General features: G+C 68.4%; 211 protein-coding genes, 3 tRNA genes and 1 riboswitch (2 of these 215 running past the window's edge). Of the genes, 111 read left to right on the top strand and 103 right to left on the bottom strand.

The annotated features are described in order from the left end of the window. Positions 1-763: the 3' portion of a thioredoxin-disulfide reductase gene (gene trxB / locus PGB26_RS03965; protein WP_271639040.1), read on the top strand. 212 nt of this gene lie to the left of the window's left edge; only the last 763 of its 975 coding nucleotides appear in the window; the start codon falls outside the window, past its left edge; the stop codon is at positions 761-763. Positions 764-828: 65 nt separating this feature from the next. Continuing rightward, positions 829-1,152 (top strand): thioredoxin, encoded by a 324-nt coding sequence (gene trxA / locus PGB26_RS03960; RefSeq protein WP_204974995.1) that lies wholly within the window; start codon positions 829-831, stop codon positions 1,150-1,152. Between the two features lie 95 nt (positions 1,153-1,247). On the opposite strand, the gene PGB26_RS03955 is transcribed toward trxA, so the two are convergent. From PGB26_RS03955 to rpmH, 11 genes are all read right to left on the bottom strand, one after another. Continuing rightward, positions 1,248-1,538, bottom strand: coding sequence for a tryptophan synthase subunit alpha (locus PGB26_RS03955; protein ID WP_177243789.1), 291 nt, complete (start codon positions 1,536-1,538; stop codon positions 1,248-1,250). A gap of 9 nt (positions 1,539-1,547) precedes the next feature. Further along, on the bottom strand, positions 1,548-2,996 hold the full coding sequence (locus PGB26_RS03950) for a sugar porter family MFS transporter (protein ID WP_271639036.1): 1,449 nt from the start codon (positions 2,994-2,996) through the stop codon (positions 1,548-1,550). A 286-nt stretch (positions 2,997-3,282) separates the two neighbouring features. Further along, the gene (locus tag PGB26_RS03945; protein ID WP_271639034.1) at positions 3,283-4,266 is read right to left on the bottom strand and encodes a ParB/RepB/Spo0J family partition protein; all 984 of its coding nucleotides are present in this window, start codon (positions 4,264-4,266) and stop codon (positions 3,283-3,285) included. Then, positions 4,266-5,147, bottom strand: coding sequence for a ParA family protein (locus tag PGB26_RS03940; protein WP_271639032.1), 882 nt, complete (start codon positions 5,145-5,147; stop codon positions 4,266-4,268). The genes PGB26_RS03945 and PGB26_RS03940 overlap by 1 nt, the downstream gene beginning before the upstream one ends. Before the next feature lie 1,851 nt (positions 5,148-6,998). After that, positions 6,999-7,361, bottom strand: a complete 363-nt coding sequence (locus PGB26_RS03935) for a GIY-YIG nuclease family protein (protein ID WP_271639031.1) — start codon at positions 7,359-7,361, stop codon at positions 6,999-7,001. Between the two features lie 995 nt (positions 7,362-8,356). Beyond that, positions 8,357-8,983, bottom strand: coding sequence for a 16S rRNA (guanine(527)-N(7))-methyltransferase RsmG (gene rsmG / locus PGB26_RS03930; protein WP_271639029.1), 627 nt, complete (start codon positions 8,981-8,983; stop codon positions 8,357-8,359). Positions 8,984-9,063: 80 nt separating this feature from the next. After that, on the bottom strand, positions 9,064-9,552 hold the full coding sequence (locus PGB26_RS03925; protein WP_271639028.1) for a Jag family protein: 489 nt from the start codon (positions 9,550-9,552) through the stop codon (positions 9,064-9,066). Then, entirely contained in the window at positions 9,552-10,559 is a 1,008-nt protein-coding gene (gene yidC, locus PGB26_RS03920) for a membrane protein insertase YidC (RefSeq protein ID WP_271639027.1), read from the bottom strand. Before yidC ends, PGB26_RS03925 begins: the two co-directional genes overlap by 1 nt. A 3-nt stretch (positions 10,560-10,562) precedes the next feature. Beyond that, positions 10,563-10,913 carry a membrane protein insertion efficiency factor YidD gene (gene yidD, locus PGB26_RS03915; RefSeq protein ID WP_271639026.1) on the bottom strand — a complete coding sequence of 117 codons (351 nt, stop codon included), beginning with the start codon at positions 10,911-10,913 and terminating at the stop codon, positions 10,563-10,565. Further along, the gene (gene rnpA / locus PGB26_RS03910) at positions 10,910-11,212 is read right to left on the bottom strand and encodes a ribonuclease P protein component (RefSeq protein ID WP_271639025.1); all 303 of its coding nucleotides are present in this window, start codon (positions 11,210-11,212) and stop codon (positions 10,910-10,912) included. Before rnpA ends, yidD begins: the two co-directional genes overlap by 4 nt. 55 nt (positions 11,213-11,267) lie before the next feature. Then, positions 11,268-11,405 carry a 50S ribosomal protein L34 gene (rpmH, locus tag PGB26_RS03905; RefSeq protein ID WP_022879826.1) on the bottom strand — a complete coding sequence of 46 codons (138 nt, stop codon included), beginning with the start codon at positions 11,403-11,405 and terminating at the stop codon, positions 11,268-11,270. A 343-nt stretch (positions 11,406-11,748) separates the two neighbouring features. Between rpmH and dnaA the strand changes: the two genes are divergently transcribed. The 7 genes from dnaA to PGB26_RS03870 all read left to right on the top strand — a co-directional run bounded on the left by dnaA (position 11,749) and on the right by PGB26_RS03870 (position 21,622). Then, positions 11,749-13,143: a chromosomal replication initiator protein DnaA gene (gene dnaA, locus PGB26_RS03900; protein ID WP_271639018.1), complete on the top strand. Its 1,395-nt coding sequence runs from the start codon at positions 11,749-11,751 to the stop codon at positions 13,141-13,143. 417 nt (positions 13,144-13,560) lie between these two features. Further along, complete coding sequence (gene dnaN / locus PGB26_RS03895; RefSeq protein ID WP_271639017.1) at positions 13,561-14,703, top strand: DNA polymerase III subunit beta; 1,143 nt, start codon at positions 13,561-13,563, stop codon at positions 14,701-14,703. Positions 14,704-14,747: 44 nt separating this feature from the next. Beyond that, a complete protein-coding gene (gene recF, locus PGB26_RS03890) occupies positions 14,748-15,929 on the top strand; it encodes a DNA replication/repair protein RecF (RefSeq protein ID WP_271639016.1) in 1,182 nt (393 codons plus the stop codon). Further along, positions 15,907-16,419: a DUF721 domain-containing protein gene (locus PGB26_RS03885; protein ID WP_442923002.1), complete on the top strand. Its 513-nt coding sequence runs from the start codon at positions 15,907-15,909 to the stop codon at positions 16,417-16,419. Before recF ends, PGB26_RS03885 begins: the two co-directional genes overlap by 23 nt. A gap of 116 nt (positions 16,420-16,535) precedes the next feature. Next, entirely contained in the window at positions 16,536-18,584 is a 2,049-nt protein-coding gene (gene gyrB, locus PGB26_RS03880) for a DNA topoisomerase (ATP-hydrolyzing) subunit B (RefSeq protein WP_271639014.1), read from the top strand. 54 nt (positions 18,585-18,638) lie between these two features. Beyond that, positions 18,639-21,197 (top strand): DNA gyrase subunit A, encoded by a 2,559-nt coding sequence (gyrA, locus tag PGB26_RS03875; RefSeq protein WP_271639013.1) that lies wholly within the window; start codon positions 18,639-18,641, stop codon positions 21,195-21,197. A 20-nt stretch (positions 21,198-21,217) separates the two neighbouring features. Continuing rightward, positions 21,218-21,622: a DUF3566 domain-containing protein gene (locus PGB26_RS03870; protein WP_101188886.1), complete on the top strand. Its 405-nt coding sequence runs from the start codon at positions 21,218-21,220 to the stop codon at positions 21,620-21,622. A 61-nt stretch (positions 21,623-21,683) separates the two neighbouring features. Here the strand turns inward: PGB26_RS03870 and PGB26_RS03865 are convergent, their stop codons facing one another. Then, entirely contained in the window at positions 21,684-22,406 is a 723-nt protein-coding gene (locus PGB26_RS03865) for a VIT1/CCC1 transporter family protein (protein ID WP_271639010.1), read from the bottom strand. Between the two features lie 107 nt (positions 22,407-22,513). On the opposite strand from PGB26_RS03865, the gene PGB26_RS03860 reads away from it, so the two are divergent. The 4 genes from PGB26_RS03860 (at position 22,514) to PGB26_RS03845 (ending at position 25,495) form a co-directional block, all read left to right on the top strand. Beyond that, a complete protein-coding gene (locus PGB26_RS03860; RefSeq protein ID WP_271639009.1) occupies positions 22,514-23,851 on the top strand; it encodes a sensor histidine kinase in 1,338 nt (445 codons plus the stop codon). Then, on the top strand, positions 23,839-24,540 hold the full coding sequence (locus tag PGB26_RS03855; RefSeq protein ID WP_271639008.1) for a LuxR C-terminal-related transcriptional regulator: 702 nt from the start codon (positions 23,839-23,841) through the stop codon (positions 24,538-24,540). The genes PGB26_RS03860 and PGB26_RS03855 overlap by 13 nt, the downstream gene beginning before the upstream one ends. After that, a complete protein-coding gene (locus PGB26_RS03850) occupies positions 24,537-25,340 on the top strand; it encodes a hypothetical protein (RefSeq protein ID WP_271639007.1) in 804 nt (267 codons plus the stop codon). Before PGB26_RS03855 ends, PGB26_RS03850 begins: the two co-directional genes overlap by 4 nt. A gap of 81 nt (positions 25,341-25,421) precedes the next feature. Then, a tRNA-Ile gene (locus tag PGB26_RS03845) sits at positions 25,422-25,495 on the top strand. Between the two features lie 67 nt (positions 25,496-25,562). Here PGB26_RS03845 and PGB26_RS03840 read toward each other — a convergent pair. Next, positions 25,563-26,171, bottom strand: coding sequence for a DUF3253 domain-containing protein (locus PGB26_RS03840; RefSeq protein ID WP_271639006.1), 609 nt, complete (start codon positions 26,169-26,171; stop codon positions 25,563-25,565). Positions 26,172-26,194: 23 nt separating this feature from the next. On the opposite strand from PGB26_RS03840, the gene PGB26_RS03835 reads away from it, so the two are divergent. The 5 genes from PGB26_RS03835 to PGB26_RS03815 all read left to right on the top strand — a co-directional run bounded on the left by PGB26_RS03835 (position 26,195) and on the right by PGB26_RS03815 (position 29,422). Beyond that, positions 26,195-26,267 (top strand) — tRNA-Ala (locus PGB26_RS03835). A 90-nt stretch (positions 26,268-26,357) separates the two neighbouring features. Further along, positions 26,358-27,488 carry an aminotransferase class V-fold PLP-dependent enzyme gene (locus PGB26_RS03830; protein ID WP_271639004.1) on the top strand — a complete coding sequence of 377 codons (1,131 nt, stop codon included), beginning with the start codon at positions 26,358-26,360 and terminating at the stop codon, positions 27,486-27,488. Positions 27,489-27,592: 104 nt separating this feature from the next. After that, positions 27,593-28,531, top strand: a complete 939-nt coding sequence (locus PGB26_RS03825) for a helix-turn-helix transcriptional regulator (RefSeq protein ID WP_271639003.1) — start codon at positions 27,593-27,595, stop codon at positions 28,529-28,531. A 100-nt stretch (positions 28,532-28,631) separates the two neighbouring features. Next, a complete protein-coding gene (locus tag PGB26_RS03820; RefSeq protein WP_271639001.1) occupies positions 28,632-28,943 on the top strand; it encodes a DUF7882 family protein in 312 nt (103 codons plus the stop codon). A gap of 35 nt (positions 28,944-28,978) precedes the next feature. After that, a complete protein-coding gene (locus PGB26_RS03815) occupies positions 28,979-29,422 on the top strand; it encodes an NUDIX hydrolase (RefSeq protein WP_271639000.1) in 444 nt (147 codons plus the stop codon). Between the two features lie 100 nt (positions 29,423-29,522). On the opposite strand, the gene PGB26_RS03810 is transcribed toward PGB26_RS03815, so the two are convergent. Then, positions 29,523-30,011: an aminoacyl-tRNA deacylase gene (locus PGB26_RS03810; RefSeq protein WP_271638999.1), complete on the bottom strand. Its 489-nt coding sequence runs from the start codon at positions 30,009-30,011 to the stop codon at positions 29,523-29,525. 23 nt (positions 30,012-30,034) lie between these two features. After that, a complete protein-coding gene (locus PGB26_RS03805; RefSeq protein WP_271638997.1) occupies positions 30,035-30,532 on the bottom strand; it encodes a DNA helicase in 498 nt (165 codons plus the stop codon). 144 nt (positions 30,533-30,676) lie between these two features. Between PGB26_RS03805 and PGB26_RS03800 the strand changes: the two genes are divergently transcribed. Both PGB26_RS03800 and PGB26_RS03795 read left to right on the top strand, forming a co-directional pair. After that, a complete protein-coding gene (locus PGB26_RS03800; RefSeq protein WP_271638996.1) occupies positions 30,677-31,234 on the top strand; it encodes a peptidylprolyl isomerase in 558 nt (185 codons plus the stop codon). Positions 31,235-31,259: 25 nt separating this feature from the next. Beyond that, complete coding sequence (locus PGB26_RS03795) at positions 31,260-32,141, top strand: rhomboid family intramembrane serine protease (protein WP_271638995.1); 882 nt, start codon at positions 31,260-31,262, stop codon at positions 32,139-32,141. Between the two features lie 239 nt (positions 32,142-32,380). On the opposite strand, the gene PGB26_RS03790 is transcribed toward PGB26_RS03795, so the two are convergent. Continuing rightward, a complete protein-coding gene (locus PGB26_RS03790) occupies positions 32,381-32,620 on the bottom strand; it encodes a cell division protein CrgA (RefSeq protein WP_071642807.1) in 240 nt (79 codons plus the stop codon). Between the two features lie 36 nt (positions 32,621-32,656). Between PGB26_RS03790 and PGB26_RS03785 the strand changes: the two genes are divergently transcribed. Genes PGB26_RS03785 through PGB26_RS03775 form a run of 3 tightly spaced genes read left to right on the top strand, consistent with a single transcriptional unit; the run spans position 32,657 to position 34,259 of the window. Then, positions 32,657-33,460, top strand: a complete 804-nt coding sequence (locus tag PGB26_RS03785; protein ID WP_271638994.1) for a class E sortase — start codon at positions 32,657-32,659, stop codon at positions 33,458-33,460. Then, positions 33,460-33,615: a hypothetical protein gene (locus PGB26_RS03780; protein ID WP_271638992.1), complete on the top strand. Its 156-nt coding sequence runs from the start codon at positions 33,460-33,462 to the stop codon at positions 33,613-33,615. Before PGB26_RS03785 ends, PGB26_RS03780 begins: the two co-directional genes overlap by 1 nt. Next, entirely contained in the window at positions 33,612-34,259 is a 648-nt protein-coding gene (locus PGB26_RS03775; RefSeq protein WP_271638990.1) for an anthranilate synthase component II, read from the top strand. The genes PGB26_RS03780 and PGB26_RS03775 overlap by 4 nt, the downstream gene beginning before the upstream one ends. On the opposite strand, the gene pknB is transcribed toward PGB26_RS03775, so the two are convergent. From pknB to PGB26_RS03740, 7 genes are all read right to left on the bottom strand, one after another. Then, complete coding sequence (gene pknB, locus PGB26_RS03770; protein ID WP_271639589.1) at positions 34,235-35,902, bottom strand: Stk1 family PASTA domain-containing Ser/Thr kinase; 1,668 nt, start codon at positions 35,900-35,902, stop codon at positions 34,235-34,237. The two genes, PGB26_RS03775 and pknB, sit on opposite strands and share 25 nt — an antisense overlap. 105 nt (positions 35,903-36,007) lie before the next feature. Further along, entirely contained in the window at positions 36,008-37,786 is a 1,779-nt protein-coding gene (locus PGB26_RS03765) for a serine/threonine-protein kinase (RefSeq protein ID WP_271638989.1), read from the bottom strand. After that, a complete protein-coding gene (locus PGB26_RS03760; protein WP_271638988.1) occupies positions 37,783-39,237 on the bottom strand; it encodes a peptidoglycan D,D-transpeptidase FtsI family protein in 1,455 nt (484 codons plus the stop codon). Before PGB26_RS03760 ends, PGB26_RS03765 begins: the two co-directional genes overlap by 4 nt. Further along, positions 39,237-40,619: an FtsW/RodA/SpoVE family cell cycle protein gene (locus PGB26_RS03755; RefSeq protein ID WP_271638987.1), complete on the bottom strand. Its 1,383-nt coding sequence runs from the start codon at positions 40,617-40,619 to the stop codon at positions 39,237-39,239. The genes PGB26_RS03760 and PGB26_RS03755 overlap by 1 nt, the downstream gene beginning before the upstream one ends. Continuing rightward, positions 40,616-41,908 (bottom strand): PP2C family protein-serine/threonine phosphatase, encoded by a 1,293-nt coding sequence (locus tag PGB26_RS03750; RefSeq protein WP_271638986.1) that lies wholly within the window; start codon positions 41,906-41,908, stop codon positions 40,616-40,618. Before PGB26_RS03750 ends, PGB26_RS03755 begins: the two co-directional genes overlap by 4 nt. Positions 41,909-41,922: 14 nt before the next feature. Next, complete coding sequence (locus tag PGB26_RS03745; RefSeq protein ID WP_271638984.1) at positions 41,923-42,414, bottom strand: FHA domain-containing protein FhaB/FipA; 492 nt, start codon at positions 42,412-42,414, stop codon at positions 41,923-41,925. Then, positions 42,411-43,133: an FhaA domain-containing protein gene (locus PGB26_RS03740; RefSeq protein WP_271638982.1), complete on the bottom strand. Its 723-nt coding sequence runs from the start codon at positions 43,131-43,133 to the stop codon at positions 42,411-42,413. Before PGB26_RS03740 ends, PGB26_RS03745 begins: the two co-directional genes overlap by 4 nt. 139 nt (positions 43,134-43,272) lie before the next feature. Between PGB26_RS03740 and PGB26_RS03735 the strand changes: the two genes are divergently transcribed. Continuing rightward, positions 43,273-43,359: transfer RNA gene (locus PGB26_RS03735), tRNA-Leu, on the top strand. 72 nt (positions 43,360-43,431) lie between these two features. Here the strand turns inward: PGB26_RS03735 and PGB26_RS03730 are convergent. The 3 genes from PGB26_RS03730 to PGB26_RS03720 form a co-directional block, all read right to left on the bottom strand. Next, positions 43,432-43,752 (bottom strand): DUF7882 family protein, encoded by a 321-nt coding sequence (locus PGB26_RS03730; RefSeq protein ID WP_271638981.1) that lies wholly within the window; start codon positions 43,750-43,752, stop codon positions 43,432-43,434. A gap of 87 nt (positions 43,753-43,839) precedes the next feature. Continuing rightward, positions 43,840-44,898 (bottom strand): carboxylate-amine ligase, encoded by a 1,059-nt coding sequence (locus PGB26_RS03725; RefSeq protein WP_271638979.1) that lies wholly within the window; start codon positions 44,896-44,898, stop codon positions 43,840-43,842. Positions 44,899-44,984: 86 nt separating this feature from the next. Next, entirely contained in the window at positions 44,985-45,149 is a 165-nt protein-coding gene (locus tag PGB26_RS03720; RefSeq protein ID WP_413635032.1) for a CsbD family protein, read from the bottom strand. A 641-nt stretch (positions 45,150-45,790) separates the two neighbouring features. On the opposite strand from PGB26_RS03720, the gene PGB26_RS03715 reads away from it, so the two are divergent. Beyond that, positions 45,791-45,997, top strand: coding sequence for a cold-shock protein (locus PGB26_RS03715; RefSeq protein WP_110555044.1), 207 nt, complete (start codon positions 45,791-45,793; stop codon positions 45,995-45,997). Positions 45,998-46,155: 158 nt separating this feature from the next. Here the strand turns inward: PGB26_RS03715 and PGB26_RS03710 are convergent, their stop codons facing one another. The 3 genes from PGB26_RS03710 to PGB26_RS03700 form a co-directional block, all read right to left on the bottom strand. Next, a complete protein-coding gene (locus PGB26_RS03710) occupies positions 46,156-46,824 on the bottom strand; it encodes an HAD hydrolase-like protein (RefSeq protein ID WP_271638976.1) in 669 nt (222 codons plus the stop codon). A gap of 63 nt (positions 46,825-46,887) precedes the next feature. Then, entirely contained in the window at positions 46,888-47,583 is a 696-nt protein-coding gene (nucS, locus tag PGB26_RS03705; protein WP_271638975.1) for an endonuclease NucS, read from the bottom strand. A gap of 9 nt (positions 47,584-47,592) precedes the next feature. Continuing rightward, the gene (locus PGB26_RS03700; RefSeq protein WP_271638974.1) at positions 47,593-48,816 is read right to left on the bottom strand and encodes an MFS transporter; all 1,224 of its coding nucleotides are present in this window, start codon (positions 48,814-48,816) and stop codon (positions 47,593-47,595) included. A 69-nt stretch (positions 48,817-48,885) separates the two neighbouring features. Between PGB26_RS03700 and PGB26_RS03695 the strand changes: the two genes are divergently transcribed. Beyond that, a complete protein-coding gene (locus PGB26_RS03695) occupies positions 48,886-49,959 on the top strand; it encodes a LacI family DNA-binding transcriptional regulator (RefSeq protein ID WP_271638973.1) in 1,074 nt (357 codons plus the stop codon). A gap of 32 nt (positions 49,960-49,991) precedes the next feature. Here the strand turns inward: PGB26_RS03695 and PGB26_RS03690 are convergent, their stop codons facing one another. Continuing rightward, positions 49,992-50,807: an aldo/keto reductase gene (locus PGB26_RS03690; RefSeq protein ID WP_271638970.1), complete on the bottom strand. Its 816-nt coding sequence runs from the start codon at positions 50,805-50,807 to the stop codon at positions 49,992-49,994. Between the two features lie 107 nt (positions 50,808-50,914). Here PGB26_RS03690 and PGB26_RS03685 point away from each other — a divergent pair, with 107 nt between their 5' ends. Genes PGB26_RS03685 through mnhG form a run of 6 tightly spaced genes read left to right on the top strand, consistent with a single transcriptional unit; the run spans position 50,915 to position 57,179 of the window. Next, complete coding sequence (locus PGB26_RS03685; RefSeq protein WP_271638968.1) at positions 50,915-53,833, top strand: Na+/H+ antiporter subunit A; 2,919 nt, start codon at positions 50,915-50,917, stop codon at positions 53,831-53,833. Next, positions 53,833-54,399 carry a Na(+)/H(+) antiporter subunit C gene (locus PGB26_RS03680; RefSeq protein WP_271638966.1) on the top strand — a complete coding sequence of 189 codons (567 nt, stop codon included), beginning with the start codon at positions 53,833-53,835 and terminating at the stop codon, positions 54,397-54,399. Before PGB26_RS03685 ends, PGB26_RS03680 begins: the two co-directional genes overlap by 1 nt. After that, complete coding sequence (locus PGB26_RS03675; protein ID WP_271638965.1) at positions 54,396-55,949, top strand: Na+/H+ antiporter subunit D; 1,554 nt, start codon at positions 54,396-54,398, stop codon at positions 55,947-55,949. Before PGB26_RS03680 ends, PGB26_RS03675 begins: the two co-directional genes overlap by 4 nt. Then, complete coding sequence (locus PGB26_RS03670; RefSeq protein ID WP_271638964.1) at positions 55,949-56,509, top strand: Na+/H+ antiporter subunit E; 561 nt, start codon at positions 55,949-55,951, stop codon at positions 56,507-56,509. Before PGB26_RS03675 ends, PGB26_RS03670 begins: the two co-directional genes overlap by 1 nt. Before the next feature lie 2 nt (positions 56,510-56,511). Then, a complete protein-coding gene (locus tag PGB26_RS03665; protein ID WP_271638963.1) occupies positions 56,512-56,784 on the top strand; it encodes a monovalent cation/H+ antiporter complex subunit F in 273 nt (90 codons plus the stop codon). Next, entirely contained in the window at positions 56,781-57,179 is a 399-nt protein-coding gene (gene mnhG, locus PGB26_RS03660) for a monovalent cation/H(+) antiporter subunit G (protein WP_271638962.1), read from the top strand. The genes PGB26_RS03665 and mnhG overlap by 4 nt, the downstream gene beginning before the upstream one ends. Before the next feature lie 36 nt (positions 57,180-57,215). On the opposite strand, the gene PGB26_RS03655 is transcribed toward mnhG, so the two are convergent. The 6 genes from PGB26_RS03655 to argG all read right to left on the bottom strand — a co-directional run bounded on the left by PGB26_RS03655 (position 57,216) and on the right by argG (position 68,347). Beyond that, entirely contained in the window at positions 57,216-57,977 is a 762-nt protein-coding gene (locus PGB26_RS03655; protein WP_271638960.1) for an alpha/beta fold hydrolase, read from the bottom strand. Positions 57,978-58,038: 61 nt separating this feature from the next. Next, positions 58,039-60,681 carry a penicillin acylase family protein gene (locus PGB26_RS03650; RefSeq protein ID WP_271638958.1) on the bottom strand — a complete coding sequence of 881 codons (2,643 nt, stop codon included), beginning with the start codon at positions 60,679-60,681 and terminating at the stop codon, positions 58,039-58,041. A gap of 103 nt (positions 60,682-60,784) precedes the next feature. After that, on the bottom strand, positions 60,785-62,968 hold the full coding sequence (locus PGB26_RS03645; RefSeq protein WP_271638956.1) for a YhgE/Pip domain-containing protein: 2,184 nt from the start codon (positions 62,966-62,968) through the stop codon (positions 60,785-60,787). After that, positions 62,965-66,015 (bottom strand): YhgE/Pip family protein, encoded by a 3,051-nt coding sequence (locus tag PGB26_RS03640; protein ID WP_271638955.1) that lies wholly within the window; start codon positions 66,013-66,015, stop codon positions 62,965-62,967. The genes PGB26_RS03645 and PGB26_RS03640 overlap by 4 nt, the downstream gene beginning before the upstream one ends. After that, positions 66,012-66,623, bottom strand: coding sequence for a TetR/AcrR family transcriptional regulator (locus PGB26_RS03635; protein WP_271638952.1), 612 nt, complete (start codon positions 66,621-66,623; stop codon positions 66,012-66,014). Before PGB26_RS03635 ends, PGB26_RS03640 begins: the two co-directional genes overlap by 4 nt. Before the next feature lie 293 nt (positions 66,624-66,916). Further along, on the bottom strand, positions 66,917-68,347 hold the full coding sequence (argG, locus tag PGB26_RS03630) for an argininosuccinate synthase (RefSeq protein ID WP_271638950.1): 1,431 nt from the start codon (positions 68,345-68,347) through the stop codon (positions 66,917-66,919). A 175-nt stretch (positions 68,348-68,522) separates the two neighbouring features. Here argG and PGB26_RS03625 point away from each other — a divergent pair, with 175 nt between their 5' ends. Further along, positions 68,523-69,230, top strand: a complete 708-nt coding sequence (locus PGB26_RS03625) for a ZIP family metal transporter (protein ID WP_271639588.1) — start codon at positions 68,523-68,525, stop codon at positions 69,228-69,230. Between the two features lie 93 nt (positions 69,231-69,323). Here the strand turns inward: PGB26_RS03625 and PGB26_RS03620 are convergent, their stop codons facing one another. The 3 genes from PGB26_RS03620 to PGB26_RS03610 form a co-directional block, all read right to left on the bottom strand. After that, complete coding sequence (locus PGB26_RS03620) at positions 69,324-70,292, bottom strand: acetylxylan esterase (RefSeq protein ID WP_271638948.1); 969 nt, start codon at positions 70,290-70,292, stop codon at positions 69,324-69,326. A 5-nt stretch (positions 70,293-70,297) separates the two neighbouring features. Next, positions 70,298-71,461, bottom strand: coding sequence for a mannose-6-phosphate isomerase, class I (manA, locus tag PGB26_RS03615; RefSeq protein WP_271638947.1), 1,164 nt, complete (start codon positions 71,459-71,461; stop codon positions 70,298-70,300). A 76-nt stretch (positions 71,462-71,537) separates the two neighbouring features. Then, entirely contained in the window at positions 71,538-72,461 is a 924-nt protein-coding gene (locus PGB26_RS03610) for an N-acetylglucosamine kinase (RefSeq protein ID WP_271638945.1), read from the bottom strand. 155 nt (positions 72,462-72,616) lie between these two features. Between PGB26_RS03610 and PGB26_RS03605 the strand changes: the two genes are divergently transcribed. Then, on the top strand, positions 72,617-74,155 hold the full coding sequence (locus PGB26_RS03605) for an FAD-dependent oxidoreductase (protein ID WP_271638943.1): 1,539 nt from the start codon (positions 72,617-72,619) through the stop codon (positions 74,153-74,155). 9 nt (positions 74,156-74,164) lie between these two features. On the opposite strand, the gene PGB26_RS03600 is transcribed toward PGB26_RS03605, so the two are convergent. Genes PGB26_RS03600 through PGB26_RS03570 form a run of 7 tightly spaced genes read right to left on the bottom strand, consistent with a single transcriptional unit; the run spans position 74,165 to position 80,479 of the window. Beyond that, positions 74,165-75,274, bottom strand: coding sequence for a hypothetical protein (locus PGB26_RS03600; protein WP_271638941.1), 1,110 nt, complete (start codon positions 75,272-75,274; stop codon positions 74,165-74,167). Next, the gene (locus PGB26_RS03595; RefSeq protein ID WP_271638940.1) at positions 75,268-76,038 is read right to left on the bottom strand and encodes a hypothetical protein; all 771 of its coding nucleotides are present in this window, start codon (positions 76,036-76,038) and stop codon (positions 75,268-75,270) included. Before PGB26_RS03595 ends, PGB26_RS03600 begins: the two co-directional genes overlap by 7 nt. Continuing rightward, positions 76,035-77,027: a vWA domain-containing protein gene (locus tag PGB26_RS03590; protein ID WP_271638938.1), complete on the bottom strand. Its 993-nt coding sequence runs from the start codon at positions 77,025-77,027 to the stop codon at positions 76,035-76,037. Before PGB26_RS03590 ends, PGB26_RS03595 begins: the two co-directional genes overlap by 4 nt. Further along, positions 77,024-78,028 carry a VWA domain-containing protein gene (locus tag PGB26_RS03585; protein WP_271638936.1) on the bottom strand — a complete coding sequence of 335 codons (1,005 nt, stop codon included), beginning with the start codon at positions 78,026-78,028 and terminating at the stop codon, positions 77,024-77,026. Before PGB26_RS03585 ends, PGB26_RS03590 begins: the two co-directional genes overlap by 4 nt. Before the next feature lie 11 nt (positions 78,029-78,039). Beyond that, positions 78,040-78,528 carry a hypothetical protein gene (locus PGB26_RS03580; RefSeq protein ID WP_271638934.1) on the bottom strand — a complete coding sequence of 163 codons (489 nt, stop codon included), beginning with the start codon at positions 78,526-78,528 and terminating at the stop codon, positions 78,040-78,042. After that, positions 78,515-79,405 carry a DUF58 domain-containing protein gene (locus PGB26_RS03575; RefSeq protein WP_271638932.1) on the bottom strand — a complete coding sequence of 297 codons (891 nt, stop codon included), beginning with the start codon at positions 79,403-79,405 and terminating at the stop codon, positions 78,515-78,517. Before PGB26_RS03575 ends, PGB26_RS03580 begins: the two co-directional genes overlap by 14 nt. Before the next feature lie 27 nt (positions 79,406-79,432). Then, the gene (locus tag PGB26_RS03570; RefSeq protein ID WP_271638931.1) at positions 79,433-80,479 is read right to left on the bottom strand and encodes an AAA family ATPase; all 1,047 of its coding nucleotides are present in this window, start codon (positions 80,477-80,479) and stop codon (positions 79,433-79,435) included. A gap of 232 nt (positions 80,480-80,711) precedes the next feature. Between PGB26_RS03570 and PGB26_RS03565 the strand changes: the two genes are divergently transcribed. The 7 genes from PGB26_RS03565 (at position 80,712) to PGB26_RS03535 (ending at position 88,179) form a co-directional block, all read left to right on the top strand. Beyond that, positions 80,712-81,998, top strand: a complete 1,287-nt coding sequence (locus tag PGB26_RS03565) for an adenylosuccinate synthase (RefSeq protein WP_271638929.1) — start codon at positions 80,712-80,714, stop codon at positions 81,996-81,998. A 31-nt stretch (positions 81,999-82,029) separates the two neighbouring features. Then, positions 82,030-83,256, top strand: a complete 1,227-nt coding sequence (locus PGB26_RS03560) for a lactonase family protein (RefSeq protein ID WP_271638927.1) — start codon at positions 82,030-82,032, stop codon at positions 83,254-83,256. A gap of 155 nt (positions 83,257-83,411) precedes the next feature. After that, positions 83,412-84,821: a dihydrolipoyl dehydrogenase family protein gene (locus tag PGB26_RS03555; protein WP_271638926.1), complete on the top strand. Its 1,410-nt coding sequence runs from the start codon at positions 83,412-83,414 to the stop codon at positions 84,819-84,821. Between the two features lie 166 nt (positions 84,822-84,987). Then, complete coding sequence (locus PGB26_RS03550; protein ID WP_271638924.1) at positions 84,988-85,809, top strand: ABC transporter ATP-binding protein; 822 nt, start codon at positions 84,988-84,990, stop codon at positions 85,807-85,809. Then, a complete protein-coding gene (locus PGB26_RS03545) occupies positions 85,806-86,513 on the top strand; it encodes an ABC transporter permease (protein WP_271638923.1) in 708 nt (235 codons plus the stop codon). The genes PGB26_RS03550 and PGB26_RS03545 overlap by 4 nt, the downstream gene beginning before the upstream one ends. After that, positions 86,510-87,238 carry an ABC transporter permease gene (locus tag PGB26_RS03540; protein WP_271638922.1) on the top strand — a complete coding sequence of 243 codons (729 nt, stop codon included), beginning with the start codon at positions 86,510-86,512 and terminating at the stop codon, positions 87,236-87,238. Before PGB26_RS03545 ends, PGB26_RS03540 begins: the two co-directional genes overlap by 4 nt. A 20-nt stretch (positions 87,239-87,258) precedes the next feature. Next, the gene (locus PGB26_RS03535; RefSeq protein WP_271638920.1) at positions 87,259-88,179 is read left to right on the top strand and encodes an ABC transporter substrate-binding protein; all 921 of its coding nucleotides are present in this window, start codon (positions 87,259-87,261) and stop codon (positions 88,177-88,179) included. 66 nt (positions 88,180-88,245) lie between these two features. Here PGB26_RS03535 and PGB26_RS03530 read toward each other — a convergent pair whose 3' ends face one another. Continuing rightward, complete coding sequence (locus PGB26_RS03530; RefSeq protein WP_271638919.1) at positions 88,246-89,532, bottom strand: AI-2E family transporter; 1,287 nt, start codon at positions 89,530-89,532, stop codon at positions 88,246-88,248. A 93-nt stretch (positions 89,533-89,625) separates the two neighbouring features. Here PGB26_RS03530 and PGB26_RS03525 point away from each other — a divergent pair, with 93 nt between their 5' ends. From PGB26_RS03525 to PGB26_RS03480, 10 genes are all read left to right on the top strand, one after another. Continuing rightward, positions 89,626-89,949: a hypothetical protein gene (locus PGB26_RS03525; protein ID WP_271638918.1), complete on the top strand. Its 324-nt coding sequence runs from the start codon at positions 89,626-89,628 to the stop codon at positions 89,947-89,949. 4 nt (positions 89,950-89,953) lie between these two features. Further along, on the top strand, positions 89,954-90,259 hold the full coding sequence (locus PGB26_RS03520; protein WP_271638916.1) for a chorismate mutase: 306 nt from the start codon (positions 89,954-89,956) through the stop codon (positions 90,257-90,259). Positions 90,260-90,384: 125 nt separating this feature from the next. Continuing rightward, positions 90,385-91,278 carry an SIS domain-containing protein gene (locus tag PGB26_RS03515; protein WP_271638915.1) on the top strand — a complete coding sequence of 298 codons (894 nt, stop codon included), beginning with the start codon at positions 90,385-90,387 and terminating at the stop codon, positions 91,276-91,278. A 21-nt stretch (positions 91,279-91,299) separates the two neighbouring features. Then, positions 91,300-92,286 (top strand): ROK family protein, encoded by a 987-nt coding sequence (locus PGB26_RS03510; RefSeq protein WP_271638913.1) that lies wholly within the window; start codon positions 91,300-91,302, stop codon positions 92,284-92,286. Then, positions 92,283-93,599, top strand: a complete 1,317-nt coding sequence (locus PGB26_RS03505) for a 1-phosphofructokinase family hexose kinase (protein ID WP_271638912.1) — start codon at positions 92,283-92,285, stop codon at positions 93,597-93,599. Before PGB26_RS03510 ends, PGB26_RS03505 begins: the two co-directional genes overlap by 4 nt. Beyond that, complete coding sequence (locus tag PGB26_RS03500) at positions 93,596-94,462, top strand: class II fructose-bisphosphate aldolase (protein ID WP_271638911.1); 867 nt, start codon at positions 93,596-93,598, stop codon at positions 94,460-94,462. The genes PGB26_RS03505 and PGB26_RS03500 overlap by 4 nt, the downstream gene beginning before the upstream one ends. Before the next feature lie 31 nt (positions 94,463-94,493). Beyond that, positions 94,494-95,267 carry a DeoR/GlpR family DNA-binding transcription regulator gene (locus tag PGB26_RS03495; protein ID WP_271638910.1) on the top strand — a complete coding sequence of 258 codons (774 nt, stop codon included), beginning with the start codon at positions 94,494-94,496 and terminating at the stop codon, positions 95,265-95,267. A gap of 232 nt (positions 95,268-95,499) precedes the next feature. Next, positions 95,500-96,492 (top strand): carbohydrate ABC transporter permease, encoded by a 993-nt coding sequence (locus PGB26_RS03490; RefSeq protein ID WP_271638909.1) that lies wholly within the window; start codon positions 95,500-95,502, stop codon positions 96,490-96,492. Then, positions 96,492-97,448, top strand: coding sequence for a carbohydrate ABC transporter permease (locus tag PGB26_RS03485; RefSeq protein ID WP_271638908.1), 957 nt, complete (start codon positions 96,492-96,494; stop codon positions 97,446-97,448). Before PGB26_RS03490 ends, PGB26_RS03485 begins: the two co-directional genes overlap by 1 nt. 96 nt (positions 97,449-97,544) lie before the next feature. Continuing rightward, a complete protein-coding gene (locus PGB26_RS03480; RefSeq protein ID WP_271638906.1) occupies positions 97,545-98,912 on the top strand; it encodes an extracellular solute-binding protein in 1,368 nt (455 codons plus the stop codon). A gap of 34 nt (positions 98,913-98,946) precedes the next feature. On the opposite strand, the gene PGB26_RS03475 is transcribed toward PGB26_RS03480, so the two are convergent. Continuing rightward, positions 98,947-99,429: an Lrp/AsnC family transcriptional regulator gene (locus tag PGB26_RS03475; protein ID WP_271638905.1), complete on the bottom strand. Its 483-nt coding sequence runs from the start codon at positions 99,427-99,429 to the stop codon at positions 98,947-98,949. Positions 99,430-99,585: 156 nt separating this feature from the next. On the opposite strand from PGB26_RS03475, the gene PGB26_RS03470 reads away from it, so the two are divergent. Further along, positions 99,586-100,809: an NAD(P)/FAD-dependent oxidoreductase gene (locus PGB26_RS03470; protein WP_271638903.1), complete on the top strand. Its 1,224-nt coding sequence runs from the start codon at positions 99,586-99,588 to the stop codon at positions 100,807-100,809. A 304-nt stretch (positions 100,810-101,113) separates the two neighbouring features. On the opposite strand, the gene PGB26_RS03465 is transcribed toward PGB26_RS03470, so the two are convergent. The 5 genes from PGB26_RS03465 to PGB26_RS03445 form a co-directional block, all read right to left on the bottom strand. Further along, entirely contained in the window at positions 101,114-101,917 is an 804-nt protein-coding gene (locus PGB26_RS03465) for a MerR family transcriptional regulator (protein ID WP_271638901.1), read from the bottom strand. 301 nt (positions 101,918-102,218) lie between these two features. After that, on the bottom strand, positions 102,219-104,105 hold the full coding sequence (locus PGB26_RS03460) for a DUF5107 domain-containing protein (RefSeq protein WP_271638899.1): 1,887 nt from the start codon (positions 104,103-104,105) through the stop codon (positions 102,219-102,221). Between the two features lie 62 nt (positions 104,106-104,167). Next, a complete protein-coding gene (locus PGB26_RS03455; protein WP_271638897.1) occupies positions 104,168-104,968 on the bottom strand; it encodes an ABC transporter permease subunit in 801 nt (266 codons plus the stop codon). Then, on the bottom strand, positions 104,965-105,999 hold the full coding sequence (locus tag PGB26_RS03450) for an ABC transporter ATP-binding protein (protein WP_271638895.1): 1,035 nt from the start codon (positions 105,997-105,999) through the stop codon (positions 104,965-104,967). The genes PGB26_RS03455 and PGB26_RS03450 overlap by 4 nt, the downstream gene beginning before the upstream one ends. Further along, the gene (locus tag PGB26_RS03445; RefSeq protein WP_271638893.1) at positions 105,996-106,742 is read right to left on the bottom strand and encodes a TetR/AcrR family transcriptional regulator; all 747 of its coding nucleotides are present in this window, start codon (positions 106,740-106,742) and stop codon (positions 105,996-105,998) included. The genes PGB26_RS03450 and PGB26_RS03445 overlap by 4 nt, the downstream gene beginning before the upstream one ends. Before the next feature lie 80 nt (positions 106,743-106,822). On the opposite strand from PGB26_RS03445, the gene PGB26_RS03440 reads away from it, so the two are divergent. From PGB26_RS03440 to PGB26_RS03420, 5 genes are all read left to right on the top strand, one after another. Further along, on the top strand, positions 106,823-108,025 hold the full coding sequence (locus tag PGB26_RS03440) for a class I SAM-dependent methyltransferase (RefSeq protein ID WP_271638892.1): 1,203 nt from the start codon (positions 106,823-106,825) through the stop codon (positions 108,023-108,025). Positions 108,026-108,337: 312 nt separating this feature from the next. Continuing rightward, positions 108,338-109,690, top strand: coding sequence for a quaternary amine ABC transporter ATP-binding protein (locus PGB26_RS03435; protein ID WP_271638891.1), 1,353 nt, complete (start codon positions 108,338-108,340; stop codon positions 109,688-109,690). Next, positions 109,690-110,616, top strand: coding sequence for an ABC transporter permease (locus tag PGB26_RS03430; RefSeq protein ID WP_271638890.1), 927 nt, complete (start codon positions 109,690-109,692; stop codon positions 110,614-110,616). Before PGB26_RS03435 ends, PGB26_RS03430 begins: the two co-directional genes overlap by 1 nt. 62 nt (positions 110,617-110,678) lie before the next feature. Then, positions 110,679-111,584 (top strand): glycine betaine ABC transporter substrate-binding protein, encoded by a 906-nt coding sequence (locus PGB26_RS03425; protein ID WP_271638889.1) that lies wholly within the window; start codon positions 110,679-110,681, stop codon positions 111,582-111,584. 258 nt (positions 111,585-111,842) lie between these two features. Further along, complete coding sequence (locus PGB26_RS03420) at positions 111,843-113,360, top strand: lipase maturation factor family protein (protein ID WP_271638888.1); 1,518 nt, start codon at positions 111,843-111,845, stop codon at positions 113,358-113,360. A 444-nt stretch (positions 113,361-113,804) separates the two neighbouring features. On the opposite strand, the gene PGB26_RS03415 is transcribed toward PGB26_RS03420, so the two are convergent. From PGB26_RS03415 to PGB26_RS03405, 3 genes are all read right to left on the bottom strand, one after another. Then, positions 113,805-114,716, bottom strand: a complete 912-nt coding sequence (locus PGB26_RS03415) for a Gfo/Idh/MocA family protein (protein WP_271638887.1) — start codon at positions 114,714-114,716, stop codon at positions 113,805-113,807. A 168-nt stretch (positions 114,717-114,884) separates the two neighbouring features. Beyond that, positions 114,885-115,733 carry an SMP-30/gluconolactonase/LRE family protein gene (locus PGB26_RS03410; protein WP_271638886.1) on the bottom strand — a complete coding sequence of 283 codons (849 nt, stop codon included), beginning with the start codon at positions 115,731-115,733 and terminating at the stop codon, positions 114,885-114,887. Further along, positions 115,730-116,728, bottom strand: a complete 999-nt coding sequence (locus tag PGB26_RS03405; RefSeq protein ID WP_271638885.1) for a hypothetical protein — start codon at positions 116,726-116,728, stop codon at positions 115,730-115,732. The genes PGB26_RS03410 and PGB26_RS03405 overlap by 4 nt, the downstream gene beginning before the upstream one ends. Before the next feature lie 314 nt (positions 116,729-117,042). Between PGB26_RS03405 and PGB26_RS03400 the strand changes: the two genes are divergently transcribed. Next, positions 117,043-118,734: an FAD-dependent oxidoreductase gene (locus PGB26_RS03400; RefSeq protein ID WP_271638884.1), complete on the top strand. Its 1,692-nt coding sequence runs from the start codon at positions 117,043-117,045 to the stop codon at positions 118,732-118,734. Next, positions 118,731-119,003: a metal-sensitive transcriptional regulator gene (locus PGB26_RS03395; protein WP_271638883.1), complete on the top strand. Its 273-nt coding sequence runs from the start codon at positions 118,731-118,733 to the stop codon at positions 119,001-119,003. The genes PGB26_RS03400 and PGB26_RS03395 overlap by 4 nt, the downstream gene beginning before the upstream one ends. Before the next feature lie 377 nt (positions 119,004-119,380). Here PGB26_RS03395 and PGB26_RS03390 read toward each other — a convergent pair whose 3' ends face one another. Next, positions 119,381-119,728 (bottom strand): TraR/DksA family transcriptional regulator, encoded by a 348-nt coding sequence (locus tag PGB26_RS03390; RefSeq protein ID WP_271638882.1) that lies wholly within the window; start codon positions 119,726-119,728, stop codon positions 119,381-119,383. Positions 119,729-120,259: 531 nt separating this feature from the next. Here PGB26_RS03390 and gnd point away from each other — a divergent pair. Then, on the top strand, positions 120,260-121,342 hold the full coding sequence (gene gnd / locus PGB26_RS03385) for a phosphogluconate dehydrogenase (NAD(+)-dependent, decarboxylating) (RefSeq protein ID WP_271638881.1): 1,083 nt from the start codon (positions 120,260-120,262) through the stop codon (positions 121,340-121,342). An 85-nt stretch (positions 121,343-121,427) separates the two neighbouring features. On the opposite strand, the gene PGB26_RS03380 is transcribed toward gnd, so the two are convergent. The 6 genes from PGB26_RS03380 to PGB26_RS03355 form a co-directional block, all read right to left on the bottom strand. Beyond that, positions 121,428-121,622, bottom strand: coding sequence for a hypothetical protein (locus tag PGB26_RS03380; RefSeq protein WP_271638880.1), 195 nt, complete (start codon positions 121,620-121,622; stop codon positions 121,428-121,430). A 190-nt stretch (positions 121,623-121,812) separates the two neighbouring features. Continuing rightward, the gene (locus PGB26_RS03375) at positions 121,813-121,956 is read right to left on the bottom strand and encodes a hypothetical protein (RefSeq protein ID WP_271638879.1); all 144 of its coding nucleotides are present in this window, start codon (positions 121,954-121,956) and stop codon (positions 121,813-121,815) included. Then, positions 121,953-124,274, bottom strand: a complete 2,322-nt coding sequence (gene purL, locus PGB26_RS03370) for a phosphoribosylformylglycinamidine synthase subunit PurL (protein WP_271638878.1) — start codon at positions 124,272-124,274, stop codon at positions 121,953-121,955. Before purL ends, PGB26_RS03375 begins: the two co-directional genes overlap by 4 nt. 73 nt (positions 124,275-124,347) lie before the next feature. After that, positions 124,348-125,295, bottom strand: a complete 948-nt coding sequence (locus PGB26_RS03365) for a hypothetical protein (protein WP_271638877.1) — start codon at positions 125,293-125,295, stop codon at positions 124,348-124,350. A gap of 20 nt (positions 125,296-125,315) precedes the next feature. Next, positions 125,316-125,624: a hypothetical protein gene (locus tag PGB26_RS03360; RefSeq protein WP_271638876.1), complete on the bottom strand. Its 309-nt coding sequence runs from the start codon at positions 125,622-125,624 to the stop codon at positions 125,316-125,318. An 80-nt stretch (positions 125,625-125,704) separates the two neighbouring features. Beyond that, the gene (locus PGB26_RS03355) at positions 125,705-126,190 is read right to left on the bottom strand and encodes a pyridoxamine 5'-phosphate oxidase family protein (protein WP_271638875.1); all 486 of its coding nucleotides are present in this window, start codon (positions 126,188-126,190) and stop codon (positions 125,705-125,707) included. A 242-nt stretch (positions 126,191-126,432) separates the two neighbouring features. Here PGB26_RS03355 and PGB26_RS03350 point away from each other — a divergent pair, with 242 nt between their 5' ends. From PGB26_RS03350 to PGB26_RS03335, 4 genes are read left to right on the top strand one after another with little or no spacing between them, the layout of a single operon-like run. Beyond that, positions 126,433-127,524, top strand: a complete 1,092-nt coding sequence (locus PGB26_RS03350) for a hypothetical protein (RefSeq protein ID WP_271638874.1) — start codon at positions 126,433-126,435, stop codon at positions 127,522-127,524. Next, a complete protein-coding gene (locus tag PGB26_RS03345) occupies positions 127,524-127,814 on the top strand; it encodes a hypothetical protein (protein WP_271638873.1) in 291 nt (96 codons plus the stop codon). Before PGB26_RS03350 ends, PGB26_RS03345 begins: the two co-directional genes overlap by 1 nt. Next, positions 127,811-129,283, top strand: a complete 1,473-nt coding sequence (locus PGB26_RS03340) for a PD-(D/E)XK nuclease family protein (protein WP_271638872.1) — start codon at positions 127,811-127,813, stop codon at positions 129,281-129,283. Before PGB26_RS03345 ends, PGB26_RS03340 begins: the two co-directional genes overlap by 4 nt. Then, positions 129,280-130,602: a hypothetical protein gene (locus PGB26_RS03335; protein WP_271638871.1), complete on the top strand. Its 1,323-nt coding sequence runs from the start codon at positions 129,280-129,282 to the stop codon at positions 130,600-130,602. The genes PGB26_RS03340 and PGB26_RS03335 overlap by 4 nt, the downstream gene beginning before the upstream one ends. A gap of 62 nt (positions 130,603-130,664) precedes the next feature. Here the strand turns inward: PGB26_RS03335 and PGB26_RS03330 are convergent, their stop codons facing one another. The 7 genes from PGB26_RS03330 to PGB26_RS03300 all read right to left on the bottom strand — a co-directional run bounded on the left by PGB26_RS03330 (position 130,665) and on the right by PGB26_RS03300 (position 139,074). Continuing rightward, the gene (locus tag PGB26_RS03330) at positions 130,665-133,292 is read right to left on the bottom strand and encodes an excinuclease ABC subunit UvrA (protein ID WP_271638870.1); all 2,628 of its coding nucleotides are present in this window, start codon (positions 133,290-133,292) and stop codon (positions 130,665-130,667) included. A 93-nt stretch (positions 133,293-133,385) separates the two neighbouring features. Next, entirely contained in the window at positions 133,386-134,225 is an 840-nt protein-coding gene (locus PGB26_RS03325; RefSeq protein ID WP_271638869.1) for a hypothetical protein, read from the bottom strand. Positions 134,226-134,306: 81 nt separating this feature from the next. Beyond that, entirely contained in the window at positions 134,307-135,422 is a 1,116-nt protein-coding gene (locus PGB26_RS03320) for a hypothetical protein (RefSeq protein WP_271638868.1), read from the bottom strand. A gap of 73 nt (positions 135,423-135,495) precedes the next feature. Beyond that, positions 135,496-136,599, bottom strand: a complete 1,104-nt coding sequence (locus tag PGB26_RS03315) for a hypothetical protein (protein ID WP_271638867.1) — start codon at positions 136,597-136,599, stop codon at positions 135,496-135,498. Then, entirely contained in the window at positions 136,596-137,318 is a 723-nt protein-coding gene (locus tag PGB26_RS03310; RefSeq protein ID WP_271638866.1) for a hypothetical protein, read from the bottom strand. The genes PGB26_RS03315 and PGB26_RS03310 overlap by 4 nt, the downstream gene beginning before the upstream one ends. A gap of 2 nt (positions 137,319-137,320) precedes the next feature. Beyond that, complete coding sequence (locus PGB26_RS03305) at positions 137,321-138,019, bottom strand: hypothetical protein (RefSeq protein WP_271638865.1); 699 nt, start codon at positions 138,017-138,019, stop codon at positions 137,321-137,323. 101 nt (positions 138,020-138,120) lie between these two features. Then, positions 138,121-139,074 carry a sugar-binding transcriptional regulator gene (locus PGB26_RS03300; RefSeq protein ID WP_271638864.1) on the bottom strand — a complete coding sequence of 318 codons (954 nt, stop codon included), beginning with the start codon at positions 139,072-139,074 and terminating at the stop codon, positions 138,121-138,123. Between the two features lie 156 nt (positions 139,075-139,230). On the opposite strand from PGB26_RS03300, the gene PGB26_RS03295 reads away from it, so the two are divergent. Genes PGB26_RS03295 through PGB26_RS03280 form a run of 4 tightly spaced genes read left to right on the top strand, consistent with a single transcriptional unit; the run spans position 139,231 to position 143,970 of the window. Further along, entirely contained in the window at positions 139,231-140,595 is a 1,365-nt protein-coding gene (locus PGB26_RS03295) for an MFS transporter (protein WP_271638863.1), read from the top strand. Continuing rightward, positions 140,592-142,022: a sulfatase family protein gene (locus PGB26_RS03290; RefSeq protein WP_271638862.1), complete on the top strand. Its 1,431-nt coding sequence runs from the start codon at positions 140,592-140,594 to the stop codon at positions 142,020-142,022. The genes PGB26_RS03295 and PGB26_RS03290 overlap by 4 nt, the downstream gene beginning before the upstream one ends. Beyond that, positions 142,022-143,053, top strand: a complete 1,032-nt coding sequence (locus tag PGB26_RS03285) for an NAD(P)-dependent alcohol dehydrogenase (RefSeq protein WP_256220995.1) — start codon at positions 142,022-142,024, stop codon at positions 143,051-143,053. Before PGB26_RS03290 ends, PGB26_RS03285 begins: the two co-directional genes overlap by 1 nt. Further along, complete coding sequence (locus tag PGB26_RS03280; RefSeq protein WP_071640855.1) at positions 143,050-143,970, top strand: carbohydrate kinase family protein; 921 nt, start codon at positions 143,050-143,052, stop codon at positions 143,968-143,970. Before PGB26_RS03285 ends, PGB26_RS03280 begins: the two co-directional genes overlap by 4 nt. A gap of 119 nt (positions 143,971-144,089) precedes the next feature. Here PGB26_RS03280 and PGB26_RS03275 read toward each other — a convergent pair whose 3' ends face one another. From PGB26_RS03275 to PGB26_RS03260, 4 genes are read right to left on the bottom strand one after another with little or no spacing between them, the layout of a single operon-like run. Beyond that, complete coding sequence (locus PGB26_RS03275) at positions 144,090-144,425, bottom strand: DsrE family protein (RefSeq protein WP_071640773.1); 336 nt, start codon at positions 144,423-144,425, stop codon at positions 144,090-144,092. Between the two features lie 7 nt (positions 144,426-144,432). Then, a complete protein-coding gene (locus PGB26_RS03270) occupies positions 144,433-145,134 on the bottom strand; it encodes a hypothetical protein (RefSeq protein ID WP_271638859.1) in 702 nt (233 codons plus the stop codon). Next, positions 145,061-146,098: a hypothetical protein gene (locus PGB26_RS03265; RefSeq protein ID WP_271638858.1), complete on the bottom strand. Its 1,038-nt coding sequence runs from the start codon at positions 146,096-146,098 to the stop codon at positions 145,061-145,063. The genes PGB26_RS03270 and PGB26_RS03265 overlap by 74 nt, the downstream gene beginning before the upstream one ends. A gap of 50 nt (positions 146,099-146,148) precedes the next feature. After that, positions 146,149-146,337 (bottom strand): hypothetical protein, encoded by a 189-nt coding sequence (locus PGB26_RS03260; RefSeq protein WP_271638857.1) that lies wholly within the window; start codon positions 146,335-146,337, stop codon positions 146,149-146,151. A gap of 56 nt (positions 146,338-146,393) precedes the next feature. Here PGB26_RS03260 and PGB26_RS03255 point away from each other — a divergent pair, with 56 nt between their 5' ends. Both PGB26_RS03255 and PGB26_RS03250 read left to right on the top strand, forming a co-directional pair. Next, positions 146,394-147,614: an acetyl-CoA C-acyltransferase gene (locus PGB26_RS03255; RefSeq protein ID WP_271638856.1), complete on the top strand. Its 1,221-nt coding sequence runs from the start codon at positions 146,394-146,396 to the stop codon at positions 147,612-147,614. Continuing rightward, a complete protein-coding gene (locus PGB26_RS03250; protein WP_071642156.1) occupies positions 147,614-148,015 on the top strand; it encodes a PaaI family thioesterase in 402 nt (133 codons plus the stop codon). Before PGB26_RS03255 ends, PGB26_RS03250 begins: the two co-directional genes overlap by 1 nt. A gap of 86 nt (positions 148,016-148,101) precedes the next feature. Here the strand turns inward: PGB26_RS03250 and PGB26_RS03245 are convergent, their stop codons facing one another. Then, the gene (locus tag PGB26_RS03245; RefSeq protein ID WP_071642154.1) at positions 148,102-149,121 is read right to left on the bottom strand and encodes a dihydrodipicolinate synthase family protein; all 1,020 of its coding nucleotides are present in this window, start codon (positions 149,119-149,121) and stop codon (positions 148,102-148,104) included. 8 nt (positions 149,122-149,129) lie between these two features. Beyond that, positions 149,130-150,140: an ornithine cyclodeaminase family protein gene (locus tag PGB26_RS03240; protein WP_218161800.1), complete on the bottom strand. Its 1,011-nt coding sequence runs from the start codon at positions 150,138-150,140 to the stop codon at positions 149,130-149,132. A 107-nt stretch (positions 150,141-150,247) separates the two neighbouring features. Between PGB26_RS03240 and PGB26_RS03235 the strand changes: the two genes are divergently transcribed. Genes PGB26_RS03235 through PGB26_RS03205 form a run of 7 tightly spaced genes read left to right on the top strand, consistent with a single transcriptional unit; the run spans position 150,248 to position 157,917 of the window. Then, positions 150,248-151,624 (top strand): aldehyde dehydrogenase family protein, encoded by a 1,377-nt coding sequence (locus tag PGB26_RS03235; RefSeq protein WP_271638855.1) that lies wholly within the window; start codon positions 150,248-150,250, stop codon positions 151,622-151,624. A gap of 42 nt (positions 151,625-151,666) precedes the next feature. Then, positions 151,667-152,638, top strand: a complete 972-nt coding sequence (locus PGB26_RS03230) for a LysR family transcriptional regulator (protein WP_271638854.1) — start codon at positions 151,667-151,669, stop codon at positions 152,636-152,638. Between the two features lie 57 nt (positions 152,639-152,695). Beyond that, positions 152,696-154,207, top strand: coding sequence for a bifunctional 3-(3-hydroxy-phenyl)propionate/3-hydroxycinnamic acid hydroxylase (locus PGB26_RS03225; protein ID WP_271638853.1), 1,512 nt, complete (start codon positions 152,696-152,698; stop codon positions 154,205-154,207). Between the two features lie 9 nt (positions 154,208-154,216). Continuing rightward, a complete protein-coding gene (locus PGB26_RS03220; RefSeq protein WP_071642146.1) occupies positions 154,217-155,158 on the top strand; it encodes a VOC family protein in 942 nt (313 codons plus the stop codon). A gap of 7 nt (positions 155,159-155,165) precedes the next feature. After that, positions 155,166-155,894, top strand: coding sequence for an ABC transporter substrate-binding protein (locus tag PGB26_RS03215; RefSeq protein WP_271638852.1), 729 nt, complete (start codon positions 155,166-155,168; stop codon positions 155,892-155,894). A gap of 8 nt (positions 155,895-155,902) precedes the next feature. Next, on the top strand, positions 155,903-157,198 hold the full coding sequence (locus PGB26_RS03210; RefSeq protein ID WP_071642141.1) for an NADH:flavin oxidoreductase: 1,296 nt from the start codon (positions 155,903-155,905) through the stop codon (positions 157,196-157,198). Next, positions 157,198-157,917: an EthD domain-containing protein gene (locus tag PGB26_RS03205; RefSeq protein ID WP_071642139.1), complete on the top strand. Its 720-nt coding sequence runs from the start codon at positions 157,198-157,200 to the stop codon at positions 157,915-157,917. Before PGB26_RS03210 ends, PGB26_RS03205 begins: the two co-directional genes overlap by 1 nt. Before the next feature lie 67 nt (positions 157,918-157,984). Here the strand turns inward: PGB26_RS03205 and PGB26_RS03200 are convergent, their stop codons facing one another. Genes PGB26_RS03200 through PGB26_RS03190 form a run of 3 tightly spaced genes read right to left on the bottom strand, consistent with a single transcriptional unit; the run spans position 157,985 to position 161,474 of the window. Further along, positions 157,985-159,016, bottom strand: coding sequence for an ABC transporter permease (locus PGB26_RS03200; RefSeq protein WP_271638850.1), 1,032 nt, complete (start codon positions 159,014-159,016; stop codon positions 157,985-157,987). Further along, complete coding sequence (locus PGB26_RS03195; protein ID WP_071642136.1) at positions 159,013-159,972, bottom strand: ABC transporter permease; 960 nt, start codon at positions 159,970-159,972, stop codon at positions 159,013-159,015. The genes PGB26_RS03200 and PGB26_RS03195 overlap by 4 nt, the downstream gene beginning before the upstream one ends. Then, positions 159,969-161,474, bottom strand: a complete 1,506-nt coding sequence (locus tag PGB26_RS03190; RefSeq protein WP_271638849.1) for a sugar ABC transporter ATP-binding protein — start codon at positions 161,472-161,474, stop codon at positions 159,969-159,971. The genes PGB26_RS03195 and PGB26_RS03190 overlap by 4 nt, the downstream gene beginning before the upstream one ends. 128 nt (positions 161,475-161,602) lie before the next feature. Here PGB26_RS03190 and PGB26_RS03185 point away from each other — a divergent pair, with 128 nt between their 5' ends. Together PGB26_RS03185 and PGB26_RS03180 are read left to right on the top strand one after the other, a co-directional pair. Then, positions 161,603-162,859 (top strand): substrate-binding domain-containing protein, encoded by a 1,257-nt coding sequence (locus PGB26_RS03185; protein WP_271638848.1) that lies wholly within the window; start codon positions 161,603-161,605, stop codon positions 162,857-162,859. 73 nt (positions 162,860-162,932) lie between these two features. After that, positions 162,933-163,862, top strand: coding sequence for an AraC family transcriptional regulator (locus PGB26_RS03180; protein WP_271638847.1), 930 nt, complete (start codon positions 162,933-162,935; stop codon positions 163,860-163,862). 66 nt (positions 163,863-163,928) lie between these two features. On the opposite strand, the gene PGB26_RS03175 is transcribed toward PGB26_RS03180, so the two are convergent. Then, on the bottom strand, positions 163,929-165,494 hold the full coding sequence (locus tag PGB26_RS03175; RefSeq protein WP_177243805.1) for an FAD-binding oxidoreductase: 1,566 nt from the start codon (positions 165,492-165,494) through the stop codon (positions 163,929-163,931). Positions 165,495-165,713: 219 nt separating this feature from the next. On the opposite strand from PGB26_RS03175, the gene PGB26_RS03170 reads away from it, so the two are divergent. From PGB26_RS03170 to PGB26_RS03140, 7 genes are all read left to right on the top strand, one after another. Continuing rightward, positions 165,714-166,487, top strand: coding sequence for an SDR family NAD(P)-dependent oxidoreductase (locus tag PGB26_RS03170; RefSeq protein WP_071642125.1), 774 nt, complete (start codon positions 165,714-165,716; stop codon positions 166,485-166,487). A gap of 100 nt (positions 166,488-166,587) precedes the next feature. After that, positions 166,588-167,595 (top strand): fumarylacetoacetate hydrolase family protein, encoded by a 1,008-nt coding sequence (locus PGB26_RS03165; protein ID WP_071642124.1) that lies wholly within the window; start codon positions 166,588-166,590, stop codon positions 167,593-167,595. Between the two features lie 2 nt (positions 167,596-167,597). Beyond that, complete coding sequence (locus PGB26_RS03160) at positions 167,598-168,203, top strand: cupin domain-containing protein (RefSeq protein ID WP_218161799.1); 606 nt, start codon at positions 167,598-167,600, stop codon at positions 168,201-168,203. Next, entirely contained in the window at positions 168,200-170,185 is a 1,986-nt protein-coding gene (locus PGB26_RS03155) for an acetoacetate--CoA ligase (protein ID WP_271638846.1), read from the top strand. The genes PGB26_RS03160 and PGB26_RS03155 overlap by 4 nt, the downstream gene beginning before the upstream one ends. 61 nt (positions 170,186-170,246) lie before the next feature. After that, positions 170,247-170,825, top strand: a complete 579-nt coding sequence (locus PGB26_RS03150) for a TetR/AcrR family transcriptional regulator (RefSeq protein WP_071642122.1) — start codon at positions 170,247-170,249, stop codon at positions 170,823-170,825. Between the two features lie 148 nt (positions 170,826-170,973). Beyond that, positions 170,974-172,002 carry a fumarylacetoacetate hydrolase family protein gene (locus PGB26_RS03145; RefSeq protein ID WP_071642121.1) on the top strand — a complete coding sequence of 343 codons (1,029 nt, stop codon included), beginning with the start codon at positions 170,974-170,976 and terminating at the stop codon, positions 172,000-172,002. 39 nt (positions 172,003-172,041) lie between these two features. Beyond that, positions 172,042-172,266, top strand: coding sequence for a hypothetical protein (locus PGB26_RS03140; RefSeq protein WP_271638845.1), 225 nt, complete (start codon positions 172,042-172,044; stop codon positions 172,264-172,266). Positions 172,267-172,278: 12 nt separating this feature from the next. Here the strand turns inward: PGB26_RS03140 and PGB26_RS03135 are convergent, their stop codons facing one another. Genes PGB26_RS03135 through PGB26_RS03120 form a run of 4 tightly spaced genes read right to left on the bottom strand, consistent with a single transcriptional unit; the run spans position 172,279 to position 175,247 of the window. Then, a complete protein-coding gene (locus PGB26_RS03135) occupies positions 172,279-172,752 on the bottom strand; it encodes a hypothetical protein (RefSeq protein WP_271638844.1) in 474 nt (157 codons plus the stop codon). Between the two features lie 38 nt (positions 172,753-172,790). Next, entirely contained in the window at positions 172,791-174,518 is a 1,728-nt protein-coding gene (locus PGB26_RS03130) for a DNA/RNA helicase domain-containing protein (protein WP_271638843.1), read from the bottom strand. Further along, a complete protein-coding gene (locus PGB26_RS03125; RefSeq protein WP_271638842.1) occupies positions 174,515-174,841 on the bottom strand; it encodes a nucleotide pyrophosphohydrolase in 327 nt (108 codons plus the stop codon). The genes PGB26_RS03130 and PGB26_RS03125 overlap by 4 nt, the downstream gene beginning before the upstream one ends. Positions 174,842-174,869: 28 nt before the next feature. After that, the gene (locus PGB26_RS03120; RefSeq protein ID WP_271639587.1) at positions 174,870-175,247 is read right to left on the bottom strand and encodes a very short patch repair endonuclease; all 378 of its coding nucleotides are present in this window, start codon (positions 175,245-175,247) and stop codon (positions 174,870-174,872) included. Positions 175,248-175,408: 161 nt separating this feature from the next. On the opposite strand from PGB26_RS03120, the gene PGB26_RS03115 reads away from it, so the two are divergent. From PGB26_RS03115 to PGB26_RS03080, 8 genes are all read left to right on the top strand, one after another. Continuing rightward, positions 175,409-176,668: a DNA cytosine methyltransferase gene (locus PGB26_RS03115; protein WP_271638841.1), complete on the top strand. Its 1,260-nt coding sequence runs from the start codon at positions 175,409-175,411 to the stop codon at positions 176,666-176,668. Further along, positions 176,669-177,631, top strand: coding sequence for a NaeI family type II restriction endonuclease (locus PGB26_RS03110; RefSeq protein WP_271638840.1), 963 nt, complete (start codon positions 176,669-176,671; stop codon positions 177,629-177,631). Between the two features lie 796 nt (positions 177,632-178,427). Then, positions 178,428-180,470, top strand: coding sequence for a hypothetical protein (locus PGB26_RS03105; protein WP_271638839.1), 2,043 nt, complete (start codon positions 178,428-178,430; stop codon positions 180,468-180,470). Between the two features lie 944 nt (positions 180,471-181,414). Next, on the top strand, positions 181,415-186,844 hold the full coding sequence (locus PGB26_RS03100; RefSeq protein WP_271638838.1) for a DEAD/DEAH box helicase: 5,430 nt from the start codon (positions 181,415-181,417) through the stop codon (positions 186,842-186,844). Beyond that, positions 186,841-187,806, top strand: coding sequence for a PD-(D/E)XK nuclease family protein (locus PGB26_RS03095; RefSeq protein WP_271638837.1), 966 nt, complete (start codon positions 186,841-186,843; stop codon positions 187,804-187,806). Before PGB26_RS03100 ends, PGB26_RS03095 begins: the two co-directional genes overlap by 4 nt. 201 nt (positions 187,807-188,007) lie before the next feature. Next, positions 188,008-189,816: a nuclease-related domain-containing DEAD/DEAH box helicase gene (locus tag PGB26_RS03090; RefSeq protein WP_333909433.1), complete on the top strand. Its 1,809-nt coding sequence runs from the start codon at positions 188,008-188,010 to the stop codon at positions 189,814-189,816. A gap of 149 nt (positions 189,817-189,965) precedes the next feature. Beyond that, entirely contained in the window at positions 189,966-190,337 is a 372-nt protein-coding gene (locus PGB26_RS03085) for a hypothetical protein (protein ID WP_271638836.1), read from the top strand. 9 nt (positions 190,338-190,346) lie between these two features. Continuing rightward, positions 190,347-191,021: a hypothetical protein gene (locus PGB26_RS03080; RefSeq protein WP_271638835.1), complete on the top strand. Its 675-nt coding sequence runs from the start codon at positions 190,347-190,349 to the stop codon at positions 191,019-191,021. 50 nt (positions 191,022-191,071) lie between these two features. Here the strand turns inward: PGB26_RS03080 and PGB26_RS03075 are convergent, their stop codons facing one another. From PGB26_RS03075 to PGB26_RS03050, 6 genes are all read right to left on the bottom strand, one after another. Continuing rightward, positions 191,072-192,223: a hypothetical protein gene (locus PGB26_RS03075; RefSeq protein WP_271638834.1), complete on the bottom strand. Its 1,152-nt coding sequence runs from the start codon at positions 192,221-192,223 to the stop codon at positions 191,072-191,074. Positions 192,224-192,277: 54 nt separating this feature from the next. Further along, a riboswitch (SAM riboswitch) is annotated at positions 192,278-192,394 on the bottom strand. Positions 192,395-192,830: 436 nt separating this feature from the next. Then, complete coding sequence (locus PGB26_RS03070) at positions 192,831-194,150, bottom strand: hypothetical protein (RefSeq protein WP_271638833.1); 1,320 nt, start codon at positions 194,148-194,150, stop codon at positions 192,831-192,833. Between the two features lie 14 nt (positions 194,151-194,164). Beyond that, positions 194,165-194,842, bottom strand: a complete 678-nt coding sequence (locus tag PGB26_RS03065; RefSeq protein ID WP_271638832.1) for a hypothetical protein — start codon at positions 194,840-194,842, stop codon at positions 194,165-194,167. Continuing rightward, on the bottom strand, positions 194,839-198,000 hold the full coding sequence (locus PGB26_RS03060) for a helicase-related protein (RefSeq protein ID WP_271638831.1): 3,162 nt from the start codon (positions 197,998-198,000) through the stop codon (positions 194,839-194,841). The genes PGB26_RS03065 and PGB26_RS03060 overlap by 4 nt, the downstream gene beginning before the upstream one ends. Further along, positions 198,000-199,775: a phospholipase D family protein gene (locus PGB26_RS03055; RefSeq protein WP_271638830.1), complete on the bottom strand. Its 1,776-nt coding sequence runs from the start codon at positions 199,773-199,775 to the stop codon at positions 198,000-198,002. Before PGB26_RS03055 ends, PGB26_RS03060 begins: the two co-directional genes overlap by 1 nt. Continuing rightward, positions 199,768-200,985 (bottom strand): DUF6361 family protein, encoded by a 1,218-nt coding sequence (locus PGB26_RS03050; RefSeq protein WP_271638829.1) that lies wholly within the window; start codon positions 200,983-200,985, stop codon positions 199,768-199,770. Before PGB26_RS03050 ends, PGB26_RS03055 begins: the two co-directional genes overlap by 8 nt. Before the next feature lie 128 nt (positions 200,986-201,113). On the opposite strand from PGB26_RS03050, the gene PGB26_RS03045 reads away from it, so the two are divergent. The 5 genes from PGB26_RS03045 to PGB26_RS03025 all read left to right on the top strand — a co-directional run bounded on the left by PGB26_RS03045 (position 201,114) and on the right by PGB26_RS03025 (position 204,717). Next, positions 201,114-201,770, top strand: coding sequence for a hypothetical protein (locus PGB26_RS03045; RefSeq protein ID WP_271638828.1), 657 nt, complete (start codon positions 201,114-201,116; stop codon positions 201,768-201,770). Positions 201,771-201,889: 119 nt separating this feature from the next. Continuing rightward, positions 201,890-202,015 (top strand): hypothetical protein, encoded by a 126-nt coding sequence (locus tag PGB26_RS03040; RefSeq protein ID WP_271638827.1) that lies wholly within the window; start codon positions 201,890-201,892, stop codon positions 202,013-202,015. Positions 202,016-202,019: 4 nt separating this feature from the next. Then, complete coding sequence (locus PGB26_RS03035) at positions 202,020-202,673, top strand: NAD(P)H-hydrate epimerase (RefSeq protein ID WP_271638826.1); 654 nt, start codon at positions 202,020-202,022, stop codon at positions 202,671-202,673. 55 nt (positions 202,674-202,728) lie between these two features. Further along, positions 202,729-203,100: a hypothetical protein gene (locus tag PGB26_RS03030; protein WP_271638825.1), complete on the top strand. Its 372-nt coding sequence runs from the start codon at positions 202,729-202,731 to the stop codon at positions 203,098-203,100. A gap of 273 nt (positions 203,101-203,373) precedes the next feature. Beyond that, entirely contained in the window at positions 203,374-204,717 is a 1,344-nt protein-coding gene (locus PGB26_RS03025; protein ID WP_271638824.1) for an HNH endonuclease, read from the top strand. 173 nt (positions 204,718-204,890) lie between these two features. On the opposite strand, the gene PGB26_RS03020 is transcribed toward PGB26_RS03025, so the two are convergent. Both PGB26_RS03020 and PGB26_RS03015 read right to left on the bottom strand, forming a co-directional pair. Continuing rightward, positions 204,891-206,387, bottom strand: a complete 1,497-nt coding sequence (locus tag PGB26_RS03020) for a SulP family inorganic anion transporter (RefSeq protein WP_271638823.1) — start codon at positions 206,385-206,387, stop codon at positions 204,891-204,893. A 90-nt stretch (positions 206,388-206,477) separates the two neighbouring features. Next, positions 206,478-206,852, bottom strand: coding sequence for a DUF4186 domain-containing protein (locus PGB26_RS03015; RefSeq protein WP_271638822.1), 375 nt, complete (start codon positions 206,850-206,852; stop codon positions 206,478-206,480). A gap of 98 nt (positions 206,853-206,950) precedes the next feature. On the opposite strand from PGB26_RS03015, the gene PGB26_RS03010 reads away from it, so the two are divergent. Beyond that, on the top strand, positions 206,951-207,187 hold the full coding sequence (locus PGB26_RS03010; RefSeq protein ID WP_271638821.1) for a DUF3072 domain-containing protein: 237 nt from the start codon (positions 206,951-206,953) through the stop codon (positions 207,185-207,187). Positions 207,188-207,226: 39 nt separating this feature from the next. Here PGB26_RS03010 and PGB26_RS03005 read toward each other — a convergent pair whose 3' ends face one another. The 4 genes from PGB26_RS03005 to PGB26_RS02990 form a co-directional block, all read right to left on the bottom strand. Beyond that, positions 207,227-207,436 (bottom strand): hypothetical protein, encoded by a 210-nt coding sequence (locus PGB26_RS03005; RefSeq protein WP_271638820.1) that lies wholly within the window; start codon positions 207,434-207,436, stop codon positions 207,227-207,229. 140 nt (positions 207,437-207,576) lie between these two features. After that, a complete protein-coding gene (locus PGB26_RS03000; protein ID WP_271638819.1) occupies positions 207,577-209,160 on the bottom strand; it encodes an SDR family oxidoreductase in 1,584 nt (527 codons plus the stop codon). A gap of 181 nt (positions 209,161-209,341) precedes the next feature. Then, positions 209,342-211,519: a malate synthase G gene (locus tag PGB26_RS02995; RefSeq protein WP_271638818.1), complete on the bottom strand. Its 2,178-nt coding sequence runs from the start codon at positions 211,517-211,519 to the stop codon at positions 209,342-209,344. Further along, positions 211,516-211,740 (bottom strand): heme-binding protein, encoded by a 225-nt coding sequence (locus PGB26_RS02990; RefSeq protein WP_271638817.1) that lies wholly within the window; start codon positions 211,738-211,740, stop codon positions 211,516-211,518. The genes PGB26_RS02995 and PGB26_RS02990 overlap by 4 nt, the downstream gene beginning before the upstream one ends. Before the next feature lie 79 nt (positions 211,741-211,819). On the opposite strand from PGB26_RS02990, the gene PGB26_RS02985 reads away from it, so the two are divergent. From PGB26_RS02985 to PGB26_RS02975, 3 genes are all read left to right on the top strand, one after another. Beyond that, entirely contained in the window at positions 211,820-212,635 is an 816-nt protein-coding gene (locus PGB26_RS02985) for an IclR family transcriptional regulator (protein ID WP_271638816.1), read from the top strand. Between the two features lie 74 nt (positions 212,636-212,709). Beyond that, positions 212,710-213,288, top strand: coding sequence for a PadR family transcriptional regulator (locus tag PGB26_RS02980; protein ID WP_271638815.1), 579 nt, complete (start codon positions 212,710-212,712; stop codon positions 213,286-213,288). A 26-nt stretch (positions 213,289-213,314) separates the two neighbouring features. Beyond that, a complete protein-coding gene (locus PGB26_RS02975; protein WP_271638814.1) occupies positions 213,315-214,958 on the top strand; it encodes an ABC1 kinase family protein in 1,644 nt (547 codons plus the stop codon). A 38-nt stretch (positions 214,959-214,996) separates the two neighbouring features. On the opposite strand, the gene PGB26_RS02970 is transcribed toward PGB26_RS02975, so the two are convergent. Continuing rightward, positions 214,997-215,431, bottom strand: coding sequence for a CBS domain-containing protein (locus PGB26_RS02970; protein ID WP_271638813.1), 435 nt, complete (start codon positions 215,429-215,431; stop codon positions 214,997-214,999). 122 nt (positions 215,432-215,553) lie between these two features. Here PGB26_RS02970 and PGB26_RS02965 point away from each other — a divergent pair, with 122 nt between their 5' ends. Then, positions 215,554-215,940 carry an ArsR/SmtB family transcription factor gene (locus PGB26_RS02965; RefSeq protein WP_271638812.1) on the top strand — a complete coding sequence of 129 codons (387 nt, stop codon included), beginning with the start codon at positions 215,554-215,556 and terminating at the stop codon, positions 215,938-215,940. A gap of 1 nt (position 215,941) precedes the next feature. After that, complete coding sequence (locus tag PGB26_RS02960; RefSeq protein WP_271638811.1) at positions 215,942-216,922, top strand: SRPBCC family protein; 981 nt, start codon at positions 215,942-215,944, stop codon at positions 216,920-216,922. A gap of 15 nt (positions 216,923-216,937) precedes the next feature. Here PGB26_RS02960 and PGB26_RS02955 read toward each other — a convergent pair whose 3' ends face one another. Then, entirely contained in the window at positions 216,938-217,321 is a 384-nt protein-coding gene (locus PGB26_RS02955; protein WP_271638810.1) for a DoxX family protein, read from the bottom strand. Positions 217,322-217,416: 95 nt separating this feature from the next. On the opposite strand from PGB26_RS02955, the gene PGB26_RS02950 reads away from it, so the two are divergent. Further along, the gene (locus PGB26_RS02950) at positions 217,417-218,448 is read left to right on the top strand and encodes a mechanosensitive ion channel family protein (RefSeq protein WP_271638809.1); all 1,032 of its coding nucleotides are present in this window, start codon (positions 217,417-217,419) and stop codon (positions 218,446-218,448) included. Between the two features lie 3 nt (positions 218,449-218,451). Here PGB26_RS02950 and PGB26_RS02945 read toward each other — a convergent pair whose 3' ends face one another. Both PGB26_RS02945 and PGB26_RS02940 read right to left on the bottom strand, forming a co-directional pair. Continuing rightward, entirely contained in the window at positions 218,452-218,832 is a 381-nt protein-coding gene (locus PGB26_RS02945; protein WP_271638808.1) for a DoxX family protein, read from the bottom strand. Positions 218,833-218,877: 45 nt separating this feature from the next. Next, a complete protein-coding gene (locus PGB26_RS02940) occupies positions 218,878-219,594 on the bottom strand; it encodes a ribonuclease H family protein (RefSeq protein WP_271638807.1) in 717 nt (238 codons plus the stop codon). Positions 219,595-219,648: 54 nt separating this feature from the next. On the opposite strand from PGB26_RS02940, the gene PGB26_RS02935 reads away from it, so the two are divergent. After that, entirely contained in the window at positions 219,649-219,957 is a 309-nt protein-coding gene (locus PGB26_RS02935) for a hypothetical protein (RefSeq protein ID WP_271638806.1), read from the top strand. Positions 219,958-219,971: 14 nt separating this feature from the next. Here PGB26_RS02935 and PGB26_RS02930 read toward each other — a convergent pair whose 3' ends face one another. The 3 genes from PGB26_RS02930 to PGB26_RS02920 are packed head-to-tail and all read right to left on the bottom strand — an operon-like array spanning position 219,972 to position 221,626. After that, positions 219,972-220,184: a hypothetical protein gene (locus PGB26_RS02930; RefSeq protein WP_271638805.1), complete on the bottom strand. Its 213-nt coding sequence runs from the start codon at positions 220,182-220,184 to the stop codon at positions 219,972-219,974. 34 nt (positions 220,185-220,218) lie between these two features. Beyond that, positions 220,219-220,575: a protealysin inhibitor emfourin gene (locus PGB26_RS02925; protein WP_271638804.1), complete on the bottom strand. Its 357-nt coding sequence runs from the start codon at positions 220,573-220,575 to the stop codon at positions 220,219-220,221. After that, positions 220,547-221,626 carry a M4 family metallopeptidase gene (locus tag PGB26_RS02920; RefSeq protein WP_271638803.1) on the bottom strand — a complete coding sequence of 360 codons (1,080 nt, stop codon included), beginning with the start codon at positions 221,624-221,626 and terminating at the stop codon, positions 220,547-220,549. Before PGB26_RS02920 ends, PGB26_RS02925 begins: the two co-directional genes overlap by 29 nt. Positions 221,627-221,695: 69 nt before the next feature. Here PGB26_RS02920 and PGB26_RS02915 point away from each other — a divergent pair, with 69 nt between their 5' ends. From PGB26_RS02915 to PGB26_RS02900, 4 genes are all read left to right on the top strand, one after another. After that, a complete protein-coding gene (locus PGB26_RS02915) occupies positions 221,696-223,204 on the top strand; it encodes an SDR family NAD(P)-dependent oxidoreductase (protein WP_271638802.1) in 1,509 nt (502 codons plus the stop codon). A 212-nt stretch (positions 223,205-223,416) separates the two neighbouring features. After that, positions 223,417-224,061, top strand: a complete 645-nt coding sequence (locus PGB26_RS02910) for an N-acetylmannosamine-6-phosphate 2-epimerase (protein WP_271638801.1) — start codon at positions 223,417-223,419, stop codon at positions 224,059-224,061. Further along, entirely contained in the window at positions 224,061-224,981 is a 921-nt protein-coding gene (locus PGB26_RS02905; protein ID WP_271638800.1) for a DUF4862 family protein, read from the top strand. The genes PGB26_RS02910 and PGB26_RS02905 overlap by 1 nt, the downstream gene beginning before the upstream one ends. Positions 224,982-225,067: 86 nt before the next feature. After that, positions 225,068-227,325 carry the 5' portion of an exo-alpha-sialidase gene (locus PGB26_RS02900; RefSeq protein ID WP_271638799.1) on the top strand. 649 nt of this gene lie beyond the right edge of the window, so the window shows 2,258 of its 2,907 coding nt (coding positions 1-2,258); the start codon lies at positions 225,068-225,070; the stop codon falls past the right edge of the window.

The raw sequence follows: 227,325 nt of genomic DNA, 5'->3' as shown, positions 1-227,325 counted from the left end.
GTTCGGCACCGAGGTGCTGTACGACGACGTCACCGAGCTTCAGCTCAACGGACCGGTCAAAAAGGTCATCCTGGGCAGCGGTGCGGTGCACGAGGCGTCGACGATCATCTACGCGACCGGCTCGGCCTACCGCAAGCTCGGGGTCGAGGGCGAAGAGCGTCTGTCGGGCTACGGCGTCTCGTGGTGCGCGACGTGCGACGGCTTCTTCTTCCGCGAGAAGGAGATCGCGGTCGTCGGCGGTGGCGACTCGGCCATGGAAGAGGCGACCTTCCTCACCCGCTTCGCGTCGAAGGTGTACGTCATCCACCGCAAGGACACCCTGCGGGCGTCGAAGATCATGCAGGAGCGGGCGTTCGCCAACGAGAAGATCGAGTTCGTCTGGAACAGCACGGTCGACGAGATCCTCGGCGGCGACTCGGTCAGCGGCGTGCGTCTGCGCTCGACCGTCGACGACTCGACCCGCGAGCTCGCCGTCGACGGCGTGTTCGTGGCGATCGGCAACGACCCGCGCACCCACCTGGTGCACGACAAGCTGCAGCTCACCGACGCCGGCACGATCTGGGTCGACGGGCGCTCGTCGCGCACCTCGGTTCCCGGTGTGTTCGCCGCCGGCGACGTGATCGACCCGACGTACCGTCAGGCCGCCACCGCAGCTGGATCAGGCGTCGTCGCGGCGCTCGATGCCGAGCACTTCATCGCCGACCTCGAAGACGCGTCGGTCGAAGAGCCGGCGGCGCTGGCCGCCGAGATCATCGTCGGCTGAGACACCGGGAACACTTTCCGCTCACTCGACGTTGGTACGGGTGACACCGAACAAGGAGTATTCGTATGACTGCCAAGGCAACCACGCAGGCCACCTGGGAGCAGGATGTCCTGCAGGCCGAAGGACCCGTGCTGGTCGACTTCTGGGCCGCGTGGTGCGGACCGTGCCGCATGGTCGCGCCCGTGCTCGACGAGATCCAGGCCGAGAACCCCGACAAGATCACGATCCTCAAGCTCAACGTCGACGAGAATCCCGATCTGGCCATGAAGTACCAGATCACCTCGATCCCGGCGATGAAGGTGTTCCAGGGCGGAGAGGTCAAGACGACCATCATCGGCGCCAAGCCGAAGTTCGCCCTCGAGCAGGACCTCGCCCCGTTCATCGGCTGAGCCCGCCGAGGCCTGAGCCCGTCACCCCATCGCGGTGGCGGGCTCTTCTGCATCTCCCCGGTCGTCGAGCAGGCGAAGCGCGTCGAAACGAGTCGCTACGCCGCGAGCATCCGCCAGACCGTGGTGCTGAGCTCGGGGTACTCGTGCGCGATGCTGCGCAGCACCGAGTCGTTCCAGCGCGGGTCGCGCGGGTTGCCGCCCCTGTCTTCGTACACGTCGGTGCGCAGCAGCAGCACCACGAGCTCGTCGACCGACGGCAGCTCCGACATGAAGTCCCAGGGGTCCTCTCCGCTGCGCAGACGCTCGTGCACGAGCACCGAGCGCTCGTCGCCCGCCTCCGCACGCAGCACTTCGAGGCTGGCGCGGCGCGGGAACGAGGGGATCACCAGACAATTCTACGAGCGCGGAGCCCGTGCACGGCGCTCGATCTTCACATCCTCCGTCATCGATTCGAGCTCCTTGCCCTTCGTCTCGGCGACCTTGAAGTACACGAAGAAGAACGACAGCAGGGCGAAGAACGCGTAGAAGCCGTAGGCGAAGGTGAGACCGATCTCGGCGAACGCAGGGAAGGTCGTGGAGATGAAGAAGTTGGCCGCCCACTGTGCCGCGGCGGCCACCGCGAGAGCGCCGGCCCGGATCGAGTTGGGGAACATCTCCCCCAGCAGCACCCACACCAGGGGCCCCCAGGTCGCGCCGAAGAAGACCACGAACGCGTTGGCGCTGATCAGGGCGATGGTCGACCACGGGTCGGGCAGGGTGACCGCGCCCTCGGCATCCAGCGTGCCGAACGAGAAGGCGACCGCCATCAGTCCCAGCGTAGCCGTCATGCCGATCGATCCGACCATGAGCATCAGGCGCCGCCCGACGCGGTCGACCAGCAGGATCGCGATAATCGTCACGACGATGTTCGTCACCGAGGTGATGACGGTGATCGTCAGGGCATCCGATTCGTCGAATCCGACCGAACGCCACAGGGTCGTCGAATAGTAGAAGATCACGTTGATGCCGACGAACTGCTGGAAGATGCTCAGCAGGATCCCGACCCAGACGATCGGCTTGAGCCCGAAGCGGTGGCCGCGCAGGTCGCTGAGCGACTCGGTGCGCTCGGTGTTGATCGTGCCCGTGATCTCGGTGATCTTCGTCTTCACGTCGATGGTGCCGGTGACCAGGGTCAGCACCTCAGCCGCCTTGTCGACATCGCCGCGCGCCACGAGGTACCGTGGCGACTCGGGCAGGCGCATCGCCATGATGCCGTAGACCACCGCGGGGATCGCCTCGGCGATGAACATCCAGCGCCAGGCATCCAGACCCCACAGCGGCTCCGCCGCGCCGCCCGCGACGTTCGCCAGCAGGGCATCCGAGAGCAGGGCGACGAAGATTCCTGTCACGATGGCGAGCTGCTGCAGTGAACCGAGGCGCCCTCTGACGTGTGCGGGTGACACCTCGGCGATGTAAGCCGGGGCGATCACCGAGGCCGCACCGACACCGAGACCGCCGACGACACGCCAGATGATCAGGTCGATCACCCCGAAGGCGAGCCCCGAGCCGACTGCCGAGACGAGGAAGAGCACGGCCGCGACGATCATGGTGGGAATGCGTCCGAACCGGTTCGCCAGGGGGCCGGCGAACCACGCACCGACGGCGCAGCCGATGAGCGCCGACGACACCGCGAAGCCCTTGAGCCCGACGCCGAGATCGAATGCGCCCGCCAGTGCGTCGACCGCTCCGTTGATCACCGCGGTGTCGAAGCCGAAGAGGAATCCTCCCAGTGCCGCGGCGATGCTCACCCCGATGACGCGTCCGCGTATGCCTTTCGCCGGGCCTGTGCCTGCTGCGTGTGTCATGATGCCCCTCCTCTTCCGGTGCTCCGGATGCTATCCGTGCGCAGTGCGGTCAGAAAGGGGCGTGCGCACGGGCGGAGAAACAGGTAGGGGTGCGAGGTGGGTCTGGTTGGCTGGTGCGGCGGACTTCATCCGCCGGAGCGCTGCGCCGAAGCAGCAGATGAGCACCGGGAGGACCCGGTGCTCATCTGCTGTCGTGCTGACTGTCTCGGATCAGCGCGATCTTCTCGGATCAGCGCGATCTTCTCGGATCAGCGCGATCTTCTCGGATCAGCGCGATCTTCTCGGATCAGCGCGATCCGAACTCCTCTTCACCGATCTCGGCGAGAATGCGGTTGAGGTCCTGGATCGACGCGAATTCGATCTTGAGCTGGCCTTTTCGTGCGCCGAGGTCGATCTTGACCCGAGTGTTGAGGCGATCACCGAGCTTGTGGGAGACCTCGTCGAGGTAGGCGCGGCGCGCGCCGGCAGTGGGCTTTGTCGACGAGCCGGCCGCGGTGGGCATGGACTTGGCCGCGGCCTCGGTGGCTCGGACGGAGAGGTCTTCATTCACGACCTTGTCAGCGAGGCGCTGCATCTGCTCCGGCGTCTCGACCGACAGAATTGCACGCGCATGGCCGGCCGAAAGCACTCCGGCAGCGACGCGCTGCTGCACCGGGACCGGCAGACGCAGAAGTCGGATGGTGTTGCTGATCTGCGGTCGCGAGCGACCGATGCGGGCAGCGAGCTCTTCCTGCGTGATGCCGAAGTCTTCCAGCAGCTGCTGGTAGGCGGAGGCCTCCTCGAGGGGGTTCAGCTGGGAGCGGTGCAGATTCTCAAGAAGCGCGTCGCGCAGCAGGTCCTCGTCTGCCGTCTCGCGCAGAATCGCGGGAATCGTGGCGAGGCCGGCCTCGCGAGCGGCGCGGGTACGACGCTCGCCCATGATCAGCTCGTACTCGCCATCGGAGTTCTGCCGGACGATCACCGGCTGCAGGACGCCGAACTCCTTCACGCTGTGCACGAGCTCAGCGAGGTGGTCCTCGTCGAAATGCGTGCGCGGCTGACGGGGATTAGGGACGATGCGGTTCGGGTCGACCTGAATCAGACGCACCCCGGGCACCTGCGAGAGCTCCGCCTCATCGGGGGTGGGCGTGAGTTCCTCAGGCTGCGGGGGTGTGGCATCCGTCTTCACCTTCGCCGCGCCCGGGAAGAAGACGTCGACCGGGCGCTCAGCCTGATCCGTCGTCGGAATGAGTGCGCCGATTCCCCGACCGAGTCCAGTGCGCTTGGCCATCATGCTCCCTTGTTCTGCGCGGCGGATTCCTTGCGCTGCGCGATCTCGACTGCTGCTTCCCGGTAGGCGACCGCCCCCGCCGACGTGCCGTCGTACGAAATGACGGTCTGTCCGAAGCTGGGGGCCTCGGATACCCGCACCGAGCGCGGGATCACGGCCTTGAGCACCTGCTGCGGGAAGTGGGTTCGCACCTCGTCGGCCACTTGCTGGGCGAGGCGCGTGCGCGCGTCGTACATCGTGAGCAGGATGGTCGACAGGTGAAGCTCGGGGTTGAGGTGTTTCTGGATCATCTGGATGCTGCCGAGCAACTGACTCAGGCCTTCGAGCGCGTAATACTCGCACTGGATGGGGATGAGCACCTCGGATGCCGCGGTGAACGCGTTGATGGTGAGCAGGCCGAGGGATGGCGGGCAGTCGATGATGACGAAGTCGACCGGGTTGTCGCGCAGATACTCCTCGAGCGCACGGCGCAGCCGGAATTCTCGCGCGACCTGCGACACGAGTTCGATCTCGGCGCCGGCAAGGTGAATCGTGCTGGGCGCGCAGCGCAGGTTCTCGGATTCCGGGCTGTCCTGCACGATCTCTCCGAACGGGAGGTCGTTGATCAGCACGTCGTAGATGCTCTTCGTGTCAGCGGAATGCGTCACGCCGAGCGCCGTCGAGGCGTTTCCTTGCGGGTCGAGGTCGATCACGAGCACCTTGGCACCTAGATCAGCAAGAGCGGATGCCAAATTGACGGCGGTCGTGGTCTTGCCAACCCCACCCTTCTGATTCGACACCGTGAAGACGCGCGTATCTCCGGTGAATCGGACCTCGACGGTCTTGAGCGCCTTGCGTCGTGAGGATAGGTCGGCCAGTTCCCGAGCGAGCGGGGTATCCATCCCGAAATCCTGGTTCGGCGATGCATTGTCGGATGGTTTCACGTGAAACATCGACTCCTTTCGGGACCGCCATCCACTCTACGTGATCCCTCCACCACTCCCCCGTCCGTGCCACCCCCGGGTCATAAACCAGGGAGCGCAACGAGGGGATGAAATGCCACGGTCATTGAGCGAAGAACGAAGGGTCGAGACGAGATGTCCCACCCACGACGCCCCAAACTCGGTCATTGAGCGAGGAGCGCAGCGACGAGTCGAAATGCTTGTTTCACGTGAAACATGCCGTCCCACTCCCCCGCTCGGTCATTGAGCGAGGAGCGCAGCGACGAGTCGAATGCTCGCTACTCCAGCGCATTCCTCGCGAGTCAATGAGAGCGAAACGCACAGCCGCGCGGCACGATGTACCCGGTCGACAACCCACGGTCCGGTCATTGGGCGAGGAGCGCAGCGATGAGACGAAATGGTCCGATCCACGACGCCCCGCAGGTCACTGATCGCAGAGCGAAGCGGCGAACAAGTTCCGCAACCCCCGACGCCCCGACGCGGTCATTGAGCGAAGAGCGCAGCGACCAGACGAAATGGTCCGCAGCGATCCGCCGCCTGGCTAGCCAGCTTGACGGATGCAGGAACATCTCCCAGTTGCCGACCGAGGAGCTCAGTCACGAACCAGAACGCACGTTTCACGTGAAACATGCAACCAGCCCCTCTGGCCATTGAGGGAGGAGCGCAGCGACGAGACGAAATGCGAGCTGCACCAAAGAAGGCTCCTCCGCGGTCAATGAGAGCGAGATGCGCAACCACTAAGCACGATGTCCGCGGTGGACGACCCACAGCCGGGTCACTGAGCGAGGAGGGCAGCGACGACGCGAGATTCCCCCGCGGCTCTCGATCGCCCTGACCAGGCAGCTTCACGGACGCAGCACCACCCACCGGTCGTTGAGCGGATACTAGACGTGCTCGCCGTAGCGGCCGCCCGGGAAAGCTTCGGCCACTGCTCACTGCCGTTTCACGTGAAACGCGCTTCGCTACTTTCCCGCGAGCGTGCGATCGTCGGGCGTTGCACGAGCACTGGCTCGACGGGGTCAGCAGATGCAGAGACAGCCGATCCTGACCCTAGATCCCTTTGGGCACACCGTTGCACCTGGACACAACCGGAATCCACTCATGACCACTGCGAGAAGCTCCCGACAGGCTCGACACTGCGGGCTGAGCCGCACCCCAGCGGGTGCCGGATGGGCGCCGCCTTCCTACTCGCCTCACAGAGGCGAGGTCCCGCAATGGCTGCGTTGCGACTCTGCGCCGCCCGACGCGCGCACGACCGTCTCGCGCGCGACGTCCTACTCGACCGGTCCCCCGCTGCGACACTCAAAGCCGGTCGCTGAATGAGAAGGGCACCGAGGGTCGCGGGGCACACAAACGCCGTCGGCATCGGTGCGCACGCTCGTCGGTCACCGTTTCACGTGAAACACTGCTGCCGCCGGTACCCTCCCGCTTGCCGCAAGGTAGCGTTTACACGCGCGACCGCGTTGCGACACCCGACGTACTCAGTTGTCGTCGGTTCGCGGCACCCCAAATCACCCTCGCGGGACGCTTCGCGCCCCACCGCTCACGGACAGACCACCGCGCTGGGCATAAATCAGCTCGTCGTTCAGGGCGCCTCGAAATGATGCGCTAGGTGCCCGCCGAGCGCTCCTGGTCTCCGGCGTGACGTCCGCTTCCCGTTCCACGTGAAACATGTGCGCGCGGCTGTCATGCTCATCCGCAGCAACATTCAGCCACAAAGCAGCGCAACGACAAGCCTGATTCGACCGTCTTGCTTCGATCGATCCCGCGAGCGCCCCGCTGAGGTCTCAATCACGTGGAGGCAACCTCCTCCACATGCCCGCGATCGCCACATGTTTCACGTGAAACGGTCATCCTGGCTTGACACCTTCTTTCGCAGGGCTCGCTCTCGAGCAGTCCACCCTTGATGGCATCGAAGCCACCTTCCACGAAGGCTAGGCGCCTGACATGACTCAATCCTTGGATCTGCTTCTCCAAAGCGAAGGCCTCGTCGATACAATCGAGCTCAAGCCACCAGATCAACTCCACCGGCCGGCGGCTCGTCGTATAGGCGCTCCCCAGACCTTGTTGATGAGCCGCAACGCGGTCATCCAGATACTTGGCGCTCCCCGCGTAGAACGTTCCATCAGCACACCGCAGGATATACCCATGCATCCAGGAACTTTTCGGATCCCTGCCGTTGGTGGTTGAGCGCTGAACCGCGCTAGTGGAGAAGTTGCATCCGGGCGGACCTGTGCAGGAACTCTTTACCTCGCGAGGGCGGCGGGCCGGCCAGATGGGCAGGCGCACCGATCGCATGCCCATGCGTCCAACCCGCGTAAGCGACATCTCGAGAGAACACCTATAGGTTCCAACGCCCGCACCTGCACATCATTCAGCAGAAGCACCGTCGGTTGTCGCATCCACTGCGAGCGACCTCGGCCAGCACTCAACACCCCTCTCACAGCTCAGGCGGTGCACGGCGGCTAGACCTCCGCCGCGAACGTGGGGGCCGCCTGCGATGGGTTCACTCAGATGGAGCGGCACTTCTGCGTGGTCCGGTGACAGATTGTTCGCTGCAGAATGCGTGGCGCACACTCAGTCACACATCACTCTCTTGTCTGCCGCGCCGCATCGTCAAACAAAGTCGGATTGATCGCCGGGCCCGGGTTCTAGGCATGGTTCTCCGAGTCTCGTCGACGCGCTGCTGACTGAACCGCAGAGCACGCAGGTGGATCTCTGCTGCTCACCGGCGTCTCCCGTGCAGCGTTTCACGTGAAACGCTCATGTTGCGTCGGGAACCGCGACACCAGGCGTTGGGTTAGGGGGCCGGTCAGTGCGGGGCTGCGGATGCGTGCTCTGCGTAACCGGGGCCTTGTGCTCCACGGGGTGCAGCGTTTCACGTGAAACGTCGTCGGCGGTCTCCGGGTACGGCGAATCAGCAGGAGGACATCGTCAACAGGCATCAGGCGTTTCGACTCGCTGGTCTCCCTCGACGACAGGGAAGGAGAATACATGCACGAGATCACGGGCGCGTTTCGACTCACTTCGCTCGCTCAACGACCGGGAAGCGGACCATCATCGAAACGGTAAAGACGCCTTCGACCGAGCGGGACGCGCGCGTTCCGACTCGCTTCGCTCGCTCGACGACCGGGGAGCGGGACGCCGCGTCAGGCGCGGACGCGGGCTCGGACGACTCGAGTGGGCTCAGACAGTACGCCCTCCCCCAGCACCTCGACCGACACGTCCGTCACCTTGTGCTTCCTCAGCACCTTCTGCGCCGACTCGATCTCCGCCGGCACGTTGTGACCCTTGAGCAGGATCAGCTCGCCGCCGTCCCTGACGAGGGGAGCCGTGATCGGCACCAGTGTGCGCATGGCGCTGACGGCGCGCGCGGTGACGACGTCGAATTCGAGACCCACGTCCTCCGCCCGAGCCCGCATGACCGTCACGTTGTCGAGACCCAGGGCCTCGACCTGCTCGTTCAGCCAGGTGACCCGCCGGTCCATCGGTTCGATCAGGGTCCACTGCACATCCGGCCGGCTGATAGCGAGAACGAGACCGGGGAGCCCCGCGCCGGACCCGACGTCCGCGACCGACCCTGAGAACAGAGGTGCCGCGATGGCGGAGTTCAGGATGTGTCGTGTCCAGATCCGAGGCAATTCGAGCGGCCCGATCAGCCCGCGAAGCTCGCCCTCGGCAACCAGCGCTTTCGTGAACGATCGGGCCAACTCAATGCGATCACCGAAGATATCCACGGCCGCCGCGGGTTCAGTCTCAACCAAAGGGCTGGTCATGAGGTAAATCCTAGAGAAGAGGGGGTGACGACGTTGAATTCGCCGTGATCGAAGCGCACAGATGCGTCAGCGCAGATACGTCAGCCGCGCGAGATCACCGTGTGACGGTCGGCACCGTCTCCGTACGACTCCGACGTGAGGCCTCGCTCCGACACGATGTCGTGCACGAGCTTGCGCTCATAACTCGACATCGAGGGCAGAGATGCCTGAGTTGCTCCTGCGTCGAGCTTGGCGACCGCGGCATCCACCAGCTGTTCCAGCTGACGTCGACGCGTGTCACGCGATCCTCCGATGTCGAGGATCAGCCGCGAGAAGCTCCCGGTGCGGCTCTGCACGGCCAGGCGGGTCAGCTCCTGCAGAGCCTGCACCGTGTCGGGCGCCGACAGCAGCGACAGTCCGTCACCCTCTGCCTCGACCGAGACGTACGCACGGCCCTGACGGACATCCAGGTTCAGGTCGCCGTCGATGTCGGCGATGTCGAGCAGTTCCTCGATGAAGTCGGCCGCGACGTCGCCCTCGTGCTCCAGCTCCTCGACAGAGGGAGCGGTCTTCACGTCTTCGGTGGTCATCAGTTCGAGCCCTTCTTCTTGGCGCGCTTCTTGCTCATCGGCTGCTCGCGCTTAGGAGCCTCGGCCTTGGCCTTCTCGATCTCCTCGAGCTTGCGCTGCTGCTCGGCCTCGAACACCGACATCGGTACGACCTTTCCCTGCGCGTTGACCGCCTTGCCCTTGCGAGCCAGGCGCTCCTCCCGGGCCTTGGCCGCCTCGGATCCAGGCGTCGGCATCTCGCGGATGACGAGGAACTGCTGCGCCATGGTCCACAGGTTCGACACGAACCAGTACATGACGACACCGAGGGGGAAGAAGACTCCCGAGAAGATGAAGCCCAGCGGCAGCACGTAGAGCATGATCTTCTGCATCTGGTACGCCTGGCCGGTCTTGGCCTCGGGCGACAGGTTCTTCGAGATGATCTGCAACTGCGTGTAGAACTGCGAGCCGATCATCAGCGCGACGAGGATCGCGAGCAGCACGATGGCCGGGGTGTTGCCGGCGCTCCATGCTTCACCGAGGGTCTCGTGCAGAGACACGGTCCCGAACACCTTCGCGTCGTAGAACTGCTCGGTGAGCCGGGCGTTCAGCAGACCCACGCCGCCGATGCCGTCGTTGTGGTGCTTGGTCACATCGTTCAGCACGCTGAACAAGGCGAAGAAGATGGGCATCTGCACGAGCAGAGGCAGACAGCTCGACATCGGCGTCGTGCCGTGCTTCTTGTACAGCGCCATCGTCTCGCGGCTCATGGCCTCGCGAGACAGCTGGTCCTTCTTGCCGCGGTACTTCTCCTGAACTTTTCGCAGCTCAGGAGCGATTTCCATCATCTTCCGCTGGCTCTTGATCTGCTTCACGAACAGCGGGAACACTGCCGCGCGCACCACGATCACCAGACCGACGATCGACAGCACCCAGGTCAGGCCATCGGCCGGCGCCATGCCGATCGTCGTGAACAGCCAGTGCCAGGCGACGAGAATGAGCTCAACAGCCCACTTCAGCGGCCACAGGATGGTTCCCAGGAGGTCCACTGTTCAGTCCTTTCGAGCAGGTACGACGAACCCCCGCGGGGTCAGGTCGTATCGGAAATGAGCGTGGGGCTTGACGTCATCGACGCCGCCCTTGCTCCACGGATTGCATCGCAGGATGCGCCAGGCGGAGAGCACTGCTCCCCAGACGGCGCCGTTCTGCTGAACCGCTCCTACAGCGTACGCGGAACAGGACGGGTAAAACCTGCACACGTCCCCATAGAGCGGGGAGATCACCGCGCGGTAGAGGGCGAGTATCGAGAGAACGACGTTGCGCGGCACGAGCAGGATGCCGCGCAGCAGATCGGATGCTCGAAACCGCGCCGTTCCGAAGGAGTAGGAGGGCAGCGCGCTCATGCGCGCGCCGATCCGACGAGCACGCGACGCAGACAGCGCTCGACATCGGTGCGCAGAGACGAGAAGTCGGCCTCGGCTGATGCAGGAAGGGCACGGATGACGACATCCGTGCCCTCAGGAACCATGTCGATGAACTCCGCGCACACGGCCTTGAGGCGTCGGCGAACGGTGTTACGAACCACTGCGGTTCCTACCTGCTTGCTGATGATGAACCCGAATCGGGGAGCCCGGTCTTCCGCGCCATGGAGCACGGAGGTGATCAGGCGCGGGCCGCCGCATCGCGTTCCCCGGCGGACCACCTGTCGGTAGTCGAGGCCACGGGTCAGGCGATTCGACCGGGCGAGCACTGGGCTGTCAGGCCGAGAGCTCGGTGCGGCCCTTCGCGCGGCGAGCCGACAGGATGGCGCGGCCGGCGCGGGTGCGCATACGGGCGCGGAAGCCGTGCTTCTTGGCGCGACGACGGTTGTTGGGCTGGAAAGTGCGCTTGCTCATGGAATCACTCCGGGAATGGTGTCACCGGGTCTAATCAACCGGAGACGGGGGGTACTGCCTGAATGGCATAAGTCAACCGATTAAGGGTACGACCTGCCGCGACGCAGGGCAAATCCGCGCCCGGATGCCGCGGTCGAATCCACCGGATCACCACGCCGCGGCTGTCGAGTTGCGCACACCCATTATCCACAACTGTGAAGATCTCGGTCACACACGACACACCCGCGTGTTTCCAGGGGCGGCTTGCTGTTAACCGGACCGGTGACTACCGTGGCATCCGACGTTATCCACAGGGGAAGATCACGCTTCACGGCGCGTTTTCCACAACTTCGCCCGGAGCACCATGACCTCTGCCGCCCATCCCGATGTGCCCATCTGGTCGACCCTGCTCGAACGACTCGCCGAAGATGATCGCGTCAGTCCTCAGCTGCACGGCTTTCTGAGCCTGGTCGTGCCGGCCGGCGTGATGGGCGGAGTGCTGTACCTGGACGTCCCGAACGACCTCACGGCGGCGCAGATCAACAAGCGGCTGCGCGTGCCCATGATGGAGGCGCTCTCCGCGATCGGCGACGAGGTCGCCTCGTACCGCACCGTCGTGAATCACGAACTCGTGGATCAGCCCACCGCCCCGATCGCCGTCTCCGATTTCCCGCTCGCCGAGCCGGCCCGCGTCGAGTCCCCCATGGAGCAGCAGCCCGCTCCCGTCCGCCACGAGTCGCGTCTGAACCCCAAGTACACCTTCGACAACTTCGTCATCGGCCAGTCCAACCGGTTCGCTCATGCAGCGGCCGTCGCCGTCGCCGAGGCGCCGGCGAAGGCCTACAACCCGCTGTTCATCTACGGCGACTCCGGTCTCGGCAAGACGCACCTGCTGCACGCGATCGGCGACTACGCGCAGTCGCTGTACGCAGGAGTGAAGGTGCGGTACGTCTCGAGCGAGGAGTTCACGAACGACTTCATCAACTCGATCGCCAACAACCGCGGTGCCGCGTTCCAGAGCCGCTACCGCGAGGTCGACATCCTGCTGATCGACGACATCCAATTCCTGCAGGGTCGCGCCGAGACGCAGGAGGCGTTCTTCCACACCTTCAACCAGTTGCACGATCACAACAAGCAGGTCGTGATCACCAGTGACGTGGCTCCCAAGCTGCTCACCGGTTTCGAGGATCGCATGCGCAGCCGGTTCGAGTGGGGCCTCATCACCGACGTGCAGGCGCCCGACCTGGAGACCCGCATCGCGATCCTGCGGAAGAAGGCGCAGAGCGAGTCGCTGCACATCCCCGACGAGGTGCTCGAATACATCGCGACCGTCGTGTCCTCGAACATCCGCGAGCTCGAGGGCGCTCTCATCCGCGTGTCGGCGTTCGCCAGCCTGAACCGCTCGATGCTCGACATCTCGCTGGCCCAGACGGTTCTGCGCGACATCGTCGACACCACCGAAGACAACATCATCTCGCCGACCGACATCATCACGGCGACGGCGGCCTACTTCAAGCTCACGGTCGACGACCTGTACGGATCGAGCCGGTCGCAGCAGATCGCGACCGCGCGTCAGATCGCGATGTACCTGTGCCGTGAGCGCACGAGCCTGTCGCTGCCGAAGATCGGCCAGCTCTTCGGCAACCGCGATCACACCACCGTGATGTACGCCTGCAAGAAGATCAGCGAGCTCATGAAGCAGCGTCGATCCCTCTACAACCAGGTCACCGAGATCACCACTCAGATCAGCCGCCGCTGACCGGACGACACGCCTGATCCCACGCGAATTCCCGACGGTTGTCCGCAGGCCCTGTGGATAAGTTGTGGAAACAATAGCCTCCGGATGCCCGCGACACCACCTGCCTGTGGATAAGCGGCGCCCGCGCTCGAGACCCCCACACCCTCGCATCCCGCGGATTCCTCAGGGATTCCACATGTGACACGTCTGTAGTTTCCTACTCTCCGCTGATATCCACCGAGTTATCCACAGAATCCACAGTTGTTAACACCGTTAAGAGAAATCCATCAGGACAGGGCTCATCCGATGACCAGACGGATGTGGACGAACCGCCCTCGTCGACGGCTTCCCGGTGGTGGACGGCTCGTCACCTGCGGCTAGCATGGGATCGCCTGCAGTGCGCCCGCTGCAGCGAGCCGAGGCAACGAGGGAGCGCCCGTGAGGTTCCAGGTCAACCGCGATGTGTTCAGCGAGGCTGTGTCCTTCGTCGTCAAGCTGCTCCCGCAGCGCAATCCGCAGCCCATCCTCGCGGGTGTGCTCATCGAGGCATCCGGTGAGGGACTGACCCTCTCGGCCTTCGACTACGAAGCGTCCGCACGCACGACCATCGAGGCGACGGTCGACGATCCCGGCACGATCCTCGTGCACGGACGTCTGCTCTCCGACATCGCGAGCCGCCTGCCCAACGCGCCCATCGAGATCGCCGTCGAGGACGACGGCGGCGTCGCGGTGACGTGCGGGTCGGCCCGATTCACCCTCGCCGCCATGCCGGTCGAGGAATATCCCTCGATCCCCGAGGTCACCGGGGCGACCGGCGTCGTTCCCGCCGAGGATTTCGCGACCGCGATCGCACAGGTCGCGTTCGCCGCTTCCCGCGACGACGTCACCCCTGTGCTCACTGGTGTGCAGCTCGAGGTCGCGGATCACAACCTCAGCCTGGTCGCCACCGACCGCTATCGCGTGTCGCTGCGCGACGTGCCGTGGGACGGCGAGGTCGCCGAGCAGTCCGCGCTGGTGCCTGCGCGCACCCTGACCGAGGTCGGCAAGACGTTCGCTCACGCCGGCACGATCGAGGTCGCCTTCTCGGGTGCAGGGGATCGCGAGATCATCGCCTTCACCGCCGGCAATAAGACGGTCACATCTCTCCTGATCAAGGGCAATTTCCCGCCTGTGCGCCGGCTCTTCCCCGAGCAGACCGACCACTACGCGGTCGTCAACACGGCAGAGCTCATCGAGGCCGTCCGTCGCGTCGCGCTGGTGCTCGACCGCTCCGCGCCGCTGCGATTCACCTTCGGCGCCGACGGGGTGACGATGGATGCCTCGGGCAGCGAGCAGGCACGGGCATCCGAGTCGGTCGACGCGCACCTCAACGGCGGCGACGAGGTGACCCTCGGTCTCAACCCGCAGTATCTGCTCGAAGCTCTCGGTGCGGTTCGCAGCGAGTTCACCCGCGTCACGTTCACGTCGAGCGACAACGCGAACAAGCTCAGCCCGGTGCTCATCACCAGCCAGACCTCGGTCGACCAGGCCGGCCTCGATTCGTTCAAGTACCTGCTGCAGCCGAACCTCCTGCTGCGCTGAGGTTCTGCAGGGCCGATGTCGGGGCCCGAAGGTAGGCTGTAGCGGTGATTGTGGAGCACCTGAACCTGGTCGATTTCCGCAATTACGCGACCGCCGACCTGGCCCTGCACCGCGGCCCGAACGTGCTGGTCGGCAGCAACGGGCAGGGCAAGACCAATCTCGCCGAGGCGATCGTCTTCCTCGCCACGCTCGGCTCGCACCGCGTGTCATCCGATGCGCCCATGGTGAAGGACACGAAGGACTTCGCCGTCATCCGGGCGCGTCTCGCGCACGGTGAGCGCAAGGTGCTCGTGGAGGTGCAGCTCAATCGGCAGGGGTCGAACAAGGCGCGGATCAACGGCTCCCCGTCGAAGACCAACGAGCTGCCGCGCTACGCGCACGTGGTGCTGTTCGCGCCGGAAGATCTGCAGATCGTGCGCGGCGACCCATCAGCGCGCAGAAGATTCGCTGATCAGATGCTGATTCAGCGCACCCCCCGAATGGCCGGCGTGATCGCCGACTACGAGCGTGTGCTGCGCCAGCGCACCGCGCTGTTGAAGTCGGCGCGGGCGCGAGGCGTGCGCGGTGAGGGGCTGTCGACCCTCGACGTGTGGGACGACAAGCTCATCGCACTCGGGTCGGAGATCATCCACGCCAGGCTGCGTCTCGCCGCCGACCTGCAGGGTCCGGTGACGGATGCCTACGCGGCGATCGCCGGTGCTGACCATCGCCCGCAGCTCGACTGGGCGCTGTCGGTGCGTGGTGCCGATCCGGAGGACGAGACCGACGACGAGCGCGACGCCGACGCCGATCCGCGCGGGGAGATCGCCGACCAGTTCCGTGCGGCACTGCAGGCCAAGCGGGTCAGGGAGATCGAGCGCGGCCTGACTCTCGTCGGTCCGCACCGCGACGATCTGATCCTGCGCGTGCGCGACCTTCCCGTGAAAGGCTATGCCTCCCACGGTGAATCGTGGTCGGTCGCTCTGGCGCTGCGACTGGCATCCGCCGAGCTGCTGCGCACCGAATCACCGGCCGGCGACCCCGTGCTGATCCTCGACGACGTCTTCGCCGAGCTCGATGCCGACCGCCGGCAGCGGCTGGCGGCGCTGACCGCCGGATACGAGCAGGTGATCGTCACGGCCGCGGTCGAGGCCGACATCCCCGAGCCGCTGCACCGTCACGTCGTGCGGATCAGCGCCGGCACCATCACCGACGAGAGGGAGGATGCCGATGAGCCGGGTCCCTGAGCCCGTCGACGGGCCGCGCCCTCCCGAGACGATCGCGACCTACCTGCGCCTGCGCGGACTGAAGCCGAGTGCGAAGAACTGGAAGCGCAAGAAGCGCATCGAGGTCGATGACGACAACGCCCCGTTCACCAAGGGCCGCGACCCGGGCATGCTCGGCGATGTGCTGGCGAAGCTCACCAAGGACTCGGGATGGGAGAAGACCCTCGCCGCCGAGGATCTCGTCAGGCAGTGGGCCGAGCTGGCCGGCGCCGACACGGCCAAGCACTCGGAACCGGTCTCGCTCGAGCGCGGCGTGCTCACCGTGAAATGCGATTCGACGGCATGGGCGAAGAACCTGCAGTTCATGCGCGCGGTCATCATGACCGAGATCGGCACCCGGTATCCGGACGCCGGAGTGCAGAACATCCGCTTCATCGGACCTGACGTCCCGTCGTGGAAATGGGGTCCGCGAGTCGTGCCGGGGCGGGGCCCGCGGGACACCTACGGGTAGGACACCACGCCCGCACCCTCAAGCGCTCAGAAGCGATCACACGGCGTTTGAGGCGCATATCGCTGTGTGAAACCACTAGAATGGGATCGTACTTTCGATGTGGAGAACCATTTCTAATGACGCCTGAAGACAACGCCGACGACGCTTCCACGAGCGCACCGATCGAGAACAGCTCCACAAAGGTCTCCGGCGACTACGGGGCCGACCAGATCCAGATCCTCGAGGGTCTCGAGGCCGTGCGCAAGCGACCCGGCATGTACATCGGCTCCACGGGGCCGCGTGGTCTGCATCACCTCGTGTACGAGATCGTCGACAACTCCGTCGACGAGGCTCTGGCCGGTCATGCCGACAACATCGAGGTCACCATCCTCGAAGACGGTGCGGTGCGCGTGGTCGACAACGGCCGCGGCATCCCGGTCGACCCGCATTCCTCCGATCCCGGCAAGTCGACGGTCGAGGTCGTGCTGACGATCCTGCACGCGGGCGGCAAGTTCGGCGGCGGCGCCTACGCCGTCTCGGGCGGTCTGCACGGCGTCGGCTCGTCGGTGGTGAACGCGCTGTCGACTCGCTTCGACGTCGAGGTCAAGCAGAAGGGCTTCGTCTGGCGGCACCGCTTCGCCGAGGGCGGTGTGCCGCAGCAGAAGCTCGAGAAGGGCGAGGCGACCGACGAGACCGGCACGGCCATCACCTTCTGGCCGGATCCCGAGATCTTCACCGAGACGATCGACTTCGACTACGACACGCTGCGCACGCGCTTCCAGCAGATGGCGTTCCTTAACAAGGGGCTGCGCATCGCGCTGCGCGACGAGCGGCCGGCATCCGCCCTCGAAGACGACGTCGACGGCACCGTCGTCGCCCGCCAGCCGTCCGAGGTGTTCCTGTACGAGCGCGGTCTGGTCGACTACGTCGAGTACCTGAACAAGGTGCGAAAGGCCGAGGTGGTCAATGAGGAGATCATCGCGTTCGAGTCCGAGGACACCGAGCGCAAAATCTCGCTGGAGCTGGCGATGCAGTGGACCACCTCGTACACCGAGAACGTGTTCACCTATGCCAACACGATCAACACCCACGAGGGCGGCACGCACGAAGAGGGCTTCCGCGCCGCGCTGACCAGCCTCGTCAACCGCTACGCCCGCGCGAACAACCTGCTCAAGGAGAAGGACGACAACCTCTCCGGCGACGACGTGCGCGAGGGCCTGACCGCGGTGATCTCGATCAAGCTCGGCGAGCCGCAGTTCGAGGGCCAGACCAAGACCAAGCTGGGCAACACCGAGGCCAAGGCGTTCACGCAGAAGGTCGTGAACGACCAGCTCGGCGACTGGTTCGACCGCAACCCGCAGCAGGCGAAGAACGTCATCCGCAAGGCGATCGACGCCGCCACGGCCCGGATCGCCGCCCGCAAGGCCCGCGAGACCGCCCGCCGCAAGAGCGTGTTCGAGTCGGCCGCGATGCCCGACAAGCTCAAGGACTGCACGAGCAAGGACCCGTCGATCAGCGAGATCTTCCTCGTCGAGGGAGACTCGGCCGGCGGTTCGGCGGTGCAGGGGCGCGACCCGCACACCCAGGCGATCCTGGCGCTGCGCGGCAAGATCCTCAACGTCGAGCGCGCGCGTCTAGACAAGGCGCTCGGCAACCGCGAGGTGCAGGCGATGATCCAGGCCTTCGGCACCGGCATCGGCGAGGACTTCGACATCGAGAAGGCCCGCTACCACAAGATCGTGCTGATGGCGGATGCCGATGTCGACGGCCAGCACATCACCACGCTGCTGCTCACGCTGCTGTTCCGCTACATGCGCGGACTCATCGAGGCGGGCTTCGTGTACCTCGCGATGCCTCCCCTGTATCGCCTGAAGTGGTCGAACGCGCCGCACGAGTACGTCTACTCCGACGCCGAGCGCGATGCGCTGCTGGCGCACGGCGCCGAGAACGGCAAGCGTCTGCCGAAGGATGCCGGTGTGCAGCGCTACAAGGGTCTGGGCGAGATGAACGCCAAGGAGCTGTGGGAGACGACGATGGATCACACCACGCGCACCCTGCGCCAGATCACCATCGACGACGCCGCAGCGGCGGACGAGATCTTCAGCGTGCTGATGGGTGAGGACGTCGAATCCCGACGCACCTTCATCCAGCGCAACGCCAAGGACGTCCGCTTCCTCGACATCTGATAGCGCGACTCGTCTCGCTGCGCTCGCTCAACGACCGGTATCGAAAGAACACACATGACTGACGAAGAACGCCCCGACATCACCGCGGGCCACGAGCACGGCCGCATCAACCAGGTCGACCTGCAGTCCGAGATGCAGCGGTCGTACCTCGACTACGCGATGGCGGTCATCGTCGGTCGCGCGCTGCCCGACGTGCGCGACGGACTCAAGCCCGTGCACCGCCGTGTGCTGTACGGCATGTACGACGGCGGTTTCCGCCCCGACAAGTCGTTCTCGAAGTGCGCGCGCGTCGTCGGCGAGGTGATGGGTCAGTACCACCCGCACGGTGACACCGCGATCTACGACACCCTCGTCCGTCTCGTGCAGCCGTGGTCGCTGCGCTACCCGCTCGCGCTCGGGCAGGGCAACTTCGGCTCCCCCGGCAACATGGGCGCCGCCGCTCCCCGGTACACCGAGACGAAGATGGCTCCGCTCGCGCTCGAGATGGTGCGCGACATCGAAGAGGACACGGTCGACTTCTCGCCGAACTACGACGGGCAGACTCAGGAGCCCGACGTGCTGCCCGCGCGGTTCCCGAACCTGCTCGTCAACGGCTCGATCGGCATCGCGGTCGGCATGGCGACCAACATCCCCCCGCACAACCTGCGCGAGGTGTCGGCCGCCGCGCTCTGGGCGCTCGAGAACCCGCAGCTCCCCCGCGAGGAGCTTCTCGAAGGTCTCATCCAGCGCGTTCCGGGACCGGACTTCCCCACCGGCGCGCAGATCCTCGGCACCAAGGGCATCCACGAGGCGTATCGCACCGGTCGCGGCTCGATCACGATGCGCGCGATCGTCGAGGTCGAGGAGATCCAAGGGCGCACCTGCCTCGTCATCACCGAGCTGCCGTACCAGGTCAACCCCGACAATCTCGCCGTGAAGATCGGCGACCTGGCCCGCGACGGCAAGATCACCGGCATCGCCGACATCCGCGACGAGTCCTCCGACCGCACCGGTCAGCGCCTCGTCGTCGTGCTCAAGCGCGACGCCGTCGCGAAGGTCGTGCTGAACAACCTGTACAAGCACACCCAGCTGCAGGAGAACTTCGGCGCGAACATGCTCGCGATCGTCGACGGCGTGCCGCGCACGCTCGGCCTCGACGGGTTCATCACCCACTGGCTCGACCACCAGCTCGACGTCATCGTCCGCCGCACCGGATTCCGACTGCGCAAGGCGCAGGCGCGCATGCACATCCTGCAGGGCTACCTCAAGGCGCTCGACGCACTCGACGAGGTCATCGCCCTGATCCGCCGCTCGCCCACGGTCGACGAGGCGCGCGAGGGCCTGAAGGCGCTGCTCGATATCGACGACGACCAGGCTGAGGCGATCCTGCAGATGCAGCTGCGTCGCCTGGCCGCACTCGAGCGGCAGAAGATCATCGACGAGGCCACCGAGCTCGAGCTGAAGATCGCCGACTACAAGGAGATCATCGCCACCGAGGCACGTCAGCGCGACATCGTGCGTCACGAGCTCACCGAGATCGTCGACCGCTTCGGTGACGAGCGTCGCACACACATCCTGCACGGCTTCGACGGCGACATGTCGATGGAGGACCTCATCCCCGTCGAGGAGATGGTCGTCACCGTCACCCGTGAGGGATACATCAAGCGCACGCGCAGCGACAACTATCGCTCTCAGCACCGCGGCGGCAAGGGAGTGAAGGGCGCGCAGCTGCGCGCCGACGATCTCGTCGAGCACTTCTTCGTCACCACCACGCACCACTGGCTGCTGTTCTTCACCGACAAGGGTCGCGTCTACCGCACCAAGACCTACGAGGTGCCCGAGGCGGGGCGCGATGCGAAGGGTCAGCACGTTGCGAACCTGCTCGCGCTGCAGCCCGACGAGAAGATCGCCCAGGTGCTCGCGATCAGCGACTACCAGGCGAAGGACTATCTGGTGCTCGCCACTCGCAGCGGACTGGTGAAGAAGACCCGCCTCGGCGATTACGACACCAACCGCCAGGGCGGCGTCATCGCCATCCGACTCCGTGAGACCGACGAGCTGGTCAGCGCGAAGCTCGTCAACTCCGATGAGGACATCCTGCTCATCAGCGCCAAGGGAATGTCGGTGCGCTTCCACGCCACCGACGAGGCGCTGCGACCGATGGGCCGCGCGACCGAGGGCGTGCGGGGCATGAAGTTCAGGGACGACGATGACTGCCTGCTCTCGGCATCCGTCGTCCACGACGAATCCTTCGTCTTCACCGTCACCGACGGCGGGTACGCGAAGCGCACGACCGTCGCCGACTACAAGGTGCAGAAGCGCGGTGGAACGGGCATCAAGGTCGCCAAGCTGAGCGACGAACGGGGCGTTCTCGCCGGTGGTCTCATCGTCTCCGAGGACGACGAGGTCTTGGTGGTTCTCTCCAGCGGCAAGGTGGTACGCTCTGCCGTGGCCGAGGTGCCGGCTAAGGGTCGCGACACGATGGGAGTCGTGTTCGCCCGCATGTCTGGCGACGATCGCATCCTCGCCGTCGCACGCAACAGCGAGCGCGGCATCGAGGAGGATGACGAGTCTCTCGGCGAGATCGAGGTCTCCGAGCCCGCCACGCCACCCGCTGACACCCCCGAAGCCTGATCCGAAGAGAGCACCGATAGATGAGTACAGTCGCTGACAAGCTGGCGAAGAAGTCCACGCGCAAGACCGGGGGCAAGCAGGTGCGCCTGCGTCTGGTCTACGTCGACTTCTGGTCGGCCGTGAAGCTGTCGTTCCTCGGAGCGGTGGCGTTGGCGATCGTGACCATGGTCTCGTTCTTCCTGGTGTACCTCGTGCTGCAGGCGACGAACGTCATCGCGCAGGTCGGCAAGATCCTCGACACGCTCACCGACGGAGCCATCGATCTGTCGAGCCTCATCGGGCTCCCTCAGATCATGGCCTTCGGCGCGGTCGTCTCGATCCTGAATCTGATCGTGTTCACGGTGCTCGGCGCGGTCATCGCCGGTATCTACAACCTGGCGGTGAAGGTGACCGGCGGTCTGCTCGTCGGGTTCATGTCGAACTAGTCTTTCTGCGAGAAGACCCCCGGCCACGTCGTGGCCGGGGGTCTTCCCATGTCTCGAGCGCTCACACCACCCCCGTGGTGCCGAGCAGGGTGCCGATCAGCCAGGTGACCAGCAGGGCGATGGCCCCGCCGACCAGGAGTCTCACGGATGCCCGCATCGCCGAGGCACCGCCCACCCGGGCCGAGATCACACCCGTCGCGGCCAGGGCGAGAAGCACGGCGGCGAACGTGACCGGCACGCGCCAGTCCGATGGCGGCAGCAGGATCGCCAGAAGCGGCAGCAGCGCCCCGATCGTGAACGAGATCGCCGAGGAGATCGCCGCGTGCCACGGGTTCACCAGGTCGTGCTGGTCTATGCCGAGCTCGACTTCGAGGTGAGCCGAGAGCGCGTCGTGCTCGGTGAGCTCGATCGCCACCTGCCGAGCGGTCTGCTCGCTGAGCCCGCGCTGTCGGTAGAGCTCGGCCAGCTCCGCCAGCTCCTGCTCCGGCATGGTGCGCAGCTCTTCGCTCTCCTTCTCGATCAGCGCGCGCTCGGTGTCGCGCTGACTGCTCACCGACACGTACTCCCCCAGCGCCATCGAGATCGCACCACCCACCAGCCCCGCCAGACCCGCGACCAGCAGAGCGGCGTTGTCGGTGGTGGCACCGGCGACGCCGACGACGAGAGAGGCCACGGACACGATCCCGTCGTTGGCGCCCAGAACGCCGGCGCGCAGCCAGTTCAGTCGCTGGCCCGTGCCGCCCGAGTGTGGTTCTGCGTCGTGTATCGCGTTAGGTGCGCTCATGCTGCCAGTGAACCACGCCTGAGCCGCACGGCGGGTAGGGAAAACCCGAACGTGGATGTCTGGTTGCCTCCATGTCGGGACGCTTCGCGGAACCGTAGCTTTGAGTCATGACCACGAATCCGACTCCCCCGGCACCGCCCAGCCCTGAGGCCGCGCCGCCGCCGCCGCCGGCGCGCGCGGCGTATCGTCCGAGCGCGGATGTCCCCCGCCCGCCGCTGCGCATCGTCCTCACCATCCTCGAGCTGGCCGCTCTCGGCGCCGTCGGCTCGGCAGCACTGGCGGCGCTCAGCGCCGTGCTTGGCGTCGGTCTGGCGCTGCTCTTCGTCTTCGGCATCGGCCTGCTGTTCCTGGTCGGCGTGGTCTACGCGATCTACGGCGTCTCGTGGTTCGAGGTGCGTCGCGTGGCGGGCCTCTACGGCGTCGACGTCGCCGACCTGCGCTGGCGGGAGCGCACGAAGCCCGGCTTCGGCGGGTGGCTGCGCAACCTCGCACGGCAGTCGGTCGATGGGCGCATGTGGCGCACGATGCTCAACTTCGTGCTGGCCTGCATCCTCGGCACGATCGTGCTGCGACTGTTCTGGGGCATGATCTGGTCGGTGTTCTTCGCGTTCGCCCCCCTGTCGTCCGAGGGCAGCGTGGAAGGCCCCTTCGGCAGCTACCTCGCCGTCGAGTGGGCGCCGGTGGTCGGCATCGTCGGGCTCATCGCCGGTCTCGCCGGCATGATCGGCGTCGCCCTGCTGCACCGCGTGCTGAGCCGCGCACTCGTGATCCCCAGCCGCGAGGCCGAGCTCACGGCCCAGGTGCGCACGAGCAGTGCGCAGCGCGCCGGTGCGGTGCGCGCGGCCGAACTCGAGCGCACCCGCATCGAGCGAGACCTGCACGACGGCGTGCAGCCCCGACTCGTGTCGGTGGGCATGACCCTGGGACTTGCGAAGCAGAAGATCGACGCCGACCCGGCGACCGCGAAGTCGCTGATCGACGAGGCGCACACCTCCACGAAGGCGGCCATCACCGAGCTCAGGCAGCTCGCCCGCGGCATCCACACCTCCGTGCTCGACGATCGCGGTCTCGACGCCGCCCTCTCGGCGCTGGCCGGGCGCTCGCACATCCCGGTGCAGCTCGATGTGCGCATCGATCCTTCGGCGACCGGCGCCGGCGCCTCGTGCCGCGATGCCGAGGCCGCCGTCTACTTCGCGATCGCCGAATCGCTGACCAATGCCGCCAAGCACTCCAGAGCCAGCGAATGCCGCGTCGTCGTGCGCAGCCGCGACGGAGGCCTGTGGGCGCGCGTCGAAGACAACGGGATGGGCGGTGCTCAGGTGCAGCCCGGCGGCGGCCTCGACGGCATCACGAACCGCGTGCTCGCCGCCGGAGGCACCTTCCGCCTCGACAGCCCTGTGGGCGGCCCGACCAGCCTGGAGGTGAGCGTGCCATGCGCATCCTGATCTGCGAGGACTCCGTTCTGCTGCGCGAAGGCCTCGTCCGCCTGCTCGAAGACGCCGGTCACGAGGTCGTCGCGGCGCTGCCCGACACGACCGGCCTGATGGACGCCGTCACGGCCTCCGCCCCTGACCTGGCCATTCTCGACGTGCGGCTGCCGCCCACATTCACCGATGAGGGCATCCGCGCGGCTCTCGCCATCCGAGCGGCGCGGCCGTCGCTTCCCATCCTGGTGCTCTCGCAGTACGTCGAGGAGCGCTACGCCAGCGACCTCATCGCCGCGCAGACGGGCCAGACGCAGGGCGGGGCCCTCGGCTACCTGCTCAAGGACCGGGTGGCCGATGTGGCCGAGTTCGTCGAGTCGGTCGCGCGGATCGCGGCCGGCGGCACGGTGCTCGACCCCGAGGTGGTCGCGCAGCTGCTCACCCGCCGCAACCGCGACGAGCGGATGCTGCGACTGACCGAACGCGAGCGCACGGTGCTCGCTCTGATCGCAGAGGGCAGATCGAACAGCGCCATCGCCGGGATGCTGTTCCTCAGCGAGGCGAGCGTCGAGAAGCACATCACCGCGATCTTCCAGAAGCTCGGTCTTGAGCCCGAAGACGGAAACCGGCGGGTGCTGGCCGCACTTGCTCACATCGAGAACCACGGTTCGGCGGACGCCGGCCGCAACGACCAGGGAGGGCTGCGATGAGCGGCACGAAGAAGAGCATCGGCGCGATCACGGTGGTGGTCGCCGCCTTCGGCGGAGCCGTGATGCTCGGCTCCGCGGCATCCGCCGCCGTCACCGGGCTGCAGCAGATCGGTCCGCAGTCGGGGCAGCTCACGACGGATGTCGGTGGCGTGAGCTCGATCGACGTCGAAGTGGGCGGAGCGAACATGCGGATCCTGTTCGACGATGTCGACGACGCCGAGCTGCGGGTCGAAGGCGCGTCGACCGGAGGGTGGACGCTGCGTGCGGATGCCGGCCGGCTGGAAGTCCGCGGCCCCGATCGCGGGTTCGACTGGTGGAGTCCGAACTGGCTGCGAGGCGACGAGCGGGCGACCCTCGTGCTGCCGCTCGCTCTGGAGGGAGTGGATGCCGAGCTCACCCTGCAGGCCGGCAGACTCGACGTCACCGGCGAATTCGCCGATCTGGGAGTCGATGTGAACGCCGGTTCGCTCGCGCTGGCCGGGGATGCTCGCGCGCTCGACATCGAGCTGAACGCCGGCCGCGCCGATGTCGAGCTGCGTGGAGTCGAGCAGGCGCAGTACCGGATCAGCGCCGGTCGCGTGGTCTCGACGCTCACGAGCGTGCCCGACAGCGTCGACTTCACGGTCTCGGCCGGAGCTCTCGACCTCACTCTGCCCGACCAGGAGTACGACCTGCGCCGCGAGGTGAGCGCCGGATCCCTCGATAGCAGTCTTGATCAGAGCAGTGACAGCAGGCATCGGATCACGGGGAATGTCTCCGCCGGATCCGCCACTCTGCGCCCGGGCGGCAGCGGGGAGTGAATCCGAAACGCCCGGCCTGCGCGCAGGCCGGGCTCGATTCGCTTTTGCGCAGGAATATCCGGTAAAGTCTTGGAGGTTGACGGGGCTATAGCTCAGGCGGTTAGAGCGCTTCACTGATAATGAAGAGGTCCCAGGTTCAAGTCCTGGTAGCCCCACTCAAGACGACGAAGAAGGCCCCGCTCCGGCGGGGCCTTCTTCGTTCTCAGGCTATGGGCCTCGTTCTCACAGCTCGGGGCCGCGCACGATGCGCACCGGTCCGCGGGCATCGCCGATCTGCACCGGCTCGCCTTTCTGCGTCACGATCACCTGCCGCTCGTCCGCCAGCTGAGCGGTGACGCGCCGCACGTCGTCCATGATCGACCGCCACGACTGCGCGCCGACCGTGCGCGCGACATCACTCGGGCAGATCGACGACGAGTGGCGCTTGCGCACAAGGGCCCTTACGGCCGCGGCGATGCGCTCGTCGAAGTCAGCGCCGGAACGATCGTCCCACCAGGGCGCTCCCCTCTCGCCGAGGGCGGTCTTCGCATCGTTCACCCGGCGTCGGGCGTCGCTCTCCCCCGCCTTCACGGCGCGTCGCGCCGACATGAGCTCGTCGACCAGCTCCTGCCGGAACGAGTCGGGGATCGACGGGTCGGTCGCCCGCCACCGCCGTCCGTCGACGATGATGTGGTGACCGTCGGCCGTCATCTCCGGATCCATGTCGCCAGCATCCGCCCGACGCACGCTCACCGACAGGGACTTGACCTCGGTGCCGGCAGTCCCCCGACACGCGCGGATGCCCTGGCCGCCGGCCGCGATTGCGGTCTCGAACCCGGCGGCATGTATCATTGACCGCGGTGCTCGCACCGTGGGGGGCCTTAGCTCAGTTGGTAGAGCGCTTGCTTTGCAAGCAAGATGTCAGGAGTTCGAATCTCCTAGGCTCCACAAGATCGAAAGCCCCGGCATCGCCGGGGCTTTCTTCCGCTTCACGGAAAGCCCTGTTTCCTCCACACGCGACAGTGGCAGGGTGGACGCATGACGCTGCCGCACGCTGACATCGACCCTGACGGACTGCTCGAGTACTCGGTGGTGTTCACCGACCGGTCGCTGAACCACATGTCGCAGAGGTTCGTCGGCATCATGCAGCAGACCATCGACATCCTCTGCGAGGCGTACAACGCCGACAGCGCCGCGCTCGTCAACGGCGGGGGCAGCTTCGCGATGGAGTCCGTCGCCCGCCACCTCGCGACGAACAGGCGCGCCCTCATCGTGCGCAACGGGCTGTTCTCGTACCGCTGGTCGCAGATCCTCGAGATGGGCGGCGTGGCATCCGACATCACCGTCTGCCTCGCCCGGTCAGACGGCGACGACGTGCGGGCGGCATGGAGCCCTGCACCGATCGACGAGGTGGTCGCGGCCATCCGGGCGAAGCGCCCCGAGGTCGTCTTCGCGCCGCACGTCGAGACGGCGGCGGGCATCATCCTGACCGACGACTACGTCCGCGCGCTCGCCGACGCCGTGCACGAGGTCGGCGGCGTGCTCGTGCTCGACTGCATCGCCTCCGGTGCGATGTGGGTCGACATGCGCGATCTCGGGGTCGATGTGCTGCTCTCCGCGCCGCAGAAGGGCTGGAGCGGGTCGCCGGGGGTGGGCTACGTGATGCTCAGCGGCGAGGGACGCCGGGCGGTGGCATCCGGGACGGCGACGAGCTTCGCTCTCGATCTGGGCCGCTGGCTCAGCATCTCAGACGCCTACCGGGACGGTTCGGCCGGGTACCACTCGACCATGCCCACCGACACGATCGCGCGAAACCTGCGGCAGATGATCGAGACGCGCGAGCGCGGCTTCGACGCGCTGCGCGATGCCCAGATCGAGCTCGGCGCCCGCGTGCGCGCGCTTCTGTCCGAGCACGGGCTGCCGTCGGTCGCGGCACCGGACTTCGCCTCGCCGACCGTGGTGGTCGTGCACACCGCTGATCCCGAGCTGCGAACCGGCGCGGCGTTCCGGCAGCACGGCGTGCAGGTCGCCGCCGGCGTGCCCCTGCACTGCGACGAGCCGGAGGGCTTCTCGTCGTTCCGGGTGGGACTGTTCGGCCTCGACAAACTCGACGACGTGGATGCCGCGGTGGCGCGGCTCGAGAGAGCGCTTCTCGCTGTGCGCGACTGACGCCACGCGCGCGCCGAGGCCGTCGTTCCGGGCGCAGACGGGCATCCCCGATTATTCTGAAGGGTGCGCGGAGCACGACTCCGAGGGTGGGGACGGGAGGTTTCGTGGCGGAGATCCTGCGGATGGATTCCGACGACGTCGATGACGTCGAGGAGATCTGGAAGACGTTCGTTCCGTCGGCGTCGCTGCTGCGCATCGACCCCGAGAACTTCGCATTCCGTTGGCGATCGGCGACACTCCGCGACGTCGCGATCGTGCGGTACTCGCTCACCGCCGAGGTGCACTCCCGGGTGCAGCCCGAGGATCAGCTGTTCGCGAGCCGACTCGTCGCCGCCGACAGCGAGGTGCGCACGCGCCGGTCGATCATAGAGCCGGGGATGCCCTGGGCCACCGACAGCGCCCAGGTCGAGGCGGAGTGGAACGGCACGGCCGAGGTCTCAGCGCTCATCCTCGACCGCGTGGGCGCGCAGGAACTGGCGCGCCGTGTCACCGGCGACGAGCTGCTGTCGCTGCGCGTGACCTCGGTGCACCCCTGTTCGGACCTCGCGGCGCGTCAATGGGTTCGCGCCTTCGACTACCTGCTGACCTCGGCGATGGCGCTGGACGGCGCGGAAGACGAGCTGATCGAGGCCGGCCTCATCCGTCACGCCCTGACGAGCATCCTCAGCTGCTTCCCCTCGACCTTCTCGTCGGCGATCGCTCGCGACGGCGGCGGCCACAGCGCCGCGACCGTGCGTCGAGCGCTCACGTACATCGACGAACACGCCCACCTGCCCATCACCGTCGACGACGTCGCCGCGGCGGTGCACATCTCGACGCGCGGGCTGCAGTACGCGTTCCGGCGCGGCATCGACACCACTCCGACCGAGTACCTGCGCCGGGTTCGCCTCGACGGCGCACACCGCGATCTGCGTGACGGCGGCGCCGACGAGTCGGTGACGCGGATCGCACGACGATGGGGATTCGCGAACAGCTCACGTTTCAACTCCCTGTATCGGCAGACGTACGGTCGGTCCGCGAAGGACACCCTGCAGGGTCATTGACCGGCCCGAGCGGTCAGAGAACGAACAGCACGTGCGTTCGGCGTCGCTCGGTGACGCATGCGGATGCAGCGGTCGGGCGTTCCTCGTACGGTGAGCACCAATGGGATTCATCTACTACGGCAATTCACCCGATCCGATCGAGGTCGACGATCGCACGCTCGCGCACCTCAAGGTCGTGATCGCCCTCAAGCTGCGTCGCAACGAGAGCTTCACGCTGTCATGGCGCCATCCGGACGGCTCGGGACGATCGACGCTATGGCTGCACCCGTCCATCCCCCTGCGCTTCAGCTTCGACGAGCCCGTCGCCCCGGATCTGAGCCATCAGTGGCTCAGCGAGCTGTCGAACTCCGCGAACACCAGCGGTGGCATCCTGCTCACCGAAGAGCACATCGAGCCGGTCGAGACAGCCTGACCCGCAGCCGGCGGCACCGCGACTACTGTGAGTGCATGGACCTGCGCGTCGCCGCCTACGGGATCGTCACCGACGACGGCGGCCGCGTGCTGCTGGCCCGATGGGTCGAGGGCCGACGCGTGGCGTGGACGCTCCCCGGCGGCGGACTCGAAGAGGGCGAGGATCCCGAGCTCGCCGTGCGGCGGGAGCTGCGTGAGGAGACGGGATTCCGCATCGAGACGACGGCGCTGCTGGGCATCCACTCCCGGGTGATCCCGGCTTCTCGTCGCGTGCGCCGCGACGAGAACAAGGTGCCCCTGCACACCCTGCGGATCGTCTACCGCGCTGAGGTCACGGGCGGCGCACTGCGGTTCGAGAAGAACGGCTCGACCGACATGGCGGGCTGGTTCACGCTCGACGAGGTCACCGCGCTGCAGCGGGTGAAGCTCGTCGACATCGGTCTGCGAATGGCGGCCCTGCTGCCGGCGCAGGCCGGCTGACACTGCTCGCAGATCGAAACGGCATGGCGGCGACTGCGGCGGGAGACGGCCGCGGTCGCTGCGGGCGTGCTCGACACCGTGATCGACGGCGCCGCCTGAGTCAGCGGGGGCTGTCGCCAGGCGGCTCGGGCTGGGAGATGTCGGCGACCGTCGCGCCGTAGGCGCGGATCAGGTCGTCGGCCTCGGTGAAGAGGCTGTAACCGTGTGCACCCGCGCCCATCGCGATGCGGCGTCCGACGATGGTCTCGTCGGCGTACACGGGCCAGTCGGTGGTGCTGCCGATCGGCACGATCGTGCCTCGTTCGAAGCCTGTCGCCTCCAGCGCGAGCTCGGGCTCGGGGAGGCGCAGCCTGTTCACGCCGACGACGGCACGCAGCTTCGGCCACGAGATGGAACGCCCACCGGGAACCAGGGCGAAGAGGTATTGAGGGCGCGTCGCTGAGCCGGTCGCGGAGGTCTTCACGACGAGGGTCTTCACGATGTCGGACGGCTGCAGCCCGAGAAGCGCGGCTGCGTCGCGCAGACTGCGCGCCTGCGGCCGCTCTCGGATCTCGATGTCGAGTCCTCGAGCGGCCGCAGCAGCACGCACCCGCTCATGCGGGTCGGCGTGGATCACGCGTTGGGCGGAGACAGCGGGTCGTCGGCGACCCACAGCTCGTCGTCTGCGCGCAGCGCCTGCCACGCGGCGGCGACGACGCCGACCGCCGCGGCGACGCCGAGCACGATCGCGACGACCGAGCCGAAGCCCATGCTCTTCTTCTGCGGAGCGACGTGGCGGGGGCCCCAGCCGAGGTCGGCGCGCTTCTTGTTCGCGACATCCCACGCCGAGAGGGCGGTGCCGACGACGCCGCCCACGACCGGAACGACCCGATGGTCGACGACGTGCTTGCCGAACTTCACGCCGCGGTCGACGGCGGGGGCGAGGTGGCGCTCGTACGAGTCGTGCACAGAGGGCAAGACCTGTTCGCGGTTGAAGTTGCCCAGCTGGCGTCCGGCCTCACGGGCGACGTCGGCAGCGTGCCCGACGAGAACCTGCTGCGACTCCCAGAGTCGTCCGGCGTCCTGCTGAAGTCGACGCAGTTCCTTCTTGCGCTTGCGGCTGAGATTCACGTTGCTCTCCCGTCGGTCGGTCGATGTCCGTTCCGCTGATCATCCAACCACAACACACTGAATTGGAGCAGAGTCTGGCGGTCGGCGCGCGGAAACGAGACAATACGCCGCGCCCGCACAGGAGGGCTCTGCGACAATGGAGCCATGCCTCACGCATCTCACGTCGCAACCCTGCACACCAACCACGGTGACATCGTCATCAACCTGTTCGGCGACCACGCTCCGAACACGGTCGCCAACTTCGTCGGCCTCGCCGACGGCTCGAAGGCGTGGACGCACCCCGCCACCGGCAAGCCGGGCGAGGGCCCGCTGTACAAGGACGTCATCTTCCACCGCATCATCCCCAACTTCATGATCCAGGGCGGCGACCCGCTCGGTCAGGGCATCGGCGGTCCGGGCTACAACTTCAACGACGAGATCCACCCCGAGCTGAACTTCAACGACCCGTACGTGCTCGCCATGGCGAACGCCGGTCTGCGCCGCAACGCCATCACGGGCCAGGCCGAGGGCACCAACGGCTCGCAGTTCTTCATCACGACCGACCCGACCCCGTGGCTGCAGGGCAAGCACACGATCTTCGGCGTCGTCGCCGACGACGCCTCCAAGGCCGTCGTCGATGAGATCGCCAAGGTGCGCACCGGCGCGCAGGACCGTCCCGTCGAGGACGTCGTGCTGCACTCGGTCGACATCGTCGCCAACTGAGACACGACCGCTCGAGCCGATCCGGATGACCTCTCCTGATTTCACGCGCAACCGCGAGAACTTCTGCTACCGGCATCCGGATCGGCAGAGCTTCGTGCTCTGCCAGCGTTGCACGCGCACCATCTGCGCCGACTGCCAGACCCAGGCGCCCGTCGGCGTCATCTGCCCGGAGTGCATGAAGGCCGACCGCAAGGCGCAGACGCCCGCACAGCGCCGCGCCCACCGGGCCTGGCGCTCCGGCGTCGACTCCTCGAAGCCGATCGCGACGTACGCGATCATCGGCGTGACCGCGGTCGTCGGGGTGCTGCAGCTGCTGCTCGGCCCGATCATCGACCGGACCCTGCTCTTCGCCGCGCCCTACCTGTTCCCCGACATGTTCGGCGGCGACTTCTCGTTCCAGCCCTGGCGGCTGCTGACGACGATGCTCGTGCACTCGGGCATCACGCACTTCCTGCTGAACATGCTCGCGCTGTGGATGATCGGTCGCAGTCTCGAGCCGCTGCTCGGACGGTGGAGATTCGTCGCCCTGTATCTCATCGGCGGCCTCGGCGGCTCGGTGGCGATGGCCGTATTCGATCCGCTCGCCGCCACCGTTGGCGCCTCGGGCGGGATCTTCGCCCTGATGGGTGCGCTTCTGGTGATAGGCCGCCACATCGGCGCCAATATCCGCGGCATCCTCGTGATCCTCGCCATCAACCTGGCGATCGGCTTCATCCAGACGCTGAACATCGCCTGGCAGGCGCACATCGGGGGAGCGGCGGTCGGCGCTCTGGTCGGCCTGATCTTCGCCCGCACCCGCCGTCACTCGCAGCGTCTCGTCCAGATCCTGCTGCTCGTGGTGCTCACGATCGCGCTTCTGGCCGTCGCCTTCCTGGTGACTCCGGTCGTGCTGCGCAACCTGTTCTGACGCCGCCCGAGAGGCGGGGAGCGCGGTTCTGCACATCCTCTGCACAGGCTCTCCACACCGCTCTGCACAGTATCCCCCGTGGTTATCCACAGGACTGTCCACACCTGGGGAGAATTACACCGGTGTTATTCACAGGTGGAGGAGGTTGTTAACAACCACCTGGGGAAAGCGAGACGCCCCCTCACCACAGGGTGAGGAGGCGTCGAGTACGGGCTCGTCGGCCCGCGCCGGCTGGAGTGTCAGCGCCAGCGCGTCGTCATCAGGAAACCGATGAGGGCGATCCCCAGGCCGATCCCGAGATTCCACGAGTCGAGACCGGGGATGGGGAAGCGCGAGCCGGAGATGTAGTAGACGAGGATCCACGCCAGGCCGAGCAGCATGAAGCCGACCATGACGGGCTTGAACCACACGGCGTTCGGGGCGGCATCGCCCTCGGGACGCTCGACGGCGGGTTCTTCAGGATTGCGGTCACGTGCCATGCGCATCATTCTAGCCGGGCGAATAGACTTCCCCCTATGCATGCGTTCGCGACGTCTCAGGCTCCGTCGCGACGCTCGAAACCGGCCCGTCGTCGCTCCCGCGCGACTTTCGCCAGTGTGCTCGGCGAGCTGCTGCTCACCGCGGGCGTGCTGGTGCTGCTGTTCGTGTCGTGGCAGATGTGGATCGGCGATCTGATCATCGGCGCCGAGAACAACGCGAAGGGCGCCGAGCTCTCCGAGCAGTGGGCGCGGGTCCCGCCTCCCGAACCGCCACCGGTCGTGCAGCAGGGCGACGAGACGGTATACGAGCCGCCCGTGCTGGCGCACCCGGCGGATGCGGAGGTGTTCGCGAACATGCGCATCCCGCGCTTCGGCGACGACTACAACGTGCACATCGCCGGCGGCACGTCGCGCGAGCGGACGCTCGACCGGATCGGCATCGGCCTCTACGAGCAGTCGAAGATGCCAGGAGAGGTCGGCAACTTCTCTCTCGCCGGTCACCGCACGACCTGGGGCAAGCCGTTCAACCGCATCGACAAGCTGCGGCTCGACGACGCGATCGTCGTCGAGACGCAAGGCGGCTGGTACACGTACCGGTTCCGCAACCTGCAGTATGTGAAGCCGTCCGCGGGGGACGTGCTGCTCGACGTGCCGCAGATGCCGGAGGTCGCCCCTTCGGATCGGTTCATCACGCTCACCGCGTGCTCGCCGCTGTACTCGTTGGCGGAGCGCATCGTGGCGTACGGCGTGTTCGAGAGCTTCCAGCCGCGCGCTGAGGGACCGCCCGCGTCGCTCGCATCCGTCGAGGAAGCCAGTCCGTCTGCCGAAGGAGTCCGCTGATGTACGCAGCCCTTTGGCGCCTCCTGCCCGGTCCGTGGTGGATGCGCCTGCTCATCGTCCTCCTGCTGGTTGCGGCCGTGCTCTACGCGCTGTTCTTCCACGTGTTCCCCTGGATCAGCCCGCTGATCACCCCCGGCGAGGTGGACCTGCAGTGACACCGAGGGTGCTCGTGGTCGACAACCACGACAGCTTCGTGCACACCCTCATCGGCTACCTCTGTGAGCTGGGTGCAGAGGTGGTGATGGTGGAGGCGGATGCCGCAGGCGCAGTTCCGGATGCCGAGGTGATCCGCCATTGGCGGGAGCGCCTTCGCGCTCACGACGCGGTGATGATCTCTCCCGGGCCGGGCGCACCGGCCGATGCGGGCGCGTCGATCGCCGTCGTGCATCTCGCGGCCGAGACGGGGATGCCGCTGCTCGGTGTCTGCCTCGGTCATCAGGCGATCGGCGAGGCCTTCGGCGGCGCGGTGGGAGCCGCCCCTGAGCTGATGCACGGCATGGTCTCGCAGGTGAGCCACGACGGATCAGCCCTGTTCGACGGCATCCCCTCGCCGTTCGCGGCGGGACGCTATCACTCGCTCGCCCTCGATGATGCGACTCTGCCGCCGATGCTGCGCGTCACCGCTCGCGCCGAGCACGGCACGATCATGGCGGTCGAGCACGAGACGCTGCCGATTCTCGGGGTGCAGTTCCACCCCGAGAGCGTGCTGACCGATCACGGGCACCGCCTGCTCGGCAACTGGCTCTCGTCTGTGCCGTCGAGCGCGAGCCAGCGTCAGCCGGCCGGCGGCACGCAGTAGCGCAGCTCGACCGTGGAGTGGATCGGCACTTCGCCCGGCGCCTTCGACATCGAGGCGACGACGTTCGGCGTCTGTCCGTCGGCGCACGGACCGAGCTCGACCGGCTCGGCCTCAAGGCCCAGCTTCTCGAGCTGACCCTTCGCGGCTTCCATCGAGAAGCCGGTCATGTCCTCAAGGGTGACCTGGCCGTTGGCGATGACCAGATCGACGACCGTGCCCGGGGCGACCTGAGCTCCGGCCTCTTCGCTGGCGCTGAGCACTGTTCCGGCCTGAGCGTCCTTATCGTTCTGCGGCCGCACCGTGCCGAGTTCGAGCCGGGCCTCCTCGAGCACCTGCTTCGCGGCATCCTGCGATAGGCCCTCGACGATGGGCATCTCGACCGTGTCGATGCCCCTCGAGACATACACGATCACCGAGGTGCCCGCTGTCAGCTTCGCGCCCGTGGTGGGCGCCGAGCGGATGACGCGGCCCTCGTCGAAGTCGATGCTCGACTCCTCGCGCATGTCGGGGATCAGCCCTCGCTCCTGCAGGGCCTCCTCGGCTTCGTCGGCCGTGAGATTGACGAGGTTCGGCACGGTCACCGATGTCGTCGGCACGTCGTTCGGCTGCATGGCGAGGGTGACCACCCAGATCAGCACTGAGATGAGCAGCACGGCGAGCAGCGCGACCCCGGCCCAGATCCACGCGACCGGCGGGCCGGACTGGGTGCGGGTCATCGTGGTGTCGGTGCTCAGCTGGCGCAGTGAGCGTGCGGTCTCCTGCGCCTGCCGCGGGTTGGGCCCGTAGAGCTCGCTGGTGAGCGCGCCGATGTCGCGCTTGGTCGGCGCGTGGCCGTCGGAGACGGCCTTGAGAGCCAGCCGGAACGATCCCGCGTCGGGGAACCGCTGATACGGGTCTTTCGCGAGGGCCCGCAGCACGATGGCATCCATCGACCGGGGCAGCTGCTCGTCGACCTCGGTCGGCGGCAGCGGTGTCTCGCTGACGTGCTGGTACGCGACGGCCACGGGGGAGTCGCCGCGGAACGGCTGACGACCCGTGAGCATCTCGTACAGCACGACTCCGGCCGAGTAGAGGTCGGTGCGCGCGTCGACCGCCTCGCCTTTCGCCTGCTCGGGGGAGAAGTATGCGGCGGTGCCGAGGATCTGCGTCGTCTCAGCCACGGTCGACGACGAGTCCGACACGGCGCGGGCGATGCCGAAGTCCATCACCTTCACGGTGCCCTTGTCGGTGATCATCACGTTGCCGGGCTTGATGTCGCGGTGCACGACGCCCGCGCGGTGCGAGTACTCGAGCGCCTCGAGGATGCCGTCCTCGTAGCGGATCGCGTCGGCGACGGGGAGCGGGCCCTTCGCGATGATGTCCTTCAGCAGGGTGCCCCGCACGAGCTCCATGACGATGTACGGCTCGCTCTGCTCACCGGACTTCTGCGCATCCGAGCCGCTCGAGGCGGTCCCTGAGCCTGTCGAGGGGTCGCCGGCGTCGTACACGCGCACGATCGAGGGGTGCGACATGCGCGACGCGGCCTGGGCCTCGAGACGGAAGCGGGTGCGGAACGCGGTGTCGCGCGCCAGTTCGGGGTCGAGGATCTTGATGGCGACCTCTCGACCCAGGGTCAGGTCATAGCCGCGGTGCACGCTGGCCATGCCGCCTTGCCCGATGACCTCATCGACACGGTAGCGACCGGCGATGATGCGCGGCTCTGGCGACACAGACGACTCCCCTCAGACCTCTCCGACGATCTCCCCAGATTACTGCGTGGGAGCTGAGCCCTCGGCGTCGCCACCCTCGCCGGCGGGCGGGGTCGGCGTTGCGGCCGCCTGGATCTGCTTCTCCATCTGCGGGGAGCGCGGGGAGGGCATGTCGTTTCCGCAGTAAGCCACGTAGCTGGCCGTCACCGTCGCGCCCGGGGTGCCCGTGATCGTGATGGGGGCGCTGAGCTGCCCACGAGCGAACGTACGATCCGCGTTGCCGTCGTCGAAGGTCGCGTTGGTGAGCTTGACCTCGTACGCCGACAGCGCCGGCACACCGGACGGGCACTCGAAGTTCGTCCAGTTCAGCGTGACCGTCGCGCCAGTGGTGGGCGTGCCGCTGAGGCTCGGCGCAGACGACGGGGCCGGGATGCTCACCGCGGCCTTGTACGTCGTGAGGGTGATCAGAGTGCCCTCTTCGACGTTGCCCGACTCGCTGACGCTCTGCACCCAGCCCTCGCGGTCGGGGGAGGGGGCGGCGGTGTTGCCCGCGACGCACTCGCCCTGCAGGCCGGCGTCGACCAGCACCTGCTTCGCCTCGTCGCAGGGGCGGTCGACGAGAGCGAGGTCGCCGACATTGACGAGAGCCTTCTCGGGTGCGCTCGGAGTGGCCGAACTCGGTTTGGGCTTCGGCTTGGCGGGCGCAGACGACGACGAAGCGGGTTGAGCCTCGTCCTCATTGCTCAGCATGGCGATCAGCGTGCCGCCGAGCACGAGCACGAGCAGCGCGATCAGGGCGATCAGCGGCCACGTCCACGGGCTGCGCTTGCGCTTCTTCTGCTCCTCCGGCTCGGTGGTCGTCGTCGAGGCGACGGCGGCACCGGAGGGCAGCTGCGCGGTGGTCGGCAGGATGCGCGTGGCCTCCTCGCCGCCCATCCCGGTCAGGATGCGCGTGGCGTCGTCGGCATCCGCCACACCGGCTCCGGCGATGGCAGGCACGGCGATCGCCGCCGAGTTCAGGTCGCCGCGACGCAGCGCCTGCGCTGCGCGCGAAACGGTCGCCGCCGACGACGGGCGGTCGGCCGGCTTCTTGGCGATCATCGCCATCACGAGGTTGCGCACGGGCACCGGCACCGAGTCGGGCAGCGGCGGCGGCTGCTCGTTGATCTGCGCCATGGCGATGGCCACCTGCGACTCGCCGGTGAACGGCCGCTTGCCCGCAAGGCACTCGTACGCGACGATGCCGAGCGAGTACACGTCGGTCGCGGGCGACGCCGCGTGCCCCGAGGCCTGCTCGGGAGACAGGTACTGCACGGTGCCCATCACCTGACCGGTCGCGGTCAGCGGCACCTGGTCGGCGATGCGCGCGATGCCGAAGTCGGTGATCTTCACCCGCCCGTCGGGAGTGATCAGCAGGTTGCCGGGCTTGATGTCGCGGTGCACGAGACCGGCCGCGTGCGCCGCCTGCAGCGCCGAGGCCGTCTGCGCCACGATGTCGAGGGTCTTGTCGGCACTCAGCGCACCGTCGCGCTCGAGGATGGTCGACAGCGCCTCGCCGGGCACGAGCTCCATGACGAGGAAGGCCGAGCCGTTCTCCTCGCCATAGTCGAACACGCTGGCGATGCCCTCGTGGTTGACGAGAGCGGCGTGACGGGCTTCGGCGCGGAAGCGCTCGAGGAAGCCCGGATCGCCCATGTACTCGTCCTTGAGGATCTTGATGGCGACGGTGCGACCGATCACGTGATCGGTCGCCTCCCACACCTCGCCCATGCCGCCGATCGCAATCCGCGACAACAGCTCGTAGCGTCCTCCGAACGACACACCCTGCGTCGGCCTCATCTGCCCAGCACCGCCTCTATGACCTTCTTGGCAATCGGAGCGGCGATCGCGTTGCCGCTGCCCGATGTGCCTCTTCCACCGCCGTCTTCGACGACGACTGCCACCGCGACCTGCGGATCCTCCGCAGGCGCGAATCCTGTGAACCACAGCGTGTACGGCTTGCCGCCGTTCTCCGCCGTGCCCGTCTTCCCGGCGACATCGACGCCGTCTATTCTTGCACCCGTCGCGGCGCCCGACTCGACGCCCTCGACCAGCACCGCGGTCAGCGCGTCGGCCGTCTCGGGGTCGAGAGCCTGCGCGAACGCCTCATCGTCGAACTGCCTGTGCACGGCGAAGTCGTCGCCGATCACGGCATCCACCATCCGCGGCTTCATCACCGTGCCGTCATTGGCCACTCCGGCGGCGACCATCGCGATCGTCAGCGGAGTCGCGGTGACCTTGCCCTGACCGAAGCCGGTGAGGCCGGTCGCGTCGTCGCTGAGCCCCGACGGATAGCTCGACGGCGTGACGGCCAGCGGGATCTCGAGGTCGGTGTTGAAACCGAACTTCTCGGCCATCTCGCGGATGCGCTTGTCGCCGAGCTCGACGGCGAGCTCGGCCATCGGGATGTTGCAGCTGAGCTTCAGCGCCTGCGCCAGGGTGGTGGTCTCGCCGTCGCCGCAGGCGCCGCCCCAGGCGTTCGAGACGGTGGTGGTGGTGCCGGGCAGCGTGTAGCGGGCGGGATTGGGGAAGGTCGAGTCGAGGGTCCACTCACCGGATGCCAGGGCCGCGGCCGCCACGACGACCTTGAACGTGGAGCCGGGCGGGTTCAGGTTGCCGCCGATGGCGCGGTTGTACAGCGGCTTGCTGGGATCGGCCGCCAGGCGGTCGTACTCGGCCTCCACGGCATCCGGGTCGTGCGCGGCGAGGGCGTTCGTGTCGAACCCGGGGGTCGAGACCATCGCGAGCACGCGGCCGGTCGCCGGCTCGATGGCCACGACGGCGCCTTGCAGGCCCTGCATCGCGTCGTACGCCGCCTTCTGCGCACGCGGGTCCATGGTCAGCTCGACGCTGAGACCCTGCTGCGGCTGGCCGGAGAGGATGCGCTCGATCTCGCCGAAGAACGCGTTGGAACCGGTTCCCGACAGGTCGGAGTTGAGGGCGCGCTCGATGCCCGTCCGCGAGTCGAGCACGGGGTTGTAGTAGCCGGTGATCGGCGCCCACAGTGCCGGATCGCTGTACACCCGCTGGTACTGGTAGCGGTCGTCGGCCGCCACCGAGGTGGCGATGGCGGTGCCGTCGACGATGATCGATCCGCGCTGGATCTGGTAGCTGTCCAGTCGCGTGCGCGTGTTCGCGGGATTCTGCGCCAGGCGGTCGGCGTCGACCACCTGGATCCAGCTCGTCGCGGCGAACAGCGACAGGAACATCGCGAGGATCACGAAGCTCAGACGTCTCAATTCTCTGGTCATCAGCCGATCACCACCCTGGGCTGGCGGCGCACGGCGTCGCTGATGCGCAGCAGCAGGGCGACGATGAGCCAGTTGGCCACCAGCGACGATCCGCCGGCGGCCAGGAACGGGGTGGTCAGACCGGTCAGCGGGATCACGCGGGTGACGCCGCCGACCATGATGAACACCTGCAGTGCGATCGTGAACGACAGGCCGGCGGCGAGCAGCTTGCCGAAGTCGTCCTGCCCTGCCATCCCGATGCGCAGACCCCGGCTGACGAACACCATGTACAGGCAGAGGATCGCGAACAGCCCGACGATGCCGAGCTCTTCACCGAGGCTGGGGATGATGTAGTCGCTGTGCGCCAGCGGCGTGATCTGCGGGCGTCCCTGACCCCATCCGGTGCCGATCAGGCCGCCGTGGGCGAGGCCGAAGATGCCCTCGACGAGCTGGAAGCTGCCGCCGTCTTGAGAGATCACATCGGGGTTGAACGCGTCGAGCCAGTTCCTGAACCGGCCCTGCACATACGAGAGCACGCGGGTCGCGAGGAACACGCCGACTCCGACGCCCGCCAGTCCGATGAGCACCCAGCTGGTCTTGCCCGTCGCGACGTAGAGCATGGCGATGAACATGCCGAAGATGAGCACTCCGGTGCCGAGGTCGCGCTGCGTGACGATGATCAGCAGCGAGAGCAGCCACACGACGAGCACCGGACCGAGCTCGCGCATGCGCGGCCAGGTGATGCCCAGGGCCCGCTTGCCCACCGAGCTGAGGCTCTCGCGGGTGCGGACGAGGTACCCGGCGAAGAAGATCGCCAGGCAGATCTTCGCCAGCTCGCCGGGCTGGAACGAGAAGATGCCGCCGATCGACACCCATACGTCGGCGTTCACGCCGCGGGCGCGCAGGCCGGGGATGAAGGGCAGGATCAGCAGCACGATCCCGGCGAGGCCGGAGATGTAGGTGAACCGGTAGAGCACACGGTAATTGCGCAGGGCGATGACGATCGCGATAGCGCCGGCCAGCGAGATCGCCGTCCAGGCGAGCTGCTTGGTCGAGAACATCTCCCAGCCGGTGTACTTCTTGGCGATGTCGATGCGATAGATCATCGCGATGCCCAGTCCGGAGAGCACCGTCGCGATGGGCAGGACGAACGGGTCGGCGTCGGATGCCACCACGCGCAGCACCACGTGCAGCGCGAACACGAGCACGGCGAGCCCCCCGCCGATCGCGAGGATCATCGGATCGATCGTGCCGAGGGCCCCGAGCTGCACGAGGGTCAGCGATGCGCCCGAGATGAGCACCGCGAACAACAGCAGCCAGAACTCCCGGTTGCGCTGCTTCTGCGGCATCCGGATCTTCTTGAGGGCCTTCAGCACGCTGGTGTCGGCCGAGACGGCGGTCATGGCGTCGGCACCTCCGTGGTCGGGGTGGGGGTGGGCGAGGGCTGCGGCGGCTCAGCGGGCAGCACCATCTTCGCGAGGCGATCGGTGATCGCCTCGGCGTCGGCGAGCGAGCGGGCATTGATGGTCCGCTCGACCGACGAGCGCTGGTACGACTGCAGGTCGGCGAGCAGGATGCCCGTGTCCTTCACCTCTGTCGACAGCGAGAACGGACCGATGCTCTGCTGCACGCCGCGGTAGATGACGACGCTGTCGTCGTCGGCTCCGACGAAGTACCGCGTCTGCGTCCAGTTGTAGGCGAGGAATCCGGCGCCGACGAGGGCGAGAACGGCGAGGAACAGCGCGAACAGCCACGCCAAGCGGCGCCGGCGCGCACGACGCCGATCCTCCTCGATGATCTCCTCGAAGAAGTCATCGGAGTCGGGCTCGAAGTGGCTGGGCTCGTTCGCGGCCTGCAGCACAGGGTGCAGCCAGCCGGTGAGCGAGGGCCGCGGTGCCGGCACCGGCAGCTCGGACGGGTTCGACGCGGCGCCGACGATGGTCGGGGTGCCCGACGAGAGCGGATGCGCACCGCCCACGTCGACGAGAACGATCGTGACATTGTCGGGAGCGCCGCCGTCGAGTGCCTGCTTGAGCAGGTTGTCGGCCGTGCGCCCCGGGGCGAGGCCGAGTCGCATCGCCTTCGTGATGTGCTCGTCGTCGACGACGCCGGACAGCCCGTCGGAGCACAGCAGCCAGCGGTCGCCGGGCCTGGTCGGCATGACGAACATGTCGAGGTCGGGGGCGATGTCCATGTCGCTGAGCACGCGCATGAGCACCGAGCGGCGCGGGTGGTAGCGGGCCTCTTCGACCGTGATGCGGCCCGAGTCGACCAGACGCTGCACGAAGGTGTGGTCGGTGGTGATCTGTGTGAGGGCGTCGTCACGGTACAGATAGATGCGCGAGTCGCCGATGTGCCCGATGACCGCATGGTCGTCGACCATCACGACCGCGCACAGCGTGGTGCCGAGGCCGGCGAGCTCCGGTCGCTCCTTCGAGGCCTGCACGAGGTCGGCGGCCGCGGTGGTGGCGGCCGCCTGCAGCTCGGCCTGCGCGTCGTCGGTGCTGGCGTAGGCGTGGTCGAGCGGCTCCATGCGCGCGATGGCCAGCGTCGAGGCGACGTCTCCGCCGGCGTGGCCGCCCATGCCGTCCGCGACGACGAACAGGTTGGCGCCGGAGTATCCGGAGTCCTGGTTGTTGGAGCGGACCTTCCCGGTGTGGGAGATCGCTGCGCTGGAGCCCTCGAAGACCATCTCGGTGCGGGGCCTTACGATCGCAGCTCGAAGGTCGTGGCGCCCACCTTGATGGGTGTGCCGATCGACACCTGCAGGGGCTTGTCGCCGAGGCGTCGCCCGTCGAGGTAGGTGCCGTTGGTGGAGTCGAGATCCTGGATCGTCCAGATGTCGCCGCGCCTCGACAGCCGCGCGTGGTGGCTCGAGGTGTAGTCGTCGCGGATCACCAGGCCCGACTCACTGGAGCGGCCGATCGACAGCGAATCCGCCGAGCCCAGCGGCACCTCGAGTCCGGTTTTCGGGCCCGACGTGATGATCAGGTGGGTCGGCACGCGCCCGTTCGAGGGCTCCTTCACCGGCTTGGGGGCGGGGGAGGGGGCGGGAAGGGCGGCCGCCTCACCCGCGGGCATCTTGCGCACCCGGACGCCGAACAGGTCTGCGCGCAGCGAGTAGACGACGCCGAACACGAAGAACCACAGCAGCACCAGGAAGCCGATGCGCAGCAGCAGGAGCACGAGTTCGCTCATCGAGATGTTCCCCTCTGCGTCCCTGAGCCTGGGTGGGTCCCTGAGCCTGTCGAAGGGCTGACCGGCACGACCTGGAAGGTCAGCTCCGTGCGGCCGATCGTGAACGACGTGCCGGGCGTGAGCGCGGTCTCGCGGATCTTCTGCCCGTCGACCTTGGTGCCGTTCGTCGAGCCCAGGTCGCGCAGCATCCCGCGCTCGCCGTCCCAGAGGATCTCGGCGTGCCGGCGACTGGACCCGGCATCCGAGATGGTGATGTCGGCATCGCCGCCACGGCCGATCACCGTGCGGGCGTTGGTGAGCGGATGCCGGCGGCCGTCGATCTCGACGACGCCCTGCCACTCGACCGTGCTCTCGACAGACGAGGAGTTCACCCGCACGATGCCCGTGGCGACGCTCTCGTCGGCCTCCATCGAGATGTGCAGCGGGCCGGCGAAGCTGTACCCCTGCGTCTTCGCGTGCTTCGTCATCAGCGCGAAGAGCTCTTCGTGCAGCGCGCGGCCGAGCCCGCGCATGCGCTGGTGGTCGTCGGGGCTGAGCCGCACGAGGTAGTCGCTGGGCGTGATGATGCGGTCGCGGCTGACCACAGCCGCGTTCGTGTCCGCCTCGCGCCGCAGCGCCGAGGCGATCTCGACGGGCTGGATGCCGCTGCGGAAGGTCTTGGCGAACGCGCTGTTCACAGCGCGTTCCAGACCCTTCTCAAAGCTGTCAAGTAATCCCACGAGGTTCCTCTGGCATGCCGACCGGTAGGGCCATCGTAGTCAGGCGGGCTGGATAACCGCCTCTCCGGGTAGTGCCGGTTCGAAGCACACCCGTCATCGTGATAGCCTTTCGAGGTTGAGTTCTTCGGAACGAGACGATGCGCGAGTGGCGGAATAGGTAGACGCGCTGGCTTCAGGTGCCAGTGCTCGCAAGGGCGTGGGGGTTCAAGTCCCCCCTCGCGCACCACCAGAAATACGGCGAAGGCCCCGGGTCATCCGGGGCCTTCGCCGTATCCGTCCGCAGCGGATGAGAAAGACTTCACGCCCGATCGGATGAGCTGGTCGAGAGATACTCGTCGAGCACGAGTTCGCCGGAGGCGTTCAGCGACGTCATGATGGTGGTGATCCGCTCTGGCGCGACCGGCGGGAGGACGGCGGCGTCGAAGCCGAACTGCAGCGGAATGGCCGGATGCACCCAGATGGTGGTCCGGGCGTCCTGCGCCTCGTCACCGCGCAGCCAGGTCAGCAGGAAGCTCTCGTTGCGGCGCAGCTTGGTGCCGATGACGATCTTCAGATGCACGAGCGTCTCGTCGTCGATGGCGATCGGCGGCTCGGTGCTGTCGTACTTCAGTCTTCCCATACTGGATGATAAACCGCCGACGCATCGAGGCGTGACGATTCGAGTCCGCGGCTGATGCCGTCTGCTGCTCGCCGCCGGTGTCGCCGCTCACCACCGGCGGTACAGTTCCGCCAGTGCCTGCACGCCACCCGTCCGATAGGCGCGAAGCTGCCGCTGCGATCCGGTCCCCTCCGCGCGCAGGCGGCCCAGTTGGTCGTCGACGAAGGCCTCGTCGCCGATGGCGGCGAGTGCAGGGCGAATGGCGTCGAGCATCCGCCGGGTCGCGGTCCACGCGTCTTCGATCTCGCCCTCGGGCGTGAACAGCCTGGCATCCATTCCGTGGCGCGCGGCCAGCCACAGTGCCGCATCCAGCTCAGCGGCCGGTGGCGCAACATCCGGCAGGTCGTCGGCCACGGCGATCGCGCGGGTCAGCGACGCCTGCAGCAGCGCATCGTCGACGCGCAGCTGAGCGTCGGCGACCCTGGCCTCGACCGTGTCGAACCGCTCCGACAGACGTACGGCCCACGACGTCGATCCGCGCGAGGGGAGCAACCCGACCGCGACCATCCGATCGACCGTGCGGTGGTACTCGTCGGCGTCGTGGAAGGCAGGTGGTGCCCATGACACCGGCAGGCGCCGGATGAGAACGCTGCGCCAGCTCGCCAGCCCGGACGCCACTCCGTACGTGAACGGCGAGTTGGCACTGAGCGCGAGCAGCACCGGGAGCCAGGCGCGCACACGACGCAGGGCGCGCACCCGCTCTTCATCGCCGAGCACTTCGACGTGCACGTGCAGGCCGTTCACGGCATGCTGCCTGGTGAGCTGACCCAGCAGCGTCGACACGTCGTCGTAGTGCTTCGATGCCGAGATCAGCGGCGCGTTCCACTGCGCGAGCGGAGCGCCGGTGGCGGCGACCAGCGCATGTTCGGGTGCCAGCTCGGCGAGCATCCGTCGCATGTCGGCGAGCTGCGACCCGGCCTCCTCCCGTGTGCGCACCGGATCGGTGGCGCACTCGAACTGGCACGTGAGGTATTCGGAGGTGATGGTGCCCCCGCCCGGTGCCGGCCCCTTCACCCGCTCGACGATGCCGCTGCCCGACAGGGGGACGAGCGCCGACTCGTCGAGCAGCAGGAATTCCTCTTCGACGCCGAAACGTGCGGCATCCATCGGCTCCTCCTCGTCTTCCGGTGATACGACGAGCGCCGCCGACCCGGGGGTCGACGGCGCGTCGTTCGGCGCAACGGCGGCGAAGACTACTTGTCGAACGCATCCTTGACGTCGTCGCCGATCTTCTTGGCGTCGGCCTTGACCTGGTCGGTCTTGCCCTCGGCCTGAAGGCGCTCGTTGTCGGTGGCATCGCCGATGCCCTCCTTGGCCTTGCCCACGAGCTTCTCGGTGTTGTGCTTGGCGTCGTCCATGGCTCCCATGGTGTCTCCCTCCGTTCGGGGCGGGATCACCGCCCGGTCTGACGTGGAGATGTCAGCGTGTCATCCGGATGCGGGATCGAGCCAAGGGATTGACAGCCGCGGCGGCTCGCGTTACCAGGCGAGGTCATCCGACGGCGTTGCTTGGACATGAAGCGGCTCGGAGAGGTCGTCAGCCTCGCTGTGCTGACGTTTCCTCTCCGAGCCTGCAATCCCCATTCGGTCCCCCAGGTCGTATCCTGAAGGTGCATGCGGTGGGATCTGATCGCTTGTTCCCCGAGTCCCCTTCGGTGACGGCTACTCCCCAGTTTCCGACGATCACCGCATACCTCGGTCCCTTTGCCTGCATCTCCCCAGAAGCTGAGGCGAGGGGGCCGCTCTCATCATGACACTTATTCCTCGATTTGTCCCCCATTTGGGGGACAAATTTCTCGCGGACCATGTATGCTGAACTCTGACGCACCCTCCGGTCGTCTCAGGCCCTCACCGCTCCCCCCGCGGTGGGGGCCGCACACGTTTCATGCAACATTTGTGTCACCTTCTGCTTCGGCCTGTTGACGGAAGGGTCCGCTGGGATAGCGTTAGCGCAGTCGGAGCATCCTGCGTCGACATGGCAATCAGCAGAACGGCAGTAAATGAGCACCCAGGGCACGGTCAAGTGGTTCAACTCGGAGAAGGGCTTCGGCTTCATCTCCCCCGATGACGGAGGCGCCGACGTGTTCGCGCACTACTCCGCGATCCAGTCCAACGGCTACCGCTCGCTCGACGAGAATCAGCGCGTCGAGTTCGATGTGGCACAGGGCCCCAAGGGCCTTCAGGCCGAGAACATCCGCCCTCTCTGAGGCGGGTTTCGAACTCCCCGGTGCCGATCGGCGCCGGGGAGTTCTGCGTCTGCGGGGGTTGCGGTTCGGGGGCCGACACGCCAGATGCCGGCCCGATCCCGCGATAACGTCCGACATCTGGAGTGTCGGCCCCCGGGATGTAACGGACAGCCGGCCGGTCAGCCGAGCAGCAGGGCGTGCAGCTCGTCGGCACCGGCGACCCGCGCCTTCGCGCCGACCGCCTCATCCGGATGCCCGAAGCCCCACTCGGAGAAGATGACGGGGATGCCGTGCTCCGCGCCCCCGTCGACATCGTGGTGGCGGTCTCCGATCAGCACAGGGCGTGACACGTCGGCACCCGCCGCGCGAAGGCGGTCGAGCGCCTGGCCGACGACGAAGGACTTGCCGTCGTGGTTGCCGATGCTTCCGACCCTGGCGCCGGAGACCGCGGTGAAGAGCGGCGTCAGCTCGTAGTGGTCGAGGATGGCCCGCACCTGATTCTCGGGCTTGGTGCTCGCGGTCGCCTGCGGGATGCCCGCCTGATGCACCGCGCGCAGCACGTCGGCGACGCCGGGGTAGAGGTCGACCGACGCGGCATAGCCGTCGGCTGCCGCCAGGGCACGGTATCTCTGCACAGCCTCTTCGGCCTGCACGGCGTCCATGCCGGCGCGCAGCTGGAACGATTCGAGCATCGGCGGCCCTATCCACAGCGACAGCGCATCGGCATCCGGCTCGGCCAGACCGTACGAGGCGAACACCTGCCGCAGACGCGGAAGGATGCCGGCGGACGCGTCGGCGATGGTGCCGTCGACATCCCAGAGGATGCAGGTGTATGACGAAGCGGGCATGCGTCCAGCCTATGGGCGGCGGCGAGGGCCGGGAGACGGCATCCGGCTGATCGGCGCCGGCCCTCAGAACAGGCGGGGGATGCCTGACTCGATGCCCTTCATGCCCTCGTAGTCGAGCACGACGCAGCGGATGCCGCGGTCTTCGGCGAGCACCCGTGCCTGCGGCTTGATCTCCTGGGCGGCGAATACTCCGGTGACGGGCGCGAGGTGCGGATCACGCCCGAGCAGCTCGAGGTAGCGGGTGAGCTGCTCGACCCCGTCGATGTCTCCTCGACGCTTGACCTCGACCGCGATGGCGGCGCCCCGGGCATCCCGCACCATCAGGTCGACAGGACCGATCGCCGTCGGGTACTCGCGGCGCACCAGCGTCGCGCCCTCGCTGATGAGGTCGACCTGCTCGGCCAGCAGCCGCTGCAGGTCTGCCTCGACGCCGTCCTTCTGCAGGCCGGGGTCGATGCCGAGATCGTGCTGCGAGTCGTGGATGATCTCGTAGATCTGCACACGCAGCGCGTCTCCGGTCTTGCGGTGCGTGACGCGCCACACCTCGATGACGCCGGCACTGGCCTCCTCCTCACCGGGGATCTCGGGCGAGAGCGAGCACGGCGGGCTCATCCAGTTCAGCGGCTTGTAGCTGCCGCCGTCGGAGTGCACGAGCAGGCTGCCGTCGCCCTTGTGCACCAGGAGGCGGGTGGCGAGGGGCAGATGGGCGTTGAGCCGACCGGTGTAGTCGACCGAGCAGCGGGCGATGACGAGACGCACCCGAAGAGCCTACTTCGTCAGGGCGGGCTCGCCGGCGTGCAGCGGCTTGGCGGCCGACGAGAAGAGCCCCGACATGACCACCAGCGCCACGAGGATGAACAGCGTGTTCAGCAGCCCGATGTGCTCGCTGATCAGGCCGAGCACGGGGGGTCCGCCGAGGAACGCGACGTAGCCGATCGTGGCCGCGGCGCTGACGCGAGCCGCAGCCTTCGCGGGGTCATCGGCCGCGGCCGACATGCCGAGCGGGAATCCCAGCGAAGCGCCGATTCCCCACAGCGCGGCTCCCAGCAGCACGAGGGGCAGGCTCGGAGCGAGGATGAAGAGCAGGATGCCGGATGCCGCGGTGGCGGCGAGCACGCGCAGCACGGCCACGCGACCGAATCGATCGACCAGCGGCCCGCCGAAGAGGCGGACGACGGTCATGCCCACCGAGAACACGGTGAGGCCGAGCGCGCCCATGCCGACCTCCTGGTCGTGGCCCTCGACCACGCCGAGGGCGATCCAGTCGTTGGCGCCACCCTCGGCGAACGACATGCCCAGCATGACGATGCCGAGCGCGTAGGTGCGCGGCTCGCGCCAGGCTTCGAGCGCGGTGTGCAGACGCTGACCCATCGAGGGTTTCTCGTCGGGGGCGGGGTCGAGGGCGGCTTCGCGGACGGGCACCTGGAAGAAGCAGGCGACGGCGGCGACCAGGATGACCGTGCCGATGATGCCGGCGTGGGCGGCGACGTTCATCGACAGCAGCGCCGCTCCCGCGCCCGCCCCGGCGCCGATGACCGTGCCGAAGCTGAAGAAGGCGTGGAACACCGGCAGGATCGTCCTGCCCATCTGCTGCTCGATGGCGGTGGCCTCGACGTTCATCATCACGTCCACGGAGCCGTTGCCGAATCCGAACAGGACCAGTCCGGCGATCACGACGGGCACCGACCCGAGCAGGTCCGTCCCGACGCCGATGAGGATGACGCCCGAGCCGAACATGACCATGCCGATCAGCATCCCCAGTCGGGCGCCGGTGCGGGCCATCAGGACCGGCCCGGTCGAGATGCCGATGATGGATGCGATGCCCATGCCCAGCAGCAGAAGGCCGATCTGGGCCTTATCGATCTGCAGCGCGGCCGCGATGCTCGGCACGCGTGATGCCCAGGTCGCGATCGATAGACCGCTGGCGAGGAAGATCGCGAAGATCGCTACGCGCCAGCGGACGAACTGCGAGCGGGTGAGGGCGGTGTCCATCCGCCCATCGTATCGAATCGATTCGATACCCGAGGACCCCGGGTGGGGACTGCGAGATATCCTCGGAGGATGAGCACCGGCACGCGACGCGCGACCATCGCCGACGTCGCCCGCGAGGCGGGAGTGTCGACCTCGACGGCGTCGGTGGTGTTCAGCGGCAAGGTGAACGTCGCCGCCGCCACCCGCGAGAAGGTGCTCTCGGCGGCCACGGCTCTCGGGTACACCGGACCCGATCCCCGCGCGGCCTCGCTGCGCACCGGTCGCAGCGGCATCGTCGGTGTGGTGCTTGCGGGGGAGCTGCGCCACGCCTTCCTCGATCCCGTCACCACCGTGATGATGGACGGGCTCACCGACGCGCTGGCGTCGATCAGCACGGGCATCCTGCTGCTGCGCGACGACCCCCGAGAAGACGAGCCGCCGGCCATCACCGAGGCTCCCGTCGACGCCGTCGTGCTGATCGGATGCTCGGCGCGGGCGCGGGAGGTGCTCGAGGTCGTGCGGCGGCGCGGATTGCCCGTCGTCGTGATCGAGGGCGACGCGGGAATCGACGTGCCGCAGGTCACCCTCGACAACCGTGAGGCGAGCGCCACGATCGCCCGGCACGTATTCCAGCTGGGGCATAGACGCGCGGCGACGATCACGCTGCCGCTCGACTCGGCGCGTGAGCGCGCTGTGCTGACCCCCGAGCGCGAGGCGGCGGCCACCGTCTCGGTCACACTCGACCGGCTGGCGGGGTTCCGCGAGGCTTTCCCCGAGGCGGTCGCCATCACAGCGGCAGGCAGTCTGGTCGACGAGGGCCACCTCGTCGCCCGCATGCTGCTCGCCACCGACGACGGAGAACTGCGCCACGATCGGCCGACGGCGATCATCGCGCAGAGCGATCTGCTCGCCGTCGGTGCCATCCGCGCCGCCGAGGAGCTCGGCTTGCATGTTCCGGACGACCTCACCGTCGTCGGCTTCGACGGCATCGCCGCCGACGGGATCGGCTCACTCGAGCTGACGACGATGGCGCAGCCCGCGCTCGAGAAGGGGCGTGCCGCGGGAGAGCAGGTGGCCCGGATGCTGGACGGCGAGGGCGGGGATTCGGTGCACTTCGCGTGCGAGTTCCGCCCCGGGGAGACGGCCGGGCCGCCTGCGGTCTGAGGCGAGCGCGCCGGGCGTTCGACGACGCGCCCTCAGAGCATCTCGAGGGGCACGGGCTGTCGGGGCGCAGGGAAGAGGCGGTCGATCTCGGCGACCACGTCGTCGGGCAGCGAGGTGCCGAGCACGGCGGCGTTCTGCCGGGCGTGTGCCACGGAGGCCGCCTTGGGAATCGCAACCACGTCGCCGTCGCGCACCACCCAGGCGAGCACGAGCTGCGCGGGGGTGAGGCCGACGTCGGATGCGAGACCGGCGAGGCGCGGGTCTTCGAGAAGCCGGGCCTGCTCGAGTGGCGAGTACGCCATCATCGGCATGCTCTGCGCTCGGAGCAGCGGGAACAGGTCGACCTCTGGTCCGCGGCGGATCGGGTTGTAGAGCACCTGATCGGTCGCGCAGCCGGCCGGCAGCTCGGCCATGTCATCCGGATCGAGGTTGCTCACTCCCCACGCGCCGATGTCGCCGGCGTCACGGAGCGCTTGGAAGACGGCCACCGTCTCCTCGAAGGGAATCGGCCCGCGCCAGTGCAGCAGGTACAGGTCGAGCCGGTCGGTGCCGAGCCTGCGCAGGCTGCTGTGCACCGCACGGCGCACACCGCTCTTCGACGCGTTGTGCGGCAGCACCTTGCTGACGAGGAACACATCGTCTCTGCGCCCGCGGATGGCCTCGCCGACGAGTTCCTCCGAGCGACCGTCGCCGTACATCTCGGCGGTGTCGACCACCGTCGCTCCGGCGTCGAGGCCGGCCCGGATCGCAGCGATCTCGTCGTCCCGACGGGCAGGATCATCGCCCAGGAACCAGGTTCCGATGCCGATCTCGGGCACTGCGGGGCCGTTCGGAAAGCTGACGCTCATGTGCTCAGATTACGATCCGCGGCGCCGCGTGGCGCGAGAGGCCCCGTAGAATAGAGGAACATCGCCCGCCTGTGCCGGAAGGCCACGACGAGCTTGAGGAGCCGCTTATGCTGTTGCTCCTCGCCGTGTTCCTGGCCGGGTCCGTCATACTCCCCGTCCTGGTGCGCTGGCTGGGAGCACAGGCGTTCGTGCTCGGGGCGCTCATCCCCGCAGCGGCCTTCGCGCACGCTCTCGTGCAGACACCGCACGTGCTTGACGGCCGGGACGCCCCGTTCGAGCTCTACCGATGGATACCGCGGCTCGGGCTGAACCTCTCGATGCACATGGACGTGCTCGGCTGGGTGCTCACGCTCATCGTCACGGGGGTGGGCGCGCTGGTGCTGCTGTACTGCCGCTGGTACTTCCACGACGAGGGGCGCGAGGTCGGCCAGTTCGCCGGCGTCCTGCTCGGCTTCGCGGGCGCCATGTACGGGCTGGTCCTCACCGATGATCTGGTCATGCTCGTGATGTTCTGGGAGCTCACGAGCATCCTGTCGTACCTGCTCATCGGCCACTACCGGCGCCGCGCGGCCAGTCGACGAGCCGCCCTCCAGGCCCTGCTGGTGACCACGCTCGGCGGACTCGTGATGTTCGTCGGCGTGATCCTGCTCGTCGTCGACGCCGGCACGGCGAGCATCCGGGAGCTGCTCGCCCTCGCCCCGGACGGGCCGCTCGTCGATGCGGCGATCGTCATGCTGCTCGTCGGCGCGATCTCGAAGTCGGCGCTGTTCCCGTTCCACTTCTGGCTGCCCGGCGCGATGGCCGCGCCCACGCCGGTCAGTGCGTACCTGCACGCAGCGGCGATGGTGAAAGCCGGAATCTACCTCATCGCGCGGTTCGCGCCGATCTTCGCGCTCGCGGCCCCGTGGCGACCGATCGTCATCACGCTGGGCGTGTTCACGCTGCTGCTCGGCGGCATCCAGGCGCTGCGCGAGACAGACCTCAAGCGCATCCTGGCGTTCGGCACCGTCAGCCAGCTCGGGTTCTTCGCCGTCGTCGTCGGCTACGGCACGCCGGCCGCGGCACTGGCGGGCCTGGCCCTGGTGATCGGGCACGCGCTGTTCAAGTCGGCGCTGTTCCTCATCGTCGGTGTGATCGACCGCCAGCTCTCCACGCGCGACATCGACGAGCTGTCGGGCGTCGGCCGGCAGGCGCCGGTGATGGCGACCGCCGCATTCATCTCGGTGGCCTCGATGATGGGCGTCGCGCCGACGATCGGGTACGTCGCCAAGGAGTCCACCCTCACCGCCCTGCTCGAAGACGCCCTGCACGGCTCGGTGTGGGGATGGGTGGCGCTCGTCGGCTCGACGATCGGCGCGATCCTCACGGCCGCCTACGGCTGCCGATTCCTCTGGGGTGCGTTCTGGCGCAAGAGGGATGCCGATGGCGCACACATGCCCGAGACGGCATGGCCCGATCCGCCGGTGGGCTTCCTCTCGGCGCCGATCGTGCTCGCCGGCATCAGCCTCGCCGCCGGCATCGGAGCTCCGGCCGTCGATGTCGCCCTGCAGGGTTACGCGAAGACGCTCGGGTCGGCTGAGCCGGGGCACCTGGCGCTCTGGCATGGGCTCGAGCCCGCCCTGCTGCTGTCGCTGGGCGCGATCGTCGTGGGCATCGGACTCTTCGTGCTCAGCATCCGCACCCGCTGGGATCGCCGGCCCCGCCTGCTGCGCTTCACCGCCGCCGACGCGTACTACCTCGTCATGCGCGGCGTCGACCGACTCTCGGTGCTGACCACCAGCGTCACCCAGCGCGGTTCGCTGCCGTTGTACGTCGGCACCATCTTCGTCGTGCTGCTCGCAGCCGAAGCCACTGCGCTCGTCGCCGCGATGCCGGATCGACTCGCTCTCTCGGCTTGGCACACACCCGTGCAGATAGTCGTCGCCCCGGTGATGGCCATCGCCGGCATCATCGCCGTGCGCGCCCGCAAGCGATACACGGGAGTGGTGCTCGTCTCGGTCACCGGGCTCGGCATGGTCGTGCTGTTCGCGACCAGCGGCGCCCCCGATCTCGCGCTCACGCAGATCCTCGTCGAGACCGTCACCATGGTCACCTTCGCGCTGGTGCTGCGCCGACTGCCCTCGCGCATGGGCGAGCACAACGCGTCGGTCGGGCGGATCCCGCGTGCCGTGCTGGCCGTCGGTGTGGGAGTGGTGATGGCCTTCCTCGCCATCGTCGCGACCCAGGCGCGCATGTTCGATCCGATCTCGGTCGATTTCCCACAGCTCGCCTACGAGCTCGGACACGGCAAGAACGTGGTCAACGTCGCCCTCGTCGACCTCCGCGGGTGGGACACGATGGGCGAGCTGAGCGTGCTCGTGCTGGCCGCGACGGGTGTGGCATCCCTCGTCTTCGTCACCCACCGCGCAGACCTGCTCTCGGCGACACGCGACCTGCCCGAGACGACTCGGCGGTCGACGGCGCGTCGGCCGATGGTCGAGACCGACGAGGGCCTGCGATTCCAGACCGCCGAGAACCGCGGTGCGCCGCGGGCGTGGCTGGTCAGCGGTCAGCAGATGAAGGCGGAGAACCGCTCGATCCTGCTCGAGGTGATCGTGCGGGTGCTGTTCCACACGATCATCCTCGTGTCGATCTATCTGCTGTTCGCCGGTCACAACCTGCCCGGCGGCGGCTTCGCGGGCGGCCTTGTGGCGGGCATGGCGCTCGTGATGCGCTACATCGCCGGCGGCCGATGGGAGCTGGGCGCGGCTGCGCCGACCGACGCCGGGCGCCTGCTCGGCGGAGGACTCATCCTCGCCGTCGGCGCCGCTCTGCTGCCGCTGTTCTTCGGCATGGCGCCACTGCAGAGCGCCGTGTGGGAGGCCGAGGTGCCGGTGCTCGGTCACATCGAGTTCGTCAGCTCGACGGTCTTCGACATCGGCGTCTACCTCGTCGTCATCGGGCTCGTGCTCGACGTGCTGCGCAGCCTCGGCGCCGAGGTCGACCGGCAGACGCTCGAGACGCGCAGTCGGGGGGCGGTCATCTGATGGACGTCTCCCTGACCCTCATCGTGATCATGGCCGTGCTGTTCGCCGCCGGCGTCTACGCGATGATGGAGCGCAGCCTCACCCGGGTGCTCATCGGCTTCCTGCTGCTGGGCAACGCCACCAACCTGCTGCTGCTGATCGTGATGGGCGTGCCCGGATCGGCGCCGTTCTACGGCGAGGAGGGCGAGGTCAGCGACCCCCTCCCGCAGGCGCTGACCCTGACGGCCATCGTCATCACGTTCGCGGTCTCGGCGTTCCTGCTGGCCCTGATCTACCGCTCGTGGCAGCTCGGGCAGGCCGACACGGTGGAGGACGACCTGGGCGACATCGCGGTGCGCGAGCGGACGGATGCCGAGGAGGATCTCTTCGACGACGAGTCCACCAGCGACGACGACGAGGCGACCACCGACTTCGTCGGGGTGACCACGGCTCCGATCACCGTTCTGAACATGCGCGACCATCCGGCGATCGTCGACGACGCACCGGTGGATGTGCCCGACGCTCCGGATGCCGGCCCTTCGACAGGCTCGGGGACCCAGGACGATGAGAGGGAGGATCGGCCGTGAGCGCACTCGTTCCCCTCATCGTGATGCTGCCGCTGCTCGGCGCGGCCGTCACGCTCGTCTTCGGCCGCAACCCCCGGCTGCAGGTCGTCGTCACCACCGCGACCCTCGTGGCGGTCTCGATCATCGCCGCGGTGCTGCTGCTCGCCGTGGATGCGTCGGATCAGCCGTTCGCGGTCTCGGTGGGCGGCTGGCCCGTGCCGTTCGGCATCATCCTCTACGTCGACCGCCTGGCTGCGCTGCTCGTGCTCATCTCGAGCATCGTGCTGCTCGCGGTGCTGCTCTTCTCGATCGGTCAGGGCGCCGCCGACGGCGCCGAGGAGACGCCGATCTCGATCTTCAACCCGACCTACCTGATCCTCGCGGCCGGCATCTTCGATGCGTTCATCGCGGGTGATCTGTTCAACCTCTACGTCGGATTCGAGATCCTGCTCGTCGCGTCGTACGTGCTGATCACCCTGGGAAGCACCGAATCGCGCATCCGCACGGGAGCGGTGTACATCGTCGTCTCGCTCGTGTCGTCGATCCTGTTCCTCGCCGCGATCGCGCTGATCTACGGCGCCGTCGGCACCGTGAACATGGCGCAGGTCGCGGAGCGCGTGGCCCAGCTTCCGCAGGAGACGCAGCTCGTGCTGCACCTCATCCTGCTGGTCGCGTTCGGCATCAAGGCCGCGATCTTCCCGGTGTCGTTCTGGCTGCCCGACTCGTATCCCACGGCGCCCGCGCCGGTCACCGCGGTGTTCGCGGGCCTGCTGACCAAGGTCGGCGTGTACGCGCTGATCCGCACCGAGACCCAGATCTTCGCGAGCAACGACATCAACGACCTCCTGCTGATCGTCGCACTGGCGACGATGGTGATCGGAGTGCTCGGTGCGGTAGCCCAGGCCGAGCTGAAGAGGATCCTGTCGTTCACCCTCGTCAGTCACGTCGGGTACATGATCTTCGGCCTGGCCATCGCGACCGAGGCCGCCATCGGCGCCACGGTGTACTACATCGTGCACCACATCGTCGTGCAGACCACGCTGTTCCTCGCCGTCGGGCTGATCGAGCGAAAGGCCGGCAGCACGTCCATCCTGCGTGTGAGCGGTCTGATGAAGGCGGCGCCGGTGCTGGCCGTGCTGTACTTCGTGCCCGCCATCAACCTCGGCGGTCTGCCGCCGTTCTCGGGCTTCATCGGCAAGGTCGCGCTGTTCGAAGCCGCCGCCGACGTGGGCACACCGCTGATGATCGTGCTCATCTTCGGCGGCATCCTCACCTCGCTGCTCACCCTCTACGCCCTGATGCGCGCATGGAACCTCGCTTTCTGGCGGGAAGACGACGGCGCCTCCGAGAACGACGGCCGCATCGAGTACCTCGGCAACGCACCGGCCGCCGACGAACAGGGTGAGACCAGAGAGATCCCGCCGATCATGACGTATGCCACCGCGGGCATGGTCGCGGTGACGCTCGCGCTGACCGTCTTCGCCGGGCCGCTCTATGCGATCTGCGACCGCATCGGGGCCGGGCTGCTGCAGCCGGTCACGCTCGAGCTGATCGATGAGGGGGCGAGCTGATGAACGCCGACGCCCGTCGCCGCATCATGCGCGACATCCTGCTCCAGCTGCCGTTCATGATCTGGCTCGTGCTGCTGTGGATGCTGCTCTGGCACCAGTTCACACCGTTGGCGATCGTCACCGGCATCCTGGTCGCGATCTTCGTGACCCGCGTCTTCCGCCTGCCGACGGTCGAGTTGGTCGGTCGGGTGAACGTCTGGCACTCGCTGGTGTTCATCGTGCTCTTCCTCGGCGCGGTGGTGATGGGCGCGGTCAGCGTGACGATCCAGGTCTTCGACCTCCGACGCCAGCCGGGGGCCGCGATCATCGCGATTCCGCTGCGCTATGCCGATGACATCCTCACCACGCACGTCGCCGTGACAGCCTCGCTCATCCCCGGATCGCTGGTCGTCGAGAGCGACCGCGACCGGCGCATCCTGTACCTGCACGTCATCGGCGTGCGCACCCGCGCCGACGTCGACCGATTCCGCGAGGGGGTGCTCGCCTGGGAGCGCCGCATCGTCCGCGCGGTCGGAACTCCGGAGCAGTACCGGGCGCTCCGATCGGACGAGAAGGGATAGGCATGACGAACCCGCTGCTGATCGCCATCCTCGTCGTCTTCGGCATCGCGGCGATCCTCGCCGTGATCCGCATCGTGCGGGGCCCGTCGATCCTCGACCGCACGGTCGCATCGGACGTGCTGCTCACCGAGGTGATGTGCGTGCTCGGGGCCGACATGGCCATCAACGGGCACACCCGCAACATCCCCGTCATGCTCATCATCGCGGCCGTCGGCGTCTTCGCGTCGATCTCGGTGGCCCGCTACGTCGCGCGAAGGGACAACACGACACCATGACCGTGACATCGTTCCTCGAAGTCGCCCTGCCGGCACCGGTCGCCGAGACCATCGCGCTGATCCTCGTGCTGCTGGGCGCCATCCTCTGCCTGTCGGCCGCGGTGGGTCTGCTGCACTTCCGCGATGTGCCCAGCCGCCTGCATGCGGGTACGAAACCGCAGGTGCTCGGCCTCGTGCTCATCTGCCTGGCCATCGCGGTGGCGCAGCGCACGATCGGCGGCATGCTGCTGGGGCTGGTGATCGTGATCCCGGTGATCCTGCTGCAGTTCGCGACCGCGCCGCTCTCGGCCCACATGGTGGGCCGTCAGGCGTACCGCAACGGCACGATCCAGGCACACAGCCTCGTCGTCGACGAGTACGCCGAGTCGAAGGAGACCCCGCCGGCCGCCGGCTGACCACGCGACGGCTCCGGGGTGCAGGCCTGCCCGCGGTCAGAGGCCGCGGACGAAGTCGCGGATCGTGGCCGCGGCTCCGCCGGATTCGCTGATCAGCGTGCCGTGGCCGTGGTCGGGGATCTCGACGAAACGGGCATCCGGAACCATGTCGACGATCTCCTGGCACCAGGTCATCGGGGCGAGCGGATCGCGCTGACCGCGTACCACCAGCACCGGCACGCGCACGCGGGGGTAGGCGTTCTCGGGCGTGTGCACGATCGTCGCCTTCATCTTGCGCAGCAGATGCGGGCCGCCGCGCACGTACTCGCGCGCTCCTCGCCACAGCACCTCGGGTCGCTCGTGCAGCAGATCCCAGAGCAGGTACCCGGCCTGAGCCCGGACGCTGCGCGACGCGCTGTTCACGGTCGGGCCTGCGAGCACGAGTGCCGAGACGACGTCGGGGTGGCGCACCGCGATCTCGGCCGCGATCTGGCTGCCCATGGAGTGCCCCATGATCACCGCGTCGTCGATGCGGCGGCTGCGCAGGTAGGCGGCGACGAGGTCGGCGTGGCGCTCCATGGTGAGGGTGCGCTCGGGCTCGGGCGCCTCGCCGAAACCGGGCAGGTCGAGACCGATGATCCGGCCGTCGAGGTGGGACGTGAGGTCGAGATACACGCTGCGGCCCATGCCGATGCCGTGCACCAGAACGATCGGCCGGCGGCCCGAGCCGAAGTCCTCGTGCACCAGCGTCGCACCGGCGTACGTGAACTCGCCGATGTCGGCGACGGTGCCCTCGGGTGCGAGCAGACGTTCGGGCATCCCTCTAGGCTACCGGGCTGCGAGCACCCGCCCGCGAACGATCACCCGCCGACCGGCCCCGTCACCCCGCGGGGGTGAGCACCAGCCGATCGACCGTCGCCTTCCCCACCGCCTTCTTCGTGAACGCCCACGGCTTCTGGATGCCCTCGGCCCAGTCGGCGGTCTGGTCGGTGTAGTGGGCGTCGAACGCGTGACCGCTCGCGCCGGTGAGGTGGTTCCACGTCGACGCGTCGAAGTCGTCGAGGTCGATGACCATCCGCATCGACGGCACGGTGACCGTCGCGTACGACTCGCCGAGGCGCCATCCCGTCGCGTTCACGACCGAGGCGCCGCCGCCCACCCGGTACGGTCCGCGGTTGAACAGCATCTCGATCGGAGCGATGCCCGAGGTTCCCAGGGTGGAGTGGGTCAGCGAGAGCGCGTGCAGGTCGCCCCAGCGCCAGGCGGTCACATCGCCGCCCTGCAGCTCGGCCAGTTCGTCGTAGGCCTGGTCGGCGGCCAGCGCGAGCATCGACTGCATGTCGTCGACGCCCACCCGCTCGTTCTGCCACAGCGGGTCGTTCTCGTCTTCGAGCATCTGGCCGACGACGGTGAACAGGCGGCCCTGGTCGCCGACGGGCATCGGCACCTCGCGGTCGATGAAGACGTTGTGCACGAGGTTCGACCAGAGCACGTTCGCGTAGGCCGCGGCGGGGGAGTCGGGCGTGTTCTGCACGTCCCAGGTGCGCAGCAGGTCGACCGCGGCCTTCGGACCCTTCCGCTCGACAGGCACCCCCTCCATCGCGGCGACGAGCTGCTTGCCGATCCACATCTCGTCGTCCATCTGGATCTCGCGCATGTCCTGCGCGCTGAGCGGCGCGGCCGCAGAGCGGCGTTCGATCAGGTGCGCGATGCGTGCGGCCCGGTACCCGTAGTCCCAGTCCTTCGACAGGAAGTAGTCGTAATCGTCGCCGACGATCGCGTTGTTCGCGGTGACGATGTAGCCCTCGGGCGGGTTGTACGACACCGGCAGCTCGTCGAAGGGGATGAAGCCCTGCCAGTCGTAGGCGCTGTCCCAGCCCGGCTGCGGCAGCGTGCCGTCGCCGACGCCGCGGATCGGCAGGCGCCCCGGCGCCTGATAGCCGATGTTGCCCTCGAGGTCGGCGTAGACCAGGTTCTGCGCGGGCACGTCGAAGAGGGATGCCGCGCGGCGGAAGCTCGCGAAGTCATCCGCCGTGTTCATCGCGAACAGGGCGCTGGGGGTGGTGCCGGGATCCAGCGCCGTCCACCGCAGACTCACGGCCGTGTCGCCGGCGGGGATCTCGGGCGCGCCGGCGAGCGGCAGCGGAGCGTCCGCGTCGCCGACGACCGGATCCTCCCCGATGGCGGTGAAGTCGTCGGTGAGGCCCGAGATGATCGGGCCGTGCGCGGTTCGCCGGATGGTCAGCGGCACGTCGTCGCCGCCGGCGACCTTGATGACGTCCTTCTCGACCTCGAGCGGGGCCAGCGCGCCGTCGCGCCAGTACGAATCACCGTCGAGCTTCTCGACGTAGAGGTCGGCGACGTCGGTGGTGAGGTTGGTGAACCCCCACGCGATGTTCGCGTTGTGACCGATGACGACGCCCGGCATCCCCGAGAACGAGAACCCGCCGACGTCGAACGGGCACGCCTCGCTCACCTTCCGGCACTTCAGCTGCACCTGATACCAGACCGACGGCAGCGCGGCGCCGAGGTGCGGGTCGTTGGCCAGCAGCGGCATCCCGCTCTCGGTCAGATCGCCCGACACAACCCACGAGTTCGACCCGATGCCCTCGCCCGCACCGCCGAGCAGCATGCTCGCGGCCTCGATGACGCTGTCGGCCTCACGCCATTCGACGGTGCGCAGCGCGTCGGCGATCTCGGCGTCGCCGCTTCCGGAGAACGAGGCAGGGGTGGCGTCGGTCGTGACAGGGTCGACGGGCGAGATCTCGGGCACGATGACCGGGTTCTTCCCGAACGGGTACTCGGGGTAGATCCTCTCGATCAACGCGCCGGTCTGCTCGGTGGTCTCGCCGGTGTCGGCGAGCCGCGCCGCGAGCAGGGCCCGGTCGGTCTCGTCCTCGATGTTGGTGCGCAGGTCCCAGGCCATCGCCTTCAGCCACGCGACGGAATCGGCCGGCTCCCAGGGCTCGGGCTCGTAGTCCGGGTTCTGCATGCCGATGACGGCATACTCCAGCGAGAGCTCGGCACCCGACCGCGACGACAGGTATGCGTTCACGCCGTCGGCGTACGCCTGGTAGTAGCCGAGGGTCGTCTTGTCGAGCGCCTCGACCTCCTGCTCGGCGACCGCGCGCCAGCCGAGCGTGCGCAGGAACTTGTCGGTGCCCACCTGCGAGGCGCCGAACATCTCCGCCACGCGGCCCGAGGTGACGTGCCGGCGGAAGTCCATCTCGAAGAAGCGGTCCTGCGCGTGCACGAAGCCCTGCGCGAAGAGCAGATCCTCTGACGTGGAGGCGGTGATGGTCGGGATGCCGCGGTCGTCGCGCTGCACGGTCACCGACTCGTCCAGACCCTTCAGCGACAGCTCACCCGACGTCTGCGGGAATGATCGCTGGATCGTCCAGGTGAGGAAGAAAGCGGCGGCGACGGCGATCACCACGAGGGTGGCGACGACGAGGAACGCGATTCTTCCGATGCGTGCGGCGAGGCTGCGCGGTGGTGCCGCAGCGCGGATATCAGTCGTCATCGGCGGAAGTCCTCAAGGGTAGGTGGGACTGCGTGTCACGCAGTCCGGGTGCGCGTCTCGGGCAAGCGCGCGCCCTGGCATCCTACCCACTGGCCCGACGAGATCACATGAGCTTCGTCGACTCCAGAGCCGCCAGCATCTTCTGATTGCTGCGGATGAACGGGCGCCGCAGAACCAGTCCGAGCAGCAGCGCCGGCAGCGTGAACGCCAGCAGCCACCCGAGCGAGACCCAGTAGTCGCCCTGATGGATGCCGGCGATCGCCGAGCGCATGGCGTTCACCGCGTGAGTGGCGGGCAGGAACGGGCTGATGTTCTGGAACCACTGCGGCAGCACCTGCAGCGGATATGCGCCGCCGGAGCCGGAGATCTGCATGACCAGCAGCAGCACCGCCAGCGCCTTGCCGGCGTTGCCGAAGGTGACGACCAGCGTGTAGATGATCAGCGTGAACACGAGCGACGCGACCCATCCCGCGAGGATCAGCAGGAGCGGATGCTGGGGCTGCACCTGCGTGAACACCACGCTGCCGAGCCCGAGCAGCGAGCTCTGCAGGAATCCGACGACGGCGAAGATGCCGAAGCGCCCGAGATAGGTCTCGGTCGGGGAGAGCTCGGGAAGTCCCGTGGCACCTCCGCGCGGCGGGTCGACACGGATCGCGACCGAGGTGAGCAGCGCACCCACCCACAGGGCGAGCACGGTGTACAGCGGCGTCATCGCGGCGCCGAAGCTGATCACCGAGTACACCGGCACGCGGGTGAGCTCGACGGGCTCGGCGAGATGCGTCGCGAGCGCGTGGGGATCGGCGCCGATCAGCTCGGTCAGCTCGGTCAGATCGCCGGTGTCGCGAGCGGTCGCGAGCGCCGAGGCGAGCTCGTCGAACTTGGCCGCGGTCTCGGTGAGCGAGTCGGAGATGCCAGCGGTGAGCGCCTCGGCGTCGGACAGCGCCGAACCCGTCGACGAAGAGCCGGTGAGCGAGCCGGCGGCGCTCGACAGGTCGCTGCCGATCGTGTCGACGCCGGTGCTGATGCGCGCGAGCGTCGATGCGAGGGCGTCGAGCTTCGGGCGCAGGCTGTCGGTGTACGAGCGGCGCGCGTCGTCGACCGCGGCCTTCGCCTGAGCGGTGAGCTGCTCGATCTCGGCGCGGGTGCTCTGGCTCGCGGTGCCGGCGGTCGTGATCTGCGTCGCGGCCTCGTCGAGCCGCTCCTGCAGCGCCGTCTGCCGCGCGATGGCCGCGTCGATGGCCGACACCGATGCGTCGAACGCGTCGAGCGCGGTCTCAGGCAGCAGCGGCCGCACGTCCCGCACGAGTCCGTCACGCAGCGTCTGCAGCTGATCGACCTGCGTCTGCACCCGGTCCGCGAGTGCGGCGATCGTGCGAGCGGCGCTCGCCGACTGCGCATCCATGGTGGCGAACACCTGCTCGATGCTCTCCGACACCGACTCGTAGCTGTCGGATGTGCCCTTCAGCGCCGCGTCGAGCGACGAGGTGGTCGACGACAGGGCGTCCTTCAGCGAGCCGGCGGCGTCCTTCCCGCCGCCGAACGCCCCGCGGGCGTCGCGCAGCGCGTCGCCGGAGGCGCTCACCAGGCCCGAGGCGCTGTCGACCAGTGGTCTGCTCGACGATATGAGCGACGTGAACATGTCGGCGGTCCCTGCCCCTGCGCGCAGCTGCGCGGCGACCGATTCGACTCGCGCCTGCAGCCTCGACAGCGCCGCCTGGGTGTCGGCGTCGTCGAGGTAGTCCGACAGGGAGGTGATGATGTTCAGCCCGGCTTCGCTGAGCGTCTCGGTGAACACCTCGTTGATGCTCTTGGTGACTTCGCTGGCGCCCTGCCCGGTGATCTTCGGGGCGAGCGCGTTCTTCTTCTCGTTGAGGTAGTAGTCGATGCGGGTGCGATCGCCGTTGTTCGCGTAGAACGTCATCATGTCGGCGCTGAAGGTCGTGGGCAGCACGATCGCCGCGTAGTACTCGCCCGACCGGGTGCCGTCGATCGCGTCGTGCTTCGAGGTGATGACCCAGTTCAGGTCGTCGTTGGCGCGCAGCGCCGACACGACCTGCTCGCCGACGTTGATGCGCAGGGGCATGAGGTCGCTCTGATAGCCGTCGTCGGTGTTCGCCACCGCGACGGTGAGGTTGCGGGTGTTCTCGAACGGGTTCCAGCTCGCGATCACGTTGAACCAGGTGAAAAGCGACGGGATCACGACGAGCCCGAAGAGCACGATGAGCGCCATCACGCTGTTCATCGCCCGTCGCAGGTCGTGCCGCATGACGGCGAGGATGCTGCTCACTTCTCGCCCTCCTTCTGGTGCGGCCGGTCGGGTTGGTCGGACTGGTCGGGTTGATCCGGCTCATCGGATCGGTCGGACTGGTGGGGTTGGTCAGACTGGTCGGTTTGATCCGGCTCATCGGATCGGTCGGACTGGTGGGGTTGGTCGGACTGGTCGGGTCCGTCGGAGGCGCGCCCGTCGGTCGCCTGTTCCGGATGCTCGTCGGCCGGCTGGCCGAGATCGCTCGCGTCATCGGCATCCGGTGTCTGCGGCGCCTCGTCGGCGAACAGCTCGTCGAGGGCGACCGTGTCGTCGTCGGCGCCGGTCTCGTCGATGCTCCGCTGGTCGGGCTGGGCGTCGGGTCGGGCATCCGGATGCTCGAGCACCGCCGTGCGCGCCGACGCCGCGGCGTCACCGCCGGCAGACGTCGCCGCCGCGGCGGCATCGGCGGAGACGGCGGGACCCACGGAAGGAGTCGCGTCGGCACCCGGGTCTGCGAGCACCTCGCGCTGTGCGGAGTTCTCGACGGCGAGGGCGCGGCGCAGCTCGGCATCCGGCATCTCGCTCACCTCGGCGGCCTGCTCGATGCTCTGCCTGATGTACTCGAGCGCGACGACGAACCCGATCAGCAGCAGGCACCAGAGCGCGCCGAGACCGAGCACGACCGCCTTGGCTCCGGGGATCAGCCATCCGCACAGCGCGAGCACGGCGACCCCCGCGGCGCCCACGAGCAGCGTGAGGCGCAGGCGCGTCGCGTAGCGCTCGCCGAAGCGCTGGGCGCGGCGCGCGACGTCGGCACGGAATCCGTCGCCGTCGGTCAGCGCGCGGATGATCTCTGGGGTGCGCCGGCGCCCGGTGATCTGCACGTCTTCGCTGACCATCAGCTCGGTCTCGGCCAGACGCCGGTTGAACAGACGGGTGAAGCTGCCGAGGCGGCCGCGCAGAAGCAGCCCGAGCACCCAGGCCAGCGCGACGAAGATCGCCAGCATTCCCATGAAGCCCCACCAGTGCGCGCCGTAGAAGCCGCTGATGGTCTCGCGCATCGCGTCGATGCCGTAGGTGAACGGCAGGAAGGGGTACAGCCCGCGGAAGAAGGCCGGCATCATCTCGATCGGGTACAGCCCCGAGGCCCCCGGGATCTGGACGATCACCAGCAGGATGCACAGACCCTTGCCGACGATCCCGAAGCACACCGACAGGGCGTAGATGATGCTGAGGTACGCGAGCCCGATCAGCACCCCGGTGCCGACGTACGCGAGCGCGTTCGCCGTCTGCACTCCGATCACGAGATTGCCGACCGTCACGAGCACGGCTTGGAACACGGCGATCGTGGCGAACAGCAGCCAGCGACCGACGTACGCCTGGCGCACAGTGATGCCCTCGACGCCCTCGGTGTCGACCTCGACCCGGAAGATCACCATCAGCACGAACGCCCCGATCCAGAGCGAGAGGTTGGTGAACAGCGCCGCCATGGCCGAGCCGTAGGCCGCGGTGGGGAACATCGTCTTCGTGTTCACCTCGACGGGCGATGCCATGAACCGCGCGATCTCATCGGGCTCGAGCCCGCTGACGGCGCCGAGCCGGTTCCAGATCTCGGCCGATCCGAGCGCGAGCACGTCGGTGCGCACAGTGCCGAGTGCGGTCTCGGCGGTGCCCAGGTCGCCGTCGAACGCGGCGAGAGCGTCGGCCGTGCCGGCGAGCTGCGTCTTCAGGCCACCGAGCAGGCTCTGCGCCTGAGCGACCTGGGTGCGCTGAGCGCCGAGCGCCGACGAGAACGCGTCGGCGCTCGCCGCGAGCTGCGACATCGCCCGGTTCAGCTGCGGAACACTCTGCGTGAGCGCGTCGCGGATGGCGGAGGCCGAGGTCGCCGCCTGCTCGACGGCGCCGTTCACACTGCCGGCCGCGCCCGTGACGGCGTCGATCGTGCTCGACACGTCGGCGGTCAGCGCGGTGAGGTCGGCGAGCACCTGCTGGTCGGCGGCGTTGCGCTGCTGCAGCGCGTCGATCGCCGCGCTGAGGCGCTCTGCCGCGGCCGAGCCGGACTCGGTGCGATCGAGCGCGGCCTGCAGCTCGTCGAGCGCGGCCGCGTTGCTCGCGATCACGGCCTTCAGATCGTCTGCGGTGGTGCCGACGGCGGCGTTCGCCTGCTGCAGGCCGGATGCCAGGGTCGCGATCGCGCCGTTCATCCGCGCGGCCGCATCGGCGATGAGGGTCGACCCCGAGACGTATGCGGATGTGACGCTGTCGGTGACGGTGAGCAGCTCCTGCTGCGCCTCACCTGCGATCTGCTGCGCCTGCGCGACGGCGACCTGCACGTCGCCGAGGGTGCGGTCGACCGTGATGAGCGTGCGGGATGCCCGGTCTATGCCGCTCTCGGCATCCTTCAGACCGGTCTGCAGATCGGCGAGCCGCTGCCGGGCCGATGACACCTTGCCCGCCGCCTCGTCGAGTGCGCCGACGGTCGAGTCGCGCGCGCCTGCGAGGCGATCTTCGGCATCCAGCCCTGCGTCTTTCAGCTGCGCGCTGACCGCTTCGGCGACCGTCGAGACGAAGGTGCTGTTGATCTGATCGTCGAGAGTGGATGCGCCGACGTCGGTGATCTTCGGCGCGATCGCGCTGGCCTTCTCGTTGACGTAGTACTTCAGCTCGGGCCGGGTGAAGTCGCCGGTGGTGATGCTGACGAAGTCGCGGCTGAAGTCGGGTGGGATGATGATCGCCGCGTAGCTGCGCCCGCTGCGCACGGCATCCATCGCCTCGTCCTCGCCGACGAACTCCCAGCCCAGCTGATCGTTCTGCTTCAGCTGCTCGACCAGCTCGCCGCCGATGTCGATGCGCCCGGTCAGCTCGGACGAGGCACCTGCGTCCTGGTCGACGATGGCGACACTGACCTGCTGGGTGTTCGAATACGGATCCCAGAACGCGACGATGTTGAACCATGCGTACAGCGAGGGCGTGACGATGACGCCGATGATGATGATCCACGCCTTGCTGACGCGTGCCAGTCGGCCGAGGTCGCGACGGTAGACGCTCCACGCGTTGGGCCTGGCCGCGGGGGCCGGCCCGCTCACGCGGCGATCTCCGTGATGTCGGGGTGAGCGGCGAGCAGCTGGTCGGTCTCGCGCCAGGAGAGGCCCGCGATGCTGAGCACCGTGCGGACGGCGAGGTCGGCGGCGCTGCTGCTGGAGGCGTCGGTGCGTGCGAGGACGGTGCGCGCGACCTCTTCGATCAGGCGGGAGAGGGTGGGGGCCGTGAGATCGGCGCGGAAGCTTCCGTCGTCCTGCCCGTGCCGCACGAGCTGCGCGACGGCGCGGCGCAGCGGCGCGAGGGCGATGGCGGTGTGCTCGACGTGATCCTCATCGAGGGCGAGGGCGGCGGCGAATTGCACATGTGCGGCCTCCTGCCACAGCCGGGCCGCGAGCCGTGCGAGGGCGAGGCGCGCGTCGGCGTCGGTGATCGACTCGGCGATCGCGTTGAAGCGCTGTGCGCCGGTGCTGATCAGCTCGCGGATCAGCGCGTCACGGTCGTCGAAGTGACCGTACAGTGTGCGTCTGCTCAACCCTGCGCTGCGTGCGATGACGTCGACGCTGGCACGCGGATCGAGCGCGAGGGCGCTGCGCGCGGCATCGAGGATGCCGGCACGGTTGGCGCGCGCATCGGAGCGGGGTGAGCGGGTCATGCATCAAGGATATGTATGTTGCACAGTCCTGTGCAACATAGTTCGGTGAACTCTCAGTGACGCGGATGCAGAACGGGGGCCGACACGCCAGATGTCGGACGTTTTCGCGGGATGCGTCCGACATCTGGCGTGTCGGCCCCCGAAGTGTCACGGCCATGGCGGGCCGGAGGGCCGGAGGGCCGGAGGCCGGAGGGCCGGAGGCCGGAGGGCCGGAGGCCGGGGGCTGGCGGACCCATGCCGCCGACACGCGAAAGGCGCGGATGCCGCAGCATCCGCGCCTTCCAGACGGGGGATCAGTCGGTGCCGGAGTCGAAGGCCGCGCCCTCGGATGCCAGGTCGACCGCCTCGGCGAACTGCTCGTCATCGGTCTCGGATGCCGAGATCTCGGCGGCCTGACCGGCGGTGACCTTGCCGACGAGCTCGCCCGTGGCGCCGCCGACGAGGCCGAGACCTGCGTACTGCTCGAGGCGCGAGCGCGAGTCGGCGATGTCGAGGTTGCGCATGGTGAGCTGGCCGATGCGGTCCACCGGGCCGAAGGCGGCATCTCCGACGCGCTCCATCGACAGCTTCTCGGGCCCGTACGACAGGTTCGGCGAGACGGTGTCGAGAATGGTCCAGTCGTCACCGCGGCGCAGGCGCAGGGTGACCGTGCCCGAGATGGTCAGGCCCACCCAGCGCTGGATCGACTCGCGCAGCATGAGCGACTGCGGCTCGAGCCAGCGGCCCTCGTACATCAGCCGGCCCAGACGACGGCCCTGCTCGTGGTAGGTGGCGAGCGTGTCTTCGTTCAGGATGCCGTTGACCAGGCGCTCGTAGGCGATGAACAGCAGCGCCATGCCGGGGGCCTCGTAGATGCCGCGCGACTTCGCCTCGATGATGCGGTTCTCGATCTGATCGCTCATGCCCAGGCCGTGCCGGCCGCCGATCGTGTTGGCCTCCATCACGAGGGCCACCGGGTCGCTGTACTCGGTGCCGTTGATGGCGACCGGGCGACCGCCCTCGAACGTGATGGTCACGTCTTCGGTGGCGATCTCGACCGAGGGGTCCCAGAACCTCACGCCCATGATCGGATCGACGGTCTCGAGCGACACGTCGAGGTGCTCGAGGGTCTTCGCCTCGTGCGTGGCGCCCCAGATGTTGGCATCCGTCGAATACGCCTTCTCTGCCGAGTCGCGGTACGGGAAGCCGCGCTCGACGAGCCACTCGCTCATCTCCTGGCGTCCCCCGAGCTCGGTGACGAAGTCGGCGTCGAGCCACGGCTTGTAGATGCGCAGGCGCGGGTTGGCCAGCAGGCCGTAGCGGTAGAACCGCTCGATGTCGTTGCCCTTGTAGGTCGAGCCGTCGCCCCAGATGTCGACGCCGTCGTCGCGCATCGCGCGCACGAGCAGCGTGCCGGTGACGGCGCGGCCGAGGGGCGTCGTGTTGAAGTAGGTCTTGCCGCCGGAGCGGATGTGGAAGGCGCCGCACTGCAGGGCGACGAAGCCCTCTTCGACGAGTGCCGTCTTGGCATCCACCAGACGCGATTCCTCGGCGCCGTACTCCAGGGCGCGGCCGGGGATCGAGGCGATGTCGCTCTCGTCGTACTGGCCCAGGTCGCCGGTGTAGGTGAAGGGCACGGCGCCCTTCTCGCGCATCCACGCGACGGCGACGGAGGTGTCGAGCCCTCCGGAGAAAGCGATGCCGACCTTTTCGCCGACGGGGAGGGACTGGAGCACCTTGGACATGGATTCAAGTCTATCGGCGCTCGGCGTGTCGCCTTTTCCTATGGCAGGGCCGCACGCGGTGCAGGAGAACGCACGAAACACAGGGAGGATTCGGCCGAGATCTTCCTGTGTTCCGCGAGAGCTCCTGTGTTTCGCGAGGTCAGCGGGTGCCGGTAGCAGAGGTAGCGTGGGCACCATGGGTCAGGCGGTGCTGTGGGGCGCGGTGGCGGCATCGCCGCTGCTCGTCGGCGCGCTGCTGGCGCTCGTGCGCAGATGGCCCGATCGGCTGCTCGGTGTCATCCTCGGTTTCGGTGCCGGTGCGCTGATGGCATCCATCGCGTTCGAGCTGTGGGAGCAGGGTGTCGAGCTCGGCGGCCACCTGCCACTGATCGCCGGAGTCGCCGCCGGCGCGCTCTGCTACTACGTCGCCGCGCGGATCCTCGATGCGCGTCAGGCGAAGAGGAAGGCGGATGCCGGTGGCCCCTCGCTCGCGATCGGAGCGCTGCTCGACGGCATCCCGGAGCAGCTCGTGCTGGGCATCGGACTCGCGTCGGGCGAGGGCGTTGGTGTCGCGCTCGTCGTCGCCATCCTGGTTTCGAACCTCCCCGAGTCGATCGGCTCGGCGTCCGACCTGATGGCCGGCGGCATGCGGCGCAGCCGTGTGGTGCTGCTCTGGGCGGGTGTCGCCGTGCTCTGCGCGCTCGCGACGGTGGGCGGGTTCGCGCTGGCATCCGTCGTCGACGACAGCTTCCGCGCCGGAGCGAACGGCTTCGCGGCCGGAGCCCTGCTGGTCATGCTCGTCGACTCGATGGTGCCCGAGGCGCAGAAGAAGGCGACCGAGTCGACCGGGCTCGCGACGGTCATCGGATTCGCGTTCGCAGCCTGGCTCGCGCTCGCCGCCTGAGGGCTGCACGGCCGCTCGGCCCAGGCACTCAGCCCAGGCACTCAGCCCAGGAGCTCAGCCCAGGCACTCAGCCCAGGCACTCAGCCCAGGCGCTCAGCTCAGACGCTCAGCCAACCAGGAAGCCTGGCGCTGCCACTGCACGCCGAGCCCGCCCTCGTGCTGGTTGAACGGGTACTCCACGACCTCGGCGCCGCCACGGTGCCGATTGGCTGCGGCGTACACGGTCGACGGCGGGCAGACCGGGTCCATCAGGGCGACCGAGTACAGCGCGGGCGCCTCGGCACGAGCGGCGAAGTTCACCCCGTCGAAGTACGACAGGGTCTCGAAGGTCTGCGCCACGGCATCCCGATGCACCGAGAGATAGCGCACGATCTCCTGGTAGGGATCGCTGTCGGTCAACCCGACGGCGCGTTCGAAGTGGCACAGGAACGGCACATCGGGCATCACGCCCACGAGTCCGTCGCTGAGTCCGGCGACGGCGATCGCGATGCCGCCACCCTGGCTGCCGCCGGTGACCGCGATGCGATCGGCATCCACCTCGGGCAGGGCGCGCACCGCGTCGAGCAGCAGCACCGCATCGGTGAACACGCGTCGGTAGTAGTACTGCTCGGGGTCGTCGATGCCGCGGGTCATGAAGCCGGGCGCCGAGGCGCCCGTGCCGTGCGGATCGGGGGTCGAGCCGCCGCTTCCCCATCCGCTGCCCTGACCGCGGGTGTCCATGAACACCCAGGCGTAGCCGGATGCCGCCCAGCCGAGGCGCTCGTGCGGGAGTCCGCGCCCGCCGCCGTAGCCGTTGTACTCGACGACCGTGGGCAGGGGTCCGGTCGCCCCGGAGGGGACGACGAGCCAGCCGCGCACGCGGTCGCCGCCGAATCCGCTGGATGACAGGTCGTACACGTCGACGAGCGTCAGCGGCGTCTCGATGCGGGTGCGCTCGGCGGGTGCGGCCAGCCGGCGCGACGACTCGAGCGTGCGCTGCCAGAACGCGTCGAAGTCGGCGGGCTCGGCGACAGTGGGCCGGTAGGTGCGCAGCTCGGCGGGGGAGAGGTCGAAGCGAGGCATGATGATCAGCCTGCCGCGATGAACAGCTGTCCGGTGCCGGTGATCCGCACGGCGGCGGCGCGCGAGATCAGCGCCGCACGACCGCGCGGCATCGCGATGCGCTCGTCGCCGGATGCCAGCTCGAACTCGCCGTCGGTCGCGAGCGCGATCGCCGGCCCGTCGAGCGCGAGCTCGCCGTCGGACTGCACCGCATACAGCTCGAACCCGGGATCGTCGGGCGTGCCGCGCCCTGCGGGCCGGAAGACGCGGATGCCGTCGGACACGACCTCGGACACCAGACGTGCGTCTCCGCCCTCACGCGCGTCGAGCACCCGGTCGAGTTCGGTCGTGTCGATGTGCTTGCCGGTGAGGCCGCCGCGCATCACGTTGTCGCTCGGGCCCATCAGCTCGATGCCCGAACCGCGCAGGTACGCGTGGATGTTGCCGGCGGGGAGCCACAGCGCCTCGCCGGCACGCAGGGTGAGGTGCTGCAGCATGAGCGCGCCGAGGATGCCCGGGTCGGCGGGGTGCGCCTCGGCGATGCGCGCGAGGAGGGCGAAGCGGGAATCGCGCCCGGCGGCCTCCGTCACGGCGCTCACCAGCGCGGGCAGGCTGTCATCTCCCGACAGCAGCCACAGGAATGCGGAGCGGATGCCGTCGGCCCCGGTCAGGTGCTGCCGCCATGTCGCCAATGCGCCCGACGCGTCGGAATCGCCGTCGATCTGATCGGCCAGCACGCGCAGGTCGGCCTGCACGTCGGCGGCCGAGCGGAATCCGCACAGCGCCTCGAACCCATCGTGCAGCGCGACGATCAGCTCGGGCTTCGCGTGCGGATCGCGGTAGGTGCGGTGCGGCGCGTCGAGCGGGATGCCCAGGGTGTTCTCCCGGGCGAAGCCCTCCTCGGCCTGCGTGGTGCTCGGATGCGCCTGCAGCGACAGCGGCTCTGCCGCGCACAGCACCTTCAGCAGGAACGGCAGGGTCGCACCGGTCTCGCGCTCCCACGCGTCGAGCGTCGCCCAGGGAGCATCGCCCGTGATGCGGCTCGGAGCGGAGGGGTGCGCCCCGAGCCACAGCTCGGCCTCCTTGCGCCCGGTCGGAGCGGTGCCGCGCACATGCGCGACGCCGTCGACGAGCCCCCAGGCGTAGTCGCGGGGCGTGTTGTCGATCTCGTGGAAGAGAGCGGTCGTCATGATGCGGCTCCGATCAGGTGGTCAGACGGCGGGCTCAGCGGGTGCGCTCGGCGAATCAGGTGGTCAGGCGGCGGGCTCAGCGGGTGCGCTCGGCGAATCGCTCGTGCAGTGGATGCCCGGGGCCGAGGTCCGCGAGGGCGACCGCGCCGTCGAGGCCCGTTCCGGCCGGCGGCACGAAGCGGGCATCCGGACGCTCGGCGCGCACGGCGGCCTCGAACGCCGAGCGGATGATGTCGGCGCCGAACACACCGCCGATGGCCCCGACGGCGGCGTCGGCGGGTGCATCGGTGACGCGCAGCGCGGCAAGCGCCGACGCCGCGAGCTCTGCGGCGGCGTCGCGGCAGATGCGGGTCGCGACCTCGTCTCCGGATGCCGCGTGCCGAGCGGTCGGTGCCGCGAACGATGCCACTGTGCGCACGCGGTCCTCAGCGGACTGCAGGGCGACGTACGCGGTCTCGAGATCGGGCCAGCGCTCCTGCACGACCGGGGTCAGCGCCGTGGCGGGGCCGCGTCCGTCGAAGGCGCGCATCACCGCATCCAGTGCCGCGCGGCCGATCCAGAAGCCGCTGCCCGCATCGCCCATGATGTGGCCCCAGCCGTCGACGCGGGTCGAGTGCTCGGGTCCGACGCCGAGCGTCACCACCCCGGTGCCCGCCGCGACCACGGCGCCCTGCTGGTCGCCCAGCACACCGAGGAACGAGGTGACCGAGTCGTGGGTCACCGCGATGCGCTGCACGCCGGCGACATCGGGGTGCTGCATCAGGGCATCCGCCTCGTCGTCGGCGGAGGTGAGGCCCGAGACGCCGAAGGTCACCGTGTGCGGAGCCTGCTGCGCGACCCGCGTGACCTCGGCGACGACGCTCGTCAGCTGCGTCAGCAGCGGCCGGTCGGTGAGCACACCCGGGAACAGCCATTCCTGAGCGGTGCCGTCCGGGGCGACCAGGCGGGTCTTGATGCCCGTCTGGCCGGCGTCGATGGCGAGAAGCGTGTGCTCGGGCAAGTGGACTCCCTGATCGATCGACGGTCGCGCCGCGCGACCAGAAGCCAGCGTAGAACACCCGCCGTGCGTGCGACGGCGCAGATGTCAAGCCCTGTTCACCGGGGCCGCGCTCGGGGTGTACTGGGGGCTCACTCGCCCCCAGCGAAGGAGACACCGTGACGTCCCTATGGCTCGACGACCAGCGTGAGCGCATCCCCACCGACACCTTCGAGCCTGACGCCCGCTACGACGCGGTGGTCGCCGGGGCAGGTCTGACCGGATTGACCACCGCGCTGCTGCTGGCGCGCGCGGGCCTGTCGGTGGCGGTTCTCGAGGCCCGCTTCGTCGGTGCCGCGGCGACCGGCAACACGACCGCGAAGCTCAGCCTGCTGCAGGGCGGTGTGCTCTCGGGCATCCGCTCGCGCGGGTCGGACCGCGTGCTCAAGGCGTACGTCGAGGGCAACCTCGAGGGGCAGCAGTGGATGCTGCGCTATCTCGGCGAGCACGGCGTCGCCGTCGACCGCCGCGATGCCTTCACCTACGCGGGCACCGAAGACGGTGCGCGTTCGATCGAGAAGGAGTACGAGGCGTGCCTGGCGGCGGGACTCGACGTCGAGCGGGTGAGCGAGCTCGAGCTGCCGTTCCGCGTGCACGGCGCGATCCGGCTGCGCGAACAGGCCCAGTTCGACCCGATGGACGTGCTGCGCGCGCTCGCCGCGGATCTGCGGGAGCGCGGCGGGGTGATCGTCGAGGGCGTGCGCGTGAAGGACGTCGACACCGGTGAGCCGAGCCGGGTGATCACCTCGGTCGGCGACGTGCACGCCGGCACCGTCGTGCTCGCCACGGGGGTGCCGATCCTCGATCGTGGCCTGTACTTCGCCAAGCTCAAGGCCAACCGCTCGTACGCGCAGGCGTACCGGATGCCCGATGCCGCCCGCATCCCGCAGGGGATGTACCTCTCGATCGACGCGCCGACCAGGTCGCTGCGCACTGCCGCGCACGACGGCGAGCAGCTGCTGCTGGTGGGCGGCAACGACCACGACGTGGGTCGCGTCGACGACACGCAGGCGCTCGTCGACGACCTCGAGCGGTGGACGCATCAGCACTTCCCCGGCGCCGAGCGCACCCACGCCTGGGCGGCGCAGGACTACCAGTCGCTGAACATGGTGCCGTTCGTGGGCTGGATGCCGCGCACCGGCAAGCACGTCAAGATCGCCACCGGCTACAACAAGTGGGGCATGACGAACGCCGTCGCGGCGGCGCTCAGCATCGCCGCCGAGGTGCTCGACGGGAACATCCCGTGGGCGCAGACGCTGCACCACCGCATCACCACCCCGAAGGATCTCGTGCAGGGTGCGGTTGCGGGCGCCGAGGTGGCGCGGGACGCCACGACGGGATGGATCTCGGCCGAACGGCATCCGGTGCCCGACACGCCACCCGCAGAGGGTGAGGGCGTCGTGGGCAGCGCCGACATGAAGCCGGTCGCGGTCTCGACCGTCGACGGCGTCACGTGCCGGCTGTCGGCGGTGTGCACGCACCTCGGCGGCATCGTCACCTGGAACAGCGCCGAGCGCTCGTGGGACTGCCCGCTGCACGGCTCGCGCTTCGCGGCCGACGGCACCCTGCTCGAGGGTCCTGCGGTCGAGGACCTCAAGCCGGTCGACGAGCCCGAGCTGCCCGGCGACGAGCACGTGCCGGTGGACGACGTCGACTGACACTCGTCGTCAGAACCCCGGGTAGTCCTGCAGTCGCTGCTCGAACTCGGCCCGGTCGGCCTCGGGCAGCACCCGGCGCGCGAAGACCACGAGCTGGATGCCCTCGAGCGGCTCGCCCGTCTGCTTCGCGATCGCCTCGCGCTGGGTGCGGAACTCGCCGGTCGGGTCGTTGGAGAGGTCGTAGGCGTACGCGTAGAAGCGCATCGGCCCCGGGTAGCTGTCGCCGTAGCACTCCCAGGTGTGCTGGCGGGATGGCTCGGTGGAGCCGTACAGCTTCGCGACCATGTCCGGCGATATGCCGGTGTCGATCTCGTTCAGCGGGTACAGGTCGCTGAGACCGCGCTCGAGAAGCACCTCGCCGATCGCCTGCATGACCTGCCGCTTGCGCGCGTCGTCCTGCACGGGCTGCTCGGTCGTCCACACCGTCGACGTGTAGCGGCGCAGCATCGACTCGCCGCCGTACCCGTTGCGCTCGGGACTGACGTCGACCGTGCCGCTCTGCACCCACGTGAATCCGTAGCGCTCGCTCAGGCGCTGACGGATGGCGGCCATCAGTGCGTCGCCCTCGGCCTGCACGTCGTCGAGCGACGGCCCGTTCAGGGCCTCGTCGGGCGAGTGGTCCTTCACGCCCGGATACGCCTCCTCATGCCGCTGCTGATCGGACTTCGTGCCGCCGTACGCCTGCGTCGCCGACGAGTACAGGGCGCCCACCGCGCCGACGGTCGCGACGTTGCAGACCAGGGAGACGGCGAGGGCGATCGCCCCCAGCATCCGTCCGCGCCTGGTGAGCAGCGCCGCGACGATCACGCCGATGATCGCCAGCTGCAGCACGAGAAGCGTCACGCCGTAGAGCGCGTCGGTGCCGCCGGCGAGCATGAGCAGCAGCAGGATCACGGCGAAGATCGCCGTCGACGTGATGGCGGTGAGTCCGATCCCGTTGACGCCCGACTTCCGCACGGCCGCCGGGTCGGTGTACGTGACTCCGGATGCCGGAAGCAGGCCGGCCGCGGCATCCAGCCCTCCCCGCGCTCGGGCGGCTCCCGCGTAGCCGCCGGTCGGCGGAAGGGGCGGCGCCCCCTCCGAGCCGCCGACGTATCTGCTGCGCTGACGATCTACCACGGCTTGTCCGTTCCCCCGCCGGTGCCCTCGTCGCCCTGCCCGCCGCCGAGCTGCTCCTCGCGCTCCTGCGCGCCCTGGTTCAGGCGGTCTTCGATGTCGTCGAGCTTGTCCTGTGGCGTCTGCGGCTGCTCGGACTGGCCGGTCTGGTCGGGCTGCTGCGGCTGATCGGGCGGCTGCTGGCTCTGGCGCTGCTTCTCCTGCTGGCGCTGCTGGTTCTCGTCGAGCGTGTCGCTCATGTCGCGATTCGGCTGCGGCGACTGCTGCTGGGCCCCGTCGCTGCGGCACTCCTCGGGCGTCTCGACGGTGATCTCGAGGGCTTCGCCGTACAGCTCGGCGGCCTTCGCGGCGTCGCCGTCGGCCTGCGCCGCGTCGCCCTGCCGCTCGATCACCAGCGACAGGTTGATCATCACCGGGCACACCTGCAGTCCCTGGGCGAGCGGAAGCGCGCGCTCGAGTTCGGAACGCGAGGCGGCGAGTTCGTCGGCCCCGGCGAGGGCGGCGCCGATGTTGTACGGCGCGGCGAACGGCTCGAACCAGTTGGCGACGTCCTGCCCCCGGGCGGCCGACTCCGACTCGGCGTACGCTCCTGAGACGAACGAGCTGATCGATGCGTGCGCGAAGGCGTACATGCTGAGCAGCTTGACGACGAGCAGCAGCGAGGCGAGCGTGAGCGGCAGGGTCGCGATCGCGACCCAGCGACGGATGCGGCGGCGGCGTCGGTTGACGACCAGAAGCGCCGCAGCGGCATCGGCGTGAGTGCTCATGCGGCGTCTCCGCTCTGCCGGGGTCGGGCCAGGCCGCGCAGTCGCACGACCGATGCGGTCGCGAGCGCGACCTCTATGGCGAGCAGCACGATCAGCGCCAGCGCGGCGATCCAGTACAGCTCGATGACGTTGCCGACCTCGCCCGAAGCGGCGTAGTCGGTGGTGCTCGTCGGCGCCTCGGGCAGCTCGATCGCGGTATCCGCCGTCCGCGCCCGGTACTCGACGCCCAGCTGCTCCGACACCTTTCGCAGGTTGTCCTCGTCGATCACAGACAGCGCGTGCTGCCCCTGGTACTCGATGTAGTCGCCGCCCTCGGTGCCCTGGCCGGTGGTCTTCCTCATCGGGCCGCCCTCGGTCGTGCCGTAGCCGAGCACCGCGCCGCCGTCGACGTACTTGGCGCTCGAGGCGAACGACTCCGGCTCGCTCGACGCGGTCTGCTCGCCGTCGCCGAGATAGAACACCATTCGGCTGCGCTCGGGCGACGCCTTCGCCGCCGCGGAGAGCGTGTCGGCCAGCATCCGATTCGCGATGCCGATCGACGACCCGCGCGACTGGTCGGTCACCTCGGGTCGCATCACGTCGAGTGACGACATGAGCGCGGTGGCGTCGGTGGTCAGCGGCAGCCGAAGCTGCGCCGCCGCGTCGAAGCTGATCAGCGCGAATCGCGCCCCCGGGTACTCGTCGACGATCGCCTGTACGTCGGTGCGGACGCCGTCGATGCGGGGGCGGTCGCCCGCCCAGTCCTCGGCGACGATGCTCGCCGTCGTGTCGACGACGATCACGACGTCGGTGTCGGTCGCGAGGGTCTGCGAGGTGCCCCCGGGGATGCCCGGCCGCAGCAGCATGACGAACACGACGACGATCATCCCCAGACGCAGCACCCAGCGCCCCCGGTGGGGCTCGATCACGAGCGACCGGACGACGAAGAACGCCGGCACAGCGCAGAGCAGGGCGAGCAGGATCGGATGCAGGACGGGCTGGAGGATCATGCGCGCCTCCCTCGGGCATCCCGGACGAAGATCAGCAGCACGACGAAGCCGAGCACGGCGATGAGCATCAGCGCGATCCACAGATCGGGGCTGTCGACCAGGATCACCTGCGCCTGCCCCTTCAGCGTCGTCGCCTCCTGCTTCTGGATCTCGGCGATGATGTCACCCACCGTGGTCGTCGCGCGCAGCGCGTACGACTGCCCGCCGGTGAGCGCCGCGGCGTCGGCCAGCTGCGCGCTGACCTGGGCGTCCTTGCCCTGCACCGGGTTGAGAGCGAACACCCGCACCCGCTGCGCCTTCGCGTACTGGGCCGCCTCTTCGATGGTGAGGATCGAGGCGCCGGCCAGTTCATTGTCGGTCGCGAGGATCACCGAGCGGCTGCGCTCGTCGTCCTGATGGTCGAAGCGCATCGTGCACGCGGCGAGGCCGTCGCCGATCAGCGAGGCGCCGGGGCCGTTGAGCGTGCCGACCCAGTGCTCGGGGGTCTCGTCGGCGTAGTCGAAGCTGCTGCGCACGCTGCGCAGCTGCTCCTTCACGAACGCGTAGTCGTCGGTGAGGGGGAACACCTGAACGGGCGAGCTGTTGAAGATCGTCAGCCCGATCCGCTCGCCCTCGAACCCCTCGAGCAGCTTCTCGAAGACACTGAGCACCTCGACGTCGACATCCGACATCGAGCCGGACACGTCGAGGCACAGCATGATGTCGCGACTCGCGTTCACGGGCTGCACGGTCTTCGGCGCCATCGGACGGGCGGCGACGACGCCGCCGAGCAGCACGGCGATCGCGCCCAGCGCGACGATGCCCGACAGCAGCGTCATGCGTCGCCGCACGGCGGCGCGGAACGACGGCAGTGCGCGCAGGCGCTCTGCGCGCGAGACGAGGGCGGCGGGTGCGGTGTCGGAGCGTCGCCTTGACCGGATGCCGGCGACAGCGCCGATCACGACGGCGGCGATCAGCACGCCGAGGGCGACGAGCAGCATCCACCAGGTGTTCAGTGTCACGGCGTCACCCCTCAGTGCCAGCTCGTGACGACGGCGCGCGCGGCTTCGGCGCCGTAGACCGGATCGATGGCGGGACCGCGCTGGAAGATGCTCGGGTAGTAGTGCCGGCGGATCGCGTCGATGAGCACGGGATCGACGCCGCGGGCGATCAGGTCGTCGAGAGAGAGCACCGGGGCTTCGAGACCGGAGTACTCGTTGACGAAGGCGCGCACCGTGCGGCTGAGCTCGAGATTCGCCTGCCGCGGCGGCATATTCCCGGAACGGTATGCATCTTCGATGCGCTGCACGTCAGCCAGGTACTCGCCGCGCAGCTGATCGAGCACCGCCGCTGTGGGCGGCACGGATGCAGGCTCGCCGGGCAGCGTTATGCTCTGCTTCGGTCTGGTCAGCGCGAGCAGCAGCCAGGCGCCGCCGGCGAGCAGCAGCAGGATGCCGATCGCCAGCACGAGCCAGCCCCAGCCGTACTGGGCGGGTGGGTAGAGCTCATCAGGAGCGGGCATGCGACCTCCTGTTGAGCATCGCGAGCAGCGTCGAGACCGCGGTGCTCTGCGCGCCGAACTCGGCGTGCGTGATCTCGAGGCGCCGCAGCGTCGCATCGCGCGCGGCGGTGTGCGCCGCCTCATCGGTGGCGAGCTCCGCCATCACCTCGGCGTCGCCGTGCACGAAGTCGGGGATCGCCCAGCCGCTGTCGACATCACGCCGGTGGGTGCCACCGCTGCCCGGGCGGATGACGGGATCCGCGTCGCGCACCGTCAGCCAGAGCACATCGTGCTGCACCGCGAGCCTGCGCAGCAGCCCCTCGGTGTCGGGCGTCAGCGGCGCCTCGTCGGTCACGAGCACGACGATCATGCGCCGTGCGATGTTCCGCGCGGTGTAGCGCAGCAGGGCATCCCGATCCCCCGCCGCCGTGCTCGAGTCGATGGCCGCGCTGATCGTGCGCAGCGCATGCTCGAGCGCGCCCTCGCTGCTGCCGGTCGCCAGTCGTCGCACGCGGGCGCTGTCACCGTAGACGACCGAGAAGTCATCGCCGTGGCGCACGGTGAGGAAGCCGAGGGCACCGGTCAGCAGCACCGCGAGGTCGCGCTTGCCGCGCTCGTCTTCGGCGAGGGCGCGCATGCCGCGTCCGGTGTCGACGACGAACAGCACGGTGTGCTTGCGGGTGGCCTTCGTGCGCTTGATCAGCGGCTCGCCGTGCCGGGCGGTGGCGCGCCAGTCGATGTCGCGCACCTGATCGCCGAACTCGTAGGGGCGCAGGTCTTCGAAGTCGAGGCTGCGTCCGCGCAGCAGCGACGCGTACGCGCCGTCGAGCGCGTGCATCGACTTCTGCGACGAGCGGATGAAGAGCTTCGCTCTCACCTGCGTGATCAGACTCGCCATGACTGGGTCCCTGAGCTTGTCGAAGGGCTACGGGGTCGGCACCGACGCGAAGATCTGGTCGATGATGTCTTCGCTGCGCACACCCTCGGCATCCGCCTCGAAGGTCAGCAGCACGCGGTGCCGCAGCACGAGGTGCCGCAGCGACCGGACGTCTTCCGGCAGCACGTGCGAGCGGCCGTTCAGCAGCGCCAGGGCGCGCGACGCCTGCAGAAAGGCGATGCTCGCGCGCGGACTCGCACCGTACTTGATGAAACGCGCCCGCTCCTCGCCGATGTAGGGCGCGGGATTGCGGGTGACGTAGGCGATCTGCACGATGTAATTCCGGATCGCGGGGTCGATGTAGACCCGAGAGGCGATGTCCTGCAGGTCGTGCACGTCGTCGAGGGTGATCGCCCCTGCGACGTGGCGGTCGGGATCGAGAGCACCCGAGTCGATGCGGTTGAGGATCTCGAACTCCTCGGCGGGGCTCGGGTACTCGACGATCGCCTTGAGCAGGAAGCGGTCCATCTGCGCCTCGGGCAGCTCGTAGGTGCCCTCCTGCTCGATGGGGTTCTGCGTGGCGATGACCAGGAACGGGCGCGGCAGCGGATGCACCTCGCCGCCGATCGTGGTCTGCCGCTCCTGCATCGCCTCGAGCATCGCCGACTGCGTCTTCGCGCTCGAGCGGTTGATCTCGTCGAGCAGCACGAAATTGGCATGCACGGGCCCCAGGACCGTGCGGAAGCTGCCGGTCGCCGCGTCGTAGATCTGGCTGCCGGTGATGTCGCTCGGCAGCAGGTCGGGAGTGCACTGGATGCGCTTGAAGCTGGCCTTCACGGTGTCGGCCAGGGTGCTCGCCGCGGTCGTCTTCGCGAGACCCGGCACCGATTCGAGCAGGATGTGCCCTCCGGCGATGAGCGCGATGAGCAAGCTGGCGCGCAGGCTGTCCTGCCCGACCATCTTGGTGGCGTAGGAGTCGGAGACGACCTTGAGGGTGCGCTGCGCGCGAGCCAGGTCGTCGCCGTCGGCCGGGACGCGTCCGGCAGGTGCCGGTGGGGGCGGTGTCGACGGTGCGTGAACGGGAAGGTCGGTCATCTGGATCTCCTCATCGGGAGCGCACGCGGCCCGCGCCGCCCTGCACCAGCGTAACCTTCCGCGGTCGCGACGATCCCGGTCGCGCGTCAGCGTGATCGACGGGCCCGTGGCCGCACTCCAGCCACAGGGCGGGCGGGAAATGCCTCTCCGATAGGATGGTCTCGCCCGATCAGGGCCAGCTCATCTGCCGGTGCAAACCCGGCGAAAGCGTGCAGCACCAGGGGGTACACGCATGCCAGGAATCGTGATCGTCGGCGTCCAGTGGGGCGATGAGGGCAAGGGCAAGGCCACCGACCTGCTCGGCGAGCGCACCGACTGGGTCGTCAAGTTCAACGGCGGCAACAACGCCGGCCACACCGTCGTCATCGGCGACGAGAAGTACGCCCTGCACCTGCTGCCCTCGGGCATCCTGAGCCCCGGCGTCAACCCCGTCATCGGCAACGGCGTCGTCGTCGACCTCGCCGTGCTGTTCCAGGAGCTCGACGCGCTGCAGGCCCGCGGCGTCGACACCTCGCGGCTCAAGGTCAGCGCAAACGCGCACATCATCACCGCGTACCACCGCACCCTCGACAAGGTCACCGAGCGCTTCCTCGGCAAGCGCCGCATCGGCACGACCGGCCGGGGCATCGGCCCGGCGTACGCCGACAAGATCAACCGCGTCGGCATCCGCGTGCAGGACCTCTTCGACGAGAACATCCTGCGCCAGAAGGTCGAGGGCGCCCTCGACCAGAAGAACCACCTGCTGGTGAAGGTGTTCAACCGTCGCTCGATCACGGTCGACGAGATCGTCGACGACCTGCTGTCGTACACCGAGCGGCTGCGTCCGCTCGTCGCCGACACCGGGCACCTGGTCGACGAGGCCCTGAACCGCGGCGAGGTCGTCGTCTTCGAGGCCGGCCAGGCGACCATGCTCGACGTCGATCACGGCACGTACCCCTTCGTGACCTCGTCGACCGCGACGGCCGCGGGAGCGGCATCCGGATCGGGCGTCGGGCCCAACCGACTCGACCGCATCGTCGGCATCGTCAAGGCGTACACCACGCGCGTCGGCTCGGGCCCGTTCCCCACCGAGCTGGAAGACGAGATGGGCGAGTGGCTGCGCAAGACCGGGTTCGAGTACGGCACGACCACCGGTCGCGACCGCCGCACCGGCTGGTACGACGCCCCCATCACCCGCTATGCGACGCGGGTGAACGGCATCACCGACCTGGTGCTCACCAAGCTCGACGTGCTCACCGGTCTCGAGCAGATCCCCGTCTGCGTCGCCTACGACGTCGACGGCACGCGCTTCGACGAGGTGCCGGTCAACCAGACCGACTTCCACCACGCGAAGCCGATCTACGAGTACTTCCCCGGCTGGAGCGAGGACATCTCGAAGGCGCGCACCTTCGACGACCTGCCGCAGAGTGCGAAGGATTACGTGCTCACACTCGAACGGATGAGCAACACCCGTATCTCGGTGATCGGCGTGGGCCCCGCCCGCGACCAGGTCATCGTGCGCCACGACCTGATCGACTGAGCTCCGCCCTTCCCGGGGAAGAGGAGGCAGCATGACGCGGTTCTGGACAGGCGGCTACGGCGTCGACATGGACGGCGATGCCGAGGGCATCGGCTTCATGTCGGTCGACGACGGGCGCGGGCCGTCGACGCTGCGTCATCGCGGCACGGCCGCTGCGGTGGCATCGCCCTCGTGGCTGGCCGCGCATCCGACGCTCGACGTCGTCTACGCCGCCCAGGAGGGTGCGGGCATGGTGCAGGCGTTCGCTCGCGTCGGCGAGGCGGCGCTGCGCCCGCTGGGCGAACCGCTGCGGGCGGGCAACGGCGTGTGCCATCTCGCGGTCTCACCCGGCGGACGGATGCTGATCGCCAGCTGCTACGGCGACGGACGCGTCGTGCGCTTCGGGATCGCCGATGACGGCGGGCTCGTGCCGGCCGGCGTCGACAAGGCTGCGGCCCTGCGCGCCGCCCTCTTCGGCGCCGACGGCGGCGGTTCGGCGGGCGGCGGGTCGGCGGGCGACGGTGCGGCGGGCGACGTCGCGCTTGGTGAGCGTTACATTCCGGGGGCCGACACTCCAGATGTCGGACCGGATGCCGGGATCGGTCCGACATCTGGAGTGTCGGCCCCCTATTCGCAACGCGCCCGTGACCCGTACCCGACTCCGGCAGGGGAGGAGCCGCGCGTGTCGCACACCCACGCGGCGGTGTTCCTGCCCGACGGGCGCATCGCGACCACCGACCTCGGGTTCGACCTGGTGCGCATCTGGCGCCCTTCCGGACAGGGGCTCGCGCTCGATCACGAGATCGTGCTTCCGCGCGGCACCGGCCCCCGCCACATGGTGATGCATCCCAGCGGGCACCTGCACGTGGTCACCGAATACTCGTGCGAGGTGTTCACCCTCGCATCCGCCCGCGACGGAGTCTGGGGACTCGTCTCGGCGACCACCGCATCGCCGATCGCCCTGGTCGGAGTCGACTTCCCCGCCGAGCTTGCGGTCTCGCGCGATGGGGACACCCTCTACACCGCGCTGCGCGGCAGCAACACCCTCGCAGCTCTCCGCGTGCGCGCGGGCGGCGATGCCCTCGAGCCGCTCGCCCTCGCCGATTCCGGGGCCGACTGGCCACGTCACCACCTCGTCTACGACGGCACGCTGCTCGTGGCAGGGCAGCGCTCGGGCACGGTCAGCGTCGTCGATCTGGATGAGCGCACCGGTGCTCCGCGCGATGTGCGTCACGTGGCCGAGGCTCCGACCCCGACGGTCATCCTCCCGGCACGCTGAGCCGGTCTGCACAACTCCCGAGATCGGTGCCGGAAGGGCGGTATCGGACTTTGACGAAGGGGTGCGGGCGCCCCTTCCGCGGATGCACCGACCGCACGGGATCAGCCCGTGTCAAGCCCCGGCGGCGAAGCCAGGCGGTCGGCAAGACTGGCCGGATGAGCGACGAATACGACGTGATCATCCTGGGCGCGGGCCCCGTCGGCGAGAACGTGGCCGACCGGGCGGTGCAGGGCGGGCTCACCGCCGTCATCGTCGAGAGCGAGCTCGTCGGCGGCGAGTGCTCGTACTGGGCGTGCACGCCGTCGAAGGCGCTGCTTCGGCCGCTGCAGGCGCTGCGCGCCGCGCAGAGCGTCCGCGGAGTGACCGGCGGCGGCATCGCACCGGCCGAGGTGCTCGCGCGTCGCGACGATTTCGTCTCGCACTGGTCGGACGACGGGCAGGTGACGTGGCTGCAGAACGCCGGCATCGACCTGGTGCGCGGGCACGGCCGGCTGACCGGCGAGCGCGAGGTCACGGTCGCCACCGAGCACGGCGCGAGGGTGCTGCGGGCACGACACGCGGTCGCGGTGGCGACCGGATCGGATGCCACGATCCCCGACATCCCGGGCCTCGCCGAGGCGGGACCGTGGACCAGCCGTGAGGCGACCGGCGTCGAGCAGGTGCCCGACTCGCTGGCCGTCATCGGCGGCGGGGTCGTCGGCGTCGAGATGGCGACGGTCTTCGCCGGACTCGGCACGGCGGTCACGCTGATCGCCAGGGGCGCCTTGCTCGAGCGGATGGAGCCGTTCGCCGGCGAGCGCGTGGCCGAAGGGCTGCGCGAGCGGGGCGTCGATGTGCGGCTGAACACGCAGACCACCGCCGTGCGTCGCGATGGCGATGCGGTCGTCCTGACGCTCGACGACGGTCAGGAGGTCACGGCGGCCGAGGTGCTCGTCGCCACCGGACGGGCGCCGCGCACCGGCGACATCGGCATCGAGACCGCAGGCCTGCAGCCGGGCCGCTCGATCGAGGTCGACGACACGATGCGCGTGCCGGGCAGCGACTGGCTGTACGCCGTCGGCGACGTCAACGGCCGGGCCCTGCTGACGCATCAGGGCAAGTACCAGGCGCGCGCGGCCGGCGATGTGATCGCCGCCCGCTCGCGGGGAGAGGTCGTCGCAGACGACCCGTGGGGTCGTCATGCGGCGACGGCCGACCACGCGGCGGTGCCGCAGGTCGTCTTCAGCGAACCCGAGGTCGCCTCAGTCGGGATGACCGCGGATGCCGCGCGCCGGGCCGGCCACGAGATCGAGGTCGTCGATTACGACCTCGGCGCGGTGGCGGGAGCCGCTCTGCATGCCGACGACTATCGCGGCACAGCGCGCATGGTGATCGACGCCGGGCGCGAGGTCGTCGTCGGCGCGACCTTCGTCGGCGATGACGTCGCCGAGATGCTGCAGGCGGCGACCATCGCCGTGGTCGCAGAGGTGCCGATCAGCCGGCTCTGGCACGCCATTCCCGCCTATCCGACGATGAGCGAGGTCTGGCTGCGGCTGCTCGAGGAGTACGGCAGGCAGTCGGCATGAGCGCGCGACCGCGTGACGATGCGCGGGCAATCCGCCCGCGCGTCGACTCCGAACCGGGATGGTGGGCAGGCAGCGATTCCGGCGCAATGTCCGCGATGTCGCCTACGCTCGAAACGACGCCAGGAGGTACGTGCATGAGAGCTGTCCCCGCAGGAGCCGTGAGCCGATGATCGAGTTCCGGTCGGTCACAAAGACGTTCCCCGACGGCACGCATGCCGTCGATGCCTTCAGCCTGGTCATCCCCTCGCGCAAGACCACCGTCTTCGTCGGCTCGTCCGGCTGCGGCAAGACGACGCTGCTGCGCATGATCAACCGCATGGTCGAGCCCACCTCGGGCGAGGTGGAGATCGACGGCAAGAGCGTGCTGGGCGGCGATCCGGTCGCGCTGCGGCGCAGCATCGGCTACGTCATGCAGAACTCCGGTCTCATGCCGCACTTCACCGTGCTCGACAACGTGGCCACCGTGCTGCGCCTCACGGGCGTCGCGCGCCGCGAGGCGCACGAGCGCGCACGCGAGATGCTCACCACGGTCGGTCTCGACCAGTCGCTCGCCGACCGCTACCCCAGCCAGCTCTCGGGCGGTCAGCAGCAGAGGGTGGGCGTCGCGCGCGGACTCGCGGCCGACCCGAACATCCTGCTGATGGATGAACCGTTCGGCGCCGTCGACCCGATCGTGCGCGCCGATCTGCAGCAGGAGCTCATCCGCCTGCAGAACGAACTCGACAAGACCGTCGTGTTCGTCACGCACGACATCGACGAGGCATTCCTGCTCGGCGACCAGGTCGTCATCCTCGATCGCGGGGCCCGGATCGTGCAGGTCGGCAGCCCCAGCGAGATCATCGAGAACCCCGCGGATGCCTTCGTCGAGGCGTTCATCGGCGCCGAGCGCGGGCGCCGTGCCCTGACCGTCAAGCAGACGCCGAACGGCGCGGTCGTCGTCGATTCGGAGGGCCGCACTCAGGGGCGCCTCGTGGAGGACACCGCATGAACTGGGTGGTGGACAACCTCGGGCTCATCGTCGAGCTCACGGTGATCCACCTGCGCCAGAGCCTCATCCCGATCGCGCTCGGCCTCCTGCTCTCGCTGCCGCTCGGCTGGGTCGCCTGGCGCTACCGGCTGGTGCGCGGACCCGTCATCGTGCTCACCGGCCTGCTGTACACGATCCCCTCGCTGGCGCTGCTGATCCTCATGCCCGCCGCCCTGGGCTACTCGGTGATCAGCGAGCGGAACCTCATCGCCGCCCTGACGATCTACGCGGTCGCCATCCTGGTGCGTGCGGTCGCCGACGGGCTCGATTCCGTCGACGAGGGTGTGCTGCAGGCGTCGACGGCCATGGGGTACGCCGCCCCTCGGCGCTTCTTCACGATCGAGCTGCCGCTCGCCGGCCCCGTGATCCTCGCCGGACTGCGGGTGACTGCCGTGTCGACGATCTCGCTCGCCACGGTCGGCATCCTCATCGGCGTGACCAACCTCGGCTACCTGTTCACCAACGGCCAGCAGCGCAGGCTCATCCCCGAGGTGCTGGCCGGCGTGGTGGCCGTCGTCGTCATTGCGCTCATCGTCGACCTGCTGCTGATGCTCGCGGGGCGGATGCTGATGCCGTGGACGCGCCGGGCTACCCTTCGGCAGGCTCAGGGGCCCAGGGGCCAGGCTCAGGCGTCCAAGGGCGAGGCGAAGGCGGTCAGCGCATGAATCTGTTCGCCGACGCCTTCGCCTGGCTGTTCTCGCCTGAGCGGCTGGTCGGCACCTACGCCCTGCCCACCCTGCTCGCCCAGCACCTGATCTACACGATCATCTCGGTGGCCGTCGCCGCCGCGATCGCCCTGCCGGCCGGGTGGCTGATCGGCCACACCGGGCGGGGGCGCGAGATCGCGGTCGCCATCTCGGGTGCCGCACGCGCGATCCCCTCCTTCGGACTGCTCGTGCTGCTGGTGCTCGTGCTGGGCATCCTGCAGACGCCGCTCGCCGCCGTGATCACGTTCGTGCTGCTCGCCATACCCTCGCTGCTCGCCGGCGCGTACACCGGCCTCGAGGCCATCGACCGCCGGGTCATCGACGCCGCCCGCGCGATGGGCATGACCGAGTGGCAGATCTTCACGAAAGTAGAGCTGCGACTCGGGCTGCCGCTGCTTGTCGGGGGTGTCCGCTCGGCTCTGCTGCAGGTGATCGCCACTGTCACGATCGCCGCCTACGTCAACCTCGGCGGACTCGGGTGGCCCATCATCCAGGGCATCCCGCTCAGCCGTTTCGACCAGGTGCTCGGCGGCGCGATCCTCGTCGCCGCTCTCGCCCTCATCGTCGACCTGCTGATGGCGCTCGCGCAGCGAGCCGCCGTCCCGGCGGGGCTGCGCACCACGGCATCCGCCCGTCCGTCCTCTCCGTCGCGCGCTCGCCGCGCGGCATCCGCTCCCGCCTGACCCACACCGAAAGGCCCGTCATGTCCACTCACAGCAGAACCCGCACCGCGCTCACCGCCGGAATCGCGATCGTCGCCGCCCTGTCGCTGGCCGGCTGCGCGTCCGACTCGAACCCGCTCGACAAGCCCAGCGCCGACAGCGGCGACAAGGGCGGCGACACGATCGTCGTCGGCTCGCAGGCGTACTACTCGAACGAGATCATCGCCGAGATCTACGCTCAGGGCCTGGAAGACGCCGGCTTCACCGTCGATCGCAAGTTCAACATCGGCCAGCGCGACGCCTACATGCCCGAGGTCGAGTCCGGCAACATCGACGTGTTCCCCGAGTACACCGGCAACCTCCTCGAGTACCTCGACAAGGAGGCGACGGCCACCAGCCCCGACGACGTGTACGCAGCCCTGAAGGACGCGCTGCCCGACGGGCTCACCGCGCTGCAGTACGCCGACGCCAGCGACCAGGACACCTACACGGTGCTGAAGACGTTCGCCGACGAGAACGAGCTCACCTCGATCGCTGATCTGTCGAAGCTCAGCGAACCTGCCACCATCGGAGCCGCGCCCGAGTTCGAGCAGCGCCCCTACGGGCCCGATGGCGCCAAGGAGGCATACGGCGTCGACCTGAAGTTCTCGGCCACCGGTCAGGGCACCCTCGACGCGCTGCTGGCCGGCACGGTGCAGGTCGCCGACATCTACTCGGCCGACCCCGCCTTCCAGACCGAGGACATCGTGGCGCTGAAGGACCCCGAGAACATGATCCTGGCATCGAACGTCGTGCCGCTCGTCTCGAGCGACATCGCCGACGAGGTCAGCAAGGTCATCGACGCGATCAGCGCTGAGCTGAGCGCCGAGGACCTCGTCGCGATGAACGTGCAGAGCACCGTCGACCAGAAGTCGTCGGCTGACATCGCCAAGGCATGGCTCAAGGACAAGGGCCTGATCTGACCCTCGCCGCAGCACCGGCGCGGCCGGGTGGGTTCGCCCACCCGGCCGCGTTCGCGTTGCGGCGGATCAGACGCGCTCGTCCTGCCGCGGGATGAAGATCTGGTTCAGGATGATGAGGATGGATGCCGTGGCCGGCACGGCCACGAGCGCACCGAGCAGCCCGAGCAGAGTGCCGCCGACCAGTGCACCGAGCACGACCAGCAGCCCGGGCACCTCGAGGGTGCGGTTCATGACCTTCGGGGTCAGCACGTACGCCTCGATCTGAATGTAGATCAGGTAGACGACGCCGAAGATCAGGGCGTGCAGCGGGTCGGCGAGGAGCGCGACCACGGTGCCGATGGCGAGGAACAGCAGGGGGCCGATCAGCGGGATGAGCGTGATGAGGAAAGCGACGACGGCCATCAGCGGTGGGAACGGCAGCCCCAGCAGGAGGTACAGCGCGAGCGCCACCATCGAGTTCGCGAATGCGAGGATGACCATGCCCTGCACGTAGCCGCCGACCGACTCGGTGATCTGATCGATGATGCTGCGGGCCTGCTGGCGCTTGCGGGCGGGGGCCAGGCGCAGCATCGAGGTGATGATCCCGGGCAGTCCCACCACGAAGTAGAGGGTGAGCACGAACACGATGACGAAGGCCGAGACGCCCTCAGCGATCGACGTGCCGACCTTCAGGGCGCCGCCGCCGAGCGCGGTGAGCGTCTTGCCGTCGGTGAGCAGCTTCTGGCCGTCGGCGAGCAGCGAGCCGATCTGATCGCCGAACTGCTTCTCGAGCAGGAGGTACAGGTCGGTGTGCACGAAGTCGTCGATGACCTTGGGCACCGACTTCACGAACGACGCGATCTGCTCGACCACGACGGGCACGATCAGCACCAGCACGAGACCGACGGCGGCGACGAGGGCGACGATGACGATGGCGACGCTGACGCCGCGCGACAGCCCGCGTCGGGTGAGCAGGCGGACGGCGGGGTTCAGGCCCAGCGCGGCGAACAGGGCGATCGCGACGTAGACGAGCACCGTCGACAGGCTGGTGAGCGCGAGCGCGAGCAGGAACGCCGACAGACCGCCGAGTGTGAGCAGGAATCCGAGCCGGAACGGGCGGTCCATGCGCGTCCACATCGAGCGTCGCGGCGTAGGCGCGTCGGCCGGCGAGGGGTGCTCCGCCGCTTCGGCGGCTGCGGCCGCGGCGTCCGCCTCGTCGGCTGCGGCGCTGGCCTCGTCGGCTGCGGCGTCGGCCTGGATGGCCGCGCCCATCTCGGCGGTCTCCGCGGCGGCCGCGGCGCGGGTGGCCCTGGCCGCCGCGCGGGAGTCGTCGCGGTCGGATGCCGCGGGCGACGTGGGGTCTTCGGTGCTCATGGCGATCACTCTATGGCCGGCGCCGACCTGACCCTGCCTTCTCGGCCCGCGCTTGACTATCGTGAGAGGTGCGACGACCCTTTGGAGGATCCCATGTCCGACGAACACGCACACCACGCAGCCGAACCCGCTGAGGGCGAATACACGGATGCCGACCACGGCGACGGCACGACGACCGGCCATCAGGCGGGGCACGCCGGCGAAGCCGAAGGGGAGTACACCGACGGCGTCTACTCCGCCGACGGTCGTGAGCAGCACCTGCCGCGTCACGGCGAGGGCGCGTACACCGACGCCGACCACTCCAGCGGCCACGCGGATCGCTCCGCAGCCCACGCCGATGAGGAGGAGGGCGAGTACACCGACGGACGCTACCCCGACGACGGCGATGCAGGGCGCGCCGACCGTCGGCACAGCTGACAACGTGGGTGACGCCGACGCGCGCGCCGCGCGCGCTGAACTGCTGCGCCTGCGCGCCAGCATCGACAACATCGACGCCGCATTGATCTTCATGCTCGCCGAGCGGTTCCGCTGCACGCAGCAGGTCGGTCGCCTGAAGGCCGAGCACGACATGCCGGCCTCCGACCCCGGGCGGGAAGAGCAGCAGACCGCGCGTCTGCGCGCGCTCGCCGAAGAGGCGCACCTCGATCCCGAGTTCGCCGAGAAGTGGTTCAACTTCGTCGTCGCCGAGGTCATCCGCCACCACACCGAGGCGGCCGAGGGCCGCTGACACTCGGCGCGGCGCCGCGGCTGGAACCAGACGGGGGATGCCGTCTTTCAGCGCGCCTCCGGTCTATGCAACAATATGATCGATATCTGGTTCTAAACGTCAGAAACAAGCATTCAGGAGTCGCCATGCACACCACCGCCGGCGCGCACATGCGCGCAGAGCTCATCTCGCAGCCCGAGACCTGGGCGCGCGCAGCCGCCATGCGCGATGAGCAGGCGCTGCTCCCGGCATCCGGCGCCCGCATCGCCGTCGTCGGCTGCGGCACCTCCTGGTTCATGGCGCAGTCGTACGCCGCGCTGCGCGAGAGCGCCGGGCACGGCGAGACCGACGCGTTCACGGCATCCGAGTTCCCCTTCGGCCGCGGCTACGACGCGATCGTCGCCCTCACGCGCTCGGGCACGACTACCGAGGTGCTCGAGCTGACCGAGCGCGTGAAGGGCAAGACGCCCGTCATCGCCGTCGTCGGCGACACGAGCTCGCCGCTCGTCGATATGGCCGACAGCGTGATCGGCCTGCCCTTCGCCGATGAGCAGTCGGTCGTGCAGACCCGCTTCGCGACCACGGCGCTGGCCCTGTTCCGCGCGTCGGTCGGTGAGAGCCTCGACGCGGCGATCGCCGACGCGCAGGCCGTGCTCGACGGCACAGACGACGCCGGTCTCGCCGACGCCGAGCAGTACAGCTTCCTCGGCATGGGCTGGGCCATGGGTCTCGCCCACGAGGCCGCCCTGAAGATGCGCGAGTCGTCGCAGTCGTGGACCGAGTCGTACAGCTCGATGGAGTACCGCCACGGCCCGATCGCGATCGCAGCCCCCGGACGGATCACCTGGCAGCTCGGCTCCGCGCCCGACGGCCTGCGGGCCCAGGTCGAGGCGACCGGCGCCAGGTTCGTGCAGCACTCCATCGACCCGATGGCCGACCTCGTGCGCCTGCACCGCGTCGCCCTCGACCGCGCCGTCGCCAAGGGACTCGACCCGGATCAGCCGCGCAACCTCACCCGCTCGGTGATCCTCGACGACTGACGGCCGACGGAGGGCGCGCGCATGTCCGAGCAGAGCGACATCCCCGAGGTGGTCAGCGACGAGTCCGGTGAGCGACCCCCGGGCACGGTCTCGATCGGCGCCGGAGCGCCCGTGCTGGCCTTCGATGTGGGCGGCACCGACATCAAGTCGGCGCTGTTCGACGCCGACGGCACCGCCCTCGGGCTGCGCCGCACCCCGACCCCCCGCAGCGACGACGGCACCCCTGCCCGCCTGATCGAGCGGCTGGCCGAGCTCGCTGACGAGCTGCGCGCCCAGCATCCCGACGTCGTGCCGCAGGCCGTCGGCCTGGTCGTGCCCGGCATCGTCGACGCCGAGAACGGCATCGGCGTGTTCAGCAGCAACCTCGGCTGGCGGGACGCGCCGATCCGCGACCTGATGGCTGCCCGATTCGGGATGCCCGTGGCCTTCGACCACGACGTGCGGATGGCCAGCTGGGCCGAGCACGTGCTGGGCGGGGCCCGCGACTACGCGAACTCGGTCGTGCTCATCATCGGCACCGGGATCGCCGGTGCGCTGCTGGTGGACGGCCGCCCCTACACGGCGGGCGGCTACGCCGGAGAGATCGGCCACTCGCCGCTCGGGGAGTGGCCCTGCCCGTGCGGAGCGCGCGGATGCCTCGAGGCGGTCGCCTCGGCCGGCGCCATCTCGCGTCGCTTCACCGAGGCCACCGGCGACGTGGTCGACGGCGCTCGCGAGGTGATCGCCCGCGCTGCCGCCGGAGACGAGACCGCTGCGCGGATCTGGAACGAGGCGCTCGACGCGCTGACGATGTCGATCGCCCAGCTCGCGGCGGTGATCGCTCCGGAGGCCGTCGTCATCGGCGGCGGGCTCTCGCGCGCCGGCGGCGCGCTGTTCGACGAGCTGCGCGTGCGCCTCGCCGACCGGCTCAGCTTCCACCGCATCCCTGCCCTGGTCGCGGCCGAGCTCTCGGGCGACGCGGGCATCCTCGGGTCGGCGCTGCGCGCACGGCAGGTGGTGCCGGCATGATCGTCACCGTCACACCGAACCCGGCGCTCGACCTGACCTGGCACGTCGCCTCGCTCACCGTCGGCGACACGCACCGCGCGGATGCCGGGCAGGTGCGCGCCGGCGGCAAGGGCCTCAACGTCGCCCGGGTCGCCCACGCGCAGGGCGCCGACACGATCGCCATGACCACCACGGGAGGCACGACGGGTGCGGAGTTCGCCGCAGAGCTCGCGGCGTCGGGCGTGCCGCACGTGCTCGTGCCGGTCGAGGCATCCACCCGCCGCAGCGTCGCCCTCGTCGACGAGGCGCTCGGCGACACGACGGTCGTTAACGAACGCGGCATCGCCCCCTCCGACGCCGAGTGGCAGACGCTTCGCGATGCCGTGTCCCGCGCCCTTCGCGCCGACGGAGCCGCCGGTGCCCCCGCACCTGGTGCCTCCGCCGTCCCCGCACCTGGTGCCCCCGCCGTCCCCGCACCCGGTGCCCCCGCCGACGATGCCCCCGCACCTGGTGCCCCCGCCGTCCCCGCACCCGCACCTGGTGCCCCCGCCGACGGTGACGAACGGGGGGCCGACACTCCAGATGTCGGACGCATTCCGCGAGAACGTCCGATATCTGGCGTGTCGGCCCCCGATCCGGATGCCCCCGATCCGGATGCCCCCGATCCGGATGCCCCCGATTCGGATGCCGTCGATTCGGGTGCCGTCGACGCACCAGCCGCCGGCGCCGCGCGGGTGCTGGTGATCTCGGGCAGCCTGCCCCCGGGCATCCCCGACGACGCGCTGCCCGACCTGATCCGGCTGGGCCGCGAGGCAGGGGTGCGCGTGATCGTCGACACGTCCGGCCCGGCCCTGCTCGCGGCGGCGGATGCCGGGGCATCCGTCCTCAAACCCAACGAGCACGAGCTGCGCGACGCGACCGGTCTCGACGACCCCGTCGACGGCGCGCGCGAGCTCATCCGCCGCGGCGCTCGGCTCGTGCTTCTCTCGCTCGGAGCCGACGGGATGCTCGCGATCACGCCCACGGCATCAGGCGATGTCTCGGTGCTGCACGCCCGGCTGGGCGCGGCGCTCGGCGGCAACCCGACCGGAGCGGGGGATGCCGCTGTCGCCGCATGCGCCGTGCTGATGGATGCCGGCATCCACGACCCCGCCCAGATCCTGCGTCGCGCGACCGCCTGGTCGGCGGCCGCCGTGCTGATGCCGCTCGCCGGAGAGATCCACCCCTCCTGGCCCGAGCTCGAGTCCGCACTGACCATCACCGCCCTGACCATCACCGCACGACCGGCCGGACCCGCTGCCGATCCTCCACACCACCCCGAGGAGACCCGATGACCCTTGCATCCCCACGCGACCTGATGCGGGCCGCCGCAACGGCCGGCACCGGGATCGGCGCGTTCAACGTCATCCACCTCGAGACGGCCGAGGCGCTGATCTCCGCTTCCGAACGCGCGAACCTGCCGGTCATCCTGCAGATCTCGCAGAACTGCGCCGACTACCACGGCGGGCTCGAGCCCATCGGCTGGGCGACCCTCGCGGTCGCGCGACGCGCGAGCACCCCGGTGGCCGTGCATCTCGATCACGCCGAGCGGGCCGAGCTGGTCGACGAGGCCATCGAGCTGGGCTTCGGGTCGGTCATGTTCGACGGCGGCAAGCTCGACTACGAGCAGAACGTCGAGATCACGGCCGATGTGGCCTCCCGCGCCCGCGCTGCCGGCGTCTACATCGAGGCCGAGCTCGGCGAGGTCGGCGGGAAGGACGGCTCTCACGCTCCCGGTGTGCGCACCGATCCGGATGAGGCGCGGGCGTTCGTCAAGGCCACCGGCGTCGACTCGCTCGCCGTGGCGGTCGGCTCGTCGCACGCCATGCTCGATCGTTCCGCTTCGCTCGACATCGACCTGATCGGCCGTCTGAAGGCCGCGCTCAGCGGCATCGGTCGCTCGGGCGGCGACATCCCGCTCGTGCTGCACGGCTCGTCGGGTGTCGCCGATGAGGTCATCGTTCAGGCCGTGCGGGCCGGCATGACCAAGATCAACGTGTCGACGCACCTCAACGGCTTCTTCACGCGCGCGATCCGCGAGACCCTCGCCGCCGACGAGAAGCTCGTCGACTCGCGCAAGTACCTCTCTCCCGCTCGTGAGGCGGTCGCCGAAGAGGCGGCGCGGATGCTGCGCCTGTTCGCCCTCGAGTCCGCCTGACGGCGCGGCTCACTGACAGACTGAGTCCGACATGAAACGGGCCGCCAGACTCAGCGCCATCCTCGATCTGCTCGCAGCTCAGGGCGAGGTGAGCGTCGACGACCTCGTCGAGCGCTTCGGGGCATCGCCCGCGACCACGCGGCGCGACCTCGACAGCCTTGCCGAGCGCCGCCTGCTGACCCGCACGCACGGGGGTGCGGTCGCGCAGTCGGTCGCCTACGAGCTGCCGATCCGGTTCCGCAGCCACCACGCCACCGGTGCGAAGGAGCAGATCGCCGCGGTCGCGGCATCCCTGGTCGAGCCGGGGCAGGTCGTGGGTCTGTCCGGCGGCACCACCACCAATGCGATCGCGACGGCGCTCGCCGCGCGCGATGACCTCGCCGATCGGGGCATCACGGTCGTCACGAACGCCGTCAACATCGCCGCCCAGCTCGCCATGCGCCCGGAGTTCAAGGTCGTCGTCACGGGCGGGGTCATCCACGCCCGCAGCTTCGAGCTGGTCGGCCCGTTCGTCGAGCAGCTGCTGGGCGGCATCCGGCTCGACGTCGCGTTCATCGGCGTCAACGCCCTTTCGGCCGACGCCGGAGCCAGCACGCACGACGAGGCCGAGGCGGCGGTGAACCGCATGATGGCGCAGCGCGCCGGACGCGCCATGATCGTCGCCGACGCCTCGAAGATCGGCCGCACCGCGTTCGCCCATCTCGGCGGCCCCGACCTCTTCCCGCTCGTCATCACCGACCCCGCCGCGACCGACGAGCAGCGAGCGGCGCTGACGGGTGCCGGGTTCGAGGTGCGAGTCGGCTGACCGCGCGGTAATCCCGCCTGACCAGCCCTGAGAAGAAGTCGCACGGGCGCGATTCCGCAATCATGCCCCTCTTCTTCCTCCCTGGCAAGGCCCGTCCTTTCCACGTCGATGCGGCCTACGGTCAGGGCATGCGAAGGTGGGCCTCTGTGTGCGCGGCGCCGCTTCGCGCTCTTCCGAGCGCGATCGGCGCACGCAGCCGAGTGCCCGATCACGAGCGGGACGGAGGCGGCAGATGAGCATCACGACGACGCCCGAGGCACTCGTGCCGGCGGAGCAGCAGGCCGCGAAGAAGCGACGGTGGTTCCGCCGCGGGCCGAAGCCGGCACGTGACCGCATCAACAAGCGCGAGGCGATCGCCGGGTACCTGTTCATCACGCCGTGGATCATCGGGTTCCTGGTGTTCACCGCCGGGGCGATGATCTACAGCCTGTACATCTCGTTCAGCAACTACAACCTCGCCACCAACAGCGCGCGCCCCGTCGGCCTCGACAACTACGCCGAGCTCTTCGACGATCCGCGAGTCATGGTGTCGCTGGGCAACACGCTCTTCTACGTCGTGATGGCGGTGCCGCTCGAGATCATCTTCGCGCTCGTGCTGGCCATGCTGCTCAACCGCGTCGGCCGCGGAGCCGGCATCTTCCGCACGCTCTACTACCTGCCCAAGATGACGCCGGCCGTCGCGACGGCTGCGGTGTTCTTCCTGCTGCTGAACGGCAACAGCGGAGTGATCAACGAGTTCCTGCGCCTGTTCGGCATCGAGGGCCCGCAGTGGCTGGTCGACCCGGCCTGGGTCAAGCCGAGCATCGTGATCATGACGCTGTGGACGGTCGCGGGCACCATGGTGATCTTCCTCGCGGCGCTGAAGAACGTGCCCACCGAGCTGTACGAGGTGGCATCCCTCGACGGCGCGGGGAGTGTGCGCAAGTTCTTCTCGATCACGCTGCCGATGATCTCGGGCGCGATGTTCTTCAACGTGATCGTGCTGTCGATCGCCGCGTTCCAGATCTTCGACCAGGCGTATCTGCTGTTCTGGCGCGATCAGAGCAACTCCTCGCCCGAGGCGTCGCTGTTCTACGCGATCTACCTGTTTCAGCAGGCGTTCCGGCAGTTCAACTTCGGGTTCGCGGCGGCCATGGCCTGGCTGCTGTTCGTCATCATCATGATCATCACGGTGATCCAGGTGAAGTTCGGCAACAAGTTCGTCTACTACGAGGGAGACCGCTGATGGCGACCTCGCTGCAGCACACGTCCCGGCGCGAGAACCACGAGCGCCGGGATCCGTCCACGGTCGTGAACACCGTGCCGAAGCGATCGAAGTGGCGGCGCAACCTCAGCCAGCCTCGCAGCTTCGCGGCGCGGATTGTGCTGACGATCATCCTCGTGGGGTTCGGGCTGCTCTTCCTCTACCCGTTCGCGTGGCTGGTCGCGGCGAGCTTCAAACCTCGCGGCGAGGTGTTCGACAACGCCCTGATCCCCAAGACGTTCGTGCCCGAGAACTACGTCGAGGTGTGGAACCAGCTGCCGCTGATGAGCTGGCTGTGGAACAGCGTGGCCATCGCCGTGCTGGCGGCCACCGCCGTCGCCGTGTCGAGCTCGATCGTCGCGTTCGGGTTCGCGTACTTCCGCTTCCCCGGGCGCGGGCTGCTCTTCGGCCTCGTGCTCGCGACCATGATGCTGCCCGGCGCGGTCACCATGATCCCGATCTACCTGATCTGGAAGGAGACCGGGCTGCTCGGCACCTGGGTGCCGCTGTGGGGCATGAACCTGTTCGGCTCGGCGTTCTACATCTTCCTGCAACGGCAGTTCTATCTCGGGCTGCCGCGCGAGCTGTTCGAGGCGGCGCGGCTGGACGGATGCAGCTATTGGGGCCTGTTCTGGCGGATCGCGATGCCGCTGTCGGTGCCGTCGTTCGTGATCGTGTTCCTCTTCGAGTTCCAGGCCAGCTGGAACAACCTGTACTCCGCGCTGATCTACCTGAATGCGGGATCGGTCGACGACTTCACCGCACCTCTCGGCATCGCCTACGCGATGACGAAGTACAGCCCCACGGCCGGGGGCCACGGCGACTACCAGTACGTCATGGTCGCCTCGCTCATCGTCACGGTGCCGATGCTCATCCTGTTCGCCTTCGGTCAGCGCTACTTCATCGAGGGCGTCGCCACGCAGGGGAGGAAGGGCTGATCCCGGATGCCGGCACGCGGGCATCCGGACGACACGACTTGCACAACAGGACAGCGGCGGCGTTTCGCGACCGTCGCTCGAACGAGAGGAAGAGAGATGCACAAGCGCATTCTGGGGATCGCGGCGGTCGTCGCGGCATCCGCTGTCGTGCTGACCGGATGCGGGGGCGGCGACGACGCGTCCGATATGGCGGAAGCCGTCGACTGGGGTGCCCAGGCGACGGGCGAGCTGAAGGCATGGGGCTTCGAGAACGCCGACGATGTCGGTCAGTCGCGCCTCGACTACGCCGAGGAGCAGCTGAAGGATGTCAAGGTCGACCTCGACGCCACCGCGTTCGACGCGCAGAAGTTCACCACGCGGCTGGCGGGCGGCAACGTGCCCGACGTCGTGCAGATGGACCGCCGCTACGTCACCACGTACGCCGCGCAGGGGCTGATCATGCCGCTCGACGAGTGCCTGAAAGAGCAGGACGTCTCGCCGCGCGAGCACTGGTACCCCTTCGTCGTCGACGACGTGACCTATGACGACGAGATCTGGGCGGTGCCGCAGTTCTACCAGCCGCCGGCGATCCTCGTGAACAAGAAGGTGCTCGACGAGGCCGGCGTCACCGTCGACCAGATCGACACCTCGAACGCCGACGTGCTGCTCGACGCCATCGGCAAGATCTACCAGGAGGACAACGGCGTGCCCACGCGCCTCGGCTTCGATCCGCAGGCGACCGGGCAGAGCGGGCTGTGGATTCTCGGCATGGGCGGGCAGCTCAACGACGACGACGGCAAGCCGACCCTCGATGATCCGAAGAACGTCGTCGGCATCGAGATGCTCAAGAAGATCACGGATGCCCAGGGCGGCTACGCCGCGGTGAAGAGCTTCACCGACTCGTTCGACACCTTCGGCGACAACAACCAGTTCGTCGCCGGCCAGGTCGGCGCGCAGGTGAACGCGCAGTGGTACCCGAACGTGCTGTCGCCCTACATGGACGAGCTGCAGCTCGAGGCCGTGCCGTTCCGCGGCGCCGACGGCGAGCCCTTCTCGGTGGCATCCGGAACCGCGTTCGTCGTGCCGGCCGGAGCGAAGAACCCGGCCGCGGCGTGCGCATGGATGGTCGAGCTGACGTCAGACGAGGCGTGGGCGGCCGCCGGCAAGGCGCGAGGAGAGACCCGCGAGAAGGACGGCGGCGTGAACACCGGCCTGTTCACCGGCTCGCCGGCCGCCGACAAGGCGATCCGCGACGAGTGGGTCGTCGAGAGCGGCAACGCCGGTTTCGACCGGGTGATCTCGACGTACTACGACGTGGTCGACTACGGACAGTCGTTCGGATCCTCGCCCGCCGGCCAGGAGATCCAGAACGAGCTCAACAACGCGATCACGGCGGCGCTGCTCGGCGACAAGTCGCCCGAGGAGGCCTTGAAGGACGCCCAGAAGGCGGCGATGCGGGCCTACGAGAACATCGAGCAGGACTGAGTCTCGGGGCGGGTCGTGCGGTCGGGCCGTCAGGTCACAGGCCGCGCGGCCCGGCCGCCTGGGCGAAGATCAGGCTCGTGCTGGTGGATGCGACTTCCGGTTTCAGGCTGATCGTGTCTGAGACGAGTTCGCGCAGCGCCGCGGCATCCGGAACAGCGACGTGCACGAGGAAGTCGCGATCGCCCGCGAGGAAGTAGACCCGCTGCGTCGCGGGCAGTTCTTCGAGGTAGGTCTGGAATCGGCGCAGGTCGCCGCGGGCGTGGGCGTGCAGACGGATGGTGATGAGCGCCTCGAGGTGCAGCCCCAGCGCGCCCGGTGAGATCTCGGCATGGAAGCCGACGATCACTCCGTTCGCCTGCAGGGCGCGGACGCGCTTCAGGCACGTCGACTCGGCGATGCCGGCGATCGCGGCGAGCTCGGTGTTCGATATGCGCCCGTTGCGGCTCAGCTCCGACAGGAGTGTGCGGTCGATGGCATCCAGCCCGGCGTGGAGGGATGCCGAAGAATCAGGGCTCACGCGACCACTTCCTCGCCTCGAGGTGAAGATTTTCACCGTATCGAGGCGATCTTACGCAGGATCTTCGGTTCCATACCGCGTCGTCACTCGGATCTGCATAATCGCAGGTAGTGGGCGCTTACTCGCGCCCGCGAACAGCTGTCTCAGGAGGACGCAATGACGCGCACGATCATCGTCGGTGCAGGAATGGTCGGACTGGCCACGGCATGGCATCTGCAGGAGCGCGGTGTCGACGTCACGGTCATCGACCGGGTCGGTGTCGCCGCCGGCTCGTCGTGGGGCAACGCCGGCTGGCTGACGCCGGGCAAGACGATCCCGCTCGCCGACACGGGCCTGTGGACCTACGGGCCGAAGGCCCTGCTCGACCCGGATGCCGCGCTGCATGTGCCGTTCCGCGTGGATCCCGGGCTGTGGATGTTCCTCGGCCAGTTCGCCGCGCACGGCACGAACCGCGCCTGGGATCGCACGATGGCCGACCTCACGCCCATCGACAAGATCGCGCTGGAGTGCTTCGACGAGCTGATCGACGGGGGCGTGCAGTCGTGGACCCGCGAGGGCCCGTTCGTGATCGGGTTCAAGCAGGAGGCCGACTCGAAGGGCTTCCTGCACGAGATCGAGGGCGTGATCCGGCACGGGCAGGATGTGCCCTTCACGCGTCTCGAGAACCCCCGCGAACTGGCGCCGGTGCTGTCGGATGCCGTGACGCACGCCTACCGGCTCGACGGGCAGCGCTTCTTCGAGCCCGCGCCCTTCGTCGAGGCGCTCGGCGCCGCCGTCGTCGAGCGCGGAGCCGAGCTGATCACCGGGTGCGAGGTCACCGATGTCTCGTCGACTCGCCGTCCCGTGGTGACGATGTCGAACGGGCAGCGACTCGAGGCGGACTCGGTCGTGATCGCGACCGGCGCCTGGATGCCGGCGCTGGCCCGCAAGCTCGGCGTGCGCACCCGAGTGCAGGCCGGCCGGGGATACTCGTTCACGGTCGCGACCTCGGTGCCGCAGGAGCATCCGGTGTACTTCCCGTTCCAGCGCATCGCGTGCACCCCGTATCAGGGGCGCTTCCGCATCGCCGGTACCATGGAGTTCCGCCGTCCCGACGAGCCCTTCCAGCCGCGGCGCGTGGAGGCGATCATCGCGCAGGCGCGGGAGATGTTCACCGGGCTGGATCTCGACGACCGTCAGGACGAGTGGGTCGGCTCGCGCCCGGTCACGCCAGACGGCCTGCCGCTGGTAGGTGCGACGCAGGCGCCGAACGTGTACGTCGCGGGCGGTCACGGCATGTGGGGCATCGTGCTCGGCCCCGCAACCGGCAAGCTTCTCGCCGAGCAGATCACGACGGGCCGCATCGCCCCCGAGATCCGTCCGTTCGACCCGCTCCGCTGACCCGCGCGCTCGCCGCTGGGCGTCCGGGCCCGCGCTTCCGGCGCGGGCCCGCCTTTGGCGGCATCCGGGGTCAGTTCCGTGCGCCGACGTGACCGAAACCGTACCCGATCGACCCCGCACCGGCGCAATCCATCCCCGCGGTGCCTGCATCCGCCGTCAGGGATGCATTCGTCTGGTCGGCGCGACCCTGCACCGGAGAAATCCATCCCCCAGAGTGCCTGCCACCAGGTCAGGGATGCATTGGTGTGGTCCGCAGGCTAGCCGACCAGCGACATGCATCCCTGATAGCCCCGACTCCGCGTGCTCAGGCCCGCGAGACGGGCTGCTGCAGCTCGGTGACCCAGTGGGACTCGTCTTCGAGGGGCCACGACCGCACATACAATTCGCGGCACGGACCCGAGGGTACGAAACCCCGGGCGAGCATCTCGGCGTGCAACGCGTGCCAGGTCTCGCGGATGCCCGACATCGCACCGAGGTGGATGCCGCACACCGCGCGCTCCTCAGCGGCGAGCTCGACGATCTCAAGATCTTCGATGGGGTCGCCGGCGTACGCGTAGCCGATGGTCAGCAGCATCCCTCCATCGGTCGGGCGGTACTGCGCGATCGGCGTCTCGAGCATCCCCTCCGTCTCGGGCAGGCGGTCTTCGACCTCGCCGAACATGGCTCCCACATACCGGCCCACCTCGTCGGCGGGCACGGTCGCCGTGCGGGCGATCAGGCGGACGGCGGGCAGAGGCTTCTCGATGAACTCGGCGGATGACATGCGATTCTCGCTTTCGATCAGGTGGAGGCGCCGTTCCACGTCGACGAGCCGTTCGGTCGCGATGCGGTGCTCGCGTTCCACCGCATCGCGGTGTCCGCGCAGCATCTGTATGAGTCGATCCCCGTCGATGCCCTCATCGAGCATGACGCGGATCTGCTCCAGCCCGAATCCGAGTTGCCGCAGCGCGACGATCCGGTGCAGTCGGTCGAGCTGCGAAGGATCGTACGAGCGGTACCCGCTGTACTCGTCCACGTGGGCGGGTACGAGCAGGCCGGCGGTGTCCCAGTGCCGCAGCATGCGATGGGTCACCTGGCCGATCTGCGCGAACGCTCCGATGGACAACATGCTCTGATTCGACCGCCTAACACCGTGTCAGGGTCAAGTCTGGCCGATGGATGCGAAGAAGCATCGATCTCGCATCACGGCGAAGTGGTCGCGGTGCTGGTGAGCCCGCACCGGCTGCGGAGCCGCCGCGCTGAGGAGCCGTGGCAGCAGACGGATGCGCTGCGTGAGCGCTTGGCGCGAGCACGCTCAAGCAGCCTGAGAGAGCGCCGCCCGGCATCCGGGGTCAGTTTCGTACGCTCATGCGGGCGAAACCGTGCGCAATCGACCCCGCACCGGCGGAATTCAGTCCGGCGGCGCGGCGTCAGGCCATCGAGAAGTCGTAGCGTTCCGGGACGGGGCGGTCGGGGAAGGCCTCGCGCCAGAGATCCGACATGCTCAGCTCCCCCTCGCGGATGTCGGGCACATCGAACTCGTCTTCCAGCATCCGTCGGGCCTCGTCGTGCGCCCCGGATGCCAGCGCCGCGCGCACCGCGAGCACCCGGAACCGCCCCTGCGCTCGGACCGCGGGAGCAAGCGCGGCGAGGAACCCGGATGCCTCCTGCGCCCGCCCCGCGATCAGCAGAGCTTCGCCGAGTTCCAGCGCGAGCGGCGCGAGATCGGGCGCCAGAGACGCGGCGTCGGTGAGAACGTCGATGCCCGCATCCACCTGGCCCTGGGCGATGCGCACCAGGCCGAGCCCGCGCAGCGCCCACGCGCTGCGACGCTGCCGCAGCGACGCCTCGTAGTGCGCCGCCGCGCGGTCGACGGCCCCGGCGGCGTGCGCGATCACGCCGCGGTGGTAGTGGGTCAGCCATGTCGCCGGCGCGGCCCCGAGCAGGCGATCCCAATCTTCTCCGGCGACGTACGACACCGGAGCGTCCACGCCGGCATCGGGCGCCGATCCGTCGAGCAGCGCGCGCCAGTATTCGCCCTCGTCGCCCGCATCCCGGTCGAAGCGCACCCCGGGCAGGGCGTCGAAGCCGCGACCCACGCGCGCGGCGAGCTCGGCCTCGAAGGCTCCCCAGGCGGCGCCGCGGTTCAGCATCCGCTCCGGTGCGGCGTCCGCGACCGCATCCAGACGTGACGAGTCGCAGCCACTGGTCGCCCGCTGCACCTGCGCGCCAACCACGGCAGAGGCGTCGGCCCACTCCCCGTCGGCGCCGTCGACGTGCAACGGCAGGAAGGTCTCGGTCCACTCCCAGGTCGCCCCGCCCGGCATCCGCAGATTCTCGTACTGCGTGGTCGTGAGGCCGCCCTGGATCTCGAAGTACGAGCCTCCCAGCCACTCCTGCCAGTGCCGTCCGCCGGTGGTGTCGCCCCAGACGAACAGCTTGCGCCCCGAGAGCCGCACGCTCGAGACGTGCGCGAGTCCGGTGCCGTCGGGTTCGAGCGCCGCGATCCACGGCATCGCATCCCCGCCGAGGTCGTAGAACCAGTCGGCCGCCTGCACGGCGTGGGCCGGACGGCTCACATCCGGTGCGGCGACGTCGACGTGCGCGAGCGTGCCGTCGTACTGCGTCTGATACGCGTGCTTCGCGGGGGCGAACACCCGCGAGCCCTCGGTCTGGGCGACGGCGATGTTCGTCCACCAGTACATGCCGGTCTCGTCGGCGTGCGGATTGCGCACCCGCACGCGCACGTGCAGCGCGGCGACGGTCGAATCGAGCGTGGCGTCGATCTGCACGACCACCCCGCGCACCCGCTCGTACTCCCACATCCGCAGCACCGGTTCGCCGTCGTGCGCGGTCAGCGCGGCGGCGTACAGCGGCGCGCAGGTCAGCGGCCAGTGGCCGCGCATGCCGATGTTCCACTCCACACCGCCCGAGAACCACGCGTTTCGCAGCCCGAGGTTCGCCGGCTGGAAGACCTCGTTGCGGTAGACGAGGTCGCGCCCGGTCGCCTTGTCGAGCAGACGCACCAGGCGGCCGCCCAGATCGACGGCGAACTCTGCCCGCAGCAGGTCGTTCTCGAGCACCGCGACGCGCATGGGCTCGTCGGTGCGCTCGCGGGTGTACTGATCCTGCAGCAGATAGGGGTGGATGCTGCCGACCTGGCCGTACCGGATGTTCTCGGCCAGGTCGTCGGGCAGCCCGTCGGTCGACGCCTCGTACGGCGCCTGCGGCATCGCGGCGACCGCGGGCAGCGGATTCGGTGCGCCCACCGGCGCCGACGGGAGGGTGACGGTGTCGAGGGTGAGCGTGGCAGTCATGATGATGCTCACGCTAGGGCATCCGCGCCCCGCCGCGCCGACCGATGCCGTGCGCGGCGCGGTCACCCGCGCAGGTCGCGGCGTGACAGGGCAAGGGCGGATGCCACGGCCAGCACCAGCGCGATGCCCCAGACGAGCAGCAGGCCGCCCACGTCGACGCCGTCCTTGAGCGGCGGCTGGTGATACACCCACGCGTACGGCGAGAGCGCGTTCAGCCACTCCAGATCCTTCGACTGCTTCGCCACGGCCTGGAACACGTACCCGAGCACGGCGACGCCCGCGGCGACACCCGTGGCCCAGGCCTTGCGGCCGGTGAGGGCCCCGGCGAACAGGCCGGCCATCGCGCTGAGAAACGCCAGTCCGGTCAGGGCGAGCGCTGCTCCGACGATGTGCGGAGGATGGATGCCCAGGCCGGCCGGCTCGTTGAGCGCGAACACGATCGCGCCCGAGAACGCGCCCAGCCACAGCAGCCGCACGAGCACGGCGAGCGCCGACTCGGCGGCGTACTGCGCGCGACTGATGCCGTGCGCGAGGTCGAGCTCGAGCCGGCCCGACTCCTCGGCGCCGGCGATCGCCGCCGAACCCCACAGCACCGCCGCGATCGTCAGCAGCAGAAAGCCGAGCAGTCCGTAGAACGTGCTCTGCGCGTAGCCCGCGCCGGAGGCGATCTGGTCGTAGCCGAGCGTCTCGATGAGCTGCGGCGGCAAGGCCTTGATGACCTCTTCGAGCTGCCCGCTCGCGCCGAAGCTCGGGTACAGCGGCAGGTACAGGAACAGCACCGCCGCGATGCCGAGGCTCCACCCGATCACGCCGCGCCACGACTCGCGGATGCTGCGTCGGAACACCGACAGGATGGCGCTCATCGCGCACCTCCCTCTTCGCTGACGTCGTCGCCGACACCCCTGCTTCCTGCTGAAACCCCCGCCTGCGACCGTCCGTGCCCAGGGGTGTCGGCGGAAACTGGGGGTTTCGACGAAGAAGGTGTAGAAGAAGAGGCGTAGAGGCGCAGCACGCTCTCTTCGAGGTCGGGCTCCTCGACGGTCAGGTCGTGCACCGTCGCCTGGGCGAGCGCCTTCACGAGCGGGTCGATCGCGCCCTCGACGGTCGCGGTCAGATGCGTCACGGAGCCCTGTGGGGTGACCTCGAGCTCGTTCACGCCCGGGATGCTTGCGAAGCGACGGCGCAGGGCATCCGGATCCGCCGCGTCGAGCGAGACCCGCACCCGTCGCACCGAGCCGAGGCGCAGCGAGGCGACGTCGCCGCTGGCGACGACCCGGCCGGCGGCGAGCACCGCGACCTCGTCGGCGACCTGCTGGATCTCGCTGAGCACGTGCGAACTGAGCAGCACGGTCTGGCCAGCATCGCGCGCTTCGCGCACCATCGCGAGGAATTCTCGCTGCATCAGCGGATCGAGCCCGCTGGTCGGCTCATCGAGGATGAGCAGCTCGGGCCGGTGCATGAACGCCTGGATCAGGCCGATCTTCTGCTTGTTGCCCTTCGACAGGCTGCGCACTGGGCGCGTCAGGTCGACGCCGAGGCGCTCGGCGAGCTCGGACGTGTATCCGCGATCGACCGGGCCCGACACCTCGGCGTAGAACGACAGCATCCGGTGCCCGGTGACACGGCCCTCGAGATGCAGCTCGCCGGGCACGAAGCCGATCCGTCGTCGCAGTCGGGCGCCGCCGTGCCGCGGCTGCTCGCCGAGCACGCGCACCTCGCCGGAGGTGGGACGGATGATGTCGACCAGGGTGCGCAGGGTCGTCGTCTTGCCCGCGCCGTTCGGCCCGATCAGGCCGTAGATCGTGCCGCGCTGTACGTGCATGTCGAGGTCGTGCACGGCGGTGCGTCTTCCGAAGCGCTTGTGCAGTGCGGTGATGTCGATGACGGAACTCATGACGCCCCTCCTTCGATGGGCTTTTCGGATGCTCGTGCGGATGCGGATGCGGATGCGGATGCGGATGCGGCGTCGGGTGCGGCCGCGGGTGCGGGGGCGCCGTCTGCGGGCGCGCCGTCGGATGCCAGTGCCTGACGCGCCCCCTCGAGGAACGCGGTGCTCGAGTAGATGCCGTGCGTGAGCAGTTCCAGAGTGGGCAGGGTGGTGCGCATCATGCCGGCAGGGCTGAGCTGGTCCTGCCCGAGTATCCGGCCGATCTGTGCGCGCATCATGACCGGTGCGAGTCCCATCATCACCACGAGCAGTGTGGTCATCTCGGGGTCGCTCATGGCGACGAGAAGGCCCGCGTCACGCTGCTCGTCGAGCACGTCGCGGGTCACTCGGACGATCTCATCGAACAGACGGTCGGCGGCCGGCGAGCTGTCACCGAGCATGCGGCCGAGGTAGTCGATGTACGGGCCGTACCGCTCGACATCGTGCAGGGCGGCGCGGATGCGGTCGGCCGTCGGAGCCTCGATCAGCTCGTGCTTGTCGTCGATGAACGCCGCGACCACGTAGTCGTCGCACGCGGTGCGCAGCGCATTCTTGTCGCCGAAGTGGTGCACGATCAGGGCGGCGCTCACCCCGGCATCGGCGGCGATCGCTCGCATGCTGGCGGCGTCGAAGCCGTGGCGGGCGAAGGCGCGGATCGCCGCATCGCGGATGCGGGCGCGAGCGGTGAGGTCGTCAGATGCTGAACGCATGTACAGCAAGCTAAACGCGCGTTCAGTCGTTGTCAATGGAAGCGGCTCCGCGGGCCGCGGAGCGGCGATAGTGTGAGCGAGTGACGGGCTTCGACTTCCAGCGACTGCGCCGCTTTCCCGACGTCGAGGCTCCGAACCTGCAGGCCTGGGACGCCACCGACGAGCTGCTCGTGCGGCGCGCTGTCGAGTCGGGGGTCGACGGCGACGAGATCGCGATCATCGGCGACGAGTACGGCGCGATCGCCCTCGCACTGACGGATGCCGGGATGCGCGGCATCCGGGTGCACCAGGACCTCATCACCGGCCGGCGCGCGCTCGCCGCGAACGCGCGCGCACTCGATCTGCCTCTGCCGGCCGCGCACGAGCTCGACAGCTCGCTGCTCGCTGGCGTGCGTCTCGTGCTGCTGCAGCTGCCGAAGGGGCTCGCAGAGCTCGAGGAGATCGCGGACGCGGTCGCCCGGTGGGCCGCGCCGGACGTGACGCTCGTCGCGGGAGGGCGGGTGAAGCACATGGCGCTCACCCAGAACGAGGTGCTCGCGCGGCACTTCTCCCACGTGCAGCCGCAGCGCGCGGAACGCAAGTCGCGGCTGATCGTGGCATCCGGTGCGCTGCCGGTACCCGACCAGCCGCCGTTCCCCGTCAGCCGCCGGCACGACGGCTTCACCCTGAGCGCATACGGGGCGGCGTTCGCCGGCGCGCGTCTCGACGTCGGCACCCGGGTGCTCATCGACGTGATGTCGACGCTCGTGCCGCCGTCGCCGGCGCCGGCGTCCGCGCCGTTCCATCCGATCGACACCCCCGCCGGCGGCCTTCGCGCGGAGTTCCGCCCGGTCGCGAGTCCGGCCCCGCTGCGCGTCGTCGATCTCGGATGCGGAACGGGAGCGCTCGCCGTGGCGTTCGCGCAGCAGCATCCGGATGCCGTGATCACCGCCACAGATCGATCGGCCTCCGCGGCGCGCTCGGCGCAGGCCACGATCGTCGCGAACGGTCTCGCCGCGCGCATCACCGTCACGCTCGACGACGCAGGATCCGAACTGCCCGATGGGTCGGCCGACCTCGTGCTGCTGAATCCGCCCTTCCACCTCGGCACGAGCGTGCACGAAGGGGCGGGTCATCGCCTGATCCAGGCCGCCGCGCGACTGCTGCGCCCCGGCGGCGAGGTGTGGACGGTGTTCAACTCGCACCTCGATCACCGCGGGGTGCTGACCCGCGACGTCGGCGCGACCGAGCAGGTGGCCCGCACCCCGAAGTTCACCGTCACGCGCAGCATCCGCCGCGGCTGAGCGATTCGAACTGGGGATAGGAACCCCCGGTGACGCGTGAAAACCCAAATGAGGATTTGCCACCGGATCAGCCATTCGTTAGCGTTGCTAGGTGGCCGAGAGGTCACATGACCAGTCCGCGGCCGCGTCCTTCTTTCGACATGAGCTGTACACGAAGAGGCGTGGGCGTACGGTCGATGTTCTGTCGCGGGGATCCGAAATCCCCGTCCGTGCCGCTGTGCAGCATCTGTCGAAACGGCCTTGAGAACGTCACCCGGGCGTAACCGAAGCGGCCCGCCGAGACCCGAAGAATCGGTGGGCAACGGGGGAAACGTGTCCGAAACCGCTCTTGAAGCGCGCAATATCTACAAGGTCTTCGGTCGTAATCCGCAGCAGGCCGTGAAGCGTCTGAAGGCCGGTGAGACCCGCACCGAGGTGCAGGACGTCGGCACCGCAGCCGTAATCGACGCGAGCTTCACCGTGAACCGCGGTGAGATCTTCGTGATCATGGGTCTGTCGGGATCCGGCAAGTCCACCATCATCCGCATGCTCAACGGTCTGCACGACGCGACCGCGGGCGAGATCACGATCGGCGGAGACGCGATCACCGGCGTCCCGGGCTCCAAGCTGCGTGACATCCGCCGCGACCGCGTGTCGATGGTCTTTCAGCACTTCGCGCTGCTGCCGCATCGCACGGTCGCCGCGAATGTCGCCTATCCGCTCGAGCTGAAGGGCGTCGGAAAGGCCGAGCGTCTGCGCAAGGCCGACGAGATCCTCTCCCTGGTGGGCCTCGACGGCTGGGGCGAGAAGCTGCCCAGCGAGCTCTCCGGTGGCATGCAGCAGCGCGTCGGCATCGCCCGCGCGCTCGCCGCCGATACCGACATCCTGCTCATGGATGAGGCGTTCAGCGCCCTCGATCCGCTGATCCGCCGCGAGATGCAGGAGCAGCTGGTCGAGCTGCAGGCCAAGCTGCAGAAGACCATCGTCTTCATCACGCACGACCTCAACGAGGCGATGTTCCTCGGCGACCGCATCGCCGTCATGCGTGACGGCCGCATCGTGCAGATCGGCACGCCCGAAGACATCCTCACCGACCCGGCGAACGACTACGTCGAGCAGTTCGTGCAGGACGTCGACCGCGCTCGCGTGCTCACCGCCGCGAACGTCATGGAGCGTCCGCGCCCCGTCGTGGCCGAGTCGGCCGGTCCGCGCACGGCGCTGCGTCAGATGCGGGATGCCTACATGTCGGCGACCTACGTGGTCGGCCGTGACCGCAAGCTCGTCGGGATCGTCACCGATCGGGATGCCGTGAAGCTGGTGCGCAAGGGCGAGTCGTCACTGGCATCCATCCTCAAGCCCGCGCCTCAGGTGGTCGACGAGAACGAGGTGCTGATGAACCTGTTCATCCCCTCGGTCGAGTCGCCGCTGCCGCTGGCCGTGACCGACGGCGAGGGCCGCCTGACCGGCGTGATCCCGCGCGTCACCCTGCTCGCCGCCCTCGGGCCCGGCCCGGGGGCCACCGGCGAGCTGACCCTGCCGCTGAACCCGATGCCGCAGGCCGTGATCGACGAGGTTCTCGCCGAGGCGAGCTCGTTCACCGAGGCGGCCGCCGAGGCCGCCGACCCGGCTGTCGCCGACGCGCCCGCCGGCACCGCTGACAACGCTGACACCGAGGAGGTGCGCTGATGGATTTCCGCATTCCGATCGGAACCTGGGTCGCCGGCATCGTCGACTGGGTCAAGGTCAATCTCGACGGCCTGCTCGACGGCGTCGCGTTCGTCTTCGGCTTCCTCGTCAACGGGCTCACTGCCGGTCTGCTGTCGGTGCATTTCCTCGCGATCATCGCCATCGCCGCGCTCATCGCGTGCCTGGTGCGCTCATGGCAGCTCGCGGTCGGCACCGCCGTCTCGCTGCTGCTGATCGTCGGCATGAACCTCTGGGTTCCCGCCATGCAGACCATGTCGCTCGTGCTCGTCGCGACGGTCGTCGCGGTGCTGATCGCGGTGCCGCTGGGCATCTGGTCGGCCCGCAACGCCACCGTGCGCGCGCTGCTGAAGCCCGTGCTCGACTTCATGCAGACGATGCCCGCCTTCGTCTACCTGATCCCGGCCATCGTGTTCTTCGGCATCGGCGTGGTGCCCGGCATGGTCGCGACGATCATCTTCGCGCTGCCCCCGGGCGTGCGACTCACCGAGCTCGGCATCCGCGGGGTCGACAGCGAGACCGTCGAGGCCGGCCAGGCATTCGGCGCGAAGCCAGGGCAGATCCTGCGCGGCATCCAGCTGCCGCTCGCGATGCCGACCATCATGGCCGGCATCAACCAGGTCATCATGCTGGCCCTGTCGATGGCGGTCATCGCCGGAATGGCCGGCGCCGACGGCCTCGGCAAGATGGTCGTCGAGGCGATCTCGACGATCAACATCGCCAAGGGCGTCGAGGCGGGCCTCGGCGTCGTGCTGATCGCCGTCTTCCTCGACCGGGTCACCGCGGCCCTCGGCGCTCCGGCCGAGAACCACGCATCGCTGCTGGGCATCCTCGCCCGTCGCCGCGACGCGCGTCGCCGCGCCTCGGCATCCGTCGCCGTGCCGGATGCCGCACTGCAGCCGGCCTGATCGGCATCCCGAATCGCACTCACAACCCGCACTCACATACGGAACGCAAGAGAGAAGAGAACATGAAGAAGAAGCTCACAGCACTGCTCGCCCTCACCGCCGTCACCTCGCTCGCCCTGACCGGCTGCGCGTCGGGCGGTGCCGGCGGCACCGGAGGCACCGGTGATGCCGACGGCGGCTCGAAGGGCGACAAGGGCACCATCACGCTCGGCTTCCTGCCGTCGTGGACCGACGGCCTGAGCACCGCGTACCTGCTCGAGAACAAGCTCGAGGAGATCGGCTACGACGTCGAGATGAAGACCCTCACCGACGCCGGCCCGCTGTACACCGGTCTCGCGCAGGGCGACGTCGACATCTACCCGTCGGCCTGGCCCGAGCTGACCCACAAGAAGTACATGGACAAGTACGGCGACGACATCGAGGATCTGGGCACGTACTACGAGAACGCGAAGCTCACCATCGCGGTTCCCGAGTACTCCGAGCTCACCTCTATCGAGGACCTCAAGGGCAAGGCCGCGCAGTACGACGGCAAGATCATCGGCATCGAGCCGGGTGCCGGCCTCACCGAGCAGACGACGACCATGCTCGAGGAGACCGGTCTGAACAGCGAGTACGAGCTGGTCACCTCCTCGACAGCCGCCATGCTCACCGAGCTGAAGAAGGCGACCGACGCGAACGAAGACATCGTCGTCACGCTGTGGCGCCCGTTCTGGGCCAACGACGCGTTCCCCGTGAAGGACCTCGAAGACCCGAACGGCCTGATGGGCGAGGCCGAGGGCCTGCACTTCCTGGGCACGAAGGGCTTCGCCGACGAGTACCCCGAGGCCGCTGAGCTGATCGAGAGCATCAAGCTCGACGACGAGCAGTACGGCTCGCTCGAGGACATGGTGGTGAACGAGTACGGCGAGGGCAAGGAGCGCGAGGCCGTCAAGGCGTGGCTCGAGGAGAACCCCGACGTCATCAAGTGACCCGGCGGCCGGCTCGCCGGCGTTAGCCGGTGCGGCGGTTAGCCGGTGCGGCGGTTAGCCGGTTAGCCGGTGCGGCGTTTACAAAACGGGGGCCGACACTCCAGATGTCGGACGGATCCACGTGTTCTGTCCGACGGGTGGAGTGTCGGCCCCCGTTTCGTAACGTCAGGGCGGGCTTTCGGATGCCGATGTCGGCCCCGTTTCGTCTCGCAGCGCAACCCCCTGCATCCACCCCCGCCTCGGGCGTAGCCTGCGGATATGGACGGGTTCGCAGCCGTCGACTTCGGCTTCGCCCGCGAGGTTCTGCAACGGGGCATCGCGGCGCTCTACCTGGTCGCGTTCCTCTCGACGCTGAACCAGTTCCGCCCGCTGCTCGGCGAGCGCGGCCTGCTGCCGGTGCCCGATCTGATCGCGTGGGTGACGTCGTCACCCACAAGACGCCGGATGCTGCATCCGACGCTCTTCACGCGCATCCGCTACACCGACCGACGCCTGGTCGCGCTGTGCTGGACCGGCATGATCATCGCCGCCGCTCTTGTGATCGGCATCCCGCAGCTCGCCCCGCCGTGGGTGCCGATGCTCTGCTTCCTGGCGCTGTGGTTCGGTTACCTCTCGATCACCAGTGTGGGTCAGACGTTCTACGGGTTCGGGTGGGAGATGCTGCTCGTCGAGGCGGGATTCCTCGCGGCGTTCCTCGGCTCGCGTGATCAGCCGCCGCCCACCGTGGTCATCGTGCTGTTCTGGTGGCTGGTGTTCCGGCTGGAGTTCGGTGCCGGCATGATCAAGATCCGCGGCGGTCGGGAGTGGCGCGACCTCACCGCGCTGATGTACCACCACGAGACGCAGCCCATGCCCGGGCCGCTCAGCCGGCAGGCGCATCTGCTGCCGCGGTGGTTCCACAAGGGCGAGGTGCTCGGCAATCACTTCGCTCAGCTGGTGGTGCCGTTCTTCCTGTTCGTGCCGCTCGCGACGCTGTTCACCCCGGATGCGGTCGACGCGATCCTGCTGATGATCGGCGCGATCGCCGCGGCGATCGTCATCCTCACCCAGCTCTGGCTCGTGCTCACCGGCAACTTCGCCTGGCTGAACTGGGCGACGATCGTGCTCGCGTTCTCGGGCGTCGGCTCGGCCTGGGCGCCCTCCTGGGTCGCTGCCCCGTCTTGGGCCGCTGCGTCCCCCTGGGGACCTGAGCCTGCCGACGGGCCGAACGGAATCCCTCTCTATTGGGTCATCCTCACCTCGGTGGTCGGTCTCGTGCTGATCGTGCTCAGCTGGCCGGCGCTGCGCAATCTGTTCGCCCGCCGCCAGCTGATGAACGCGAGCTTCAACCGGTGGCAGCTCGGCAACGCCTATGGCGCGTTCGGCACGGTGACGAAGCAGCGCATCGAGTACGTCGTGGAGGGAACCACCGATGCCGATCCGGATGCCGCGGACTGGCGCGAGTACGAGTTCAAGGGCAAGCCCGGCGCCCTGCGCCGGATCCCACGGCAGTTCGCGCCGTACCACCTGCGGCTCGACTGGCTGATGTGGTTTCTGCCGCTGGGCCGCTCGCTCGACGACTGGTTCACGGTGTTCCTCGTGCGTCTTCTCGAGGCCGACCGACCGACACTGCGGATGCTGCATCGCGATCCGTTCGACGGGGAGCGACCGGTGTGGGTGCGCGTCGTCTCGTATCGCTACCGCTTCGCGACCCGCGCCGAGCACCGCGATGCGGGTGTCGTCTGGGTTCGTGACCGGCGACACGTCCTGGTGCGTCCGCTCGGCTTCGGCCGCTGAGGGCACCAGACCCCCGTCCCGAACGTGCCGAGATGCCCGCATCCGGCCCGCACGTGCCGGAGGGGCCACACATCGGGCGCGCATGCGGCCCGTATCCGGCCCGCATCCGGCCCGCATCCGGCCCGCATCCGGCCCGCATCCGGCCCGCATCCGGCCCGCATCGTGCCCGCGGTGCCGATTCGCCGGTGCACTTCGGGGGCCGACACGCCACATGTCGGACGCTTTCGCGGCATCCGTCCGACATCTGGCGTGTCGGCCCCCAGAACGTAACGGGGTCCCGGTGCAAGCGCGGGCTTCGCAGGCCGGGCTCCGGGTCGGCTCCGGCCCCAGGCCGGGCCGGCTGGCTCCCGCGGCCCGCCTGCCTCCCGCAGGCCGGGCGTCTCCCGCAGGCCGGCTGCCTCTCGCGGCCCGCCGGCCTCCCGCGGGCCGGCTGTCGCGGGGCGGTCAGAACATGATCGGACGCTTTCCCGCGAGTGATGCATACGCGGCATCCACCACGGCGACCGCCGCCAGTCCGTCGACGGCGGTGACACGCGCCGCGCCCCCGGTGCGGATGGCCTCGGCGAAGTCCGCGAGCTGAGCGCGATACGGATCGGCACCGGCGGGGTCGAGGTCGGTGTCGAAACGCAGGATGCCCTCGGAACCGGCCACCTCGACCATCGACCGGAACGGCGTGCCCGGCTCGAGCCAGTCGGCGCGCAGGTGGCTGATCGCCCCGTTCGCATGCGTGAGGGTGACGTGCGCCGAGACCGGAGGCGAGACCCGATCCCCGACCGCGGGTGGGTCCTGCGTCGCCGAGACCTCGACGACGGATCCGGCCAGCCACAGCGCTTGGTCGATGTCGTGGATCATCAGGTCTCGGATGACCCCGCCGCCGGCATCCTCGGCGTAGAACCACGCCGAATCGGGCGCCGCGACCGTGCGACGGAACGTGAGCTCGGTGAGCGTGCCGATCGTGCCGACGAGGTCGTGCAGGTCGCGGTATCCCTCGAAGTACCGCACGACGTGCGCGGGGAACAGGCGCATTCCAGCCCGATCGGCGGCGTCGATGATCTCCTGGGCGTCCGCGGTGCTGCCAGCGAGCGGCTTCTCGCACACGACGTGCCGTCCGCGGGCGAAGGCGGCACGGGCGATGTCGAGGTGCGTCGAGGTGGGGCTGATGGTGTCGACGACGTCGACCGCGTCGATCAGCTCGTCGAGACCGCCGATGACCCGGATGCCGTAGCGACTGGCGAGCACATCAGCATCCGTCCTCCGCAGTATCGCGACCTCGGCGCCCAGGGCCAGCCAGCCCTCGATGTGCATCGGCGCGATGCCGCCCGCCCCTACGATCCCCACCCTCAGCGTGCTCTCCATGGCCCGACTCTACGCCGGGCCCCTGCCCGGCCGTTATCCGCGGCCCCTCCTGCCGCCGCGAGCCGCCGTCCCCGTTTTGCCGACACCCCCATTTGGCGCCGAGACCCCCACCTGCGGGCGCCCCTAGCTGGGGGTGTCGATGCGAAGTGGGGGTGTCGGCGACCCGCCTCAGCCGGCGAAGGGCAAGGTGGGCAGGCCGCGAATGCCGAGGTCGACCGCGAACAGCGACCCGGCCTCGGTGCCGCGATCGGCGTCGAGGCCCTGTGCCGAGGTGGTGATGAACAGGGTGCTCAGCCCGTGCCCGCCGAAGGTGCAGGCGCTCACCTGCGGCACCGGCAGCCGGATGCTCTCGATCAGCGCACCTGAGCTGTCGTATCCGTGCACGGCCGACCCTCCCCAGAGAGCCACCCACACGCTGCCGTCAGCGGCGACGCAGAGCCCGTCGGGGGCCCCGGCATCGGAGGGGATCGACACGAACGGGCGCCGGTTCACGAGGTCGCCGTCCGACACGTCGAACACGTCGACTCGGCCGGTCGCCGTGTCGGCGTAGTACGCGTGCGAGCCCTCGGAGGTGAACGCGATTCCGTTCGAGATGCCGACCTCGGGCAGCACGACGCTGATCGACAGGTCCGCGTCGATCCGGCGCAGCGAGCCCCGCCCCGGCGCGGAGTCGTACGCCATCGAGCCGGCGAGCAGTCGGCCGTGGGGGTCGCAGCATCCGTCGTTCATCCGCACACCGCGGTCGTCACCGAGTTGCGCGACCGCACGCGCCTCGCCGTCGGCCTCGTCAGCGAGGTAGAGCGTGCGCGCGCCGACGGCGACGAAGCCGCCGTCACGCCGGGGCCGCACGAAGGCCATGAACTCGTCGTCGACGTGCTGGCGCGTCACGCCGTCGTCGCGCAGGGTGAGCAGATCGCCCGCGGCCCCGTCGACCCACCGCAGCCCGCCCCAGGCGGCAGCCCAGACCGGCCCCTCGGCGTGACCGGCGATCGGGCCGGTGACGTTCTCAACCCTCACCGCTCCTCCCTGGGCAGCGGCATGCGCTCGGGCTCGGGGGATGGCTCCGGCGAAGGAGCGGGTCTGCGCGTACCGGACGCAGGTGCATCGGTCGTCGGCGCGGCAGTCGCCGTGCCGCTCGCGGATGCATCGGTCGTCGGCGCACCAGTCGCCGTGCCGCTCGCGGATGCATCGGTCGTCGGCGCACCTGACGCATCCGCACCGGCGACATCTGCGGCAGCCGGCGCACCGATCGAAGCCGCGGCGGCAGCGGGCGCACCCGCCGTCGATCCCGACCCGAGCTGCCCCGCGACCTTCTGCTCGAGCACCTCCACCGCCTCGTCCGAGAGCAGAATCAGTCCGTCGAGCTCCTCGCGCACGCGCTTGTATGCGAGGTTGCGCTCCGCCTGCGTGGCGGCGTCGTCGAGGGCGACGGTGAGCAGGTGCCGCGCGCGGTCGAGGCGCTTGCGCTCCATTTCGCTGAAGTTCGCGTCGCGCAGGCGCCGGGCATCGCGCTCGGCGATGTCGAAGGCGACGGCGTAATCTCCCACTGCGTCGACGTATTCGGCGATCTCCCCCTCGCTGAGCTTGGCGTCGGCTGAGGCGGGTCGCAGGGTGTCGGCGATCTTCTTCGCCCGCAGGAACGCGGCGGTCAGGGGCTGGCGCCCATCGCTCATCGCCGGAAAGGCGATGAGCTTCGCGACGTCGAGCTCGTAGTCGAGCCATCGCGCGGTGATCTCGTCGTGCTCGCTGAAGAGCCGCTCGAGCAGCTGCACGGTCGAGGCGCGCTCTTCGGCGGCGGCGTCGCGCACCTGCTTCCGCGTCTGCTGCGGCGCGATCCCGCGGGCGGCGAGCTGGGCAGCCTTGATCTCGCCCTTCAGGCGCAGCGTCTCGAGGCGTCGCTCGTGGCGGCGCTTCGACGCGCGCTCCCACGACTTGCCGATGCCGCCGGCGATGCCCATCAGCGGGAAGGCCAGCCACCAGTAGTGGCCGAGCCACGTCAACACGTCGTTCATGATGTTGCCAGCCTACTTCTGCACCTCCCGCGGGCGAGGGTGCATGCCGGCGCACTCAGGGCGCATTCCGGCGCACTCAGCGCGCATACAGTTATACCCCCAGGGGTATCGGTTACGATCTATGCATACCCGAACCGAGGAGTGCGAGATGTGCCGAGCAGTGACCTGCCGAACCTGTGGCAAGACGACGTGGGCCGGCTGCGGCCAGCACGTCGACAGCGTGATGGCCGGAGTGCCCTCGAGCGACCGGTGCCGCGGGCACGAGAGCGAGCCGCGCACGGGCTTCTTCGCGAAGCTGTTCGGACGCAGCTGACGTGCGCGTCGTCATCATCGGAGGGGTCGCCGGCGGGATGTCGGCCGCGACCCGGCTGCGCCGACTCGACGAGCACGCCGAGATCATCGTCGTCGAGCAGGGCGAGCACGTCAGCTTCGCCAACTGCGGGCTGCCGTACTACGTCGGCGGCGTGATCGCCGAGCGCGAGTCGCTGCTGCTGCAGACTCCCGAATCGCTGCGCGCCCGGTTCGCACTCGACGTGCGCACCGGGTCCGAGGCAGTCGCGATCGATCGGGATGCCCGCACCGTCAGCATCCGCGATGTGCACACCGGCACGGTCGTCGACGAGCCGTACGACCACGTCGTGCTCGCGACCGGCGCTGCCTCACGCGACGTGTTCGAGAAGACGCTGGGCGGCCCCGTCGTCTCGACCCTGCGCACGATCGACGACGTCGACCGCATCACGCTCGCCCTCGCGGGCCTCCCCGACGCGGGCCGCGCGGTCGTCGTCGGCGGCGGATTCATCGGCATCGAGGCGGTCGAGAACCTCGTCCACCGCGGCCTCGCGGTCACGCTCGTGCAGCACGGTCCGCACCCGCTCAGCCCTCTTGACGTCGAGATGGCCGCGCTCGTCGTCGACGAGCTGCAGGCGCACGGCGTCGACCTGCGGCTGCGTGCATCGGTCGAGTCGATGGATGCCGAGGGCGTTCACCTCGACGACGGCACCACAGTCACCGCCGACATCGTCATCGATGCGCGGGGTGTGCGCCCTGCGGCATCCCTCGCCGTCTCCGCCGGACTCGTCACGGGATCGACTGGCGGCATCGCCGTCGACGCGCTGCAGCGCACCAGCGACCCGCGCATCTTCGCCGTCGGCGACGGTGTCGAGAAGGTCGACGCCATCTCGGCCGAGCCGACCCTGGTCACGATGGCCGGTCTCGCCAACCGGCACGGCCGCACGGCCGCCGACGCGATCGCCGCCGACGCGGGGCTGCTCGACGCTCCACCCGCCGACGCCCTGCCGGCACTGGGCACGGCGATCGTCGGCGTCTTCGACCTCGCCGTCGCCATGACCGGCTGGAGCGAGAAGCGGCTGCGGGATGCCGGTCGCGCCCACCGCGTGATCCACGCGCATCCGTCCGACCACGCCGGCTACTACCCGGGTGCCGAGCGGCTGACCATGAAGCTGCTCGTCGATCCGTCGACCGACCTCATCCTCGGCGCGCAGGTCGTCGGGCGTCGCGGCGTCGACAAGCGCATCGATGTGATCGCGACGGCCATGCAGGCCGGCCTCACAGCGTCGCAGCTGAGCAGGCTCGAGCTGGCGTACGCGCCGCAGTTCGGCTCGGCGAAGGATCCGGTGAACATGCTCGGCTACATCGCCGACAACGCGGCGACCGGTCTGACCGACGGGGTGCAGTGGCACGGGCTCTCGGCCGCGGTGGCTTCCGGTGCCACGGTGCTCGACGTACGCAGCCCCCGGGAGCACGAGGCCGGAGCGATTCCCGGCAGCGTGAACATCTCGGTCGACGAGTTGCGGGGTCGTCTCGACGAGCTGCCCGCTGGCGAGCTGATCGTGCACTGTCAGGTGGGTCAGCGCGGGCACACCGCGGTGCGCCTGCTGCGTCAGCACGGCCGCGCGGCGCGCAACCTCGACGGCGGATACCTGACCTGGGCCGCGGGCACCCGCATGCTCGCCGCCGATCGCATTCTCGAGAAGGAGTCAGTATGAGCGCCGCACCCGATGACGAGATCCGCAAGGTCGTCAACCGCCTCAAGCGCGCCCGAGGGCAGTTGAGCGCCGTGATCGACGCGATGGAGACGGATGCCGATTGCCGTGACGTCGTCATCCAGCTCGCCGCCGTGGGCAAAGCCATCGATCGCGCCGGCTTCGCGGTGATCAGCACGGCGCTCAAGCACTGCGTGATCGACGGCGACGACGCCGAGGACGGCGCCCCCAGCATGGCGGAGCTCGAAAAGCTGTTCCTCACGCTCGCCTGACGCGGGCGGTTGCGGTCACGTCCGGACCGGAGCGGGCGTGCGTCGGTGACGTTTCGGGGCCGACTCGTGCCGTGCGGACTCGTTACGTTTCGGGGGCCGACTCGTGCCGTGCGGACTCGTTACGTTTCGGGGGCCGACTCGTGCCGTGCGGACTCGTTACGTTTCGGGGGCCGACTCGTGCCGCGCGGACTCGTTACGTTTCGGGGGCCGACACGCCAGATGTCGGACGTGGTCACGGGGTCCGTCCTACATCTGGAGTGTCGGCCCCCGTTTCGTCTCGTCTTTCTTCGTGGTGGCTGGTCTCGGCACGCGGCGGGCGAGGCTGCACGCGGGCGCGCGCACCGGAATCACCCGCGTCCCGGTCAATCGCGTCCCGCTCACCCGAGCTTTTCGGCGCACGGCACGCACAGTCGCGCGAAGGGGCGCACCTCGAGCCGCCCCTCGGGGATGGGCCGGCCGCAGTTCGCGCAGATGCCGTAGTCGCCGGCATCCCACCGCGCCAGCGCATCGTCGTACTGCCGCACCTCGTCGGCCGCAGCATCCGCCAGCGCCGACAGCCGCGACCACTCTGACGACAGCGTCACACCCTCGGGATCGTGCTCGTCGTCGTCGTTCGACCCCTGACGGTCGTGCACGAGCTCGGCCAAGGCGGATGCCGCGTGCTCGGCGCGCGCGACCGCATCCGCCCGCTGCGCGGCGAGCGACTCACGATTGATCCCGGCCATCCCGCCACCCTAGCCCTGGTTCGGCCGTCGTCGGCCGGGAGCCGAATGTCGGGTAAGGGGTGCTGATGCCCGGCATTCGTCTCCTCCTGACGGGTTGCGACGCGACCGTGGTTCGGTGGCAGTCGGCCGGGAGCCGAATGTCGGCTACGGCGTGCGGATGCCCGGCATTCGTCTCCTCCTGACGGGTTGCGACGCGACCGTGGTTCGGTGGCAGTCGGACGAGGAGCCGAACGTCGCGCAAGGGGTACGGATGACCGGCATCCGGCTCCTCCCGACGGTCGCGCCCCCCGCTCCGATGCGCTACCGCCCCCGCTCCGGTTCGGTGGACGTCGGCCGGGAGCCGAACGTCGGTCAACGGCTGCGGATGCCCGGCATTCGGCTCCTCCCGAGGCGCTGCCGCTCCCCGGGCCGAGCCCGACGCCGCCGACCCGCACCGCGACGGCGAAGGATGCCACATCCGCACGAGCCTCGCACAGGCCTTGCCACCTTCGGGAGGGTGCGTGACGATGGGAACGCCAATCGACGGGAGACATGATGCAGCTGGGAATGATCGGACTCGGACGCATGGGCGCGAACATCGTGCGCCGACTGATGCGGGACGGACACGAATGCGTCGGTTTCGACGTCAACCAGGAGGCCGTCAAGGCGCTCGAGGCGGACGGCGCGACGGGAGCCGCCGACCTGGAGGACTTCGTGTCGAAGCTGCAGACTCCGCGCGTGATCTGGCTGATGGTGCCGGCCGGACTCACCGGGTCGATCCTCGAGCAGGTCGCCGACCTGCTCGACGAGGGCGACATCGTCATCGACGGCGGCAACTCCAACTACCGAGACGACGTGCGTCGCGCGGCCGCGATGCGCGAGCGCGGCATCGAGTACGTCGACGCCGGCACGAGCGGCGGCGTGTTCGGTCTCGAGCGCGGGTACTGCCTCATGGTCGGCGGATCGGATGCCGCAGTGCAGCACATCGAGCCGCTGCTGAAGACCATCGCCCCGGGCGTCGGCGAGATCGAACGCACGCCAGGACGCACCGGCGACCTCGCGCCGGAAGAGCAGGGCTACCTGCACTGCGGTCCCGCGGGGGCCGGCCACTTCGTGAAGATGGTGCACAACGGCATCGAGTACGGCATCATGGCCGCGATCGCCGAGGGCCTGAACCTGCTCGAGAACGCCGACGCGGGTGTGCGCGAGGCCGAGCACTCGGCCGAGGTCGCACCTCTCGAAGAGCCGGAGTTCTACCAGTTCCCCATCGACACCGCGAAGGTCACCGAGCTGTGGCGCCGCGGGTCGGTGATCTCGTCGTGGCTGCTCGACCTCACCGCGACCGCACTGAACGAGAACCCAACCCTCCACGATCTCGCCGGCCGTGTCTCAGACTCCGGCGAGGGGCGCTGGACGGTCAAGGCCGCGGTCGACGTGGGTGTGCCCGTGCCTGTGCTCTCGTCTGCCCTCTTCGAGCGCTTCGCCTCGCGCGGTGAGGATCACTTCGCGAACCAGGTGCTCTCGGCGATGCGGCTGCAGTTCGGCGGGCACAAAGAGCTTCCCGCGGGTGACGTTCTCGAGGCCGGTGGCCGCAAGTCGGAGTCGAGCGACCGCGGGCAGTCCGACAGCGCGTGATCGACCCCGGCGCTCATCGAAGACGTCGGTCGAGATGATTTCTCGACCGACGTCTTCGTGATGTGCGGGAATGCGTCCCGTCGGCTCAGGCGAATCGGTCTCCGTCTTTCGCTGCCCCTTCTTCGTCGGCGTGCTCGCGTACCGCAGCGTCGTCGACCTGGGCGGGCGGTGTGTCCTGCAGGTAGGTGCGGTCGTCGTTCGGGTCGCCGGTGCCGTCGTCCATGCCGTTCTCGAGCAGTTCCTCGTCGGTCGGCTCGTGTGCGGGTGTGCTGTCGCTCATACTCACTCCTTCAATCGGTGGAGTCCACGATCGGCGTGCTCTGCGAGGGAGTCGAGAGGCTTGACAGCCCGTGGTGCATCGACGAGGGCGCCTGCCCTTCGTCGACTGGGCCCCTATGGTCGCGTCAGGCGCGAGGGGACGACCCTTCGGGACCTGCGGATGCCAAGGCGCGCACGAACCCCGGGCGGACTCAGCCGAACAGCAGCGTGAGCGCGGTCACCCCGCCGCCGCCGACGATGAGCGCGACGATCGTGACCCACGCGACGATGCGGATGCGGCGGCTGCGGCGCTCGCCGAGATCGCCGTAGTCCTCGTCGGTCTGCGGCCCGGTCATGCGGAGAGCTCGGTGACGGTCGGCCCGAACACGGCCGGCAGCGTGCCGCGCGAGGTCTCGCGCAGCTCGTCGACCGACACGGTGAACACGTCCTGCACCTCGAGGGTCGGCTCGGTGTCGGTTACGCCGATGCGCAGCACCGGGTAATCGCGCCCTTCGCACAGACCGCGGAACTTCACGTCCTCTTCGCGGGGCACGGTCACGATCACGCGGCCGGCCGACTCCGAGAAGAGCGCGGTGGCGGCATCCACTCCGTCGCGCTCCATCAGCTCGGTGAGCCAGACGCGCGCGCCGACGCCGAAGCGCATGACGCCCTCGGCGAGGGCCTGGCCGAGGCCACCCTCCGACAGGTCGTGCGCCGACGAGATCAGCCACTCCTCGCGAGCGGCGCCGAGGAGCCCGGCGAGCCGCCGCTCGGCGGCGAGGTCTACCTTCGGCGGCAGGCCGCCGAGGTGGTCGTGCACGACGTCGGCCCAGGCCGAGCCCGACAGCTCGGTCGAGGTCACGCCGAGCAGGTAGATGTTGTCGCCGGCATCCTGCCAGCCCGACGGGATGCGACGCGAGACGTCGTCGATGATGCCGAGCACGCCGACCAGCGGGGTCGGGTGGATCGGCACGTCGCCGGTCTGGTTGTAGAACGACACGTTGCCGCCGGTGACGGGGGTGCCCAGCTCGTAGCATCCGTCTGCCAGACCGTCGACGGTCTGACCGAACTGCCACATCACCTCGGGGTTCTCGGGTGAGCCGAAGTTGAGGCAGTCGGTGATCGCCGTGGGGGTCGCGCCGGTGACGGCGACGTTGCGGTACGCCTCGGCGAGGGCGAGCTGCGCGCCCGCGTACGGGTCGAGCTGGCAGTAGCGGCCGTTGGCGTCGGTCGAGACCGCGAAGCCGAGACCCGACTCCTCGTCGACGCGCACCATGCCGGCGTCGTCGGGGAAGGCGAGGGCGGTGTTGCCGCCGACGTAGTAGTCGTACTGGTTGGTGATCCAGCTGGTGTCGGCGAGGTTGGGCGAGCCGAGCAGCTGCAGGAACTGAGTGCGCAGCACAGCCGGGTCATCGGTGCGCGGAAGGTCTTCAGCGGCATCCGCCTGCAGCGCGTCGATCCACGTCGGATACGCGACGGGACGGTCGTAGACCGGGCCGTCGACGGCGACGGTCGACGGGTCGACGTCGACGATGCGCTCGCCCTGCCAGTCGATGACGAGGCGTCCGTCTCCCGTCACCTCGCCGAGCACGCTGGTCTCGACCTCCCACTTGCCGACCACCTCGAGGAAGGCGTCGAGCTTCTCGGGCGCGACGATCGCCATCATGCGCTCCTGCGACTCGCTCATCAGGATCTCTTCGGCGGTGAGCGACGGGTCGCGCAGCAGCACATTGTCGAGCGAGACGTGCATGCCGCTGTTGCCGTTGGCGGCCAGCTCGCTGGTTGCGCAGGAGATGCCGGCGGCACCGAGGTCCTGAATCGCCTCGACCAGCTCGCGCTGGTACAGCTCGAGGCAGCACTCGATGAGCACCTTCTCGGCGAACGGGTCGCCGACCTGTACGGCGGGTCGTTTGGTCGGGCCGGCCTCGTCGAAGGAGTCGGATGCCAGGATCGACGCGCCACCGATGCCGTCGCCGCCCGTGCGGGCGCCGAACAGCACGACCTTGTTGCCCACGCCGGTGGCGTTGGCGAGCTTGAGGTCTTCGTGGCGAAGGACGCCGACGGCGAGCGCGTTCACGAGCGGGTTGGCCTGATAGACGGCGTCGAACACCGTCTCACCGCCGATGTTCGGAAGCCCCAGGCAGTTGCCGTAGAAGCTGATGCCGCTGGTGACGCCGTGCACGACGCGCGGGGTGTCGGGGTGGTCGATGGCGCCGAAGCGCAGGGCATCCATCACCGCGACCGGGCGGGCGCCCATCGAGATGATGTCGCGCACGATGCCGCCGACGCCAGTCGCGGCTCCCTGGAACGGCTCGATGAACGAGGGGTGGTTGTGCGACTCGGCCTTGAACGTGACGGCCCAGCCCTCACCCACGTCGACGACGCCGGCGTTCTGACCCATGCCGACCATGAGGCGCTCGCGCATCTCGTCGGAGACCTTCTGACCGAAGCGGCGCAGGTAGTTCTTCGACGACTTGTACGAGCAGTGCTCAGACCACATCACCGAGTACATGGCCAGCTCGCCCGAGGTGGGGCGGCGGCCGAGGATGGTCTTGATCTGCTCGTACTCCTCGGGCTTGAGACCGAGCGCACCGTACGGCTGCTCCTTCTCAGGAGTCGCGATGGCGTTCTCGACCGAGTCGGGAACATGCTGACGAGAGGCAGGAGTGGTCACGCGGGCTCCAGAAGAAGAGGGAGGCGGGGCGTGTCCAGTCTACCGGCGCGTCCCGACGCCCTCAGCCCGTTGGTCACTCGATGGCGACGACGCCCTCGCCGCCTGACTGCTCCGGGTCGGCGCCCGGCTCGGTGCGCAGGGGCTGCCCGGCCGTTGAGCCGTGATCGCGCATCAGCTGCTCGCGCGGCGGCTGCGGGCGCTGATACGCGTACTCGCCGCCCTGGCGTCCTCCGTACGGGCGTCCGTGGTCGGCGTACTCCTCGCGGAAGAATGCCAGCCGCCACCGACCCATCGTGATGAGAGCGCCGGTGCGCAGGATGCGCCCCTGCTCTTCGTCGCCGATGCGTTCGCGGTACGCTCCGCCGCCGACCGCGCCCTTCGCGTAGAGCACGTACTCGTCGCCCTGCTCGTGGCGGATCTCGGCGTGCACCGATTCGAGGCCGGGCAGAACGAGGTCGCACGTCGGCGACGAGCCGATGGCGACGCGGTCGGCGGTGAGGTCGAACACCTTCGGTGCCACGCCGTCCCACTGCTCGGCGTCGACGGTGAAGATGAGTCGCGGATGCCCGGCACCCCACGCGTAGTGAGTCGTGGTGACCCGCCGTGGGCGGTAGCGCTGGAACGTCGGCGCCAGTGGCAGCAGCACACCGGCGACCTGGGGGATGGGCGGCAGAGAGCGGGTGGACTGGATGCGCCGCACGCTGGTCAGCGCGCTCAACGAGCCGAGGCGCACGTGCGATGACCCGGTGAGCAGGCGTGCGAGCACGCTGCGCCGCACATCGCCCACCTCGACGAGCGGCCCCTGCGGGCCGTCGATGCGCACGGTCAGCCCTTGCGCGGCGAGCTGCTTGGCGAGGGCGTCGACTTCGTGCAGCTGCGCGCGGCTCACGCTCGGAAGACGCTCGGGATCGCTGATGAACACGTTCACGCGCCGGCCCTGGCCGGTGATCTTCACCGAGAAGGGCGGCTCGTCATCGGTTCCGAGCAGCGCGACCGTGAGATCGGCGTCGACGGTGATCATGGCCGTGCCCCACTGAGGCTTCAGCCCGCGGCGGGGCCGGAGTCCCGGTCGGTGTACGTGCCGGCGTCGGAGGTGAGGGTGTTGTCGCTGGTGGTGACGCGCAGTGTGCCGTTGATCTTCCACGTCGCGCGCGGCGCGTCGGGGCCGATGTCACGCGGCACCTCGACCGTCATGTCGTCGAACGCGTAGTTGACCACCGCACCGCGACCGGTGAGGAAAGACCACATCTCGCGGCCCAGGTCGGTCCAGTCGCCGATCGAGCGGCCCTCGGGCCCGCTGCTCGATCCGAACAGGTCGGAGGAGGAAGAGGAGGAAGTCGTGTCGCTCATGGTCGGCTCCTTTGCCGGTGTCGGTGATCAGACATTAGTCCTGCCCACCGACACCGGCAAGAGCCGATGTTGGACCGAGGTCAGAGGTCGACCTTGCCGCTCTCGCCGCCGTCGTACTGCTCTCCCGTCAGCTTCGACTTCACGAAGCTGAACACCGTTGCGATGCGCCCGCCCGGGGAGTCCCAGTACTCCGCCGATTCCGCCGTGAAGCGCACGAGGCCCACGTCGGGGTCGTCGGGTCCGTCGGGGAACCACGCCTCGACCATCGGGTTCCACAGTTCATCGATCTTGGCGCGGTCGTCGACCAGCCACGCCGTTCCGGAGAGCGAGACCCACGCGTCGTTCGAGCTCATCGAGACGTTCACGTCGGCGTCGGCGGCGAGCTCTTCCGCAGGGGATGAGCTCTTCGAGATCAGGAACCACAGGTCGCCGTCGAACTCGGCCTCCTGCACGGTGAACGGCCGGGCGACGAGCTTGCCGTCGCCCTTGCGCGTCGTCAGCATCGCGAAGCGGAAGTCTTTGATCAGCTCGGCGACCTTCTTGCGGTCTTCGGTGGTGTCGGTCATCGCCTGTCCCTTCCTGCCGCCCGCGGGATGCGGATGGCGTGTGACCCTCACGATGCCCGCCGCGCGCACGCGCGACGAGGGGGTTGTGATGCCGAGCGCGCTGGGTTACGCCGTCGGAGCTCAGAGCCGGAGGTGCGAGGCCCCTCGAACCTCGTGCCCGGAACCGAGATCCCGCACGAAACCGGACGATCCCGGACAGCGGTTCGCTCCTCGCGGACACGGAAGTTCCCGAAACTGAGAGCGTGTTCTCCACCTCTCTCCAAGCGCACCTCGAGCGCGCCCGAACGCGGCACGGCTGCGCTCTGACGCCGGACGATTTCGTGTTCTTCCGAGTCGACGGACGGCTCGGCTGGCGCGTCGCATCCACGGTCGCCGGCGCAGAGGACGTCCTGTACGAGATCTGGGACACCGATGGGCACAGACGGGACTCGCCGGACACAGCTGCGATGCAGGGCAGCATCCGGGTCGACGGCCGGGAAACCCCTCTGCCGCACCCCTACCGAAGGTCCTTGAGGCGCAAGGCCGCCCTGCAGGACTGGTACGACGCGATCCTGTTCGAAGAGGCCCAGCGAGAAGCGAGCGCGCGCAGCGTACGACGGTGGGGACAGGACGAGCTCTCGAGCATGGTGAAGCGCTCATCCTTGGGGATCTCGGCCTACGGCGCCCACGAGGTCGCCGTCGACTCCTTCCCGACCGTGTCCGCCCTGCAAGCCTGGATCGATGAAGCGCTCTCGGGCACTCGGGTGCGTGTGATCGCGCTCGTGCTCGCGGACTACCCCTATTTTCGCGACGAGATGCGGGATGGGCAGCTGTTGCAGAAGATGGACGGCGACGAAGCGGTCGCATATCTTCCGATCGTGGTCGCGACCAATCAGGATTCAGCGGTCGCGCTCGCTGAACGGGAGGGGCACCTGCCCCCACGACCCTCGGCGACTGTCCGGATGTCGGGCGGCACGCGTATCCGCTGGTGGGCGGACGCCGTGCTCTCGTGGTCTGCGGTGGCCCGCAACAGCACGCTGAGTCGCGACGGCGACGCACGCCCCGCGGCAGGCGACTGGGTTCTGCTCGGGGTCGAAGGAACCGACATAGCTCTGCCGGTGCCGTGGGGCAGTTCGAATCTGCTCATCGAGACCGACGACGACGGGGCGCTGGTCGAGATCTCAGCACCGTCGACTGCGAGGCGCGAGCAGCACCATCGCCGCCGCGCAGAGTTCGAAGACAGGTGGGGGCGATGGCTCGACGAGGAGCAGAACCTCACGCGGGAAGAGCTCGAGGCCGGCATCCGGCGCGCCGAAGCCGGACTGCGTGCCGTGCTCGCGATCGAGGAGGACTGATGGCCACGCGCTCGACCGTGGAAGACGACGTCATCGGCATCGACGACAGCGACGGTGAAGACCGTCCACGCGGGTGCGCATGGGATGAGAGCGTCTGCACCACCACGCCGGAGTACCGCATCGGGCGGGGCGGCCACGTCGGAGAAGACGACGAGCCCCTCGAGCCCGAGGTTCAGGTCTACTGCGGACGCCACTACGCGCTGGAACTCGCGCGACTCACCGAGGTGCATCTGCACGACTGCGCTGCGCCCGCTTCTCATCATGTTTCGCACTACGGGAGGGTTGCATGAGCAGCTTCAATCAGGATGACACCGTCATCGCACGGGTACTCGCAGATCTCATCACCGGCGACAGCAGTCGCCTGGTCGGCGAGATCCTGCGTCCAGTGCCCAATTTCTGGGACATCGTCGACTACGGCGCGAGCGCGGGTGAGACCCGGTACAGCAAGATGGTGGGCTGGCTGCTCGACCCGCAGGAGGACCACGGACTGGGCACGTTCTTCGCCTCCCGCTTCGTGCAGACGGCCCTCGGCGAGGGTGCGCCGGAGATCTCCGAGCGCGCCCGCGTGCACCCGAGGGAGTGGCGCAACATCGACGTCCTCCTCGTCGACTACGACGAGGAGGGGATGCCGGTGCGCACCCTGGTGATCGAGAACAAGACCGACACGAGCGAGCACACCCGCAGCGGACTGCTGACAGCGCAGACCACCTGGTACAACTGGGTCATCCGCGGTGATTTCGAGAGCATGGAGCAGTCGGTGGCATCAGCGGACCTCGAGCCGACGCAGGCTGCTCGCCTGCGCAAGCAGATCCGCCGATGGAGGACCGACACCGGCGACTACCGCGGCATCGACGATGCCGGCCGCCACTTCGTCTACCTCACGCCCCGTCAGGACGAGCACGCAGAGGATCCGGAGTTCCGCACCGTCACCTACGAGCAGCTCGAGGGGCTGCTCGATGAGGTGATCCAGCTGCTCACCGATCGGGGTGACGCGGACGCGGCGAAGATCGTGCTCGACTTCCGCCGCACGATCCACCGCCGATTCGACAGAAGGCTCGGCGAGCAGATCACGCACGCGTTCGATGAGTACCCCGATCTCGGCGCGGAGCTCGCTTCGGTGGCCCAGCAGATGGGTGTGGTCAACGCCGAGGACACGCGTAGCGGTGACAAGCAGTACTTCAAGGCCGCCCGCACGAAGAAGATCGATCCTGAAGAGCTGCGGGTGCACCTCGATCAAGAGCTCGGACGCCCGATCACGGAGATCGAACTGCGACGCCTCGTCGCCCACGTGTGGCAGAGCCGGCCGAGCTCCTTCGCGAACGACACGTCGAAGTTCCACTGGGGTGACAAGCGCAACGGCAGGTTCTCGAAGACGGAGACGCTGCAGAAGATCGCGCAGGCCTTCGTCGTCGAGCACGGGATCACGTCGATCGGCGAGTTCGAGGAGAAGTTCGGTGCGGTCGTCGGCACCGTGATCCTCCCCGATCCCGCCAATCCGTACGACGGCACGGCGCTGCTGTACGACCCGGACCATCACCCCTACAGCGCATCCGACGCGAAGCGGTATAAGAGGACCGAGATCGACATGCGCGAGCGCATCGGAGCCATCACCTTCGATGACGGCAAGCGCTACCGCGTGCACTGGAACCTCGGACACCGACGCCCCGGCCGGGTCGGCGTGATCGCGCACCTGCCTGTCATCCGTCACTTCCAGCAGACGGGCGATCCCCAGGTCTATCCGATCGCGGACGCCTCGTGAGGGGGCGTTCGGTCGACGGGGGATCGGCCTGGTGGCGTCGCCCGTGGTTCTGGGGGCTGGTGGTGCTGCTGTCTCCCGTCGCGGCGATGCTGGTCTGGTCGCTGGTCGTGCTGGTGTGGATCGGCCTGCACACCCTCGCCGGTCTGCCGCTGCCCCCGGCCATCGAGCAAACCGTTCCCCTCGGCGCCGTCGGCGACACCTTCGGAGGTCTGCTCGGCCCCATACTCAACACCCTCGTGCTGGTCGTGACCATCTCAGTGGCGCTCGGGCAGCGTCGGCATGTGGTCGCCGAGCGGGAGGCGAATCTCGAGGTCGCGGATCGCGCTCGCGCTGAACAGGTGACTGCCTGGGTCGCGGAAACCGCTCACTCCGATCAGCGGGGGAGCTATCTGGGCGTGGTGGTCATCAACAACGGGTCGACATTGGTGCGCGATGTCGACCTGGTGGTCACCGTGAAAAATGGCGAATCCCCCCTCGAACTGCGCAATCGAGAAGCGGTCATCCCACCCGGCACATGGTTTCTGCCCATCAACCGCGCTCATGCCGAAGACCGCGGTGAGGCCATGTCGCCGACGCCCGGGTCGGAGCCGAGCAGCGATTGGGCCGCAGCAGTGGCCGTCGACACGAGCGGCCACCTGCGGGTCGATCTGCCGGATGACGACCGGCCGCGGGCGCCGCTGACCTCGCACGTGCTCGGCGTGCATCTGCCGATCACGGTGGACGGTCAGAAGCGTCCCTACTACGAGATTCAGCTGCTGCGCTTCACTCTCGACGGCGCGCAGTGGTGGCGCGACGGCGGAGGCCGGCTCAGCCGCAGCATCCCGCAGGCCGAGGCGGCGCGGACGGCGAACTGGGAGAGCGAATTCTCGCCGCTCGCCTCGGTTCCTCGGCCTCCGTCCGAGGGCCCGAAGCAGATCCACCGAAAAGACCCGGGCGTGCAGAGCTTCATCTCGCAGTTCGCGGCACGCCTGACGGGCCGGAATGCGGACGACATCTCCCGGAACGTCCGCTACGCGACCGCGGAGCCGCTCCGCGGAGTGGGGATCGGGGCGCTTCGGATCAGCCGTGCAGGCCAGGGCATCGCGTTCTACGAGAGCGATTCGCCCGACGCACCGACAGTGCTGTGGCTCTCAGGCAACACGAATCGGATGCCGGCCGTCATCGACTTCGTGGAGGAGTGGAGAGAGCGCGCCGAGCGTCAGTCGGTCGGTCCGCTGATCTCGGAGCTCGTCGACTACAAGGACCCGATCGAGATGGCCGACGAGTTCGTCGCTCGTCTGCCGCGGCATCTCGCTGAAGTGGTGCCCGCCTCCGCGTGACCGCGCCGGGCCGATCCCGGCTCAGAGCCGGATGTACGCCGCGCCCTCGAACTGCGCATCGGTCAGGGCGACGATCGCGGCGGCGACGGTGCGGATGCCGGGCTGCAGGTCGTCTTCGGTGATCTCGTGCGCGCGCATGCCGCCCTCGCACGGCGCGCGAGCGCGGCCGCGAGATAGGGAGCCGTGCGACTCCCGGACGCTGCGGCGACGGCATCCGGGGTTCCCGTCGCGACGATCCGCCCGCCCGCGTCGCCGCCGGACGGCCCGAGGTCGATGACCCAGTCGGCGTCGGCGACGACGTTCATGTCGTGTTCGACCACGACCACCGTGTCGCCCGCGTCGACGAGGGCGTGCAGCTGCGCGAGCAGCAGGCGCACGTCGGCGGGGTGCAGTCCGGTCGTCGGCTCGTCGAGCAGGTAGAGCGTGTACCCGCGGCGCACTCGCTGCAGCTCGGTGGCGAGTTTGATGCGCTGCGCCTCGCCGCCCGACAGCTCGGTGGCAGGCTGGCCGAGGCGCAGATACCCGAGCCCGACGTCGAGCAGCGCGCGCAGGCTGCGCGCCGCCGCGGGGATCTCGGCGAGCACGTCCGCAGCCTGCGTGACGGTGAGCGCGAGCACGTCGGCGATCGAGTGCCCGTGCCAGCGCACCTCGAGGGTCTCGTCGTTGTACCTGGCGCCGTGGCAGGTGGGGCAGCGGCCGTAGCTGCCGGGCAGGAAGAGCAGCTCGACGGCGACGAAGCCCTCGCCCTGGCAGGTCTCGCAGCGCCCGCCGGGCACGTTGAACGAGAAGCGCCCGGCGGTGTAGCCGCGTTCGCGGGCGAGGTCGGTGCGCGCGAAAGCCGTGCGCACCGCATCGAACAGCCCGGTGTAGGTGGCGAGGTTCGAGCGCGGCGTGCGGCCGATGGGCTTCTGGTCGACCCGCACGAGTCGGTCGACGAGCTCGAGCCCGTCGGTCGATCGCACGGTGAGCACGTCGATGTCGGACGGTGCGGTCGCCTCCGCGATCCCCGGTTCATCGGAGTCGGTCTCGTCTTCTGTGGGGTCGGCGGCCTCGGCATCCGGATGCAGGTGATCGCGCACCACCTGGTGCAGCACCCGGCTGACGAGGGTCGACTTGCCCGAGCCCGAGACGCCGGTCACGGCGACGAGGGTCTGCAGCGGGATCGCCACGTCGACGTCGTGGAGGTTGTGCAGCCGGATGCCGTCGACGCGCAGCCACCCGGCCGCTTCACGGCGCTCGCGTGCGGCCTCACGCTCGCCCTGCGCGGAGGGGAAGAGGAAGGGCCGGGTGAGGCTGGCATCCACCTTCTCGAGGCCGTCGACGGGGCCGCTGTAGAGCACCTCGCCGCCGCCCTCGCCTGCGGCGGGGCCGACGTCGACGACCCAGTCGGCGCGGCGGACGACGTCCATGTTGTGCTCGACGACGAACACCGAGTTGCCCGAGCGCTTGAGCTGCTCGAGCACCTCGAGCAGCGGCTCGGCGTCGGCCGGGTGCAGGCCTGCCGAGGGCTCGTCGAGCACGTAGACGACGCCGAACAGTCCCGACCGCAGCTGGGTGGCCAGGCGCAGGCGCTGCATCTCGCCGGGGGAGAGCGTGGTGGTCACCCGGCCGAGGCCGAGGTAGCCGAGGCCCAGGTCGCAGAGCACCCCGATGCGGGCGCGCAGGTCGGCGGCGATCGCGACGGCGACGTCGGTGCGCTCGCCGCTGGCCGCGGTGGGCAGCGCCGCGCCGGGGTCGGTGATCTCGGTGGTGGGGCGCAGCACCTCGGCGAGCTCGGTCATCGGCAGAGCGTTCAGCTCGGCGATCGAGCGCCCCGCGAAGGTGACTGCGAGGGCTTCGCGGCGCAGCCCGGTGCCGTGGCACAGCGGGCACGGGCCGGAGCGCATGAAGCGCAGCACCTTGGCGCGCATCATGGCGCTCTGCGAGTCGGCGAGGGTGTGGAAGACGTACTTCTTCGCGCTCCAGAAGCGGCCGTTGTAGGGCTTCTCGATGCGGTCGCGCTGCGGGATGATCTGCACGACCGGCTGCTCGTCGGTGAACAGCAGCCAGTCGCGGTCGGCCTGCGGCAGATCACGCCAGGGGCGGTCGACGTCGTAGCCGAGGGTGATGGCGATGTCGCGCAGGTTCTTGCCCTGCCATGCGCCGGGCCAGGCGGCGATCGCGCCGTCGCGGATGCTGAGCGAGGGGTCGGGCACGAGCGAATCCTCGGTGACGTCGTGCACGACGCCCACGCCGTGGCAACGCGGGCAGGCGCCGGCGGCCGTGTTGGGCGAGAAGGCGTCGGAGTCGAGGCGCTCGGTGACGCCTTCGGGGTAGGTGCCGGCGCGCGAGAACAGCATGCGCAGCGAGTTCGACAGCGTGGTGACCGTGCCGACGCTGGAGCGCGAGCTGGGCGCGCCGCGCCGCTGCTGCAGCGCGACCGCGGGCGGCAGTCCGGTGATCGAGTCGACGTGCGGGTCGTGGCCCTGCTGGATCAGCCGACGTGCGTACGGGGCGACGGATTCGAGATAGCGGCGCTGCGCCTCGGTGAAGATCGTGCCGAATGCGAGCGACGACTTGCCCGAGCCCGAGACGCCGGTGAAGGCGACGATGCGGTCGCGTGGCATGTCGACGTCGACGCCGCGCAGGTTGTTCTCGTGGGCGCCGCGGACGCGGACGAACGGATCGGCGGCCGGTGACGTGTCGAGCATCCGAACGAGTCTAGTGAGCGCGCATCAGGGGGTCTGAGCGCGGAGTCAGGTTCTGGAGCCTCAGCGCAGCGCCGCCCGCGCGAGCGCGCCCGGTCATTCCGGTTTCGGCGCCTCGCCGGGGATGAAGTAGCGCACGGGCGACAGGTTGGTGCGCACGATCGCGTCGCCGCCGGCGTCGAGGAACTGATCGAACGTGGCGACGCTGAGCGTGCCCTCGGGGTCGGCGACGATCACGTTGTCGACCACGGGCAGCAGCGACGCGGTGCCCTTCGGCCACGCGGCGAACGTGGTGGTGACCCCGGTCTCGAGCACCCGGATCTTGGGGACGAGGAAGAGCACGTCGGGTCGCTGCAGCGCCTCGCCCTGGCGCTCGTACGCGCGCACGGCGAACAGGCGCAGCACCCGCTGGATGCGCATCTCGAGGTCGGGGAAGTGCTGCAGCCAGTCGAATCGTCCCCACTGCCGGTCGGCAAGCACGACCGGATGCACGCTGACCAGCGGCCCGCCCGCGTCGTAGAGGCGCTCCGCGTCGTCGAGCACGCGTGCGACCGCGGCCTCGTCGTCGGCTCCGACGATCGCGACGTGGTCGCGCGCCAGCGCGAACACCACCGGCGCGCCCGCCAGGGCATCCGCCGGGATCCGGCTGGGGTCGACCAGCACGGATGCCGCGACCGCTTCGTCATCGATGAGGATCATCCCGTCGACGGCGGCGGGGACAGGGCGGGCGGATGCCACGGCATCGGCCACCACGTCGGCGAACGGGCGGGACCAGGTCTCGACCTGCCCCTGCGTGACCGCCGCTCCGGACGGATCGGTGAGCCCGACGAACAGCTCGCCGCCGACGTACTCGACGCGGGGATGCGCGTCGCCCGGGGCGGTGACCGCCAGCACGCCGAGTTCGCTGGCTGCATAGATGCGCGCCTCAGTGTCCATTCCGCAGTCTCCCCACACGTTCGTTCTCGTCCTGCCCTGCAACACTATCGGCCGGGTCCGACTGGACCTTTTCGCGCGCCATCACACCAGGTCGGTCGTCGCATGGTCGAGTTCGACCACCTGGTCCCAGCTCCACCTCAGGTCGATGTCGGGAAGTGGGTCGGAGGCGAGGGACTCGTCGAGCAAGCTCGCGGGGACGACGTGCAGGGCGACGGCCGGCCATCCACGCGTCCAGACCAGCGCGATGGTCGTTCCGTCGACGACGCGCCACCACTCAGCTCGGTCGGCCCGGGACTTCTGCAGTGCCTGTCGGTACGATCCGGTGCTGTCCACCGGTTCGGAAGTGTCGGTGAAGTCGACCGATGTGGCTGGACCGGCGGCGTCGATGATCGAATCACGAACGCGCGACACGAAAGTCCGCATGTCATCGTCGTCTGCGTAAGGGTTCCAGCCGCGATCGACGTCGCCCTGCCAGGTGAGAGGGATGATCTTCGCCTCACCGCGCACGAGCACGGGCACGTTCTCAGCCAGCCAGCCGTCTTCCGTCGCTTCGGTCGCCCCGGGGAGCAGCCCGTGATGCTGCACGATCAGGTCGCAGGCGTCGGAGGGCAGCAGTGCCCCGCGGTTCACGGTCGACCGGTGGAAAGGTCGTGGCGGAGCCACGTCGTCGTCGTACGTCTTCGCGGCGGCGAGGGCGACGACCTCATCCCACGACCAGTTCAGGTCGGTGGGCGGCATCTCTGCGTCGATCCATTCGATGGGGATGACGTGCACCGCCACCGCGTCGACGGGGGCGGGAAGCGGTGCGCCGTAGGTGACGAGGACGATCCTCCAGAGCGAGTCGCCAGGACCCCACGAGTCGGCGCGCCGTGCGCCGGTGCGCAGCAGCTCGGCCGCGTACGTCGGCGAGTCGACGGCCCGGGGAACATCGAGATCGATGCCGTTCGTGTGGATCCACCGGTACTCGCTCGCAGCTTGTATCGCCGACCAGAGGGAATTCGTCTGGGCGCGCAGCTCGGCGGAATCGGCGGGCTCGGCGTCGCGCAGCCACGCGAGCGGGACGATCAGGGCCTCCCCCTTGCGCAACGAAGGGACACCGGCCGTGAGCCAGCTGTTCTCGGTCGGCAGAGCACGCCGCTCGGTGAGCATCTCTTCGAGGGTGGCGATCACCACTTCGCCCGATACGGGGACGATCACTCGCAGACCTCGCGCTCCCCGGGCGTCGTGGCGGCGAAGTAGACGACATCAGCCCACTGCCATGCCAGATCCATCAGAAAGCCGATCCTCGGCCTTCGTCCGGCCACTCGGTCGGATCCCACCGCACGTCGATCCAGCGGGCCGCGGGGCGCGTCCGCCGCTCGGACACCCAGCTGATCGGCACCACATGCAGAGCCAAGGTGAGGCCACCGCGGTTCTCGTCACCCGTCCAGACCAAGGTCACGCCATGCGCCTGGTCGATCTCCCACCAGGTCGCCTCGGTCGTGTTCGCTTCGCGTAGTGCCGCCGTGTACGCCGCCACCTCGTCGTCGCCGGTGCGGGCGAGGTCGATGCGGATTCCCCGACCGGCGCGGTACTCGCACGCGCCGTCGATCCCGTCGGCCAGCAGCTGCATGCGATGCCGCAGCTCTCTCGGATCGCCGGTCGGCGTCCCGAGCTGCGCGGCCAGCGGCACGATTCGTGCGTCACCGCGCGTGATGAGCGGAAGGCTGTCGATCGCAGCTCCGGTGAGGACCGCTTCGACGTTGCGGACGACGACCTCCGCATCAGCGGGGATCCGCCACATCGAATCGAACATCGCCACACGATCGCCGCCCGCGTGCCTGACCTGCGCTGCGAGGGCGTGCGCAGCGGCGGCCGCACCGTCACCGACGCGCGTCGCCTCGGCAGGCCGAGACGCCGCGATGAGCGGATGCCACTGGCCGAACTGCGGGACGGCTTCGCGCAGGCCGCTTGTATCGACACCGTCGACCTGGGTGAACTCCTCGTCCTCACCCGGGGTCTGCACCGTGAGCTCGAGCACGCCGTCGGTCGAGATGTCCTGCGTGACGGTGATGACGTCGACGAGCGGGATCTGCTCCTCGCCGGCTGGGTAGAAGCGATCGGCGATGCGTCGGCAGAACAGCATCCCATCGGTTTGCTCCCACATCACACGGCGCAGCAGCTTCTTCTGCGCCGTGTGGAACGAGACGGTGAAACGATGCGAGTTCGATGACACGTCGAGCATCCACGAGACCGGCTGATCGGCCGGGACCACCGTCAAGCCGCCGCCCTGCTCGTATTGCTCGCGGGCCTCGTCGACGCTGAGGTAGGGATCGTCGCCGAGGGCTTCGAGGCGGTAGATCTCGAACCGCCGCGGGTAGAGGACGGAGGTCATCCGGATGCCTGCTTCGAGCCGAACACGAACTTGCTGAAGTCACCCCACGTGCCGCCGACCGAAGGGTCGTCGGGGGTCGAGTTCGGATGGATCGCGAACGAGGTCTCAGGGGTGCCATCGGGGAGGTAACCGCCCGGAATCCACTGCGCGTTGGCGCCGTTTTCGTTGCCATGCGGCACATGGAAATTGCCGTTCTGCAGTTCCGGCAGGCTGAATTCGGCCTTCACGATGTCGACGGTGTTGCCGTTCTTGTCGACGAAGAAGTTCTCGCCGAGGCCGAGCGCGGCGCCCAGCTCCTGCGGGGTCTTCGCCTCGGCCTGGATGCGGTCGAACTCCGACTTCGGGAAGACGAAGGTCTCACCGCCGTTGCCGGCGCCGTACTTGTCGAGGTTGGTCTGCGTATAGAAGCGCACCGCGCCGTCTTCGAACCGGGCCTTGTGCGCGTCGATGTAGTCCTGATCCAGGTAGTCCGACGGGTCGGGGCGCTGCCCCTTGTCGATGTCGACGATCTGGTTGGGCGTCGGCCCGTCCTTCTTCCAGCCGTTCTGCAGGGCGTCGGGCACGACATCCGTGTCGTCGAGGTCTTTGATGTCGACGCCGTTGCGCTTGGTCTTGTCGCCGTGCTTGCGGAACATCTCCGCGAGCTGACGGACGTGGATCGGGGTGTCGTCGAGGGCCCTGAGCAGGGGCTCGACGGCGTTCTTCAGCGGGTGTCCCATGGTCAGCCTCCCGTGATGTTCAGACCGGACAGATCGGCCATCAGCTGTGCGGTCAATGACTCGACGTCGGACGCGTGCTGCTCCATCTCGCCCTCAGCGTGCTCGAGAGCCTGCAGGTCGGCGTAGAACTCGTCGGGATCGCCGGCGACGGCCTCGACGATGGGGGAGTCGAGGGCGGCCGAGATGATCTGGGGCAGCTCGTTCGCGAGAGGCTCGATGGCGAGGGGCAGCAGCTGGGCGAGCAGCTGCTCGACGGCGATGTCGACCGCTGCGTTGAGCAGCTTCTTCTTCAACAGCAGCATGGGCCCGGCGCCGAGGGCCGTGACCGGGTTGGTGAGCATGCCGACGAGCGTGATCATCGTGGTGGTGACGTCGGCGATCACCTTGATCTTCAGTCCGAAGACGACGTCGGCGGCGATGTCGATGCCGCTGGGCACCGGCTGCAGCAGGCTGAGCAGCTTCTCGAGGTTCTGCGAGCGGTTGGTGTTCCACGCGCTGACATAGGCAGGGCCCGCCTGCCCGCGCATGGCCGCGGCGAGGTCGCCGTTCACCTTGCGGTCCATCTGCTGGATCTTGCTCTCGAGGTCGCCGCGGAAGTTCGAGATCATCACCCCGGCACGACGAAGCTCGTCCTCATCGATGTCGGGCCAGTCGAAGCCCAGCTTCTCCATCACCCAGATCAGCTCATTCGGCAGCATCATCCCCACAGCACAACCTCAACGGGTACAGGCTATTCGGTCGTCCGACATGCGGGCGATGGGGAGAAGGACCCATGCGGGCCGACAGAGCCGGTCGAGGGATGTCAGGGAGCGAGGATCGCGCGGGCTAGCAGCTCGTCGGCGACGAGCACATCGATCAGCCCGGACCTGGCGGCCGCGATCGTCGCCTCGGCCCGGTGGCCCCCGTACGAAGTGGCGATGATGTGCGGCACGTCGCGCAGCGAGTCGATAGTGGCGCCGATGACCCGGTCGTCGATGTCGTGGCTCACCGGCCGGCCGTCGGCGTCGAACAGGCGTCCGGACACCTCGCCCACGGCGCCCGCCCGCCGCGCGGCCTCCGCCATCTCCTGCGGGACGATCGGATACAGAGCCGACCCGGTCTCCTCCCAGGTGCCGATGGAGAGCACGGCGACGTCGAGGTTCGAGACCCGAGCCAGGCAGTCCGCGATCTCGGGCTGCAGGCGCAGAGCAGCCGCGGCGTCGAGATCGCCGACGAACAGCGGCGCGTACATGGGGTGCGCGGTGCCCTCGGCGATGCGCGCGACTTGGCGGATCACCTCCACAGAGCCGAGGCGATCGCCCGGCATCGTGAGGGCGCCCGCGAGCTGCACCACGTCGCAGGGCGCGAGGCGGGCGAGGTGGTGGGTCATCGCCTCGATCGCGCGACTCCAGGTGAGGCCGATGGTCTGCCCGGCGTGGATCTCATCCGACAGCAGCGAGGCCAGCGCGCGCCCGATCCCGTCGATCGTCGGCGCGTGCGTCGAGTCGTCGCTGCGAGAGATCACCGTCGCGGACTTCAGGCGCAGACGGGCCGCCAGTCGGCGCCCCAGCTCTTCGTTCTCCTCGCTGGGATCGCCCACCTCGATCCGAACGAATCCGCGGGAGCGCGCCGAGGTGATCAGTCGTGCCACCTGCCAGCGAGACAGTCCGGTTTCCGCTGCGATCTGCACCTTGGAGTGGTCATCGAGATAGTACGCACGCGCCACGCGCAACATCAGCTCGTCGTCGAACTCCGGCATGTTCGCCTGCGATGTCACGATGCCCCCATCCGCCCGGCGAAGCCCGAGCCGCTCATATGAGCGCAATACTACCGCTCAGAATTGAAAAGTGTGCGGGATGCTCCTACGCTGACCACGCAAACGCTCATCCGTGAGCACAGGTACGCTCAAAAGTGAGAACCCCTGGAGGAACCCATGACCGCACCCACCCGTGGCACAGTCGCCGCTCGGGCTGAGGGTAAGACCGCTCGTCGCGCCACCACCGCCGCCTTCGCCGGCGCCTTCATCGAGTGGTACGACTTCTATCTCTACGGCACGGCATCCGCCCTGATCTTCCCTGCCGTCTTCTTCCCCGAGACCTCTCCCGAGCTCGGTCTCATCCAGTCGTTCGCGGCTTTCGCCGTCGGGTTCCTCACCCGTCCCATCGGCGCGATCCTGTTCGGTCACTTCGGCGACAAGATCGGCCGCAAGCCGATGCTGCTGCTGACAGTGCTGCTCATCGGCATCGGCACGTTCGGCATCGGCCTGATCCCGAGCGCCGAGCAGATCGGCATCACGGCCGCCATCCTGCTCATCTTCCTGCGGCTGGTGCAGGGCGTCGGCATCGGCGGTGAGTTCGGTGGCGGATCGCTCGCCGCCCTCGAGAACGCGCCCATCGGCAAGCGCGGACTGATGGGCAGCTTCCACCAGATGGGCACCCCGGCCGGTCTGCTGGTGTCGACCGGCGTGTTCAGCCTCGTTCAGCTGCTGCCCACCGAGGCGCTCTTCGACTGGGGATGGCGCATCCCGTTCCTGCTGTCGGGCGTGCTGACCCTGTTCGCCTTCTACATCCGCCGTCACCTGCCCGAGACGAAGTCGTTCACCGACGACTCCGAAGCGACCCGCAAGATCCCGTTCTTCGCGCTCATCCGCGAGAACTGGCGTGGCCTTCTCATCGGCATCGGCGCGCGCATGACCGACGCCGTCACGTACAACATCATCAACGTCTTCGCGATCTCGTACGCCACGAACTACATGGGCCTCGACAGCAGCCACATGCTGACCGGCTTCATCATCTCGGCCGCCGTGCAGATGTGCATCCTGCCGTTCATCGGCGCACTGTCCGACCGCATCGGCCGCCGCCCCGTCTACATCGCCGGCATCATCATCTGCGGTATCGGCGGGCTGTTCTACTTCCCGGTGCTGCAGATCGACAACGTCGTGCTCACCTGGCTGATGATCATCCTTCTGCACGCCATCGGCACCGGCAGCATGTTCGCCATCCAGGGCGCCTTCTTCGCCGAGCTATTCGGCACCCGCATGCGCTACACGGGCCTGGGCGTCGTCTACCAGGGCTCCGCACTGCTCGGCGGCGCTCCCACCCCGGCGATCGCCCTGGCTCTCAGCCTGGCGTTCGGCACCTACTGGCCGGCCGTGATCTACCTCGTGGTCATGTGCGTCGTCAGCGTGGTGTGCGTCGTGCTGGCCGGTGAGACCAGCCGGATCGATCTGAAGGATGCCGGTCGCCGGCGTGCCACGAGCGCGCCCGAGACGGCATCCGCTCTGGAGGAGAACGCATGACCCGTCCCAACATCGTGCTGATCATGACCGATCAGCAGCGGTTCGACTCGATCGCGGCCCTCGGCCACGATCACGCCGTCACCCCGCACCTCGACCGCCTCGTCACCGAGGGCGCCGCGTTCACGAACACGTACGTGGCAAGCCCCTCGTGCGCGCCGAGCCGTGCCAGCCTCTTCACCGGCCTGTACCCGCACAGCTCGGGCGTGCTCCGAAACGACGACCCGTGGAAGCACTCCTGGGTCGAGCTGCTCGCCGAGGCCGGCTACCGCACCACGAGCATCGGCAAGATGCACACCTATCCCTATGAGGCGCCGGTCGGCTTCAAAGAGCGTCACGTCATCGAGAACAAGGACAGGGCGCACCCGAACCTGCCCTACTTCCTCGACAACTGGGACAAGGCGTTCTGGATCCGCGGGCTGCAGAAGCCGAGCCGCGTCACCTACCGCGACTTGCCGGACTACGCCGAGCGCCTCGGCGCGTTCGAGTGGGAGCTGCCCGAAGACATGCACGCCGACAACTTCGTCGGCGGGCTGGCCGAGCACTGGCTGCGCACCTACCCGAACCACGACGAGCCGTTCTTCCTGCAGATCGGGTTCCCCGGGCCGCACCCGCCCTACGACCCGACCCCGCGGCACCTCGATCCGTTCCGCGACAAGGACATGCCCGATGTGCCGCGCTCGCAGGAAGACCTCGACAGCCAGCCCTTCCCCCTCAAAGAGCTGCGCAAGCACCACCAGGCCAATGATCACGACGCGATCGTCATGCTCGAGAATCCCACTCTCGAGCAGCTGCAGCGTCAGCGGCGGCACTACTTCGCCAACGTGGCGATGATCGACGAGAAGATCGGCGATCTGATCACCGCCCTCGACGAGCGCGGCGTGCTCGACAACACCGTCATCGTGTTCACCTCCGACCACGGCGACGCGCTCGGAGACCACGGCCACTCGCAGAAGTGGAACATGTACGAGGGCTCGGTGCACGTGCCGGGCATCATCTGGGGCCCGCCCTACATCCGCGCCGGCCAGGTGCACGAGGGTCTCATCTCGCTGATGGACTTCGCGCCCACGATCCTCGAACTCGCCGGCGTCACGCCGCCGGTGTGGATGGAGGCCGACTCGCTCGTGCCCGCCCTGAAGGGCGAGCCGTGGGAGGGGCGCGAGTACGTGTTCAGCGAGCACGCACGCGACTTCATCCTCACCGAGACCGCGCTGATGACGATGGTGCGCGACGCCCGGTACAAGCTCGTCGAATTCGTCGATCACGACGAGGGTCAGCTCTTCGACCTGCAGGATGACCCGCGCGAGGAGGTCAGCCTGTGGGCCGACCCTGCTCATGCGGCCACCCGCGCACGCCTCGAGAAGGCGATCGCGCGCTGGCGGGCGGAGAGCTCGATGCACACCGCCACCTGGTCGAAGGACGTGCGCTGATGGACGCGCGAGACGTGATCCCCGAGCGGATGCGCACCTCAGAGCTGCTGGCGCAGGATTCGCTCAGGCTGAGCGAACGCGCGGTTCCGGCGCCGGCCGCCGACGAGGTGCTCGTGCGTGTGGCATCCGTCGGGGTGTGCGGTTCTGACACGCACTACTTCACCCACGGTCGGATCGGCCCGTTCGTCGTCGATCAGCCGCTGGTGCTCGGCCACGAAGCCTCCGGCGTGATCGTCGCCGTCGGCGGAGAAGTGGATGCCGCCCGCATCGGATCCCGCGTGTCGATCGAGCCGCAGCGCCCCTGCCGGCGGTGCGAGCAGTGCAAGAGCGGCGCATACAACCTGTGCCCCGAGATGCGGTTCTTCGCGACGCCGCCGGTGGACGGCGCGTTCAGCGAGTACGTGACGATCCAGGCCGACTTCGCGCACCCCGTGCCCGAATCGGTGTCCGACGACGCGGCGGCCCTCATGGAGCCGCTCTCGGTGGGCGTGTGGGCCTGCCGCAAGGCGGGGGTCACGGCCGGTTCGCGGGTGATCATCGCCGGGGCGGGCCCGATCGGCGTCATCACCGCTCAGGTCGCGCGGGCCTTCGGCGCCACCGAGATCGTCATGAGCGACGTCTCGGAGGAGCGCCTGGCCTTCGCCCTCGCGCATGGCGCCACGAGAGTGCAGCACGCGAGCGCGCGGCCGGCGGAGGCGCACTTCGACGCGTTCATCGACGCGTCCGGTGCCGAGCCGGCCATCCGCGCGGGCATCCCCGCGGTGAAGCCCGGTGGTCGCGTCGTGCTCGTCGGGCTGGGGGCGGACGATCTGATGCTGCCCGTCAACCTGCTGCAGAATCGCGAGCTCTGGCTCACCGGCGTGTTCCGCTATGCGAACACCTGGCCGACCGCGATCGACCTGGTCGCCAGCGGGCGCGTGGATCTCGACGTGCTCGTGACGCACCGATTCGGTCTGGACGAGGTGCAGGACGCGCTGATGGCCGGTCGTCTGCCCGGTGCGTTGAAGGCCGTCGTCGAGCCGTGGCGGTGACCGCCGGCCGCCTCGGCGTGATCGGCGAATCGCTCGTCGACGTGATCGTCGAACCATCGGGCGCGCGCACCGCGCGACCGGGCGGTTCGCCGATGAACGTCGCGATCGGGGCCGCGCGCCTCGGGCTCGATGCGATCCTCGTGACGGCGGTCGGCGACGACGAGTACGGCGCTCTCCTGCGCTCGCATATCGAGCGCGAGGGCGTGACGCTGATCAACCGGGGGAACCTTGAGGGTCGAAGCAACCATGCGATCGCCACCTTGGCTCCCGATGGCAGCGCGGAGTACGTCTTCCGGGTGCCGAACCGGGTGAGTGCGCCCGTCGCCGCGCTGGCGGAGCACGACCTCGCGCACCTGCATGTCGGGTCGCTCACCGCGGCGAGCGATGAGGAATGGGCGGGCGTACTCGCGGCCGCCGAGACCGTGCGCGGGTCGGGCACGGTCAGCTTCGATCCGAACTGCCGCCCCGACATCGGGATCCCGCACGAGCAGAGCCGCGCGCGGGTCGAGGCGTTCGTCGCGGCATCCGATCTGGTGAAGGCGAGCGACGAGGACATCGCGTGGCTATACCCCGGGTGGGATGCCGATGCCGTGGCGGCGCGCTGGATGTCTGCCGGAGCGCGGCTGGTCGTCGTGACGCGCGGCGGGCGCGGACCGATCGGGTACGCCAGGGGCGTGAAAGTCGCCCTGCAGGCGCCGAGCGTGAGCGTGATCGATACGGTGGGTGCCGGCGACTCCTTCATGTCCGCGATGCTCGCGTGGTGCGACTCGTGCGGGATGCTGGGGGAGCGGTTGCCTGCCGAGCTGACCGCCGACCAGGTGAGCGCGCTCCTCGGCTTCGCCGCCCGAGCTGCGGCCATCACCTGCACGCGGGTGGGCGCGAACCCGCCTACCCGGAGAGAGCTCGCCGACGGCTGACGAACGCCCGCTGGTCGACCTTGACCGGTGATCGTCGAATGCGGCGACCGGTGGTCAGCAGGTAGCCCGGTTGAGGCAGGGGGGCGTCATTGCCGTCGTGGTGCTCGACGCGGCTGAGCTCAGATCCGCACGCAGGCGGCGCCGGCGAACTGCGCGTCGACCAGCGCGACCACGGCCGACGCAACCGTGGTGACGCCCGGCTGCAGCTGCTCTGCGACGATGTCGTGGGCCCGCATGCCCACCTCGCACGCCTCGATCACCGCGGTCGCGGGCAGGTGCGAGAGGTCGAGTGGCGTGGCATCCGCGGTCACCCCTGTGATGGCCGGACCGTTCACGATGATGCGGATTCGGTGATCGGGACGGCTCCGGTGCAGCGTGCGCGCGGTGCCGATCGAGCGGGCGACGTCTTCGGGTCGGCTGGAGACGTGCAGCAGCACGGTGTGCGGATCGGTCATGGGCTCCTCATGGTTTCGTGTCGTCGTGGTGCACGACGCGGCTGAGCTCGATCACTCCGCCGGGCAGCTCCCAGTAGTGCAGTCGGCGGGCGCCGGGGGTGTTCTGCTCGATCGACGAGCGCCAGCACTTCGAGCCGTCGGCGCGCACGACGTACGAGTCATCGCCACCCTCGCCGGTGCGCAGCCGGTGCAGCTCGCGTGCGGGGATCTCGCGGTCGCGCCCGGTGACGGCGTCGACGCAGGCGCGCACGGCCTTGCTCAGCTGGTTCTCGTCGAGCGCGGCGAGCGAGTCGATGAACGCCGCGCCGAACGTGAATTCCCGCAGCGGCCAGCGGGCGCGCTCGCCGGGGGCCGTGCGGTTGCCCCAAGTGCGTTCGATCTCGAAGCGGATGCCGTCGGCCGTGGGGTCGACGTGCGCGCGCTCCGCGGCGCGACGGGCATCTCGCAGGGCGCGACCCGCCTCGCGGCGATCGTGCGAGGCCTCCGACAGGCTCGCCTCGACCTTCGCGCGCTCGGCGCGCTCGTCGGCGAGCTTGGCGCGCAGCTGCTCGTTCTCGGCGCGCAGGCGCTTCAGCTCGGCGCCGTCGGATGCTGTCGCGCCGCCGCGGCCGACCAGGTTCGTGACGGCGAGCAGGTCACCGCGCAGCGCGGCGACCTCGTGCGCGAGCGCGGAGACATCGGCGCGGGTGGCGAGGTCTCCGGTCGGCACGGGGGTGGATGCTGCGGGTGCGGCCGGCTGCTCGGCGGCGTCCGTCGGTGTCTTCTCGTGCTTCGGCTCGGTCGGCCGTCCCTCGCCGAGCCAAGGTGCGCCGCCCGCGACGAGCGCGAGCGAGGGCACGAGGGGCCGACGGGTCGGCATCCGCGAGACTGAGCGCGACCTCGTGACCGGGGGCGCGATGCACCCGCACGCGGATCATGTCGCCGACCTGCAGCACGTCGCTGACCGGGCCCTCGGCGAGATCGACGTCGCGGCGGCGAAGGATCACCGAGACTCGCGGATGCAGTTGCACGGTCGCGCGCAGGTCGGTGACCTTCACGACCAGGGCGAGCGTGTGCGCGCCGTCGACGAACGCGGCGAGGTCGGCGTCGAGGGGCTCGGGCTGCAGTTCGCGCCCCTCGAGGATGCCGCTCACCCGCTCGCCGGGGATGAGCGCCGCCGCCAGCGGGATGTCCGGCGGCAGCAGTGCGGAGGTGGCGGTGACGACCGTGCCGTCGTCAAGGCGCACCATCGCGCAGGTGTCGTGGGCGAAGAAGCCCTGAACGATGCCGGCGGCGCGACGGATGCGGGGCGCCGGTGCCGACTGCACGGTGCGCCGGCCGGTCTGCGCCATCGCGTCGTCGACGAGATCGCCGGTGTCGGCGTGGTTCGGAAACCGCAGGTGCGAGCGGTGCCAGTCGGGGTCGGCGTGGAAGTCGACCGGGTACGAGCGGGCCGCGCCGTTGAACACCTGCGCCTTCGGCGGCAGCAGCAGTTCGAGGTGCTTGGTAGCGGGTCCGGTCTCGATCGTGACGACCTCGGCGATACCGTCGAGCTCATCGCGCAATGCGTCGATGTCGAACAGGAACTCGCCATCGGTCGTGCTCGAGACGAGCAGCAGCGGATGCTCGCGGGGCGTCAGGATGCGGGCCGCAAGCGCCTCGGCCTGCGTCGGAGTCGAGACGTCGGCGTTCATGTGCGGGAGTCTATGCGGCGGTCTGACGATGCCGTGGGGGCGTGCCGGGGTCACCCTGGCGCGACCACCGCGAGACCACGGGCCACGGAGGCGGCGGCGAGTTCGTCGTCGTAGGTGAGGATGCCGCTGATCGCGGTGCCGAGGCGCAGCGCTGTGGCGAGGTGCAGTGCGTCGAGGGTGCGCGGACCGCTGTGCAGATTGATGGCGGCGGTGGTGATGTCGTCGCCGAGGGTGCGCATGCGGATCGTCTAACAAAACGGTACGATTCGTATCAGTTAACGTCAGAGAGGCCGCCATGACATCGCAGATCAACGCCCGAGACGCCGTCCTCGTTTCCTACCGCCGTACGCCTTTCGGCCGTGCGCGGAAAGGCGCTCTGGTCGACGAGCGACCGGAGGACCTCGCGCTGACCGCCGTGCGCGCAGCGCTGGCTGATGTGCCGCAGATCGATCCGAACACTCTCGACGACTTCTACCTCGGCACCGCCGTGCCCGAGGGTGCGCAGGGAGACAATGTCGCGCGCCGCGTCGCGGTGTATGCCGGGTACGACGGCCTGCCCGGCGCCACGATCAACCGCTTCTGCGCGTCATCGCTGCAGGCCCTCGCCGCAGCATCCCGCGCCATCCGCTCCGGCGACGGCGATGCGTTCCTCGTGGCCGGCATGGAGTCCACGTCGAGCACGCCACCCATCTCCACTCACGTGCATCCGAGCGCGGCTGCGGCCTCGGCGCGGTCCGGACGCGTCTTCGCCAGCGGGGAGGGGTGGACCGATCCGCGCCTGGCCGGCGAGGAGCCCGACGTCTACATCCCGATGGGCGCCACGGCGGAATTCGTCGCGAAGCTCACCGGCACGACACGTGAGCATCAGGACGCCTGGGCGCTGCGCTCGCAGCAGCGGACCGCCGCTGCCGCCGCCCGCGGCTGGTTCGAGGGTGAGATCACACCCCACACGCGAGCCGACGGCGTGATCGTCACCGACGACGAGGCGCCGAGACCCGGCACCACGGCCGAGGGGCTGGCCGGGCTCACGCCTGCGTTCCGCGAGGGCGGCACCGTCACAGCCGGCAATGCCAGCCCGCTGAACGATGGGGCATCGGCGGCCGTCGTGATGAGCGCCGAGCGCGCACGCGAGCTCGGGCTCACTCCACGTGCACGGATCCTCGGCGCGACGGCCAGCGCGCTCTCCCCCGAGATCATGGGGCTCGGACCGGTAGAGGCGACGACGAAGCTCCTTCACCGGCTGGGTCTCACGGTGGCCGATATCGACCTCGTCGAGTTGAACGAGGCGTTCGCGGCGCAGGTCGTGCCCACGGTCCACCGACTCGGGCTCGATGAGGAGCGGGTGAACGTGAACGGCGGTGCGATCGCCGTCGGGCATCCCTTCGGCGCCACCGGGGTGCGCCTCGCGGGGACGCTCGTGCGCGACCTCGAGGAGCGGGACGGGCGCCTGGGTCTCGCGACGCTGTGCGTCGGCGGCGGCCAGGGCATGGCGCTCGTCGTCGAGAGGCTCGGCTGATGGGCGTCGTCGATCCCTTCATCGTCGGTGTGCTCGAGAACGAGCCGTCCTGGCGGTGGTTCGGGTTCGCCATCGACGAGGCCACCGAGGGACGCGCGACGGTCTCACTGATCGTCGACTCCGGGCACGTCAACGCCAACGAGGTGACGCACGGTGCGATCGTGTTCGCGGTGGCCGACCAGGCATTCGCGATGGCTGCGAACACCCTCATCCCGCACGCCGCCACCGGCGACGCGCAGATCCACTACCTCGCGCCGAGCAGGCTCGGACAGCGGCTCGAGGCGAGCGCCGTGACGTCGTGGGCGGATGCCCGTCGCGCCGTCGTCGACGTGACGGTGCGGGCTGACGGCGAGGCCGTCGCCACCTACCGAGGCATGGCCCGAGCCACCCGGCGCGCCTGAGCGCCGGGACGCCGAGGAATCCGACCGCAGATACGCCAGAGGCGCCGATCCGCGATGCGGCTCGGCGCCTCTGGCTGCGAGACGAGTCAGGCCCGGGTGCGGCCCTTCACGAATTCGCTGTCGGGAAGGTCGGTGACCGGCAGCCCGGATGCCTCGAGAGCGGCGCGAGCCTGCTTCATCAGGCGGTCGGGGATGCGCGGGGCGGGAGCGCGAAGGGCGCCGCCGTTGAATCCCGCGAGCCATTCCTGGTACTTCCAGCCGGTGCGATTGATCACCGTCGTGCCGACTGCCGAGCCGGTGAGGATCGCCGTGTTCGCGGCGCGGGCGGGGGCGACCTGCCACCAGAGTTTCATGGCCTCCTCCCACTGGCCCTGCTGCGCCAGCCCGAACGCCTTCGGGAAGTAGTCGCTCATCCAGTTCGTGTTCGACGTGCCCGAGAACTGGAAGTCGATCACCGACATCAGCGGGATGGTCTCACTCTCGATCGGGCACGAGATCACGACCTCGTCGGCGAAGTGGTGCTGCATCTCCATGATGCCGCCGATGGTGGGGTAGCCCTGCTCCGCCTTGATGGCGACGATGTTCGGGATCGTGTCGAGCACGTGGCGCACGAACGGCACCGGCATGCCCGCCGGATCGATCCGTTCGAAGCCCCAGGCGGGAAGTCCGAAGAGCATGGCGGCGAGATCGGTCGAGTCGGCCAGAGCCTTGGTGTAGTCGTAGACCTCCTGGTGCGAGGTCGCCCAGAAGGCCGTCGGGTACGAGATCAGAACGCTGTCGACCCCCTCCTTCTCGGCGAGCTTGAGCGCGGTGATGTTCTCTTCGAGGGTGTTGAAGGCGGCGTGGAAGAAGAGCTGGAAGTCGGGGCCCGCGGCTTCGCGCGCGACGGCGGTGACTCGAGCGTTCTCCTCCGGGGTGATCGCCAGTTCGGTGACGAGCAGGGTTCCGGCGAACCCGAGCTCCTTCAGCTTCAGGATGTCGTGCCTGATCGCGTTCTCGTTGATCCTCGAGAAATCGGCGCTGTATGACGGCATCGTCACCGCGATGGCGCCCTTCCAGTTCTGTCGCGCCCAGGCGCGGGCCTGGTCCTTCGTGTAGTCGACCATGCTGCTCCTCATTTCCGTGTGGTGACGATTCCGACGGGCAGTTCCGTGCCGACCCCGCGTTCCCGTGCGAGATCGACGAGCGTCTCGGCGACGACGACGTCCTGCAGGCCGGAGCCCGTCGATTTGTAGATGCGGATGCCGCGCTCGACGTCGACCTCGCGATCGCCGCGCAGGACATCGTTGAGGGATGCCGTGATCGATTCGACGTCGATCCCCGCGGCGGCAGCGGCGCGCATGTCACCGCTGCCGTGCACGACCTCGTCAACACCGTCGGCGACGACGAGCGTCGCGCGTGCGATGAGGTCGGCCGGCAGCTCGCGCTGCGCCGGTGTGGTCGATCCGATCGAGATGACGGTGGTATTCGGCCCGATCCAGTCGGCCTGAACGGTCGGCGATTCATCCCGGGATCGCGCTGCGCAGAGCACGAGATCAGCATCGCGGGCGGCCTGTTCGGCGGAATCCACCGCAGTCACCGGTACGCCGAGCTCCGCCGAGAATCGCTCGGCGAAAGCCTCACGGTTCGCGCGGGTGGGGCTGAAAACGCGCACGCTCGCGAACCGCGCCACCAGCGCCAGGGCGGCAGTGTGCGACTGCGCCTCGAAGCCCGATCCGATGACGCCGACGGTGAGCGGCCGATCCGGTACGAGCGCCGCCGCGCCCACCGCGGTCGTCGCGGCGGTTCTCAGTCCGGTCACCCGGTTGCCGTCGACCAGGGCGACGAGGTCGGCGGTGTCGCGGTCGAACAGCGAGATGAGGTAGCTGACGCGCAGCCCGTCGGCGAAGGAGCCGTTGATCGACTTCGCGCCGAAGAGTCTCCCGCTCGCCGGCACGGACGGCATGACGCGCATCCACTCACGGCCGCTGTCGGCGAAGATCCGACCGGGATTGCGCGCATCGTCGACGGGTGCCGAATAGGCGGCACGGATCGCATCGATCGCCGAGGGCAGATCGGCGAGGGCCTCCACGTCGGCGTCGGTGAGGAAGAGCGGCAGCTTCCCGGGGGTGGAATCGGTGCTCACGAGCGGCTCCTTCGGGTCATCTGGCGCGGGTCAACGTGGTACACGATACGTACCGTATCTGTTTCGGATATACTCCTGCAAGAGCCACCTTGAGGAAGAGAGCGGTCATGCCCGTCGCCACAGTGAACCCGACCACCGGCAAGACAGAGATGATCATCGAGTCGCATTCTGCGGCCGAGGTCGAGTCGCGAATCGCTGAGGCCGATGCCGCCGCGCTCGCCCTCCGCGCGACGGCCTTCGCCCAGCGCGCGGAGTGGATGCTGGCCGCGGCAGAGATCCTCGACGATCAGGCCCTCGGCCTCGGCGAGCTGATCACGGTGGAGATGGGCAAGCCGATCGCCCAGTCGGTCGCCGAGGTCGAGAAGTCCGCCAAGGCGATGCGCTACTACGCTTCGCACTCCGAGGAGTTCCTGGCGGATGCCCCTCTCGAGGATCCGTCGACGGTCGGCGCGTCGCAGGCCTGGACGCGCTACGAGCCACTGGGTGTGGTTCTCGCTGTGATGCCGTGGAACTACCCGCTGTGGCAGGTCATCCGCTTCGCGGCCCCGGCGCTCATGGCGGGCAACGCCGGGCTGCTCAAGCACGCATCGAACGTTCCGCAGGCCGCGCTCTTCCTCGACACGCTCTTCGAGCGTGCCGGATTCCCGAAGGGGTCGTTCCGCACGCTGCTGATCGGCGGAGGCGACGTTGCCGGTGTGATCGCCGACGATCGGGTCAAGGCCGTGACGCTCACCGGGTCGGAGCCGGCAGGGCGGTCGGTCGCTCAGATCGCCGCCGATCATGTGAAGAAGGCCGTACTCGAGCTCGGAGGATCCGATCCGTTCATCGTGCTGCCGTCGGCCGATGTGAAGGCTGCCGCGGCGACGGCGGTGCGCGCGCGGATCAACAACAACGGGCAGTCCTGCATCGCAGGCAAGCGGTTCATCGTGCATGACGCCGTCTACGACGAGTTCGCTGCGGAGTTCGCGGCGCAGATGGCAGCGCTCGCGGTCGGCGATCCGCTGCTGCCCGAGACCCAGGTCGGCCCGCTGGCGACGGAGTCGGGGCGTCAGGAGCTGCTCGAACTCGTCGAGGATGCTCGTGCCGCGGGCGCCACGATCCTCACCGGGGGCACCGTGCCCGATCTGCCCGGATGGTTCTACGCGCCGACCGTGATCGCCGACCTGCCCGATGACGCGCGGCTCGTGCAAGAAGAGGCTTTCGGGCCGGTCGCCTCGCTCTATCGCGCCCGCGACGCGGCCGATGCGCTGCGCATCGCGAATCAGACGACCTTCGGGCTCTCCAGTGCGGTCTGGACGAACGACCCCGACGAAGAGCGGTATTTCATCGCCGGCCTCGACGCCGGCGCCGTCTTCGTGAACGGCATGACCGTCTCGTATCAGGAGCTCCCGTTCGGCGGTATCAAGCGATCGGGGTTCGGCCGCGAACTCGCGGCGGTCGGGCAGCGCGAGTTCTGTAATCTGAAGACGGTCTGGAAGGCGTAGTCGCCGTCCGGCCGACAGCGGTCGGACTCGGGCGAAGGGCTCATGATGGCGATCGACTACAACCTGCTTCGACCACTGCGTGCGCTGCTCGAAGAGCGCGCCGTCACGCGTGCCGCCGAGCGGATGCACATGTCGCAGCCGGCGATGTCGACGGCCCTGTCGCGGCTGCGGGCGCACTATGAGGACGAACTTCTGCTGAGGCAGGGCAACAGTCACGTGCTGACGCCGCTCGGCGAGCGGCTGCTTGCGGCGCTGCCGCAAGTGCTGGCCGAGACGGAGAATCTGTTCCGGCTGCAGTCCCGCTTCGATCCGACGACGAGCACCCGAACGTTCTCCATCGCGGCCGTGGATTACATGGCGGCACGGATCGCCCCTGAGCTGTCGCGCATCCTCGAGCGCGAGGCGCCGAACGTGAGGATCGAGCTGCCTGCGGCGGACGGGCGACTGGTCGACGGCATGCCTGACACGCTGCGCACGATCGACGGGGCGATCCTGCCGCACGGGTATGTGACGGAGCAGCCGCACATCGACTTCGCGCCCGAGCAGTGGGCGTGCCTCGTCGACGCCGGCGCCGGGGTCTCTGAGCATCCGACAAGCGACGAGCTGCTCACCCGTCCGTGGGTGCAGACGCTTCCCGCCAGAGAGGGGATGAGTCCGGCAAGGCAGCAGCTGCGCTTTCGAGGGATCGACCCGGCGGTCGTCGCGGCCACGCCGCACTTCTTCGTCGTGCCATCGCTGATTCTCGGCACGGACCGTGTCGGGATCGTGCCTGAGCCGTTCGCGCGGATGGCGGCTCGCATGTACCCCCGACTGCGCGTGGTCATCCCGCCGCTCGATCTCGACCCGGTGCGTGATGCGTTCTGGTGGCATCACGACCGTGAGCACGATGCCGAGCACCTCTGGTTGCGTGATGTGATGCGTCGAGTCCGCGACGCGGTCATCCGGAATCCGGATGGTGGGGATATCGGAGTCCGCCTTCCCCGGATAGCGGAGCGCGGGCAGGATCGATCTTGACGCGGTGCTGCATCAGCCCGTTTCGATACGCAACGTCTTGTACACGAAGGAGTGGCTGTGAGCATCGATGCTGATGTCATCGTCATCGGGGGAGGCCCCGTAGGAGGCACTGCCCTGGCCATGCTGGGACGGGCAGGGCTCAGCGCGATCGGTCTGGAGCGCGACCGCGAGATGTGGCCCACCGCGCGCGCCGTGCACTTCGACGGCGAGACGATGCGCACGCTGCAGTCGCTGGGAGTCGCCGACGACTTCGTGCGCGTCACCGTACCGATGCGGCACGTGGACGTCGTCAACGAGGCCGACGAGGTGCTGGTGCACGCGTCCACGGATCGGCTCGGAGACCAGGGGTGGAACGACCACATCAGCTTCCACCAGCCCGACATCGAACGGTTGCTGCGACAGGTGATCGCCGACACCCCCGGTGTCGAGCTGCGCTGCGGTGTCACCGTGACGGACATCGCGAACACGGCGGACGGCGTGCAGGTGTCGACCCTCGACGTCGACGGCCGTCCGCAGGTGCTCCGGTCGCGCTGGGTCATCGCCGCCGATGGCGCACGTTCCGACATCCGCAGGATGCTCGGGATCGAAGGGGACAAGTACGGCGAGGACGCCCAGTGGCTCGTCGTCGACGGTCAGCTGGTCGGGGCCCCGGGGTACGAGACCGACATGGTGCAGCTCGCCCGGTACAGCCGCCCGGCGCTGTGGCTGCGCCTGCCCGGCGACCGCGTCCGCATGGAGTTCATGCTCGTTCCCGGCGACGATCCTGAGGAGATCGTCACGCCGGCGGCCGTCGAACGGCTCAGCCGCGGCATCCTGCCTGCGGCCCGATTCACCCCCGACCGTCAGGCCATCTACACGTTCCGCGGGCGCATCGCTCAGCAGTGGCGCGTGGGCGGCATCTTCCTCGCCGGCGACGCCGCCCACCAGGCGCCTCCGCTGTTCGGGCAGGGCCTGTGCGCCGGCATCCGCGACGTCGCAAACCTGGTGTGGAAGCTCGACCTCGTGGCCCGCGGGGTCGCCGACCCGGAGCTGCTCGACACGTACGAAAGCGAGCGCAAGCCGCACGCCACGTTCTGGGTCGAGGCCGCGGCGAACCAGGCGGTGATCGTCCAGACGCTGGACCCGCAGGTCGCCGAGGGGCGCGACCAGTACATCCGCGACAATCCCGGCGCCTCTGCCGTGCCCACCTCTCCCGCACTCGGGCCGGGGTTCCACGAGGGCGCTGACGACGAGCGGGCCGGAAAGCTCGGCGTTCAGCCGATCCTCGCCGACGGCATCCGACTCGACGACATGGTCGGCGCGCACTTCCTCGTGGCAGCCGACCGTGCGGTGCACTCGGCCCTGCCCACCGCCGTCAAGGCGGCACTGGATGCTGACGCGGAGACGATCACGCTGACCGACCCGCTCAAGATCGATCAGATCCTCGGCGCTGCCGGTGCGACCTCGGTCGTGATGCGTCCGGATCACTACGTGCTCGGTGTCGGTGACACCGCAGAAGACCTCGAACGGCTGGTGCTTCGGATCCCCTCCATCGCCCGCACCATGACCCTCGCCGCCGACAACCGCTAGGAGACCGCCATGACTTTCAGCCCGATCACCCACATCCGTCACTTCGACATCGCGGTTCCCGACTTCGAGAAGCAGATCGAGTTCTACAAGAACCACTGGGGCCTCACCGTGCAGCACGACGACGGCGATGTCGTCTACTTCGCAGCCGAGGGCTCGCCCGAGCAGTACGTCACCCGTGTCCGTCGCTCTGACGACAAGCGCCTCGATCTCGTCGCGTTCGGCGCCGCCGACCGCGCCTCAGTTGACAAGCTCGCGCAGGATCTCGGCACCGCCGGGGTGCAGCTCGTCAGCGAGCCCGACGTGCTGCAGACCCTGGGAGGGGGCTACGGCTTCCGCTTCTTCGATCTGGAGGGACGCACGGTCGAAGTGTCGACCGACGTCGACGTGCGCACGCACCGCAAGATCGAGAAGCGCGAGGCCATCCCGGTGCGCCTGTCGCACGTCGTGCTCAACTCCAACCAGCCCGAGGCGATGCGCGCCTGGTACGAGAAGCACCTCGGCTTCCGTCTCTCCGACACCCTCAACCACCCGCACGTCGGCGACCTGTTCTACTTCATGCGCTGCAGCACCCAGCACCACTCGATGGCGATCGCGCGAGGCCCGCACGCGTCGCTGCAGCACGCCTCCTTCGAGATGCGCGGCATCGACGAGTACATGTACGGTAGCGGGCGCGTCATCCGCGCCGGATACCGCAAGATCTGGGGTCCCGGCCGGCACCGGGCGGGTGACAACACCTTCACCTACTTCGTCGACCCGAACGGCAACACGATGGAGTTGACGACCGAGCTCGAAGAGCTCGACGAAGACACCTGGCACCCGCACATCTACGACGTGCAGGAGCCGGAGACCTCCGACCAGTGGGGCACCGGCGGTGACATGGACGAGTTCATCACCAAGGAGATGTTCAACGACTCCGACAACCGCCACCTGTTCATCGCACCCCCGGTGTGAGCCGGCAATGCTGATCCTCTCGAGTTTCATCACTCCGGCAGTACTGACCGCCGCCCGAGGAAGCGGCCTGCTCACCGGCATCCACCTGGAGGAGGTGCGCGCGACCGGCAGTCCGGCGCAGCGCGACGGGCTGCGCAGCGGCGACCTCGACCTGGCCGTGACAGCCATCGACAACCTGTTCGAATGGACCCGGGCGGGCGTCGACGTCCGTCTTGTCGGACAGGTCGAACGCACCACTCCGCTGAGCGTGCATGCGGCGCCGGAGATCACCACCCTCGCCGACCTCGCGGGCGCGCGCTTCGCGGTCGACGCGCCCGACAGCGGATTCGCCGTGGTCGCGCGGCACATGCTGCGCACCGCCGGGATCGACGTCGAATGGGTCGAGGTCGGCGGCGTCGTCGAGAGGTTCGAGGCGCTCATCGCCGGGGCCGTGGATGCCACGCTTCTCGGCCCACCGCTCGACGACCGAGCACTCGCCGCAGGCCGTCCTCGGGTCGCCCGCGTGCAGGACGCATTCCCCGCCTTCCCCGGTCAGGGTCTCGTCGTCCGCGCCGACCTGATCGGCACCCCCGAGCTCGACGACCTGCTCGCCGCCCTGCGAACCGCAGGCATGAGCCCGGTCGATCCGGCCGGACTCGACCAGCTCACGGCGATGCGCGCGGATCTCGGCGTCCTGCCGCCGGGCTCCGACCTGCACGCGCTCGTGCATCCCTTTCCTGCCACCGCCACTCGATGAGGAGTCCCATGTCTGCCGCCACGACCGCCGAGGTGCTCGGCGCCCCGCTCACGATCAACAAGCTGACACTGAAGAACCGCATCATCCTCGGTCCGATGGCCGTGCTGCAGCCGACCGAAGACGGCCGGCCGAGTGAGCAGTCGATCGCGTTCCTGCGGCGCAGGGCCGAAGGAGGCGCTGGCGCGATCTTCGTCGGCGGGTCGGTCGCCACGGCCCGCGCGTTCCGTGAGTCGCCGTTCTCGCCCAACCTCCGCTACGACGATGACGAGTTCATCCCCGACCTCAAGCGCCTGGTGGATGCCGTGCACGCGACCGGCACCGGCGTCGCCGTGTTCGCGCAGCTGTTCCCCGCTTTCGGGCGGATGGGCGTGCCGCGGGATGGGCACTGGATCACTTCCGCGTCGCCGCGTCACGTCGACATGGGCGCGCACGGCCTGCCCGACAACGTGTACATCCCGGGCGGGCGGGTGCTTCCCGAACCGCACGAGGCCACGGTCTCGGAGATCAAGGAACTCGAGCAGGCCGTCGTCGATTCGGCTCGACGCGCCAAGGCCGCAGGCTTCGACGGCATCGAGATCGCCGCCCACATGTGCTACTTCTACTCGTCGTTCCTCTCGCCGCTGTCGAACTTCCGCACCGACGAGTACGGCGGCTCGGTCGAGAACCGCGCCCGCGCGCTGAAGGACGTCGTCGCCGCGGTGCGGCAGGAGGTCGGACCCGACATCGCCCTCGGCCTGCGGCTGAGCGCGAACGATCACGTCCCCGGTGGGCAGGGGCCGGAGGGGTTCGCGGCGGTCACCGCCGAGATCGCGAAGGCCGGCCTCGACTTCGTCGTGCTCACCGACGGCAACTACGAGTCCATGGGCGACAACGTCACGAGCGAGTCGGGCAAGATGCTCCGCGAGGGCGAGCCGCAGATCTTCCGTGAGGCGCTCGGACCGGAGGTCGTCCTCATGCTGAGCAGTACACCCGCACCCGCGCAGGCTGCAGCGGCGATCACTGACGGCACCGTCGACGCCACGATGCTCGCGCGACAGCTGCTGGCCGATCCCGACTACCCGAACAAGGTGCTTGAGGGCCGCGAGTCCGAGATCGTGTGGTGCGACCACGCCAACTCCTGCATGCGGCGCCTCATCCTGCAGGTGCCGGTGGCGTGCCACAAGAACCCTGAGATGGGCAAGGAGCACGAGAGCAGCCGCCGTTCGAACATCCTGCAGGACGCGTTCATCTGGGCCGCCGGCAATCGCACCCTGATGACGATCGCCGACAAGGCGGCGCGCGCCCGCCCGGCGAAGGCGCACTGATGGCGCCGTCGTACAAGCTGACGCTGCTGTTCACAAGGCGCCCCGATCTCGGACTCGACGACTTCGCCACGGCATGGCTCGCGCTCGAGCGCGCCCGGCCGCTGGCTGCGGAGGGCCTGTCGCGCAGCGCGATCCACATCGCGCTGCCCGGCGTCGCGGCTGTGCGGGGTGCGACGTCGGCGCCCTACGACGCGGTGCTCGAGACCTGGTGGGAACGCAAGAACGACGCGGCGAACTGGGTGGTCTCGCGGCAGTTCGACGACGAGTGGATGCCGCCGCGCCTCGAGCTGCTCGCCGGGCGACCCGCAGCCGTGGGCGGTGCTCCGGTGCTGGCCTGGGAGCGCGACGGCGAGTCCGCTGGAGCCGACGCGAGTGCCGCCGAGGCGATCACCGTGATCACGCTTCCGGTGGCGCGACGGGGCCTGCGCTTCGATGAGTTCGCGCAGCACTGGACCGAGATCCACGCCGGGCTCGCTCTCTCGGGCGCGGGCGCGAAGGATCGTCTGCTGCGACTCGAGAACACCCCGGCATCGGTTCCAGCGCCCACCCGGTTCGCTCGCACGAACTACAACGGGGTGGGATCCATCACCTTCCGATCGATCGCGGCGCTCGAGGAGGAGTTCTCCAGTGAGCACTATCTCGATCGTCTCGCGCCCGACGAAGAGCGGTTCACCAACACCGAGGCGTCCGCCGTGTTCGTCGGCCGGCTCGTCACCTGAATCCGTCGCTGCGCACCAGAAAGGCGGGTCGACCAGCGATGGTCGACCCGCCTTTCTCGTGTGTGCTTCAGAACCGGTCGCGCACGTGCCGGTCGCGCCCGTACAGGGCGACGACCCCGAGGATGATCAGGCCGTACACGATCCGGGTCTGCGCCTCGGTGAGCCCCTGGCTCACGATGATGGTCGACAGCACAGTGAGGATCATCGCGCCGATCGCGGTGCGGGTGAAGCCGCCGCGCACCGATCCGAAGGTGGTGCCGCCGACGAGCACGGCGGCGAGACCCGAGAACAGGTATGGGTCGCCGATGGACTGCGACCAGCCGGCGCCGAAGGCGGCGATGAACATGCCCGCGGTTCCCGCCAGCGCCCCGGATGCCGCGAACACGGCAGACCACACGAGAGTGGTGTTGATGCGGGTGAGGCGCGCGGCGCGGGGGTTCACGCCCGTGGCGTACAGCCGTCGTCCGGCCGGCGTCTTCGCCAGGAACACCCACAGCAGCACACCCAGGATCAGCACGATCAGGATGACCGGCGGTACCGGGAGCCCGAAGGTGGTGCCGTTGAGCTGTGCGAGCGAGCGCAGCTCCTGCGGCGGCTGTCCGTTGTAGTCGCCGTTCGCGATGAACATCGATCCGCCGGTGAGCATGGTGCCGACGCCCAGCGTGATCACGAGGGGTTCGATGCGGAACCGATGGCACAGCCACCCGACCCCGCCGCCGACGCCCGCGCAGACAACCAGCACGACGAGCAGCGCGACGGGCACCGGCCAGCCCAGACGGCTCGTCGCGTTGGACGCGATCATCGCCCCGAACGTCACGTACCCGGCGATCGCGAGGTCGAGGCCGCCGAGGATCACGACGAGCGTCTGACCCATCGCGGCGAGGGCCAGCAGAGCCGCGAGCGTGAGCACCGCCAGGCCCGCCTGCGGCCGCGCGATGAACGCCGGGATGAGGGTGACGAGCACGGCGACGAGCGCGATGAGGATCACCAGCTGGATGAGCGGCGTCTCGACAGCCCAGCGGCGGAACCGCATCCCACTCGACGGCGGAGGCGGTGGCTGCGTGAGCGAGCGGGTGACGTCGGTGAGCGTGTCGGTCATGCCAGACTCCCTGTGCGGCGCGGGCTGAGGATGGTGGCGCCGAGCACGACGCCGAGGACGAGGACGAATCCGAAGGTGAACTGCACCAGGCTGGGCTGTACGCCCGTCGCGGTCAGCAGTTGCTGCATCAGGAAGAGCACCAGGGCGCCGAAGAAGGTGCCGAGCAGCCCGCCCTTGCCACCGCCCAGTGCCGTGCCGCCCAGGACGGCGGCGGCGAGTCCGAGAAGCGCGTAGGTGCTGGCGAGCGATGACTGCGACGACTGCAGCAGCGCCGACAGGGCGACGCCGCCGACGCCTGCGAACAGACCGCCGAGCGTGTATGCGAGGGTGCGCACGAGGGTGATGTTCACACCAGAGCCGTACGCGGAGATGTCGCTCTCGCCGGTGGCGAGGAGGTTGCTGACGTACGACGTGCGTCGCAGCAGGAACCAGGCGACCGCGACGATGCCGATCGTGATGGCTGCTCCAGGCACCCATCCGACGGATCGGGCGAGCGACGTCGACCAGTTCGCGCTCGCCGAGACGGGGTTCTTCGAGATCGTGATCGACAGGCCGATCAGGATGAACAGCATGCCGGTCGATGCGACCACCGGATGCAGCCGCACCACCGTCACCAGCAGACCGGTCGCCGTGCCGATCAGAGCAGAGCTGATCAGCAGCAGAGGTATGGCGGTGTACCAGTCCCCGAGGCCTGCAGGAAGCAGCACGGCGACGAACAGGCAATTCACGAAGGTGGCGAGGGGGCCGACCGAGATATCGATGCCGCCGGACAGGATCGCCGGAGTCGACGCGAAGCCGACCAGCACGAAGGGTGCGAGCGTCGCGAGCGTCGCCGGCAGTCGATCAGGTGCGAGGAAGGCGGGGCTCACCGCGAGATTCACCGCGAGCAGGATGACCGCGAGCACTCCCGCGAACGCCCAGGAGTGCCGCTGCAGCATCCGCAGCATCCCGCTCATGCCGCCATCCCCATCCGCTGGCCGAAGTACGCGGCGACGACGGTCTCGGTGGTGAGGTCCGCACGGGGGATCTCGGCGAACAGCTCCTGGTCGCGGAACACGATGACGCGGTCGACGAGCTCGACGAGCTCGTCGACCTCGCTCGAGAGCATGACGACGCTCATCCCGTCGGCGCAGAGCCTTTCCAGAGTCGCGTAGATCTCGCGTTTGGTCATGATGTCGACTCCGCGGGTGGGATCGTTCAGCAGCAGCACCTTCGGGTCGGTGGCGAGCCAGCGTGCCAGCATCACCTTCTGCTGACTGCCGCCGGACAGGCTCGAGATCGGGTCTCTCGTCGACCCCAGCCGGATGCTCATGGAGCGCACGAATTCCGCGAAGCGCGCCGACATCCGTCGGGCGCTCAGCAGCGCACCCCGGCGGTCCTGAGCGAATGTCGCCAGGGCGAAGTTCTCGACGATCGACATCGGCTCGAACAGCGATTCCCCGCGGCGCTCACGGGGCAGGTAGGCGACACCCAGCTTCGCGCCGTTGCCCGACCTCACGTCGATGTCGGGGCTGAGTACGCGTGTCACGGTGCCATCGCCTGCGGTGACGCCGGCGAGGCGCTTCAGGAACGCGTCCTGACCGTGGCCCTCGAGTCCGGCCACGCCGACGAGCTCGCCGGCGCGCAGGGCGAAGTCGATGGGTGCGGAGTGCGTCGACAGCCGAACACCCTCGGTGCGCAGCGTGACGTCGCCGAGCTGGCGGTGCCGATCCGTGCGCTCGAACTGTCCCGACGTGCCGGTCATGTCGGCGACGAGGCGCTCGACGCTGACTTCTTCGCGGTTCACCGTCGACACCGTGCGACCCGAGCGCAGCACGCTCACGCGGTCGGACACCTCGAGGACTTCGTCCATCCGGTGCGAGATGAACAGGATGCTGACACCTTCGTCGGCGAGGCGGCGCATCTCGGTGAACAGTCGGTCGCGGGTGAGAACATCCAGAGCCGCGGTCGATTCGTCGAGAACCAGCACCCGGGGGGCGCGCACGAGTGCGCGCGTGATGCAGACCGCCTGGCGCTCGGACAGCGAGAGCAGGCCTGCGGGCATATCGAGATCGATGCCGTCGACGAGCCTGCCGAGGGTCTCTGCAGCGATTCGGCGCTGCGCGGCGGCGCTGCGACGTCGGCGGAAGACCCCGTCGGAGCCGAGCCAGATGTTCTGCAGGACCGACTGGCTGGCGGCGGTCAGCACTTCCTGGAACACCACCGCGATCCCGTGGCGGGCGGCGCCCCGCGGGCTCGCCAGGGCGAGCTCGGTGCCGTCCAACGTGAACACGCCGCTGTCGGGACGGTGCGCCCCTCCGATGATCTTGACGAGGGTGGATTTTCCGGAGCCGTTCTCGCCGAGAAGCGTATGGATCTCGCCGGGTGCCACGTCGAGCCTGGCCTCGACAAGGGCGCGGGTGGCCCCGAATCTCTTGCTCACGTCGGCCAGATGAAGGCCGTCGCGGGTATGGGACATCTCGGATCTCCTCGGTGAGCGTGGGGCACGCAGCATCGCGTGTCACATTCAAAACTAGACGAACCGTATCGAATGTGTCTAGTCTGGCCCTGCGCAACGATGCGCTTACCCGATGAGGAGCTTGAAAAATGGTGAAGCCCACTCGCTTCCGCCGCTACGCAGCCACCGCTGTGGCCTTCGTCGCTCTCGGAGTGCTGACCCTCGCAGGATGCTCGGCCCCGGCCGGCGGCGACCAGAACGCCGGGAACGGCGCGAGTCCCGCCGCCGGCAGCTGCGGTGCCGTGCCGCAGGTCGGTGCGAACGACCCCGACGGCCTGCTCGACGACCTCTCCGCCGAGATCAAGGACGGATACAACGGCTACCCGTTCGAACTCCAGAAGTCGGCATGGGCCGACTGGAAGTCCGAGAAAACCGACGGCTTCACGGCCGCGATCGTGGGGCAGGCGCCCGCGGCCCCGTTCATCGCCGTGTACCAGGAGACCCTCGCGAAGGCGCTGGAGGACGCCGGTGTCGACGTGATCCTGAACGTCGCGCCCAATGATCCGACCGACGTGCCCGGGCAGCTCCAGCAGTTCGGCCAGGCGATCTCGCTCAAGCCCGACATCATCTTCTTCAACCCGGCCGCGCCGGAGCCCGCGATCGATCTCGTCGACGAGGCCCACGACGCCGGCATCCCAGTCGTCTCGGTCGTCGTGCCGATCGACAGCCCCAACGCGATCTCGGTGACGTACAACGCCGTGCTGCAGTCGATGACCACGGCATCGGGCGTGTTCGAGTCTATCGGCGGCTCCGGATCGGTGCTCGAGGTGACCGGAGTGCCCGGCATCCCGAACCAGGCCTTCTGGGACGCCGGTCGCGACTACGCGCTCGCCGAATGCCCCGAGATCGACGTCGTCGGCTCGGTGCAGGGGCTCTTCCAGCCGCCGCTCGCGCAGCAGGCCGTCGTGCAGTACCTCGCCTCGAACCCGGCGGGGGTGGATGCCGTCATCCAGGCCGGCACGATGGGCTGGGCGATCCGCGATGCGTTCGCCCAGGCAGGGCAGCCGGTGCCGCCGATCCAGGACGTCGGTGCGTCGCAGGGCATGGCCGCGTATGCCGCAGCCAACCCCGACTACCCGTACTTCGGCACGGCGACCCCTCCGATCGCGATGGCGAAGATGGCCGCGCAGGTCGGCGTGAAGGTGCTCGCGGGGGCGGGGCCCAAGCTGAACCACGTCGTGTGGGCGCCGTACGTCGTGAATGACGACAACCTCGCCGAGGTCGTCGATGACTCCTGGTCCGAGAGCGACGGCACCGACCTCGCTCCGGACGGGGTGTACTTCACCGACGAGCAGACCGCCGAGTTCTTCACGAACCCGGCGAACGGGCCGCAGAGCGCGAACTGACGCGCGGGGGCGGGTCGCCGCGCGGCCCGCCCCGACACTCGCGTTGCGTGTTGGCAGTCGAAGGGACTCGACGATGTCGATGATACTCGACACCAGAGCGGTGTCGCCGACGGAGCGGACCGAGTACTGGGCAGCCGGAATCGCGGAGCACTACTTCCCGATGCGCGTCGAGTCCTTCGGCTCGGCGACGTTCGATGCCCGGCTGGCGGGAGGGGCGGTGGGGCCTCTCCTGGTGCGGTCGATCAGCGGCCCGCCGCATCGCGTCGCGCGCAAGCGCGGCATGATCGCGTCGGCCGACCCCGAGAGCATCCTGCTGTACCTGGTGCGCCGCGGATGCTGCATCGTCGAGCAGGACGGGCGGTCGTGCGAACTGCGTGCCGGTGATCTGGCGGTGCAGGACACCTCGCGGCCCTCGTCGTTCGAGGCGCCGGTCGGCTTCGACGTGATGGTGCTGAGCTTCCCGCGCTGGGTGCTGGGTGGCCGCGCTGACGCGATTGCCGCGCGTGCCGCAGAGCGTGTGCACGGCGGTCGCGATCCCGTGGTTCGGCTGGCCGTTCCGCTGTTCTCTGGTGCCGAGATGATGGCCGAGGGGCCCGGACTGACCGGCCGCGACGGCGACGCGGTCGCCGACATGCTGTTGCCGGTCGTGCTGAACCTGTTCCGGCGTGGCGACGATGCGGCCGCGGCATCCGATGCCCTTGCCGCCCGGATGCGGCGCTACGCGCTCGAGCACCTGAGCGACGCCGATCTCGGTCCGTCGCGCATCGCCGGGGCGCACCACGTGTCGACCCGGCACGTGCACAAGCAGTTCGCAGCCGCCGGCGGCGTATCGGCCTGGATCCGGCAGCAGCGGTTGGAATCGGCCGCCGAGGAACTGCGCAGCACCGACCGCCCGGTCTCGGAGGTCGCTTCGCGATGGGGCTACCGCGATCCGGCGAGCTTCGCGCGCGCCTTCCGTCGCGCATGGGGGCAGTCGCCCGGCCAGATGCGCGCCGCCGGCTGAACGCCTGCGTCGCCGCAAGACTGCGCCCCGGGCACAGCCCCGGGCGCAGTCAGTTGTCGCGAAGATTCACCGCTGCGGATAGCCCTCCGCACGCAGCCGAGAACCCCAGATGCCCGACTTGCCGGGGGCGATGATCCCGTTCGGATCGAGGGTGTCCTTCAGCGTCTCGTTCAGGCGCAGCTGCGCGTGGTCGTTGAACCCGAACTGCTCCATCGCGACGTCGGCGAAGTACGGGTGCGCACGGTATTCGCCGTAGCCCATCTTGCCGGCCACTTCGACCATGTGCTTGGCGTGCTCGTACGCGCGGTGCACCTGGTCGGGGTTCTTGGTGTCGAACGGGATGACGTTGATGAAGGTCGTCGATCGCGCGTTGATCGGCAGCATCCCGCCGAGGTAGTCCAGCCCCGCTTCGTGGCACAGCGACCGGAACAGTTCCTGCGCCTTGCGCGCGTGCGACGCAGTCAGCGGAATCACGGGCGAGAAGTCGACGTGACCGCCCTCATCGCCTCCTGACCAGCCGGCCATCTTGTACAGATCGAGGCTGGGCACGCCGATCTGCACACGTTCGTGCGGGTTCGGCAGCGTCTCCCACGCATCAGCGCCGTGCTTCTCCCCGAACACCGACACAGACGGAATCGACTCGAACCGCTTCTTGAGCTTCGCGAAGTTGTGATCCACGACCGCCTCATCGCCGTACAGGGCGAACCGCATCATCCATCGGCCGAGACCGAGCTCCTTCGCGATGCGATCGATGACCTCTTCGGGAATCTGGCCGTCGCCGTCGTACCAGTCCGAGCGTGCGCTGAGCATCGACGCCATGCACAGGGTGTTCGACAGCTGCGGGCGCATGTCGATCGTGCCGTCGAGCATCAGGGAGCGCAGCGCATCGACCACCGCCGGCATCTGAGCGTCATCCCACAGCTGCAGCCACAGCGGCATGTAGACCTCGGGCTTCGGCATCAGCCAGTAGCCCATCTTCGTGACGATGCCGAAGTTCGACTGCATGAACAGCTCGGTGGTGGTCGGCCCGAGGCCGCGCTTGTACAGCGGCCAGGTCGGATTGTCGTCCATACCGCCGGAACCCGTGCGGTACAGCTCGCCGTTCGGCAGGACGACCTCGAAGCCGCAGTGCGCAGCCTGATCGATCGAGTTGGGCATGTACGTCAGACCGTGCTCGAGGGTGTTCGAGACGACCCCGCCCCAGCCGATGTCGACGATGGATGCCGCGAGGTCGTGCCCTCCCGCCTCGATCGCGTCGTGCAGGTCGAACCAGCTGACGCCGGGTTCGACCATCGCATAGCCGAGTTCGGGATCGATTTCGACCTTCGTCATCTCCTTGAACGACACCATCACGGCCCCCGGCACCCAGGGTGCCGCGCCGCCATAGCCGTTGTTCTTGCCGCGGGCGATCGGCCAGAGCGGAACGCGGTACTGGTTCGCGATGCGGACGACGGCCTGAACATCCTCGGTGCTGCGCGGGCTGACGACGGCCGAGGGGAGGGTCGTCGCGGTGCCGGGCACCTGGAACGGGTCTTGGAAGTCCTGCAGCACCGCCTCCTCGGTGCTCACCTTCCCGTCGCCGATCGCGGCCGCGAACGCGGCGATGGCCTGATCCAGTTCTGCGCGAGTCACGCCAGGAGGCGTGGGCCGATGGGTGGACGTGTCGATGGACATGGTTCCTCGTCTCTTCCTTGAGTGGGGGTCGGGTGTGCTCCGTTCTAGCCCGGCCCGCTCCGCGCGCGTGCGGAATGTGCCGCGCCTGCACGAGGGTGTGCATCCACGGCACACTCCGGCCGTGAACGCCGACGCCCGTGGTGTGCTGACTTCGCTGATCAGCGAAGGGAGACGACGATGACCGAAGGTCGCCTGGCAGGCAAGGTGGTGCTGCTGACCGGAGTCGGCAGTGGGATGGGACGCGTGACCGCGCAGCTCTTCGCGCGCGAGGGGGCGACGGTCGTCGGCTGCACGCTGGACGCTGCGGATGCCGCGGAGACGGCGCGACTGGTCGAGGAGCAGGGCGGCGAGATCGACGTCGCGGCATTCGATCTCGCCGATCGCGTCGAGGTTCAGCGCTGGATCGACGCGGCGGCGCAGCGATACGGCCGCATCGACGTGCTGTACAACAACGCCAGCGCCCCGCGTTTCGCGCCCTTCGCCACCCAGCCTCCCGAAGACTATGCGTTCACCATCCGCAACGAGCTCGACATCGTCTGGCACGCCACGCAGATCGCCTGGCCGCATCTGGCGCGCACGGGCGGGGCGGTCGTCAACATCGGCTCCGGGGCGGCCCATCAGGGGGTGCGCACGCTGCCTCAGGCCGCGCACGCCGCGGCGAAGGGTGCGGTGGTCGCCATGACGCGTCAGCTCGCCGCCGAGGGGATCGCCGTCGGCATCCGCGTCAACTCGGTGAGCCCTGGCGTCATCGGAACTCCCCCGATACAGGCGATGTATCGCGAGCTCGGATCGGATGCTCCGGTGGCGTCGATCGTGTCACGCACGATCGACGGGCGGCCCGGCGAGCCCATCGCCGTCGCGTATGCCGGGCTGTACCTGGCCTCCGACGAGTCCGCCTGGGTGACCGGGATCGACATCTCCGTGGACGGTGGGGCGAGCGCGACCATGTGACGCGACCCGGTCGCGCGACACGTCGGCATCCTCCGTCTTGACATTCGATACTGTTCGTATCGTATTCTTGAGGGAAGCAGTGAACCGAAGGAGGTCCACCATGAAACTTGGACGCATCGTCGTCGACGGCCCGGACGGCCGTGAGACCCGCGTCGTCGCCGCACAGCCCGAAGCCGGACGCGTCATCGATCTGCGCAAGGCGCACGCACTGCGCCTGCAGCGCGGCGGCGCGACCGTCGACGCCGCGCGGCGCCTCGCGGGTGCCACGTTCGGCGATCTGACTGAGGGCATCTCGCTCGGTGACTTCTTCCTCGACGCCGCTCACCACGCTCTCGACGTCGGAGACGACGCCTCCCTCGCGATCGACGAGGTCACGTGGACCGCGGCGCTCAAGCCGCCCGTGATCCGCGACTCGCTGACGTTCAACGGGCACATCAAGAACTTCTTCGGCAACGTGATGAAGTCGTTGCCTGCTCGCGAGGTCTACGAACGGCCCGGCTATTTCAAGGGCACCACATCGACGATCTTCGGCCATGACGAGACCATCCCGTTCCCCAGCTTCACGGAGCAGCTCGACTACGAGCTGGAGATCGGATACGTCATCGGCCGGTCGGGCCGAAACCTTGCGCCCGAGGACGCCTGGCAGCACGTCTTCGGCATCACGATCTTCAACGACTGGAGCCTGCGCGACGTGCAGAAGCTGGAGTCGCCGATCGGCATGGGCGCGCAGCACTCCAAGGACTTCGCGTACGGGATCGGGCCGTGGATCACGACGCTGGACGAGATCCCCTCGATCATCGGACTCACCGGTCAGGTGCGCGTGAACGGCGAGGTGTGGTCGGACACGCGAGTGGAGGACTTCATCTGGACGCCGGAAGAGACCGTCGCGTACGCCTCGCAGCTCAACGGCATCCAGCCCGGCGACCTGATCGGTTCGGGCACCATGGCGTTCGGGGCGGGGGTCGAGCTCGGTCGCTTCCTGCAGCCGGGTGACGTGCTCGAGCTCGAGCTCGAAGGCGTCGGCACGATGCGCAACCGCATCGCGGCCGAGAAGGAGTCGCCCGCCTGGTGGCCGACCCCGCAGCCCTACCCCTTCGAGGAGGCCTGACCGTGGCGCGCAAGCCCGTCCGCCGGGTCGTCACCGGCCACGATGATCAGGGTCGCGCGGTGATCCTGTTCGACGATGCCGATGCGCCGAACAGTTTCAGCTCCGACAGCATCCCGGGATTCGGGGCGACCGTCGCCTGGTTCACCCCCGCCGGTGCGGTCGATCACGTGACCGACGTCGACCCGGCGCCTGCCGGCGCTCAGATCGACTTTCCCGCGGTGGGCGAGACGGTCGTGCGCATCGCGGACTTCCCGCCGGATGCCGTGTACCCGAAGAACGCCGGCGACGCCGTGTTCGACGAGATCGGGGCGCACGAGGAGCGCGAGGCCGGTGAGGAGCACAGCGCCGGCAAGCACTTCTGGTTCCACCGGACGGAGTCGATCGACTACGCCGTCGTGCTCGAAGGCGAGATCACGCTGCTCGTCGACGAGGGCGAGGTCACCATGCGCGCTGGAGACGTCGCCGTGCAGCGTGCGACCGCGCACGCCTGGTCGAACCGCACCGACCGCACGGCACGGATGCTGTTCGTGCTGGTCGGCACCGACCCGATCGCTCCGAGCGAGATCGCCCTGGCGCGCACGGAGGCGAAAGCGGTGGAACCGGCGTGATCGTCGACCCGTCCGCCGCGGAGGGCGAGATCATCTGGCGCCCTGATCCGTCTGAGGCAGAGCGCAGCGGCACCGAGCGGTTCGCCGCGTTCCTGCGTGGCCGCGGCATCGCCGTCGGCGAGGGATACCGGGCACTGTGGGAGTGGAGCGTCTCGCAGCCGGAGTTGTTCTGGTCGGAGTTCGCCGACTTCGCCGGGGTGCGGATGGGCGGATCCGCCGGGGAGGTGTGCGATGGGCGACCGATGCCCGACACACGCTGGTTCCCCGGGCGCACCCTGAACTTCGCTCGGCACCTGCTCGACGGACGAGACGGGCAGGCGCTGATCGCCGTCGCAGAAGACGGCTCGACCGAGGAGATCTCGTTCGACGAGCTCCGCGGGCGCGTCGGCGCGCTCGCCGCGCACCTGCGCTCGCTCGGCGTCGGCCCTGGCGATCGAGTGGTGGCGGTGCTGCCGAACATCCCCGCAGCGGTGATCGGCCTGCTCGCGACCGCGTCGATCGGCGCGGTCTGGGCCGTCTGCTCGCCGGAGTTCGGTTCGGGAGCAATCGTGTCTCGGTTCGCGCAGCTCGAGCCGAAGGTGCTGATCGCGGCGCCCGGCTACCGTCTCGGCGGGGTCGACCGCGACCGCGGCGGCGAGATCGCCGAGGTCGTGGCAGGACTTCCGACCCTCGAGCAGGTGGTGTGGGTCGGCGAGAGCGCACCCACCGTCCCGATCCCCGATGTGGGCGCGCCGGGTGCGATGTGGGCTGACGTGGTGCGTGACGGCGTCGAGCCGGTGTACCTCGAGGTCGAGTTCAGCGACCCGCTCTGGGTGCTGTTCTCGTCGGGCACCACCGGCATCCCGAAGGGCATCGTGCATGGTCACGGCGGCGCGCTGCTCGAGGAGCTCAAGCTCCTGATCCTGGGCGGCGACGTGCGTGAGGGCGATCGTTACTTCGGAGTGGCCTCGACCAGCTGGGTCGTCTGGAACACGCTCGCGAGTGCCATCGGGGCGGGGGCGGTCGCCGTCCTCGTGGACGGCAACCCCACCTTCCCGTCGATCGATCGAGTGTGGCAGGTCGCGGCGCAGACGCGTGCCGCGGTCATCGGCGTCGGCGCGGGATTCGTGCATGCGTGCGCGAAGGAGGGTCTGTCGCCCGGGCGCGATCACGATCTGTCGGCACTGCGCGAGATCCAGGTGACAGGCTCGCCGCTGTCGTCCGACGGCTTCCGCTGGGTGTATCGCGGCGTCGGCGATGTGTGGCTCGTCTCGATGAGCGGCGGCACCGACATCGTCGGATGCTTCGTCGGCGGCGCGCCCACCGAGCCAGTGCGAGTGGGATACATCCAGGCGCCCGCGCTGGGGGTGAAGGTCGAGTCGTGGGATGCCGAAGGTCGGCCGGCGACCGGTACGGGCGAGCTGGTCGTCACCGAGTCGATTCCGTCCATGCCGCTGCGGCTGTGGGGCGATGACGACGGTGCGCGATATCGCGCCAGCTACTTCGACCACTACCCGGGCGTCTGGCGACACGGTGACTTCATCGAGTTCTCCGAACGCGGCATCCGCATTCTCGGGCGCTCCGACTCCACGCTCAATCGCAACGGCATCCGGCTCGGGTCTGCCGACATCTATGCGGTGGTCGAGGCGCTGCCCGAGGTCGCCGAGGCGATGGTCATCGGAGCCGAGATCGGTGACGAGGGCTATTACATGCCGTTGTTCCTCACGCTGCGCGCGGGCGCTGATGAGCAGGCGGTCAAGGATGCCGTCGTCGCGGCGATCCGCAAGCAGCTCTCGCCCCGGTATCTGCCCGACGAGATCGTCGTCATGCGCGGCATCCCCCACACGCGCACGGGAAAGAAGCTCGAGGTGCCCGTGAAGCGTCTGCTGCAGGGCGCCGCCCTTGCGGACGTCGCAGACCTGGGGAGTGTCGACGATGCGGGCCTGCTCGCGGAGTACGCCGAGTTCGCGCGAGAGAAGGCTGCCCAACCGGGCCGTCGCTGAAGGAGAAGGAATCAAGTGGACGTATCGTATCGGATGAGTCTTCTCTGAAAGGGGCCGGTCCATGGCGATCCGGAGTGAGCACAGCCGGCAGGCGATCCTGCAGTCCATCATGAAGCTGCTCGATGAGCGCGAACCGGAATCGATGTCGATCCAGCAGCTGTCCATCGAACGGATCGCGCGCGAGGCCGGGGTGAGCAAGACGACGATCTACCGCTGGTGGCCGAACAAGGCCGCGGTGATCATCGACACCTTCCTCGAGAACCACATTCTCGCGACCCCGGTGCGCGACGACCTTCCGGCGATCGACGCGCTGCGCGAGCACCTGACATCGCTCGCCGCCGTGTATGCGGGGTACGAGGGCCGGCTCATGGCGCAGCTGATCGCCGAATGCCAGTACGACCCTGCCACCCTCGAGGAGTTCAAGAAACACTTCTGGCGGCCGCGTCGCGAGGCGGTCAAGGTGCTGATCGAACGTGCGATCGAGGAAGGCGCGATGCGCGGCGATCGGACGGCGGATGAGCTGGCCGAGCGGATCTATGCGCCGATCTATTTCCGACTCCTGTTTCAGGAGGGATCGTTCGACGCGGCGTCGATGCGTGCGTCGTTCGATCTGGCGCTGGAGGGTCTCGCCGCCGCGTGACGGTCAGGTGACGCGGGGCCAGGCACGGGTCGGGTCATCGCGAAATCCGATGATCGTCATGACCGAAAGCGCCTTCCTCTGAGGAGCGCTCCCCGTCGATGGTGGAGTGTGTGGGCACTGTCGCCCATCTCTGAAGGAAGGACTTCCCATGACGACTGCGCCCACTGACCAGGTGAGCGATGGCTTCGCGTTCGGCACGTTCGAGGCCGACGGCGGCGCGTTCCCGGGGTTCGTCGTCGCGGATCGCGTCTACGACGTCAGGGCGGTGCTGCCCGGCATCCGCCAGACCGGTGACCTGTTCGCTGAGTGGGATGCCGCCCTCGACGTGATCGCCGCCGTGGCGGCGGATGCGGCTGCGCTCGCCGGTCTCGAGGGTCGCCCGCTCGACGCAGTGCGCACTCTCCCCCCGGTGCAGCCGGTGGGGCCGATCCTCGCCGCCGGGGCGAACTATCGCGAGCACATTCTGCAGATGAGCGTCGCGCATCGTCTGGGGCGCTCCGACGCGACGGACGGCGAGCTCTGGGCCGAGGCGGCGGTCGAGAACGATGAGCGTCGGCGGTCCGGCGACCCGTACGTGTGGACCGGCATCCCATCGGCGGTGTCGGGCGCCTACGACGACGTGCAGCTTCCGGATGTCGGTGAGCAGGTCGACTGGGAGCTCGAGCTCGGCGTGGTGATCGGCCGCACCGCACACAGGGTGGCTCCCGAAGACGCATTCGACTACGTGGCCGGGTACACGATCGTGAACGACATCACGTCGCGGACGCTCGTGCCACGCAACGACATGGCGCTGATCGGCACGGATTGGTTCCGCGCTAAGAATCAGCCGACGTTCTTCCCGACAGGTCCCTACCTCGTTCCCGCCCGTTTCGTGGCGGATCCGACGGCGTTGGGAATCCGTCTGACGCTGAATGGTGAGGTCATGCAGGATGCGACGACGGATGATCTGCTCTTCGACATCCCGAGCCTCATCTCGTACGCGTCGTCGGTGGCGATTCTGCGACCGGGCGACCTGCTGATCACGGGATCGCCGGCGGGCAACGGCTCGCATTGGAAGCGGTTCCTGCGTGACGGTGACGTGATGGAGGCGAGCATCACCGGGCTCGGCGCGCAGCGCACGGTCGTGCGCGGGCCGAGTGGTGTGCTGCCGCCGTGGCAGCTTTCACGCATGCGCTGACTGCGTCGCGACCGTGAGAAACCACATTCGGCATGGGACATGCGTGGTGCCGTGATGCCTCACGCGGAATGTGGTTTCTCGCAGGCGAGCGCGACCCCCGCATTCCCGATGGCGCTCGGGGTGGAGGTGCTGCCGGTTGTCGTGGCGCTGGTGATTGCGGTGGTTGGGACTGTGGTGCGCTTCGTCGCTGAGCAGCGCGTGGTGAGGCGTGACACCAGGACGCTGGCCCGCACGAACATGGGATCGGGCGAGTATCGGAAATGACGGCAACGCAAATCAGTACCCGGCGCCCTCGCCCGGAACGAGGTGATTCACGCCTTTCCTCGCAGCCGCGAGTTTTTCGACCTGACGGTCGAGTTCTCTGCGAAGGTCGCCGACAAATCGCGCGTATAGCTCCGGCTGCGCAGCACTGCGCCTGAGGTATGTGTTGCAGGCGCGTCTCATCTCCGACAGCGGAAGCTGAATAGACTCCCGTTGCCCGACCCGGTCTCGCGCTGCCCGAATCTCGGAGCGCATGCTGAGAACGCTTTGATTCACACGGTCATAGTCGTCTGAGCTGGCCGCCCCTCGGATGGGCTGCTCGTCGCTAGGTCTGAGTGCACGTTGACGATGCAGTTCAGCGATCAAGGAATTGAGCGCTCTCGCTTCTTCTTGGGCCGCATTCAACTTGTACGTGGCGTACGCGATGGCCACGGTGAAGATGGCGCCGATGAACGCGATCAACAGATCGGGAAGGAACGTGTCCCACATGGCGACACTCTGGCATAAGAAGCAGTGGCCGAGAACCCTTACTCGAGCCAGCCTTGAAGCCGCTCCCGCAATCCTGCGTCGCACACATACACATACGTCCCCAGCATCCCTCGCGTCAGCAGCACCCCGTAGATGTTCCGGATGAACACGAGCAGGTCGTCGTCGCCGAAGGCGTCCCTCAGATGCCCGGTGTTCTCCTTGCCCTTCTTGTCGCGGTACGCCTCGCGATCCGCGACGATCACCTCAGGCGACGAAAGACGCAGATCCGGACCGATGATCACGCCGGCGTAGTTCAGGTCGTAGCCCTGCACGGTGTGGATAGAGCCGACCTCCTCCGGTGATCCGGGAGCGTTGATCCAGTCCTTATCGGTGCTGTTCCAGCGCATACGCTCGCCGTCGATCTCGATGTCGAACGCCGAGGGATCGCGGCGCGACACCCAGTCCCACGCATATCCGGCGACAAGGCGTGACAGCCCGATCTCGCGGTCGCGAGCTCGTATCGCGCGACGCATCTCGCCGAGGTCGTCGAAGAAGCGTAGGTCGTAGTCGCCGAGATCGGGGCGTTGCGGACGCTCGCCGCGCAGAAGCGCACGGATGTACTCGACGTAGTCCGCACCGGCGCGCACCCGCATCTGCGTGGTCAGTCGGAAGTGGCGGTGCGAGTTCTTGGCATCCCGAAGCTCCTGCTCGAGAGTCGCCGGCGCGAGGTCGTGCGGCCGAACAGTCTGCTCCCCGTCGACGAGTAGCAGCTGGTGGCGGCCGCGCGCCTTGATCCAGTCGAGCTGTGTGCGCGACGGATCGTCGCAACCGAACAGCTTCTCGTTGATCTCGCGGAACTTCTTGTTCTGCACACTGGATGCTTGATTCGCACGCTGATTGAGCCGGTGGGTCTCGTCGACGAGGATCAGGTCGAACATGGCATCCGACTCCCCGACCTGAAACGGCGTGAGCACCATCGCCGGGTCGAGCTTCGGGGTCTTCTTGAACACCTGCCGTACCGATTGGCGCAGCGACTGCTGCGGAATCACGAGCGCCATCCTCAGATCGCGCAGCAGCTCACGATTCTCGGCGGTGAAGAACTCGGCGAACATCGAGTCGGGCTCGATGTCGTCGTGATCCTGGTAGTCGCGGATGTCGGCGAGCAGCTTCATCAGGAAGATCGCGATGATCGTCTTGCCGGTGCCGGGATCACCCTGCACGACGAGGGTCGAGCGGACATCCGGATGCTGAAGATCGGCCAGCAGGCCCTCGACGATGTCTTCGATCGCGATGGCCTGATCGTCGGTGAGCGCCTTGAAAGGCGACAGCTTGAAGAGGTCGCTGTTCTCGATCTGCGGGATGCTGCGACTGAACAGTCCTTCGGCCCGCAGCGCCTCGAAGACATCACGGAAGGACTCGCGGTAGATGTCGCGGTCGTAGTAGCGCGCATCGCTGAGTCCGTCGTTGCCGTTCAGGATGCTGTACTGACCGTCTCCGTGAAACCAGCGGATCAGGTGCGATTCGAGGTCGAGGCAGACCGACTTGTTGAAGCGCTCGCCGATGACGACGCGAATCGAATCGAGGCCTTCGTCTTTCTTGGAGCTGGCGAGGTGCTGCCGCATCCGCGATGCCGCATTCACTGTCTCGCCGACATAGAGCTTTTTGCTGCGACCCGAGCTGTCGAGCACGTAGACGACCGGCCAGTCGGTGTGCTGCGCATCGCTGCGCGCCCACACGTCGACGTGCTGACGTTCGAAGGGGAGCCGTTCGATGCTGAACTCGCTCATCGCTGCAGATGGGTGTACTTGGTGATGCGACCCTTTGACAGATCGACTGGGTACTTCGCGCGTGTCTTCTCGAGTTTGCTCAGCACGATCTCATCGATGTCGACGCCGAGCCTTGCCGCCATGTGGAAGCAGTAGGTGAGCACGTCAGCGAGCTCTTCTTCTACTCGCGTCTGGTCGGGCGTCTGCCCCCACTGGAACAGCTCGAGCAGCTCTGCCGCCTCGATCGAGATCGACTTCGCGAGGTTCTCAGGGGAGTGGAACTGCTCCCAGTCACGTTCGACGGCGAAGTCGCGGAGTGCTTGCAGCGTTGCGGGGGTCGGCATACTGGCGACGGTAGCAGGGAGGTCCTGCTTAGTCCTCAGCATTCAGCACAAGACGCACGCGTTCCAATGCATCCGCGACTGGTACGTGCTCCCAGATTCGTATGACTGTCCAGCCTGCGCTTTCGAGGAGGCTGTCGTTCCTCCGATCGCGTTCAACGTTTCTCAACAGTTTTGGCGACCAGTAGTCTTCGTTGACCGACGGGCGGCTGCCGTGAATCGGGCAGCAGTGCCAAAAACATCCGTCGACAAGAATCGCTATGCGTCGGCGGGTGAAGACGATATCCGGCCGCACCCTCCCGCCCTCGAGGTCGAGCCTGAGGTCGCACCGGTACCGGTAGCCCGCACGGTGGAGCGCGGACCGGAGAATCAGCTCCGGCTTGGTGTCGCGCCGACGATTCGCTTGCATGTTCCGTCGCCGACCCTCTGAAGTTGCCGACGGTGACTGGATGGCATGATCGTGGCGGCCGGATCGATTCATGGATCGATGCTAGAGCGGTCACTCGTCGCCTCGGCGAGCGAGCGGCGATCCATCGGAACAGTGTCCGTAGCCAGGCTTACGATTGCAGGGTGAGTGATGAGGGCTTCGGCGTCGTTGAGGTGTGTGCGGGCGCCGGTGGGCAGTCCCTTGGTCTGCACAAGGCGGGTTTCACCCATCGTCTAGCGGTCGAAATCGACGAGACCGCGGCCGACACCCTGCGCACCAACCTCGAGGTCCCCGTCGTCGTTGGCGATGTTGCTGATCCGGAACTGTGGAACCCTCGCGACTATGCGGGCGTCGATCTGTTTGCCGGAGGAGTGCCTTGCCCGCCGTTCTCAGCTGCTGGAAAGCAGCTCGGTACGTCCGACGAGCGGGACCTCTTTGCGTGGGCCATTGAGCAGGTTGCTGTGCTTCGTCCCCGTGCAGTGATGCTCGAGAACGTCCGAGGTCTGTCCGCGCCGCGGTTTGCGGCATACCGGCAGCGAGTGCTTGATCGCCTTCTTGAACTTGGCTATGTAGGTGAGTGGAAGTTGCTCCACGCGGCTGACTTCGGCGTTCCGCAGTTGCGCCCGCGCTTCGTGCTCGTCGCAATGCCCGCAGACGATATGCGCTATTTCCATTGGCCCGAACCAAATCCGGGCCCTCGGGTCACTGTCGGGGATGCCCTGCACGACCTCATGGCTGCGGATGGCTGGAAGTACGCAGATGCTTGGCGCCATGCCGCCAACGATGTGGGTCCGACCCTTGTCGGTGGCAGCAAGAAGCACGGTGGAGCAGACCTGGGCCCGACGCGGGCGAAGGCCGGCTGGGCGAAACTCCATGTCGATGGCCGCGGAATCGCAGACATGGCTCCCAACCGAAAGTCACTGTCCTTCCGCACCACGCCCCCACGCCTGACCATCGAGATGGCGGCTCGTATCCAGGGATGGGCAGCGGGGGACAACTACCGATTCTCTGGCCGCAAGACGTCACAGTACAGGCAGATCGGTAACGCCTTCCCTCCGCCGGTCGCCGAAGCGGTAGGACAGAGCATCAGGTCCGCGATGACGCGTGACAGTCTTCCCAGGACCGCTGAGCCCGGGGTCGTAGAGGTCCACGACCCGGTGTATCGAGCGCTTGCGGCTAGTGAAGGTGCGTTGAGTCTTGCTGAGCTAGTCGATGCTCACAATCAAGGCAGCGAGGCGGCAGTCCAGCAGAGGCTTGCGGCCATCGGCCGTGATTTCGAGCTTCATCGAATCGATGACGGTGGTGTCGAGCGATATCTTCTCGGAGAGTTCAAGGGGTTCACCGGGCAATCGGACCACTGGCGCCACGATGTTGTCACGCGGTTTCGGAACCGAGTCAGCTGAATGTCTTCATTGCTCGACGGCTGGGAGGCTGACCCGCTGGAGGGTGAGACCGACACAGAGCTGATCAGCGTCTTCAATGCCTTCAGGAACGCAGACCCAACAGGGCTGCGGCTGGGCAAGCTCATGCGCCGGACCCTTGATCAGCTCTACGACGGCCAGCGAACCGGGCGTTACTCCTGGGAACAACTGCACAAGACCGAGCGAACTCACTTCGGCACACTTTTCGAGATCAACCTGCGTCGCGAGTTCGACGACGTTATTGACGAACCTGAAGAACACCAGAAGCTCGACTATCGAGTCGCGGGGATCGACGTCGATTGCAAATTTTCTCAAAAGATGAACGGATGGATGATCCCGCCGGAGGCGATTGGGCACATACTGGTCGTCGGGTACGTCAATGACCGCGACAGTGAGTTTGCGTTCGGGGTTGTTCGAGCTGCCCCGGAGCACTGCAATGCGGGAAACAACCGTGACGCAAAGGTGACCTTGAATCGGGCTGGCCGCGATGCGGTTCGCTGGATCGAGCGACCGGGAGATCTTCCGCCAAACGTCCTGCTTCAATGCGACGAGGAGACTCTCCAAGACATATTTCAGCCGCGTTCGGGGCAAAAGCGCGTCAACGAGCTTCTGCGGCGTGTGACTGGACGACGCATTGGTAGAAACACCATCGCGACTGTTGCACAACAGGACGACTTCATGAAACGCGTGCGAGCGAACGGTGGAGCTCGTACGGCGCTTAGAGGTGAGGGTTACGTGATCCTTGGCGGTGATTACGCGAAGCACCGAGAGGTGGCAGTGAGCCTCGGCGCTGTTGCACCGCTGCCTGGGGAAGTCGTCAGCCTAAGGGTTATTCCTGCGCGCGACGACGAACCATATTCGGTTGAGATAGATGGCGTATTCTGGCGCGTCGCAGCAGAGTCAGAGCTATCTGTTCATCCGGCGCCTGACGTGCGATTCATATAGGACGCGTGGAACGTCGTCGACATAAGGGGTGGTCGATATGGCAGGGGCAAAACGCCGCGGGCATCGCTGTCAGGTTCCCTTGCGGACGCTGGTGTTGAACAGCAGTCGGCGTATAAGCGATGTAGTGACCTCTGAGCCCAAGGCCGTCGCCGGGTGTGGAGGGACGGCGCTCGGGATCTGTCTGTGAACAGACCTCATGCTCCCGACCAAACGCCCGTCGTAGGGAAGACCATACAGGCAGTCAAGCATTTCATTTGCTAGTCGCGGCACCGCTCGAATTGGCATGTCACGCTCCAGCGGACTGACCGCACTCCCTCGAGGGGGCCATGCTGAGGGACTCCCAGATCCACTCCGAATGCACCGGGGATCCGCGCGAACATAAGCTCCGCGATAGCAACGATCAGCGCGACGAGGTTGTTCTGCCGAGTACTGGGAAATGCTGGCCGCCGGCATCCTCGCGCGGCGCGAAGCGGGAAGCCGTCTACCGTTCCGGCGCGAGCGGTGCCTCGTTGTAGGGCGCCGCGGCGGCACGGGAGGTTGACCGGGCGGATCTGGAATCGACACTGATGATTCTTCCCGGGGTGTGTCCACAGCATCAGACTGCCTAACGGCGGTTGGCTCGTCGACGCGCTCGGCGTGCATGCTCGATGCCACCTACAAGATGGGCGTGAGATTCGGAACCCGGGACGGTTGACGTCGTTCGTGAAGCAACGCGCGAAACGCTAGAACGACAACGATCTACCCGGGTGGCGAACCAGAATATCCGCTGTATGGTTTGTCTCAAGGAGACGCAGCGATGATGAATGAGCGCTACCAGTGGTGGCAAGAGAAACTTGCCGACTACTTCCTGGTGCCGCAAGACGGACCTCTCGTTCTTTTCGTAGATGACGACGAGCTTCGTAAGATCGCCCCCGGTTTGGAGGATCCCGCCGATGACCTGGCTCAGGTCGTTCGCGATGCGAGCTCACATGCGCCCGGGGACTACTTCGGTCGGATCGAGACCGTCCGGCAGGAGTGGGAGCGAGGCAACCGCGAATCGCCACCCCCTGTACTCCCGGTCCTGGCGCTGACCGTGCTCGCAGCGACTCGGATGCGCTCGGACGGACAGGCGCTCTCGACGAATTACTACAGGCGCCTTGCTGAGTCGATTGAACCCGGTGCGAGCGCATCACGTGTGACGCAGTTAAAGGCAGAGGTCGACGGGAGCGCTTTCCTCGACGTCGTCGACATGTGGTGCGCCTTCGACAACTGGATTGGCGAGCAGGCAGGCCGAGTGGGAGTATCGACGATCCGAACACACGACAGGCTCACTCGAATCGGCTATCCGCGGTCGCAAGCGCTTTTGACAAGGAACGATCGCGCCGAACTGACACGTTTCTTCGCAGCGCTCGCGATTAGCGAGTACGGACTCCCCGACGAGCAATCGATGTTGAAAGCAATCGAAGTCTGGACGTCCGCGAGCTCGAACAGACTGGGCCACACGTTCATGGAGGCGCTGCACGACGCCGACACCAAGGGACTGATTGCGGCAGTCGTTCTGGCATGCGCGGCTGCGTGGGATGGCCAGGTCATCACGAGAGACGGCCGTCGACGCATCTCCATCCGACTCGGTGTCGATCTCGAAGATTGGACGGCTACCTGGCTGTTCCGCGTCCAGGACGAAGCTGCGGAGACGATCACGCTCTCCAGACTGGAACCCGGCGGCGGCCCGGTCACCCTCACCGTCAATCCGCCCTCAAGGTACTACGCGGTGGACGCCGCGCCTGACGTGACCTTCGAACGTCTGGCGCAAGGGTTCCGTCTGCGCGGAACCGAGTACGCTGCTGAGTTTCCGAAGTCGGACGTGCTCATTTTCGCCCGTGACCCCGACACCGGCGCGTGGTCCTCAACGTCCGGAGTTACGCCGCACGATACTCACCTGATTGCTGCAACGGGAGGTGAGTCGCGCGCGGTGTCCCGCGTTTTGGATGCGGCGGCAGAGGGCGGATGGACAACGCGGAAGCAGGGAGCGACACCGTTGCTTCCTGGATTTGTCCTGTTCGAGGGCGTTCGGTTCGCTGATGACTCGGCGCTGCAGAATGCACTCCGCGCCGAGCCGGGGTTGCGCGCTCTGGGTATCGCCCCGACGCTCGTCCCTCGGGCGCGGTTCGTTCGAGGACTGCCGTTGGACCGAGATCTCGCACCAAACCACTATCTGCTCGGTGGCGAGCCCGACCTTCTGCTGCCGACTGAGGAGGAGCCCCGCATGGTTCTCCTGTCGCTCGGCGGCAAGGAGGATATAGTGCCCGCGAACGGGTTTCCTTTCGAGGTTAGACGCTGGCCGTGTCCGGAAGGTGCGACGGAGGTCGTCGTGGAGGGCCAACGGCTCAGCTTCGCGCTCCTCGAAGAGTCGGTCGTTGACGCCCCACCGAAAGGCACCGCCACCCTCGGCTGGGACGAGAACGGAAGTCTTGGGGCCATTACTGCGACAACAAAGGTCATCGGAGCCGTCGTCCCCAGCACATTCACTGCCGATTCCATAGTGTGCCGCCGCGGGCGCGACGAGACCTGGCTGCTTCTCGAAGGCGGTGCCACTCAGCGGCTCGTAGAACCGAGTCCTCCCACCTTCACCAACGCCGTCGGTTTTACATTTCAGCCCGCATACTTCGAGGCGCCCGCACCGCCACAAGCGCGATGGCTCGCTCAGCGCTGTGGAGCGGACTGGCACCTCAGCAGCCTCGTCCCCGGTACACCGCAGGAAGTGCGAGCCTCATTCGACGTACTCGGAACGTGGGCACGCAACGCGGAGCCTTCAGGACCCGCGTTTTGGCGCATTCAGCTTGGACTTGCCAATGGATGAGACCGTCGGCGACCTGCTATTTCGGTGGATGAGCGAGGTCGGCTCAGGAACCATCTCGGATGTGCGCACGCGAATCGACTGGATCGCTAGGACCGCGAACATTGAGCCGCGCATGTACACAAGTGGACGATGGCTTCGCGGCCTCTCATCGCTCGGTCACTGTGAGGTGGATTGGGTTGGAGGTCGGTGGGCGGTCGCCCCGCCGGCACTCGTCCGCCTTCCTTCCGCGGGCGGACTTGCTGTCATCGCGGGTGCTCGCCGCCCACGGATGATGCGTGCACTGGAGGATTTCTGCGGATGGCTTCCGACAGCTCGGCGAGAGCCGCCGGTAGGAGAGGTGCCACAACCCACGACCTTCTACATGCCTTACGCGCGGGAATCGGACTTGCAAGACGCCGGCGACGCCGCCGGCCTGAACGTTGCGGGCCAGTCTGCGGACCGCATCTCGCATGCCCTGCCTCTCGCTCGGCCGCGCGCGTTGACTGGTCCGCCGGTCTACGGCGCACGACTGAAGCGACTTGAGTCGATCCATCCGCGTGTTTGGCACGACGTTAGCGCCGCGAAGCCGAACCATCCGGACGGTCTTTATTCCGAACAGGTCAACGGCAGAGAGAGGTACATCACCCGACGAGACGGCGAATGGTTCGCGTGCGACCTGTCGAGCGGTACCTTCGCTGAGCTCGCCCGCCGGAACGAGCCCGCGCTGAGGTGGAGGCCGGACCCGGGACGTGAATCCGTGGACACGGGCACATTGTTTGTTGACTGGGGCGCGCCGATGCCTGCCCTTCACATTCGAGCGCTAGTCCTGTGCACGGGTCTCCCGCCCAGATTCGGGGTGAACGCCCCAACCGCTATCTACGAGAACGTGCCCCGCGAAGTCGCTGAGCGCGTATGCACGTCCCTTGGCCAATCGCTGGCCATCGACTGAAAGGCCAGCCTGCAATATGACCGTCCCCGCTCCGCGTCATCTCGACGCTGTCAAGACCTTCGAGCACCTGCGCAAGGCGTACTTCAACTACTACAACACCCCGTTCGGCCTCGCGGACCCCGCCCTTCAGGCCGAACGTCAGCTGCTCCTGGACCGTGACGGCGGCGTCTTCCGTGAACCCCTCCTCGAGCTGCGTCCCGAGTACGAGGGAACCGGGCTCACTCTCGAGGAGTCGGTAAGCGCTGCGGGAGCCGCACCCGAGCTTGCCGAGTTCGCCTCACGCGGACTGCTCAAGGGCGTGCCCGCTCTCCACGGCCATCAGGAGGCCGCGCTGACTGCGGGAGTGACGTCTGGCAAAAATATGGTCATCACCGCTGGCACTGGCTCGGGAAAGACTGAGTCCTTCATGCTACCCCTGCTTTCGTCCCTCCTCGAGGAGTCCCGTGATTGGAAGGGCTCATCGAGCCTCGGAGGGAGATGGTGGGACAGCAACAGCCCCTCTTTCGTCTCCCAGCGCCAGTCCGATGCGGGGCGGGCTGCCGTCCGCGCCATCGTGCTGTATCCGATGAACGCACTGGTAGATGACCAGCTCATCCGCCTCCGCCGCGCCCTCGACAGTGACGAGGTCCGCTCCTGGCTGAACGAGCACCGGAGCGGGCATCGGTTCTACTTCGGCAGGTATACCGGGGCAACCCCCGTCACAGGGTCGCGAACGAACCAGCTGAGAGTTAAGGAGCTCGCCAGGTACCTCAGCGCCACGGAAGCGCGCAGCAACCGTGCTCGCGAACTCGGGGCACAGCTCGGTGACGAGGACCTGCAGTACTTCGTGCCGCGGCTCGACGGCGCTGAGATGCGCTCGCGCTGGGACATGGCAGACGCCCCGCCGGACATCCTCATCACCAACTACTCGATGCTTAATGTGATGCTGCTCCGCGACCGGGATAAGCACTTCTTCGAATCCACTCGCAGATGGCTGGAGAATCCGGCGAACCGCTTCACCCTAGTCGTCGACGAGCTGCACACGTACCGCGGCACAGCTGGGAGCGAGGTCGCGTACCTGCTCCGGCATCTTAAGCGCCGCCTCGGACTCGACGAGCGCCCCGAGCAGTTCCGCGTACTGGCGGCGTCCGCCTCACTTGACGCGCAGCGGGACCAGGAGTATCTCCACCAGTTCTTCGATGCCCAGCCAGGTTCCTTCGCCTTCATCGAAGGAACGAACAAGGTGCCCTCGCTCGGCGACCCGGTCTCGGCGGAGGACCCCGCTGGACTCGCCGCGATGTCGGCGGGTGACGCCGCGGCCGTGGCGCGCGAGACCGGCGTGGTCGAATCGCTCCGGACTGCACTGCATGCTCGCAGTGGGGCGGCGAAGAAGGTCGGCGACCTCGCAACCGCCATCTTCCCGGACGCGGAAGACGAAATTGCGCGTGCGGCTGTCGCGCGGGTCCTCGAAGGCCTCGCCTCGGAGCCGCACGAGAGCGACCCGAAGCTTCGCGCGCACCTTTTCTTCCGGAACGTTGCGGGGATGTGGGCCTGCTCGGACCGTGCGTGCAGCGCAGTAGCGGACCGCTCGCCGGACCGCACCATCGGCAAGCTCCACGCCGAGCCGGCAACGCGATGTGAATGCGGGGCCCGCGTGCTCGAGCTCCTGTATTGCCAGAACTGCGGCGACGTATTCCTTGGTGGATTTGCCCCCGAAGGCGACCCCCAGCAATCGGGAGTGAAAACCATGCTCCTCGCCGACGTACCAGAGCTGGCGAAGCTCCCCGACCAGGTCAGCCTGCAGCGCACGGCTGACAACTACATTGTCTATTGGCCGCGGGACGTGAGGGACTTGGACGCGCTCGACTCGCGCTCGTGGACTCGAGACGGCCAAAAAGTTGAGTACTCCTTCCGGCCAAGCGCCCTCAACCCGGGGTCCGGCGAACTGCGGAACACCACGACTGGGTACACGGGCTGGAGCTTCCACGCGAAGGTCGCGCGAGACAATACAGGCAAGCTCAAGCGTGATATGGCGACGGTGAGCCCGTTCCCGACGCAATGCCCCGCCTGCGGCGACGACTGGGAGCAGCAGTATGCAGGACCCGAGCGCCTCAAGGCGACGGACCCGCGCACTCAGCGTTCTCCCATCCGAGCGATGCGCACTGGTTTTGAGAAGGTCAACCAGGTGCTCACGACGGAGCTCGCGAATGACTTGAGTGAACGGGAACGCAAGCTCATCGTCTTCACCGACAGTCGGCAGGACGCTGCGAAGCTTTCCGCCGGGCTCGGCCTCCGGCATTATCAGGACATTCTTCGCCAGCTGATGTACCTCCGCCTGAGGCAAGCGGGCGACCCGGCGGCGGACGTTGAGCTAGCCCGGGAATACCTCGCAGAGGGGAACAGGACGCCTGACAGGTGGGAGGCCATCGCACGACTACGCAAGCGTGACCCCGGCAGCTTCAATGCGCTGCGGGATATCTGGGAGGAGGCGCCCGGCACCGACCTTACAGCTGCGCCAGCCCTAATGGCTGACCTGTCGAAGGGCCTCACCCTCAGCGAGCTGTCGTCGCTGGTCTCGCTCGACTTGCTCGATCTGGGCATGAACCCCGGCGGACCTCATGCAAGCCTGCGTGAGCGCGGCGGCGACACCTGGTCGTCACTGTTCAACTGGAGCGTCACGCCCGTTGTCCCTCGCAGTGGGCTTTCCCCAACTGGGCAGTCGCTCATCGAGGACATCAGCGCCTCCCTCGAGAGCGAAATCCTCGAGGGCCTGTACGCCGGGGGCGGGCGTGACTTCGAGACGACCGGGCTGGGCTGGCTCACGCTCGCAGATGACACGGCCCCGGCCGACGCGCCTGGTACGTCGAGCACCGGGGAGGCGCGGGCAGCCCTGCGTATCCTCGCCGACCAGCGCCGCTTCAGCAAGATTCGCACGGCGCGAGGCGAGCCCACCTCCCGTCTCCGCAAGTTCTGGAAGAAGGTCGCGGACGAGATGGCGGGCGACCCGAATGCGCTGCGCCAGGACGCGCTGAATCGCGCAGGCGGAGCGGTCATCGACTACCTGATTGACCCGTCAAAGGTGTCCATCCGGCTAAGCGACGGACGGGCATGGACGTGTGAGAAGTGCCGTCGTCAGCATCTGACGACAGGAAATGGATACTGCACAAAGTGCGCGCGGAAACTCCCCGCCGAATTCACCCAGGTCGTCAACGAAACCGACTACTACGCCTGGAAGGCCATGAGCGAGGACGGCAGATTCCGCCTGAACACTGCGGAGCTCACCGGTCAGACTGACCGCGTCGATGCGCAGAACCGTCAGGCAAGATTTCAGGGCGTCTTCCTCGCGGGCGACGAGAACGAGAAGACCGACGCTGTCGATCTGCTCTCGGTCACGACCACGATGGAGGCTGGCGTCGACATCGGCTCGCTGTCTGCCGTCGTGCTGGGGAACATGCCGCCCACGAGGTTCAACTATCAGCAGCGTGTCGGACGCGCAGGACGACGAGGTTCGCCGGTCGCCGTCGCACTGACCATCTGCCGCGGCCGCAGCCACGACGAGTACTACTTCGAGCGACCCGACCGCATCACGAACGAGCCAACACCCAAGCCCTACCTCACGCTGAATCGTCCCGAGCTGTTCGACCGCTCCCTGCGCAGCGAGATTCTCCGACTAGCCTCCGCTGACTACCTGTCGGCGGCAGATGGGGATGACCTCTCGTCGAACGTACATGGTGAGTTCGGCAAGACCGGCGACTGGGCCGCGATGATCCGCCATCGACTTGAGCGGTGGATTGAGGACAACCGCGATGCCGTCGTCGCCCTCGCGACCGCTCTGAGCTCAAGCACCTCGTTCCACGCCTCGGCGGCGGAACGAGCAGATGCTGTGCTCGGCACACTGGTCGCCGACATCGCGGAGGCGGTAGCCACGGCGAAGCACGACGACCTCAGTCAGCTGCTTGCCGAAGCTGGCCTCCTGCCGATGTTCGGGTTCCCGACGTCGGTGCGTTACCTCTACCTCCGACGTCCGTCGTCGTCGAACCCGTGGCCGCCGGCGGATGTCATCGACCGCGACCTGAGCATGGCCGTTAGCGCTTTCGCCCCGCTCAGCGAAGTCGTCCGGGACGGCAGGGTCTATCCCGTCGTGGGCATCACCGAGTTCAAGCCCGCCGGCTCCGGCGCTCCGCAGCCTGTCTCGGACCCGCTGGGGAGCTCGACGGCGCTGTTCATCTGCCGGACCTGTTCCTACCTCGGTGACGAGCGCTCCGGTGACGACACGGATACTTGTCCTCGATGCGGAGCCGGGCCTGCCTACTTCAGTGGAGTCCCCCTGCGCGAGCCTCTCGGATTCCGGAGCGGATTCGACACGGACTTCGACGGCAACTTCTCTTGGTCGCCACGCGCAATGGCGGCACGGGCCATGGCGGACCCGAAGAAGCTCACCGAGTCCACTGTTGGCCGCGCGCAGGTACTCGCTGGACCCGCCGAGCGATACGTCATCAATGACAACAGCGGGCACCTGTTTCCACTCCGCGCCGCCGCTACCGGCGGGCCGAACTGGGGCGGGTACGTATCAGTGCAGGCCATCGAGCAGGGTTTGATCCCCGGCACCTTCGCGACAGGCGACGTCGAGCACGTCGCACTCGGGGCCGTGCAGCACACGGACTTCCTCTTCATCGGCTCCGTAGCTCCGACGGACTGGGACCGTGGAATCCGGCTGAACCTTGTTTCCGGCATCCACCAACCGAGCGGCGCGCCCGACGTAACCGAAGGGCGCCGAGCAGGCTGGTTCTCGCTTGCCTTCCTCCTGCGTACCGTCGCCGCGACCAACCTGGACATCCTGCCGCTCGAGCTGAACGCGGGCATCTACTCTGGCGTCACGGAAACGGGGGAACCGACTGTTCAGGCGTTCCTCGCAGACACACTTGAGAACGGTGCGGGGTTCAGCACGCATCTCGGGTCCGAGCAGTTTCTCCCGGAGTTTCTGAGCGCAATCACGGACTACCTCGGGGAGCTAGAGGAGGATGACCACCCCCACACCTGTAACTCATCGTGCTATCGGTGCCTGCGCGACTACGGGAACATGGCGTACCACGCTCTTCTCGACTGGCGGCTCGCCCGGGACCTCTTCGGGCTGCTGCGCGACGGCACCCTGGACATCGATCGCGAAGCCGAGTCGAAAGCGTTGAGCCGGTGGGCTGCGTCATTTGGTGCAACAATCCTCGACCTGCCTAGCGCGTCGGCTGCCGTCATCGATACACCTAAGTACGGCGCGTACGGCGTGGTGCTCCGGCATCCCTTTGAAGGGTCGGACTCGGACGTGATGTCCGAGCGACTCGCCGAGGCAGCAGCGGATGTCGAAGCCTCGACGGACTGCAACGGCGTAGTGTTCGTGGACTCTTTCACTATCGACCGCGACCCTCGGCGCGTGCTCAAACTCATCGCCGATGCGGCGCAGGCCATGACATGACGCACCTAGGGCAATGGTTGTCGGCGACGTCAGCCGGACAATTACTGCGGTGCCCAGCGTCCGCGGCATATGCATCGACCGCGAAGCCCATCCCACCTTCACAGCCTCAAAACGCCGGGACCCTTGCGCACCTCGCGATGAGCGCGTGGCTCGAAAGCGGTGCCTGGGTGGACGACGAGCACGGACAAGGACTGCAGCACGCGTGGGATCGCGAAGCAGGGCGGTGGAAGGTCGATGCGAAACGGCTGCCTGACTCAGTCATGACGCGCGCGAGGCTGCGTTCGCGAGGTCCCGAGCTCGCAGCGGTCCTCAAGAACGCCGGTGCGACTGCGCACTCGGAAGTCTTCCTACAAGACCGCGTCAGTATGTTGTACGGCCAACTCGACGTGGTCGTCGACAATCCGCGCGGTGGTGCGGTCGTAGACCTGAAGACCGGGAAGGATGCGAACAGCCAAGGCATACGGACGCAATTGCTGATCTACGCAGCCCTGTTCAAGCGGGAGTCAGGGCACCTTCCCAATTCTCTGATTGCGTTCAGCCTCCAGCACGGCCCGGTCCAAATTGAGTTCTCGCAGAGAGAAGTGGACGATGTGTTAGCGCATGTCGAGGTGGCACGCACGCAACGTGGACTGGCGGTGCCCGACTCCAAGGGCTGCAAGTACTGTCGGCGTCGACTCACTTGCGAACCGCACTGGAACGCCGCCAGAGCATGGGTCGACGCCGACTGCATCGAAGGCTCCATAAGCAAGGTGGAGGCGGCTGCGGGAGGGCTGACTGCTGTTCGGCTCAGCACGACGTCTGGTGAGCAATGGGTGACCGGCTTGACGCGACTGCGCCCTCAGGATTTGATCACGGGGCCAAAGCTTCGAGTCACCGAGGTGGCCGGACGGAGATCGGGTGCTGGGCGTGAGTGGCGCGCTAGCCGATCGACGCGGGCTTCGGTACTACCGGACGAAGGCTAGATGGGGCCGACGCGCGATGACCTCCAGACCCACACATCACATCAACTGGGCGACTCATCACAACAGCTTGAGTCCAACAGTTGCGACGCCAATCGCGACGACTGCTACCGGACGATCGATGAGCAGCAAGGGACCAGGATGCATGGTGTTGGGTTCTGCCACCCATGGTGCTGACAAGCAGAATAGGCCCGAGGAAGCCTCATGACCCGGATGATCCCCCCGCGCCCCCGCACGGGCGCCAACGTCTCCGAGAAGCGCATCTTCGACGCGTTCGCTGGCGCCCACGACGCGGACGGCTGGGTGGTGCTGCATAGCCTCGAGATTCGTCGGCACACGACCCACTTCGAGGGAGAAGCCGACTTCATCGTGCTGATCCCCGGCCGGGGGGTTGTCGTGATCGAGGCCAAGAGCCCCGAGTACGTCGAGTACAAGGACGGAGATTGGCGGCTCGACCGTGTTCCGAATCCCGGCAAGAGTCCGTTCGCGCAGCTTGATGGCAGCATCCGGAGCCTCCGTGGTTACCTGAAGAGCCGCGGCATACTCGCCGGGAGCGAGCCGATCGCGCGACTCGTCTGGTTCACATCCCTCGACCGGCATCAGTTCAACAATGCGACCCCAGGCGACATGCAGTTCTTCGAGTGGGAGCTGGCGTGGCGCTCTGATCTGCAGCATCCGGCGAAGACCATCACCCACCTGCTCAACGAGCACGACGCGTGGTATTCGCAGAATGACGGAGTGGAGCATGACCCGTCCGTGATGACGGCCGAGCACGTCGAAGAGGTCGCGGCTGCGCTGCTCGGAGATTTCGCCGGAGGACGGACTCTGGCCGACCGCAAGCTCGAGCGACTCGACGATGAGAGGCACCTGCTCAAAGAGCAGAACGCCGTGCTCGACATGGTCGAGCGCAATGACCACATCTACTTCGACGGCCCTGCTGGCACGGGCAAGAGCTACCTCATCGCCCGGCTGGCCAAGCGCTGGCGCGGTGGCCATCGCACGCTGGTGACTTGCTGGAACAGGTTGATGGCCGAAGAGCTCCGCGACATGCTGCGCACCCATTGCGACATCGTGGTGGACGATCTCAATTCGCTTATGCTGAGGCTTGCGGGGCTGGAGCAGAATCCGTCGGATGCCTCGCGCGAGTGGTACTGGGAAGAACTTCCTTCGCTTGCGCTCGCTGCGGTCGAGAAGAATCCGTCGATTGGTGCGTACGACGCGATCTGCGTCGATGAGGTCCAGGACATCGCGGGGTTCCCGAAGGTGCTCGATCTGCTGTTCGCATTGGCGACATCCGGCTCGGCGAAGGGAACAAAGCTCGCCTTCGCCGGAGATGCACGGCAGCAGATTCTGCGCCCTGCAGCCGCGCATGTGGATCCGTACGCGGTTGTGCGCGAGCGCGTGCCCGACCTCATGCACGTAGCGCTACGGCGCGGACTTCGTCAGGTCAGTGGTCTCACGAGCTCAGCTGAGCAGCTGCTCTCACGCCGCTTCGGATACCGCGGGCATCGGGTGACCTCGACGATCGATGGGCCCCTGGCGATCAAGCAGGTGCCCGCAACTGGTCCATCGCACGCGCTCGCCGAAGCGCTGCGCGAACTGCTCGAGCACCATCAGCCGCACGACATAGTGATTCTCAGTCCGTTCGGCGCGCGTCGTTCGCTGGTCGGTCAGCTGCTTGCGGCAGAGCATTTCTCGAAGGAAGAACGGTGGCTCCGTGAGCGGCTGCGCGTGACGGATGAGGTCGCGCCCGTGCCGGTCGGACGAGTGAATGCCACAGTGTCACCTGTCGTGGTTGAGCACCGGACACCGACTGCTCCGAAGGTGCCGCACGGGCGCGTGCGCTGGGGGTCGATTTTCAAGTACAAGGGGCTGGATGCCGAGGCCGTGATCCTCACCGATATCGGCGATGACGGCTTGGCCTTCGTGAGTAGTGAGGGGCTCGACTGGTTCGACCTACTCTACGTGGGGCTGACTCGGGCGCGGTACCGGTGCGTGGTTGTGCCCAACTGACCGGCCATTCAACGCGCAAGCGTGAGAAGCGCGCCGTGCGCTTCTTTGCTCTCTGGCTGCTATCTCCGGGCTGTGGCGAACCGCGCTATTCTGCGAGAGAAGCGCGGCGGCATTATGAGGCCTCTCGCATTTAAAGGGAGGAGACGCTCATGGGAGAGCGTTCGATCTGGGGTACGTGGAAGCCTTACGCAGTCATCGGCGTTCTATTCGTCGCCGGATTCTGGTGGTGGAATTCGCAGGCGCCATTCGCACCACAGAAGGATGGGGCCTACGACTGCTTAGGCGTTTACGTCAATGATTCAGGCAAGTACGAAATCCTGATCGACGACGCAGGAAGCCAGCTGCGCGCAACAGCGAGGGTTGAAGGCGGAGAGCTCAGGGCGCTCACTGGTGACACGTCGCTGAGTTCTGGGCAGCTCACATCGCTGACGATGCGCACCAAAGGGACGACGCACTTTCACGTGACCGACGATCCGGCGATCAAGATGTACAACGCGGTCGCCTGCGACTACTCGGACTGAGGCTGCGGCATGTCCGAGTCGTGGAGTTGGAAACCAATCGTCGTCATTGGGCTCATAGTCGGTGGTGTGTGGTGGTGGAACGCCCAGTCCGGCTCCGAACCGCGCAACGTCGTCAGCCAAGGAGCGGATTGCAGCCAGGTGCTCTCTGCGGCACTGAATCAGGTTCGGAGCGGCCGGACGTCGGGGACTATCAACGAGAAGATGGATCTGCTCAATGGCAACTGTGACGCTGAATACGACGCGATAACTGGTTACCTTCAGGCCAGAGGATCGATCGAGCAATTCGGGAGGGAGCCTTGTGCGACCTGGGAACAGCGCGTCGGCGCGGCAGCGGCTGATCTGCTGCGCGCGGATGGGCTTTGCGCAACGGGATCCGTACCGACCGATGCAGATCTGCCTGACTACGCGATCGTGTGGAGTTCGGCCCGCAACCACATCGGCGAGGTTCGGCAGGTCTGCGGGCCTCTGGCGAGCATCCGGGGGTCTGATGATGACGTCTTTCTGAACGTCGGTCGGGACTACCCTGATTCGTCGCGTTTCACCATCGTTCTGTGGGATGTAGGCGGCGTTGAGCGGTTGCCTGCAGGTACTGAAGTATGCGCGACCGGTGCAATAAGCCAGTACCAGGGGACCGCGCAGATCGAGCTGCGCGATGTGAGCGCGGTCAAGGTGCGAGCACACTAGCCTCGTAACACTGGAGGGGTGCCGAGTGGAATTCGACGCCCCTCCAGAGCTCACTGGGTGCGGATGATCTGTTCGATCGCCTGCAGGGGGCTGAAGCCTTCATCAAGCAGTGGCGGGAAGCACGCCCAGAATTCAATCGATCCGAGCGCCGGAATCTCGCGCGGACTCATAGTCGTCGGCTTCGTCTGACGCGCAGTCCACGCCAGGTGTGCGGTTCCCAGCATCCGGTAGTCGCTCGGTGAGAACCCGACTGCTGCCGCCCGCCGTGCGAACTCGATCCACGCCGTCGGCACCGCATCGATGCCGCCCATGCGGCTGATGCTGCCGCGATGACTCGGTGAGAACTCGTTCATCGCCGCGTGCCATTCACGCTTCGCGGATTCGAGATCTGCCCACCCTGTCTTCTCGACCGAGGGGAAAGGCGTGGGAACCGTGCGCCAGCGACCGACTGCGCGACGCTGAAGCTGCGCTCCGGGGGTGGTGCGCACGCGCTCGAGCGCGTCCGTAATCGGAATCGGGCCCGAGCGGCGCGAGTCCCCTTCCGGTCGCGGCTCGTCGACCGCGTACTCCCACCGATCGGCCTTCGTCGGTTTCTCTGCGAGGATGTCGCGCCATTCCCGCGCGAACTCGTCGACGTCGGCATCCGCGCGCACGATCGCTCCGGACGTGAGGCGTCGCGGCTGGCCGAGTCCATCCACGATGAGGGAAGACGGCCGAACGCTGCCGAACCCGGCATCGATGAAGATCGGATGCTCGTCGGCCGGCCATCGTTCGGACTCCGGCGCGACGCGTGAAGTACCCGCGATGATTGCTTCGGGAGTTCCGGGAAGCTCGACGACCATGCCCGTGGAGAGATCGTGGACCCCGGTCTCGATTCTCGTGGACGGCGTGGAGTCTGTAGTGCCAGCCGGCTCCGGTCCCTCTGTGACTGAGCCGTCCTTCCACTCCACGCGCCATGACTGCTCGCTGTCGAACTGCACACGGACGACGTCACCGTGACAGGTGCTCGGCCCGCCCGGCCGCGGAACTCGGACTCGAGCCGCATTCAGCACACGGATGAGTTCGTTCCACGTCCAGCCCTGGTAGTTCTCCTCCACGAACTTCGAGGTGATCCCACGGCTGATCGGAATCACGAAGTCGTGGTGGAGAAGCCTGTCGATCTCGAGGCTTGTTCGGTCTTCACGGTAGTTGTGAGCATCCATCGCTCTATCCCCTCAGCAGGAGGGCGACGCCATCGCCGAGCGAAGCGGCATCAACCCATCGACTTGTCCGCACGCGGTCGCGCCGGACCGGTTCTTCCCCTGGGGCACCCCGCTCGATGGAGGAGGGTTGCCGTGCAGCCGGCCAGGTACCGATGGCTGCAACTCTTGAACCTGAGAGGGACTCTAGCAGGAGGCGAGGACACGGGGTCGTGACGGAGACGATTCCGCATCCCGATGCCGGTGTTCGAGGCAGTCAGCCCACGATTCGCCCAACCGCTTCGCGCAGGAATCGCTGCGGCGCGCCACGCCGCGCCCGGTACATGTCGGCGGCAACCCTGGCACAATCTTGACTCGCCCCGGTGCGTCCAAGGACCGGATTCCTCAAGGCGGGTCAATGTCGACGGGGAGCCTGGCGACTCGAGCTTCTGGAAGGTGAACGACCAGACGTCGTTGAAGCAGGCCCGTTCGGTGCAGGTGTACGCGCGCACGCTCGTCCCGGTCGGCTGCGAGAGCGGGATGTTCAGCCGCGCCGCCTCGACGTGCCTACGCGGATCGGACATGCCGAGACATGCCTCGCCAAGATCAGGATGGGTGCGAGGTCAGTAAGTCATTGCTCCGGGTCTTCAAGCTGCGACGTCGCCACCTCGCGAGGTGTATCGGTGCGCTGCAGACGGTTCGCGATTCTGCCGGCGAACCGACCGGTCGACATCCGGGCGTTCTCCAGTGCGTCGCTGCCGAAACGACCGACCGCCTGCAGCCCTTCACGACCGGCGTCGACGGCGCCATCACGCGCCTCCGCTGCGGCGGTGGTCCACCGCCTCGCCTCGATCGCCTGCCGGTCGTCCGCGAGGCCGAGAGTGGTTTGCAATTCGTGGACCCCGGATGCGATCTCGTTGCTGGCGAGGACGACGACTCGCGCTGAGATTGGATTCATCAGCACCTTGGCGTTGGCGCGGCTCGCGGCCAGATCCATCCGCATGACGAGTTGCGACGTCGTCTCGGCGATGAGTTCCCGCCGTCGCGCGCGCGCCGTCTGCAAGCCGATGCGGTGCTCGTCCAGTTCGTTCGGCGCCGCGCCGAGTACGCGATCGAGTTCGAGCACACCCAGGCCTTCTTGCAGCTGAAAGGATCGAGCCAGCACAGCGAGCCACTCCACGACTGTCGCCGGCGCAGCCTTTGCCAGGTCAGCAAGCTCACCGATGTTCTTCTCCTTCTCCAGCTTCTCAGCCAGAGCGTCCAGCTGGCGTATCGCGTACGCCTGGGTGCGCGCGATTGTCGCCGCAGAACCCTGCACCTTCGACCATGTGACCTCAGATACGCGGCCCACCTGGCCGCGCACCGCCATGGCTTCGTCGAGGAGCAACTCGATGCCGATCATGTCGGCCAGCACGGCGTCCTTCTGAGCACGGAGGATGTCGTCGATCTTTGCGTCGATCTGCGCGAGATAGTCCGTGATCTCGTCCATGGTCTGTTGCATCGCATATTGGGCCATCAAGCCCCCCACGCCGGCGAGAACCGCAGGATTCGTCAGCAGCGCGCCCGCCTTGCCGATGCCGCCGGCATCGCCAACGAACTGCAGGTTCTTCGCGAATCGGCCGTTCGATGCCCGCAAGGTCGCGTGGTCGAGGCCGGTCAGCGAGTTCTTCACCTTCGGCAGTCGCTGAGCTGCGCGGAATGACTCCTCAGTCAACTTCATCCAGCGTCCCGATTGCGCGGAAACGGTTGAGGCGGCCTGCAGTGCGGCACCAGCACTCGATGCGGCGTCTGTCAACCGCCCTAAATCGAGCTGACGGGAGGGCAACTGCGCAGATGTGACGAAATGGTCGACCGCGGCGGCATCGCCGAAGATCACCAGACCTTCGCCATCGTGCATCACCGTGAGGTCATCGGTGGCTTCGTGTTCGAAGTTCGAGAGGTCATCGGACATGGTGTCAGCTTTCGTCAGGGGTTGTCGCGCCGGTCAGGGGTGAAGGTGAATGTCAGCGTGACCGACGGGTCGACTGCTTTGACGATGCGCGTATAGAAGGTCTCCGCCTGCTTCTCGAGCAGTGGCTGGGCGCCCTCAAGGTGCTCGGTGACGGCTTGGTCGGAGAGGGCCTTCTCGACGACCTTCCCCTGGTCGATCTGCGGCGTCGTCCAGCTGAACGCGCCGTTCTTCTCATTCGCCACACTGAGTTTGGGATTGTCGAATCCGAGGTAGATGAACTCCGGGATGTCGACGCGGTAGGAATCGTCGCCGGTGCGCGTGATCTTGACGTCCTTGCCCTCAATGCCGAACTTCGCGTCGTATTCGTATCGGACCAGCAACGAGCGCTCCGAGCCCGGCAGCGTGAACAGCTTGAGGTCGCCGATGCCGAGCTGCAGGCCTTCACCGCGCTCTTCCCTGACGTCGGTCACGCCGGTCGTGACGAGGATGACCTGCTCCTCACCCTTGATCGAGCGGATCACCTGCGTCGATCGGGTCTCACTCGCGCCCAGCGTCTTTCCCACGGTCAGACCGACAGCGGCCGCCACTACGACGAGGAGGAGGACGACGACGAAGAGCAGAAGCTTCGCCCGGAGCGGCGCCCTGCGGCGACGATCAGGGGTCGATGCGGAGGGAGCGGGCGCGGAGGTCATGACTTCAATATTCCAGAAGCACGCGACGCCGTGCCGTCACGACGCGATTTCGCCTCCGGCCCCGGCGCCCGCAGATCGATAGTCGGCAGCTCATCAGCATCCGCCCCGCGCCGCGCGAGCATATCGACCAAATCCTCTTGCCGCGGCTGGCCGAGCGTCAGCCGGTACAGAGCGAGGGCCGACCGCAGCCGCTCGTAGCGCTCGCTATCGCGGCTGAGCGGATACCAGCTCACCACCCGATGGATCCTCGCCGACCCGGGGTACATCCACCACGGGGCGAACTCGCCCAGGTCGGTCGCCGTTGCCTCGGCGGCGGCGAATGCCGCGCGCCAGGCGCGCACATCCGTCGACTGCAGCACGTCGTGCCAGTGCGTCTCGGCGACGTTCTTCCGCACAGCGTGACCGGCGAACCGGTTCACTCGTCCCTCGCGCTGCTCGAAGTCGACCGGGTTCGACGGTAGGTTCCAATGCACGACCGAGTGGCTCCACCAGTGGAAGTCGATCCCCTCCTGCCCGACACTCGTCGACGCGAGCACGAACGGAGCGAACGGACTGTTGAACGCCGCGCGCACCTCACCCTGACGGATGCCCACCTGCTCGTTTGCGGTCGTCTCCTGCTTGCCGCCGTATCGCACCGCGAATCGGGCGTTCAGCGAGATCTCCCGACGTTCCGGGGAGTTGTCGCGCGCGATGTAGCGCGCGGGCCGCAGCGACATCGCATCCGCAGCTTGCTGGGCGACCTCCAACAGCTTCTCCTCGTCGAGGGCATCCTTTCCCCTCTCGCTGAGAAGCTGGAAAAGATACTCGTCGAGGACGGCGCGCAGGTTGCCGTCGGCACAATAGCTCAGCACGTGCTGCCAATACGGGCGGCTGTCGCGGTAGAGCGTCTCGAGCAGGGCGATCGACTCGGTGCGGTTGAACAGCGTGCGCAGACCCTCCGCCATGACCAGCGCCGCACGCCAGAGCGCGGGCTCACCGGCATCCGGCGCCGCGACCGAGCGCAATGCACGCAGCGCGACGTTGCCCGGTGCGAACGCCGCCAACCGCGCGACGTCCGCGTGGTGCACCGGGTCGGCCGGCTGCAGCGCGAGCATCACGTGCTCGCGAAAGCCCGCCGACAACTCCTCCTCGTCGCGCACCATCACCGTGCTCAACTCGTCGACGGTCACGCCCTCAGGCGCCGAGCCGGGTGCGGAGAAGTACGCCTGCCAGGCCTGCTCGGCGGCATCCCCGCGGTCGCCCTCCCCGCCGTCGGCATCCACCGCGAAGGCGTCGAGGACGTCGACGGCCGTCGCGGCACCCGCTGATCGGCGCGCGACGGCCAGCTCATCGTCGACACCGGCCAGCGCGGAATGCGGCCAGAACAGCGCAAGCGTCGACATCGCAGCTGGGCGCCCCTCCTGCAGGCGGTACTGCAGACGCGCGACCACGGCCTTGCGCCCTTCCGGCGTGTTCCGACGTAGCAGATCGCGATCTCCCGCCGCACGCCGCTCGGCCTCATGGCTGAGCAGCGACGCGACCGCCGTCGGAGCGGCGGTCCACGCCGAGAAAAGCACTTGCTTCGTCACTGAACCGTCAGAGAGCGGTGCGAAGATCGGCCCGGGTGCCGTGTACGGCATCGTCGGCGGCATCCAGAGCAGCTTCCACCACCCGGCCTCCACCGTCTCGGCCGCGAGGGCGCGCAGATTGCCGTTGCCGTAGTCGACGCGCTCGAAGCTCTCGAGCGCGTCGACGGGCAGCGACTGCGTGCGCGAGAGCTTCTGTGCGGTCTCGTGATCGTCCGCATCGAGGCGCTGACGCAACCGCGCGGCCGGCTTGTACCCGTCCATGAAGCTGGCGAAGTACGGCACCGACTTCCAGTACTCCACGTCGATTGGCGCTCCGACTGTGTCGCCGAGATCCCTCAACGCCGACCAGGCTGTGAGGTCGTCGACCGACGGGTGCCGGGTGCCTAGCGGCCGCACCCGCACGAGGTCCTCGCGCTCGCCGATCGGCGGGCGCTCGCAGCGACTCATCAGCGGCAGCAGCAGCTCGCGGATGCGGCGGGCCGTGTTGCGCGCATCCTCACCGAGCGACAGGGCGCGCCTGTGGCGCGAGAACGCCTCGGTGATGCCCCGCATGACGGTCGCATCTCCGCTGGCGAGGAAGCGCACCGTCGCGAGGAAGTCCTCCTGATGGTCCTCGCCGGGCTCGGAGGCGTTCGTGAACGGCTTGTACGGCGTCGCCGACAGCAGCAGCACCCGGGCATCGGCGTCGTCGAAGAGCGCGTGGGCGAGCTCGGCCGCGTCGCCCGATGTGGGGTCGAGCAGCTGACGGAAGCGCTGGAATTCATCAAGGATGATCAGGTCGGGTTGCAGCGTGCTGACGCCCGCCTGAGCAAGCGCCTGCCGCAAATCGGCGGTGAGCTGCTGCACCTCGGCATCCTGCTCTCGGGGGATCTCGCGACGTCCGCGCAACGACTCGCGCAGGGTTAGGAAGCGTTCGAGAAGTCCGGTGCGCTCGATCCGTTTCCGGAACGCATCGACGATGACCGGATCGGCGGGACCCTTCAGCTCGGACCGCAGGCGCTCGATGGTGTGCGTGAAGCTGTTTCGTGTTCGCACCCTTCCCTGCAGCATCATGCGGGTCACCCGTCGATCCGACGACCAATGGTTTACCAGCTCGTCGAGGATGACGGTGAGCATCGCGCGTTCCGGCGCCGACCCGATGCGCCAGCCACCTTCGCTGAACGACGTCCCCGGGGTGAAGGAGACGAGGTTCACCTTCTTGTCCGATCCGGTCGTCGGTTCGTTGAGGCGCCTGCTCTCCTTCGCCAGCATGGTCAGCCGGGTCGTCATGCCGATGTGCTCGTTGTCCGTGACGTTCAGGCGACGCAGGTTCTGGGCGGCGAGGTCGATGTTGCTGCAGATGTAGACGATGTCGATCCGGTCGATGTGGTCGACGGTCTCGAGATGCTCGATCGTGCGGGCGATGAGTCCCCGCGCCACGATGCTCTTTCCGAGGCCGGTCTCATCCGCGACGAGGAAGCGGCGCGAGCGGTCGTCGCGCTCGCCGCGGCCGTCGGTTTCGCCGTACAGGCGATCGAAGACGTGATCCACCGTGTCGCGCTGGAACTGCTTCAGACCGGCCATGACCCGCGCCGCATCCACCTCGGCCATCAGCGCCTCCTCGTTACTGCGTCGTGCGCCGACCAGACGTTGGCCCAGAGCTCCTCGAACTCGGGCGGAAGCAGCTGATCAGTCTCTTCGTGCCGGCGGATGAAGTCAATGATCCGCCGGGCTTCGACCAGGCCGTCGCCGTCGGCGCCGATCGAGCGGACGAGCGCTTCGAACAGACCGCTGACTGGGCCGTCCGACCCCGCACCGAACGCGCCACCGCTGCCGACACCGCCGAAGACGGCGTCACCGCCGAGATCGAGCAGTAATGCCAGGAGCCGCAGGAAGGTCGCTTGGTCGGTGAGCTGCCGCGCGACGATCGCGTCTTTGCGATCGGGCACATCGTCGAGCAGCTCGGCGAGCACCACGGTGCGCCGCTCGTTTCCCGCCGCATCACGAGCCACGAGCACGAGGAAGGGCGTGATGTCGGTGAGCGGGATGCCGGTGAGCGGCGTCGCCTGTGCCTCAGTCAGCGACAGCAACGGCTGCCCGAGGTCGGTGCGTGTCAGCAGATGCCACCGCAACGACACTTCCGCCTCGGAGAGTCGTGTGAGCGTGTCTTCGGCATCCGCCGCCCACACCGTGAGCGACCATGGGTCGGCGAATGCCACCCGCGCGGTGAACCGCACCTGCGCGAGACCTCGCACGAGCGCTTCGAGGCGGCGTTGTGCGGCCTCATCGGCGAGTTCGCTGGCACCCCAGTCGGGGGCGTATTCGGCCGTGAGGTCACCGAGGGCGGCGAGCGTCGCGTCGACGCCGAGCCGCGGGGTGGCGCCGGTCATGCGGACCATCACCTCGACGTTGTGCGATAACGCGGCCCCCGTCGCATTCGCCGAACCGATGAGCACCTGCGCGCCAGCGGCCCGGTCGGTGACGATGACCTTCGCATGCAGGCCCGTGAGTCGGTCAGCGCCCGTGCCGCTCGCCGCGTCGTCATCGCTGTCGTCAGGGATCACGGCTGCGTCGTCGAGCACGTAAGTGCGCAGGCGGTCGTCGTCACACTCGGCCGGCAGGCGGTCGAGTGTCGCGGCGCGCGAGATGAGATGGGTCGGCCCGCGCACGCCGCGGCGCAAGGTCTGCAGGGCGTCTTCCGAGACGAACGGCGAGATGATCAGACTTCGGATGCCGGAGACGTCGGGCTGCACCGAATCTGGCATCCCGAAGACGTGGAAATCGACGCTGCGCACATCGCTCGGATGCTCCCAGGTCACGTTTTGGAGGCGTGCCGCGAGGCGTTCGATGCGCGTGCGACGCTCGTCGGGAAGAGGGACCACGCTCAGCCTGGGAAGGGTGCGCAGCAGCGACACGAGCGGAGCATTCGTCGGCTCGGCGTCTTCGCCTGCGGCGCCGTCGAGGCGGACGAGGGTGTCCCAGCTGCGATCCTCGGTGAGGTTCCGGCTCGCGCAAAGGAAGCGGTACGAGAGACGGTCGCCGGACCGGTACTCGAGGAACCACACCTTCGGATGGAACAGACCTCGGCGAACAGCCACCGGATGGATCATCGGTTCGAGCAGGGCGACGAGGTCCGATGGCTTGCCCATGCCGACCTCGCCGGCCTGCGCGAAGACGTCGACACGATCAGCGCTGCGGCGCACGGCGTCGAGAACGCCGAGTCGATCGTCCGCGCTGCTGAGCCGACGGGAGGCGAAAGACAGCGGGATGCTGAGCGCCGTGAGCAGATCGAGGGTGAACGTTGTGCCCACCGCGTGCGAGAGCTGGTACCCGACGGGCGGGGTGAGCTGCTCGGTAAGCGCGGCGCGGCCCTGCGGTTCAAGCATGATGCGTCTCCTGCTCGCGGCTCAGTCCGTCGTGGATGTCGCGGGCCAGGCGGTGCACGTTCGGCCAGCGGAAGGTGAGGGCACGGGCGGCCGACGCGCCGCCCCAGGTCTGCAGTCGGCGGAGGTTGTGCAGTCGTGCCTGCGCACCCTTCGTCTGCCGCTCTCGCCGATGGATGATCGCGCGTGCGCTCGGGTCGTCCACGGACAGTCCATCGCGGGCGGAACGGACGGTCTCGGTCCACTCACGCGTGAACTGCGTTGTGCGGGGGTGCGGTGGGCGCCCTCGGATCGCACTGACCCGGGCGAGGAGCGCGTCGACATCCCAGTCGGCCAGACCGGCGGCCCCGCCCACGGTCTGCGCCCACCGCGCGAACCGATCCCGATACGCCTCGGCGCTCGGCGGGAGCCGGTCGAAGCCCGCCGACTCGTACTGCTCGGCCAGCATCGTGTTGTAGAGCAGTTGCGCACCGTGGATCACGGCGGAGAAGCGGCGGGCGTGATCCAACAGATCCTTCGCGTCGCCGCTCGCCGCGAGCGCTGCTGAGTCCGTCCACGGTGCATCGCTGCCGGCATCCGGTGCGTGCACCATCAGGTGCGCGAGAAGAGTGCCGGGCACGGCGTCGAGAATGCGATCACGCAACCAGCCCGCCTCATCAGCTGTGAGCGCGAAGCCTCCGTGCACCGCGGCTGGGAACCCGGCCGGTGGCGCGGGGATCGTCGGCGACCACGCCCGCGCAGAGGCCTCGGATGGGCCATCGAGCAGATCAGCCGGTAGGGGAGTTCCGTCGAACGCGAGGGCACCGCTGGGGGCCATGTCGGGATCGACAAGGATCTCGAAGCGACGCAGCATCGACCAATAGATCGACGAGGGAAGGGTCTTCAGCCCGACTCCGGCCTGCAACCCGAGCAGACCGCTGTGATCGTCGCTGTCGCGAAGGGCGCCGATGAGCTTGCGCTGCAGGCGATCCGCCTCGGCCTCCGGGCTATGGTGGCGGGCGGCGATCATGTAGGTCCACGGGACGAACAGGGCGTAACGGGCGCGGGTGTGCAGGGTCGACGTGCCGGGAAAGAGGCCGTCGCTGAGCGCGTCGCGGATCTGCCCGAGCCCCAGTTCGTCGCGGCTCTCGCGGTCCGAGAAGAGGCGGATGATCTCGCGCATCCGCCGCTGTTCCTCGCTGGACGCGTCCAGCCATGCGATGAGCGACGTCATGAGCTGTCCCGGTCCCTCCCATGCATTCCGTTGTGTGGATGCGACGATGCGCACACCCTGCCACTCTGGCACAGCGGGGAATCGGCGGAGCTCGGACGATGTCAGCCCTCGCCGATAGCATCCGAGTCATGGTCTCGTACGCTGCTCTCACCGAACGCTCCGCCGTCGACGCCGCGCTCGCCGAATTCGACCGGCTCGGGCGTGATGCGTTTCTGCACAAGTACGGGTTCGGCCCCGCGACGGAGTACTTCCTCATCGCCGAGGGCGGCTTTTACGACTCGAAGGCGATCTTCGGGGTCGCGTACGGCAACCAGCATGGAACGGCATTGACGTCGGAGGAGTTCAACGGCGGCAAGAACGGCGCCGCTGGCCGGCTCAGTCAGCTCGGGTACACCATCGATGGGCTCGAATCCCGCGGGGGTCGGCTGTCGTACGACACCTTCGAGGCCGCACTCAACGAGTTCCGACTTCCGGTGGAAAACATCCCGATGGCACGCGAGTTCGTCATGCGCCGCGATTTCGTGGAGTTCTACATCCCACGGTCGCGCAGTTACATCGCGATGATCCCTCGTGGCGGGTCGCGGCCCACCGGCTGGATCCACGTCGGCTACATCAGCGAGCGCCACGACGACGGTCACGTCACGCACTTCGCCTTGCCCTACAACAAGATCCGCGACGGTGGCGGGTCACGCTCGCGACAGCGGGAGGAGAGCGAGCAGTCCCGATGCGACACACCTGGGTGCGGGATGCAGCTGCCCGCCAGTGGGATCTGCGAGTACTGCTGAAAGTCACATCAGCATCAGTGCAAAGTTCGTGACTGACAGAGCGCATACCTGAGGAGCGCCGTCGGGATGTCCCCCTCGTGGGGGATCCCCACCGCCCGGTCCCGCGTACAGTCGCGGTCATGGATATCGCATCGATGATCATGGGCGGTGCGATCGCGTCGGTCATGTGGATCGCCTTCTACCCCTGGGCGAAGCTCCGCCGGCTCCGAGACCTGGAGTCCGAGGCCGACGGTACGGCATCGTAAGAGCATGAGCTTTGACGTCCCCGCCTTCACCGCCGCGCAGGTGCGGGCTGCGGAGGCGCCGCTGCTCGCCGCCGGTGTGCCGCTCATGCGCCGGGCGGCCACTGCGCTCGCCGAGGTGATCGCCGAGCACCAACCCGAGCGGATGCTGGTGCTGGCAGGTCCCGGTGACAACGGCGGCGACGCGCTGTTTGCCGCTGCCGACGTCGCCGCACGCGGGGTTCCGGTCGACATCCTGCGAATCTCCGATCGCGTTCACGAAGAGGCGCTGCAGGTGGCGACGGATGCCGGCGCGCGCAGCATCCGTCTCGCCGATCTCGACCCTTCTGTCTACGACGTCATCGTCGACGGCATCCTGGGCATCGGCGCGCGCGGCGCCCTGCGCGGGCAAGCCCGCGACGCGGTGACCGCGCTGCTGTCGGCATCCGCCGTCGTCATCGCCGTCGACCTGCCCAGCGGACTCGACGCCGACACCGGCGCGGCCGACCAGGTCGTGCTCGCCGCGACGACGACGGTGACGTTCGGTGCGGTCAAGGCCGGTCTCACCCGTGGCGAAGGCCCGCGGCTGCGCGGGCGCATCGTGCTGGTTGACATCGGGCTGAGGCTCGACCCGAACGACGCGGTGGGCCAGGCCACCGTGGCTGAGAGGCGGGCCGGTTAGCCGAGGGTCCCACTGACCCGATGGCGCGCGCCCGCCCCGAACTAGGCTCGAGGTCGTGTTCGGTTCATCTGTCGAGGTGCATGTCGATCGTGAGAGTGTCGCTGCGGGCGACGATGTCGTTTCGCATGCTGCGGTGGTGCGCGTGCGGCGGGGCATGCGTCTCAGCGCCGTCATCGAGCAGGTGTCGCCGGATGTGCGAGCGCCCGGATGGTCGTGGGTCGTGAAGGTCGACGGGGCGACCGCCGCGGTGTGGTCGGTCGATCACGGCGTGCAGCTGCTCATCGACGACCGGCGGGTGACGCAGAAGTCGGTGACGATCCTCTTCCGCTACTTCCTGCAGATCGACCCGGCTTGGCTGTTCGCCCGCCTGGCGCAGGGCGCCCGTCCGAACCGCGAGGCGCTTCGCGCCGAGTATCAGGCGCGCTGACCACTTCTTCACCGGGCCAGTCTCTGCACGGTGGCTGGTTCTGAGATGCCGAAAGTGCGGCGGATCTGCTCGGCTCGTTCGCGCGGCGTGCGGGGCTCGTCCGGCGGTGAAAGGACGGGTCGTGGTCACCGCACTCGGGAAGCAGCTGATGGCTGATCCCGTCAAGGCATGGGGCGATGGGTAGTGGGGCGCGACGTGGGTGGCTCGAATATCTATCGAAGATAGATTCGAGAAAAGGTTGACGTGAGTATCGAACACACGTACTATTGATGCATGTCGAAGCTCACGCCGTTGATCGAAGCGATGTCGTCGCTCGATCGATCGTGGGGCGAGGCGGAAGATGCCACGGATCTGACCCGTGAGCAGTTGATCGCCATCGACAGCGCTATTGGAATGGTGAAGCGTCGATTGGATGCCGTGCACGCCGACGTCGCCGCGGGGATCTCTCGCGAGTCGCGTCCTGAGCTTGGAGCCGGCAGCCTGGCCAAGCAGCAGGGGTACCGCACGCCGGCGAAACTCATCGCGGCGACCACCGGCGTCTCGATGGGGGATGCGATTCGACTCATCAAGGTTGGGGAGGCGACGGCTCCGCGGTCGGATCTGCTCGGTGATCGGCTTCCCGCGCGCTATCCGCTGGTGCGGGAAGCCCTGTCTGACGGTGCAGTCAGTTCGCAGGTGGCCGGGCTCATCATCAGCCTGCTCGATCGGTGCCGTATCGCTGCAGGGCCTGAGCGGACGAGCGAGGGCGAGCGGATCCTCACCGAGGCCGCGGTCGGGCTGTCTTTGGACGACGTGCGCAAGCTGATCGTCCGTGCCGAGGCATGGCTGGACCCGGACGGAGTGGAGCCGCGCGCGGAAGAGCAACGCGCCAAGCGGTCACTGACGATGTTCGAGCGTGACGGGATGGTTCACCTGAACGCGCTGCTCGACCCCGAGAGTGCCGCCCCGGTGATCACCGCGATCCGCGGATACGTCACCGCCGCATTCGCGGCCCGACAGGATGCACCGGATCCCGAGGCGCCGGATGCCGATCGCCGTACCGTCCCGACGCTGCAGGCCGACGCTCTGAGCCTGTTCGGATCACACATGCTCGGCTGCACCGCGCAGACGCCCGCGCTCGCAGGGGCGACGGTGGTGGTGCGGATGACTCTGCAGGACCTCCAGGCGGGCACCGGTTCGGCGACGATCGACGGGATCGATCAGCCGATCAGCATCAGCGCCGCTCGCCGGATGGCCGCCGACGGCGGGATCATCCCGTGCGTTCTCGGCGGAGACAGTGAAGTGCTCGACTGGGGGCGTAGGCGACGACTGTTCACCCCGGTCCAGCGTCTCGCTCTCGCCGAACGCGACGGCGGATGCGCCATGTGCGGGCTGCCGCCCGGCATGGCCAAGGCGCATCACATTCGATGGTGGCAACGCGACGCCGGACTGACCGACCTGGCGAATGGAGTCTTGCTCTGCGAGACCTGTCATCATCGCATCCACGACAACGGATGGGACATCCGCATCGACCCACCCGGACACGGCAACACTGTCTGGTTCGTGCCACCACCACACGTCGACCCTGCCCGCGCGCCGCGCCGGGGTGGCCGAGCACGATTCGACATCGCAGCCTGATCCTGCGCGTCGGTGATCGTCCGCGCGGTCACGGCGCATCCGCTACCTGTGGTGCCTGCCGCATGTGGGGCTAGGGTACTTCGGCACGCTCAGCGCGTCAGCAGGGGCCAGGCGTTGCAGCGCGACGGCGCGCCGGCGCGGGCGGTGGCGTTCGTGCAGGCGTGAGTTCTTCCCTACTCGAACCCGCCGCTCAAGCGCCCGTGAAACACCCCGCTCGCGTCGTTCATCCCCACGATCTCCACCGACTTCCCGTACGCGGCGTACTTCGTCTCGATGGCATCCAGCGCCGCGACGGTCGAGGCGTCCCACACGTGCGATCCCGACAGGTCGATGACGACCCGGTCGGGATCGGAGGAGTACGAGAACAGCGTCGTCAGGTCGTTGCTCGAGGCGAAGAACAGCTCGCCCTCCACGACATACCGGGCGACCCCGTCAGACACCGAACGCGTCACGGTGACCAGGTGCGCCACTCGCCGCACGAACAGCACCGACGCGACCAGCACGCCGCCGACCACCCCGACGGCGAGGTTGTGGGTCAGCAGCACGAGCACGACGGTCGAGACCATCACGAAGGTCTCGCTCTTGGGCATCCGCTTCAGAGTCGACGGGCGCACGCTGTGCCAGTCGAAGGCGCCGATCGCCACCATGATCATCACCGCGACCAGCGCCGCCATCGGGATCGTCGCGACGAAGTCGCCGAAGACGACGACGAGCAGGAACAGGAAGACGCCGGCGCAGAACGTCGAGATGCGGGTGCGCGCCCCCGACTCCTTCACGTTGATCATCGTCTGGCCGATCACGGCGCATCCGCCCATGCCACCGAACGCGCCCGACAGCATGTTCGCCACTCCCTGCGCCCACGCTTCGCGGCCCTTGCGCGAGTGGGTGTCGGTGATCTCGTCGACGAGCTTCGCGGTGAGCAGCGACTCCATCAGCCCGACCAGCGCGACGGCGAGTGCGAACGGTGCGATGATCGTGAACGTCTCCCAGGTCAGCGGCACATTCGGGATGAACAGCGACGGCAGGCTGCGTGGCAGCTCGCCCTGATCGCCCACGGTCGGCACCGCGATCGCGAAGGCGAGCACGACGCCCGTGACGATGACCACCGAGACCAGCGGCGCGGGGATCACCCTGGTGATGCGCGGCATCACGATCATCACCGCGATGCCCAGCGCGACCAGCGGATACACCAGCCACGGCACGTCGATCAGCTGCGGGAACTGCGAGCTGAACACGAAGATCGCCAGCGAGTTCACGAACCCGACCATCACGCTGCGCGGGATGAACCGCATCAGCTTCGCCACCCCCAGCACTCCGAGGATCACCTGGAACACCCCGGCGAGGATCACCGTGGCGATGAAGTAGTCGATGCCGTACGTCGGTGCCACCGGCGCGATCACCAGCGCCACGGCGCCCGTCGCCGCGGTCACCATCGCGGGCCGACCGCCGAGGAACGCGATCGACACCGCCATGATGAACGACGAGAACAGCCCCATCTTCGGGTCGACCCCCGCGATCACCGAGAACGCGATCGCCTCGGGGATCAGCGCCAGACCGACGACGAGACCGGCGAGCACCTCGCGGGTCAGCATCCGCGGGCTCTTCAGCGCGGTCAGCACCGACGGGTTCGGCCGGTAGCGGGCGGGGTCATCGACGGATGCGGTGGACATGCGGCTCCTGAGCGCGCCTCGCAGGGATGAGGCAGACGTTCCAGAGTAGAGCGGATGCCACGGATGCTGCTCGTGCTCCGCGCTCCCGGGTCACGCCGGCGGCGTCTTCGGCAGATACTCCGCGACGATCCATCGGCTGATCGCCTCGACGACGTACTCGCGCTCGCCGTCGGTGAGCGCGTGCCCCTTGGGGATGCCATGCCAGCGCGACAGGCAGGTGCGGCAGCAGGTGGCGGTGGCGTGCTGCGCGACGAAGACCGGGTGCCCGCGGTACGGCGTCTGCTTGCCGTCGTTGCGCGGCTCGGCCGGCGCGAGCCGCTGATCGACGATCTCGCGGGCGTGTCGGCGGATGGTCTCGATGCCGCGCAGATCGACGATCGCCCTGTCACGCCCGCGCAGATGGAACCGCGCCCGGAACGGATGCTGCCCGATCCGGCGCAGCCGGTCATCCAGGTCGTCGCTCATCTCAGCCATTGTGACGGGCGGCGCCGACATCGGCGCCGATGGCAGAGGCGATTGTCAATCCCGCTCGGGGTGTCGGTGACGCGGCGTACGCTCGCCGCATGTCTGACATCAATGATTCCGAAGAGACCCTCGGCGCCGAAGACCCGCAGAACCCCGCGGCGAAAGATCCGTCCGACTGGGTCACGGGCGATGAGCCGATGACCGCGCCCCAGCGGAGCTACCTCGACACCCTCGCTCGCGAGGCCGGCGAGGAGCTGCCCGGTGACCTCAACAAGGCCCAGGCATCCGAGCAGATCGAGCGTCTGCAGCAGAAGTCGGGCCGCGGCACGTCGTGACGCCGCCGGCGCACCATCGGTGCGCCGGCGACGCGGCCATCAGTCGATGTTCGTGTACTTCTCGCCGAAGTCCTGCTGCTCGGCTGCTCTGCGGTCGCGCATCTGCTCGTCGTGAGTGGGCTCGCGGTCGTCGGGGCGGTCTTCGTCTGCTGCGCCGGATGCCTGACGCGAGTCGTCATCCTTGCTCAGGTCGGGGTCGGTGCCCTCGGCCTTCATCGGGTCGGTGGGGAACGGCGTGGGATCGGACATCGTGACTCCCGTCTGTCGGTGGAGGTTCAGCGTGTCATCCCGGGATGCGCTCCGGATGCCCGTTGACAAACCCTCTCGGGTGATGGGGTCGTTTGTCGGCGGCGTTTCGACTCGCTGGCGCTCGCTCAACGACCGCCTGCTCAATGACCGCGATCGGCCTTGCTCGCCCCGCCCTCCGCTTCGGCGGTGATGCGCGCGGCCATGCCGGTGAAGATGAAGCCGTGGAACGGCAGCACCGCCAGCCAGTACAACCGGCCGAGCAGTCCGCGCGGGAAGAACACCGCGCGCTGCTCGTAGCGGGTGCCGTCGGCATCCGGAACAGCCCGCAGCTCGAGCCATGCCGACCCTGGCACGATCATCTCGGCCCGCAACCGCAGCAGACCACCTCGAGAGCCCTCGCCCGACTCGAGCACCAGCGGCTCCTCGACCGCCTCGACCCGCCAGAAGTCGACGGCATCGCCGGGCCGCACCGTCGAGCGGCTGCGCCGCCCCCGACGCAGACCGACACCGCCGATCACGCGGTCCATGACACCGCGCACCGCCCAGAGGAACCGGGAGGAGTACCAGCCGTTCTCGCCGCCGATGCCGGTGATCACGCGCCACACCTCGGCCACCGGCGCCGTCGTGTTCACCGATCTCTCGTCAGTGAACACCGTGCGCCCGGCCCAATCAGGGTCGCTCGGCAGCGGATCGCTCGGCGCGCCAGACACCTCGGCATCCTGCCAACTGGTCTCGACGCCGTCGGCATCCACCCGGCCGAGCGCCATCGCGACCGCCTTCCGGTAGGGCGTCAGGCCGCCCTCGGGGCGGGGGATCAGGTCGTCGATCGCATGATTCTTCATCACGCATTCGTTCTGCAGCGATTCGACCAGCGGGCGGGCGATCGACCGCGGCACCGGCGTGACCAGATTCACCCAGTGCGACGCCAGCCGCGGAGTCAGCACCGGCAGCGACGCGATCGCGCGCTGCCGCAACCCGGCCTCGAGGGCGTAGCCGTTCATCATCTGCCCGTAGCGCAGTACGTCGGGGCCGCCGACGTCGACCGCCGTGTTCACTGACTCGTCGACGCGTGCGGCGGCCAGCAGGTAGTGCAGCACGTCGCGGATCGCGATCGGCTGGATGCGGTTGCGCACCCACTTCGGCGCGGGCATGTACGGCAGCACATCGGTCAGGTGCCGGATCATCTCGAACGACGCCGACCCCGACCCGATCACCACACCCGCCTGCAGCACGAGCGTCGGCACACCGGACTCGAGGAAGATCTCGCCCACCCGCACCCGCGAGCGCAGGTGCGGCGAGAGCTCGACGTCGTCCGGATGCAGCCCGCCGAGGTACACGATCCGGCTCACGCCGGCCGCGGCCGCGGCATCCGCCACCGACTCGGCAGCCGCCGTGTCCTTCTCCTCGAAGTCCTTCCCGCCGGTCATCGAGTGCACCAGGTAGTAGACGACGTCGACATCGCGCATGGCCTCGGCGACGGCATCCCGATCCTGCGCCTCGCCCTCGACGATCTCGACGTCGGGACCCCACGCGAACGACTGCGCGCGAGCCGCGTCGCGGGCCAGCACCCGCACCCGGTATCCGGCGTTCAGCAGTCGCGGGGTGAGGCGCCCGCCGATGTATCCGGTCGCGCCGAACACCAGCACGCGCGGTGCCGAGCCGTCGTCTCGGGGGATGGCGCGCAGCGCCGGTTCGCGTCCGGTCGGGGCGGTGAGCTCGCTCATGAGAAGAGAGTAGGTCGGATGCCCGGGCCGGCGGAATGGGTTGACGCCGGGCGCCGCGTCTGCCATCCCACCGGTCGGCTGCGCTCGCCGCCCGCCCGGGGGCGCCGAACGACCCGGGCGCCGCTCACCCGAGGCGCCGCTCACCCGAATTAGCCGCCCATCCCCCTAGAGCGAACCGACCTCAGCCCGAGGCCTGCTCGGCCTTCTTCTCACGACGCAGGCCGTGCAGCAGCGGCTCGGTGTATCCGCTGGGCTGCGCGGCGCCCTCGACGATCAGGCGACGGGCCGCGGTATACGCGATGCCCGGCTTCTCGCCCTCGGCGAAGGCGAGCTTCTCGTAGTTCGGGTCGCCGGCGTTCTGCTCGTCGACGACGACGGCCAGGCGGCGCAGGCTGTCGTCGATCTGCTCTTCGGTGATCACGGCGTGGGTGAGCCAGTTGGCCAGCAGCTGGCTCGAGATGCGCAGGGTGGCGCGATCTTCCATCAGTCCGACGTCGTGGATGTCGGGCACCTTCGAGACACCGATGCCCTGATCGATCCAGCGCACCACGTAGCCGAGGATCGACTGCACGTTGTTGTCGATCTCCTGCGCGACGACCTCGGGCGTGAGGTCGCCCTCGCCGGCCAGCGGCGGCACCAGCAGCGCGTCGAGCGCCTTGTCACCGGTGGGGGCGAGCGTCGCCCGCACGGCGATCGGGTCGACCTGGTGGTAGTGCAGCGCGTGCAAGGTTCCGGCGGTCGGCGAGGGCACCCACGCCGTGGAGGCGCCGGACTGCACGTGGGCGATCTTCTTCTCGAGCATGTCGTGCATGAGGTCGGGCTCTGCCCACATGCCCTTGCCGATCTGCGCGTGCCCGCCCAGCCCGCACTCCAGACCGATCGAGACGTTGCGGTCTTCATACGCCTTCATGAACGGCTGCTGCTTGATCAGCGCCTTCGGCAGGAACGGCCCGGCATGCATCGAGGTGTGGATCTCGTCGCCGGTGCGGTCGAGGAATCCGGTGTTGATGAAGGCGACGCGGTCGGATGCCGCAGCGATGGCAGCCTTGAGGTTCGCCGACGTGCGGCGCTCCTCGTCCATGATGCCGATCTTCATGGTGCGCGCAGGCAGGCCCAGCAGCTGCTCGGCGCGACCGAACAGCTCGACGGCGAAGGCCACCTCTTCGGGGCCGTGCATCTTCGGCTTCACGATATACATCGATCCGGTGCGCGAGTTGGTGCCCTTGTTCGGGCCCTCGAGCTCGGGCAGCGAGCCGAGCGACGTCATGATCGCGTCGAGGATGCCCTCGAACACCTCCTCGCCGTGGCGGTCGAGCACGGCGGGCGTGCGCATGAGGTGGCCGACGTTGCGGATGAACAGCACCGCGCGACCCGGCAGGGTGATCTCGCCGCCGTCCGCGGTCGTGTAGACGCGGTCGGCGTTCGGCACGCGGGTGAAGGTGCGGCCGTTCTTGGTCACCGATTCGCTGATCGAGCCGTCCATGAACGCATGCCAGTTGCGGTAGCCGAGCGCCTTGTCCTCGCCGTCGACGGCCGCGACCGAGTCCTCGAGGTCGAGGATCGTCGTGATAGCCGATTCCAGGATGATGTCCTGCACACCGGCGGCATCCGTCGCGCCGATGCGGCCCGAGCGGTCGATGACGATCTCGGCGTGCAGACCGTGGTGCACCAGCAGCACGGCCGCCGGGGCATCCGCCTCACCGGTGTACCCGACGAATCCCGACGGGTCGGTCGGGCGGCGGTCGCCGTCGGCGGTGCGCACGATCAGACCGTCGGCGTCGACGGCGTAGCCGGTGGCGTCGCGGTGCGATCCCTCGGCGAGCGGAGCGATCTGGTCGAGCAGTTCGCGGCCGCGCTCGACGACCGCGGCGGCGCGGGCGAAGTTGAACTCCTTGCCGGGCGCGAGCTCGCCGGACTGGTCGATGGCGTCGGTGCCGTAGAGGGCGTCGTACAGCGAACCCCAGCGGGCGTTGGCGGCGTTGATCGCGAAGCGGGCGTTCAGCAGCGGCACGACCAGCTGGGGGCCGGCCATCGTCGCGATCTCGGGGTCGACGTTCTCAGTGGTGACGGTGACGTCGGCGGGCTCTGGAACCAGGTACCCGATGTCGGTGAGCAGGGCGCGATACGCGTCCTTCTCGGGCATGCCGGGGTTGGCGCGGTGGAACTCGTCGATCTTCTGCTGCAGCTCATCGCGCTTCGCCAGCAGCTCTGCATTGCGGGGGCCGAGGTCGTGGATGATCGCACTGGCGCCGGCCCAGAACTCGTCGATGTCGCGCCCGCTCTCGGCGAGCGCCGCCTCGGCGAACTCGACGATGGGGGCGGCGACCGACAGATCGGCGCGACTGAGGTGCGAGGTCATAATTCCATTCCTTCTGTTCGAGCGCCGATCCGGCGCAGGGTCTCCAGGGCGATCTCCGCGTCCTGCGCGGGGGTGCCGCCGGCGACCCCGAGGCCACCGGCGTGCTCGTCGCCGAAGTAGATGGGCAGACCGCCGTCGATCGTCGTCAGCAGCCCTCCCGTGCCCAGGGGCAGGGCCACGGCGAACACGTCGGGGATGAGGGCGGTGCGCGTGGTCGTCATGTCGTTCCCCTCCAAAAGTGCAGTTCCAGATTAGGCACCGGCGCATCTTTCGGAGCGGCGATTTCATATGATGGAACTCATGGAGGGAACAGCTGCAACCCCAGGGCCCCGCACCCCATCGAGCGGCACCGCCCCGGCCGGAATGGTGCAGTCCGTGGCGCGTGCGTTCTCGCTGCTGGAGGCCCTGTCGGCATCCGGAGGGGAGGCGTCGCTGGCATCCATCGCCGCTCGCACCGGACTCGCGGTGCCCACCGCGCATCGCCTGCTCGGCACGTTGTACCACCTCGGTTACGTGCGCCAGCTCGAAGACCGCCGCTACGCGCTCGGCGCGAGCCTGATCTCGCTCGGCAGGCACGCCGTGCCGCCGCTCGCCGATGCCGCGCAGCCGCTGCTGCGCCGGCTCGAAGACAGATTCCACGAGACGGCCAACTTCGCCGTGCTCGACGGCGACCTCGTGCTGTACGCCGGGCAGGTCGCCTCGCGCCAGCGCATGCGCATGTTCACCGAGATCGGCCGCCGCGTGCTGCCGCACTCCACCGGCGTGGGCAAAGCGATGCTCTCGACCATGCCCGAGCGGCAGGTGCGCGCGCTGATCACCCGCACCGGCCTGCCGCGTTTCACGCCACAGACGATCACCGACGAAGAGGCGTTCATCACCGACCTGCGCCGGGCGCGCAGGCGCGGGTTCGCCGCCGACGACAGCGAGCAGGAGGTCGGCGTGCGCTGCATCGCCGTCTCGGTGCAGGGGCTGGGTCAGCCTGCTGCCGTGTCGGTCTCGGGGCCTGCGGCGCGGATCACCGATGCGACGGTCGTCGAGGTCGTACGGGCGCTGCACGAGGCCGCGGCGGAGCTCACCGAGCTCGCGGCCGAACGGGCCGGAGCCGACGGCGTTTAATCGGGTGAACAACCTCTTGCCGAACGACACTCAACGACATATCGTTAAGCATCGTTCAACAACAGGAGGTCATCATGAACGGATCGTTCCCCTCCAGTGGGTTCAACTTCGGCTCGAGCAACGGTGCGGGCAATCCGCTCGCCGGCGTGTGGGAGGCCGTCGAGCAGCTGCGCAGCGGATTCGAGCAGCGCACCGGCGGCTCGCGCATGGCGCGCGGTGACGTGCGCGCGGCGGTCATCTCGCTGCTCGCCGAGCGGCCGATGCACGGCTACCAGATCATCAGCGAGATCAGCGAGCGCTCGGGCGGGGCGTGGAAGCCCAGCGCGGGCTCGGTCTACCCGACCCTGCAGCTGCTCGCCGACGAGGGTCTCATCAGCGCCGACGAGCAGGGCGGTCGCAAGACCTACTCGCTCACCGACGCCGGGATCGCCGAATCCGAGGCGCTGGCCGCGAGGCCGGCCCCCTGGGAGGGCGCCGGTCAGCGCGGCGGAAGCGGGTCGAGCCCTCTCGGCGGCCTTCCCAAGGCGGGCATGGAGCTCGCCAGCGCGGCCGCGCAGCTGGGCCGCACCGGCACCCCGGATCAGGTGAAGCAGGGCGTCGAGATCCTCGAAGACGCCCGGCGTAGGCTGTACGCGATCCTCGCCGAGGGGTGACCGCGCCAGAAGGGGGTTCGGCAGCAGTGCATCGGGCTCGCTATCGCCGCATCCTGCGCTTCGCGGCACGCGCGTTCGCGCAGATCTGGTGGTTCGAGCTCGTGCTGCCGCGCTTCGGGCTGGGCCGCGTAGCCGATCGCACGCGGGATGCCCGGATGCTGCGGCTCGCTCGACGCTTCCGCGCGCTCGCCGTCGAGCTCGGCGGGCTCATGATCAAGGTCGGGCAGTTCATGTCGTCACGTCTCGACGTGCTGCCGCCCGAGATCACCGCCGAGCTCGCCGACCTGCAGGACGAGGTTCCCGCCGAGCGGTTCGACGACATCCGTGCCGCCGCCGAAGCGGAACTCGGGATGCCACTCGCACAGGCGTTCGCGTCGTTCGACCCGGAGCCGGTGGCCGCGGCATCCCTCGGTCAAGCGCACCGCGCCACACTGTCGGCTGCCGACGCGGCCGACACCGGTCTCGAGCGCGTGATCGTCAAGGTGCAGCGCCCCGGCATCGACGAGATCGTCGCGGTCGATCTCGCGGCGCTGCGCCGGGTGTCGCGCTGGGCGTCGCGCGTGCGTGCGGTGTCGTCGCGCGTCGACGCACCCGCGCTCGTCGAGGAGTTCGCCGCGACCTGCCACGAGGAGATCGACTACCTGCACGAGGCGGCCAGCGCCGAGCGCTTCGCGTCGGATTTCGCTGCGGATGCCCGAGTCGGCGCGCCCGCGGTGGTCTGGGAGCGTTCGACGCGCCGCGTGCTCACGCTCGAAGACGTCACTGCGATCAAGATCAGCGACACGGCGGCGCTGCGCGCGGCCGGAATCCACCCCGCCGACGTCGCCCACGTGTTCGCCCAGGTGATGCTCGACCAGGTCTTCACCCACTCGTTCGTGCACGCCGACCCCCACCCCGGCAACGTCTTCGTGACGCCCCTCGACGGCGACGACTGGCGTCTCACCTTCATCGACTTCGGGATGATGGCGGAGGTGCCGGACGGCATCCGGGCGGGCCTGCGCACCCTCGTCATCGCCGTCGCCGCGCGCGACAGTCACGGCATGATCGTCGCCGCGCAGCAGATCGGCGTGCTGCTGCCCTCGACGAACACCGTCGAGCTCGAGCGCGCCCTCTCAGTGCTCTTCGCACGCTTCGGCGGCATGGGCTTCAACGAGCTGCGCGATGTCGACCCGCGTGAGCTGCAGAGGTTCGGGATGGAGTTCGGCGAGACGGTGCGCTCGCTGCCCGTGCAGTTCCCCGAGAAGCTGCTGCTGCTCCTTCGCGCCGTGTCGCTCACGTCGGGCATGTGCAGCGCGCTCGATTCGGCATTCAACATCTGGGAGCCGGTCGAGCCGTACGCCACCAAGCTGCTGCGGGACGAGGGCGGCAACCTCATGCAGGACATGCGCGATCAGACGATGGCGAACGCCGCCACGCTCTGGCGCCTGCCGGCCCGCGTCGACTCCGTCCTCAACAGACTCGACTCCGGGTCGCTGACCTTCGACATCTCCAGCCTCGAGCTGCGCCTCGACCGGATCATCCGGGTCGCGTATCGCGCGGTGTCCGCCGTGCTCTTCGGCGGGATGCTGATCGGCGGCGTGCTGCTGCTCGAGCCCGCATCGGGGTGGGGCGTCGGGCTGATGTGCGCGTCGGCAGTGCCGCTGCTGCACGCCATCTTCGGCAAGCGGTAGGCGGGCCGAAGACGGCGTGCGGCGCGGTCGCAGCCGTGTCAGGCGGGCAGAACCTCCTGCAGCAGATCGTCGAGGGTGACCACGCCCAGCAGGCGGCCCTCGTCGACCACGGTCGCCAACTGCACGCGATCGCGGCGCATCTGCGCCAGCGCGTCGTACGCCGACGCGGACGGCGCGAGCACGAGCGCGTCACGAGCGATGGCATCGGCGCTCGTGAGCGCGGGCGCGGAGAGGGTGTCGCGGACGTGCACGACCCGGGACGACGGCCCCTCGCCCACCAGGATGCGCAGGTGGCCGGACTCGGCCGCCACGGCCTGCACCTCGGCGACGGTCGCCGTCGCGGGGACGGACGTCGGTGCGCGGTCGGATCGGACGACGTCGCCGACGCGCCGGGCGCTCAGGTCGATCACGCTGGCGATCGACTCGGAGTAGTGACCCTCCAGTGTCCCCGCGGCCTGCGAGTGAGTGACCAACTTGCGGATGGTGTCGGCATCCTGGCCTCCGGCGGCGGCCTTTTCGACATCGACGGGCTGGGAATCGGGATCGCAAGAAAAGTTCTTGACAGCAGCCTCCGGTCGTTCTAACGTACAACCAAATGGTTGTACAAACAGAACTCAGCGAAGCGGAGATCGACCGTGTTTTCCATGCGCTCGCGATCTCCACCCGGCGTGACATCCTGCGCCGGACGATCGAGCGCGAGCATTCCGTCTCCACCCTCGCGAGCGACTACGAGATGTCGTTCGCGGCGGTGCAGAAGCATGTCGCCGTCCTCGAAGAGGCCGGCCTCATCGTCAAGCGCGCCGAGGGACGCGAGCGGCTCGTCCGCGCGAACCCCGAGATGATCGCCCGTGCGCGGGCGCTTCTCGCCCGATACGAAGAGCTGTGGCGGGCACGCATCGCCCGGCTCGACGACCTGCTGGCGAGCGGTTCGACAGGCTCACCGGCCCAGGAAGACCCCGAAAACCACGTCAAAGGAGACTGACATGCCTGTCACCGACATCATCACCGACCACGAGAACCTGACCATGACGGTGATCGCCGATCTCGCCGCTCCGATCGAGCGCGTCTGGGGCGTCTACAGCGACCCCGAGCAGCTCGGCCGCTTCTGGGGCCCGCCGAGCTGGCCGGCGACCTTCACCTCGTGGGACCACCAGGTGGGCGGCTGCGCCACCTACACGATGCACGGACCGCGAGGTGAGAAGGCATCCGGGTACTGGGAGTTCCTCGCCATCGAGCAGCCACACCGCTTCGAGGTGCTCGACGGGTTCGCCGACGAGCAGGGCAACGCCAACGACGACCTGCCCGCGATGCGCATGGAGTTCACCTTCGAACCCACCCCCACCGGCACGCGCATGCGCAACACCAGCCACTTCGCCTCGCTCGAGGCGCTCGAGCAGATCGTCGCGATGGGCGCCGTCGAGGGCACCCGCATGGCGATGTCGCAGCTCGACGCCGTGCTGCAGGATCTGCGCGACTACGCCCAGGGCAAGGGCACGCGCGTCGAACTGCTCGACGACACGCACGTGCGCATCACCCGGCTCGTCGAGGGCCCGCGCGAGCTGGTCTGGCGCGCGTACACCGAACCCGAGCTGATCAAGCGATGGATGCTCGGACCCGACGGATGGGCGATGACCGAGTGCGTCGTCGGCAACGAGCCAGGCGAGAGCTTCCGCAACTCGTGGGCGCCCGTCGGCGACACCGAGGGCGAGCCGTTCGGCTTCGAGGGCGAGACGCTGCTCGTCGACGCCCCGCGTCGCGCGGTGACGACCGAGCGGATGCAGGGCACAGACGGCCCCGAGACGCTGAACGACCTGAACCTCTACGAGGAGGACGGCGCGACGCTCGTCACCGTGCTCATCGAGTACCCCGACAAAGAGACCCGCGACATGATCCTCGCCACCGGCATGGCCGACGGCATGGAGGCCTCGTACCGGCGGCTCGAGTCGGCGGTGCTCACCGTCTGACCGACACGGGTCCGCTCAGCCGCGGCGGGTGCTCCACAGCGCGAGCCACACGAGCACGGGCTGGAAGAACAGTCGCGCGAAGCGCTTCATGTCGGTGTCGAGCCCGAACCCGTCGCGGTGATGCGTCCACTGCGACACGTTGCCGGGGAAGATCGCGAGGAAGAACAGCGCGGTCAGCACCCCGACCAGCCGGCGCCGGCGCCAGGCGAACAGCAGCGCGGTGCCGAGGCCGATCTCGACCGCACCCGACGCCACCACCGTGGTGTCGGGGTCGAGCGGCACCCAGTCGGGCACCTGCGCCTGGAACTCCTTGCGCGCGACGGTGAGGTGGCTGACCCCGGCGAAGGTGAGGAATCCGCCGAGGGCGATACGGGCGAGCATGCGAGCGGGAGACGTCATGCCCCGATGGTACGCGCCGTGCGGAAGCCGAGGCCGGCCCGCCGCCGGTCACCGGGCACACAGCTTCGCGCCCGGGCTGCGCCTACCGTGGAGGGATGCTCGATTGGACCTCGTGGACCGGAACCGCCGTCGCCGTCGCCATCGCCCTGGCGGCCGCGATCGCCGCCGTGCTCGCCCCGCATGCCATCACCTCGCTGGTCGGGCGCAGGGCCGCCTGGACGCGCGACCTCTATCGTCGTGCCCGCCGCCCGTGGGCGGTGGTCGTGCTCATCGTCGCGCTCTGGATCGCCGCATCCGTCACTCAGCCGGCGCGGGAGGACTGGTGGCCGGGCGTCTCGCACCTGCTGCTGATCGGCACGATCCTCGCCGGCGCCTGGCTGCTCGGCACCGTCGCCTCGTTCGCATTCGAAGGCCTGCTCACCCGCGAGAAGGCGACCTTCACCGGCGCCGACCTGCGTCGCCGCCGCACCCAGATCCTCATCATCCAGCGGCTCACCGTCGTCCTCATCGCGGTGATCGCGGTCGGCATGGCGCTGTTCTCGTTCCCGGCGCTGCGAGTGGTGGGCACGAGCGTGCTGGCCTCGGCGGGCATCGTCTCGGTGATCGCGGGACTCGCGGCGCAGTCGATCTTCGGCAACCTCATCGCCGGCATCCAGATCGCCTTCACCGACTCGATCCGCGTGGGCGACGTCGTCGTCATCGAAGAGCAGTTCGGCCGGATCGGCGAGATCAACCTGTCGTACATCGTCGTGTATCTCTGGGACGAGCGCCGCCTGGTCATCCCCTGCAGCTACTTCACGACCAACGTCATCGAGACGTGGACCCGCCGCTCGGACGCCATCCTCGGCACCGTCTACCTCGACCTCGACTGGCGGGTGCCGATGGATGCCGTGCGCGCCAAGTTCGACGAGATCGTGGCGGCCTCCGAGGCCTGGGACCGCCGCAGCAGCGGCGTGGTCGTCACCGACTCGCAGGGCGGCTTCGTCACCGTGCGCTGCACGGTCTCGGCCAAGGACTCCGATGACCTGTGGACCCTGCGCTGCGACGTCCGCGAGCAGATGATGACCTGGCTGCAGCAGGAGCATCCGGATGCCCTGCCGCGCACACGCGTCTCGCTCGAGAGCTGAGCGTCAGTCGCGGGTCGACCACAGGGCCAGCAGCACCAGCACCGGCTGCAGGAACAGGCGCCCGAACCGCTTCATCTCGGTGTCGAGGCCCGGGGCGCTGCGGTGATGCGTCCACTGCGACACGTTTCCGGGCAGCACGGCGATGAAGAACAGCGCGATGAGGCGGCCGATGCCGCGCCGGCGCCGCCGCGCGAGCAGCAGTGCCGAGCCCAGTGCGATCTCAGCCCATCCTGACGCCACCACCGTCGTGTCCGGATCGCCGGGCACCCAATCGGGCACCGCGACGCGGAACCCGCGTCGGCCGAAGGTGAGATGCGCCACTCCGGTGAACAGCAGCAGCCCGCCGAGAGCGGTGCGGGTGATCGTCTGCGGAACGGATGCCATTCCGCGAGTGTACGCAGGCAGCGTCCGCTGTCGGGTCGCGCGAGCTCAGATCAGTCGGCGCAGCGCCTCTTCGAGGGAGACACCCTGCGCGTCGGCGCGGTCGCGCAGACGCGCGTGCTCGGCCCCGGTCAGCGAGATGGTCAGCTCGAGGGGAGCGGATGCGGCTGCGTCGAACTCGTCGAGCCCGTCGAGAAGATCGGCGGGCTCGGCCCACAGCAGCGCGGCATCGGGAGTGGCACGCGCCGAGCTGGAGCCCGACACCGCCATCGCCCCGGCGAGAGCGGCACCGGCATCGGCGGCGGAGGCGAAGCCGGGTCCCCGACGCGGCTCCTGCTTCTGCTGATACGCCTTCGCGGCGGCGTTCGCGCGCTCGTCGGCAGCTTCGTTGAGCGGATGCCCGGCGTGCCCCTTCACCCACGAGAACTCCACGTCGCGGCCGCGCATCGCCTCGTCGATGCCCTCGAGCAGGTCGCGGTTCAGCACCGGAGCGCCGTCGGCCTTGCGCCAGCCGCGGCGCTTCCATCCCGGCATCCACTTCGTCACCGAGTCGATGACATAGCGCGAATCGCACTCGATGACGAGCTTCTCGTCGACGCCGGCGGTCGCGCGCAGCAGCTCGAGCACCGCCTGCAGCTCGCCCTGGTTGTTGGTGCCGTGCGGTGAACCGCCGGCGGCCCAGCGGTCGTCGTCGATGTACCAGGCCCAGCCACTGGGGCCCGGATTGCCGAGGGCGGAGCCGTCGGCGGCGGCGGTGATCGTCATCCTTCAACCGTAGGGCGTCGGTGAGACACCGCCCGCAGTGGGTACCCTCGAGGAGTGACCGGATTCGCGCTGAAGACCGCGATCATCGTGGTCGTGATCGCGCTGGTCGTGATCGTCATCGCGCGCATGTTCCACCGGCCGAGCCCCGGCAGCGGCCGACAGCAGGGCGCTGCGCGGCGGATGCCGCTGCGCACCTGGCTGGGATCAGCGGTGCTGCTCGCAGCCGGGTTCTTCCTGGCGCTTGTGTCGTTCACCTCGCGCTACACCGAAGACCTGCTGCCCATGCGGATCGCGGCCGTGGCGGCGCTGCTGGCCGGCGGCGCGGTGCTGTTCGTCGCGTCCCGACGCGCCCGCAAGCGCTGACCGCTACGCGGGCGTCACTCGCCCGCGTCGGCGACGTCGGCCGCCTCCGGCGCAGGCGCCTTCACGGGGAAGACGATGGTGGAGTACTGCGCGCTGAGGCCCACATCCAGCAGGTCGAGCGAGGGGGCCTCGTCGAGCTGCTCGGTCGGGTTCGTCTCGTCGATCGGCTCACCGGGCAGCGCGGCCCACGCACTGGGCTCCTGCGGCTTCTGTGTGAACAATCCCATGTCTACATTCTCCTCCGCGCCTGCGCTGTCGGGCTCACCGCGTGGGTTCGTCGGCGTGGGTGTCGGCGTCGCGCACCGCATCGACGAGCTCGCGCCAGGCACCCTCGAGACGTGTGTCGGGAATGACCTGCTCGCGCTGCTCGTCGCGCACTCGCGCATGGATGCTCCACACATAGCGGTCGGCGCCACGGGCATCCGGATCCAGGTGCTCGTCCCACGGGCAGCGGTCGACGAGCTCGATCCAGCTCGGCGTCTGCTCGGGTGCCGGCTCCGCCCGCCACCGGCGGCGGAGTCCGGCGATGCCGCCGGTGCGCACCACGGCGACGACGATGCGATCCTGCGCATCACCGGTTCCGGCCCCGTCAGCGGGGGGTTCGATCTCGTGCACCATCGATGACTCCGACCGCGGTCCACGCGTCGCGGACCGCTGACTCCACGGTAGCCCCGATGCCGGCCGCCGCGGTGATGGTCTTCTCGGCGAACTCGCTGAAATCCGCCGTCGACGACAGGTCGCCCGTGAGCGCGCGGTACCAGGCGAGACCTGCGCCCTCCCACGCGTGCCCGCCGAGGGCTGTCGCCGCAAGTGCGAAGGCCCGGTTCGGGATGCCGGAGTTGATGTGCACGCCACCGTTGTCCTCCACGGTCTGCACGTAGTCGCGCATATGCGCGGGCTGCGGATCCTTGCCCAGCTCATCGTCGTCATAGGCGGTGCCGGGCTCGAGCATCGAGCGCAGAGCCCGGCCCTGCACGGCGTCGGTGAAGATGCCCTCGCCGACAAGCCACGACGCCTGATCGGCCGTCTGTCCGAGCAGATGCTGCTCGGTCAGAGCCCCCAGCACGTCGGCGATCGATTCGTTGAGCGCGCCGGACTGGTCGCGGTAGACGAGCCCGGCCGTGCTCTGGATCACCCCGTGACCCAGCTCGTGACCGATCACCGAGATTGAGCGGGTGAAGCCCACGAACACCTCGCCGTCGCCGTCGCCGAACACCATGCGCGAGCCGTCCCAGAAGGCGTTGTCGTAGTCCTCGCCGTAGTGCACGGTGGCGTGCAGCGGAGCTCCCGCACCGTCGAGCGAATCGCGCTCGAACGCGTCGAGCAGCATCTGGAAGGTCGCCCCCAGCCCCTCGAACGCCTCGTTCACCGTGTCGTCTGCCACCGGCTCGTCGTCTTCGGCGCGCACGACCAGCCCCGGCAGGGTCTCGGTGTTCTGCGCATCGAAGATCGTGCGGGTCGGCGCCGAGGTCACCTCGGCGACCAGTGCTCCGTTCGCGTCGATCGACAGCTCGAGCGCCGCATGGAAGGCCGGGCGGCCCGCGATGAGCGTCTGCCGTGCGGCCTGGGCGGCGCGCGGATAGCGCTCGGAACGCGCCAGCCGGGCCAGCAGATAGCCGGGTACGATTCCCTGGCGGATGGTCGTGTGCGCAGCATCGGAGGTGCTCATGTGCCGACCATACGCCGGGGTGCCGACAGCGCCCAGGGGGTCTCAGCCGGGCCGCGTAGAATCGGCCCAATGACCGATGCCCCCTCACTGCCTGCCTCCGGCATCGACCCCGACGACCTCGCCACCACCCTTCGGGTGCTCGCATCGCTCGATGAGGTCGATCAGCAGCATCCGGACTACCTCGCCGTCCGCCGCGCCACCGCCAACATGTTCAAGGCCGTCAAGCGCGCGCGCCGCAAGGAGATCCGGGATGCCATCGCTGAGGCCGACAAGGCCGTCGTCGCGCGCACCGCGACCGGGGCGCCCGACCGCATCGACGACGAGACCCGCGGGCTCGACCTCAGCTCGCGGGTGACCGACGCGCCCAGCGCCGGTGAACTGCTCAAGCCCCGCAACTGCTACATCTGCAAGCAGCCGTACACCCGGGTGGATGCGTTCTACCACCAGCTCTGCCCGGAGTGCGCGCTGTTCAGCCACGGCAAGCGCGACGCCCGCACCGACCTCACCGGCCGACGCGCCCTGCTCACCGGCGGGCGCGCGAAGATCGGCATGCACATCGCGCTGCGCCTGCTGCGCGACGGGGCGCACCTGACCATCACGACTCGTTTCCCGCGCGACGCCGTGCGGCGATTCTCGTCGCTGCCCGACGCGTCGGACTGGCTGCACCGGCTGCGCGTCGTGGGCATCGACCTGCGCGACCCGGCGCAGGTGATCGGCCTCGCCGACTCGGTCGCGGCCCAGGGGCCGCTCGACATCCTCATCAACAACGCGGCGCAGACCGTGCGGCGCTCGCCGGGTGCGTACTCGCTGCTGGCGGATGCCGAACTGCAGCCGCTCCCCGACGGGCCGCTGCCCGAGATGGAGACCTTCGGGCACACCGCCGACCCCCACCCGCAGGCGCTGCAGGCGTCGGTCGACGCGCATCCGCTGCTCTCGGTGGCCGCCCTCGGCGGCACGGTCGCCGAGCAGGGCGGGCAGGCGCTCACGGCGGAAGACCTCGCACGCCTCGCCATGGCGCCAGGCTCGTCGTCGCTCGTCAAGCACGCCGACGGCACGGCGATCGACGCGGGCGGGCTGGTGCCCGACGTGAACCGCGTGAACAGCTGGGTGCAGTCGGTCGAGCAGGTCGACCCGCTCGAGATGCTCGAGGTGCAGCTGTGCAACACCACGGCGCCCTTCCTGCTGATCAGCCGGCTGCGGGCGTCGATGGCGGCGTCGACCGCGCGGCGCAAGTACATCGTCAACGTCTCGGCGATGGAGGGGCAGTTCTCGCGCCGGTACAAGGGCCCGGGGCATCCGCACACCAACATGGCCAAGGCTGCGCTGAACATGCTGACCCGCACGAGTGCCGGCGAGATGCTCGAGACCGACGGCATCCTGATGACAGCCGTCGACACCGGCTGGATCACCGACGAGCGCCCGCACTTCACGAAGGTGCGCCTGGCGGAAGAGGGCTTCCACGCCCCGCTCGACCTCGTCGACGGAGCCGCGCGCGTGTACGACCCGATCGTGCAGGGAGAGGCCGGCGTCGACCTGCAGGGCGTGTTCTTGAAGGACTACCGGCCCAGCCCCTGGTGACCCGACCGGCCCGGCGGCTCGGCGGCCCGTGCGCCGTTACGTTCTGGGGGCCGACACGCCAGATGTCGGACGTTCTCGCGGGATGTGTCCGACACCTGGAGTGTCGGCCCCCGAAACGCACCGCATCGCATCGCGCACAGCGCGGCCGTCGCCCGCCCGCAGCCGGGCGCGGGTCAGGACGACTGGGCGAGCACGCGCTGCAGGGGCGCGTAATGCTCGATGACGGCTCGGCGATACGCCTCGACGTCTCCGGCGCGCACCGCGTCGAGCATGTCGCCGTGCGCCTTCGCGGTGCGGGCATCCGGGTGCAGGGCATCGCCGACATCCGCGCCGTCGCCGACCTCGACGTGCCGATCATCGGCCTCTGGAAGGACGGCGACGACGACGTGTTCATCACGCCGACCCTCGACCACGCACGGGCCGTGATGGATGCCGGTGCCGACATCATCGCCATCGACGGCACCCGCCGCACGCGTCCCGACGGGCTGACCCTCGCCGAGACGATCCGCGGCCTCCGCGTGCACGGCGACGTGCTGGTGATGGCCGACTGCGGTTCACTCGACGACGCGATCGCCGCCGAGGCCGCAGGCGCCGACTTCCTCGGCACGACGCTGTCGGGGTACACCGGCGAGCGGACGAAGACCGACGGCCCCGATCTCGAGCTCATCTCGCTGATCTCGGCGGCCTGCGAGCGTCCGGTCATCGCCGAGGGCCGCCTGCACACGCCCGCGCAAGCCGCCGCGGCCATCGCCGCCGGAGCCTTCGCCGTGTGCGTGGGCACGGCGATCACCCATCCCGCGACGATCACCTCGTGGTTCGCCGGCGCGGTCGACGACGCATCGCGCACGGCGCGCTGATGACCCGCCCCGTCGTCGTCAGCGCGTATCCGCTGTCGCCCGCCTTCGCGAACTGGGACCCCGCCGTCGAGCACGAGGTGCTGTGCGGGCTCACCGAGCTGCCGGGCGTCGCGGCGCTCGAGGTGCCGTGGATCGACGGCATCCATCCGCACGACTCCGCATGGTTCCTCGCGAACGCGCCCGCCGTCGCGCTCGCTCTCACGCCGCTGCCTTTCGTCATGCGCCGCCTGGCGACCCCCGGATACGGCATCGCCTCCACCGACGCCGACGGCCGGCGGGCGGCCATCGCCGATCTGCGCCGTGTGGCCGCGGATGCGGCCGAGATCGGCGAGCACAGCGCCGCGCACGTCGCCGTCGTCGAGCTGCACACCGCGCCGCGCGGTGAGGCGGATGCCGACGCGCTGGCGCGCTCGCTCGCCGAGCTGGGCGCGCTCGACTGGTCGGGTGCCCGCCTGGTGATCGAGCACTGCGATGCGCACGTGCCGGGTCAGACCCCCGAGAAGGGCTTCCTGCCGTTGCACGGCGAGATCTCGGCGATCCGGGCATCCGGCGCCGACGTCGGACTCTGGATGAACTGGGGCCGTTCGGCGATCGAGCTGCGTGACCCGGATGCCGTCGCCGAGCAGATCGCGGCCGCTGCAAACAGCGGACTCCTCGATGCGCTCGTGCTCTCCGGAGCGTCCGACCGGGAGGGCCCGTACAGCGGGCCGTGGATCGACGCCCACCACCCCTTCGCATCCCTCGACCCCGACGCCGAATCGCTGCTCACCGACGACCGCCTGCACGCCGCCGTGCGCGCGGCCGGTGACGCGCCGTCGCTGGGACTCAAGGTGAGCCGGCGCCCCGACGCGACCACCGCAGCCGAGGTGCTGCGCGTCGCCGAGCGCCACCTGCAGGTGCTCTCGGCCGCCGCGCCCTGACCAGACCCCGCTCCCCGCACGAACAGAAAGGCCTGTCCATGCAATGCCGTACCGAGTCCTCATTCCGCCGCTCCCGGCGGGGCAGGATGCTCTTCACCTCCGTCGTCGGAGCGCTGGCGCTCGCGCTCAGCATCCCGGCGCAGGCCGCCTTCGCGGCACCCGCCCCCGGCTATCTCACCGATCCCACCCTGCCTCCGGGCAGCTACCAGGAGCAGAACCTCGGCGCCGACCGCACGGCCGAGAACTTCTTCTACCGCATCCCTGCGCTCGCCCACCTCGGCGACGGCGTAATCCTCGCCTCATGGGATGCGCGCCCCGGCAGCGCGGCCGACGCCCCCAACCCCAACTCGATCATTCAGCGCCGCTCCACCGACAACGGCAAGACGTGGAGCGATCTGCAGATCATCGCCGCGGGCGACGCCGCCGCGCCGAAGTACGGCTACTCCGACCCCAGCTACGTCATCGACCACGAGACCGGCCGGGTGTTCGCCTTCTTCGTCTACTCGAAGGACGTCAGCTTCCAGGGCAGCCGCTACGGCAACGACGACGCCGACCGCAACATCATCAGCGCCGCCGTCATCCACTCCGACGATCAGGGCGTCACCTGGAGCGAGCCCGAGCTGATCACCGACGTCGTCAAGCCCGCCAGCGGCACGGTCGTGAACGGGACGTACCAGCCCGTCGCGGGTGACGTGCGCGGCGTGTTCGCGACCTCGGGCGAGGGCATCCAGCTGCGCTACGGTGCACACGCCGGGCGTCTCATCCAGCAGTACGCCGCGCACGTGCGCCAGGCCGACGGCAGCGAGGCCATCCAGGCGTACTCGGTGTACTCCGACGACCACGGCGCGACCTGGCAGCGCGGCGCCTTCGTCGGCAAGGGCATGGACGAGAACAAGACCGTCGAGCTCTCGGACGGCCGCGTCATGCTCAACTCGCGAGACAGCTCGAACGGGCGCCAGCGCAAGGTCGCTATCTCGACCGACGGCGGCGCGACGTACGGCGCGGTGACGCGCGACGCCGAACTGCCCGACCCGACCAACAACGCCTCGATCACGCGGCTGCACCCGGATGCCCCGCAGGGCAGCGCGGATGCCCGCAAGCTGATCTTCACGAACTCGAACAACGGCGCCAACGGCGACCGGGTGAACGGCGCCGTGCGCCTCTCGTGCGACGACGGCGAGACGTGGCCGGGCCTGCGCACGCTGAAGCCGGGCTTCTTCGGCTACTCGTCGGCCACGGCGATCGGCGACGGACGCGTCGGCGTGCTGTGGGAGGGCAACTACACCGACCAGATCCGGTTCTCGTCCTTCGACCAGGCATGGCTCAACGCGGTCTGCGCACCGGTCTCGGTGCCCGAGACGGCGCTGCAGCCGGGCGTCGCCAAGACCGTGCCTGTGACGGTCACGAACCAGGAGGACGCAGCGCTCACCGGCACCGTGTCATTCCACACACCGGCCGGCTGGACGGCATCCGACGCCGCGGTCACCGCCCTCGCACCCGGCGCCAGCGTCACGGTCGACGTGACGGTCACCGCGCCCGCCGGCGCCGAGGGCGCGCAGCGCCTGCAGGCCGCCTTCACCGCCGGGGACGGCCGGGTCAGCCAGGGCACGGCCACGCTGCAGCTGCCGCTGAACGCGAAGCTCGGGGCGACCCTCAGCGTGACGAGCACCTCGCCCGCCCGTGACGTGGTGGCCGACCCGTACACGGCGGGCGAGCAGCTCGCGTTCACCGTGCGCGTCGTCGGCACCTCGAACGTGGTCAGCACGCTCACCCCGGCTGCGAACACGTTCACGACCGGTTTCGCGCCGACCGCGTGCCGCTGGCAGAACCTGGCCGTGGGCGGTTCGTACAACTGCACCACTCCGCGCCGCACGCTGACCCAGGAGGACATCGACCGCGGCTGGTTCGCTCCCGAGTTCTCGTTCACGATCACGGGCGGCTCCCTCGCGCCCGTCACGGTGAGCCACACCGGCGCGGCGGTTCTGCTGCGCGACGGCCTGCTCTCGGCCGAGATCAGCGGACAGCGCACCGACACCGGCCGCGACCTGACCGCCGACCCGTACGCCGTCGGCGAGCAGGTGCCGTACTCGTTCCGGGTCGACAACGCGACTCCCGGCACGGTCACCGTGGCGCCCGTCGCCGGTCCGTTCGCGCCGTTCGTGGCGCCGGGAGCCGGAAACTGCCGCTACCAGAACCTGCCGAAGGATGGCGGGTACACCTGCGCCACCCCGCGTCACACCGTGACGCAGGACGACGTGGACCGTGGCTACTTCACCGCCGACACCACCTGGCGGCTGGAGGCCGCGGGTCAGACCGCGAGGGACATCGCGGTCACCGGCGGAGA

Origin of the sequence: Microbacterium sp. nov. GSS16, from assembly GCF_028198145.1 — a bacterium.
Taxonomy (GTDB): Bacteria; Actinomycetota; Actinomycetes; order Actinomycetales; family Microbacteriaceae; genus Microbacterium.
The sequence above is the reverse complement of the archived record's forward strand: the minus strand, read 5'-3'. Positions and strand labels throughout refer to the sequence as shown.

Bases quoted from the DNA above. Each gene is read 5' to 3' on its own strand.
- PGB26_RS03710 (WP_271638976.1), bottom strand. From the start codon at position 46,824: ATGCCCGCTTCGTCATACACCTGCATCCTCTGGGATGTCGACGGCACC.
- PGB26_RS03565 (WP_271638929.1), top strand. From the start codon at position 80,712: ATGCCAGGAATCGTGATCGTCGGCGTCCAGTGGGGCGATGAGGGCAAG.
- PGB26_RS03080 (WP_271638835.1), top strand. From the start codon at position 190,347: ATGTCCGAGTCGTGGAGTTGGAAACCAATCGTCGTCATTGGGCTCATA.
- PGB26_RS03060 (WP_271638831.1), bottom strand. From the start codon at position 198,000: ATGGCCGAGGTGGATGCGGCGCGGGTCATGGCCGGTCTGAAGCAGTTC.
- PGB26_RS03460 (WP_271638899.1), bottom strand. From the start codon at position 104,105: ATGACTGCCACGCTCACCCTCGACACCGTCACCCTCCCGTCGGCGCCG.
- PGB26_RS03950 (WP_271639036.1), bottom strand. From the start codon at position 2,996: ATGACACACGCAGCAGGCACAGGCCCGGCGAAAGGCATACGCGGACGC.
- PGB26_RS03295 (WP_271638863.1), top strand. From the start codon at position 139,231: ATGACCGCACCCACCCGTGGCACAGTCGCCGCTCGGGCTGAGGGTAAG.
- PGB26_RS02930 (WP_271638805.1), bottom strand. From the start codon at position 220,184: ATGGGATTGTTCACACAGAAGCCGCAGGAGCCCAGTGCGTGGGCCGCG.
- PGB26_RS03495 (WP_271638910.1), top strand. From the start codon at position 94,494: ATGAAACGGGCCGCCAGACTCAGCGCCATCCTCGATCTGCTCGCAGCT.
- PGB26_RS03145 (WP_071642121.1), top strand. From the start codon at position 170,974: ATGACGACTGCGCCCACTGACCAGGTGAGCGATGGCTTCGCGTTCGGC.
- PGB26_RS03265 (WP_271638858.1), bottom strand. From the start codon at position 146,098: ATGAACGCCGACGTCTCGACTCCGACGCAGGCCGAGGCGCTTGCGGCC.
- PGB26_RS03540 (WP_271638922.1), top strand. From the start codon at position 86,510: ATGAATCTGTTCGCCGACGCCTTCGCCTGGCTGTTCTCGCCTGAGCGG.
- PGB26_RS03425 (WP_271638889.1), top strand. From the start codon at position 110,679: ATGAAGAAGAAGCTCACAGCACTGCTCGCCCTCACCGCCGTCACCTCG.
- PGB26_RS03130 (WP_271638843.1), bottom strand. From the start codon at position 174,518: ATGAGCGAGTTCAGCATCGAACGGCTCCCCTTCGAACGTCAGCACGTC.
- PGB26_RS03185 (WP_271638848.1), top strand. From the start codon at position 161,603: ATGGTGAAGCCCACTCGCTTCCGCCGCTACGCAGCCACCGCTGTGGCC.
- PGB26_RS03205 (WP_071642139.1), top strand. From the start codon at position 157,198: ATGGCGCCGTCGTACAAGCTGACGCTGCTGTTCACAAGGCGCCCCGAT.
- PGB26_RS02945 (WP_271638808.1), bottom strand. From the start codon at position 218,832: ATGGCATCCGTTCCGCAGACGATCACCCGCACCGCTCTCGGCGGGCTG.
- PGB26_RS03120 (WP_271639587.1), bottom strand. From the start codon at position 175,247: ATGCAAGCGAATCGTCGGCGCGACACCAAGCCGGAGCTGATTCTCCGG.
- PGB26_RS03940 (WP_271639032.1), bottom strand. From the start codon at position 5,147: ATGGATACCCCGCTCGCTCGGGAACTGGCCGACCTATCCTCACGACGC.
- pknB (WP_271639589.1), bottom strand. From the start codon at position 35,902: ATGGCCAGCGTGCACCGCGGCTATGACCTGACCCTGGGTCGAGAGGTC.
- PGB26_RS03340 (WP_271638872.1), top strand. From the start codon at position 127,811: ATGAGCAGCTTCAATCAGGATGACACCGTCATCGCACGGGTACTCGCA.
- gnd (WP_271638881.1), top strand. From the start codon at position 120,260: ATGATGCAGCTGGGAATGATCGGACTCGGACGCATGGGCGCGAACATC.
- PGB26_RS03365 (WP_271638877.1), bottom strand. From the start codon at position 125,295: ATGATCACCGTCGACGCCGATCTCACGGTCGCGCTGCTCGGAACCGAT.
- PGB26_RS03765 (WP_271638989.1), bottom strand. From the start codon at position 37,786: ATGAGGCCGACGCAGGGTGTGTCGTTCGGAGGACGCTACGAGCTGTTG.
- PGB26_RS02995 (WP_271638818.1), bottom strand. From the start codon at position 211,519: ATGACCTCGCACCTCAGTCGCGCCGATCTGTCGGTCGCCGCCCCCATC.
- PGB26_RS03395 (WP_271638883.1), top strand. From the start codon at position 118,731: ATGAGCGCCGCACCCGATGACGAGATCCGCAAGGTCGTCAACCGCCTC.
- PGB26_RS03260 (WP_271638857.1), bottom strand. From the start codon at position 146,337: ATGCGCACCCTCGGCGACGACATCACCACCGCCGCCATCAATCTGCAC.
- PGB26_RS03545 (WP_271638923.1), top strand. From the start codon at position 85,806: ATGAACTGGGTGGTGGACAACCTCGGGCTCATCGTCGAGCTCACGGTG.
- manA (WP_271638947.1), bottom strand. From the start codon at position 71,461: ATGACGACCGCTCTCTTCCACGAGATCGACAACACGCCCCGCGACTAC.
- PGB26_RS03750 (WP_271638986.1), bottom strand. From the start codon at position 41,908: ATGGTCTTCGAGGGCTCCAGCGCAGCGATCTCCCACACCGGGAAGGTC.
- PGB26_RS03510 (WP_271638913.1), top strand. From the start codon at position 91,300: ATGTCCGAGCAGAGCGACATCCCCGAGGTGGTCAGCGACGAGTCCGGT.
- PGB26_RS03305 (WP_271638865.1), bottom strand. From the start codon at position 138,019: ATGATGCTGCCGAATGAGCTGATCTGGGTGATGGAGAAGCTGGGCTTC.
- PGB26_RS02910 (WP_271638801.1), top strand. From the start codon at position 223,417: ATGCTCGATGACGGCTCGGCGATACGCCTCGACGTCTCCGGCGCGCAC.
- PGB26_RS03700 (WP_271638974.1), bottom strand. From the start codon at position 48,816: ATGGACACCGCCCTCACCCGCTCGCAGTTCGTCCGCTGGCGCGTAGCG.
- PGB26_RS03465 (WP_271638901.1), bottom strand. From the start codon at position 101,917: ATGTTGTCCATCGGAGCGTTCGCGCAGATCGGCCAGGTGACCCATCGC.
- gyrB (WP_271639014.1), top strand. From the start codon at position 16,536: ATGACGCCTGAAGACAACGCCGACGACGCTTCCACGAGCGCACCGATC.
- PGB26_RS02925 (WP_271638804.1), bottom strand. From the start codon at position 220,575: ATGGTGCACGAGATCGAACCCCCCGCTGACGGGGCCGGAACCGGTGAT.
- dnaA (WP_271639018.1), top strand. From the start codon at position 11,749: ATGACCTCTGCCGCCCATCCCGATGTGCCCATCTGGTCGACCCTGCTC.
- PGB26_RS03170 (WP_071642125.1), top strand. From the start codon at position 165,714: ATGACCGAAGGTCGCCTGGCAGGCAAGGTGGTGCTGCTGACCGGAGTC.
- PGB26_RS03285 (WP_256220995.1), top strand. From the start codon at position 142,022: ATGGACGCGCGAGACGTGATCCCCGAGCGGATGCGCACCTCAGAGCTG.
- PGB26_RS03355 (WP_271638875.1), bottom strand. From the start codon at position 126,190: ATGACCGACACCACCGAAGACCGCAAGAAGGTCGCCGAGCTGATCAAA.
- PGB26_RS03005 (WP_271638820.1), bottom strand. From the start codon at position 207,436: ATGTCCGATCCCACGCCGTTCCCCACCGACCCGATGAAGGCCGAGGGC.
- PGB26_RS03210 (WP_071642141.1), top strand. From the start codon at position 155,903: ATGTCTGCCGCCACGACCGCCGAGGTGCTCGGCGCCCCGCTCACGATC.
- PGB26_RS03415 (WP_271638887.1), bottom strand. From the start codon at position 114,716: ATGGAGAGCACGCTGAGGGTGGGGATCGTAGGGGCGGGCGGCATCGCG.
- PGB26_RS03165 (WP_071642124.1), top strand. From the start codon at position 166,588: ATGAAACTTGGACGCATCGTCGTCGACGGCCCGGACGGCCGTGAGACC.
- mnhG (WP_271638962.1), top strand. From the start codon at position 56,781: ATGACCGTGACATCGTTCCTCGAAGTCGCCCTGCCGGCACCGGTCGCC.
- PGB26_RS03935 (WP_271639031.1), bottom strand. From the start codon at position 7,361: ATGCATGGGTATATCCTGCGGTGTGCTGATGGAACGTTCTACGCGGGG.
- PGB26_RS03085 (WP_271638836.1), top strand. From the start codon at position 189,966: ATGGGAGAGCGTTCGATCTGGGGTACGTGGAAGCCTTACGCAGTCATC.
- PGB26_RS03375 (WP_271638879.1), bottom strand. From the start codon at position 121,956: ATGACCGGGCCGCAGACCGACGAGGACTACGGCGATCTCGGCGAGCGC.
- PGB26_RS03745 (WP_271638984.1), bottom strand. From the start codon at position 42,414: ATGAGCGAACTCGTGCTCCTGCTGCTGCGCATCGGCTTCCTGGTGCTG.
- PGB26_RS03390 (WP_271638882.1), bottom strand. From the start codon at position 119,728: ATGGCCGGGATCAATCGTGAGTCGCTCGCCGCGCAGCGGGCGGATGCG.
- PGB26_RS03020 (WP_271638823.1), bottom strand. From the start codon at position 206,387: ATGTCCACCGCATCCGTCGATGACCCCGCCCGCTACCGGCCGAACCCG.
- PGB26_RS03575 (WP_271638932.1), bottom strand. From the start codon at position 79,405: ATGGCGAGTCTGATCACGCAGGTGAGAGCGAAGCTCTTCATCCGCTCG.
- PGB26_RS03515 (WP_271638915.1), top strand. From the start codon at position 90,385: ATGCACACCACCGCCGGCGCGCACATGCGCGCAGAGCTCATCTCGCAG.
- PGB26_RS03500 (WP_271638911.1), top strand. From the start codon at position 93,596: ATGACCCTTGCATCCCCACGCGACCTGATGCGGGCCGCCGCAACGGCC.
- PGB26_RS03655 (WP_271638960.1), bottom strand. From the start codon at position 57,977: ATGCCCGAACGTCTGCTCGCACCCGAGGGCACCGTCGCCGACATCGGC.
- PGB26_RS03310 (WP_271638866.1), bottom strand. From the start codon at position 137,318: ATGGGACACCCGCTGAAGAACGCCGTCGAGCCCCTGCTCAGGGCCCTC.
- PGB26_RS02990 (WP_271638817.1), bottom strand. From the start codon at position 211,740: ATGACGACCACGCGCACCGCCCTCATCCCCGACGTGTTCGCCGTGGCC.
- PGB26_RS03380 (WP_271638880.1), bottom strand. From the start codon at position 121,622: ATGAGCGACAGCACACCCGCACACGAGCCGACCGACGAGGAACTGCTC.
- PGB26_RS03815 (WP_271639000.1), top strand. From the start codon at position 28,979: ATGGACCTGCGCGTCGCCGCCTACGGGATCGTCACCGACGACGGCGGC.
- PGB26_RS03840 (WP_271639006.1), bottom strand. From the start codon at position 26,171: ATGATACATGCCGCCGGGTTCGAGACCGCAATCGCGGCCGGCGGCCAG.
- argG (WP_271638950.1), bottom strand. From the start codon at position 68,347: ATGTCCAAGGTGCTCCAGTCCCTCCCCGTCGGCGAAAAGGTCGGCATC.
- PGB26_RS02985 (WP_271638816.1), top strand. From the start codon at position 211,820: ATGGAGGGAACAGCTGCAACCCCAGGGCCCCGCACCCCATCGAGCGGC.
- PGB26_RS03865 (WP_271639010.1), bottom strand. From the start codon at position 22,406: ATGAGCGCACCTAACGCGATACACGACGCAGAACCACACTCGGGCGGC.
- PGB26_RS03590 (WP_271638938.1), bottom strand. From the start codon at position 77,027: ATGATCCTCCAGCCCGTCCTGCATCCGATCCTGCTCGCCCTGCTCTGC.
- rpmH (WP_022879826.1), bottom strand. From the start codon at position 11,405: ATGAGCAAGCGCACTTTCCAGCCCAACAACCGTCGTCGCGCCAAGAAG.
- PGB26_RS03535 (WP_271638920.1), top strand. From the start codon at position 87,259: ATGTCCACTCACAGCAGAACCCGCACCGCGCTCACCGCCGGAATCGCG.
- PGB26_RS03725 (WP_271638979.1), bottom strand. From the start codon at position 44,898: ATGGATGCCGCACGTTTCGGCGTCGAAGAGGAATTCCTGCTGCTCGAC.
- PGB26_RS03530 (WP_271638919.1), bottom strand. From the start codon at position 89,532: ATGAGCACCGAAGACCCCACGTCGCCCGCGGCATCCGACCGCGACGAC.
- PGB26_RS03860 (WP_271639009.1), top strand. From the start codon at position 22,514: ATGACCACGAATCCGACTCCCCCGGCACCGCCCAGCCCTGAGGCCGCG.
- PGB26_RS03035 (WP_271638826.1), top strand. From the start codon at position 202,020: ATGAGCTTTGACGTCCCCGCCTTCACCGCCGCGCAGGTGCGGGCTGCG.
- PGB26_RS03150 (WP_071642122.1), top strand. From the start codon at position 170,247: ATGGCGATCCGGAGTGAGCACAGCCGGCAGGCGATCCTGCAGTCCATC.
- PGB26_RS03885 (WP_442923002.1), top strand. From the start codon at position 15,907: ATGCCGATGAGCCGGGTCCCTGAGCCCGTCGACGGGCCGCGCCCTCCC.
- PGB26_RS03720 (WP_413635032.1), bottom strand. From the start codon at position 45,149: ATGGACGACGCCAAGCACAACACCGAGAAGCTCGTGGGCAAGGCCAAG.
- PGB26_RS03870 (WP_101188886.1), top strand. From the start codon at position 21,218: ATGAGTACAGTCGCTGACAAGCTGGCGAAGAAGTCCACGCGCAAGACC.
- PGB26_RS03195 (WP_071642136.1), bottom strand. From the start codon at position 159,972: ATGAGCGGGATGCTGCGGATGCTGCAGCGGCACTCCTGGGCGTTCGCG.
- PGB26_RS02965 (WP_271638812.1), top strand. From the start codon at position 215,554: ATGGTTGTACAAACAGAACTCAGCGAAGCGGAGATCGACCGTGTTTTC.
- PGB26_RS03245 (WP_071642154.1), bottom strand. From the start codon at position 149,121: ATGGTCGACTACACGAAGGACCAGGCCCGCGCCTGGGCGCGACAGAAC.
- PGB26_RS03800 (WP_271638996.1), top strand. From the start codon at position 30,677: ATGCCTCACGCATCTCACGTCGCAACCCTGCACACCAACCACGGTGAC.
- PGB26_RS03110 (WP_271638840.1), top strand. From the start codon at position 176,669: ATGTCTTCATTGCTCGACGGCTGGGAGGCTGACCCGCTGGAGGGTGAG.
- PGB26_RS03685 (WP_271638968.1), top strand. From the start codon at position 50,915: ATGCTGTTGCTCCTCGCCGTGTTCCTGGCCGGGTCCGTCATACTCCCC.
- PGB26_RS03820 (WP_271639001.1), top strand. From the start codon at position 28,632: ATGGGATTCATCTACTACGGCAATTCACCCGATCCGATCGAGGTCGAC.
- PGB26_RS02950 (WP_271638809.1), top strand. From the start codon at position 217,417: ATGCTCGATTGGACCTCGTGGACCGGAACCGCCGTCGCCGTCGCCATC.
- PGB26_RS03665 (WP_271638963.1), top strand. From the start codon at position 56,512: ATGACGAACCCGCTGCTGATCGCCATCCTCGTCGTCTTCGGCATCGCG.
- PGB26_RS03680 (WP_271638966.1), top strand. From the start codon at position 53,833: ATGGACGTCTCCCTGACCCTCATCGTGATCATGGCCGTGCTGTTCGCC.
- PGB26_RS03505 (WP_271638912.1), top strand. From the start codon at position 92,283: ATGATCGTCACCGTCACACCGAACCCGGCGCTCGACCTGACCTGGCAC.
- PGB26_RS03690 (WP_271638970.1), bottom strand. From the start codon at position 50,807: ATGAGCGTCAGCTTTCCGAACGGCCCCGCAGTGCCCGAGATCGGCATC.
- PGB26_RS03075 (WP_271638834.1), bottom strand. From the start codon at position 192,223: ATGGATGCTCACAACTACCGTGAAGACCGAACAAGCCTCGAGATCGAC.
- PGB26_RS03000 (WP_271638819.1), bottom strand. From the start codon at position 209,160: ATGAGCGAGCTCACCGCCCCGACCGGACGCGAACCGGCGCTGCGCGCC.
- PGB26_RS03105 (WP_271638839.1), top strand. From the start codon at position 178,428: ATGATGAATGAGCGCTACCAGTGGTGGCAAGAGAAACTTGCCGACTAC.
- PGB26_RS03055 (WP_271638830.1), bottom strand. From the start codon at position 199,775: ATGCTTGAACCGCAGGGCCGCGCCGCGCTTACCGAGCAGCTCACCCCG.
- PGB26_RS02980 (WP_271638815.1), top strand. From the start codon at position 212,710: ATGAACGGATCGTTCCCCTCCAGTGGGTTCAACTTCGGCTCGAGCAAC.
- PGB26_RS03945 (WP_271639034.1), bottom strand. From the start codon at position 4,266: ATGGCCAAGCGCACTGGACTCGGTCGGGGAATCGGCGCACTCATTCCG.
- PGB26_RS03625 (WP_271639588.1), top strand. From the start codon at position 68,523: ATGGGTCAGGCGGTGCTGTGGGGCGCGGTGGCGGCATCGCCGCTGCTC.
- PGB26_RS02960 (WP_271638811.1), top strand. From the start codon at position 215,942: ATGCCTGTCACCGACATCATCACCGACCACGAGAACCTGACCATGACG.
- PGB26_RS03015 (WP_271638822.1), bottom strand. From the start codon at position 206,852: ATGAGCGACGACCTGGATGACCGGCTGCGCCGGATCGGGCAGCATCCG.
- PGB26_RS02915 (WP_271638802.1), top strand. From the start codon at position 221,696: ATGACCGATGCCCCCTCACTGCCTGCCTCCGGCATCGACCCCGACGAC.
- PGB26_RS03405 (WP_271638885.1), bottom strand. From the start codon at position 116,728: ATGAACGACGTGTTGACGTGGCTCGGCCACTACTGGTGGCTGGCCTTC.
- PGB26_RS03045 (WP_271638828.1), top strand. From the start codon at position 201,114: ATGGTCTCGTACGCTGCTCTCACCGAACGCTCCGCCGTCGACGCCGCG.
- PGB26_RS03795 (WP_271638995.1), top strand. From the start codon at position 31,260: ATGACCTCTCCTGATTTCACGCGCAACCGCGAGAACTTCTGCTACCGG.
- PGB26_RS03580 (WP_271638934.1), bottom strand. From the start codon at position 78,528: ATGCCCGCTCCTGATGAGCTCTACCCACCCGCCCAGTACGGCTGGGGC.
- PGB26_RS03550 (WP_271638924.1), top strand. From the start codon at position 84,988: ATGATCGAGTTCCGGTCGGTCACAAAGACGTTCCCCGACGGCACGCAT.
- PGB26_RS03490 (WP_271638909.1), top strand. From the start codon at position 95,500: ATGAGCATCACGACGACGCCCGAGGCACTCGTGCCGGCGGAGCAGCAG.
- PGB26_RS03010 (WP_271638821.1), top strand. From the start codon at position 206,951: ATGTCTGACATCAATGATTCCGAAGAGACCCTCGGCGCCGAAGACCCG.
- PGB26_RS03345 (WP_271638873.1), top strand. From the start codon at position 127,524: ATGGCCACGCGCTCGACCGTGGAAGACGACGTCATCGGCATCGACGAC.
- PGB26_RS03250 (WP_071642156.1), top strand. From the start codon at position 147,614: ATGGGCGTCGTCGATCCCTTCATCGTCGGTGTGCTCGAGAACGAGCCG.
- PGB26_RS03255 (WP_271638856.1), top strand. From the start codon at position 146,394: ATGACATCGCAGATCAACGCCCGAGACGCCGTCCTCGTTTCCTACCGC.
- PGB26_RS03830 (WP_271639004.1), top strand. From the start codon at position 26,358: ATGACGCTGCCGCACGCTGACATCGACCCTGACGGACTGCTCGAGTAC.
- PGB26_RS03595 (WP_271638940.1), bottom strand. From the start codon at position 76,038: ATGAGCACTCACGCCGATGCCGCTGCGGCGCTTCTGGTCGTCAACCGA.
- PGB26_RS03140 (WP_271638845.1), top strand. From the start codon at position 172,042: ATGCGTGGTGCCGTGATGCCTCACGCGGAATGTGGTTTCTCGCAGGCG.
- PGB26_RS03755 (WP_271638987.1), bottom strand. From the start codon at position 40,619: ATGACCGCCGTCTCGGCCGACACCAGCGTGCTGAAGGCCCTCAAGAAG.
- PGB26_RS03235 (WP_271638855.1), top strand. From the start codon at position 150,248: ATGCCCGTCGCCACAGTGAACCCGACCACCGGCAAGACAGAGATGATC.
- PGB26_RS03560 (WP_271638927.1), top strand. From the start codon at position 82,030: ATGACGCGGTTCTGGACAGGCGGCTACGGCGTCGACATGGACGGCGAT.
- PGB26_RS03650 (WP_271638958.1), bottom strand. From the start codon at position 60,681: ATGACGACTGATATCCGCGCTGCGGCACCACCGCGCAGCCTCGCCGCA.
- PGB26_RS03445 (WP_271638893.1), bottom strand. From the start codon at position 106,742: ATGCGTTCAGCATCTGACGACCTCACCGCTCGCGCCCGCATCCGCGAT.
- PGB26_RS03040 (WP_271638827.1), top strand. From the start codon at position 201,890: ATGGATATCGCATCGATGATCATGGGCGGTGCGATCGCGTCGGTCATG.
- PGB26_RS03470 (WP_271638903.1), top strand. From the start codon at position 99,586: ATGACGCGCACGATCATCGTCGGTGCAGGAATGGTCGGACTGGCCACG.
- PGB26_RS03925 (WP_271639028.1), bottom strand. From the start codon at position 9,552: ATGACCACCGAAGACGTGAAGACCGCTCCCTCTGTCGAGGAGCTGGAG.
- PGB26_RS03070 (WP_271638833.1), bottom strand. From the start codon at position 194,150: ATGTCCGATGACCTCTCGAACTTCGAACACGAAGCCACCGATGACCTC.
- PGB26_RS03065 (WP_271638832.1), bottom strand. From the start codon at position 194,842: ATGACCTCCGCGCCCGCTCCCTCCGCATCGACCCCTGATCGTCGCCGC.
- PGB26_RS03100 (WP_271638838.1), top strand. From the start codon at position 181,415: ATGACCGTCCCCGCTCCGCGTCATCTCGACGCTGTCAAGACCTTCGAG.
- PGB26_RS03450 (WP_271638895.1), bottom strand. From the start codon at position 105,999: ATGAGTTCCGTCATCGACATCACCGCACTGCACAAGCGCTTCGGAAGA.
- PGB26_RS03420 (WP_271638888.1), top strand. From the start codon at position 111,843: ATGGACGGGTTCGCAGCCGTCGACTTCGGCTTCGCCCGCGAGGTTCTG.
- PGB26_RS03025 (WP_271638824.1), top strand. From the start codon at position 203,374: ATGTCGAAGCTCACGCCGTTGATCGAAGCGATGTCGTCGCTCGATCGA.
- PGB26_RS03290 (WP_271638862.1), top strand. From the start codon at position 140,592: ATGACCCGTCCCAACATCGTGCTGATCATGACCGATCAGCAGCGGTTC.
- PGB26_RS03760 (WP_271638988.1), bottom strand. From the start codon at position 39,237: ATGACCAGAGAATTGAGACGTCTGAGCTTCGTGATCCTCGCGATGTTC.
- PGB26_RS02920 (WP_271638803.1), bottom strand. From the start codon at position 221,626: ATGAGCACCTCCGATGCTGCGCACACGACCATCCGCCAGGGAATCGTA.
- PGB26_RS03635 (WP_271638952.1), bottom strand. From the start codon at position 66,623: ATGACCCGCTCACCCCGCTCCGATGCGCGCGCCAACCGTGCCGGCATC.
- PGB26_RS03715 (WP_110555044.1), top strand. From the start codon at position 45,791: ATGAGCACCCAGGGCACGGTCAAGTGGTTCAACTCGGAGAAGGGCTTC.
- PGB26_RS03315 (WP_271638867.1), bottom strand. From the start codon at position 136,599: ATGACCTCCGTCCTCTACCCGCGGCGGTTCGAGATCTACCGCCTCGAA.
- PGB26_RS03785 (WP_271638994.1), top strand. From the start codon at position 32,657: ATGCATGCGTTCGCGACGTCTCAGGCTCCGTCGCGACGCTCGAAACCG.
- PGB26_RS03050 (WP_271638829.1), bottom strand. From the start codon at position 200,985: ATGACGTCGCTCATCGCATGGCTGGACGCGTCCAGCGAGGAACAGCGG.
- yidD (WP_271639026.1), bottom strand. From the start codon at position 10,913: ATGAGCGCGCTGCCCTCCTACTCCTTCGGAACGGCGCGGTTTCGAGCA.
- PGB26_RS03330 (WP_271638870.1), bottom strand. From the start codon at position 133,292: ATGCTCGACACGTCACCGGCCGCCGATCCGTTCGTCCGCGTCCGCGGC.
- PGB26_RS03095 (WP_271638837.1), top strand. From the start codon at position 186,841: ATGACGCACCTAGGGCAATGGTTGTCGGCGACGTCAGCCGGACAATTA.
- PGB26_RS03275 (WP_071640773.1), bottom strand. From the start codon at position 144,425: ATGACCGATCCGCACACCGTGCTGCTGCACGTCTCCAGCCGACCCGAA.
- PGB26_RS03855 (WP_271639008.1), top strand. From the start codon at position 23,839: ATGCGCATCCTGATCTGCGAGGACTCCGTTCTGCTGCGCGAAGGCCTC.
- PGB26_RS03850 (WP_271639007.1), top strand. From the start codon at position 24,537: ATGAGCGGCACGAAGAAGAGCATCGGCGCGATCACGGTGGTGGTCGCC.
- PGB26_RS03230 (WP_271638854.1), top strand. From the start codon at position 151,667: ATGATGGCGATCGACTACAACCTGCTTCGACCACTGCGTGCGCTGCTC.
- PGB26_RS03325 (WP_271638869.1), bottom strand. From the start codon at position 134,225: ATGGACACTGAGGCGCGCATCTATGCAGCCAGCGAACTCGGCGTGCTG.
- rsmG (WP_271639029.1), bottom strand. From the start codon at position 8,983: ATGACCAGCCCTTTGGTTGAGACTGAACCCGCGGCGGCCGTGGATATC.
- PGB26_RS03360 (WP_271638876.1), bottom strand. From the start codon at position 125,624: ATGAGCGACACGACTTCCTCCTCTTCCTCCTCCGACCTGTTCGGATCG.
- PGB26_RS03125 (WP_271638842.1), bottom strand. From the start codon at position 174,841: ATGCCGACCCCCGCAACGCTGCAAGCACTCCGCGACTTCGCCGTCGAA.
- PGB26_RS02955 (WP_271638810.1), bottom strand. From the start codon at position 217,321: ATGACGTCTCCCGCTCGCATGCTCGCCCGTATCGCCCTCGGCGGATTC.
- PGB26_RS03790 (WP_071642807.1), bottom strand. From the start codon at position 32,620: ATGGCACGTGACCGCAATCCTGAAGAACCCGCCGTCGAGCGTCCCGAG.
- PGB26_RS03525 (WP_271638918.1), top strand. From the start codon at position 89,626: ATGTCCGACGAACACGCACACCACGCAGCCGAACCCGCTGAGGGCGAA.
- PGB26_RS03200 (WP_271638850.1), bottom strand. From the start codon at position 159,016: ATGACCGACACGCTCACCGACGTCACCCGCTCGCTCACGCAGCCACCG.
- PGB26_RS03220 (WP_071642146.1), top strand. From the start codon at position 154,217: ATGACTTTCAGCCCGATCACCCACATCCGTCACTTCGACATCGCGGTT.
- PGB26_RS03570 (WP_271638931.1), bottom strand. From the start codon at position 80,479: ATGACCGACCTTCCCGTTCACGCACCGTCGACACCGCCCCCACCGGCA.
- trxA (WP_204974995.1), top strand. From the start codon at position 829: ATGACTGCCAAGGCAACCACGCAGGCCACCTGGGAGCAGGATGTCCTG.
- PGB26_RS03780 (WP_271638992.1), top strand. From the start codon at position 33,460: ATGTACGCAGCCCTTTGGCGCCTCCTGCCCGGTCCGTGGTGGATGCGC.
- PGB26_RS03670 (WP_271638964.1), top strand. From the start codon at position 55,949: ATGAACGCCGACGCCCGTCGCCGCATCATGCGCGACATCCTGCTCCAG.
- gyrA (WP_271639013.1), top strand. From the start codon at position 18,639: ATGACTGACGAAGAACGCCCCGACATCACCGCGGGCCACGAGCACGGC.
- PGB26_RS03135 (WP_271638844.1), bottom strand. From the start codon at position 172,752: ATGTGGGACACGTTCCTTCCCGATCTGTTGATCGCGTTCATCGGCGCC.
- PGB26_RS03485 (WP_271638908.1), top strand. From the start codon at position 96,492: ATGGCGACCTCGCTGCAGCACACGTCCCGGCGCGAGAACCACGAGCGC.
- PGB26_RS03480 (WP_271638906.1), top strand. From the start codon at position 97,545: ATGCACAAGCGCATTCTGGGGATCGCGGCGGTCGTCGCGGCATCCGCT.
- PGB26_RS03180 (WP_271638847.1), top strand. From the start codon at position 162,933: ATGTCGATGATACTCGACACCAGAGCGGTGTCGCCGACGGAGCGGACC.
- PGB26_RS03730 (WP_271638981.1), bottom strand. From the start codon at position 43,752: ATGGGAAGACTGAAGTACGACAGCACCGAGCCGCCGATCGCCATCGAC.
- PGB26_RS03190 (WP_271638849.1), bottom strand. From the start codon at position 161,474: ATGTCCCATACCCGCGACGGCCTTCATCTGGCCGACGTGAGCAAGAGA.
- PGB26_RS03695 (WP_271638973.1), top strand. From the start codon at position 48,886: ATGAGCACCGGCACGCGACGCGCGACCATCGCCGACGTCGCCCGCGAG.
- PGB26_RS03215 (WP_271638852.1), top strand. From the start codon at position 155,166: ATGCTGATCCTCTCGAGTTTCATCACTCCGGCAGTACTGACCGCCGCC.
- PGB26_RS02905 (WP_271638800.1), top strand. From the start codon at position 224,061: ATGACCCGCCCCGTCGTCGTCAGCGCGTATCCGCTGTCGCCCGCCTTC.
- PGB26_RS03555 (WP_271638926.1), top strand. From the start codon at position 83,412: ATGAGCGACGAATACGACGTGATCATCCTGGGCGCGGGCCCCGTCGGC.
- PGB26_RS03620 (WP_271638948.1), bottom strand. From the start codon at position 70,292: ATGCCTCGCTTCGACCTCTCCCCCGCCGAGCTGCGCACCTACCGGCCC.
- PGB26_RS03430 (WP_271638890.1), top strand. From the start codon at position 109,690: ATGGATTTCCGCATTCCGATCGGAACCTGGGTCGCCGGCATCGTCGAC.
- PGB26_RS03090 (WP_333909433.1), top strand. From the start codon at position 188,008: ATGACCCGGATGATCCCCCCGCGCCCCCGCACGGGCGCCAACGTCTCC.
- PGB26_RS02940 (WP_271638807.1), bottom strand. From the start codon at position 219,594: ATGACGATCACCGCCGCCGCCGACGGCTCCGCCCTCGGCAATCCGGGC.
- PGB26_RS03455 (WP_271638897.1), bottom strand. From the start codon at position 104,968: ATGAGCGCCATCCTGTCGGTGTTCCGACGCAGCATCCGCGAGTCGTGG.